A 230,686-nucleotide genomic window follows, 5' to 3' on the forward strand; every position below is an offset into this window, starting at 1 on the left:
ATGGCAACCAAACGCGCGAAGAAGACCGACATAGTGAGTCCGAGTTCGGCGGAGCTGCGAAAAGCCGTCGAAGCCATCGCTATCCAGCCAAAAAGTGGCAAGATCACGCTTTTGACTCGCAAGTTATTCAATGTGCTGCTGGCGGTCGCTCAGCAGGCGGACGAATCCGGGGACACTTATCGCGCGCTTTTATCGGACATTGTCGCGAATGCGGCGTTCGATTCCAACGATACCGCGCTGGTGAAAGAGCATTTGCGCCGCATGGTGTCGGTGCAGGTTGAGTGGAGTACAGGCACGTCGAGTCTGAAGCCTGGGCGTAAGTGGGGCATATCGACGTTGATCGCAGACGCCGAAATTCTCGAAGACCCCGCCACGCGGCGGGTGTGGGTCGAGTTTTCCTTCGCCCCAAAGATCAAGAAAAAGCTGCTTGACCCGGTGCAATACGCGCGCTTGAGTCTGCAGTTTCAAAGTCAGCTCCGCAGCAGCGCGGGCCTTGCGCTGTACGAAATCTGCGTCCGCTATCTGACGAATCCGAGCCATCTCACTATGCGCGAGACTTGGGAATGGTGGCGGCCGATCCTCTCAGGAACGCCCGACACCGAAGCGGGCGACGAAGCCAAGCGCGAGTACAAATATTTCAAGCGCGACTATCTTCGGCCCGCGATCGCGGAAGTCAATGCCGTTACCAACATCTTTGTCGAGTTGATCGAGCACAGGGAAGGCCGGCGGGTAGCTGAAATTCAGTTTCGCGTGACCGAGCGCAAGCAGCCTATGCTTGCACTCGATGAACATCCGAATGTGTTCGACAGTACGTTGGTCGATCGCATGGTGAAAATCGGGATTCCGCTGAAAGATGCGCAAACACTTTACGCGGACAGTGAGGAAAACCGAATTCGTTCAGCGTTGCAAATGACTGAGCAGAGAATGCGAAGCACGTCGCTGCCCCCGGTGCGAAGTGCGGCGGCGCTTTTCAAGGACGCTTTGAAGAAGGGATATGCGCCCCAGGTCGAAGCATTGCCGGCAGTAGCGGCTCCAGCGAAAACCAACGGAGCGCCAGCGGACGACCTGAAGGCGCGTTTGCTGAGCGAATATTCCGTGTTTCGCCGGAAGGAAGCACGCTCGTTATACGAGGAACAAGGTGAGTCTGAACGGGAGCTGGCCCGTCAGACCTTTGAGGAAGATGTGTTGCCGGAGCTCGGCACACACATGCGTGACGATTGGCGGAAGCGGGGTCTCGATTCAAAAATGGGCGAAACCTCGTTTTTCGACTGGCTTGCGCGTAAGACTTGGGGGGAGCCGACCGACGGCGATCTGCTGGCATTCACGTTGAATCAGGGTCGTGCCGCCTAAGAACCCCGTTAGAGGTGTTGGTACTAAGGGGGCCGGTAGCTGAAGTCGCGCTTGTGCCCCCTTGGTGCCCCTATTCGCTTTCTCGTGCGCCGTTATCCAGGTTGCTTCATCGTTTTACCGTATCCGCTTGCAGCATCTTCTCTATCTGTTGAAGAATTTCGTCGCGTTTGTCTTTCGACAAACCACGTAAGCGCAACTCGAGCCTGTCGTCTCCATACGTCTTGAGATCACCCACGGCAAGCCCGTCCAGCTTGATTTCCAACCGCTGCGCATAGCGTTGACGCCCTGCGGGTTTGGGCGTTTCTTGTGCGCTTGCACGGCCTTTCACAATGTCAGCGACTTGTCGGGTGCTCAGATCATCCGATGCAATTTTGTTGATCAACCGCAGCGTGGCATCTGCGCCGCGCGCCGTATGAAAGCGTGAGACCTGATAAGCCATATTCGAACCAAATCGATCCGGCCGGGCGACCATCTCATGCATCACGTTCTCGGGTAGCTTTGCGATAGCTAAAGCGACGGCGATCGTCGATTCGTCGAGGCCCAGGTGGTCGGCGAGTTCTCGCTGGCTCTGGAAGTGCTTTTCATCGAGGAAACGCTTCCAGACGATGGCGTTATCGAAGACGGTTTGCGAGTCCCGTTGTACGTTTAAGTCATAGCCCAACTTGTAGCTTTCGATGCCAATAGGAAGGTCGATGACAATCGCCTTCACCGTTTCTTTGTTGGCTTCCTTCAGCGCCCGTACTCGCCGGCCACCGTCGCTAACAAAGAAGGTACCCGGGTTTTCGTGATCGGGGATCACGTGAATGGCTTGCTGCTGGCCCTGTTTCGCCAGATTGACGGCCAATTCTGCGATGGACGCCTTCAGATAAAAATGCCTGGGGTTGAACGGGCTCGGCTTGATGGCCTTTAGCGGCAACTCAATGACCTGGCCGCGTACGTACCTGTTTTTCCGGCGCCACGCCTGGAAGTTTTCCGACTCTTGCGCCGCTGGGTCGTCGTGAAACTCATCTTCGGTGTAAGCGCTGGAGCGGCCGGTGACCTGCTTGTCATTCCCCGCCTCTTGATTGACGATTTCGTCGATAGCGTTGATGCGATCAAGGGCCGTGCGCTTTTCGCTGCTGGTCGTATCGGGCCGGGCTTTGAAGCCTTTTGCGAACTGGGTAGGTTTCATTCGGGATCCTTTATGCGCATAAAGTCAGGGAAGCATGGCGAGAACTTCGTCAGCGCACGCACGTATTTCAATGGCGGCCAGTCGCGCCCCGCGGTCGCTCATCTGAAGTACGGTCTGACCTAGTGCCATCGCCTGCTTGTAGCACTCGCGGGTCGGAATCTGGGTTTTTAGCAAAGGGAAACCCAATTCTTCCAGCGCACGCTTCAGCTCGCGCGTCAGCATGCGTTTCTCCTCGGTTTTGTTGAGGAGAAACACTGCGCGCAGATCTTCATTCATGACCTGTGCTTGCTGAATGAGTTTGACGAGGCCCACGCTGGACCAATAGTCAGCAGGCGACGACGATGTCGGGACAATGGCAACCGTCGCAGCGAGGAGGACGACGCCCGATACTTTTTCCGTAATTGAGGGCGGGCAATCGACGACGATGATGTCGTAGTCGTTGACGAATTTCTTGATCTCTCGATGAATCTGGCCCCCTGCTTCGGACAGGTTCACGATAGGAAACGGGATGCCGCTGGCCTCGTCGGCCGCAGCACTGGCCCAGTGGACCAGGGTATTTTGCCCGTCCGCGTCGACGACGAGCACCCGCTTTCCTTTCTCGTGAAACGCCGCGCCTAGATGCATTGCTATCGTGCTTTTTCCTACTCCGCCCTTCTGCTGCGTGATCGCAATGATTTCAGCTGCCACGTTTTGCTCCCAAATTTAGCTTTTCGAATTTTACATTGAAAACTCAATTTTTCTAGCGATAACTCATCGGGTTGGCCGTTTGGCCGATTTTCTGTGGGGTTTATGCGCATAAAGTCCAGCGCGCTGGAGTTGCTTGGCTATGCGCCGATGCCGTTGTCGTGCATTGAAATCTACGGACCCGTCCTGCGAAGCGGCTGGGGGGCTTTTGATATTTGGCCCGTGTGCTAATGGAGTCGATGCGATTCCAGCGCACGGCCGATCACCGTGCCGAGAATCGTCGATCCGACTGTTGCCGATTCAAGCCACGCGTTGGCCGGGATGAGCTTTTCGGGCGGCAACGACAACAATTCCGGCCATGTTTCGAGTCGGATTGAGTCGGAAACCTTGGATTTGGCTGCTGGGCCTCAGTCCGTTCTTTGGATGTTTCGGCAACCCCACCAGCCTCTTCGAGCCATTTGGGTGAGAGTGCGCGCTCGGGGTTAGTCCTGTCGCTGCAGAAGGCCGATTGGACTCGATCAATGGCCTCTCACACGGCGACGTCAGTACGTAGTCCGTCGGCCCCGCTCAACGACGATTGAGGTTCGCTGTGCCGGAACCGTTGCGGCCGTGATGAGTACCTCGCCTGGCAGAAAGCGACCGCGAGTCGGCGTGGAGCCATGAAATTCGTCAAGGAGGCGGAGCTTTATGCGCATAAAGTCCACGTGCGGCGAATTCTGAGGTCGCTACCCAAGGGACTGAAGGCGCCCGGTTCGGAAGTCGGGACAAAACTTGATCAGTCAGCCCCGATCCGCTCAGAAGCCCTGTTTGTGGTTGTGGGAACGGAACATTGGCGGAGTGCAAATTGGAGGCTTTGGGGGCATCCCGATTCTGAACGCTCGGGTCAAATTCGAAATGTTTGGAATGATCCACAGGCCGGAACCTTATCTACAGGCGCTTGTTCGCCGCTACTTCCGACCCCGCCGCCATGGAAATTCGCTATACCTGCAACTCCGCTTGTTAAAAGCGTATCTCCCCGTGCAGGCGACCGCAGTCATAATCCTCGCCACAGTCGCTGGCTTAGATTGAAATTATAATAATTATAATTATTAGACGCGATAAACGACATATGCAACCGTTAACGCGCGCTAACTGGAAAGCTCATTTCGATGAAGCTATTAATCGACCACGGACTTCAAGACGCAAAGAACGGAGGAACGAATCGAACAAAGAGTAAGGAGTAAGGCGCACCCCTTAACCCATTCAACGTGCTGAAGTTGTAAAGCGCGCACTCGCGTCCGTCCCGTATTCGCTAAAAACGTTAAAGAACGAGAGAACGAGACCAAATCGACTACCTCCAATCAAACGCCATCCTCACCCCCTAAAAATCACCTCCAAACCCCTACGACCCGAAAGACCCCCAAGTATTTTGTAAGCATTCACTCGTAAAATCCGGCGACCGTACGAAGCCTGCGACCTGATTTATCAATACCGGCCGTCGCGGACAACCGGGCAACGGACAAACCAGTCACCCTCTCCACTTAGCCAAGGGCATTTCAGTGCATCTGACCTCGACTCTCGCCGCGTGGTCCGCCCACGACACGCGTCTTCTCATCGCATGCGCGCTCGGTCTGGCGTCAATCATCGTTCTTATCAGCGCGCTGAAACTTGCGCCGTTTCTCTCAATTCTCGTCGGCACTTTTGTCGCGGGTTTCACGGCGAGCTTGCCGCTGGAAGCCGTCGCGAGCGCGTTCAGCAAAGGGGCGGGCGGAATCCTGGGGGATGTCGGCATCATCATCGCGCTCGGGGCCATGCTCGGTGCGCTGATGGCGGAATCGGGCGCGGCGGACCGGCTGGTCTCCACCATCCTCGATCACTCCACGCCGCGCACGTTGCCATGGCTGATGGCGCTGGTGGCCATCATCATCGGCTTGCCGCTGTTCTTCGAAGTCGGTCTCGTCATGATGGTGCCGATCATCTTCGTCATGGCGCGCCGCTCGAAGCAACCTATCCTGCGTATCGCGATCCCCGCGCTGGCCGGCATGACGACGCTGCACGCGCTGCTGCCGCCACATCCAGGCCCGCTGATCGCGGTCAGCGCGCTGCACGCGGACCTGGGCATCACGATGGGGCTGGGTTTCATCATCGCCATTCCCGCCGTGATTCTCGCCGGGCCGGTCTATGGCATATGGCTGTCGCGCCGCATGCACGTGGAGGAGCCGGAGGAAATGGGCAAGCTGTTTTCATCGAAAGTCGATGCAAACGGAGCGCTCGACGCGCCGAGCTTCGGCATCTCGTTGCTGACCATTCTTCTGCCTGTCGTCCTGATGCTTGGCCGAACGGTGGCGAAACTGGCAATTCAGCCCGAAACCTTTCTCTTCGATGCCCTCAATTTTCTCGGTGAGCCTCTTATTGCCCTGGGACTCACCGTTCTTTTCGCGATCGTCGCGCTGGGCTGGTCACGCGGCATGCCGCGCGACCGGGTGGGCGGCATCCTGCGCAAAAGCCTGCCGCCGATCTGCGCTTTGCTGCTGACCATCGGCGCGGGGGGCGGTCTCAAGCAGACGCTGGTTGTCGCCGGCATCAGCACGACGATCGGCAAGATCGCCATCGGCTCGCACATGCCGCTGATCCTGCTGGCCTGGCTGATTGCGGTGGCCTTGCGGCAGGCGACCGGCTCGGCGACCGTCGCGACCACGACCACTGCGGGGATCATCGCCCCGGTCGTGGCGGGCTTGAGCGCGACCCACAACTCGCTGCTGGCGTTGGCGATCGGCGCGGGTTCGGTGTTTTTCTGCCACGTCAACGACGCCGGTTTCTGGATGATCCGCGAGTATTTCGGCTTGCAGCTGAAGCAGACCGTCTACGTCTGGTCGGTGTTGCAAACCATCGTATCGGTAGTCGGCCTCGCGTTGACGCTGGTCATGTGGGGCGTGCTGACGTAAATCGTGGGCAAATTGGCAAGGCAAGCCGGCACTCCGACCCTAAACTGCAAAAAAGGAGATATCGATCATGCTTGCCTTGCGCCCCTCTTGTGAATGCTGTGGAAAAGCGCTGCCGCCGGACGCGCGCGACGCGATGATCTGCAGCTTCGAATGCACGTTCTGCGAAGCCTGCGTGTTGTCCCGGCTCAGCAACGTGTGCCCCAATTGCGGCGGCGGCTTCCAGCTCCGCCCGATTCGGCCGAAAGCCATGCTCGAGCACCGGCCGGCGTCAACCGACGTGCACCCGGCCGGCGTGAATGAACAAGCGCATCGCGCATTCTTCGATCGCTACAGCGCGATCCCGCCCGCCGAACGATAAACGCAAGCAGGCCTGAAGGCCGTCAGCCGATGACGTCGCCTTTGTCCTGATCGTCGTGTTCCCGAGTCAGGGCATTCCCTGATCTGAGCGGCGCTCATACCCATCCGCACGAATCGTCGATTCCTCCTCATCGACGTGCGCTCGCACAATCTGTTCATCGATCCACTCCATGAACGGAAGCCACCATGCCAACACCCCAAACCGGCCGCACCCTCCATATTGGCGAGGGCTTTGAAGGCCCGGGCGTCAATCTCGCTCACATCAACGTGCTCGTCGGGCCGCGCAACGGCCCCGCGGGCCAAGCGTTCGCCACCGCACTTGCTACGCCTTCGGCCGGCCACGCGCCGTTTGTCGTCATTGCGCAGCCTGGGGTGCCGACCAAACCGCTCACGCTGTATGTCAACAAGGCCCCTATAGCTGGTGAATTTCACGGCAACGCAACCTGGGGGGCATCGCAGGCAGGCATTGCGAAGGCCGTCGCCGAATCGCTCGAAGACGGCACATTGCCGCCTGAAGCGGAAAACGATTGGGTGGTGGTAACGGCGAACTGGGTGAACCCGTCTACCGACGATCTCGACGCCGTTTTTCGCAACAACTACCGTGCGACGAAAAACGCTCTCAAGGCCGCCATGCTCGGCTTGCCGTCGAAGGAAGACGTGTTCGCGGCCGCGCGTGAAGTATCGAATCCCTTCTACACACCCCGCTTGCCGCAGGCAGCCCTCTAATGCAGGCCGCCCTCTGAAAATCAGCGTGCCGGTGCCGTGCGTCGGCAACCGTCGCCACGCCTCATGGAGACTCAAAGAATGGAATACGTCCGTCTTGGCCAGTCAGGCCTGAAAGTATCGCGCCTGTGTCTCGGCACCATGAATATGGGCACCCCGCAATGGAAGCCGTGGATTTTCGACGAACAAAAGAGTGAACCAATCGTCCGCCACGCGCTGGAGGCCGGGGTGAACTTCATCGACCTGGCGGATTTCTATTCGGCCGGCGTCGGAGAAGAAGTCGTCGGCCGCATTCTCGGACGTCTTGCGCGGCGCGAGGAAATCGTGGTGACGACCAAGGTCGGCTATGACATGGGTTTGTATCAGAACGCCGGTGGTCATTCGCGCAAACACGTGCTCGACGGTATCGACGCATCGTTGCGGAGGCTGGGCATGGACTATGTCGACATCTACATGCTGCATTACTTCGATACCGCCACGCCCGTGGAGGAAACCATGGGCGCGCTGAACGACATCGTCCGTTCGGGCAAGGCGCGTTATATCGGGGTATCGACCATGTACACGTGGCAACTGGCGAAGATTGTCCAGATCTGCGAGCGGCATGGCTGGCACAAGCCTATCAACATGCAGTTGCAGTTGAATCTTGCATACCGCGAGGAAGAGCGAGAAATGATGCCGTATTGCGCCGACCAGGGATTGGGCGTGTCCGTCTTCAGCCCGCTGGCGCGCGGTCTCCTGACGTGCGACTCCGCGTCCACGCGCAACCAGACCGACTTCTTCACGTCGCAAATGTACGGCGACGCGGCGTCACGGGAGATTGCGGCGTCGGTGGCGCGCGTGGCGAAACGGCGTGGCGTGAGCGCGGCGCAAATCGCGCAGGCGTGGGTGCTCCAGCGCGATGGCGTCGCCAGCATGCTGGTCGGTGCGGATTCACCTGCCCAGTTCGATAGCGCGCTCAGTGCGCTCGGCACCCACCTGGACGCGGACGAACTGTACGAACTCGAGCGCAACTACACGCCGTGTGATGTCATCAATGACTACACGGCCGGGCGTCGTACCGCACGCGAATCTCGCGCGCCACAAGGTGAATTCGTTCAACCGATGAAGGACGCCGCATGAATCTGCTTCGCAAAGAGCATTACATCGATGGTGCCTGGCACAAAAGCGTCGAGACTTACGCCGTCCACAATCCAGCTACGGGAGAAGTGATCGCACATATCGCGAAGGCCGGCGTAGCGCAAACGCACCAAGCCATCCGCGCTGCGGAGATCGCGTTTCCCGTTTGGCGCTCACTCACCGCGAAAGAGCGTGGGACGCGCATCAGGCGCTGGGGTGAACTGATGCTGGAGCATCGCGATGCGCTCGCCGAACTGCTGACGCGTGAGCAAGGCAAGCCGCTCGCGGAAGCAAAAGGCGAAGTGGCCTACGCCGCAAGCTTCCTCGAATGGTTTGCCGAAGAAGCGAAACGCAGCTACGGAGATGTGATCCCGAGTTCGAAACCCGGCTCGAAGATTATCGTGACGCGTGAGCCGGTCGGCGTGGTCGCCGCCATCACGCCCTGGAACTTCCCGCTTGCCATGATCACGCGCAAGGCAGGCCCCGCGTTGGCGGCTGGTTGCACGATGGTGCTGAAGCCGTCCGAGGAAACGCCGTTGAGCGCGTTGGCACTCGCTGTGCTCGCGGCGCAAGCCGGCATCCCGGCAGGCGTGTTCAACGTCGTATCCGGAGACGCTGTTGCGATTGGCGCGACGTTGACCGCATCGCCCGCAGTGCGCAAGTTGTCATTCACCGGATCGACGCGTGTAGGCAAGCTGCTCGCCGCGCAATCCGCCGACACGTTAAAGAAGCTCTCTCTGGAACTCGGGGGTAACGCGCCGTTCATTGTGTTCGACGACGCCGATCTCGACGCTGCAGTACAAGGCGCGATGGCATCGAAGTTTCGCAACACGGGCCAGACCTGCGTATGCGTGAACCGCTTTTTCGTGCAGGCGGGCGTGTACGCCGCATTCACTCAACGCCTGACCGAGGCAGTACGCAAGCTTCGGGTAGGGGACGCGCTCGAGCAGGAAGTCGATCAGGGGCCGCTTATCAACGAGGCTGCATTCAGGAAGGTCGGCGATCACGTCCAGGACGCGTTGAGCAAGGGCGCGACAGTACTGACCGGCGGACGCCCACATGCGCTGGGTGGGACGTTCTACGAACCGACGGTGCTCGCTCACGCGAACCGCACCATGTTGATCGCGCAGGAAGAAACGTTTGGACCGGTGGCGGCTTGTTTCCGCTTCGAGACGGAGGCGGAAGCGATCACGCTTGCCAACGACACTCCGTTCGGACTTGCCGCGTATTTCTACACGCGCGACCTGGGCCGCGCGTGGCGGGTGGCCGACGCACTCGAGACGGGCATGGTGGGTATCAACGAAGGAATCATATCGACGGAGGTGGCGCCGTTTGGAGGCGTCAAGCAGTCAGGCCTTGGCCGTGAGGGATCGAAGTATGGCCTCGATGAATACATGGAAATGAAGTACATGATGATCAGCGGCCTGATGGGCATCGACCGCTGAACGCCGAAAGATGCCGGCTATGCGCCAGGCAGCGTCGCCGCCCGCGCATAGCCAGCATCAGCGCAATTGAAGAACATATAGGTAAGGAGACGCAGTGAGTCATCAGGACACGTCAAGCAGTGCATTCCCGATCAGTCCGCCGCCTCATGCGGCCACAACGCCTGTCCGTACGCAAGCGCCGCAGACGCCGAAACCGGTGTTACTCGACGACATTCCGTTAAACCGGTTTCACATGAAAATTGCGGGCCTGACATTTGGTGCGCACTTCACCGAGGGTTATGCGCTCGGCACGGTGGGATACGCGCTGGCATCGATGAACCGGCAGATGCCACTCGATTCATTCTGGATGGGGGCAATTGGAAGTTCCGCTTTGATCGGGATTTTCCTTGGCAGCCTCGTATTTGGCCGGCTGTCGGATCGACTCGGCCGCCAGCGCATTTTTCTCAGCAGCTTTGTCATCATCACAGTAGCGGCGTTCCTGCAATTCTTCGCTACCTCGCCTATGGAGCTCTTCGCGTTGCGGGTGTTGATCGGCTTTGGAATGGGTGGTGACTTCACGGTTGGGCATGCCATTCTCGCTGAGTTTTCACCACGCAAACATCGTGGCGCATTACTCGGCTCGTTCAGTGTGGTGTGGACAATCGGTTATGTCGTGGCGAATGTGCTCGGTATGTCCTATGGAGACGCATCACCGGACGCGTGGCGCTGGCTTCTTGCCTCCGCGAGTCTTCCTGCGGTCATCGTGCTGCTGTTGCGTATCGGTACGCCGGAGTCGCCGCGTTGGCTGCTTGGCCAGGGACGGGCGAAGGAGGCGCACGACATCGTGCGCAAGCATTTCGGTCCAGACGTGATACTCGACGCAGAGGATGCAATTGCCGGCATCCATACGAAACCAGGCTACGGGCGCCTGTTTCAGCCAGACCTGATCCGCCGGACGCTGTTCAATTGCGGTTTCTTCGTCTGTCTGGTCATTCCGTACTTCGCCATCTACACGTTCCTGCCGGGTATTCTGAAGGTGATCGGGCTGAGCAACGGTTTCGGTGCGGACCTGTTGCTCAATGCCGTGCTCGTGATCGGCGCGGTGCTGGGAATCTGGCTGACGATCAAATTACCGCGTCGACACTTCCTGATCGGATCGTTTGCCGTGACCTGCGCGATGCTCGTGGCCATGAGTTTGCTGCCGTCGTCCGCCACGCTCGCCATGATTGTTGCGTTCGCTGTCTTCACCCTGACCATGTCGGCGTTCAGCAATCTCGTTGGCGTCTTCCCGCCGGAATGCTTTCCGACGGAAGTACGCGCATCGGGTGTCGGGCTGGCTATTGCATGCAGTCGGCTTGGTTCAGCGATCGGCACGTTCCTGTTGCCGGTGGGTATCGCGGAAATCGGGTTTCACTATACGATGATGGTCCTGGCCGGCGTGCTGTTGATCGGCATGATCGTATCCATTGCATGGGCACCCGAGACACGCAACCTTACCTTGCGTGCCGCGAGCAGTTCGTCATAACGAGCCACGCCACCGGCTAAGCACAGCCTCCCGAAAAGTCTCACCTCAAAAAGGCGTCCGCATTGCGGACGCCTTTTTGCTTTCAGAAACGCGCATCGCCTCCCTCACATACTCTCCGTTTCGTTTTTAGGAATTCTCAATTTTGTCCTAATTCTTTCGGAGAGTTCCGAGGGTCATCTGAGGTGCCCCGTCTTAATATTCATTCACTCGCAGACGAACCGGTTCATCGCCTCCCACACGAATCCAGACGATGAAAAAACAGGTGGCTCGCACTGCGCGCTCAGCATCGTGGGACGAAGTAGTCCTAAGCGCTGTAAGTGTCTACAAACCCACATTCATTTCTCTATTGGAAACGTTCATGAAATCCTTCATCTCTACCCTCGCTGCTGCTGCAACCTTGGCCACCCTGGCGCTCGCTTCAACCGGTGCAAGCGCTGCTGACGGCACGATCACTTTCACGGGCGCCGTGACCGATACGACTTGCTCGATCGATGCAAAAGCGGCTGGCGCCGCTGACAAGAACGTCACGTTGCCGACGGTGACGGACAGCACGCTGGGCGCCCCAGGCGCAACGGCCGGCACGACAGGCGCGACCGACCTGACCTTTGCGCTGAGCGGCTGCTCGACCGAAACGAAGGCAGTCGCCCGTTTCGAAAACGGCCCGACGATCGACCAGAGCACCGGTTATCTGACGAACCAGGCACCGGCCGGTGCGCAGAACGTTCAGGTTCGTTTGCTCAACGCATCGCGTCTGCCCATCAACGTGGTCACAGGCGCAAACAACGACCTGGCAGGCAACGGTGTCGCAATCGTGTCGGGTGCCGCGAACCTGCAGTACTTCGCTGAGTACTACGCCACCGGCAAGGCCACAGCCGGCCCGGTCAACACCTCGGTCCAGTACACGGTCGACTACCAGTAAGCCGTATCAGCAGGCATCTGCGGGGTGCAGATGCCTGTTTTTTTAACGAAATTTCGAGATACGTTTTTCACGGAGAAACATCAATCATGAAGTCCATTAGTCGAATTGCATGTGGTTTGGGTCTGGTCGCAGCCCTCTTGGCCGGCAGTGCGGGCGCGAGCGTGACCGTGAGCGGCACGCGGGTGGTGTATCCCCTTGAAAATCGTGAGGTGACGGTCAAGCTGACCAACAATCGCGCTGAACCGTCGCTGGTGCAGGTATGGATGGACAAGGGCAATGCGGACGCCAAGCCGAGTGAAGCGAGCGCGCCGTTCGTGCTGACACCGCCGATCTTTCGCATGGATGCCAACAAATCGCAGACGCTGCGCATGATGTACACGGGTGATGCGCTGCCGCAGGACCGCGAGTCGGTATTCTGGCTGAACGTGCTCGACGTGCCGCCCAAGACCGCGAAGAGCACCGAGTCCAACACGCTGCAGTTTGCGTTTCGCACCCGCATCAAGGTGTTTGCGCGTCCGAAGGGCTTGCCCGGCACGGCCGACGAAGCGGCCGGAAAGGTGACCTGGAAGCTTGTACCGTCAGCCGACAGCAAGGGCTACGACGTGAAGGCGACGAACCCGACGGCGTACTACGTGTCGTTCAGCAAGATCGACGTGGTGGGTGCAGGCCAGACCTATACGAACGACATTGGCGGGATGGTCGAGCCGCGCGGCACCGCGCAGTTTCCGATCAAGAACCTGAAGACGGTACCTGCCAACGCGCACGTCAAGTACCAGGGTATCAGCGATTTCGGCGGCGCCCTGCCGTTCGAAGCACCTATTACCCCGTAAGGCCCCGCAAGACTCGCCGTAAGGCTTCGCCCCGCACCGGGGCGGATTGAAGGTGTCGCGGGCCATATCGAGCCGACGCCTTCCCCCAACACTCAACACGCGTTTTACCGAACGGACTGTCCCGAACAGCCCGGTGGGTCAAGTCGCGTCTGAATTGACCTAACCATCGCAGGCTGAATCATGAAACTCGCTGCTCAAACCGCATTCAATGCTCAGTACCCGGTCGCATTCCGGCTGCGCCTGAAGCCGCTTGCCGCGATCGCTTTCTCGATGATGGCGTGCGGTGCAATTCCTCAAGCCGTGGCAGAGGCCGCGACAACGCCGCAAACCCAGACCGGCGCCATCGATGAAGTCAGTTTCGACAACATGTATCTGCGCGGGGATGCGGGCACGGCCATCGACACCAGCCGTTTCACGCGCGGCAACGCGGTGACGCCGGGAACGTATTCGGTCGACCTGATCGTGAATGGCGCGCGTCTGGCGCGTGAAGACATTCGCTTTGTTTCAACCGACGGCAAGCTGGGCTCAACGCCTTGTTTCAACCGCGCGCTGTTGCAGCGAGCGGGCGTGGATCTGGCGAAGGCCGATGCGGCCGCGGGACGTGGCGCGGCAACGACTGCGGCAACAACTACTGCCAACGCCGACACCTGCGCTGAGATTGGCGCCATCGTACCGGGCGCAACGGTCGATTTCGACTTCACGCAGCAGACGCTCGAACTGAGCGTGCCGCAAGCGTTCATGAAGAACTCGGCACGCGGTTATGTGCCGCCCGAACAGTGGGACCAGGGCGTCAACGGTGGTTTCATCAGCTACAACGCGAACACGTATCACACGGCGAGCTCGGGCGTCGGTTCGAGCCAGAGCTACCTTGGCCTGAGCGCCGGCCTGAACATTGGCGCGTGGCATATCCGCCACCAATCGTCGATATCGACCGGAACCGGTCAAAAGACGCAATTCGACAACATCGCGACCTACGCGCAGCGCGACGTGACAAAGCTCGGGTCACAACTGACCGTGGGCGATACGAGCACGACCGGCGAGATCTTCGACAGCGTGTCGTTTCGCGGCGTGCAACTGGCCACCGACGACCGCATGCTGCCTGAATCGATGCGCGGTTACGCGCCGGTCGTACGTGGTACCGCTGAAACGAACGCCCGCGTGACGATTCGCCAAAACGGCCAGGTGCTGGAGGAAACGAACGTTGCGCCGGGCCCGTTTGAAATCAACGATCTCTACTCGACCGGCTACGGCGGCGATCTGGTGGTGACCGTGACGGAAGCCGATGGCCGCAGCAAGGAATTCACGGTGCCGTTTGCGTCGGTGGCGCAATTGCTGCGCCCCGGCGTCACGCGTTTCAGCGCGACCGCCGGCCAGTTGCGCAACGATTCACTCGATACGAAACCCGTCTTCGCCCAGTTCACCATCCAGCGCGGCCTGACCAACACGGTCACCGTTTACGGCGGCGCGGTCGCGTCGAGCGGGTACGGTGCAGTGAACGTGGGCGGAGCGTTGAACACGGGTATCGGCGCATTCTCGATGGACGTGACAGGCGCCTTCACCAGCATCCCGAACGCGCAGTCGATGCACGGCACGAGCTTGCGCGTGGGCTACAGCAAGTTCATCGCGGCAACAGATACGAACGTATCGGTCGCGGCGTACCGCTTCTCGACGGCGGGCTACATGAACCTGAACGATGCCGCGTCGGTGCGGGATATTGCAGATCACGGTGGCGATATCAACTCGGTTTATCGGCAGCGCAATCGCATGCAGGTGTCGGTGAACCAAAAGCTGGGCGATCACGGCACGATGTTCGTGACGGGTTCGTCGCAGAACTACTGGAACCACGCCGGTAACGACACGCTGTTCCAGGCCGGCTACACCAACGCGTTCAAGTACGGAACGTACAGCCTGACGGCTGGGCGCACGCGGTCGATGGACGGCCAGATGTCGAACGAATTCATGCTGAGCACGACTATTCCGCTGGGCCACAAGGCGCATGCGCCGATGCTGACCACGAACGCCTCGCACACCTCCGATGGCGCGACGAACATGCAGGCGAACGTGAGTGGTTCGCTGGGTGAAACGAACCAGTTCTCGTACAACGGATATGGCACGTATAACGCGGGCGGCAGTTCGGCCAACAACGGCAACGCGGGTTTGAGCGCGACGTATCGTGCGCCTTATGCGACGTTGAATGCATCGGCGAGCGCGGGTGGCGGCACGCGTCAGGTGTCGGCCGGCGTGCAGGGTTCGGTGGTGGCGCATCCGGGCGGGGTGACTTTATCGCAGACGGTGGGCGACACGATCGGGATTGTGGAGGCGCCTGCTGCTGCGGGTGCGATGGTGACGAGTTCGCCGGGAACGAAGGTGGATTCACGCGGTTATGCGGTAGTTCCGTACTTGTCGCCTTACACCATGAACGAAGTGGATATTGACCCGAAGGGCACGTCCACCGATGTCGAATTTAAATCGACATCCGCGCAAGTGGCGCCGCGTGCAGGCTCTATAGTGATGATGAAGTACGAGACGGTGAGTGGTCGGGCTGCATTGATTCAGGCGCCGAAACTGGGTGGTGGGACGTTACCATTTGGAGCGAGTGTGGAAGACGAACAAGGCAAGAGCGTGGGTGTGGTCGGTCAGGACAGCAGAATATTTGCACGGGGTCTTGAGGATCAGGGAGCGCTGACGGTGAAGTGGGGAAATGGCCCGGTCGAACAATGCCGGATTGCTTATACGCTGCCGAAGAAAGAGGCGAAGGCGTATAACCCCGGGTATTTGTCGCTGCAGTCGCATTGCGTGTTGGGAAGTGAAATGGTGGCGGGGGCGACCAACGCTGCGATGCCGGCGACTGTTGCACGGTAAAGCTTGGTCCGGCTGACGTTTGAACAACTGAGCGAAATATAATGACCGGAATCATTCCCGGAGGCTGCTGAATGCGTATGGCTATCCTGCCTATCTGCATGAGGCAGTGCCCGCCGCGCATCGGCGAATGCAAAAGCAAGCTTCGCCATTTCATACCGGCTGGCATCCAGTTGAACGATGCTTCCGGTTAAGGTCCTTATCGTACTTCTATCTTAAGTCGTGACTGCCGTTCAAACGGGCTGGGCAGTTTCGTGGCACAACCAATCGGCGAAGCCGGTCACGGTGCTGGCGTCGCGGTGCGCTTCCGGTACGTCCAGCCAGTATCCGAATGGTCCGCTGATCTCGACGTCCGACATCCTCACCAAAGCACCCTCGGTCAACTCATCGGCAATCATGTTCAGATCCACAACGGCCAAGCCTACCCCGCGTCGCGCCGCATGGATTGCCTGCTGCAGATTCGAAAATTCAATACCGTTCTCGGCATAACGCGGCGGCAGTCCCGCTTTCGCCAGCCAGTCCGGCCAGAGGTTCAGACGCACATCCTCATGAAGCACGTGAAGCGCGGGCAATCGATCCAGCAATATCTCGACCGGTGTCCCGCTGAACGACGCCGATCCCACTAGCGCGTGCCGCTCTACGATCAGCAGTTCCGACCACCCATGCGCCGCAGCGTCGCGCCCGAAGCGCACGCTGCAATGACACTCGTCGCTTTCCTGCGTACGAATAGACAGATCGACGTCCGGCAACTGGTCTGCCAGTGCCGCTAGCCGCGACGAAAACCACTGCGTGGCGAACGTGGGCGGCAATGACACAATCAAACGCTTGCGCTCGACGCTTCCCGTCAGGTGACGCGTTCCGCGCTCGATCACGTCAAATGCCTCTGTCACCGACGGCATTAGCAACACGCCTGCCTGCGTCAAGCGGATCCCTTTATGGTCGCGCTCGAAAAGCTTCACGCCCAGTGACTCTTCCAGTAGCCTGATCTGACGGCTTACGGCTCCTTGTGTGACACACAACGCTCGCGCCGCGCGATTGAAACTCAAATGACGCGCCGTTTCTTCGAAGAAACGCAACGCAATCAACGATGGAAGATGTCGCATAGTGATTCCTGACCGCCCAACCTTCTCGGTTTTCTTTGTGGCCGAGTAGACGTACGTACCTCCACGTGCCTCCTCTGCGAACCAGAATCGCTCCTGTCCCGCGTTTGATTAAATTACCTTGGTTCCCGGTACGAAACAATAGTCCGTTCGGTTGACGCCGAAACAAAATGAATTCTCATATCGGGCATCAGGAAATGTGAGGACGGTTGTTGGAAAAGGCGGGACATAGGCCGTCCGGCTAGTAGTTGGGGGCGCGCGAATCGCCTATGCTGGATACATCCCGGATATGGAGGCCGCATGACCGTACGTAATCTCGACGCACTGTTTAACCCGAAGTCGATTGCCGTGATCGGGGCGTCGCTGCGTGCGGGCAGTATTGGCGAAATGGTGTGGTCGCGGCTGAGTGCCGCCAACTTCGCGGGCCCGGTCTGGCCGGTGAATCCGAAGCATCGGCAGTTGAACGGGGCCGCGGTGTTTGCGCATATCGACGACTTGCCGGAGATACCGACCGTGGCGGTGCTGTGCACGCCACCACCCACATGGCCCGAGATCGTCAGCCAACTGGGAGAGCGTGGCACGCGGGCGGTGGTCATAATCGGGCAGGCGGGGGAGCCGAAGGGCCGCGACTGGACACACCGTACGCTGGCGGCTGCGCGGCCATTTTTGCTGCGTGTGGTCGGTCCGGCGAGTGTCGGCGTGATGACCCCAGCTGTGGGCGCTGTGCTGGGGGCGCCGTCATGCGCCATTGCGGCGGGCGGGGTAGCGTGGGTATCGGCGTCGAACGCGTTGACCAACGGTGTGATGGGCTGGGCGAACGCACGTGGCCTGGGTTTTTCGCGGGTGGTCGCGCTGGGCGACGAGGCTGACGTCGACGTGGGCGATATCCTCGACTTCCTCGCAAGCGACTCACGGACGCGCGCGATCCTGATGGCCATCGAATCGGTGCGAATGGCGCGCAAATTCATGTCGGCTGCGCGAGCGGCGGCGCGCAACAAACCCGTGCTGGTTCTGCGCACAGGTCACGACGATCCTTTCGACGCGCTTTACAGCGCCGCTTTCCGGCGCGCCGGCCTGGTAAGGGTGGACTCGCTCGACGATCTGCTCGATGAAATAGAGACCCTCGGCGTGGGCCGCGTGGCCGCAAGCGACCGGGCGACCGTCATCACCAGCGATCGTGGCGTGGCCGCGCTCGCCGCCGACGCGTTCGCCGCGGCCGGCGATGCGCTCGCGCTCTGGCCCGAGGCCGCGCGCGCGTCAGTCGCCGCCGTGCTGCCGCGCGCGCGTCTGGAGAACCCACTGCAACTCGGAGACACTGCAACCGCCGCGGACTTCGGCGCGGCGCTCGAAGCGCTGGCGCCGCATCGCGAGACTGGGACGGCATTCGTGGTCCACGCGCCAACACACACCGCGCCTGTCGCCGAAGTCGCGCGCGTACTGATCGAGCAGCAAAGCCACGCGTATCGCGGTTTGCTGACCTGCTTTTTCGGCTGCGTGGACCAGGCCACGCGCGACGCGTTGCATGCCCACGGCATTCCCGTCCATACCACGCCTCAACGCCTTGCGCGGGGTTTCGCGCGGCTCGTAGATTATCGCCAGGGTCGCGAGTTGTTGATGCAGACGCCCGACGGGCCGCGCCCTCAGACGCTAGTTGCGCTGGACAGCGCACAGGCCCAGGTCATGGCCGCATTGACTGCGGGCGTCGCGGAACTGGACGGCGAGCGGGCGTCGCGGGTGCTGGCGCAGTTTGGCCTGATGGTGAAGGCGGGATCAGCGGGGCCAGGGAGCGAAGACACTATCGAAATCGATGTCCGCTTGCTGAACCATCGCGTGTTTGGACCGGTGTTCGAATTCAAGGCTGTTGGCGCACTCGGGCTACCGGACGCGTTGCACGAATTCGCCTTTCCGCCGCTCAACCCGGTGCTGGCGCGTGACCTCGTGATGCATTCACCCAGAGCGCGCGAACTCCCGGCGGAGAACTTGCTGAGGGCGTTGACGGCGCTGTCGCAGGCCGTTTGCGAGATCGAGCAGATTGTCGCGTTACGGTTGACGGTGCGCGTGACCCGCCAGGCGGTCGTGGTCTATGAACCGCATCTGACGCTGGCTGCGCACCGCACGCCGCTCGCCATTCAGCCGTATCCGCGGCAACTGGAGGAGGCTCTCGACTGGAACGGCTTGCGTATCACCGTGCGGCCTATCCGTCCCGACGACGAAGCCGCCCATAGTGCTTTCGTCGCCGCGATGACACCGGACGATCTGCGTCTGCGGTTTTTCAGCTCCGTGCGCAGTTTCGATCACTCGCAACTCGCTCGGATGACGCAGATCGACTATGACCGAGAGATGGCGTTTATCGCCGTCACGGGTGAACACGACAGTATCGAGACGCTGGGGGTGGTGCGCGCCGTTGCCGATCCGGACAACGAGACGGCTGAGTTCGCGGTCGCGGTGCGCTCGGACCAGAAGGGCAAGCGGCTGGGAACGTTGCTGTTGACTCGGATCATCGCGTATTGCCGGGCACGCGGGACACGCTGGCTGGTCGGCGAGGCGTTGCGCGAGAACACCGGCATGATCGGACTCGCGCGCCGTTTAGGATTCGAGATAACGGCCACGGAGGATCCGGGCGTAACCGGTTTCAGGATGCGGCTCGCCGAAGCAGACGCAAAAGCCGACGCGCTGCCGTCATGAAGGCTATGAAGATCGTGCAGGTGAAGATCGCCGGCATCCGGCCGCCGTAGTGAGCGACCAGAATGCGTGCTGCAGCATGCTTGCCCGCGACCGTTGCTCTTCGAATCAGGCAGGCAGCTTTGCGAGCGCTTCGTCGACCTGTGCGCGCGATACAGCCAGCTCGTCCAGCCACGCATCGGCATAAGTGCTACCGGTTTCACGCTCCAGACGCGCGATCGTCGCCGCGCAACGCGTAGCGTCCTTAGGCGTAGCAATAAACGCTTTCACCGACGCGCCCGACGTGAACGCTTCGAACAGCGGAACGCGAATGTCGTCAGGCAGGGGGCGAGTGGTCCATTGATACGGCTTGCCATTGAACGACAACTGCGGCGGCATCACGCGTTCTTTCTTCGCTGCGGGAATCAGGCCGAAATTGCGGGCTGCATCGGCGATCTGGTCGGCCGTAAAGAGTTCGTCCGCGCTGATGTCGAACTGCTTGATAAACGTTTCGATCGACTGCATTGCGGCCGCGCGGTCGTCGCGCTTTTGCTGCGCGCGAGCGACAATATCGCGCAGCTCGTCCGCTTCCTCGCTCGTGATCGTGAAGCTGGACTGTTTTTGCTGAAGTTCGGAGAAGCGCTGAAATTCGGGATCGGAGAGGAGTTTCGCCATTGCCTTGCGTAGAAAAAGACGCGAAACGTCGCGTGAAGCGACGATCCGCTTTTTGAGAGGGTCGCCATTCTAACGCGTCGCGCGGATCTGGAAGTTGGCGAATCCGCCAACCGGATCGTCCAACGAAGCGAGCCGACTCTTCCCGCCGACTCTTCCCAACGAAGTTGGCCGCCGAAGTTGCTCACCATCTGCCACTCATCTGCCACTCCTAAGCCGCGCTCGAATCCCGCGAATCGCTGAACTCAGCACCCGGTTCGCGAAACATGGATAGCGCCGCCGCCGCTTCACCCAGCAGCGCACTGACCTCGTTTATGGACGGCGCCACGTATTCGTCGATACGCCTGAGATACGGGCACGTCAGCGTCGCGATCGCTTGGCCGGACGGCCCGAGCAGCGGAAAACTCACGTCCATCACACCGAAGGTCTGCTGACTCTCCTTATGGAGAAAACCGTCCGCGCGAATCTGTGTGCAGGCATTGTCCAGCGCGAGCGGATCGAGCGCGGACTCACCTTTTACACGCGTGTGCTCGGCCAGCATGTGCGCGCGTTGTTCCGCGCTTTGGAACGCAAGGATCACGCGACCCGAACCGGTATCGATCAACCCGACCCGCGCGCCGAGCCGCACCGAAATTCCCCATGTTCCCGGCCCGTCGACTTGCGCGATCACAAGCAGATTCCCCCGGTCATAGGCGGCGAGATGACACGACTGCTCCGCGCGATCGGCAAAACGCTGCATGACCGGAAGGGCTTCCGCGATCAGACGGTTCATCGGCGGATGCCGGTGCGCGAGCGCATACAGTTTCAGGCTCAGGGAATAGCGGTCGCCCGCGGGCGAGCGCACCACGTACTGCCGCGCGACCAGCCGCTCGAGCATCCGATACATCTCGCTTGCGTTGCGCCCGAGCGATTTCGTGATCTCGGCACGCGTGAATCCATCCTTTTGCTCGGCGAGCAGTTCAAGGATATCGAGACCTTTATCCAGCGCGGGCGCCCGGTAGCGCTCGGCGTCGGTGGGATCGTCTGCCTGCATGATGGCCTTCAGTTAGGTCGCTCAAAAACAAGATGCTAAGGGAAAACACGGGCCGTTCAGCCGTGCACTTAGCTTGACTTCGACTTGTCCGCATATGAATAATACGTTCACTGATGAATGATTATACTGATGCAAACCCGCGGCAATGCTCATACGACCGCCTGAATATCGCCCGAATTTCGTCCGGATCTCGTCCGTTCTCAAGGAAGTTTCTGTGCAGCAAACTCCTCACAAGCCCACTGACGCCCGGCTCATTCTTCAAAGCCCGCAGGATAATTGCCTGATTGCCGGCGCGCGTCTGCAAGCGGGGGAACGTGTGGAGATCGAGGGGAAGTCCGTCACGCTGGCGAAGACCATCGACCTTGGGCACAAAGTCGCACGCCGCGCGTTGCGGACCGACGAAAAAGTGCTTCGATATGGCGCGATCATCGGCCATGTGACGTCGGACGTTCAGCCCGGAGAACATCTGCACACGCACAATCTCGAGAGCGACTATCTCCCGACCTATACCCACGACGCCGGTCATGCGTTCGTGGATCACCGGGACCGCTAAGCCGATGACAGCCACCACCACAGCGCCGCTTCAAGGATTCCTGCGCGCCGATGGGCGCAAGGGCATCCGCAATGTAATCGCGGTTGCGTATCTCGTCGAATGTGCGCATCACGTGGCGAGGGAAATCGTTACGCAATTTCGTCCGGCGTTCGACGCCTTCGACGACCCCGCTGCCGATCGCGAACCGCCCGTGCACCTGATTGGTTTTCCGGGCTGCTACCCGAATGGCTATGCCGAAAAGATGATGGAGCGGCTGACCACGCACCCGAATGTGGGCGCGGTCCTGTTCGTCTCGCTTGGCTGCGAGAGCATGAACAAGCACTATCTGGCCGACGCCGTGCGCGCGAGCGGCCGCCCGGCCGAGGTTCTGACGATCCAGGAAAAAGGCGGGACGCGCAGCACGATCCAGAATGGCATCGACTGGATTCGCGACGTGCGTGCAACGCTTGCGCAGCAACCGAAAGTGCCAATGGGGCTCGACGAATTGATCGTCGGCACGATTTGCGGCGGCTCGGACGGCACCAGCGGCATTACGGCGAATCCCGCTGTGGGCCGAGCCTTCGATGCGCTGATCGACGCCGGTGCCGCGTGTATTTTCGAGGAAACCGGCGAACTGGTCGGCTGCGAGTTCCATATGGAAAGCCGGGCCGCGCGGCCGGAACTGGGCCGTGAAATTGTCGCGTGCGTGGACAAGGCCGCGCGCTATTACTCCATCATGGGACACGGTTCGTTCGCGGTCGGCAACGCGGATGGCGGCCTGACCACGCAGGAAGAAAAGTCACTCGGCGCGTATGCGAAAAGCGGTGCATCGCCCATTGTGGGGATCGTCAAGCCCGGTGATATTCCGCCCGTCGGTGGTTTGTACCTGCTCGATGTCGTTCCCGATGGCGAACCGCGTTTCGGCTTTCCGAACATCAGCGACAACGCGGAAATCGGCGAACTGATTGCTTGCGGAGCGCACGTGATCCTGTTCACGACCGGACGCGGATCGGTGGTCGGTTCCGCCATCTCGCCCGTTATCAAGGTGTGCGCGAATCCGGCGACCTACCGGAATCTTTCCGGCGACATGGATGTGGATGCGGGCCGGATTCTGGAAGGTCGTGCCACGCTGGACGAAGTTGGCCGCGAAGTATTCGATGCCACCGTGAGGGTGGCGGCGGGCGCCGCGTCCAAGTCTGAATCGCTGGGTCATCAGGAGTTCATCCTGACCTACAAGAGCTTTGATCCAGTTGGCCCGGCGTGTCTGCCGGCGAGCGCGACGCCGCGGCATGCGGTATCGATTACGTCGATTTGAGCCTGATTCACAGGTCGAACTCATCAGCCCAACTCACAAGTCCAACGCAATGAACCCAATCACCGGAAATCCCGTTGTGAAAAAGCGCAAGGTGGGTAAAACCTCGCTGGAAGTCACGGCGTTGTCGCTGGGCAGTGCACCGCTGGGCGGCCTGTATCACGAACTTTCCGAGGCAGACGCGCAAGCGACCGTGGACGCCGCGTGGCAAAGCGGTATCCGTTACTTCGATACCGCTCCGCACTACGGCCACACGAAAGCCGAACACCGGATAGGCGACGCGTTGCGCCAATACCCGCGCGAAGACTACGTGTTGTCGACCAAGGTTGGCCGGCGCTTTGTTCCGCGCACTACGCCTTACGACGGCAGCGAAGGCTGGTCGGACCCGCTGCCATTCCAGGCGATCTACGACTACACCTACGACGGCATTCTTCGATCGTTCGAAGACAGCCAGCAACGTATGGGTATTGTCGATATCGACATTGTGCTGATCCACGATATTGGCCGCGTCACACACGGCGAAAACAACACGCGCTACTGGCGGCAGCTAACGGACGAAGGCGGTTTCCGGGCGCTCGATGAGCTTCGCAAAACCCGGGGCGTAAAAGCGGTTGGGCTCGGTGTGAACGAAGGCGCCGCTATCCAGGAGGCGATGGCGGAATTCAACATCGATTGCGCGTTGCTGGCGGGACGTTACACCTTGTTGGAGCAGGCAGTGCTCGATGACTTGCTGCCGGAATGCGAGAAGCGCGGCGTCAGCATCCTGTTGGGCGGTGCGTTCAATTCGGGCATTCTCGCCCGGGGATTGACGTCCGATACGGCGCCAAAAGCCGACAACCAAAAGTTCAACTATGGCGATGCGCCGCAGGCGATTATCGAACGTGTCGATGCGCTGGAACGGATCTGCCGTGCGCATGGCGTTGCCTTGGCGAGCGCGGCCCTGCAGTTTCCTTATGCGCATAAAGTTGTGGCCACGGTCTTGATGGGCGCACGAAATCCAGCGGAAGTGCGTTTGAATGCGGCTTCGTTCGCTGATCCGCTGCCGGACGCTTTGTGGGACGCGTTGCGAGCGGCGGGTTTGTTGCATCGTGACGCGCCAGTGCCATGCACCGATCAAGCAAGCACCGGTCACACCGATGCAGGAAGACCATGAGCACTGAACGGATCGACGCGCATCAGCACTTCTGGGACCCATCGCGTGGTGACTATGGCTGGTTGACGCCCGAGTTGCAGAGCTTGTACCGCGTCTTCGGTCCCGCTGACCTGAAGCCTCTTCGTGAAGCAGCCCGGATTGCGCGCACAGTGGTTGTCCAGGCTGCGCCGACGGTCGATGAAACGCGCTATCTACTCGATCTTGCTCGCGACAACGAGTCTATCGCCGGCATTGTTGGCTGGGTTCCGCTTGATGCAGCGGATAGCGCGGAGTTGATCGACGAACTGGCGCGCGAACCCAAACTCAAGGGCGTGCGCCCGATGCTGCAAGATCTGCCCGACGACCGCTGGATCGAAAATCCTGCACTGACTCCGGCAATCCACGCGCTGATCAAAAACGATCTCGCCTTCGATGCATTGATATTTTCGCGTCATGTACCTTCGTTGAAGGTGTTCGCCGCGCGCTTTCCTGAGCTGCGAATCGTCGTCGATCATGGTGCGAAGCCGCAAATCAAGGATGGTCACGCCGCCTGGCAAAGCTGGGCGGACGGCATAGCCGAATTGGCCGCGCTGCCGCAACGGCTGGTTTGCAAACTCTCGGGTCTGGCGACGGAAGCCGCGCCCGGTTGGTCAGTGGCCAAGCTCAAGCCTTATGTCGATCATCTTCTTGAGCATTTTGGACCCGAGCGGCTGATGTGGGGCAGCGACTGGCCGGTGCTGAACCTGAACGGTAACTATGCACAGTGGTTTGACGCAGCGCGGCAATTGACGGCGCACCTCGATGCGTCCGCACAGCAGGCAATCTTTGGGGACACTGCGCGCGAATTTTACCGGCTGTAGAAGTCGAGATAAACGCATGAAGAATGAGCGCGGTATACCCGGAATTGCTCAACTGCAATTGCAACGAAAGCAGAGAATGGTAAAAAGATTGGCGAGATTGGCAATCCAACTGTGTGGCATGCGGTGGTGCCCTGTAATGCTGGCGAGGGCGGCCCTATAGCGCTGAAGAGGCGTGAAAAACTGCATCCCGAGGCATGAGCCGGCGAAATGCAAAGGCGGGATCAGAAGGAAAACGCGATGCTATCGTTGTACCTGCGTTGTAACCCGCATCCGATGAATCATCGTTCACGACCGGCCCGAATCATTTAACCGAAGTTTTGACCGAAAGCGATCGAAAGCAAACTCGAGCGATCTGACCTTTAAAAACGATCGCTCAAACTGAACATCTCGAAACCGAATCAAAACCTGAAAACTGAAGGATCACTCACGATGAAACTGCTGCGCTATGGGCCGAAGGGTCAGGAAAAACCGGGTTTGCTGGATCAGAATGGCAAGATTCGCGATTTGTCGAAGGTAGTCGACGATATCGCCGGCGCGGCGCTATCGGATGCCGCGTTGGCCAAGTTGCGCGCGCTCGATCCGGCCTCGCTGCCTGAAGTGCCGGGCGAACCGCGCATTGGCCCGTGCGTGGGAGCCGTGGGCAAATTTGTCTGTATCGGACTGAATTACGCCGATCACGCGGCCGAATCGAACCTGCCCGTACCAACGGAACCGGTGATTTTCGGTAAGTGGACGAGCGCGATTTGCGGTCCGAACGACGACGTCGAAATTCCGCGCAACTCGAAGAAAACGGATTGGGAAGTCGAGCTCGGCGTAGTGATCGGCAAGGAAGCCAAGTACGTCAGCGAGGCGGACGCGCTGGATTACGTCGCCGGATATTGCGTGATCAACGATGTCTCCGAACGTGAATGGCAGCTTGAGCACGGTACGCAATGGGACAAGGGCAAGGGTTTCGATACCTTCGGTCCGATCGGTCCGTGGCTGGTCACGAAAGACGAAATCGCCGATCCGCAGCAACTCGATATGTGGCTCGAAGTGGACGGACATCGTTATCAGAACGGCAGTACGAAGACGATGGTGTTCGGCGTGGCCGCGCTGGTGTCGTATTTATCGAAGGTGATGAGCCTGCAACCGGGCGATGTCATTTCCACCGGCACGCCGCCGGGCGTGGGCATGGGCGTGAAGCCGTCGGCGGTCTACCTGAAGGCTGGGCAGACGGTGCGGCTCGGGATTCAGGGCCTGGGCGAGCAGCAGCAACGCACGGTCGACGCGAAGTAAGCCCTTCGAAGCAAATCGTTTATTGCGGCGCAACCAGGCAAGCCGGCGAGCAAATTAACGCCGACCAGGCAAGCTAAAAAAAGGTCGTTCCAACGTCAGTTGGAACGACCTTTTTTACGGCAACCATCAAAGCGATGGTTCATCGGTTCCGGCCGAAGGGATGGTCCATAGTCGTCATTCGAGCCGTCGACGCATCAACGTGGCGGCTTCGCTCCAAAAGCGCGAATGTTTTCACCGCATTAACCTTTAAGCGCATAAAGCCGGTTCCCAATACTGCCGCCGTAAAACCACCACCGCACCGGCGAAGGCATGAAAAATCCCGCAAACCCACGCACCCAGCCCACTCACTCGTTAAACGCCGGCTCAAGTTCCGCAGCCATTTCGCTGATCCGATGAATGGTTCCCTGCGCGACCGCCACGAGTCTTTCGGCGCCGCCATCGGTGACATACACGTCGCATTGGCAGGTCGCCTGCGTCATGCCGGCGTAGACCACGCGCGCACGCGCCATCAACGTGCCGGAAACCGCCGGCCGCAAATAATTGATCTTGTATTCGCCCGTGACCACTTTCGGTCCCAGGCGCAATGCACCGGCGAAGGTCAACGCGTTATCGACGAGATAACTCACTACGCCGCCGTGCACGAAACCGTGTTGTTGCCGGAGTTCGTCGCGGATGGTCAGACACAGCGTGAGACTCGAGGAGTCGACCTGCATGAGCTTCGTACCCAGCAAGGCGCTAAACGGCTGCGCATTCAATGCGCCCCGTGCGATATCGACAATTTCGGCCATTCGGACACTCCTACACTTGGTTTCGGTCCAGTCAGCGTGAGTCCCACAATCCGCATCGGGGCAGGAGCCTTCGTCGCGGTCCTGCACAAGACTGTAGGTAGCGTAGGGTCACTCCGCAAGGACGATCTCAAAATCGCGGACAAATTACCGGGTTTGCACGGCTTTTCTCAATGATTTGAAACGAAAGCGCGCAAAGCGTTCGGCATCGCGCTGATTTTTCCAGCTGCAATGAAAACGCCTCGCGGCGTTGGCGAGGCGTTTGATGCGAGAGCGCTGAACGTCCGGCGTTGGGGTGTCAGGGCAACGCGGCGTAGGCGGTGGCAAGGTGATAAGGCGTTGTCGACGGTAATTCCGGGCGCATGACCACGCCTTCTGCCGACTGGCTCTCGATCCACCCTTGCGGTCGAATAAAACGTCCGGCAAAACGCGCGATCTGCGCTGGCAATTGCGCGCGCACGGACTCGTCAGCATGCGTTGCGAGGGCCCGCAGATATTCGGTCTGAGCCCAGATGCGCTGCGTCGAATCGATCACGCCGCCCTGTTCGTTCAGCGATGCCGCTACGCCGCCAGTCACCGGATCAACGCCGAACTGCTGCGCGAAATCGAATCCCCGGACTAGCGCCCGGTTCAGGCCCGCTGCATCGAAAGCCGGGTGCCCGCTGGCTTTGGCGAGAAACAGCCACTCGAACTGGTGCCCCGGTTCCAGCCAGTTGTTGGCGCTGCCGATTGTCAATTCGGCGATGCAGCCCGTTTCGCGATGTACGAAAGCCTGTGCGAATGCGGCTGCGAGCTTTTCCAGCCGGCGATCGAAGATGGGGTCCGCAGTCGTTTCACGGGCGGCGAGCCACGCTTCGGTCAGATGCATCAGCGGGTTTTGCAGCGGCGGCCCGAGCACGGTGGAAAAATCTTCCGTCATCGCCGAACTGAACAAGCTGCCGACGCCGACGCCGCTAATTTCCATCCGCCGTTCAATCAACACCGACGTTTCTTCAAGCACCGCCAGCGCTTCCTCCGCGGCCGCCGCGCCAGCCCGTTTTGCATACTCCGCGCACGCAAAAATCACGAACGCATGCGTGTACAGGTCCTTGTGGCGCTCATGCGGCGCGCCGTTTGCGTCGACGCTATAGAACCAACCGCCGTTTTTCGTGTCCTGAAAATAGGTCCGAAGCGAAGCGAACAGCGTGTCGGCATGATCGATATCGCCTGCTTGCGAGAACACGAATAGCTGGCGAGCGCAGGCCATGGCGCGATATCGCTGTGGCGGCAAGGGCGTGCGGCCGTCCTCGGCCACGGCTTCAAACGCCAGCCGCAAGACCGCGTTGAAGCCAGGTCCACGCCAGATCGGCAGCACAACACGTTTATAGTGCGCACGAAGGGTGGTGGTGGTCGGGGGCGTTGCGATGGTCGGATCTGGGTCGTGCATACGGCTTTATCGATGTTGGTTGCGCGTGGCGGCGTGCGTGGAACGTGTCCGGTGCGCCACTCGATGCGGGGCACCAAGGATAAATCAAAACGCCAGCGTTTCGGCACAACGATGGTTTATCCGCGCCGCGCCGCGCCGCGCCGCGCAGGCCGGCGACTCTTACGCGCGCCCGCGCCATCATCCCATCACACAACATCTATAAGGAGCAAATCCACTCATGTTAAGCAATGTAGAACTCATTTCCCGCCTGATTCTGGCCGCGGCGCTCGGCAGCGTGATCGGTTTCGAGCGCGAGCGGCTGTCATGGGCCGCCGGGCTGCGCACGCACATGCTGGTGTGCGTCGGCTCGACGCTGATCATGATGGTGTCGGCATTCGGTTTCTTCGATGTCCTCGGCCGCGACCACGTCGTGCTCGACCCGTCGCGGATCGCGGCGCAGGTCGTGTCGGGAATCGGCTTTCTCGGCGCGGGCTCGATCCTGTTGCGCGGCGAGATCGTCCGCGGCCTCACCACAGCGGCGAGCCTCTGGTCCGTGGCGGCGATCGGGCTTGCGGTCGGCGGCGGCATGTATACGGCATCCATCGCCGCGACAGTGATCATTCTGGTCATCCTCGCCGGCATCAAGCCGCTGGAGCGGCGTTTCATTTCCGTGAAGCAGCGCCGCCAGTTGACCTTGCTCGTCGATCGGGGGACGCTGAATTTTCATGCGCTGCACGAGACGCTGGGAGTGGGCAGCGTGCGCGTGAAGCAGTTTGTCGTGCAGCAAAGCGATGATTCCCCAGAGCTCGATGAAATCCAGATCTCGCTTTCGCGGGTATCGTCGAATGAATACGAGGCGATCTGCGCGCGGCTGCGCGCGCTGGACACCGTGCGGGAATTCAAGGAAGAGGGCTCGGCTTGAGGTTGCGCGCGTCCGTCGCCCGGGCGTGCAGGCGTGCGACAATGCGGCCTCGAAAACCCATGCAGCCGCTTTTTCTGTTGCGAGGCGCCAAGCCGGACCGCTTCATCGGGCGTGTTTTTAGCCGCCCGTGGTCGCGTCTGGACGCGCTGTCAATCATCGACTTATGCCAGATTCCGCCGTAAATCCCGCTCTCCAAGTTGCTGATTCCGCTGATGCCGCTGGCTCGCGTCGTACCGATGGTGCTTCTGCGTCCCCTTCCAGGCCTGCGTCTGCTGGCCGTCCGGCTGAATCGGATGCCGATGCCAAGCTCGCCCGCGCCGCGCGCTCGGCGCAGCGTCTTGCGTTCCTCAGCCGGGCGCCCTACGGCGCGCCCACGCTCGATCTGTTCGCCGAAGACGCTGAGCGCGCCACGCTCCAGGCGTTGAATACCGATATCCGTCAATCGTCGTTGCCAGGCTTCGAGTTACCCGAGGTTTTCATGGCGGCAGTGCCGGGCGAGGACGGATCGTCGGGGGCCGTGCGGGCGTGGCGCAACGGGGCGTTATCGGTCGAGGGGGCGGCTGTTTCGACAGTCGCTGTGTCGAGCGATGATGCGGTGGCACAAACGGACAGCCAGACGGCCGACGCGGCAACGCTGGAGTTAGTGTTCGACGATGTTCCCGCGCCTCATGACGTGGTTGCCGGGCCGGTCCAGCCCGAACCGTCAGGCGATGGCGCGCAGGGGGTTCCGGTCCTGGCGGCGTTGGGTGAGGGGAACGCGCAGGGTTCGAACAAACGCGCGTCCGCGGCACGCGCCAGAGGCGCTGCCCGGAATGTGTCGACGACCGGACCGTCGCCAGCCGCTGTGGTGTCAGAAGTCGGGACGGTGAAAGGTAAAAGCGGACCGCGCGATGCCGTCCCGCAAGTTCTGAACCGTTCGCCGGACGCATTCAATGTATCGAAGGCCGCCACAAAGCCGGCCACGTCCCCGTCCCCTCGCGACGTCGCACGAGCTGTGGCAACTCCCCATCGGAAGCCGCCGCAATCCCTGGCGGCGGCATTAATCGACGATGATCGCCGGACGCGCAAGAGCGTTACAGGCGATCATCAAGCATCTTCCCGTGAAGCGTCGGAACTCGATACGGCTCGCGCGACCGCGTACGCGGACACCGTCGACGCGTTATATGCCGTGATCGCGGACCAGCGTGGCGCGGCGGCCGCGTTGTCGCGGCGGGTAAAAACGGTCTTGATGATCGTGATCTGCGTGTTGCTCGTGACTGTCGCGACGGGTGTGGCGCAGAGCATCGCGATGCTTCGCCTGACCCGTGAAAACACGGCGCAGCAACAGCGCATCGAGCAATTGATGCTGACTCAGCAGGCCACGCTGGCGTCTTTCTTCGATACCGATTCAGCGACCATCGAGGTTCCGAACCGGGGCGATGCGAGCGCATCCGTTGCCAACAAGAATCCGGACTCCGCGCCGCATAGCCGTGCCGCGAAGCGGGCTCAAAGCAAATCGCGTTGATATCGAAACGCGCGGGGGCATTGCTGCCGCGCTCCAAGCAAGGCGCATGAAAAGAGGTTTTTTCGGCGCGCTCAATTCCAATCAAAAGATCAAGGTCGGCGCGCCGCTTGATGACGCGACTGAAGCCGGTCAGATCAACAATCGCACGCAGTGTAACCACATCATGAAGATGATCGTGAGCGGCATTCATGCAGGGGCGACGCGTGCGGCCGGGTCGGCTGAACGCGCACCGGACGGTTACTTTGTTTCGCCCACTGTGTCGTCGAACGTGACAAACGTCACGAACGAGATGGACGTCGCGCGTACTGAAATCTTCGGTCCGGTTGTCGCTGCAATTCCCTTCGATACCGGGCAAGAAGCCCTTAACATCGCGAATGACACCGGGTTCGGTTTGGCCGGTGCAGTGTGGACGAACGACGTGGGCCGTCCTCATCGGGTGGCGGGGCAGGTCAACGCGGGAACGTTCTGGGTCAGTGTCTACAAGACCATTAACGTAGCGTCCCCGTTCGGCGATGATGGCTTGATCGGATGCGGACGTTTGAGTGGGATTGAAGCGTTGTACGAGTACACGCAGGCCAAGAGCGTCTGGGCGAAAACCGCTAGAGAGCCGGCCACGACGTTCGGCAATTTGTAGAGCAACGTGTCCTCTCGCCGCCGATGAAACGCGAGAGGGCAATTCGGAGATAACAATGGAAAGTACGTTGGCCGCGCAGCAACGGGGAAGTGGTGGGCTAAGGAGTGCAAAGCTGTTTCTTTACGCGGCGATCATCCTGGTCATTGCTGAGTTTATCGGCTCGTTTACGTTCAAGGTTGGGCCGGGGAAAGTCGTCCTGCTGCCGATGATCTGGGCGCTGCTGTTGGGCGCCGCGCTGGGATTGGCAAGTGAACGGTGGAGCGGCGCAGCGCGGCTCGACGTGAAGACCCAGTTCCTGGCCGCAGCCATCTTGCAGCCTGCGCTGTTGCTCTTCGTCGCGAAGCTGGGCCTGCTGGTCGGCGGCGCGTTGCCGAAGCTCGCCGCCGCGGGCTGGGCGCTGGCGTTTCAGGAGCTGGGACATTTTGTCGGCACGATTCTGCTGGGACTTCCGCTTGCATTGCTGCTCGGTATCAAGCGGGAAGCGATCGGGGCGACGTTTTCCGTCGGCCGTGAGCCGAGCCTTGCGATTATCGGCGAGAAGTACGGCATGGACTCTCCGGAAGGGCGTGGCGTGCTGGCTGAATACTTGACGGGCACCGTGTTTGGCGCGGTTTTTATCGCCATCCTGGCGGGTTTCGTAGCAAGCCTGAATATCTTCCATCCTCTGGCGCTCGCGATGGGTTCAGGTGTGGGCTCAGGCAGCATGATGGCTGCTGCTTCCGGCGCAATCGCCGCGCAGCAAACGCCCGAAATGGCGAAGACGGTCCTCACGTTTGCTGCGGCCAGCAACCTCATAACAACGACGATCGGCACGTATTTCACGCTGTTCATTTCGCTGCCGATGGCCGTATGGGGATATCGCCTGCTGGAGCCATTGATCGGCCGGACGAGTCGGGCATCGGATGCATCGGAGGCGATTGAAAAATCCCGTCCGAAGCCGGGCGGCGGCGAAACCGAGGTTGAAACGCCCGCGCCGCAACTGGGCTATCGCGGCAAGCTGCTCGCGTGGGGCGTCACCGCCGTGTTCGCGCTGGGTTGTGACTGGATCACCCACGGCACCACACCGCTCATGGGGCTTCCGGGCATGCTGATCATGGTGCTGGCGACAATGGTGGGCGACGCCATTTATACGGTGACCGGGCGCAAGATTCCGGCGGTCTGCTGGGTTTCGATCGTTGCCATGTTCATGACGTCGCCATTGTGCCCCTGGGCATTGCAGATATCGACGTATAGCGCGCAGAACGATTTCCTGGGCATAACAACCCCCATGCTGACGTTCGCGGGATTGTCCATCGCCAAGGATATTCCGGCGTTTCGCAGGCTCGGCTGGCGGATCGTGCTGGTGTCGTTTGTGGCGAATGCCGGGACGTTTCTTGGCGCTACGCTCGTGGCTCAGATTTTCCACGTGTAGGACTGCGGTGTTTCGATAGCACTTTTGTGCCGGTGCTTCGGCGCGCCTTGCTCGCAGACAACCTGATTGGTTCATTTGCCCGGGATGCTCCGCAGAAGCACCCGGTGCAAACGCCCCCTTCATGCTTCCCCGGCGTGTTCCATCAACAACCGGCGCAGCAGCACGACCTGATTGACGGCATCGGCTTCAAGCAGCGAGAGACCATGTTTGGGAAAGACCTCCTGAGCATCGATACCCGTCCTGTTCGCGTCACTCCCGATCCGCGCTTCGATGCCCTTGCCGACACGCTCGACCCATGCTGCAAGGTCCCGGTTCGGCGCGGTTCCGGCCCGGCCAAAACGAGCCCGGGTCGCAGTGCCCGCCACACGCCGCAACAAGGCGAGGGCGGTCGAGCCGGTCCGGTCGTCGTGACTCGTATCGAGCTTTTCCAGCCTCAGTCGAGCCAGCACCTCTTCCGCGTTATTGCTCGCCAACCCCGCTGCGCGCCGTAGCCGTTCCAGCTCGATCTCGCCGTCTTCGCCACGTCCCAGCGATGCGCCGAGATAGCCAAGGTTCGCGGACACTGCTTTCGCCAACTGGTCGCTGAAGCGGCTGGGCTCACGGCTTGGCCATAGGAGGAATGTCGCGAGCAACGCAATCACGCAACCGAACACGTTGTTCTCCAATCGCGTGACGGCGTAGACAAGCTCGGCACCGCCCGGCGCCGCAAAGTCGGCGACCAGCACAAAGGCCGGGGTGATGAACAGCACGAACAAGCTGTAGCTGACGGGACGCAAGGCCATCGTCGCGCACACCAGCGGGAACACCACCAGCGAGATCGCGATCGGTGAATGAACGACCAGGCCGATCGCGGCCGCCAGCAATCCGCCGACAATGCTCCCTGCCGCACGCTCGATGCTGCGCGGCCAGCTAGTCGCAATGGACGGTTGCAGGATCAGGAGCGTTGCCATCGTTGCCCAATAACCGAAGGGCAGATGGAGCAGCCTGACGGTCAGGAAGGCTGCCGTTGCGGCCACGCCGACGCGAGCGGCGTGGCGCGCGCCTATTGATTGCGTCGATGCGTTCGCCTTCAACGTTTCCACGCTACGTTTCAGAGTCGTGAGCGCGGCCGACCACACGCTTGCGCGCCGCTGAGCCGGGGATTCGAGCTCGCTGAAATCGACATCGAAGCGCAGTGACACGGTCTCGCCCAACGCGACTTCAAGCTGGCGGGCGAGCGCCTGCAACCGGTCGCGCAGTGCAGTGGGCGGCTCCCAGGGTTTATCGGCAATGGCCCGTGCGAGCCGCGCGAGGACTTCGGCGAATGCGTCGAGCACACGCACCGCGCGTGGCAGATTGGGCAAGCGATGATGGCCGCGCTCGCAGGCATCGGTGACGGCAATGAGGTACGCGAAGATCCGTTCGCTGTCGGCGAGCGCGAGCAGCAGCATGTTGTACGTGTCCTGCCGGTCTGCCTTCGATGACGGCACGCGTGCGAGCGCCTTGCGCGCCAATTCGATGCTGCTACGCGCCTTGCCCCGAAAACGTGAAGCGTGCGAAGCCCAATCCCCGAAGCCCGCGCTTTCGCGTTTGAGCAGCCGTGCGCCGTCACTTGCGATGTCCGCGAGGCTCGCATAAGCCGATCGCATGGCCGCGCGGCTTGCGCTGAACGGGTGAATCCGCCACACGGTGAAGCTGAGCGCCGTTGCGAAGAGGCAGCCTGCGAAGTAGAGCGCGAGGAAGCGCAACTCGCCGCGTGATCCGTGGATGGGCCGGTCCACCATGACGACGCAGGCAGTCGCGGCAAGGATGGAGACCTGGGCGGCCGCAGCACTCCACACGCGTCCCAGCGCGCCGAGAAATGAAAAGACCAGAACGGCGCCGGCCGCGGCCACGATACCCACGCCGGACGCGTACGCGGTCAGTCCGCCACAAACGGTCGACAACACCGCGAAGCCGGTCATGGAAGCGAATCGCATGCGGTTCGAGCCGGCGGCATCGGCGAGGCAGGTCCAGAACGCGCCGATAGCAGCCCACGAGAACTCGGGCATGTGCAACAGGTTGCCAAGGAGCAGCATGGCGGTCGACGCGAATGCGGCCCTCAGCCCTTCGGACAAATCGGCCTGGCTCAACGCGAACGAAACCATCCAGACGGGCCGGTGGCGCGCAATGGAATCAAGCATTCGGGAGAACGCTTTCGTGCGGCGGCTTGCCGCTTGTCGTGACTGCCGGTGAAAGTTGCGAAGGCGGAGCATGGCCTGGCTTATCAAGGGGTGGATGCCGGTAATCGGGTGGCGAGCGCTGTACGCGCACTAATTTTCGGACCAGAAAAATTAAATCTCAAAAAAATGACGTGAATCCAGCCAGAAATACGAAATGTCCGATGTTTTTGGGGAGCGTCATTTCTCGCCTGCGTTCCGTTCCCGGCACGCCTGGGGAAATCCAGTCATTTCTACCGATTTCATACGCACCTACGGCCTTCAACTGTGGCAGAAACGCACTGATGTAGAAAAACTACAAGAGAAATGCTGCGTTGCACTAGAAATCAGCTAGTGAAAACCCTATAATTGTTTCTAAGGGATAACCCTTGACCACCTACCAGGAGTTTGACATGAGCTACCTCTTCGCATTGCTGCAAAAATTCGCATCGTTGTTCGAATCGCCGCATCTTCCGATGGATTCGGACTACTCGTACCAAGCGCGCCAACAAGAAGCAGAGCGCATTCGCAAGTCACGCGGCACGATCATGGGCATTCGTCTGTGAGCTGCAAGGAAGGCAGTGCGGATCGCAGGAAAAACTGAACGGTTGTCGATTTATGCTTGACAAAGTTTTTTCGTAGTGCGATTCGCCTGCTTTCATTGTTGTGGATTATGTAGTTTTTCTAGCTTGATGGTTTCACCGATCGCCACATTCTGTCCCTACGGGCTCCATGGCTATCGTGTCACTTAGCTGCGACATTCCTCTCCGGCGCCGCTCGGCGCATGCTTCCCAGATCATTCCCAGCTTTACCCTCCGGCGCTCGGCTCGGCCAATCCACGGGTTCATATTTTCGTTGCTTACACGCCGCAGGCCGAAATAGTGCCAGGCTGGCCTGTCATTTCGATGAAAAAGCTAGTGAAATCATGGGTTTAGAATATTTCAAGACGAGTCGAACACGCCAGGCTCTTTGATACGAACACTTACAAGCGCTCACGTCGTGCAACCTTACGCCCGGCTAAAGTGGTTTCAACGACGCGGCACCTGACGGCACATCCGCCAACGGCTTTTCGTTCCGGCTGGCCGCGCGTCCTTAAACGAAATCAAGCTGAAAAAGGGAAAATAGTCATGAACACCTCACGCTCAATCCTTGCTGCGCTGCTGACCGGCGGCGCGCTCCTGACCGCTACGACCGCGTTCGCGCAGGTCGATAACGGGATGATCCACGGACCCGTGCCCGCGCAAGGTTATGCGCAGCCACGCATGGTGCAGGCCGCCGTGGTGATCAACCTCGGCTGGCATGGCGACCGTTATTGGGACGGCCACCGCTACTGGCAGCGCGACGAATGGATGCGCCACCACCCGCACGACCACGGTCCGGCGGGGTATCACCACGACGACCACGGCCACGATCACGGCTGATCGAGCCGATAACAGAACCCCGTCGCTAACGCCGGCTTCCCGTAAGGGAAGCCGGCTTTTTTTCGCCTTTCGTCCCGTGTCTGGAGGGCTAGGCCGGCCGATCAGCTTCAAGTCATAGGCCATTTGCAGTCCCGCGCGATTCCAGACGCTGCGCTATTCTTGTTGGCGCGGCCTTGAGAGCCGCATCGGACAGTCTGGACGCATCCCTTTGGGGCTGAACTGGCTGTCGAATCGAAGCTCGGAATTTAAGCATTGCGGGGAAAATTTGAATCAAATCACTATCGGCGTGGTGGGCAGCGGCTTGATGGGCGTCGGCATTGCGACGCAAGCGGCGCTGCACGGCTATCCGACTATCGTTCATGACATAGACGCCGCGCGGCTTGCGTCGGTGCACGCAAAGGCAGAAGCAATCCTCGACGAATTGATCGACGCCGGCGTCTTCAATGCGGACCATAAACCGGACGTACTTGCGTGTATTGAAACTACAGATCAACTGGAAAGGGTGGCCACGGCAGGTTTCATTGTGGAAGCCATTCCGGAAGTGCTCGAACTGAAGAACCGCATCTACAGGGCGCTTGAGCCGCTACTGCGCGACGACGCTATTTTCGCCAGCAACACGAGCGGCTTTCCGCCCGATCTGCTCGCGCAAGTGCTACACAACAAGTCGCGCTTCGTGATCGCGCATTTCTGGAATCCGCCGCACACCATTCCGCTGGTTGAAGTCGTGCCGGGCACCGAGACCGATCCGGACGTCACGCGCCGCACGGCTGAACTGATGACGGCTATCGGCATGGAACCGGTTGTGCTGACGAAGGCTATTCCAGGTTTTGTCGGTAACCGGCTGCAGTTTGCGGTGCTGCGCGAAGCGCTCGCCATTGTGCGTTCGGGCGCAGCGACGCCGGAGGTGGTCGACACCGTGATGAGGGCGTCACTCGGACGGCGTTATGGCATGGTCGGACCGCTGCAAAGCGCGGATCTCGGCGGGCTGGACACGTTGCTGGATATTGGCACGCACCTTATGCCGGAGCTGGCAAAGGACGAAGACGTGTTGCAACTGATGCGCGACCACGTGCAGGACGGGCGGGTCGGCGTGCGCAGCGGACAAGGGTTTTATGAATGGGACGACGCGCACCGTGCGCGCGTGAAAGAAGGGCGCAAGCGCCTGATTCACCACACTGCAAAGAACACCGGAAAGCACCTATGAGCGATAACAACGCGGTTCATTTCTACAATCCCGACGAGGGTCACCAGCTACGTCACGATCCATTCAAGGCGATCGTCGCGCCGCGAGTGATCGGCTGGATTTCGAGCTGCGATCCGCACGGCCATGTGAACCTCGCGCCCTATAGTTTTTTCGGCGCGTTCGCGACGTTCCCGTACATCATCGGATTCTCGAGCGAGGGGTTCAAGGACAGCATCTCGAATATCGAAGCGACCGGCGAATTCGTGTGGAATCTGGCGAGCAAACCGCTTGCCGAGAAGATGAACCAGACCTCGGCAACCGTGCCCCACGAAATCGACGAATTCGAGCTGGCGGGACTCACGAAAGCACCGGGCGTGAACGTGGCCGTGCCGCACGTGGCGGAGTCGCCGGCTGCGCTCGAATGCAAGTTGTTGCAGATCGTGCGGCTGAAATCCCTGGACGGCACGCCGATGAACAACTGGCTCGCCCTCGGGCAAGTGGTTGGCGTGCATATCCGGCGCGAGTTCCTGAAGGACGGCCTCTTCGATACGGCCGCCGCGCAGCCCATCATGCGTGCGGGTTATCGCGGGGACTACGCGGGTATTGGCGAAATGTTCGAGATGATCCGGCCGGGCTAGTGATGCGCCGAGGCGCGGCGTTACGAGGTGCGGCGTGAATTCCGCGCGGCGGTGTTCGAATCATCCGCCGCGCCCCGCTCGCCATTACAGCCTGAACACGCTCACGGCGCGGCTCAACTGTTCGGCTTGCTCAAGCAAGCCGGCTGTCGATTGTTCCGCCTCGCCGACCAGCGCCGCATTCTGTTGAGTCGCTTCGCCGATCTGCGCCACGGCAAGATTCACTTGCTCGATGCCGCTCGATTGCTCGCGCGACGCCACGCTGATCTCGCCAATGATTGCGTTCACCCGCGCGACGCGCTCCACGATCCCGTTCATCGTGCCGCGGGCTTCTTCGGCGATCCGGTAACCATCGGCGACCCGGCCTACCGAGTCGGCGATCAGCGCCTCGATCTCCTTGACCGCTGCGGCGCTGCGCTGAGCCAGTCCGCGCACCTCCGACGCCACCACGGCAAAGCCCCTGCCGTGCTCGCCGGCTCGCGCGGCTTCGACGGCCGCGTTCAACGCCAGGATGTTGGTCTGGAACGCGATACCTTCGATCACCGACGTGATGTCTGAAATCTTGCGCGCGGACGCATCGATTTCCCCCATCGTCGCGACGACGCGGCCCACCGCTTCACCACCAGCGCGCGCTGCATCGGATGCCGATGCCACCAGTTGATCCGCCTGCGCCGTGTTGGCGGCGTTCTGTTGCACGGTGGATGTGATCTGCTCCATGCTCGCCGCCGTTTCTTCGAGACTGCTGGCCTGCGTCGCGATGCGCTGCGCGATGTCGCTGCTGCCCGCTGCCATCCGTCCCGTGCCGTCCGACATATCCGACGACGCGCTGCGCACCTGCGTCACGATGCGCGCAAGACCGGTCGCAATCCCGTCGATGGCAATCATCAGCCGGCCGATATCATCCTCCCGCGTGGTCGCGAGCCGCACGCTCAGATCGCCTGCCGCGATGCGTTCGGAGGCCCGTGTGAGTTCCGCGAGCGGCCGCCCCACCAGCCGGGCTACCGCGAACAGCAGCACGGCCACGAACGCGGCGATCACCACTAGCCCGATCAGCAGGAAACGGTTGCGCGTGGCGTGCACGCCCGCGAGCAACTCGTCGCGATACGCAATCCCGCCAATCAGCCATTGCCATTCCGGAACCGTGCGAAACACGATTTCCTTCGCCCCGCCGTGCACCTTGGGATCTGCGGCGTCTGCGATCTCGGGGGCATCGAAGGAAAGACGGCCTTCTTTCGCGTCGAGCATCTGCTTGAACGGTGCGATGCGTTCATCGGCAAGCGGGGCAGTGCTACCCGCCACGCTCGTAGGACCGCCCACGCTCGGATGCACGAGCAGCTTGCCGCGATTCGGCCCATTCGATGCATCGACGACGAAGAAATAGCCGTTTTGGCCGATCGTCAGGTCGCGAATGTTCTGCTGCAGCGTTGCGATTTCCGGTGTGACGTCCACGCCGACAAACAATGCGCCGATCACGCGGCCCGAGGAATCGGTGACGGGTTTGTACTCGGTGATGTACTGCTTGCCGAAGAGTGTCGCCATGCCGATAAAACGTTTCCCGCCCAGCATGGGCGCGTACGCCGGGCCTTTCCGGTCGAGCAGCGTACCGATCGCGCGTGCGCCGTCCTGCTTTTTCAACGACGTCGTCACGCGCACGAAGTCGTCGCCGGTGCGCGCGAACACCGTCGCGATTGCGCCGCTGCGTTCGAGGAACTGATCGGGAATCGAGAAATCGAGGTTCATCGGCTTGTCGCCGGCCTTGAATGTGGGTGTTGCGACGCCGCCGATATCCACCTTCTGCGTTTCATCGAGCGTGAAATCCGGGGGCAGAAAGCTTGAGAACAGCGTCATGTAGCGCTCGACTTCGGCGCTGACGGCTTTGTCGTAGAGGCGGATCATTGTGTCGATCGCGCGGTCGTCGTCGTTTATGCGCTCGAGCGCTTGTGCATCGATTTGCTGACCGGCCAGATGCGTGACCGCAATGGTAAACCCGGCTACGACCGTGGCCGCGAGTGCGCAGGCGAGGATGGCGAACTTCGCGCCGACACTGGCCCGGCGGATGTTGAATAGAGACATAGATGAACTGATCAAGCGAGATGTAGGGAAGATGAATGGTTAACGGCGCCGGCTCGGGGTTCTTGATCGCTCCGCTTCCGCCGCGTCCTGTTCGCAAGCGCTGCAAAGCAGCCAAAACCCGACATCGTCCACGCAGCCACGTTCCTGGAATATGATGGCCCGACGGTAAAAACGCCTCCAACCCGGACGACACACCGGCGAAATTCCAAAAAAACTTAACGAAACGACCGTCCACTTGCTCTGGCGCGACATGAAAAAAAGCGCCAAAATCGGCTCGGCACTGCTCGCAAACCCTTGCCCCATAAGCCTCCGGCTTTCCATCTGCCAAAAAAAGAAAAACAAGGTGTCGTATTTCCACATGTGACTGTCGGAAATAGTCGGCAACCCGCACTTTTTTCTGGCAACTATGTATGCAGAGCGCGGACGCACGTCCGCCAACCAGGAGAGCGTTCGATGAATTCCCACAAGGTCGTGGTCGAAAACCTGTGCAAGGTGTTCGGCACGAGCCCGAAGCAGGCGATCGACATGCTTGCCGGCGGCGCAACGAAGGAAGAAGTTTTCGCCCGCACCGGACAGATTGTCGGCGTCCATAACGTGTCCTTCGAAGTGAAGGAAGGCGAGATTTTCGTGCTGATGGGCTTGTCGGGTTCAGGCAAATCGACACTGATCCGCCTCATCAACCGGCTGGTCGAACCGACTGCCGGCAAGGTGCTGATCGATGGCCGCGACGTGGCTTCCGTCCCGCGTTCCGAACTGACGTCGCTGCGCCGCAAAGACATGAGCATGGTGTTCCAGTCATTCGCGCTCATGCCGCAACGCACGGTGCTGTCGAACGCGGCGTTCGGGCTTGAAGTGGCGGGCATCGGGCGCAAGGAACGCGAGAAACGCGCGATGGCCGTGCTCGAGCAAGTGGGTCTGGCGCCGTTCGCGCAGAAGCTGCCGGCGCAGTTGTCGGGCGGGATGCAGCAGCGTGTAGGCCTCGCACGGGCGCTGGCCGTGAACCCGTCGCTGATGATCATGGACGAGGCGTTCTCCGCGCTCGATCCGCTCAAACGCAAGGAAATGCAGAACGTGCTGCTCGATCTGCAACGCGAACAGCAGCGCACGATCATGTTCGTGTCGCACGATCTGGAGGAAGCGCTGCGCATTGGTACACGGATCGCGATCATGGAAGGCGGCAAGGTCGTGCAGATCGGTACGCCGCAGGAAATCATCTCGAACCCCGCCGATGACTACGTGCGCGCGTTCTTCGAAGGAATCGACACCAGCCGTTACCTGACCGCCGGCGACCTGATGCAGACGGACGTGGTGCCGTTGATGAAGCACGGTTCGCAGATCGATGCATCGAGCGTTTCGCAGGCGCTCAACGGCAGCGCCGACTACGCGTTCGTGATGGACCACGAGCGCAAGATCCGCGGTTTCGTGTGCCGCGATGCGATCGGCCAGGCGTCGCCGGAAATCAATCTTATCGAATGCATCCAGCGCACCACGCCGCTTGATATTGTCGTCAGCCGGGTGGTCGCCAGCCGTGCACCGCTGCCGGTAGTGGAAGCGGACGGATCGTATTGTGGTTCGGTCAACAAGACGAATGTTCTCAAGGCCCTGACTCGGCATCGAGGTTCCCATGTCTGAAATTATCCCGCTCGGCACGTGGGTCGATCACGGTGTCAAATACCTGCTCGACCACGATGCAAACACCTTCGACGCGATCGGCAAAGTCATCGAGAGCTTTGCGGCGCTGGTCGAACACGGCCTGCAGGCCATTCCGATGTGGCTGATGATGGCGATTTTTGTTGGCATCGGCTTGTGGCGCGTCGGCTGGCGGTTTGCGCTATTCACGTTGCTGTCGTTGCTGCTGATCTATGCCACGGGCTTCTGGGACGAGATGGTGATCACGCTCGGCCTCACGCTGTCCGCCACGCTGATCAGTTTGTTGCTTGGCATTCCGCTTGGGATCTGGACGGCGAAGAGCAAGACCATCGAGACGATCGTGCGTCCGGTGCTCGACCTGATGCAGACCATGCCCGCGTTCGTGTACCTGATTCCGGCAGCCATGCTGTTCGGTCTTGGCCGCGTGCCGGGGATCTTGTCGACGGTTATCTTTGCCATGCCGCCCGCCGTGCGTCTGACGTCGCTCGGTATCAAGCATGTCAACCGCGAGATCGTGGAGGCGGGTCAGGCGTTCGGCTGCACGCCGTGGCAACTGCTGTACAAGGTGCAGTTTCCGAACGCGCTGCCGTCCATCATGACCGGCGTCAACCAGACCATCATGATGGCGCTGTCCATGGTGATCATCGCTTCGATGGTCGGTGCAGGCGGTCTGGGTAACGACGTGCTGGCGAGTATTCAGCGGCTGGACATTGGGCTTGGGTTTGAGAGCGGCTTGTCGGTGGTGTTGCTCGCGATCATTCTTGACCGCATCACGGAAAGTTTTGGCCGGTCGCCGGGTATGGCGCGGGCGCCGTTGTTGTCGGGGATTCGCAGCGTGATGCGCGTGCGCCGTGCGCCGGCTACGCAGCGAGGTTGAGCAGCAGAGTCAAGCATCAGATGAGCGATTAGATCAGGCAGCGAAGTCAGGCCAAGGCCCCAAGGATAAAAACCCGATGAAACGCGACGCGATGGTGCCGAACCGGATTCATCCTGCTGAGAATTCACCGTTATCGAAGCTGGCGCACTTCGGGTTCCTGACGCTGCCTAATTTTTCGATGATCGCGTTCACCAGCGCGATCGAAGTGTTACGCATGGCGAACTATGTTGGCCGGGCGGAGCACTACACGTGGTCGGTGATCACGCCGGACGGTGAACCGGCGCGTGCGAGCAACGGCATTACCGTGAAGCCGACTAAAACGCTGGCTGAAGCGGGCATGCCGGATGTGTTGATCGTGTGCGCGGGCTGGCATGTGCGCGATTACGTGGATGACAAGGTGATCGCGTTGCTGCAGCACGTCGCGGCGCAAGGCGTGCCGCTTGGCGGCGTGTGCACGGGTCCGTATGCGTTGCTCGCGGCGAACTTGCTGGACGGGTATCGATGCACGGTGCATTGGGAGGACATGTCGCCGTTGCACAAGCGTTTCCCCGATGTGCGATTCGCCGATGAACTCTTTGTGATCGACCGTGATCGCGTGACCTGCACGGGCGGGACCGCGCCGCTTGACCTCATGCTGAACCTGGTTGGCCAGCGGCTTGGTCAGGCGCACGCGGCTCAGGTTTCCGAGCAGTTCATCGTAGAGCGCATTCGCGGCACGACGGATTACCAGCATATTCCCGTCGATGCCCGCGTCGGGTTTTCACGTGCCGAGTTGATTGAAGTGGTGCGGCTGATGGAGGCGAACATTGAAGAGCCTTTGTCGCTTGAGGAGCTTGCGCGGCTGGTGAAGCTTTCGCAGCGTCATTTGCAGCGCATGTTCAAGATGTTCCTGAGTGTCTCGCCGACGCATTATTACCTCACGTTGCGGCTGCGGCGAGCGCGCGAGTTGTTACGTAATACCGATGCATCGATCTCGCGTGTGACGGCCGTGTGCGGCTTTCATTCGCCGTGTCATTTCAGCAAGGCGTACCGCGCGCAGTTTGGCCACGCGCCGAGTATTGAGCGCAGGCAATCGGCTTGATGATCCATTTTCAGACGTGGTGCGCTCATTGGGGCGCGGCATCGTCGTGTCTGGTGGTTTCCAAAATAGGGAGAAACATGAAACTTCACGGAATCGCGTCGTCGTGCGCGCTGGCTGTCTTGCTGAATATCACGATGTCCGGCGGCGCGTTTGCGTCTGATCCGGCCACGTGCCAGAACGTCCGTTTCGCCGATGTAGGCTGGACCGATATTGCCGCGACCACGGGTCTGGCGACCACCGTGCTGCAGGGCCTTGGATATAAACCGACGAAGACCATCGCGTCGGTGCCTATTACTTTTGCCGGTATCAAGAACAAGCAGATCGACGTATTCCTGGGTTACTGGTCGCCGACGATGGACCCCATTGTCGAGCCGTTCCAGAAAGCGGGGCAGGTGAAGGTATTGGCGCCGCCTAACCTGACGGGCGCGAAGTACACGTTGGCGGTTCCGGACTATGCGTATAACGGCGGCCTGAAGTCATTCGCCGATATTGCCAAGAACTACGACAAGCTTGACGGCAAGATCTACGGTATTGAGCCGGGTAATGACGGCAATGCGTTGATCAAGAAGATGATCGATTCGAATCAGTATGGGCTTGGCAAGTTCAAGATGGTGGAGTCGAGCGAGGCGGGCATGCTGGTGGAAGTGGGCCGTGCGATTCGCGAGAAGAAGTGGATTGTGTTTCTGGGTTGGGAACCGCATCCGATGAACGTGACGATGAAGATTGATTATCTGAGTGGTGGGGATGATGTGTTCGGGCCGAACTATGGTGAGGCCAAGGTGTTGACGGTGACGCCGCCGGATTATGCTGCGCGATGCCCGAATGTGGCGAAGCTGGTTGATAATTTGCGGTTCTCGACGGACATTGAGAATCATGTGATGACGCCGATCATGAACAAGACTGATCCGAATGTCGCTGCGAAGCAGTGGCTGAAGGCGAATCCGGCTGTGCTGGATAAGTGGCTGGCGGGGGTGAAGACGTTTGACGGCAAGGATGGGCTGCCGGTTGTGAGGGCTTACGTAGCACAGTGAGGGTTGCTCGCGCCGGTGGACCGAGGGGGTTTGCTGGTGCGAGTGGGCGGGTTTGGTGGTTTGGTGGTTAGCGGTTGGGGTCAGTGCCGGGGTGGTGGTTTCGGTGTTAGTGGTCAGGGGTCAATGCCGGGTTGCTGCTTTCAGCGTTAGCGGTCTGCGAGAGTCGGATTTTCTCTTTATCACTATTAGCCACTGTGCGTGGCGGCACGTCATTTCTTTGTCCAAAGCGACAAAGAAACGAAGCAAAGAAAGCGCTTTTAAACCACGCTACCCTAAGTGTCCACAGCGTGCAGTTTCTATTCATAGGTGCCCCAAAAGCACGGTGCTCGCCAGAGCCACGGATGTTTGAACCCCTCCTTCTCGCGAATCCTGACACGAACACGCTTCGCCCCGTACGCTCTCGGGCAAGCACATTTGCTAAGGAATCCGCACGGCCCTACGGGTATTTACGGCTCCGGTTTTGACGGGTTAGCTACCTGGTCTGTGTGACCGTATTCATTGGCCACAGCTTGATGCGTGTTTGTGTTTACTGCTTCAGTTTTTGTGAATTGGCTGCGCGTTCTGTACAGCTATTTTCGTCGGTTACGGCCTTACGCATTCTGCAGCATCGTTTCTTGGCGGGTTGGCTACATGGTTCGTTATGCATACAAATTTGGAGGGTGGTTCACGCGGATAGCGCGGGGTGGTCCTTGGGCAGGTTCAATCACTGGTGGCGAAGCGTGTGGGTATCGGTGTTCGGAGAAGGAGGGGTTCACACATCCTCCGCTCTGGCGAGCACCGTGCTTTTGGGGCACCTATGAATCAAAACTGCACGCTGTGGACACTTAGGGTAGCGTGGTTGAAAGCGTTTTCTTTGCTTCGTTTCTTTGTCGCTAAGGACCAAGAAATGACGTGCCGCCACGCACAGTGGCTAATAGTGATAAAGAGAAAATCCGACTCTTGCAGACCGCTAAGGCCGAAAGCAGCAACCCGGCATTGACTCCGACCGCTAACCTCGGAACCTAACACTCTGGCACTGACCCCGACCACTAACCCCAGAACCGACCACCCCGACCGCCAACCCCCAAACCATGCCCCCCGCCCAACCCCCGAACAGTGCGAACGCCCCCTAAATCGCCCGCGCCCGCCCCGGAAACGTCTCATCAAAATCCGCGGCAAGGTCGAGCGTCGCAACGCTCGCTGCATCGTCCGCCGCTGCCGTGCCACGCTGCTCCCGATACATCATCGGCGCAAGCCCGAACTGCTTCCTGAACTCCCGCCCCAAATGCGACGCATCAGAAAAACCGCAACTCGACGCAATGTCCGCCACCGTCTTGTCCGAACTCGTCAGCAACCACGCAGCCGTGCGCAACCGAACCTGCTTCGCATAAGCCTGCGGTGCCTTGCCGGTCTCCGCCTTGAACAAACGCTCCAACTGCCGCGTCGATAAATCCAGCTTGTGCGCAAGCTCATCGAGCGTCAACGAACGCCCCACATGCTGCTCCATCAGCAAGATCGCGCGCTTCACTTTCGGATGCGTGGCAGGCGCAAGCCCCGGCGGATGCGGCTGCGGCGCATTGCCCTTCTGCATGTCGTCCACCAGCAAAATGCGCAACGCTTTTTGTATCGTGGCAGCCTCGAAATGGCGCAGCAAAATGGCCGCGGCAACATCAATCGACGCCCGTCCGCCCGAACACGTAATGCGCCGGTGATCCATCACGAACAAACGGTCCGCAACCAGCATCTCTTCATTCACACCCGGAAAACGCTCGACGAAATCCCAGTAGTGAAACCAGCTCACACAGATCCGATAACCCTCCAGCACGCCGGCCCGCATCAGGGAAAACACACCCGTGCAAATGCCGACAAGCGTGGCGTCCGTGGTCGCGGCGCGACGGATGAATTGCAGCGTGGCATCGCTCGCGCCCGCGCCGGAATGCAGCAGGCCACCCACGACCACCACATAGTCGAAAGACTCAGCCTTCTCGAAGGTTTCCCAAGGCGTGATCTGGATGCCGCAACTCGCCCGCACCGGCGCAAGCGTTTCCCCAATCACACTCCATGAGCACCGAACCGGCTTGCTGAAATCGCCTTCATCAGCCGACAGGCGCAATAAATCGACGAAGCCGGAAAATGCCGTCAACGTGAAATTCGGCAGCAACACAATGCCAAAACGGATGCGCTGTTTGGACGCCGTGTCGGGCGATTGAGGGGGAAGAAGGTCAGCGGGATTCATGCGCTTGCCATTGATGTGCAGCCGTCATTCGGGCCATAGGTGACGGGCGACATGGCGGCCCGGTAATCAATCAGCATATCACCGTCATTAACTGGTTTGAAATACCGGAATTCACGCGGGCATCGAGGCGCTCGGGATTTTTGATACCCCTTCCACATAATCCGGAAAGGAAAACGACTTGCCCCCTTGGTCAGGGCAAGCCGTTTCCGATAGCCGGCTGCGTACCCGGCTATTTCCGAAAGCATTAAAGCGGGTTTAGTACGAGCTGGATACTGGCTTGGCGACCTGATTAATGAGCAGCGTGCTTGACGTGCTTGGCCTTCGTGTACTTGTGGTGATGATGCGGCTTTGCATACGACACAGCCGGTGCAGCAACCGCCGCAACAATAAGGACCGCGAGGACTTTCTTCAGAATATTGTTCATGGGGCGAACCTGATGGGCGAGAGTTTGATGACGGTTGATTCAAGCGCATTCAAAAATGCCGGCACAGTGTATCGCAGCGATTCTTCAACCCGGAAAGGGTAAATAAGACCTGCGTTGCAAGTGTTGTATAACCGCCGACACGTAAATCTTGCGCCGATTTTCCGCCTCCGCTCCTGCCCGATTTGTTGCATTACCCCACGTACCAAGATCGAAAAAGCGCCATGCTGCGCTTAGCTGCCTGAACCGCTAGCTGTCACCGGGGCTCCCGGTCCGCTCGGCGTTGCGGTACCCATGCCGGTTTGGGTTCCTGTTGATGAAGTCTTGGCGTGCTTCATCTTCTTCTGGTGCGACATGCCAGGATTTGCCGTCGTTCCCGCCGACTGGTTAGTGGTCTGAGCGTTGTCACCAGCCTGTAAGCCTGTGCTTGAACTCGGCGGATTGGTTTGGGCGAAAGCCGTGCTGGAGATGCAAAGTACGGCGCCGATCGCGCATGTCCTTGAGAGTGCCATTGAGAATTGCTTCATGCCTGGTTTCCTTTCTGTAAGACGGGCGAGGAGACGTCCATAGGTTGTCGACAGCGGGCAAGCGGACGCTCACTAGCTTGCTCGACAGCCTGTTCAGCATGCGACGTGCCACCACTATGGCGCCGGGCTACGCGGGCCGCCACCTGCCGGTTTCCGCCGCCGATCATCGCTAAAGCGCCTCGCCATCCACCCGCGTTGCGTTACTGACGCCGCCATCCCACGTGCATGCCGTTTTTGTTCTATCAGCGGAAATTGGCGTGCGGTGCAATGGCTACCTAGCGAAATCCCATGCAGTCCACCAACAAGGCACCTCATGAACGTCAGCGTTTTCGATCTGTTCAAGATCGGCATCGGTCCGTCAAGTTCGCATACGGTCGGCCCGATGATCGCAGCGTGCCGCTTCGCCTCGCATGTCGAGGACGCGAACCTGCTCGCGTTCGTGCGCCGCGTGCGGGTGGATTTGTTCGGCTCGCTGGGCGCGACCGGCAAGGGCCACGGTACCGATAAAGCCGTGCTGCTTGGACTCGAAGGCAATCTCCCCGACTCGATCGATCCGGATGCGATCGAACCGCGTCTGCGGGAGATCCGCGAGTGCAAGAGCTTGAACCTGCTCGGCAAGCACACGGTTAAATTCGACGAACGTGAGCACATCGGCTTCTTTCGCAAGTTGATGCCGGGCGCGCCTGGATCGAGCGTCGTGCATCCGAACGGGATGCGCTTCCAGGCCTTCGATGAAAACGGCCAGCTCGTCGTCGAAAAAGAGTACTACTCGGTTGGCGGCGGTTTCGTGATCAACAGTGAGGGCACGCGCGTGAACGGCGTGCAAACCGGTGGCGAGGTGCCCCACCCATTCCGCACCGGCGACGACCTGATGCGCGTGTGCCGTGAGACAGGGTTGTCGATTGCTGAAATTACGCTGCGCAACGAATGCGCATCGCGCTCAGAGCGTGAAGTGCGTGACGGCCTGCTCGCGATCTGGCGCGTGATGGCGGCGTGCGTGGAGCGCGGCTGCAAGGTGCGAGGCGAATTGCCCGGCCCGATGCACGTGAAACGCCGCGCTGCCGACCTTTCCGCGCAGTTGCGCAAGCATTCGGAGGAGTCGTTGCGCGATCCGCTCTCCATGCTCGACTGGGTCAACCTCTACGCGATGGCCGTGAACGAGGAGAACGCGGCGGGGGGCCGCGTGGTGACCGCCCCCACGAACGGCGCGGCCGGCGTGATCCCTGCCGTGCTGCATTACTACGTGAAGTTCATGCACAACTCGACCGACGAGGGCATTGTCACGTTTTTGCTGACGGCGGCGGCTATCGGGATCATCTACAAGGAAACGGCGTCTATCTCCGGCGCCGAAGTGGGCTGCCAGGGTGAAGTCGGCGTGGCGTGTTCAATGGCCGCAGCAGCGCTTGCCGCCGTCATGGGCGGTACGCCGACGCAAGTAGAAAACGCGGCCGAAATCGGTATGGAACACAACCTCGGCATGACCTGCGACCCCGTTGGCGGGCTCGTGCAGATACCCTGCATTGAACGCAACGCGATGGGCGCGATCAAGGCGCTCAACGCGGCGCGCATGGCTATGAAGGGTGACGGTACGCACTATGTGTCGCTCGACAACGTGATCAAGACCATGCGCGAAACCGGCGCGGACATGAAGACGAAATACAAGGAGACGTCGCGCGGCGGGTTGGCCGTGAACGTCATCGAGTGCTGATTTGAAGGTTTTGCAAGACTAACAAGTTTAAGGAAACACCATGAGCCGCTATTCGATATTCAGCCTGTTGCGCAACGGCATGTCGTATCACGAGAACTGGGAACGCCAGTGGAAAAGCCCGGAGCCCAAGCAGGAATACGACGTGGTGATCGTCGGCGGCGGCGGGCATGGTCTCGCGACGGCCTACTATCTTGCCAAGGAACATGGCGTGCGCAACGTCGCCGTGCTCGAGAAGGGCTGGATCGGCGGCGGTAATACGGCGCGCAACACAACCATCGTGCGTTCGAACTATCTGTGGGATGAATCGGCGGCGCTGTACGAAAAAGCGATGCAGTTGTGGGAAGGGCTTTCGCAAGACCTGAACTACAACGTGATGTTCAGCCAGCGCGGCGTGATGAACCTCGCGCATACGCTGCAAGACGTTCGGGATACTGAACGTCGCGTGAACGCGAACCGCTTGAATGGCGTCGATGCCGAATTCCTCACGCCTGAACAGATCAAGCAGATCGAGCCGACCATCAACCTGAATAGCCGCTATCCGGTGCTCGGTGCGTCCATCCAGCGGCGCGGCGGCGTGGCTCGTCATGATGCGGTTGCATGGGGGTTTGCACGCGGCGCGGATCAGGCAGGCGTGGATATCGTGCAGAACTGCCAGGTCACGGGGATTCGCCGCAATGGCAGCCAGGTGATCGGCGTGGATACCACGAAGGGTTTTATCAAAGCCAAGAAGGTGGCGGTCGTCGCAGCAGGCAACACCTCCACACTCGCCGATATGGCCGGCATCCGCCTTCCCCTGGAAAGCCATCCGTTGCAAGCACTTGTGTCTGAACCCATTAAGCCCGTGGTCAACACGGTGGTGATGTCGAACGCGGTGCACGCGTATATCAGCCAGTCCGATAAGGGCGATCTGGTGATCGGGGCGGGTGTCGACCAGTACACGGGCTTTGGTCAGCGTGGCAGTTTTCACATTATCGAAGGGACGTTGGAGGCGATCGTCGAGATGTTCCCGGTGTTCTCGCGTGTACGCATGAATCGGCAGTGGGGCGGGATTGTGGACGTGTCGCCGGATGCGTGCCCGATCATCAGCAAGACCGATGTGAAGGGGCTGTACTTCAACTGCGGCTGGGGTACGGGTGGCTTCAAGGCGACGCCGGGTTCGGGCTGGGCATACGCCCATACCATCGCGCACGATGAGCCTCACGCGTTGAACGCGCCGTTCTCCATCGACCGTTTCTACACCGGTCACCTGATCGACGAGCACGGCGCTGCGGCTGTCGCCCACTAACTGGCTTGAGGAAATAGACATGTTGCTGATTGAATGCCCCTGGTGCGGTCCACGCGCTGAAAGCGAATTCTCGTGCGGCGGCGAAGCCGATATCGCCCGCCCGCTCGACACCGAAAAACTCACCGACAAAGAATGGGGCGACTACCTGTTCATGCGCAAGAATCCGCGTGGCGTGCATCGTGAGCAATGGATGCACACGCAAGGTTGCCGGCGCTGGTTCATGGCACAACGCGACACCGTGAGCTACGCATTTCAGGGTTATGACACGTTCGCCCGACCGCTCGCCGTGATGGAATCGAAAGAAGAAGGACAACCGAAATGAGCCAGAAAGACCGACTCGCCACGGGCGGGCGCATCAACCGCGCCATCGCGCTCACGTTTACCTTCAACGGCAAGACATACCAGGGCCATCAGGGCGATACGCTCGCCTCCGCGCTGCTTGCGAACGGCGTGCATTTCGTTGCGCGCAGCTGGAAATATCACCGGCCGCGCGGCATTGTGACGGCCGACGTGGCAGAACCGAATGCCGTGGTTCAGCTTGAAACCGGCGCTTATACGGTGCCCAATGCGCGTGCCACCGAGATCGAGTTGTATCAGGGGCTGGTCGCCACGAGCGTGAATGCCAAGCCGAGCATCGAGAACGATCGCATGGCGGTGAACCAGAAGATCGCCCGGTTTATTCCGGCTGGCTTCTACTACAAGACCTTCATGTGGCCGCGCAAGTTCTGGCCGAAATACGAAGAAGTGATCCGCGACGCAGCGGGTCTCGGCAAAGCGCCCGAACACGTGGACGCAGATCGCTACGACAAATGTTTCGCGCATTGCGACGTGCTCGTGGTCGGCGCGGGGCCTTCAGGACTTGCGGCGGCGCATGCGGCGGGTTTGTCGGGTGCACGCGTGATTCTCGTCGATGACCAACCGGAACTCGGCGGTTCGTTGCTGTCGTATCGCACGGAAATCGATGGCGCGCCGGGCCTGAAGTGGGCGCAAAAAATTGAAGCTGAACTGCGCAAGATGCCGGAGGTGAAGATCCTGTGCCGCAGCACGGCGTTCGGTTATCAGGATCACAACCTCGTCACGATCACGCAGCGCTTGACCGAGCATTTGCCGGTATCGATGCGCAAAGGCACGCGGGAACTGCTGTGGAAAGTGCGCGCCAAGCGGGTCATTCTCGCCACGGGCGCGCAGGAACGGCCGATTGTATTTGGCAACAACGATCTTCCGGGCGTGATGCTGGCGTCGGCGGTGTCGTCGTACTTGCATCGCTATGCCGTGCTGCCGGGACGCAATGCGGTGGTCTTCACGAACAACGACGGCGGCTATCAATGCGCGCTCGATCTGAAGGCGGCAGGCGCGCAGGTGACGGTAGTAGACCCGCGTCTCGCCGATGACAAGGGCGCGTTGCAGGGCCAGGCCAAACGCTATGGCGTGAAGATACTGAACGGATCGGCCGTCACGGTGGCGCATGGCAAATTGCGCGTGGCGTCGGTCGAGGTCAACGCCTATTCGAACGGCACGGTCGGCGTGAAGCAAGCCGACTTGTCTTGCGACCTGCTCGCTGTGTCCGGCGGCTGGAGCCCGATCCTGCACCTGTTCGCGCAGTCCGGCGGCAAGGCGCACTGGCATGACGAAAAACTCTGCTTCGTACCCGGCAAAGCGATGCAGGCCGAGAGCAGCGTAGGCGCGTGTGCCGGTGAATTCACGCTCGCCCGTGCGATCCGTTTCGCGGTCGATGCCGGCGTGGACGCCGCGCGTGCCGCAGGTTTGATCGTTGCCCGCCCGACACCCGTGCAAGTGGCCGAGGTCAGCGAGGCGCCGCTCATGCCGTTGTGGTTGGTCGGTGGCCGTGAGCTGGCAACACGGGGTCCTAAGCAATTTATCGATTACCAAAACGACGTATCCGCCGCCGATATCTTCCTCGCCGCGCGTGAAGGGTTCGAGTCCGTTGAGCACGTGAAGCGTTACACGGCGATGGGCTTCGGCACCGACCAGGGCAAGCTCGGCAACATCAACGGCATGGCGATCCTGGCTCAGGCGCTGAACAAGACCATCCCCGAAACTGGCACCACGACCTTCCGTCCGAACTACACGCCGGTTACGTTCGGCACCTTCGCCGGCCGCGAGCTGGGCGAGTTCCTCGATCCCGTCCGCAAGACCGCTGTGCACGAATGGCACGTGGAAAATGGCGCGGCGTTCGAGGACGTCGGCAACTGGAAGCGGCCCTGGTACTACCCGAGGAACGGTGAAGACATGCATGCGGCGGTTGCGCGCGAGTCGCTGGCGACGCGCACCAGCGTTGGTATTCTGGATGCATCGACGCTTGGCAAGATCGACATTCAAGGTCCCGATGCCGCGAAGCTGCTCAACTGGGTCTACACGAACCCGTGGAGCAAGCTGGAAGTGGGCAAGTGCCGATACGGCCTGATGCTCGACGAAAACGGCATGATCTTTGACGACGGCGTGACCGTGCGTCTGTCCGACCAGCACTACATGATGACGACCACCACGGGCGGCGCCGCACGCGTGCTGACGTGGCTCGAACGCTGGCTGCAAACCGAGTGGCCCGACATGCGGGTGCGCCTGGCATCGGTGACGGATCACTGGGCGACGTTCGCTGTCGTCGGCCCGAACAGCCGGAAGGTGTTGCAGAAGGTCTGCCGCGATATCGACTTTGCGAACGCCGCGTTTCCGTTCATGAGCTATCGCGAAGGGACCGTGGCGGGCGCTGCGTCGCGCGTGATGCGAATCAGCTTCTCCGGCGAACTTGCTTACGAAGTCAACGTGCCGGCGAACGTTGGGCGCGCCGTGTGGGAAGCGCTCATGGCTGCCGGCGCCGAGTTCGACATCACGCCATATGGCACGGAAACCATGCATGTGCTGCGCGCCGAGAAGGGTTACATCATCGTCGGACAGGATACCGACGGCTCGATGACCCCGTACGACCTCGGCATGGGCGGACTGGTCGCGAAGTCGAAGGACTTTCTCGGCAAGCGTTCGCTGACGCGCTCGGATACGGCGAAGGCCGGGCGCAAGCAACTCGTCGGCTTGCTTGCTGAGGATGCGTCATTCGTGATTCCGGAAGGCTCGCAGATCGTGCCGGGTCCGTTCACCGGCGACACTGCGCCCATGCTCGGTCACGTCACATCCAGCTATTTCAGCCCTATTTTAAAGCGCTCGATTGCGATGGCCGTCATCAAGGGCGGTCTCGACAAGATCGGCGAATCAGTAATGATCCCGCTCGCCAACGGTAAGCAGATGCCGGCAAAAATCACCAGCTCGGTGTTCTACGACAGCGAAGGAGCACGTCAACATGTGGAATGAAAACAGAAGCAACCAGACGATCGTGGATCGTGCAATCGGGCAGGGCGTGTGGCAGGAATCGCCGCTGGTAGGCGTGGATGGCCTGCTGAAAAAACATCAGGCGAGTGCATCGAAGGCATTTCGTCTAGTCGAGCGGCCGTTCCTGGAACTGGTCAATGTGCGGGGTGACCTGCGTGATGCCGCGTTTGTTGCGGCAGTTGAGAGCGTGATTGGTTGCAAGCCGCCCGAGAAGCCGAATACGACGGCGACTGGCAATGGCTACGACCTGATCTGGCTCGGTCCCGACGAGTGGCTCGTACGCTCGGCCGCCGCGCATTCCGCGACGCAGGCTGCGCCGATGGAAGCCAGATTGCGCGAGGCGTTCAAGGGCTTGTTCGCAGCCGCCGTTGATATCGGCAGCGGTTACACCGTGCTCGACATCAGCGGCACGCGTACGCGTGATGTACTCGCACGCGGTTGTCCGCTCGATCTGCATCCGCGTTTGTTCGGTGTCGGCCAGTGTGCGCAGAGCCATTACTTCAAGGCCTCCGTGACGGTGCTGCCGACCGGTGACGACAGCTTTGACCTCGTGATCCGCCGCAGCTTTGCGGACTACTTCGTGAAGATGATGCTCGATGCGGCCGAGCCGCTGATGTCGTGAAACCGTACGAACCATTCGAAACATTAAGCGCAGGCGGACGCGGCTGGCGCATTGTTGTCGATGAGCTCGTGGTGCCTACGCGCATTGGTTTGCATGCTCAGGAGTATCCGGCGCCGCAACCCGTTGCTATCGATGCGAGCCTGCATTATCGAGGCGTACCGGCCGAGGAGAACGCGCACGAGCTGATCGATTACGAGGCCTGGTGTGCGGATGTGTCGGGTTATCTGGAGAGCAAGCCGCATACGCGCTTGCTCGAAACCCTGGCGGTGGAAATAGCGGCGCTGTCGTTCACCCGGTGGCCCGCGCTCGATGCGCTGACGCTGCTGCTGTATAAGCCGAAGATTCGCGAAGGCACGCGGCGCGTGGGCGTTGAGATCGACTGGCATCGTGCGGATTTCGACGCATGGCGTGCGTCGGTTGGGTTGCATACGGCGCAAACGGCGCATACGACGGTCACGCGCTGAAACGGCCATGACGTCGACGCGCGTTCAAACCGCCGGACTTTCGCAGCTTGCGTGCGAGCAGCATGATCCTGATGCGGCACTCGCACTGCTCGATCGCAGCCTGGCGCTTGGGCATCGGCGAATTGCGTTGATCCGCTATCTGCACGCACAGTATCTTGGCGCGCCGCTCGAGTCGCGCCATCACGAGTATGTTCACAAGGTGGCGGAGCGCTTGAGCACCGAGACGATTGCGCGCATAGCGATGGCTGCGCGTGCGCGGCTTGAGATTTGATCCCGCTTCCACAGCGGTAGTTGACTTGAGCTAAAAGGGCATCGCGGCTGCCAAGCCGAGATGCCCAAAAAATAACGATTTACACCGCCGCGACGGTCTCCCCCTTACGTGCCTTCGCACCATGCGCGACAAAATATGGCGTATCAACACGCGCTAGCGGCTCATGCCCCCGGATCTTGTCCGCGATCTTTTCGGCCAGCATGATCGTTGGCGCATTCAGGTTGCCGGTCACGATCAGCGGCATGATCGACGCATCGACCACGCGCAGCGATTCGAGCCCGTGCACGCGGCCTTCGTTATCGACCACAGCCAACTCGTCGTAACCCATCTTGCACGAGCACGACGGATGGTAAGCCGTCTCCGCACGTTGCCTCACGAACGCGTCGAGTTGATCGTCCGTGGTGAGATCAGCGCCCGGATGCAACTCCCGTCCACGATATTTCGCGAGTGCCGGCTGATGCATGATCTCGCGCGTAATGCGGATCGCGTCGCGGAATTCACGCCAGTCAAGCGGGTCCGACATGTAGTTGAAAAGGATGCTCGGGTGCGCATTCGGATCGCGAGACTTCAGCTTGACGCGGCCGCGGCTTGGCGATCGCATGGAACCCACATGAGCCTGGAAGCCGTGCATCTTGATCGGGTTCGAGCCGTTGTAGTTGATTGCGACGGGCAGGAAGTGATATTGAATGTTGGGCCACAGGTCGTCGTCGCGCGTACGTATAAAGCCGCCCGCTTCGAACTGATTGCTCGCACCAATGCCCGTACCATTCAACATCCATTTAATCCCGATCTGCGGCTGGTTCCACCATTGCAGCGCAGGATAAAGCGACACGGGTTCAAGGCATTCGTACTGCATGTACATCTCCAGATGATCCTGGAGATTCTCACCGACGCCGGGCAGGTCATGCACTAAAGGCACGTCAAGTTCCCGCAGCCACGTCGATCGGCCGACACCCGAACGCTGCAATAATTGCGGCGATGCAATCGCGCCGCTGCACACCAGTACCTCGCGACGTACATGCGCGGTGACACGTTCGCCGCTATGTAAATACGCCACGCCAATCGCTTTTTTCCCGGCGAACAAGACGCGATCCGTGACGGCGTGCGTCGCGATCGTGAGATTCGGCCGGCCTTTCGCGCGGTCGAGATATCCGCGCGCGGTGCTTGAGCGGCGACCCTTAGGCGTCACGGTCCGGTCCATCGGGCCGAAACCTTCCTGGCTGTATCCGTTGAGGTCATCGGTGCGGGGATAACCGGCCTGCACACCTGCTTCGACCATCGCGGCGAACAACGGATTGTTGCCGGGCTTCGAGGTCGTCACGTGCACCGGGCCGTCACCGCCGTGATACGGGTTCGGTCCGGCATCGCGCGTTTCGGCCTTGCGAAAATACGGCAGGCAATCGGAATAGGTCCAGTTTTCAAGGCCTTTTCTCTCGGCCCAGCCGTCGTAGTCGAGCGCATTGCCGCGGATGTAGCACATGCCGTTGATCAGCGACGACCCGCCCAGTCCTTTACCACGGCCGCATTCCATGCGCCGATTGTTCATGTACGGTTCGGGATCGGTTTCGTAGGCCCAGTTATAGCGCCTTCCTTGCAACGGAAACGCCAGCGCGGCCGGCATTTGCGTGCGGAAGTCGAAGCGGTAGTCCGGACCGCCTGCTTCAAGCAGCAGCACGGTCACGTCGGGGTCTTCGGTGAGACGCGAGGCGAGCACGTTGCCCGCCGAACCCGCGCCCACGACGATGTAGTCGAACTCGTTCGCGCTCATCGCATCGCTCCTTAGAATACGGGTTGGTAGGGACCGAGTTCGACCTGCACGGACTTGATGCTTGTGTAGTGCTCGAGAGTGGTGATGCCGTTTTCGCGGCCTACGCCCGACTGCTTGTATCCGCCCACGGGCATTTCAGCAGGCGATTCTCCCCACGTATTGATCCAGCAGATGCCGGCTTGCAGCGCATGAATCACGCGATGCGCACGCGCCAGATTCTCCGTGACCACGCCCGCGGCGAGGCCGTATTGTGTCGCGTTGGCACGTTCAATCACTTCGCTTTCCTCATCAAATGTGAGGATGCTCATGACCGGGCCAAAAATCTCTTCGCGCACAATGCACATGTCGTCGCGGCAATCGGTGAAGATGGTCGGCTCGACGTATTGCCCTTGAGCGAACGCGTCATGCACGATCCGCGATCCACCCGCGATTAATCGCGCACCCTCTTGCTTGCCGCTTTCGATGAACCCCAGGACTTTATGTAATTGCGCGGCGCTGACGAGCGGGCCGAAGTTGGTGTTGGCGTCCGTTGGTGAGCCTACTCGAATGCGCTTGACGCGCTCCAGTAGAAGCGCTTCGAAGCGTTCGTACACCGGTCGTTGCACGAATACGCGCGTGCCGTTCGTGCAGACCTGGCCGGAACTGAAGAAGTTGGCGCTCATCGCAATGTCGGCGGCGCGTTCGAGATTGGCGTCGTCGAAAATGACGAGCGGGGACTTGCCGCCCAGTTCCATCGTGACTTCTTTCAGCGATGAACCGCCGGCCATCGACATGACTTTCTTGCCCGTCTCCACACCACCCGTAAACGAGATCTTCGCGATGTCCGGATGCGCGGCAAGCAACGCGCCCACGCGGCCGTCGCCCTGCACGACGTTGAACACGCCTGCGGGAACGCCGGCTTCGGAATAGATTTCAGCGAGTTTCAACGTGCTGAGCGGCGTGATTTCGCTGGGCTTGAAGATCATCGCGTTGCCGGCGGCGAGCGCGGGGGCGGACTTCCAGCAGGCGATCTGGATCGGATAATTCCATGCGCCAATGCCCGCGCATACGCCGAGCGGTTCGCGTCGCGTATAGACGAACGAACTCGCGCGCAGCGGGATTTGCTGACCTTCTATGGCCGTTGCGAGCCCGGCGTAGTACTCGATTACATCGGCGCCGGTGACAATGTCCACGGCTCTCGTCTCGGCAATTGGCTTGCCCGTATCGCGGGTTTCGAGCTCGGCGAGTTCGTCGTTGCGTTCACGCAGAATATCCACCGCACGACGCAGGATGCGCGAGCGTTGCATTGCGGTCATGGCGGCCCATTCGCGCTGGCCTTCGCGTGCCGAGCGCACGGCCCGATCGATATCCGCTGCGCTTGCCTGTTGAACGCGCGCGAGCGTTTCGCCCGTGGCGGGGTCGAGCGTGTCAAAGGTTTCGCCGCTGGTGGCATCGACGTAAACGCCGCCGATGTACAGGCGCTGCAATTCGAAAACTGGCATGGCGTAGTCCTTTAAGTGAGGGTTCGGCCGCGTGTGTCGAGCACGAGGTCGATGTAATCGTTGGCCAGACGCATGGCCGCTTTCGTGTCGAACGGTTCACCTGAGAGCGCGCCGCGCAACCACAAGCCGTCGATCAATGCCGCCAGTCCGCTTGCCGCGCGACGGGCGGTGGCGCGCGGCAGTGCCTTCGAAAAATCGGCGCACAAATTGGAATACAGACGACGGGTGTTGACGTTTTGCAGCCGCCGCAATTGCGGTTTGTGCATGCTCTCCGACCAGAACGCGAGCCACGTCTTCATCACCGGATTGCTGACTTGCGCGGCGTCGAAGTTCGCCGCCACCACCGCACGCAAGCGGGCTCGCGGTTCGTCTTTTGCGCCCCGGCGCCTGCGCGATGTTGCGTTCCATAAGTCGCGCAGCACATGGCGCATGGTGGCTTCGAGGAGGCTGTCCTTGTCGCCGAAATAATGACTGACGATACCCGTGGAAATGCTTGCGCGCTGCGCGACCGACGCCAGCGTCGTGCCGGCGAGTCCAGCATGGTCGATGGTCAACAGCGTGGCGTCGATCAACTGCGCCCGGCGGATTTCGCGCATTCCTAGCTTGGGCATGGTTTTTGTCTAAAGAAGCGTTAAGAAAACCAGGATTGAATCCTATGTATTTTATATTGATTGGTCAATCAATATAAAACCGCCATGTCGGATTCTGTCAAACCCGTGTCGTGTTCGATGTGCGTCGGTGGTGCGGCACAGGACTACGCTCGTTAGGCGGTGCATGGCTATGTTTTGCCGTGCAGATCGTCCACGAGACAAGGAGACAGGCAATGAGCAGTAATCGCGGCGTCGTGTATCTGGGGCAGGGCAAGGTTGAAGTGCAATCCATCGACTATCCGAAGATGGTCGATCCGAGCGGCCGGCAGATCGGTCATGGCGTGATTCTCAAGGTGGTCACCACGAATATTTGCGGGTCGGACCAGCATATGGTGCGAGGCCGCACGACCGCCCAAGTCGGCCTCGTGCTCGGACACGAGATCACTGGCGAGGTGATCGAGGTTGGGCGCGACGTGGAGACGCTCAAGATTGGCGATCTGGTTTCGGTGCCGTTCAACGTAGCGTGCGGCCGCTGTCCGACCTGCAAGGCGCAGAATACGGGCGTGTGCCTGAACGTCAATCCGTCGCGTGCGGGCGGTGCCTATGGTTACGTGGACATGGGCGGCTGGATCGGCGGTCAGGCTGAATACGTGTTGGTCCCGTACGCCGATTTCAATCTCCTGAAGTTTCCCGACCGCGACCAGGCGATGTCGAAGATCCGCGATCTCACGTGCCTGTCCGACATCCTGCCCACGGGCTATCACGGTGCCGTGATGGCGGGTGTCAAGCCGGGTTCGACGGTGTATATCGCGGGCGCGGGTCCGGTCGGAATGGCCGCGGCGGCATCCGCTCGTTTGCTGGGCGCAGCTTGTACGATAGTCGGCGACATGAACGAAGAGCGTCTCGCGCATGCGCGCAAGGTTGGCTTTGAGACCGTGGATTTATCGAAGGATGCAACGCTTGGCGAGCAGATCGCGGCCATTCTCGGCACACCGGAAGTGGATTGCGCGGTCGATTGCGTCGGCTTCGAGGCGCATGGTCACGGCAGCAGTGGAAGCCATCAGGAAGCGCCTGCCGCGGTGCTGAATTCGCTGATGGAGATCACGCGGGTAGCGGGTGCGATCGGCATTCCGGGACTCTATGTCACCGACGATCCGGGTGCCGCCGATGCAGCCGCGAGGAAGGGTGCGCTGAGCATTCGCTTCGGGTTGGGCTGGGCTAAGTCGCATTCGTTTTTCACTGGGCAGACGCCGGTCATGAAGTACAACCAGAACCTGATGCAGGCTATTTTGTGGGATCGCTTGCCGATTGCGGATATTGTTAATGTGTCGGTGGTGACGCTTGATCAGGCGCCGGATGGGTATCGGCAATTTGATGGTGGTGCGCCGCGCAAGTTCGTGATTGATCCGCACGGGATGTTGAAAGCGGCCTAAGGGGGTCGTTCGCACTCGGGGTTGGGGTTGGCGGTTTTGGGGCGTTGGGGTTAGTGGTTGGGGTCAGTGCCGGGTTGGTCGGTTCTGGGGTTAGTGGTCGGGGTCTATGCCGGGTTGGTGCTTTCGGCGTTAGTGGTCTGCGAGAGTCGGATTTTCTCTTTATCACTATTAGCCACTGTGCGTGGCGGCACGTCATTTCTTTGTCCAAAGCGACAAAGAAACGAAGCAAAGAAAGCGCTTTTAAACCACGCTACCCTAAGTGTCCACAGCGTGCAGTTTTTATTCATAGGTGCCCCAAAAGCACGGTGCTCGCCAGAGCGAAGGATGTTTGAAACCCTCCTTCTCGCGAATCCTGACACGAACACGCTTCGCCCCGTACGCTCTCGGGCAAGCACCATTGCCAAGGAGCCAGTGCGGCCTCACGGGTACTCGTAGACCCGCGCTTGCCAATGAACACGCTTCGCCACCCGTGCTCTCGGGCACGCACGAATTGACCAGGAACCAGCACGGCCTAACGCGTATTTGCTTCTACGGTTCTTCGTGGGTTAGCCGCTTGGTTAGTGCGGTTATTTTCGTAGGCTACGGCCTTACGCATCTTCGCGGCCCCATTTCTTGGCGGGTCGGCGGCGTGGTCCGTCACGCATAAAAATTGGTGGTTGGTCGTCCGCGGATAGCGCGGGGTGCCCCTTTGGCAGGTTCAATCACTGGTGGCGAAGCGTGTGGGTATCGGTGTTCGGAGAAGGAGGGTTTCACACATCCTTCGCTCTGGCGAGCACCGTGCTTTTGGGGCACCTATGAATGAAAACTGCACGCTGTGGACACTTAGGGTAGCGTGTTTGAAAGCGTTTTCTTTGCTTCGTTTCTTTGTCGCTTTGGACAAAGAAATGACGTGCCGCCACGCACAGTGGCTAATAGTGATAAAGAGAAAATCCGACTCTCGCAGACCACTAACACTGAAAGCACCAACCCGGCATAGACCCCGCCCACTAACCCCAGAACCTAGCCCCTCGACCCCCAACGCCCCCCCGACCGAGTGCGAACGAAAACCTAAGCGGCGCTTTGGGCGATGACCATCGGAGCAACAACAGCGAGCGGCGGCAACTGGCGCCGCCGTTCCCGCGTAGGCGCTGTGCCGAATGAATCTCGATAGCTCTTGCTGAAGTGGCACGCCGACTGAAAGCCGCAAGCCATCGTGATGTGCATGATCGACATATCGGTCTGCAACAGCAATTCACGCGCACGGCGCAACCGCAGCGTCAGGTAATAGTGCGTCGGCGTCATGCCAAGGTGCTCGCGAAACAGCCGCTGCAATTGCCGCTGCGACATCCCTGCCAGCCGCGCGAGTTCTTCCCGCGACAACGGCTCCTCTATGTTGTTCTCCATCAGCGAAATCACTTCGAACAGCGACTTGTTCGCCGAGCCCAGCCGCGCGACCAACGGCATGCGTTGCTGCGCGCTGGTATCGCGAACGTGCTCCACAATGAACTGTTCCGCAATCTGCGTGACCTTCGCCGACCCCACGCGCGTGGCGATCAGGTTCAACATCATGTCGAGCGGCGCAACGCCGCCCGTGCAGGTCACGCGATCCCGGTCGATCACGAATAACTCTTTGAGAAAGCGCGTTTCCGGGAATTCCTCCTTCAGCGCCGACATGTTTTCCCAATGAATCGCGCATGCATAGCCGGCGAGCAGACCGGCTCGCGCGAGAGCATAGGTGCCGGTGCAGAGACTGCCGAGCACGCTGCCCAGCCGCGCAAAACGGCGCAGCGCCGACAGATGCGCGGGCGTGGTCTCGCGCTGGACGTCAATGCCGCCGACCACGAACACAATGTCAGGTAGCCCGACGCACTCGACCGGTCCGGTATCCACAGAGAGGCCATTGCTTGCCGCCACGGGACCGCCGTCCGGACTCACGATCGACCACGTGTACAGCTTCTGCCCGGTCAGATAGTTCGCCATGCGCAGCACTTCGATGGCGTTGGTGAACGCGATCATCGTGAAATTGGGCAGCGGCATGAACGCGAAATGCGCGAGCGACGCGGTTCTGTCGGGGGACATGGAGGAGGGAATCCTTCGAATCTAGGGTGTGGCTATGTCGTGGGGACACGACTATGGACATTTTGTAGATGTTTGCAACTAGCATGCCATCAGGCTAAACCCTATCGGCGTTGAAGCTTACGACGACGTAAGTGATTTGCTACGCACCGCGACGGGGATCAGGGCCACGATTCGCACCGCTTGAGAGCGCGAACGGTTCGCCGCAGTGCAGCATCGAATTGACGTCCAGAACGGCCGAAGGGCGACTTGTGTAAAACGGACGCGCATGTCGGAAAAGGCCAAGAACACGTCTAAATTCATAAATTGGCGTGGGGGGTGAAAGTCAAGAATAGACGCATCGGAAAGCGGGTCTCAGCGTGGTTTCAAGTGCCTTTTGCATACCGGCCCGCCAAGCAAACCGCCTTCCAAAAAACGACTTGTCCCCGAACCCACGGATGCTTCAATGTCAAATTCCTCGACTCGCCCCGCCGCCCCGTTCTTCGAAGAACCGCTTGCCACTCGCGACGCGCCCGTGCGCAGCGCCATCCTGAAAGAGCTGGAACGCCAGCAGTCGCAGATCGAATTGATCGCGTCGGAGAACATTGTCTCGCGCGCTGTTCTTGAAGCGCAGGGTTCGGTGCTGACGAACAAATACGCGGAAGGTTATCCGGGCAAGCGTTATTACGGCGGTTGCGAATTCGTCGATGAAATCGAAACCCTTGCGATCGATCGCGTTAAGCAACTCTTCAGCGCTCAGTTCGCCAACGTCCAGCCGCATTCCGGCGCGCAAGCGAACGGCGCCGTGATGCTCGCGCTGACCAAACCCGGAGACACCGTGCTCGGCATGTCGCTCGATGCAGGCGGTCACCTGACGCACGGCGCGAAGCCGGCGATGTCCGGCAAGTGGTTCAACGCGATCCAGTACGGCGTGAACCGCGAGACCATGCTGATCGATTACGAGCAGATCGAAGAGCTCGCTTTGCAGCACAAGCCGACGTTGTTGATCGCCGGCTTCTCGGCTTATCCGCGCGAACTGGACTTTGCGCGGCTGCGTGCCATTGCGGATAAGGCGGGTTCCAGGCTGATGGTCGATATGGCGCACATTGCCGGCGTGATCGCCGCAGGGCGTCATCAAAACCCGGTCGAGCATGCGCATGTGGTGACATCCACCACGCACAAGACGCTGCGTGGCCCGCGCGGCGGTTTTGTACTGACCAATGACGAAGACATCGCCAAAAAGATCAATTCAGCCGTGTTCCCGGGCCTCCAGGGCGGTCCGCTGATGCACGTAATAGCTGGGAAGGCCGTCGCCTTCGGCGAGGCGCTGCAGCCCGGTTTCAAGACTTACATCGATAACGTGCTGGCGAACGCAAAGGCGCTGGGCGAAGTGCTGAAGGCCGGCGGCGTCGATCTCGTGACCGGCGGCACGGATAACCACTTGCTGCTCGTCGATCTGCGTCCGAAGGGCCTGAAGGGCAACCAGGTCGAGCACGCGCTGGAACGCGCCGGGATCACTTGCAACAAGAACGGCATTCCGTTCGATCCGGAAAAGCCCACGGTCACCTCAGGGGTGCGCCTCGGCACGCCGGCCGGCACCACGCGTGGTTTTGGCGTGGCAGAGTTCCGTGACATCGGCCGCTTGATCGTGGAAGTATTTGACGCTTTGCGCGATCACCCGGACGGTCACGCTGAGACCGAACACCGCGTGCGCCGCGAAATCTTCGCGCTGTGCGAACGCTTTCCCATTTATTGATTACGCCCTCCTTTTCCGGAGCAAGAGATGAGCACACTTCACGACAGCAGCATCATCATCGACGGCCTGAATATTTCGAAGTTCGAGCCGTCGGTATTCGAGGACATGAGAAAAGGCGGCGTGACCGCGGTGAACTGCACCGTGTCGGTCTGGGAGAGCTTCCAGAAAACCGTCGACAACATTGCTGAAATGCGTCAGATGATGCGCGAGCACAGCGACATCCTCACGCTTGTGCGCACCACGGACGACATTCGCCGCGCGAAGCAAGAGAACAAGACGGGCATCATTTTCGGTTTCCAGAACGCGCATGCGTTCGAGGACAACCTGGGCTACATCGAAACGTTCAAGCAGCTTGGCGTGAATGTCGTGCAGCTTTGCTACAACACGCAGAACCTCGTGGGCACCGGTTGTTATGAACGCGATGGCGGTCTCTCGGGCTTCGGCCGCGAAGTGATCCAGGAAATGAACCGCGTGGGCATCATGGTCGACCTGTCGCACGTGGGCGGCACGACGTCTTCTGAAGCTATCGCCTTTTCGAAGAAGCCGGTGTGTTATTCGCATTGCTGCCCGTCGGGCCTGAAAGAACATCCGCGCAACAAGTCCGATGAACAACTTAAGGAAATTGTCGACGCGGGCGGTTTCGTCGGCGTGACGATGTTCGCGCCGTTCCTGAAGCGCGGCCCGGATGCGACGGTGGAAGACTACCTCGAAGCGATCGAGTATGTGGTCGACCTGATCGGCGAAGACAACGTGGGCATTGGCACGGACTTCACGCAAGGCTACAGCACGGAATTCTTCGACTGGATCACACACGACAAGGGCCGTTATCGTCAGTTGACGAATTTCGGCAAGGTCGTGAATCCAGAAGGAATCCGAACGATTGGGGAATTCCCGAACCTGACCGCCGCGATGGAACGCGCCGGCTGGAGCGAGGCGCGCATCAAGAAGATCATGGGCGAAAACTGGGTACGCGTGTTCGACAGCGTCTGGAACGTCTGACCCGGCTCACCCAATACAAAGGAACCCACACGATGCAACCGCAACTGCCTATTGACGTCGATCCGGAAACCGGTGTCTGGACGACCGACTCGCTGCCCATGCTCTATGTGCCGCGCCATTTCTTCACGAACAATCACCTGGCGGTTGAAGAAGCGCTGGGCCGCGACGTGTATGCGAAAAGCCTTTATACAGCGGGCCACAAGTCGGCGTATCACTGGTGCGATAAAGAAGCCACGCAGCACGGCATCAGCGGCATGGCGGTGTTTGAACATTATCTGAAGCGCCTGTCGCAACGCGGCTGGGGTTTGTTCTCGATCGTAAAAAGTGATCCGGCTGCATCAACGGCGACCGTGCATCTGCATAACTCGTCGTTCGTGCTGGCGCAGCCGGGCAAGGAAGGCAAGCTTTGCTACATGTTCGCAGGCTGGTTCTCAGGTGCGATGGACTGGGTCAACGACACCGCGCCGGAAGGCACGAAGAAAGGTCCGAAGTCGTTTTCGGTCGAGACCCAATGCGCGGCCGAAGGCCATTCGCATTGCGTGTTCGAAGTGACGCCGCTGGCAGCGTGAAAGCGTAGTGCATAGATAAATCCGAGGTCGACCGCGATGCGTTACCCCAACCTTTTCAAGCCTCTCACGCTGAACAAGCTGACCTTGCGCAATCGCATTGTCAGCACCGCGCACGCTGAGGTCTACGCGGAACCGGGCGGTTTGCCCGGTGATCGGTATATCCGTTATTACGAGGAAAAGGCCAAGGGCGGCGTAGGATTGGCCGTATGCGGCGGATCGAGCCCGGTGTCTATCGATAGTCCGCAAGGATGGTGGAAGTCGGTGAATCTTGCGACCGACAAGATTATTGATCCGCTCTCGCGCCTGGCCGAAGCCATGCACAAGCACGGCGCGAAGATCATGATCCAGGCGACTCACATGGGCCGTCGCACGGCTTATCACGGCGAGCACTGGCCGCATCTGATGTCGCCGTCCGGCGTGCGTGAACCGGTGCATCGCGGCAACGCGAAGATCATTGAAGTGGAGGAGATCAAGCGCATCATTTCCGACTTCGCGGCGGCCGCCAAGCGCGTAAAAGATGCGGGCATGGATGGCGTCGAAATCTCGGCGGCGCACCAGCATTTGATCGACCAGTTCTGGAGTCCTCGCACGAATTTTCGTACCGATGAATGGGGCGGTTCGCTCGAAAACCGTCTTCGTTTTGGTAACGAAGTGCTCAAGGCCGTGCGTGAAGCGGTAGGTCCGGATTTCTGCGTCGGCCTGCGCATGTGCGGCGACGAATTCCACGAAGACGGCCTCGATCACACGCAGTTGAAGGAGATCGCGCAGTCGATGTCCGAGTCCGGTCTGATCGACTACATCGGCGTGATTGGTTCTGGTGCTGACACGCACAACACGCTCGCGAACTGCATGCCGCCGATGGCGCTACCGCCCGAGCCGTTCGTGCATCTCGCGGCGGGCATCAAGTCGGTGGTGAAGCTGCCCGTGATGCATGCGCAAAGCATTCGCGACGCAGGGCAAGCCGAGCGCTTGCTGGAAAGCGGCATGATCGATCTGGTCGGCATGACGCGGGCTCAGATCGCCGATCCGCACATGGTCATCAAGATCCGCGATGGCCGCGAAGACGAGATCAAGCAGTGCGTGGGCGCGAATTATTGTATTGACCGGCAGTACAACGGTCTTGATGTGCTGTGCGTGCAGAACGCGGCCACATCACGTGAAGAGACCATGCCGCACGTGATCGAAAAATCGCGTGGACCGAAGCGGAAGGTCGTTATCGTTGGTGCGGGTCCTGCGGGACTCGAAGCCGCGCGCGTGGCGAAATCGCGGGGGCATGACGTCGTATTGTTCGAGAAGAACGATTATGTGGGTGGCCAGATCATGCTCGCGGCCAAGGCGCCGCAGCGCGAGCAGATGGCGGGCATCGTGCGCTGGTTCGACATGGAAACGAAGCGCCTTGGTGTGGATCGCCGGCTGGGCGTTGCCGCCGACGAGAAGATGATCATGGCGGAGAAGCCGGACATCGTCGTGCTGGCGACAGGCGGTTCGTCGTTCACGCAGCAAGTGCCGGCATGGGGCGTCGAGCAAGGTCTGGCTGTTAGTTCGTGGGACATCCTCTCAGGCAAGGTCGAGCCGGGCAAAAACGTACTGGTCTATGACGGCGTGAGCATGCAGGCAGGCGCGGGCGTGGCGGATTTCATGGCGAGCCGCGGCTCCAACGTCGAGATCGTGACTCCGGACGTCAAGGTCTCGGACGATGTGGGCGGCACCACCTTCCCGATTTTCTATCGACGCCTGTATGCGCAAGGCGTTATCTCCACGCCGAACTACTGGCTCGACAAAGTGTATGAGGAAGACGGCAAGAAAATCGCCGTGATTCGCAACGAGTACACGGAAGAGCAGGAAGAGCGCGCGGTCGATCAGGTCGTGATCGAGAACGGCATCTTGCCGAACGACGAGCTCTACTGGAAGCTCAAGCCGGAGTCGTTGAATCGCGGTCAGATCGATGTGCACAAGCTGTTCGCATCCGAGCCGCAACCTTCCTTGAGTGAAGAACTGGGCAACGGCCGCTTCCTGCTGTTCCGCGTAGGCGACTGCATCTCCATGCACAACATTCACGGCGCGATCTACGACGCGCTGCGCCTCGTCAAGGACTTCTGATAATGAGCCCGGTGTTTGTCATTACCGCGTTGTTGTGGTTGTCGGTGGCGGGTCTGGCATTTGCACTGTTCAAGCGTGCGGCGTATTGGCGTGAGGGCCGCGCGACGGCAGCGGGTGCATACGGCTGGGGCAATTTGCTGTCGATCCCGAAGCGCTATTTCGTCGATCTGCATCATGTGGTCGCACGCGATCCGTATATTGCGAAGACGCACGTGGCAACAGCCGGCGGCGCAATCGCAGCCATGGCGCTCGTATTCCTCAACTACGGGCTGGCCATCTATTCGCCGTGGCTCGACAAGCTGATTTTCCTGGCAGCGCTCGTGATGCTGGTCGGTGCGGTGTTCGTGTGGCGTCGCCGACATGGAGCGAAGGCAGTGCCGGCGCGTTTGTCGCGTGGGCCGTGGGACAGCCTGCCGCTGCTGCTCGGTTCATTCGCGCTTGGGCTTGTGCTGTTTATCGTGTTGCCCGCTGCAGCAATGTCCGGCGCATTGGCAATCATCGTCGCGTTATTGATTGCTGCGGGTGCCTTCACGATGACCTTCGGCGCGGCTCGCGGCGGTCCGATGAAACACGCGCTCGCAGGTTTGCTGCATCTCGCGTTTCATCCCCGGCAAGAGCGTTTCACGGGGCGCAGCCACGAGCATGACGTCGTGCCGCCGACCGCGCTCAAGATGCCGGTGCTCGATGCAAAGGAATATGGCGTTGGCAAGCCGGTGGAGTTTCGCTGGAATCAATTGTTGAGCTTCGACGCCTGCGTGCAATGCGGCAAGTGCGAAGCCGCATGTCCGGCGTTCGCAGCGGGTCAGCCGCTGAACCCGAAGAAGCTGATCCAGGATCTGGTGACCGGCATGGTCGGCGGTACGGACGCCGCGTATGCAGGCAGCCCGACGCCCGGCATTCCGCTCGGCAAGCATTCAGGCGCACCGTCGAAGCCGCTGATTTCCACGATGATCGAAGCGGATACGATCTGGTCCTGCACCACGTGCCGTGCGTGCGTTCAAGAGTGCCCGATGCTGATCGAGCACGTGGACGCTATCGTGGATATGCGTCGCAACCAGACGCTGGTCGAAGGCATTGTGCCGGGCAAGGGTGCGGAAACGCTGGCGAACTTGCGCGAGACGGGCAGCGCGAACGGCTTTGATATCGGCGCGCGTTACGACTGGGCCGTGGATTTGCAAGTGCAGGTCGCGCAGCCGGGACGTCCGGTCGATGTGCTGCTCATCGCAGGCGAAGGTGCGTTCGACATGCGCTATCAGCGCTCCCTGCGCGCGCTGGTCAAGGTGCTGAACAAGGCGGGCGTCGACTACGCGGTGCTGGGCGGCGTGGAAACGGATACCGGCGATACGGCGCGCCGTCTGGGCGATGAAGCCACGTTCCAGCAACTGGCGACGCAACTCATCGAGACCCTGTCGAAGTATTCGTTCAGGAAGATCGTTACTGCCGATCCGCACGTGATGCATAGCTTGCGCAACGAGTATCGCGCGCTGGGCGGCTTGTATGAGGTGCAGCATCACACTTCGTTGATCGCGGAGCTGGTCGCTAGTGGCAAGCTCACGCCGGCCGCTGAAAGCGCGCTGGCGGCGGGCAAGACGGTCACGTATCACGACCCGTGTTATCTCGGCCGATACAACGGTGAGACGGAAGCGCCGCGCAAGTTGCTCAAATCGATCGGCATCAAGGTCGTCGAGATGGAACGCAATGGCATGCGTGGACGATGCTGCGGCGGCGGTGGCGGCGCGCCGCTAACCGACATCCCCGGCAAGCAGCGTATTCCCGACATCCGTATCAACGACGCCCGCTCGGTCAACGCGGAGATCGTTGCGGTCGGTTGTCCGAACTGCACGGCGATGCTGGAAGGTGTGGTAGGTAGTCGGCCGGAAGTGCTGGACGTGGCTGAACTCGTTGCAGCGGCGCTGGAGTAAGCAATGGATACCATCAAACGAATCGATCCGCGCCGGCCATTTTCCATCACGGCAGAAGGGGTCAAACGCATTACGCTGGGGTTTGTCGGCGTGGCGGAAGGCGGTAATGCTACTGCGCCAGGTGGGCATCGTGAGCAGGCGAAGCCGCGTCGTACGACTGCCACAGCGCAACGTTCGTTACTCGTGGCCGCGCACAGCGACCGTGGTTCGCTTGACGACCACGCGCGTCAGACGCTTGCGGCAGCCGCTTTACTTGCGGACTCGACAACGCAAGTCGTCTTGCTCGTCCTGGGCGAACTGAAGGACGACGCGGCTGCGCTCGGCGCGGACAAGGTGATCGAGATGCCGGCATTTGATCGTCGCGCATTCGCGCCCGATGCCGCACTGAATGCGCTCGCCGCATGTGTCGCGGCGTATTCACCCGCGCATGTTTTCCTCCCCGACAATGCCACCGGTGACGGCGATCTTGGTCGCCGATACGCGGCGCAAGCGAAGGCATCGGTGGCGACACACGTGGTCGAAATCGACGCCGTGCACGTGGCGGTTTACACCCAGGCGCGCAAGGCGTTTGCCGTGGGTTCTCTCCCCGACGTGATCCTGCTCGCCCCGAATGCGGTTGATGCAAGGTTGCCGTTCATCGGCGCAGGCGAGCGGGTTGCGTCAGAGCAGTTCCTCGTTGAAGACCACCAGAAAACAAGTCCCTACAAAGACCTGGGCATCGAAGAAATAGATGCCGCGCAAGTGGCGCTGGAAGAGGCGGATTTCATCGTGTCGGCGGGTAATGGCGTGACCGATGTTCCGGCATTCGAGCGCCTTGCCAGTACGGTAGGCGCTGCAATCGGCGCAAGCCGCGTAGCCGTCGACGACGGCAAGTTCCCTCGCGACAAACAGATCGGCGCAACCGGCAAGACGGTCGATGCGAGCATCTACATTGCGTTCGGTATCTCCGGCGCGGTGCAGCACTTGCAGGGCATCAAGGATTGCCGTCATGTGATTGCGGTGAATCTGGACGCGAGCGCGCCAATCGCAAAACGCGCGAACCTGACGATTATCGGCGACGCGCAAGAAACGATCACGGCGTTGACCGATGCCGCTGCGGCCGCACGTAACGCGCGTGCCAACCCGGGCTCACTCACACCGTCCGGCGGTCAAGCCTCGGCTACCGCCAAGCTGGAAGGAGCGCTCGCATGAATCTCATCGGGCACGTGCGGGGAGCATTCAATTGACTAGCGTGAGTAATGCATCGACCACGAAGCGCGTAAGCAAAATTGCTGTGCTCGTATCAGTGGGTCGTCATCCGGTGAGCGGGACGGCGCGCTATAGCCGCAACGACGCCGCCGCGCTGACGCTGGCAAAGCGGCTCGCCATCCAACACCAGGCCACGCTCGACGTGTTGCACGCCGGCGATCCAACCAATCCCGCATTGCGCGAATATCTCGCGTTGGGCGCGGCAAAGGTGGAAGTGCTGGCCGTAGCAGAAGGCGATGAAATCGCGACTGCGCTGAGCGCACGCTTGAAGGGTTACGACCTCGTGCTGACCGGCACGCGCGCCGAAGGCACGGAAGACAGCGGCATGCTGCCGTATCAACTTGCCGATGCATTAGGCTTTGCGCTGCTTGGATCGGCGGTGGATATCGATATTGAAACCGACGTTGAAGCGGCTCAAGTCACCGTCCGGCAATTCCTGCCGAAAGGGTTGCGCCGGCGCGTGCAGGCAAGCTTGCCCGCCCTGGTCGCGGTGCATCCAATGGCCAACGCCACGCCGCGATACGCGTACGCAAAACTGCGCGAAGGGACGATCGAACCGGTACCGGTGAGTGCCGCCAACGCATCGGCACGCATCCCCTGGACGATCAAGCCCGCGACGGCAAAACCCGTGCGGCTGGCGGCGGCCGAAAAGCGTTCGGGCCACGCGCGCATGCTCTCGGCCACGACCACGGAAAGTCGGGGCGGCAGCGTCGTAATTGAGGGGACTTCCGTCGAAAAAGCACAAGTGATCCTGGCGTATTTGCGCGAGCATCAACTCGTCGACTATTGATTCGCGACACGAAAATTCCCGCACGTTCAAGGTCGGGCGGCGCACCAAAACACGGAGTACACGATGAAAGTTTCCGCAGACGTTCGCGCAATGATCGAACGCCGCAAGAAGGGTCACACGCTGGAAGCGCCGTTCTACGCGAGCGAGGAAGTCCACGCGCTCGACATGGAGGCGATCTTCCGGCGGCACTGGATCCAGGTCGCGGTCGAACCGGACGTGCCGGAAGCGGGCGACTACATGACGGTGGAACTCGGCAACGATTCCATCCTGATCGTGCGTGACGACGACATGCAGATCCGCGCGTTCCATAACGTTTGCCGGCATCGCGGTGCGCGCCTGTGCAGCTCGGAGAAGGGCTCGCTGGGCAATATCGTGTGCCCGTATCACAGCTGGACCTACAACCTGAACGGCGACCTCATGTTCGCCGAGCACATGGGCGAGCAGTTCGACAAGTGCAAGCACAGCCTCAAGAAGGTCCACCTTGAAAACCTCGCAGGGTTGATCTTTGTCTGCCTCGCTGAAACGCCGCCGGCGGATTTCGCCGTATTGCGCGCGTCGATGGAACCGTATCTGCTGCCGCATGGTCTGGCCGACTGCAAGATAGCCGCCGCTATCGACATTATCGAAAAGGGTAACTGGAAGCTCACGATGGAGAACAACCGCGAGTGTTATCACTGCGTTGCGAACCATCCGGAACTGACCATCTCGCTCTACGAATATGGCTTCGGTTACCAGCGTTCCGCCGACAATGAAGAAGCGATGGCCGCCTTCGACAAGACCGTTGAAGAACGCACAAAGCAATGGGAGGCGATGAACTTGCCGTCGAAGGAAATCGACCGGCTCGCTGATCTTGTGAGCGGTTTTCGCACGCAACGTTTGCCGCTCGATCGCAGCGGCGAGTCCCAGACCATGGACGCCAAGGTGGCGTCGAAGAAATTGCTCGGCGGTTTCCAGCAGGCCGATCTCGGTGGCCTCTCGTTCTGGACGCAGCCGAATTCGTGGCATCACTTCATGAGCGATCATATTGTGAGTTTCTCGGTGATCCCGCTGTCGGCCGGCGAGACGCTTGTGCGCACCAAATGGCTCGTGCACAAGGACGCGAAGGAAGGCATTGACTACAACGTCGACAACCTGACGGCCGTCTGGCGCGCGACCAACGATCAGGACCGCGCGCTGGTGGAATTCTCGCAACTCGGGGTGACGAGCAGCGCGTATGAACCGGGTCCCTATTCGCCGTTCACGGAAGGCCTCGTGGAGAAATTCTGCGAGTGGTATATCGGCCGGCTCGACGACTACGCGAACACGCCGGATGAAGCGAGCGTGAGCACGCACGGCGAGAAAGTCGTGTCGTTCAAGCGCTAGCTTATCGAATACTCAAGCGAACAAACAACGTCGCACTCAAAGCTACAGCGGAGAAACAGATGATGCGCGATCAGGCGACGTTCGAGCCTGCCCCGAACCGGGTGACCCAGCCCGAGTTCTGGGGCACGCTTCCCGCCCGTTGGGATAGCGACACCGACGAGACGCTCGTCTGCTGCCACGTTCGTCAGGAAACGCACGACGTAAAGAGTTTTTTCTTTCGTGCGCCGGTCGAACGGACCTTCGTTTTCGAGCCGGGCCAGTTCATCACGCTGGAGCTGGAGATAGACGGCGAATCGATTAATCGCTGCTATACGATCTCGTCGCCGCCTACGCGTCCGCATACCATCTCCATCACGGTGAAGCGCGTGCCGGGCGGCAAGGTGTCGAACTGGCTGCACGACAATCTTCAGCCGGGCGGCAAGGTTCGGGTGCTGGGGCCAGCCGGCGAATTCACTTGCGCGCGGCATCCGGCGCGCAAGTTCCTGTTCTTATCGGCGGGATCGGGTGTCACGCCGTTGATGTCCATGAGCCGCGCGCATCACGAACTCGGCGAGGATCGCGACATCGTGTTCGTGCACAGCGCACGCACCCCCGACGACATCATCTTCGCGCGCGAGCTCGATCTGATTGCGTCGAACCAGGCGAATTTCCGCACGGCGTTTGTATGCGAACGAGTCGGTGCACGTACAAGCTGGCACGGCGTGACGGGTTTTCTCACGCTGCCCTTGCTCAAGCTGATCGCGCCGGATTTCATGGAGCGGGAAATCTTTACCTGCGGTCCGGCGCCGTACATGAAAGCGGTGCGTGATCTGCTTGCAGAAGGCGGTTTCGACGCGACGCATTATCACGAGGAAAGTTTCTCCTTCGAGACGATCGCGGAAGTCGCCGCGCAACTGACGACGGCGCACGTGGCCGACGCGTTGCAGCCCACCGGGGCATTCAGCGAGATGCGGGAGGCAGCGGTTGGCTTTGACTTGTCGCCCATACCTGCACCCGTGCCTGTAGAGACCACGTTCAAGGTCAGTTTTGCCAAGAGCAATCGCGAGATCGAATGCGGCAGCGCGCAGCATGTGCTGGACGCCGCCAAGAAATCGGGCGTGCGTTTGCCGGCATCGTGTACGCAAGGCATGTGCGGCACCTGCAAGGTCAAGCTCCTCTCCGGCGAAGTCGAGATGAAACATAACGGCGGCATTCGCCAGCGCGAGATCGATCAGGGCATGGTTCTGTTGTGTTGCAGCAAGCCGCTGACGGATCTTGTCGTCGATAAGTAGGGTATTCATCAGGCCCGGCGACGCAGCCGGATAAAACGAGGTCGCATCCGGACAACTGGGTGTCGAAAAACAACCAGTCGGCGCATTTCTGGCCGGTGATTCTAAAGCCTCAATGGTGTGGAACGTAAAGGGGAGTACGACAATGAGACTGATCAAGAAACTGCTTGTTTTAAGCACTTTAAGTGCCGCGCTGGCTGCAACCAGCGCGGGTGTAATTGCCGCCGATGCGAAACCGACCATCAAGATCGGTTACGTGGAAGGCTGGGATGACAGCGTGGCGACGACGAACGTGGCGGCGCAGATCATCGAGAAGAAGCTGGGTTATCCCGTGCAACTCGTGCCGGTTTCCGCCGGCGTGATGTGGCAAGGTGTGGCGCGCGGTGACCTCGATATGACGCTGTGCGCCTGGTTGCCGGTCACGCACGGCGCCTACTGGGAGAACTTCAAGTCGAAGGTCGTCGATCTCGGCACCAACTTTCCTGACGCGAAGATCGGCCTGATCGTGCCGGAAGATGCGGACGTGACGAGCCTGACGGATCTTGAAGCGAAGAAGGCGGAGTTCGGCGGGCGAATTGTCGGTATCGACGCCGGGGCCGGCGTGATGCAGAAAGCGGGCGAGGCGATCAAGGCCTACAACCTCGACTACACGTTGATGCCGAGCTCGGGCAGTGCCATGACGGCGGAACTGGCGCGTTCGGAAAACGCGAAGAAGCCGATCATTGTGACAGGCTGGAAACCGCATTGGATGTTCGCGAAGTACAAGCTGAAATTCCTGGAAGATCCGAAGAAGGTGTTTGGTGAATCGGAGCACGTCGACAACATCATCAATCCGGAACTCGAAAAGAAGGCGCCTACCGTGGTCGCTTTCCTGAAGAAGTTCCAATGGAAACCGGGTGAGATCGACAGCGTGATGCTGGCGACCACGAACGGCGCAAAGCCGGCCGCCGCTGCCGATGCATGGATCAGCGCTCACGGCGATCGCGTGTCGAGCTGGACTAATTAGACATCCAGAGCTTTAGCTTCAACGAAACAACGCCGCTTTTCAGCGGCGTTGTTTCGTTTCAGAGACTTCTTTCAAAGGCTAATCACAGCACCACGGTCCGATCGCCATTGATAAACACGCGTCGTTCAATGAACGCCTTCACCGCACGCGCAAGCGTGATGCATTCCACATCGCGTCCCGTCGCCAGCAGACGCTCCGGTTTGTACGAGTGGTCCACGCGCTCAACCACTTGCTCGATGATCGGACCTTCGTCGAGGTCATCGGTCACGAAATGCGCCGTTGCGCCGATCAGTTTCACACCACGCGTATGTGCCTGGTGATAAGGCTTCGCACCTTTGAAACCGGGCAGAAACGAATGATGGATATTGATCGCGCGCGCGGCCAGTTTCCGGCTCGTCTCGCCCGACAGGATCTGCATATAGCGCGCGAGAATCATTAACTCCGCGCCGGATGACTCGAATAAATCGAGCAGGCGCGCTTCCTGTTGCGGCTTGGTATCGGCGGTGACAGCGAGGTGATGGAAGGGCAAGCCATGCTGCACGGCAAGCGGTTCCAGATCACGATGGTTCGACCCGATCCCGACAATGTCCATCTTCAGCTCGCCCATGCGCCAGCGGAACAACAGGTCCGCGAGACAGTGCTCAAGCTTCGACACCATGATGAGCACTTTCGGCCGCGCGGCTACGTTGTGAATCGCCCACGTCATGGAGAAACGCTCGGCAATAGGCGTGAATTCCTGCTGCAACACGGCGATCCGCAGCGTTTCATCGTGATCCACGCCGTGGAAGACGCAGCGTACGAAGAAGTGCTGGCTGAGGTCATCGTCAAAGACGGTGAGTTCATCGACGTAACACTGGTGCCGATCGAGAAAACCGACCACGGCGGCGACTTGTCCCGCAGCGCTGGGACAGGCCACCGTCAGCACGAGTTGATGGGAAAGGGGGGCTATGACGCTACTAGTGACATTACTGCCGGCCATGCGGTTCTCCACTATGCGAATGGCAGCGCCGCGAACGCAGCGCACATACGTTGCAGTAGAACAAATTGCATGGGGCGGCGGCTAGAAGCTAAACGCCGTGACGCTGGTATCGGAGCGTCAGGCGGGTCTTCAGGCAGTCACGCCGCACTCAGCCAGCAGCCAGTCGCGAAACGCGCATACGGTCGTGGTTTGAGCGCGCGGCGCATTCAAGATATAGCCGCTCTCCGTCGTGACCGGTGTGTCGAATAACTCGATCAGTTGACCGCTCGCGACGAGTTCGTCGACCAGCGGCGCCCAACCGAGCGCCACGCCCTGGCCCATGATCGCCGCGTGCGCGACGAAGCCATAACTATTGAACGTGATGCCACGATGCGCAGGCGGCGCTGCCAGCCCGTGCGCCGCGAACCAGCCGTGCCACGACAGCCAGCGCTCCGGGTTTGTGGGTTCGAGATGAAGCAAGGGAAGACTAACAAGATCCGAGGGATGGCCGGGCTTGCCATGACGCGCGAAGAACGCGGGGCTGCATACCGGCGTGACCTGCTCGGGAAACAATTTGACCGTACCGCGTCCGGCCCAGTCGGTTGCCGTCTGACCAAAACCGATCACGATATCCGCATGGTCGTGATCGGCGGCAATGACGTCTTGCGCAGTGGTGATCCTGACATCGACATCGGGCATCAGCGCCTTGAATTGCGACAGGCGCGGCATCAGCCAATACGTTGCGAAGCCGAAGTCGGTGAGGAGATTGAGCGAGCGCTGCGCGGGCGATGCATGGCGCGACCGAATGTCGTTGGTAGCAACGCGGATGGTGTCGAGGCTCTGGCGCACGGCTTCGAACAGGCGTACGCCGTCCGCGGTAAGCGTCACGCCCCGGTGCCCGCGCTCGAACAGCGCCGCGCCGAGGTTCTCCTCGAGTTGCACCACACGCTGGCTGACCGCCGGCTGCGTGGAGCCCAGTTCGCGGGCAGCAGCGGTGAAGCTGGCGAGACGCGCGGCGGACTCGAACATCGACAGCGCCTGCATCGGCGGCAAACGATCCTGTCTCGACATAAGTCCCCCTTATGAGCTCATAACGTTTTGCTCTCTTCACAGCCGCGCAACGAACGGCAATAGTGATGCACGACACGGACCGTTCGCCGTGCGGTACCGGCCATGCTGCGCCCTTTGCCGCGTCACCTTCCTGATTCTATTCGAGCCTCGCCCCGATGCTTAAACGCAAACCAAATATCCTTATTCTGATGGCTGATCAAATGACGCCGTTCGCGTTGTCCGCGTACGGCCATCACGTAACGAAGACGCCGAACATGGACGCGCTCGCGGCCCGGGGCGTGGTCTTCGATTCGGCATATTGCGCGAGTCCGCTCTGCGCGCCGTCACGTTTTTCGTTCTTGTCGGGCAAGCTGCCCTCGGCGATAGGCGCCTACGATAACGCCGCCGAATTTCCCTCGCAAACATTAACGTTCGCCCATTACCTGCGCGCGGAGGGGTACCGCACGATTCTCTCGGGGAAGATGCATTTTTGCGGCCCGGACCAATTGCACGGTTTCGAGGAGCGCCTGACGACCGATATCTATCCTGCGGATTTCGGCTGGACGCCGAACTGGGACGACTTCGAGACGCGCCCGAGCTGGTATCACAACATGAGTTCCGTGATCGATGCCGGGCCGTGCGTCCGCACGAATCAACTCGACTTTGACGATGAAGTGACTTACACCACGCGCCAGAAGTTATTCGACATCGCGCGTGAGCGGCAAGCCGGGAAAGATGAGCGGCCGTTTTGCGTGGTGGCGTCGCTTACTCACCCGCACGATCCGTACGCGATTCCGCAGAAATACTGGGACATGTACCGCGACGAAGACATTCAGATGCCTGCGTACCGCGACACGCTGGACGCCGCCGACCCGCATTCAAAGCGCCTGCGTTACGTGTGCGAGACCGACAAGACGCCACCGACCGACCAGCAGATCCGCAATGCGCGCCATGCGTACTACGGCGCGATTTCTTACGTCGATGCACAGTTCGGCGCGATCCTTGAAGCACTCGATCAGGCGGGAATGGCCGACGACACTATCGTGATCGTGACGTCCGATCATGGCGAGATGCTGGGCGAACGTGGCCTTTGGTACAAGATGACCTTCTTCGAAGGTGGCTGCCGCGTGCCGCTGATCGTGCACGCGCCGGGACAATTCGAGGCGGCGCATGTGAGCGCCTCCGTCTCGCATCTCGACCTGCTGCCGACGCTGGTGGAACTTAGCCGTGGGGCGCCGCGGCCGGCATGGCCCGATACGATCGATGGCCGGAGTCTCGTGCCGCATCTGCGTGGCGAGCCGCAGGCACACGATGAAGCCATTGGCGAGTACCTGGCCGAAGGTGCGATTGCGCCGATCGTGATGCTGCGCCGCGGCGACTTCAAGTTCATCCATACGCCCTCCGATCCTGACCAGCTCTTCAACGTCACTGCGGATCCACTCGAACGCATCAACCTTGCCACGCTGCCCGAACACGCGGCGGCGATCTCCTCGTTCCGCGAGGAAATCGCCGCGCGCTGGGATCTCGACGCGCTGCGCGAAGAGGTCGTGCGAAGCCAGCGGCGCCGGCAGTTTCATTTTGAAGCGACCACGCAAGGCCGGATCGAATCATGGGACTGGCAGCCGTCGGTAGATGCCAGCCAACGTTATATGCGCAATCACATTGACCTCGACACGCTCGAAGCCATGGCGCGTTTCCCCGCCGTCAAACGCTAAAGCCCAAGCTGCTGAACCACAACCAAAACCCCACTACCCACAGGAAGCCAACATGAAAAAGCCCTTCAAGCACGCGCTATTCTGCATTGCGGCACTCTGCGCATCCATCGGCACGGTAGTCGCCGCCGAGCCTCAAAGTTGCCTGCAGGTGAAGATGGCGGACCCGGGCTGGACCGATATCGACGCCACGAACGCCATGGCCGGTGTCGTGCTGAAAGCGCTCGGTTATAAGCAGAGCGTCTCGAATCTTTCAGTGCCGATTACGTATCAGGGCTTGAAGAAAGGTCAGGTCGACGCCTTCCTGGGTAACTGGATGCCCGCACAAGGACCACTGGTCAAGCAGTTCGTCGATGAGAAGTCGATCGACGTGGTGCACCCGAACCTGACCAACGCGAAGTTCACGCTGGCCGTGCCGGACTATGTGGCGGCTGCCGGCGTGCATACGTTCGCCGACTTGCAGAAGAATGCGGACAAGTTCGACGGCAAGATCTACGGCATTGAACCGGGCGCGCCGGCGAATCAGAACATCAAGAAGATGATCGATGAAAAGGCCTTCGGATTGAATGGCTGGAAGCTGGTGGAGTCGAGTGAGACCGGCATGCTGACGCAAGTGGAACGCTCCGTGCGCGACAAGAAGTGGATCGTGTTCCTTGCCTGGGAGCCGCATCTGATGAACACGAAGTTCCATCTCACCTACCTCGATGGCGGCGATAAATACTTCGGTCCGAACTTCGGCGGCGCGACGGTCAATACGGTCGCGCGGGCCGGTTACGTGGGTGAATGCCCGAACGTGGGACGGCTTTTCAAGCAGATGACATTCAATGTTGACCTGGAGAACGGCATCATCACCGACGTCCTTCAAAACAAGACCAATGTGGATACCGCTGCCGCAGCTGCGCTCAAGCGCAACCCGGATCTCGTGAAGGGTTGGCTTGACGGCGTTACCACGGTTACGGGCGGAAATGGCTGGCAGGCAGTGCAAACAGCGCTTGGTTCCAAATAACAACGGTGGGTCGCAACTGGACAGGTTTGCGTCGCAAAAGGTCGAGCCCCAATAAATATGGCCTCTTACTTTTGCAAGGCTGGTGCATGCGCGTAAAGCTCAATGCATGCACCAGCATCCCATGCGTCAGATCACTGTAGTTCGCCAGTCTCTGCAATAAAAATTCGAGCGGGCAGCGTTGCGCGATGTCAACCCATCGCCGGAGCAGCGCGGCTCTTGCTTCGTCCAACGAAACATGCAACGGGTATCAGGGAGAATCAACGATGAAGAAGCGAAATGCCGCAAAGCTGGCGGCTCTGGCGCTGAGCGCAGGCGCCGTCTCCGCACCTGCTGTGGTTCACGCGCAAAGCAGCGTGACGCTGTACGGTATCCTCGACGCGGGCATTACCTACGTCAACAACACGGGTGGCTCGCACGTCATCAAATTCGACGACGGCGTCTCGTACGGCAACCGGATCGGTTTCAAGGGCACGGAGGATCTGGGCGGCGGAATGAAGGCGATCTTCGCACTCGAGTCCGGCTTTCACCTCGGCAGCGGCCAATATGCTTTTGGTGGCGCGGAGTTTGGCAGGCAGGCGTATGTGGGCTTGCAGAACCAGTGGGGCACGATCTCGGCGGGTAACCAGCTCGACCTGACGAACGAGTTCATGGAGGGTTACAACATCTCCTCGTTTGGCAGCGGCTACGCGATCCACCAGGGTGACTTAGACCGCATGAACGGCGACCGCTTGCCGAACTCGATCAAATACATGTCGCCCGATATCAGCGGCCTGACTTTTGGCGGCTTGTATTCGTTCGGCGACGTTGCGGGTGACTTCCACGAGAAGAGCGCATACAGCTTGGGCGCGCACTACGCGCACGGTGACTTCACGATCGGTACGGCGTACACGCGCCTGAACAATCCGAACGGGATTTACGCATTCGACCCGTACGCGATGATCGGCACGAAGACGTTCCTCGGCCAGACCGTTGCAACCGTGAGTCCGACGACAGGCGCCGTGACCGACTTGTTCAGCAGTACCGCGTTCAACGTCGACAGCCAGGCTACCTTCGGAATTGGCTCGTCGTATGCGCTCGGCAATTTGATGCTGCTGGGCAACTACACTTACACCACGATCAAGGGTTATGGACAATCGTCGCACATGCACGTGGGCGAAGGTGGCGCGTCGTATAACTTCACGCCTTCGTTGATCCTGTACGGCGGTTATCAGTTCACCGCGTTTGAAGGTCACAAGTGGAACATGGGCTCGCTCGGGTTGCATTACCTCTTGTCCAAGCGTACCGATGTCTATGTGTCGGGCGACTACCTTAAGGCATCGAGTGGTGTGAACGCGGTGATCGGCTATAGCTTTACGCCGTCGACATCGAGCACGCAAAGCGATGTTCGCATTGGTATCCGGCACTCGTTCTAAGCGCTTCAGTTGGTTTCAGCTGGTCGCGACGGTTTCCCCAACGGGTGCCGTCGCGCGTGGCGAACTGCGGTCCTGGCGCGGGCTTGAGCCGAAACGTGTACGGTAGGTGCGTGAAAAGTGCGAGGGTGATTCGAAGCCGCATGCCACGCAGACCGTGGTGATGGACATGTCGGTTTGTTGTAGTAATTCGCGGGCGCGTGCAAGGCGCAGTCCGAGATAGAAGTGAGTAGGTGTGTCTTTCATCGCCGAGCAGAACAGGCGTTCCAGCTGACGTCGCGTCACGCCGATTTCCTCTGCCAGTGCATCTGGCGACAGCGGTTCCTCCATGTGTTGTTCCATTACGCCGATCACCTGGATCAGTTTGCGATTGTGGATGCCGTAGCGCGCTGCGATCTGCATGCGCTGGTGGTCCGAGCGTTGGCGGATGCGGCCGAGCACGAATTGTTCGGAGACCTGGGCGGCGAGTTCGGCACCGTGGCGGCGTCCGATCAGGTCGAGCATGAGGTCGATGGAGGCTGTGCCGCCGGCGCACGTGATGCGTCGCGCATCGATTTCGAATAGCTCCTGGCTGACCGTGAGCGATGGATAGCGCTCCTGGAACGCCGATGCCGCTTCCCAGTGGAGCGTTACGCGTTCGTGCTGGAGGAGGCCTGCTTCGGCCAGCACGAAGCTTCCTGTATCGATACCACCTAGCGTTGCGCCTTTGCGGTCCATCCGTCGGAGCCAGTCACCCATTTCGCGTGTGTATTGGCTTAGCGGGTTGAAGCCTGCGACGACGATGACGTTGGTGGCGGAGTCGACGCTGGTCAGGGCGCTTTCGGCGTTGAGCGAGATGCCGTTGCTGGCGCAGACGGGGCCGCCGTCGAGGCTTAGGATGTGCCAGCGGTAGAGGGCGCCCTGGAAGCGGTTGGCGACGCGTAGCGGCTCGATCGCCGACATGAAGCCGATGGACGAAAACTCGGGCAATAGCAGGAAGTGGAAGTCTTCGGTGGCGGGCATTTACACGGTAGGGATGTTTTTGCAATCGGACTAGCAAGCTAACAAGCGGAAATTGCGGGCGCAATGGGGCCAAATCCTAGGTTTTTCGTTCGCACTTGAGTGTGGGGTTTGGGCGGGTGGTTAAGGTTTAGGGGTTAGTGGTCGGGGTCCATGCCGGGTTGGTCGGTTCTGGGGTTAGCGGTCGGGGGTCTATGCCGGGTTGCTGCTTTCAGCGTTAGCGGTCTGCAAGAGTTGGATTTTCTCTTTATCACTGTTAGCCACTGTGCGTGGCGGCACGTCATTTCTTTGTCCAAAGCGACAAAGAAACGAAGCAAAGAAAACGCTTTTAAACCACGCTACCCTAAGTGTCCACAGCGTGCAGTTTCTATTCATAGGTGCCCCAAAAGCACGGTGCTCGCCAGAGCGGAGGATGTGTGAAACCCTCCTTCTCCGAACACCGATACCCACACGCTTCGCCACCAGTGATTGAACCTGCCCAAGGGACACCCCGCGCTATCCGCGGACGCGCCCCTCCAAATCAGCACGCATGATGGAGCACGCAGCCAACCCGCGAAGAAATGGGGCCGCGAAGACGCGTAAGGCCATAGCCTATGAAAATAACCGCACTGAAATAACCGCACTGACCAAGCGGCTAACCCACGAAGAACCGTAGAAGCAAAGACGCGTTAGGCCGTACCGGTTCCTGGTCAATTCGTGCTTGCCCGAGAGCACGGGTGGCGAAGCGTGTTCATTGGCAAGCGCGAGTCTACGAGTACGCGTGAGGCCGTACTGGCTCCTTGGCAACTTGTGCTTGCCCGAGAGCGTACGGAGCGAAGCGTGTTCGTGTCAGGATTCGCGAGAAGGAGGGTTTCACACATCCTCCGCTCTGGCGAGCACCGTGCTTTTGGGGCACCTATGAATAGAAACTGCACGCTGTGGACACTTAGGGTAGCGTGGTTTAAAAGCGTTTTCTTTGCTTCGTTTCTTTGTCGCTTTGGACAAAGAAATGACGTGCCGCCACGCACAGTGGCTAATAGTGATAAAGAGAAAATCCAACTCAGGCAGACCACTAAGGCCGAAAGCACCAACCCGGCATCAACCCCGACCACTAACCCCAGAACCTAGCACCTCGGCACCAACCCCGTCCACCCAACCTAGAAACCAGAACCGCCCCGCCCCCGAAACCAAGTGCCAACGAAAAAACCTTGATCGAATGCGAACAAAACCATTCCGTCGCTGACAGTCAACTCCCGGTCGCAACCGGTCGCCTCCCCACCATTATGCGGCGTTACTTTTACCCACGGTCGGACATATCCGAACGCGTCTGTCCCACACAAAAAATCACCGGAACAGGAAGCCAAGCCATGACATCAATCCCGACAACGAAAAAGCTGCTCGCCTGTCTGTTTCTCGCGTTAACCTCAATCGGCGCATCCGCGCAAAGTAAGGAAGACGCAAGCTGCCACACCGTTCGATTCGTCGACATCGGCTGGACCGACATCACCTCGACCACCGCGCTCGCATCAGTCGTATTCCAGGGCCTCGGCTATGACGCGAAGATCACCCAGGCCTCAGTGCCCATCTCACTCGCCGGCCTGAAGACAAAACAAATCGACGTGTCACTAGGCTACTGGTGGCCCGTGCAGGAAAAATCCGTCCAGCCGTTCCTCGACGCCAAGCAAATCGACAAGCTCGACCCGCCAAACCTGTCGGGCGCCAAAGCAACGCTCGCCGTGCCGAGCTATGAATACGACGCAGGCCTGAAGACCTTCCAGGACATCGCAAAACACAAGGACGAACTCGACGGAAAGATCTACGGCATCGAGCCGGGCAGCAGCGCAAACGCCCAGATCCAGAAGATGATCGATACCAACCAGTACGGCCTGGGCGGTTTCAAGCTGGTGCAATCGAGTGAAGCCGGCATGCTCGTCACGGTCGACCGCGCCGTCCGCGACAAGAAGTGGGTCGTGTTCCTTGGCTGGGAACCGCATCCGATGAACATCCAGATCAAGATGAATTACCTCTCCGGCGGTGATGCTGTATTCGGCCCGAACTACGGCGAAGCACGCGTCTATACGCTGACCAACCCCGACTTCCTGACCCGCTGCCCGAACGCAGGCAAGCTGGTTTCGAATCTGCGTTTCACCACGCAACTGGAGAACCAACTGATGATTCCGGTCATGGCCAAAGTGCGTCCCGCCGATGCCGCCAAGGACTATCTGAAGAAAAATCCCCAAGTGCTTGACGCGTGGCTCGCGGGCGTAAAGACGGTGGACGGCAAGGACGGACTGCCGGCAGTGAAGCAATATCTTGGCCTTTGAAAGGACGACGCAACATGAACTATGAAGTGATCGTGACCTGCGCGGTAACGGGCGCGGGAGATACCACGAGCAAACACCCGGCGATCCCGGTCACGCCCAAGCAGATCGCGGAGGCGGCCATCGAAGCCGCGCGGGCAGGAGCAACCGTTGCGCATTGCCACGTCCGCGATCCACGCACGGGCCGCGGCAGCCGCGACCCGGCGTTGTACCGCGAGGTGGTGGACCGCATCCGTTCATCGGACGTGGACGTGATCATCAACCTGACTGCAGGCATGGGCGGCGACCTGGAAATTGGCGCGGGCGAAGCGCCGATGCAATTCGGTGCGGGTACTGACCTCGTGGGTGGCTTGACCCGGCTGGCACACGTGGAAGAGTTGTTGCCGGAAATCTGTACGCTGGACTGCGGCACGCTGAATTTCGGCGATGGCGACACCATCTACGTATCAACCCCCGCGCAACTTCGAGCCGGCGCGAAGCGGATACAAGAGCTGGGCGTGAAGCCAGAACTCGAGATCTTCGATACAGGGCATTTGTGGTTCGCGAAGCAGATGCAAAAGGAGGGTTTGCTCGATGATGCCCCTCTGTTCCAGCTATGCATGGGTATCCCCTGGGGTGCACCGGCGGACGTGGGCACGCTCAAGTCGATGGTCGACAACATGCCCGTGGGTGCGCAGTGGGCAGGGTTCGGAATCGGCCGCATGCAGATGCCGATGGTCGCCCAGGCGATGTTATTAGGTGGCCACGTGCGCGTGGGTCTTGAAGACAACCTTTATCTGGACCGTGGTGTGCATGCGAGCAATGGGACGCTGGTTCAGCGGGCGGTAGAGATCATCGAGCGTCTGGGTGGTCGTGCATTGACGCCGGCAGAAGGCAGAAAGAAGCTGAACCTGCCGGCTCGCGGCGAGCGTTTGCTTGACCGCCGCAAGATCGAGCAGTTCGCGTAAGAGCGTAGAAGATACAAGCCTGAAACCCGCCGACGCAGGCCGTGCGAAAGCGGGGAATTCAGGTTAGAAGCAGGCACAAGACACTAAAACATCGAAGCAAGTTAAAAGCCAAATTAATAAGGAATCCGGTATATGCAAGTCAAGACGTTTGCTGCGTTGGGAGTAGGGGTCATTGGAAGCGGCTGGGTATCGCGAGCGTTAGCGCATGGACTTGACGTAGTAGCGTGGGACCCGGCGCCGGGCGCCGAGCAGCAATTACGGGCGAACGTCGCGAACGCATGGCCGGCGCTCGAGCGAGTGGGGCTGGCAAAGGGGGCATCACAGGAAAGACTGCGCTTCGTTGCGACCATCGAGGAGTGCGTCGCCGACGCCGACTTCATTCAGGAAAGCGCGCCCGAGCGTGAGGACCTGAAACTGACGCTCCATGGGAAAGCATCCAGGGCAGCAAAGCCGGAAGCCATCATCGCGTCGTCGACATCGGGCTTGCTCCCAACGGATTTCTACGCGAGCGCCAAGGACGCTTCGCGCTGCATCGTGGGCCATCCGTTCAACCCGGTCTATTTGCTGCCGCTGGTCGAAGTCGTTGGTGGCGAAAAGACATCGGAAGCAACGTTGCAAGCAGCATCGACATTCTATGAATCGATAGGCATGCGTCCGCTGAGAGTCCGCAAAGAAGTCCCCGGTTTCATCGCGGACCGCTTGCTGGAAGCACTCTGGCGCGAGGCACTTCACCTGGTCAACGAAGGCGTGGCGACCACCGGCGAAATCGACGATGCCATTCGTTTTGGCGCGGGCATTCGCTGGTCGTTCATGGGCACGTTCCTGACCTATACGCTCGCGGGCGGCGAGGCCGGCATGCGTCATTTCATGCAGCAATTCGGCCCGGCGCTAGAATTACCGTGGACCAAACTGGTCGCACCAAAACTAACGGACGAACTCATCGACCGGGTGGTGGACGGCACCACGGATCAGCAAGGCACGCACTCCATCAAGCAACTGGAACGTTATCGCGACGACTGCATCACGAGCGTGATGACGGCCATTGCTGAAGCGAAATCCCGCTACGGCATAGCGGACTAGAGAAGGCATACGAGTGACGCACAATCGAACAATCCATCGCGACACGGTGAGGCCCGAATGGGTCGACTACAACGGCCATCTCCGTGACGCGTTCTACATGCTGATCTTCAGCCTCTCGACCGATGCGTTCATGGACCGCATCGGCCTGGACGATGCCGGCCGCACGTCGCGAGGCCGCTCGCTGTTCACTCTCGAGGCGCATATCAACTATCTGCACGAGATCAAGGAAGGTGCGGCGGTTCGCGTGGAGGCATCGGTGCTTGCATTCGATGCCAAGCGTGTCCACTTGTACATGGAGATGTTCGCGGACGAGGGAACGGAGCCCATCGCGGCGAGCGAACAGATGCTGCTTCACGTCGATACAATCAACGGCGCGAAGTCCGCAGCCTTCGATGCAGATATCGCCGGCCGTATCGAAGCAATGTTTCGCGACGCGCCGAAAGAAGCGCGTTATGCCGGCCGCGTGATCGGCTTGCCGTCGGGACCGCGGGCGGCGGTGGCGGCATTGGCATCGGCTGTGACCAAGCCGGCCTGAGCACGCCACGTCCGCAACAGCAACGCGTTCGTCACTACGCTCACGCTTGAGAACGCCATGGCTGCGCCCGCGAGCATTGGATTGAGCAGTCCGAACGCGGCAAGTGGAATGCCGATCAGGTTGTACACAAACGCCCAGAACAGGTTCTGCTGGATCTTGCGATACGTGCGCCGCGCGATATCGATGGCATCGGCCACCAGTGCGGGATCGCCTCGCATCAGCGTGATGCCGGCGGCTTGCATGGCGACGTCGGTGCCGGTCGCCATCGCGATGCCGATATCGGCGGCGGCGAGCGCGGGCGCGTCGTTGATGCCGTCGCCGGCCATCGCTACCGCGCCTTGTGCCGATGCCTTCAGTTCCGCGATCACGCGGGCTTTGTCGGCGGGGAGCATGTGCGCGTGAACCGCATCGGGTGCAATGCCGAGTGACTTCGCCACGCTGGCCGCGCTGCCGGCGTTATCGCCGGTGAGCAGGACGCTTTTGATGCCCATCGCGCTCAGCCGTTCGATAGCTGCGCGTGCGCCGGGTTTCAGCGAGTCGCCGAACGCGAGCAGGGCGAGCACGCGCGTTTGCAGCGTGACGCTTGAACGACCCTCTCCGCCGAGTTCCACCAGCCATGACACCGTATTCCCAAGCCGTTCCAGTTCCGCCGCCCGCGCAGCCAACCGTTGCGGCGCGACCAATTGCAACTCGTCAAGCCAACGATCACTGGCTATCGCCAGATGACGTTCGCCGACCCGCGCCTCGACGCCGCGTCCCGCCACCGCTTTCGCATCGCTCGCGGCAATGGCCGGAATGCGCTCATCGTCGGCGGCAGCAACAACCGCGCGCGCCAGCGGGTGATCGCTGAGGCGCTGAACGGCCGCTGCCAGCCCCAATGCTTCTGCGCGGTCCACGCCTTCGTCCGCCTCCAACACCGTCATGGAAGGTTTGCCGACAGTCAGCGTGCCGGTTTTATCGAAGGCAACAATTCTGATCCGATGCGCCATTTCCAGCGCCTGCGGGTCTTTAATCAATACGCCGTGCCGGGCCGCGACACCCGTTCCGGCCATGATAGCGGCGGGCGTCGCCAACCCGAGCGCGCACGGACAGGCGATCACGAGCACCGCGACCGCGTTCAGCACGGCCGTTTCCACGCCCGCGCCCACCAACAGCCAGCCAACCACCGTCACGATCGCGATCACAAGAATTGCCGGCACGAATATCGCCGATACCCGGTCCACCAGCCGCTGAATAGGCGCCTTCTCGGCCTGCGCCGATTCAACCAGCCGGATGATCCGCGCGAGCGTCGTCTCGGAGCCAGTCGCGGTCGTTTCGACAGCGATTACCCCTTCGCCGTTGATCGAACCCGCGGTCACGCGTGCGCCGGTTTCCTTCGCCACGGGCAGGCTTTCGCCGGTAATCAGCGATTCATCCACGTGCGTGCGGCCTTCGCGAATCAGGCCGTCGACCGGCAAGCGCTCACCCGGCCGCACGATCGCCACGTCGCCGTTGCGCACATCCGCCAGCGCGATGTCGCGTTCGTTCCCGGTCGCCGCATCGCGAATCCGCGCGCGTTCGGGGCGCAGCGCGTCGAGTGCGCGAATGGCGTCGGTGGTTTGCCGCTTGGCACGCGCTTCGAGCCATTTGCCGAAGCGCACGAGGGTGATCACCACCGCTGCCGCCTCGAAATAGAGGTGGGCAGACTCGCCGGCATGCGCGAACAGTTCGTACACGCTCAAGCCCCAGGCAGCCGAGGTTCCGAGCGCCACGAGCAGATCCATGTTGCCTTCGCCCGAGCGCGCTGCCTTGAAGCCGCCGACATAAAAGCGCGCGCCCAGCACGAATTGCACGACGCTGGCGAGCGTCAGCGAGACCCAGACGCCAAGATGCAGATCCAGGCCGAGCATGGGCAGCACCAGCGGCAAGGTCAGCAGCGCGGACACGATCACCGCCACGAGTTCACCGGTGTGCGCGGGCGCGGCGACAGGCGCGGCTTCCGGTTCGATAAACGTCGCTTCGTAGCCGGCCTTGGTCACGGCGGCAACGAGTTGCTCACGCGAAACTGACGTATCGGCGTGGACGGTTGCTTTTTCGGTCGCCAGATTGACCGACACCTGTTCCACGCCCGGCACCTTCGCCAGCGCCTTTTCCACCCGCCGTACGCACGACGCGCACGTCATCCCGCCGATAGCAATTTCAGCGGTAGCTGGCACGGCGGCGGCTGCGGCAGGATCGGTGGTCGGAATAGACGGTGCAGACATGACAAGGCTTCCTGGTTCAGTGTGAGCCATTAAATTCAGCTCGATGTAACCAGTATCGACATTCCAATGATTGGAAGGTCAAGGCGTATTTTCAATAGGAGGAGGCGCGTTGAACATGGCGTCGGCGAGCGCTGTCGCGGCGTCTGTTTCGCGCTGGCGCACGCCGTTGATCGCACCGATCCGGTCGGCCGCCGCCTTGTTCTGGCTCAGCTTCGCCTTGCCGACGAGCCGGGTGACCTCGATTTCGATTCCGACAATGGCTTGCAGCATGGTCTGGATGAAATCCGGCGGCGCGTCGCCCATTTTCCACGGTGCTGCTTCGCCGGCTTCCATTTTCCGGGTGAGGCGCGCGACCACGCCGCGCACGAAAGTCTCGTCGTCGCGGATCGTGAGCCGGCCATGCGCGTGCACGACCAGATAGTTATAAGTTGGCACCTGCCGATGTGTTTCCTGCTTGCTCGGATAAAAAGTCGGCGATATATAACCAGACGCTCCCTGGAAAATAATCAGCGCGTCAGAACCGCTTTCAATCTCCTGACAAATAGGATTTGCGCGTGCCACGTGTGCGCGCAAAATGCCGTGTTCACCCTGGTTTGCGTCGAACTCGAATGGCACGTGATTCGCATCAAGACCATTTGCGCCATGTGTGACAAGGGCGGCAAGCGGATTGTCAGCCATCAGCCGATGTAAAACCTCGGGGCGTTTTTCTTCGAAATAGGGGGGCAGGTACATCGGCGGCTCGTCGGCGAATTAGAAAGAACTGGCTAAAAAAACCGAAAAAAATCATGTTACGCGATGCAGGTGCCGGTCGAAACTTTTCTGAAACCCGGCGAAGGCGTTCAAGGGGCGTTACGCGCTCCTTGCCTATCGTCATTGGATAAGATAAAAACCGTTTTCAAGATAGATTAAGCGCCGCGACGCGGATTTGCAGAAGACCGGGAGGCGAGGACCGGTCCGCGCACTCGACGAACGAAGTGAAAGCCTTAAATAGATCCTTAAATCGAATGAAAAATAATCGACGCTGGGCAATTTCGTTGTACACGGCGCTATGGGTGGCCGCTGGTTTGAGCAGTTTGGCAGTATTGGGCGGGTGCGCGACGCAGGCGCCTGTTGTGACCAGCGGGGACGGCTGGCGCAAGGATCAGGTGGCAGACGCTTATGTGTTTGGATATCCGCTGGTGGTGTCGGATATTGCACGGGAGAAAGCCACGGGCGGCGATGCGTCGCAGCCCGGCCAGACGCCCGTGAATACGTTGCGGCATGCCACGGCGCTGCCGCCGGTCGGCGCGTCGGGGCGGCCGAGCGTGGATACGCTTGAATCAACCGCATGGCTGGATGTCTCCAGTGGACCCGTGCTGGTTTCGCTTCCCAATACACCGAATATGCCGCGCGGCCGTTATTACGACGCTCGCGCCTTCGATGCCTGGACCAACGTGATCTATTCCAGCATCCCTCGCGGGCCGGATCGGGCCGTGCCGGTGAAAAAGCTGAGTGGGAAGGCGGCGCGGGCGGCCAGACTGGCTGCGGAGCAAGCCAATGTGCTTGCGTTTGTGCCCGTGGGTTATACGGGAACGCTTCCTGACGGCGTGACGCGGGTTGAAACGCCGACCCGTTACGTGTGGCTTTCTCTTCGTGTGCGCGTGAATGGCCAGCGCGACGTGCGTGAGGCGCGCAAGTTGCAGACGGCGATGAGCATTGAAGCGCCTTCCGCCGATAAAACCAGCGCCGCGACAGCCGGCAGTGCTTGGCCGAACGTGACGGCCAGCACGCCGACGGTGGTGACGGGCGCAGGTGGCGACAAAGCTGATTCGCTCGATGCCACCGCGTTTTTCACGCGTCTGGCGAAGGCGATGCAGGACAATCCACCGGCGCCGAATGATCCGCATGCCGTTAGTTTGCTGGGTGATCTTGGCGTGAAGGCGGGCGAGCCGGTGCAGTTCCGTCCTGCGGATGCGGGTTTGCTGGCGACGGGTCTAGCCGATGGCCGTACGCGGGTGGACACGGTGCCGTCGAATGCGATCAGCCGTAACGGCTGGGTTTGGTTCGGCGATGGCGCGGGCAGTTACGACACCGATTACACGTTGCGCGCGTTTCTGGCGCGGCGTCAGCCGGGTACTGGCACGAAGGACGATGAGGTGAAGCCGGTTGCGTTTTCCGACAGCGACGGCCACGCGCTGAACGGTGCTAACGAATATGTATTGCACTTTGCGCCGAACCAGTTGCCGCCGGTGCGCGGGTTCTGGACCTTGACGGCGTATACGAAGGATGGTGCTTTGATCGACGACAAGTCGTTGCGGCTTTCGCTGAATGACCGGGACCGGTTGAAGAAGAACCGTGATGGTTCCGTCGATATTTCCGTTTCGGCTGCGGCGCCTGCGAAGGCGCGTGCGTCGAATTGGTTGCCGGTGCCGGATGGCGATTTTCAGTTGATGTTCCGATTGTATGCGCCGAAGCCCGAAGCAACGAATGGGACGTGGGCGCCACCGGCGATTGAGCGGCAATAATTTTTGGTTTTTCACTCGCACCGGAAAAGGGGGTTGGCGCGGGTGGTCCGGGGTTGGGGTGAGGGTTGGGGTGAGGGTTGGTGTTAGCGGTCGGGGTCTATGCCGGGTTGGTGCTTTCGGCCTTAGTGGTCTGCGAGAGTCGGATTTTCTCTTTATCACTATTAGCCACTGTGCGTGGCGGCACGTCATTTCTTTGTCCAAAGCGACAAAGAAACGAAGCAAAGAAAACGCTTTTAACCACGCTACCCTAAGTGTCCACAGCGTGCAGTTTCTATTCATAGGTGCCCCAAAAGCACGGTGCTCGCCAGAGCGAAGGATGTGTGAACCCCTCCTTCTCCGAACACGGATACCCACACGCTTCGCCACCAGTGACTGAACCTGCCCAAGGGACACCCCGCGCTATCCGCGGACGACCACCACCAAATGTGTACGCGCCTCGAACCTCGTCGCCAACCCGCCAAGAAACGAAGCCGCGAAAATGCGTGAGTCCGTAGTCGGCGAAAATAAGCGCGTGGTCCAGCAGTCAACCCGCCAAGAAATGAAGTACCGAAGTACCAACACGGAAGTACCAATACGCGAGATGCCATTGCTGGCGGAAACGACTGTTCAGACCACGTAGCCAACGCACCAAAAAACGAAACCGGAAAGACGCGTGAGGCCGTGGTGGTTCCTTGGCAACTTGTGCTTGCCCGAGAGCGTACGGGGCGAAGCGTGTTCATGTCAGGATTCGCGAGAAGGAGGGTTTCACACATCCGTCGCTCTGGCGAGCACCGTGCTTTTGGGGCACCTATGAATAGAAACTGCACGCTGTGGACACTTAGGGTAGCGTGTTTTAAAAGCGCTTTCTTTGCTTCGTTTCTTTGTCGCTTTGGACAAAGAAATGACGTGCCGCCACGCAGAGTGGCTAATAGTGATAAAGAGAAAATCTGACTCTCGCAGACCACCACGGCCGAAAGCACCAACCCGGCATTGACGCAGAACCGCTAACCCCAGAACCGACCACCCCAGCACGACCCTGACAGCTAACCCCACCCCTGACAGCTAACCCCACCCCTGACAGCTAACCCCACCCCTGACAGCTAACCCCACCCCTGACAGCTAACCCCACCCCTGACAGCTAACCCCACCCCTGACAGCTAACCCCACCCCTGACAGCTAACCCCACCCCTGACAGCTAACCCCACCCCTGACAGCTAACCCCACCCCTGACAGCTAACCCCACCCCTGACAGCTAACCCCACCCCTGACAGCTAACCCCACCCCTGACAGCTAACCCCACCCCTGACAGCTAACCCCACCCCTGACAGCTAACCCCACCCCTGACAGCTAACCCCACACCTGACAGCTAACCCCACCCCTGACAGCTAACCCCACACCTGACAGCTAACCCCACCCCTGACAGCTAACCCCACCCCTGACAGCTAACCCCCACCCCTGACAGCTAACCCCACCCCTGACAGCTCCACCCCTGACCGCTAACCCCACCCCCTAGCATCAACCCCACCCTCCAAAACCCCGAGTGCGAACGAACAACCCTTGGGGTTCAATTTGCCAGCGCAGCGTCGTATACTCACTCCTCCTGTATCCCAAGGCTGCGCGTGGCTTGTGCCGGCGCGCGCAACCGCGCTACGAGGCACGCATGGCAAGCCTGAACAAGACTTCCCTGACATCCGCCGGGCGTAACCTGATCAAAGGCGCAAACTCGATTGCGCAAGCCCGACGTACCCGGCGCATCGTGATCGGGCTCCTGCTCGCTGTCATCGTAATCGGGCTGCTCGGCTTTTTCGCCGTCCCACCCATCCTTCGACATATCGCGGAACAACAACTCTCCGCGCAACTCGATCGCCCAGCCAGCATCGAACGAATCGCGCTTAATCCCTACACGCTCAGCCTCGAAGCCGATCGCGTCCATATAGGCGAAGCGCCCGCAAACCTGAGCGCAGGCACCAAAAGCGGCGATTTTGTCGATATAGAACGCCTGATCGTGCGCCCTTCATGGTCGTCGCTATTCCGCCTCGCACCGATCATCAACGAACTCAAGATCGATTCCCCACGCTTTCACATAGTGCGATTTGACGCGCAACGTTTCAATTTCTCCGATCTCATCGAAAAATTCTCGAAACCATCGGCTAATCCGTCCACTCAACCGGCGCGATTCTCCGTATCGAATATTCGCGTGGAAAATGGCCGCATCGATTTCGACGACCGCCTGCTTAAAACGCACCACATAATCGATCGCTGGTCGATCGGGATTCCATTCATCGCCAATCTCAAATCCACCACCGAGTTGTTCGTGACGCCGTCGCTGCAGGCGCGCATCGATGGTTCGCCGCTATCCATCACCGGGCGCACAAAGCCATTTGCCGAGTCGCGCGAGTCGGAGATCGCCCTGCAACTCGATGGCCTCGACCTGCCGCAAATGCTGTCGTACGCACCGGTCGCGCTGCCGGTCGCGGTCAAGAGCGGACGCTTGTCGACGAACCTCGATGTGAGCTTCGCGCTCAGCGCCGACACCCCCGTGGTTCGCATCAAAGGCACGGCGGATCTCGCGGATCTGGCCGTGACGGACAAGCAGGACACGCCGTTGTTCGCCGCGCAAACGTTGCATGTGAATGCGGGAAACCTGGAACCGTTGCGCAATGTGTATCAACTGGATGAAGTGCGGTTGACGCAGCCGGACGTGAAACTTTCCCGCGATAAAACCGGCGCCTTCAACTTCCAAAAATTGAGCGCATCGACACCCGCTTCTCAGCCGGCCGCCCAGCCCGCTTCCACGCCCGCCAGCGATGCCAAACCCGCCGACACCGCGGCGCAACCGCTCGACCTCGCGATCAAGCATCTGGCGATCGATCAGGGCCATATCGTCTTCGATGACCGCCTGATGGCGCAACCCGCCACGCTCGGACTGTCGGACCTGAACGTGACGCTCGACGATTTCTCCACGCTCGGCAAACCCCCGGCGCGCTATACGCTGAAGACGGCCTTCGATCACGGCGGCGGGCTCGACGCATCAGGTAGTTTTACGCTGCCGGGCAAGAACGCCGATGCGAAACTGGCGCTGAGCGACTTGCCGCTGGCGCCGTTGCAACCCTATGTGGCGAACGCGGTGGCGGCCCGTATCACCGACGGTTCGCTCGGCGCAAATTTGCCGCTGCAAGTGGACTGGTCGAAGCCCGAACCGTCCATTCAGGTCGGCGCCGGCGATGTCACGCTCAAGTCGCTGAAGCTCGTGCCGCAGTTGAACACCGCAGCGAATGCCGCGCCGGTCACGCTGGCGTCAGCGCAAGCGAAGATCCAGAAGATCGACGTCGCGGCGCGCACGGCAGCGTTGGACAGCGTCGTGCTGAACGGCCTTTCCATCGATGCAAAACGCCTGAAGGACGGCAGTATCGATCTCGCCGCGCTCGCCGGTCCGCACGAAACAGCGCCGGAAGCCAGCGCGACGCACAAGGTCGAAAAGGCGAATGAGGCGGGTCCGGCGTGGCGTTATCAAATCGCTCAGGTGTCGCTCAACGACAGCACCGCCGACTTCACCGACGAATCCACGCCGCGCCCGGTGAAACTCCACATCGCGCCGTTGCAGTTGGGCGTCAAACAGGTCACTGACGACCTGACGAAACCGCTCGCCATCGACGGCAAGCTGACGATGAACGGCAAAGGCGCGCTGGCCGTGGCCGGCACGCTGACCGCGAAACCGCTGAGCCTCGCGCTGCATGTTGACGCCAACCAACTCGACGCATCGGCATTCGAGCCGTATTTCGGCGGCAACCTGAACGCGACGGTCTCGAGCGCGCTGCTGAGCGCAAACGGCGACGCGTCGTTCTCAGGCGCGGGGCGCGCGCTGAAGGCTGGTTACAAGGGCGATGTGTCCTTGTCGAATGTGCGGCTGATCGACCGGGCGAATTCGGACCAACTGGCCGGCTGGAAGCTGCTTGGCCTGACAAAACTGAATGCCCGCTACGACGAACGAGGCGCCGACGTCGAGGCCGCGCGGGTCACATTCGCGAACTTCTACGGCCGCGTGCTGCTCGACGCGCAAGGTAAGCTCAACCTCAGTGATATCGTCGCGCAGGACAAGGGCGCGGCCACCACGGTCGCCGCCACGACGCCAGCCTCCGCACTGGCAGCCGCACCAGTTGCAACGCCCGCCGCGCCGAAAACCGCGTCGTCATCGGCGAATCTGCGCTTTGGCCAGCTCGTGCTGCAAAACGGCCGCGTGACCTATACCGATAACTTCATCAAGCCGAATTTCACCGCGAACCTGGTTTCGATCACCGGCACTATCGGCGCATTCGGTACGCACTCGACCACGCCCGCGCCGGTCGATGTCGCCGCGAAGCTGTCCGCGAACGGACCGGTATCGATCAAAGGGGTCGTGAATCCGCTGATCGCGAAACCGTCGCTGGATCTGACCGCGAGCGCGCACGATGTCGAATTACCGAATATCTCGCCGTATTCGGCAAAATATGCAGGTTATCCGATCACGAAGGGCAAGCTCAACGTCGATCTGCACTACACGCTCGCCGACGAAAAGCTCACCGCGAACAATCATCTTTTCATCGATCAACTCACGTTCGGCGATCACGTCGACAACACGACCGCGACCAAACTGCCGGTGCGGCTCGCGGTGTCGCTGCTGAAAAATTCGAAAGGCGAGATAGACGTCGACATCCCCGTTTCCGGCTCGCTGTCGGACCCGCAATTCTCGATCGGCGCGTTGGTGTGGACGGCAATCCTTCACCTTGTCGAGCGCGCGGTGACCGCGCCGTTCTCGTTGCTGGCGAATGCGTTCGGCGGCAAGAACCCCGAGGAACTCGGTTACGTGGAATTCGATCCGGGTTCGGCCACGCTCAGCGACGCGGCGAATGAAAAACTCGACACCATCGCGAAAGCGCTGGCGGACAAACCGTCGATCACGCTGGAGATATCGGCGCGGGTAGACCCGGCGCTGGACGAACCCGGGTTGCGCGCGGCCTATGTTGACCGGCAGGTGCGGCTGGCGAAGATGAAGGACGCGAGCGAGGACAATCCGAACATCAATCCGTCGACCATCCCCATTTCCGCCGATGAATACAGCAAATTCCTCACGAAAGCGTATAAAAGTGCGGACTTCAAGAAACCGCGCAACCTGATCGGCATGACGAAGAGCGTGCCCGACGCGGACATGAAAGCCGCGCTCGCGGAGCACGCGCCGGTGGACGAGGGCGCGCTCGGCGCGCTTGCGCAGCGGCGCGCGTCGGTGGTGAAGCAATATTTCGAAGGCAAGATCGACAGCAAGCGGATCTTCATCGTCGCCCCGCACCTCAACGCGGATGGCATCAAGGACAAGGGTGCGCCCACGCGGGTAGACTTCGGGCTGAAGTGACCACGAAGCGACAAAGCGAAAACAAGCGGCTTCTGGCACGCGTTTTAGACGGTGCGCGCAGAAGAACCGGGTCCTGGGAAAGGCCACGACCATCGGCATTCTCGCCAATCCGCGCTACACTCATTTCATGAATGCGGCGGCGCATGACAGGAACGCGGAGCGGCCAAGAACAGCCGGGCGTTGCGCGGAGCGGCTCGCAGCCCGGCGTAGCTTCCAACTGCGTTCCCGGACTCATTGCGCTTCATCGCAAGGCCGTCAAACGAGCCGTATAAAGTAAGCGCTTCGCGCGAAGCGCCCACGGCGTTCAGGCTTTCCACACCCGAATCCAGCGCTGCACAACCTGCAGGAGAATCCCATGCTGTTGCATGATCTGGCTGACCGGTATGGTCCGGCAATCGTCTTTTTCAACGTCATGGGCGCGGCGCTCGGCCTGCCCGTTCCCGCCATGCCTACATTGATCGTGGTCGGTGCGTCGGTGGCCATGATGGGCTTCAACGGCCAGGCCTTGTGGCCCCATCTCGCGCTGATGCTCGGCATTGCCGTGGTCGGCGGCGTTCTGGGCGATCTCGTCTGGTTCCAGGGCGGCCGGCGCTACGGCGACCGCACGCTCAAGACCATCTGCAAGCTGTCCTTGTCGCGCGATACCTGCGTGAAAAAAACTGAACGTTTTTTTGGCCGCTGGGGCGTGCGCGTGCTGCTTGTCGCGAAATTCATTCCGGGTTTGTCGCTGGTTTCGGTGCCGCTCGCCGGTGCAATGGGCGTGCGCACGCGCTCGTTCATCGCGCATGACGGTGTGGGCGTGGCGTTATGGGCCGCGGTAGGACTCGCGGTGGGCGTGATCTTCGCGGCCGAGCTCGACATGGTGTTCGCCATGATCGCGCGGCTCGGAAGGCAAGCGCTGCTGGTCGTGGCGGTCGCACTGGCCTGTTACGTGGCCTACCGCTACTGGCGCCGGAAGATGCTGATGAAGACGCTGGAAACGGCACGCATCACCGTCGATGAACTGTATGCGCTGATGGAGAACCAACCGCTGCCCGCCATCTTCGATATCCGTTCCGCCGAGAAACGCGTGCTCGATCCCTTCGTGATTCCAGGCTCCGTTTTCGCCGATGAACGCGAATTGCAGAAGATCGTGGAAAGTTACCAGCCGGATCAGAAGATCATCATTTACTGCTCGTGTCCGAACGAGGTATCGGCGGCGTGGATGGCCAAGGCACTCCGCACTGCCGGTTTCAAGGACGTCGTGCCGCTGACCGGCGGACTCGACGCCTGGCGTCTCGCCGGTCTCGACCTCAAGCCGCTCACCGACTTCGGCGGCGCGCGCGAGGACCTGGGCGAGATGGCCGCCATGTGCCCGTGGCCCGCGAAAGCGCCGTCCGCCGACAAAGGCGCGTTGCATGACGCCGTCTACCTGCATGGAGATCGCCACGCATGAGTACTACGCCCGAAGGGATCAACGAAGCGCCTGACCACGGCCACGGTCACGCGGAATGGCGTGACGGTGAGCAGCCTGTGTCGGAAGATCTCAACGCGATCATGAACGACACGATCAGCATGGCGCCGACGGAAGCCGCGGCCGACGCCCCGTTCTCGCCGCTCCAAAGCCGCAAGCACCAGATGTACCCGTATCTCACGGTCGAGGAAATCGACCGCATGCGGCGCTTCGGCAACGTGCAGTACTGGCGCGCGGGCGAACTCATGTTCGAAGTCGGCGTGCCCGGCCCGGGCATGTTCGTGCTGTTGAACGGCCGGGTGCGGATTACGCGGCGCGACGGACTGGGCCACGTGCATCTGGTGACCGAGGCGGAGCCCGGGCAATACCTGGCGGAAGTCGCCCAGTTGTCAGGCAAGCCCGCGTTGGTCGATGGTCACGCGATAGAAGACGTCGAAGCCATCCTGATCGTGCCCGAGCGGCTGCGCGCGCTGCTGGTGGCGGAAGCGGAACTCGGCGAACGGATCATGCGCTCGCTGATCCTGCGTCGCGTCGGGTTGATCGAAAAGGGCAGCGGGCCGATTCTCGTAGGCCAGTCGGACGATGGACGGCTGGTATCGCTGCAAGGCTTTTTGAGCCGCAACGGTTATCCGCATACCGTGATCGACGCGTGCACCGATCCCGAGGCCATTGCGTTGCTCGAACGGATCTCGACATCGAAGGCGGATTTCCCGCTTGTCATTTGTCCCGACGGCACGGTGATGCGCGCGCCCGATGAAAACCAGCTCGCGTCGCAACTCGGCTGGCTGCCGGAATTCGATCCGGCGCATATCTACGATGTCGCGGTCGTCGGCGCCGGGCCGGCCGGATTGGCGACGGCCGTGTATGCGGCGTCCGAGGGGTTGTCGGTGGCGGTATTCGATTGCCGCGCGCCCGGCGGCCAGGCCGGCGCAAGTTCACGGATCGAAAACTATCTCGGCTTTCCGACCGGCATTTCCGGTCAGGCATTGGCCGGGCGCGCGTTCGTGCAGGCGCAGAAGTTCGGTGCGCACATCGCCATTCCGACCGAGATCAAGTCGCTTCACTGTGACTGCATGCCGATCCAGATCGAGCTGATGAACGGGCAGCGCGTGAGCTCGCATACGATCGTGATCGCGACGGGCGCGGCTTATCGGCGGCCAGATATTGTCGGGCTCGAAAAATTCGAAGGGCATGGCACGTATTACTGGGCATCGCCGGTCGAAGGGAAGCTCTGCAAGGGCTCGGAAGTCGTGCTGGTGGGCGGTGGCAATTCGGCCGGACAAGCGGTGGTGTATCTCGCCTCGCACGCGGCGCGGGTGCATCTGCTGATCCGCGGACCGGGGCTGGAGTTGAGCATGTCGAAGTATCTGATCGACCGGATCGCGGCATTGCCGAACGTGACGGTGCATACACGCACACAGATCGAGTCGCTGGAAGGCGATGGCCGGACGCTCGCCGCCGTGCATTGCAAGACGCCTGACGGTTCGCTCACGCTCGACGCACGGCATCTGTTCCTGTTCACCGGCGCCAACCCGAACACGGCGTGGCTGCGCGGCTGCAATGTCAACACCGACGGCAAGGGTTTCGTGCTGACAGGACCTGCTGCCCATGCCGGCCACGCTGACGGCTCGACCTCGCTGGAAACCAGCGTGCCGGGCGTGTTTGCCATTGGCGATGTGCGCTCGGCGTCGACCAAACGAGTGGCGGCGGCGGTGGGCGAGGGCGCGGCGGTCGTATCGCAGATTCACGGCCTGCTGGCCGAACGTCAGGAACTGGCGCTCAAGGCTGGCGCGGTGGCGTAGGTGCGGCTAAATGTGCCGGGGCTGGATGCGGCGGGTCGGCGAACCGGAGCGTGAATTCGATCCAGCCGTCCGCCGAACAACTCACCGACGCCGACCCGCCGTGCAGCCGCATGATCGCCTGCACAATGGAAAGCCCCAAGCCGCTCGATTCCGTGAACTCGCTGCGGGCTGTATCGCCGCGATAAAAACGGTCGAACAGGCGCGCGAGGTCGTCGGGCGCGACGGGCATGCCCTGATTGCCGATCACGATAACTGCGCCGTGCTGCGTGTCTTCCCTGCCGGTCAGCCGGATCGTGGTGCCGGCTTCGGCATAGCGCACCGCGTTGACTACCACGTTGCTGATTGCGCGGCGGGACATGATCGCGTTGGCAAACATCTCACCTTCGGCATGCACTTCGAAGCTGAGATTGCGTTCGTCGGCGAGTCCTTCGAAGTACGTCGCGATGGTTTCCAGTTGCTCGCGAATGTTCAGCGGCGTGCGCTCTATGTCCTGCCGCTCGTGATCCGCCTGTGCGAGAAACAGGATGTTCTGCGCAATGCGTCCAAGCCGCTCCAGCTCCTCCAGATTCGACTCCAGCACGCTCTTGTATTCGCTCTCGTTGCGCGTATGCGCGAGCGTAACCTGCGTCTGTCCGATCAGTACGCCGATAGGCGTGCGTACCTCATGCGCCAGATCCGCGGAGAACTGCAGCAGCCGTTCATAACCGGTCGCCAGGCGGTCGAGCATGGCGTTGAACGACATCGCGAGGCTTTGCAGTTCGGTCGGCGTGTTCTTGATATCGAGTCTCGCGGACAAGGTGTCGGGCGTGATTCCGGCGACCCTGTCGGCCATTTTTCGCAGTGGCGCAAGACCACGGCTTGATACCCACCAGGCGAGCAGCGCGGTGATCAGCACCGCGCTGACCACGTTGATCCAGACCCGCACGAGATATGTCGAGAGAACCCGCGCTTCCTGGGTCATCACGTGCGCCGCGATGATCTCGATGACTTCGCCGCTGTCGCCTACCTGGGCTTGCGCTGCAACCCAGCGCATGCGCACACCGTCCCGGCGCGTTCCTTCATAGAGCGCGTCGAGATTGACGGCGCGCTGCACGGGCACCGGGACGAGCGGTGGCAACGGCATGTTTTCAGGGTTCACGTTGATGAACGGCGCGAGGCCGGGGCGCTGGAAAATAATCACGTCCTGACTGTCGCCGAGCATGGTTTCGAACAGCTTGGGCCGCGCTTCGATTTCCTTGATGGTGTAGAGATCGTGCAGCAGCGAGCGAAAGTGTTCGACCCGTCCGATCAACTGGTAATCGGCGCGCGTGGACAGCGTGGCGCTAGTTGCGTGATACAGCGACCCTCCGACCATGCTGACCACCACGCACACGATCAGCGCGAACAGGCAGGTGATGCGCACGACCAGCGAACGCGAACGCCATAGCGGACTCAATGCGAATCCCCGGATGCACCGAACGAATAACCGATGCTGCGCACCGTGTGGATCAGCTTGATATCGAAGGGTTGATCGAGCTTCGCGCGCAGGCGTTTGATGGCGACATCGACTACGTTGGTATCGCTGTCGAAATTCATGTCCCACACTTCCGATGCAATCAAGGTCCGCGACAACGCTTCGCCCTGCCGCTTGCAGAAGAGGTGGAGCAACGCGAATTCCTTGTTCGTCAACGCGATGTCCATGCCTTGGCGCGTCACGCGTCGGCGCAGGACATCGACGTGAAGATCCGCGACCTGGAATACATCCGACTCACGTACTACGCCGCGCCGCAGCAACGTACGGATGCGCAGCACGAGTTCGGTGAACGAGAAGGGTTTGACAAGGTAATCGTCCGCGCCCAGTTCGAGGCCGTGAATACGGTCCCGGACATGATCGCGCGCGGTCAGGAAGATGACTGGCAGGTCGCGCTTCGCGCGCAACGCCTGCATGATCTGCCATCCGTCCAGGCCGGGCAGCATCACATCCAGCACGATCAGCTCGTACGGATGGGCCAGCGCCTGATGCAAGCCATCAGCGCCATTGCGGATCAGGTCGACCTGATACCCGGACTCGGTGAGCCCCTTCTTCAGATAGTCGCCGGTCTTACGGTCGTCTTCTATAACCAGGATGGTCATGCTGCGGGCGCTTCGCTTTGCGTGAGGGTTTGCGTGAGAAACAAGGCCCATTCTATCCACCTGCCACGACGCGCGGAAAAGATGACAAAAAAGTCATTAACGCGTCATGCGCAGATCAGCGTGCGGTCGCTAAGATGCAATCCAGACGAGGCCTGCGCGCGTAGCACCGTGCAACGCGGCCATGTGTCCATCAAGTCCCCCGAATCCTCGAGCCACAGCATCTCGCATCCTGTTCGATCCATCCACCACGAGACGAGCTTGAACCCATCTTCGACTCAACTTCCGGCTCATGCCATCACCCAGCCCGGCTGGGTTCGCATCACGCACTGGATCAATGCGCTGGCGGTCGTGGTGATGGTGACGAGCGGCTGGCAGGTCTATAACGCCTCGCCGATTTTTCGTTCGTTCGTTTTCCCGCCGAGCATCACGTTGGGCGGATGGCTGGGCGGCGCGTTGCTGTGGCACTTCGCGGCCATGTGGGTGCTGGTCGCGAACTTCCTGGTGTACGTGGGGATGAACGTCATCTCCGGACGATTCCGCCGCAAGCTGTTTCCGCTCAGCATCAAAAGCCTGTTTGGCGATCTGCGCGCCGCGCTGACCGGCAAGCTCAAGCATGACGATCTCACGCACTACAACGCCGTGCAGAAGGCTGCGTATCTGGCGGTGATCGTGGACATTGTGGTCGTCATCTTGTCGGGCCTTGCGGTCTGGAAGTCGGTGCAATTCCCGTGGCTGCGCGACCTCATGGGCGGTTACGACAACGCCCGCGTGGTCCACTTCTTCGCGATGAGTTTCCTGGTGGCGTTTTTCGTGTTGCACGTGGTGATGGTCGCGCTCGTTCCACGCTCGTTGTTGCTGATGATCCGGGGCCGCTGAACCATGCTGAACAGAAAGAGCGAACTGATTGCCGCGAACGCGAAGCTCGATGTCGACAACATCCTCAAAGACGCGCGCAACGAATTGAAGGCGCCGGCGCGGCGTCTTTTCGGCAAGCGAATTCTGTCGCTTGGCGGTCTCATGCTGCTGTCGGGCTGCAATATTTCCGACGATAAATCCGTCAACACCGTGTTGCGGACCATGTCGCGTTTCAATGACGAAGCACAAGCGTTCCTCTTCGATCCGAACAAGCTCGCGCCGACCTATCCCGAGTCGATGATCACGCGGCCGTTCCCGTTCAACGCGTTCTATGACATCGACGATGTACCGATCGTCGATGCAGCTACATACAAGCTGCCGGTCGGTGGACTGGTGAAGGGCAAGAACGTCTGGACGCTTGAAGAACTGCGCGCGTTGCCGCAGGAAAGCCAGGTGACGCGGCACATCTGCATTGAAGGATGGAGCGCGATCGGCAAGTGGGGTGGTGTGCGTTTCTCCGATTTCCTCAAGCGTTCCGGCGCCGACACCACGGCCAAATACGTCGCGTTCCATTGCGCGGATAACTATTCAACCAGCATCGACATGCCCACGGCGCTGCATGCCCAGACGCTCCTGACGCTGACGTACGACGGGCAGGTCTTGCCGCCGAAATACGGCTTCCCGATGAAGCTGCGCATGCCGACGAAGCTCGGCTACAAGAACCCGAAGCACATCGTCTCGATTACCGTGACGAACGAATATCCCGGTGGTTACTGGGAGAACCAGGGTTACAACTGGTTCGGTGGTGCCTGAATTTTCTCGCGTCAAATACTAAAACTGGAGCCTCCATGTCAATTTCCTCATCCACATCATTGCGTTTGAAACTCGGTGTTTCCGTTGCTGCGCTCGCGTTTGCCAGCGTTGCGTTTGCTCAGGCGCCGGCGGCTAAACCAGCGCGTATTCGTGGCGATATCGTCTCGTTGTCCGGCGATACGCTGACCGTGCATCGTCGCAGCGGCGACACGGTAACCATCGACATGAAGCAGGACACGCCGGTCACGGCCGTGAAGAACATCAAGCTCTCCGACATCAAGACCGGCTCGTTTATCGGCACGGCCGCAACCACCGGTACCGACGGCAAGATGACGGCGACCGAAGTGCTGGTGTTCCCGGAAGCGGCACGCGGATCGGGTGAAGGCCACTATGCGTGGGACCTTTCGCCGAACAGCACGATGACGAATGCAAACGTCGATCAAATCGTGACGGGCACGAGCGGACGTGATCTGAAGCTCTCGTACAAGGGCGGCAGCAACACGGTGACGGTACCGGACGGCGTGCCGGTGGTGACGTTCGCGCCAGCCGCGCGCACGGACCTGGTCGCCGGCAAGAAGGTGTTTATCGTGGCGTCGCCGGTGAGCGGTACCGAGTTTGCAGCTTCGCGCGTAGTGGTTGAGAAGGATGGCGTCGCGCCGCCGATGTAATGAGGCGCTAAGGCCTTTATGCGGATCCGGGCGCGGCTAACAGGTCCTCGATCCGCACCGGAAGATTACGCACGCGTATGCCCGTCGCGTGATACACGGCATTCGTAATGGCAGGCGCAATGCCTGCCATGCCGATCTCTCCGATCCCGCGCGCGCCGAGCGGATTCAGCGCGAAATCCGGATAGTCCAGGAACGTCACGTCCATCTTTGGCGAGTCGGCATGCGTCGTCATCACGTAGTCGGCGAGGTTACGGTTCAGCGGCGCGCCGGAACGCGAGTCGTAGTGCGTCTCCTCGAAAAGCGCCATGCCGACGCCCATCACGATCGCCCCTTCGATCTGGTTCAGACCCGTGCGCGCGTTAATGATCTTGCCGCCATCGATCACGCTCACGACCCGGCTCACGCGTAACCGTGCAGTTTCCGGCTGCCACGTGACCTCGATAAAGTGCGCGCAATACGAGTGAATCGACACTTTGTCCGCATCGGCATCTGACTGGCTCGAACCGGAACGACCTCTGCCTATCAGGATGCTGACCTGCGCAGGCGCCAGGATTCGTTCGAACGGCACGCCCGCTCCGGGCGAGGTCCCCTTGCGATAGACCATGCCTTGTTCGAAACCCAGCGCGTCCACCGACTGCCCTTTGAACGGCGAGTTGTCCGCCTCGGCAGCAGTCGCGAGAAGCTGCTGGACGACCGCCTGGGTGGCCTGCGTCACGGCGGGAACCAGCGACGCGGTCACCATCGAGCCACCGGACAACGGTCCTGGCGGCAAACGGGTATCGCCGATCACCACGGAAATCTTGTTGAGCGCGATACCCGTCAGATTGGCGACCATCTGGGCCAAAACGGTGTAGGTACCCGTGCCGATGTCCTGCGTCGCCGTCGACACGCGAGCGGTCCCATCGCCATGCAGTTCGACGATCGCCTCCGCAGGCAATCGCCTCGCCGCCCACGACCCCGCTGCCATGCCCCATCCGAGCACCAGGCCGTCACGGCGCATCGAGCCGACAGCAGCGGTTCGGTTCGACCAGCCGAACTTATCGGCGCCGAGCGTCATGCACTCTTTAAGATGCCGCGATGAGAAAGGCACATTCCGGCTCTCGTCCATCGTGGGCTCGTTGATCAACCGCAAGTGGAGCGGATCGACGCTGAGCTTGATGGCGAGTTCGTCGACGGCCGACTCGATCGCGAACAGGCCCGGCACCGCGCCCGGGCCGCGCATCGACGTGCTGGGAGCAATGTCCCGGCGTGCAAAGGCGGCAGTCACGCGCAGGTTAGGCGAGCTGTACAGATAGCCCGTCGTCTCGCCGCAGTTCTCTTTACGTGTTTCCCGGCGAGCCGTCTGATAGATATAGTCTTGCTGGAACGAGGTGAAATGCCCATCGGGCGTGGTCGACAAACGCATGCGCTGCTGCGTGCTGGTACGGTGGCCTACGTTGTGAAACATCATCTCGCGGGTCACCACCAGCTTGACCGGGCGCTGCAGATTGCGCGCCGCAGCGCCTGCGAGCAATGAGTGCGACCACGGAAACAGTTTGCCGCCGAACCCGGAGCCAAGGTATTTCATGATGACGCGCACCTGATCTTCCGACACGCCGAGCATCAGCGCCATGACTTGCCGCTGGTTCACAATCGACTGCGATGTTTCGTAGAACGTATAATTTGTGCCGTCGAATGCGACAACGGTCGCGTGCAGTTCGATCGGGTTATGCGTTTCGATCGGCGTGGTGTAGGTCTGGTCGAGCTTGAGCGCATCGGGTGCATTGGCGAAAGTGGTGTCAACGTCGCCTCGTTGCGTATCGACCGAAGGCGTGTTTTCTGCCGACATCTCCGTGCGCACATCGGGTGGGCTCGTCGAATAGCTTACCTTCACCGCGCCGGACGCCGCGGTTGCCTGCTCGAAGGTATCGGCCACCACCACGGCAATGTACTGGCCGTAATAGTAGATGTTGTCATCCTCGAACGGCGGGCGCTTCTCATCGATTCTCGCATCAGAGGCGAAGCCGATACGATAGAACTTGCCGATATTCTCGCGTGTGAAGACCGCTTTCACGCCGGGCATTTTCGCGGCCGCAGCGGTGTCGAGCCGCATCACGCGTCCCTTGCCGATGGTCGCGCAAACGGGCACCGCGTAGAGCATCCCGGGCAAGATGAAATCCGACGTGTACGTCGCGAGGCCGCTTACCTTGAGCGGGCCATCAATTCTTTGGAAGTCACCGCCAATAAATGGCTGCGCTTTCTTCGTAGCTAATTGCATTGTCTTCTCCGCGACGCGAACATCGAGTCAGGCAGTCTGGGTGGCAAGCGTGAGTGCGTGCTGAATGCAGCGCTTCGCCAACTCGACCTTGAAGCCGTTCTGGCTTTGCGGGCGGGCTGACTGAAGCGCGGCTTCGGCTGCCGCACGAAACGCAAGGGCATCGGGCGCGCGTCCGAGAAGCGCCGCTTCCGCCTCGTGCGAACGCCATGGCTTCACGCCCACGCCGCCCAGCGCGATCCTGACGTGGTCGATCCTACCCGACGATACAGTCAGGACAACTGCTGCCGATGCCAACGCGAACTCATACGATGCACGGTCGCGCAGTTTCAAATAGACGCTGCGACTACCGGGCATCGGCGCGGGCAGCGTCACGTGGGTGATCAGCTCGCCGGCATTGAGCGACGTTTCGCGTTCAGGCGTAGTGCCGGGCAACAGGAAAAAGTCGTCAATGGCGATGCTTCGCCTGGCCTCCGGACTCTCGGTGTGGACGGTCGCTTCGAGCGCCGTCATCGCGACATTCATGTCCGACGGATTGGTCGCGATGCAGTGGTCGCTCGTTCCCAGGATGGCGAGATTACGGTTGAAGCCCTCGATTGCGGAGCAGCCGCTGCCCGGTTCGCGCTTGTTGCAAGGTGTTTTCGTATCGCGGAAGTAGATGCAGCGCGTCCGTTGCAGCAGGTTGCCGCCGGTCGTCGCCATGTTGCGCAACTGCGCCGAGGCGCCCGACAGCAGCGCCTGGGACAACACGGGATAGTGCACCTTGATCAACGGATGATTCGCGAGATCGGCATTGCGAACCATTGCGCCTATCGTGACGCCGCCGTCGAGTGTTTCGACCTTATCGAGCGGCAGGCGGTGGATGTCAATGACTTGCGTCGGGCGCTCTACGTCGAGCTTCATCAAGTCGAGCAGGGTCGTGCCGCCGGCCAGGAAGCGTGTCGATGGCATGCCTGGAGGGTTGACTGCGCTGGTCTGCGCCATTGCCATGTTCAGTGCCTGTTCGACATCGGCCGCGCGCTTGAGCTGAAAGTGTTCCATTCGTTCGCTCCGTTTAGGCTTTCTGGCGAACTTGCTGGATCGCGGAGACGATGTTCGAATAGGCGCCGCAGCGGCAGATATTGCCGCTCATTGCCTCTTTGATGTCCTCGTCGCTGTGGCCGTAGGGTTCTTTAAGCAAGGCGACGGCGGACATGATCTGCCCTGACGTACAGTAGCCGCATTGAAAGCCGTCATGTTCGACGAAGGCTGCTTGCATCGGATGCAGGTTGCCTGGCCGTCCTATGCCTTCGATAGTTGTGATCGCTTCGCCTTCGTGAGTGGCCGCAAGGCTCAGGCACGAATTCACGCGCCTGCCGTCCACATGGACCGTGCAGGCGCCGCATTGGCCATGGTCGCAACCCTTCTTGGTGCCGGTGAGGCGGAGGTGTTCGCGCACGCAATCGAGCAGCGTGGTTCGCGGATCGATATCCAGTTCATGGAGCGTGCCATTGACGTTCAATCGTACATGAACGCTGTCATTGTCCGTTGGCACGCCGCCGCTTGGCGCAGCGTTCTGGCTTGCATCGTCGGAATCCGCGAGCGCAAGAGAATGTAGTTGGCCGGTGCCCATTGCGACGCCCGCCGCACCGACTCGTGTCAAAAAAGAGCGGCGCGTCACGCGCTCGAAGAGCGTGGCCGGCTCATCGTCAGTAGCGTCCGGCCGTTGAGGCTTGTCGTTCATGAGTCAAACTCCCGTTGAAGCACGGATAGAAGAGGACCGAGATCGTCTTGGCATTCGATACACATCATAGGCAACCACGGTGGCGTAAAGATGGCCGGGAGATGGCGGCCAGATGGCGCAGCGTCTTCGAGCCGCGCGCGTGCGTTGCCTGACGACCGCCTATGGGTGGCGGCCGCTCTTTTTCTACTCGCGTTTATCCAGCACTTCGACTGTCGCGATCAGATCCCCAAAGTCCTGCACCAGCAGGTTCAGCACGAAGGGCAGGACGGTATTCTTTTCCATCGATTCACATGCGTTGTTCGATGCCGTTCTCAGCCTCTCGAACGACGCCCGTGCAAGCCGGACGTTATCGTCCTGATGGCTTTGATCGGCATCGAGCGCGGCAGCTAATGTTTTCGATAACTCCGCGAATGCGTCGGCGGTCACTTTCAGCGCGTCGCGGTTGATTGCGCTCAGTCGCCCCGCAAGTTGTGGATCGCCGGTGAAAGCCTGACCCAGAAACAGCGCGTCGCGATGCAGCCGCGTCAGCATGGGCGCGACCTTATCGATCACGTTCCCGCGCGAGCGCTTCACCGGCACGATGATGTGCTCGCGGCCGGCTTCGGTGATGGCGTCATCGAGTGCCTGCTCCGCGGCCGCAGATTGCCGATGCAGACGCTCGGCTTCGTTCGCGTCATCGGGCTTGCGCAGAGTCAGCGTGATCAACTCGCCTAACGCCAGGACGATGTCACTCGCGCGATCGTGGGCTGCATTGATCGCGCGGTTCGGCATCAGGAACGCGACGAGAAGCGCCGCGCCCGCGCCGATCAGGATTTCGAGCACACGGTCGATCGGCCGTTCGTACGGCGAGCCCAGACCGCTTGCCGGAATCAGCACAACGACGACGAGCGTGACGCAGGCGAGCCGGAGGGTTGGACGCCAGGCAGCTAGCGCTGCGAGCGGCAAGAGCGCGATGGCGAACACGATAAGCGGCTGGGCGCCCCGCAGGATGGCGAACAAGCCGACCACGCCGACCACTCCACCGATCACCGCCCCAATGATCTGGTCGCGGCCGGTGTTCAACGCCTGGTTGAGGCTGGGCTGCGTGACGACAACCAGGGTGGTGATAACCGCCCAGTAAAGCTCGGGGAGCGTCGCGAGTTTTGCGACGTAGTAGCTGAGCAGGCAACTGATGAGCGTACGGGCGAAGCGCTGGAGTTCCGGCGCAGACGTGAGTTTTTTCGTGAGCACTAGGGGTTTATTGGATGAATTCCGTTAGGTTTGTCTGGCTCGGGCTTGGGCGGTGCGTTTGCGAACGGCGGCGGAGCGGAATCCCTGATCGTTGCCGCCAGTCGTAGTGGTCAGTTTAAGGGTAAAGCCGCTTGCAGCGGCCCGTGGCGACGCCCCCATTCACCGCCGCGAGCAAAACCCGCCTGATCGCGTTACCATAAATGGCTGATTCGCCGGGTTTCGGATGTTGAGAATGTTGGAATGTTGAACAGACCCCGGCGGCAGTTTCCCCGATAACCACGACCATCAGGAGCCAAGCATGAGCGACAGCACTTTATCGCGTCATTATCCGAACACGCAGTTGTACATCGACGGTGCATGGCGCGCGGGCAGCCGCGACACCGCCGTCGTCAATCCGGCGACGGAAGCGGAAATCGGCCGTCTCTCGCTGGCCGGCGAACAGCATCTCGCCGACGCCGCCGAGGCCGCCGGACGCGGTTTTGCGGCCTGGCGCAAGGTATCGGCATTCGAGCGCAGCAAGCTGATGCGCCGTGCCGCGCAAAACCTGCGCGACCGCGCCGAGGAAGTGGCCGCGATCATGACCATGGAGCAAGGCAAGCCGCTGGTCGAGTCGCGCATTGAAGTGCTGGGCGCAGCGGACACCATCGACTGGTTCGCTGAGGAAGCGCGGCGGACCTACGGCCGCGTGATCCCGGCGCGTGCCGGCAATGTGCGCCAGATCGTGACGCGCGAGCCGGTCGGCCCGGTTGCCGCCTTCACGCCGTGGAATTTCCCGATCAATCAGGCTGTGCGCAAGGTGTCGGCAGCGCTCGCGGCAGGGTGCTCGGTGGTCCTGAAAGGACCGGAAGAAACGCCGGCAAGCTGCGCGGCGCTGGTTCAGGCTTACATCGATGCAGGGTTGCCCGCTGGCGTGCTGAACCTCGTGTTCGGCGTTCCCGCTGACGTTTCGAAGTTCCTGATCGCGCATCCGTTGATCCGCAAGATCTCGTTCACGGGCTCGACGGCAGTCGGCAAATTGCTGGCCGCGATGGCCGGCGAGCACATGAAACGCGCCACGATGGAACTCGGCGGCCACGCGCCCGCGCTGGTTTTCGCCGATGCCGACATTCCGCGCGCCGCGAAACTCCTGGCCGGCGCCAAGTTCCGCAATGCTGGCCAGGTGTGCATTTCGCCGACGCGGTTTATCGTCGAAGAATCCGCTTATGAGGAGTTCACGGAGCATTTCGTCGCGACGGCGAAGAAACTCAAGGTCGGCAATGGTCTGGAAGACGGCGTGCAAATGGGCGCGCTTGCCAACGGCCGCCGCCTTCAGGCGATGGAACGTCTGGTCGCCGATGCTGTTGAGCAAGGCGCCAAGGTGCTGACGGGCGGCGAGCGAATTGGCCGTGAAGGCTATTTCTTCGCGCCGACGGTGCTCGCCAATGTACCGATGTCGGCTCGCATCATGACGGAAGAACCGTTCGGCCCGATCGCGCCGATTTCGACTTTCAAGTCTTACGACGAAGCTATCGCGGAGGCGAACCGCTTGCCGTATGGTCTGGCAGCGTATGCGTACACGCGCTCGAGCGCGACGTCGGCGGCGGTGGGTGAGGACATCGAAAGCGGTATGGTGTCGATCAACCACCACGGGCTGGGAATTCCCGAGACGCCGTTCGGCGGCGTGAAGGATTCGGGTTATGGCTCGGAAGGCGGCAGCGAAGCGATGGAAGCGTATTTGGTGACGAAGTTTGTGAGTGAGGCGCGGTAAGTAGGCTTCACCTAGCTTCAAGTAAAAACGCGACGCGGCCTCTGGCTTCGTCGCGTTTTTCTTTGTTCGGCGCTTTCGCCCGGAGTTTTACGGACATCTTGTATCCGTTCAAAATCTGAATCTAACCCGACATTCGGCATCGACATAAGCAGTTTGATGAACTTAACGATTCGGGCTTTGGCCTCGGGAGATTTATTCGCTTCCTCTCGTTCGGCGCGCAAACGACTGATCTTTCTGATGACAATTTTTTTCATTCTCTCTCCCGGATGCTGCTGACCAGACGCATGATTACGTCGAAGATCGTGCAATGATCCTACGTTACCAAATACCTGGATCGAAGAATGAAATCATGCACGCTCAAAGAACTTCGTATCAGCGTCAAAAAAATTCTGCATGAGGTCAGCAACGACCACACGCCGACGTTGATCATCCGGCGGAACGGAAAGCGCGTTGTGATGGTTTCGGAGAGCGAATACAACAGCATGCAAGAGACGCTGTATCTCCTTGGTTCGGCGAAGAATGCAGAACGGCTGCGCGAATCCGTTGCTGAATTCAAAGCGGCAAACCCGAAAAAAAACCCGGCCGAAGCCGGGTTCAACGTTCCCGCGTCCTGATCTCAAAAGGGCGCGGTCACCTGCAAAAAGCTACTGCGGAAACACTTACGCTGCCAGCAGCGAGCGCAGCACGAACGGCAGGATCCCGCCGTGCTTGTAATAATCCACTTCAATCGGCGTATCGATACGCAGCAGCACCGTCACGCGCTGCGCGCTGCCATCCTTGCGATGGATCACGAGCGTCACTTCCTGTTGCGGCTTGATATCGGACGTAAGCCCTTCCAGGTCGAACGTTTCTTCGCCCGTGATATTGAGCGACTGCACGCTGTCCGACCCCTTGAACTGCAGCGGCAACACGCCCATGCCGACCAGGTTCGAACGGTGAATCCGCTCGAAACTACGCGCCACAACCAGCTTCACGCCGAGCAATTGCGTACCCTTCGCTGCCCAGTCGCGCGATGAACCCGTGCCGTACTCTTCGCCCGCGAACACAATAGTCGGTGTGCCTTCGTCGATGTACTTCATGGCTGCATCATAGATCGACATTTCTTCGCCGCTCGGCTGGAATATCGTCACGCCGCCTTCCACGCGCGAACCGTCATCCTTCAGCGGGATCATCAGGTTCTTGATCCGCACGTTGGCGAAGGTACCGCGCATCATCACGTCGTGATTGCCGCGACGCGAGCCGTAGCTGTTGAAGTCGGCCTTCTGCACGCCGTTCGCCTTCAGCCACACGCCTGCGGGCGAGCTTTCCTTGATCGAACCAGCCGGGCTGATGTGATCGGTCGTGACCGAGTCACCAAAAATGCCCAGCGGACGCGCGCCCTTTACTTCAGGGATGCTGTCGGCCGGCGTCATCGAGAAGTCCTTGCCGAAGAACGGCGGCTCGGCAATGTACGTCGACTTCGGCCAGTCATAAACCTGACCCGCTTCGCCTTCGATCTTGCTCCACAAGTCGCCGGTCTTCGTGAGTTCGGCGTAGTTCTTGCGGAACGCATCGGCGTCGAGTGCGTACTTGAGCAGCGCGTTGACTTCTTCGCTCGTCGGCCAGATGTCGCCGAGGAAAATGTCCTTGCCGTTCTTGCCCTTGCCGACCGGTTCCGTCATCAAGTCGACCGTCATGTTCCCGGCGATGGCGTAAGCCACGACCAGCGGCGGCGATGCCAGGAAGTTCGCGCGGATGTTCGGGTGAATACGCGCTTCGAAGTTACGGTTACCGGACAGCACGGCGGCTGCCACGATGTCGTTCTTCGTGATCGCGTCGTTCAGTTCCGGCGTCAGGTCGCCTGCGTTACCAATACACGTCGTGCAGCCGTAAGCGGCCAGCGTGAAGCCGAGCTGGTCGAGGTACGTCAGCAGGTTGGTCTTCGTCAGGTACTCGGTGACGATCCGCGATCCCGGCGCCAGCGACGTTTTGATGTGCGGTGCAACCGTCAAACCCGCTTCCACAGCCTTCTTGGCGAGCAGACCAGCGGCAAGCAAGACGCTCGGGTTCGACGTGTTCGTGCACGACGTGATGGCGGCGATCAGGATGTCGCCATTCTTCACATCGACCTTGTTCGTGGTCGTGTATTGCTTGCCGAGATCGGCGGCTTTCTTGCCGAAACCGTTGTCGCTGACAGCTTTCGAGAAGAGTTCGGTGAAGTTCGATTTCACGTTACCGATTTCGATACGGTCCTGCGGGCGCTTCGGACCTGCCAGCGACGGTGCCACCGTGCCGAGGTCGAGCGTGACGGTCTTCGTGTAGTCGATGTCGCCGGCCTTCGGCACGCCGAACAGGTTTTGCGCCTTGAAATAAGCTTCGAACGCCGAGATTTCTGCGTCGGTACGGCCCGTTCCCTTGAAGTAATCGATGGTCTTTTCATCGACGGGGAAGAAGCCCATGGTTGCACCGTATTCCGGCGCCATGTTGCCGATGGTCGCGCGATCCGGCAGCGACAGCGACTTCGTGCCTTCGCCAAAGAACTCGACGAACTTGCCGACGACCTTCTCTTTGCGCAGCATTTCGGTGACGGTCAGCACCAGGTCGGTCGCCGTCACGCCTTCGCGGATCTTGCCCTTCAGCTCGACGCCGACCACATCCGGCGTCAGGAAATACACCGGCTGGCCGAGCATGCCGGCTTCCGCTTCAATACCGCCCACGCCCCAACCCACCACGCCGATACCATTGATCATCGTCGTGTGGCTGTCCGTGCCGACGAGCGTATCCGGGTAATACACGGTGTCGCCGTCGACCGTCTTCTTGTGCACGCCGCGAGCCAGATATTCCAGGTTCACCTGGTGCACGATACCCACGCCCGGCGGCACGACCTTGAACGTATCGAAGGCTTGCATGCCCCACTTCATGAACTGGTAGCGCTCGTTATTGCGCTGGAATTCCAGCTTCATGTTCAGGTCGAGCGCGTCTTTCTGACGGAAGTAATCGATCTGCACCGAGTGATCGACCACCAGATCGACCGGCACGAGCGGCTCGATAGCCTTCGGGTCCTTGCCTGCGCGCTTCGCGACGCCACGCATCGCGGCGATATCGGCGAGCAGCGGCACGCCGGTGAAATCCTGCAGCACGACGCGCGAGACGACGAACGGGATTTCATCGGTACGATCCGCGACCGGCTTCCAGTTCGCCAGTTGCTTGATGTGTTCTTCGCCGATCTTCTTGCCGTCGTAGTTGCGCAGCACCGATTCCAGCACGATGCGGATCGACACCGGCAGGCGTTCGATCTTGACGTTCAGCGCCTTTCCGAGTGCGGGCAACGAGTAGTACTTGCCTTTGCCGGAACCGCTGTCGAATTCCTTGAGCGTTTTGTGGAGATTGTGGGCCATGTTTTTTTTCCTTGGTTTAAACGAGGAAATACCTTCGAAACGTTTGATCTAAAAGCGGGTGAAGAATCCTGACTAAATCACGTACAAATCTACATATTCATTGACCGGCATTGCTTCGAGCGTTGCCTGATCCAGCGATACCGCGAGGATCGCCTCTTGCTGCTTGGCTGGGAAACGCCGTGCGAGATTGGTCCTGAACTTTTCGACCAGAAGGGGAATGCCGTCTTCCCGGCGACGCTTATGTCCAATCGGATATTCGACGACTACCTCGTCGAATTTGCTGCCGTCGTTGAACTCGACCGTCAGCGCATTAGCGATCGAACGCTTCTCCGGATCGTGATAATCCTTCGTGAATTGCGGGTCTTCCACGCATTCCATCTTCGCGCGCAACGTGTCGATACGTTGATCCTTCGCTATGCCGTCTTCGTAATCCGAAGCGGTCAGGCGACCGTGAATCAACGGCACGGCGATCATGTATTGAATGCAGTGATCGCGATCGGCGGGGTTATCGAGCGGACCCTTTTTATCGATGATGCGAATCGCCGCTTCGTGCGTGCGGATCGTGATCTTCTTGATGTCTTCAACACGCTTACCCGTTTCCGCGAGTTTGGCGTGCAAGGTCATTGCCGCTTCCACCGCCGTTTGCGAGTGGAATTCAGCCGGGAACGAGATCTTGAACAGCACGTTCTCCATCACGTACGAGCCGTATGGACGCTGAAACTTGAACTGGTTGCCCTTGAAGAGCACGTCGTAAAAACCCCATGTTTTAGCGGTCAGAACCGACGGATATCCCATCTCGCCCGTCTTCGCGATCAACGCGAGACGCACGGCGCGCGAGGTCGCATCGCCGGCGGCCCATGACTTGCGCGAGCCCGTATTCGGCGCATGACGATACGTGCGCAGCGAATGACCATCGACGAAGGCCAACGAAACAGCATTGATCAACTCATCGCGCGTCAGGCCGATCATCTGACCGACCACTGCCGTTGAGGCGAGCTTCACCAACAAAACGTGATCGAGCCCAACCTTGTTGAACGAATTCTCCAGCGCGATACAGCCTTGAATTTCATGCGCCTTGACCATCGCGATCAGGACGTCTTTCATCGACAGAGGCTTCTTCCCCGTAGCCACCGCATTACGCGACAGCCAGTCGGCCGTTGCCAGGATGCCGCCGAGATTGTCGGACGGATGGCCCCATTCGGCAGCGAGCCACGTGTCGTTGAAGTCGAGCCAGCGGATCATTGCGCCAATGTTGAACGCAGCCTGAACCGGGTCGAGCTGGAAAGAGGTGCCGGGCACCTTGGCGCCGTTGGGGACAATCGTGCCGGGCACGATGGGTCCCATCAGCTTGGTGCAGGCAGGATAAGTCAGTGCTTCGAGTCCGCAGCCGAGCGTGTCGATCAGGCAGTTGCGCGCGGTGTCGAGTGCGAGCGTGCTGTCGACTTGAAAGTTGAGAACGTAGTCGACGATATCGACTAATACTCGATCCGGCTCGGGCCGGACGTTGGAAATCGGTGCGGACATCGAAAAACCTCTGGTAAAAACTTACTTGACGTTCTTGATCAGTGCGTTGGATTGCGTCGGAGCCGGCGTGCCTGCTGCAGCCATTTCATCCGTCTTGCATTCGTCGGCGAGACGCGACGAGTCCTTGTCCGAGAACAACATGGCCTTGCTCGGGATCACGACGAGGTCCATGCCCGTTGCTGCATCGTGGAAGCGGTCTGCGCCGGTCGTGGTGTTTTCACGCGGCAATTGATAGTCTTTCTTCGCCCAGTTCACGGTAATGACCTGGTCACGCTTCATGTCGCCTTTCAGGTAGAAGGCCAGGCCTTCATTGCACGACCATTTCGTCGAACCTTCCGGGATCGGGTCCACTTTTGCTGCCGCTTTAGCTTCCGTGGCGGGTTTACGCTTGATCAGGCGGCGTGCCGGCGCCGGGCGTTTTGCGACTGCCTTCTTGGCCGTGGTGGTGGTAGTGGTCGTCGTGGCGTCTGCGGCCAGCGCGCTCGTGGTGGCGAGCATGCCCGAGAGGGACAGGGCGCCGACAACGCTAGCGATCAGGAGTTTATTCATCAATGACAGCCTTTCTAAATTTCGTTTAAATGTTCAATCGGGGTCGTTGCAGCGCCAGTTCGCGGGGTGAAATGACCGGCTGCATTGGCCCGTTTTGCGAAAGCACGCGCGCCGATTCGGGCTATCCGGCGCACGCAGCGCGCTATTTTCGCTTATTTATAGATTGGAACTTCAGATTTTCGGGACCGGTGTAATTTGCACTCGGCCGGATGATCTTGTTGTCGATACGTTGTTCAATGATGTGAGCGCTCCAGCCCGAGGTCCGCGAGATCACGAACAGCGGCGTGAACATGGCCGTGGGCACGCCCATCGCGTGATATGAAACGGCGCTGAACCAGTCCAGGTTCGGGAACATCTTCTTCGCGTCCCACATCGTTGTTTCCAGGCGCTCGGCGATGTCGTAGAGCTTCGTGTCGCCGGCTTCCTTAGCCAGTTTTTTCGCGATTTCCTTGATCACCTTGTTGCGCGGGTCTGAGATCGTGTACACCGGATGACCGAAGCCGATCACCACTTCCTTTGCGTCAACGCGACGACGGATATCGGCTTCCGCTTCATCGGGCGTCTGATAGCGCGATTGAATGTCGAATGCGGCTTCGTTCGCGCCGCCATGCTTCGGGCCTCGCAATGCGCCAATGCCGCCGGTAATGGCCGAGTACATGTCCGAGCCCGTGCCGGCGATTACGCGACAGGTGAACGTCGATGCATTGAACTCGTGCTCGGCATACAGGATCAACGAAGCGTGCATTGCATCGACCCATGACTTCGACGGCGGAACACCATGCAGCAAATGCAGGAAATGCCCGCCGATGGAATCGTCATCGGTCTCGGTTTCAATGCGCCGGCCGTTATGAGAATAGTGGTACCAGTACAGCAGAATCGAGCCGAGCGAGGCCATCAGGCGGTCGGCAATATCCTTGGCGCCGGATATGTTGTGGTCTTCCTTCTCGGGCAGCACAGTTCCAAGCACGGAGACGCCGGTGCGCATCACATCCATCGGGTGAGCGGATGCGGGAATCCATTCCAGCGCAGCTTTCAGGTTCGCGGGAAGGCCACGCAAACCCTTGAGCTTGGCCTTGTACGTCTTGAGTTCAGCGACCGTGGGCAGCTTGCCATGCACGAGCAGATACGCGATCTCCTCGAACTCGGAGGTCCCGGCAATATCCAGGATGTCGTAGCCACGATAGTGCAAGTCATTGCCCGTCTTGCCGACGGTGCACAGCGCGGTGTTCCCCGCTGTCACGCCCGACAGCGCGACCGATTTCTTCGGTTTGAAGCCGCCGGTGGCGGGTGCTTCTTTCGCTAACGTATCGCTCATTCGACCCAGTCTCCTGATATGTAGAACGCGTTACTTGTCTTGTGAAAAAAGCGTCTGTGCGCCTTCGGGCAGCGCCTGGGCCGACGCTTTCGCGCGGCGCAGCACCGACCAGTAATACCGATAGCTTGCGCGATCGTGCAGCGTGTCCTGATACCGTGTCGGTCCCCACTGCGCGTTTTGCGCGGCGAGCAGGATCTCCGTGGCGGTCGCAATCTCGTCTTGCCGCGGCAGGAAGGCATCGACGATCGGCCGGATCTGATCCGGGTGAATGCTCCACATGCGCGTGTAGCCAAACTCGTTGCGGGCGCGCTGGGCGTCGCCCGCGACCACGCTCATATCGCGCACTTCGGTGGAGACGTTATGCGACGCCACCTTGCCATGCGCGTGGCAAGCCGCCGCGATCTCCAGCTTCGCGCGCCGCACGAGCGGATGATCGAACTGGCCGGGCGAGCGCATTGCAGTGTCGGGGATCGCGCCGTTATGCGCCGACACAAAGTCCATCAGCCCGAAGCTCAGCGCTTCGACGCCAGGAAGCGCCGCGAGTTCGAAGACCTCGGCCAGCGCGCCATGCGTTTCGATCAGCAACTGGCACGGAATAGCGTGCTTGATCCCAAGCTCACACCGCGACGCTTCGATGAACGCGACCATCTCGACGGCATCGAAGACGCTGCGAATCTTGGGCAGCGTGACATAGGCGGGCGCTTTTTTGGCGGCGCGCAGGATGATGCGCACGTCGTCGCGCCATGCGCGGTTCTGGAAGTCGTGAATACGCACGCCGACGCGACCGAAGCGGTCGTCCTCGCTGCCGAGAAACGATGCCACCAACTCGGCGTGCGACGCTTCCTGACCGACTTGCGCGCCGTCCTCGCAGTCGAGCGTAACGTCGAACACTGGGCCGAGTTGCGCCTGGAGGGCGAGCGATTTCCTGATCAGCTTTTCGCTTCCTGCATAGTGATCGCAGGGGGGCATCACGGCGGGTGGAACGTCGCCTTCAAACAGGACTTCGGCGGGGGTGAGAGCGCGCATCGTCGGCGTCGGGTTGCTTGTAAAGAGGGTGGAAACGCGGATTCGGGTGGGTTCGGACGTTATTCAAGGCGCCATCAGACGCCAGATGCCAAACGCACTCGAATCAGCAGCGAGCGCCGGCCTTGTGGCCAGGCGCTCGCGTGAAACGCAAAGACTGCCAGACCCGCTTACTTGCCCAGCAGATGCGCAACGCCTTCACGCTCTTCGAGCAATTCGTTCAGCGTGCCGGTCATTTTCTCGCGCGAGAACGCGTCGATTTCCAGGCCTTCAACACGCTTGTATTCGCCGTTTTCGCACGTCACGGGAACACCGTAGATGATGTCTTCCGGGATTTCATACGAACCATCAGACGGAATGCCCATGGTGACCCACTTGCCGTTCGTGCCCAGCACCCAGTCGCGCACGTGGTCGATAGCCGCGTTGGCCGCCGACGCTGCCGACGACAAACCACGCGCTTCGATGATCGCCGCACCGCGCTTGCCGACGGTCGGGATAAACGTGTTGCGGTTCCATTCGTCGTCGCTGATCAGCTTGGTCAGCGACTCGCCTTCCACCGTAGCGAAACGGAAATCCGGGTACATGGTCGGCGAGTGATTGCCCCACACAGCCAGCTTTTCGATAGCAGCAACCGGCTTGCCCGACTTCGATGCCAGTTGCGACAGCGCGCGGTTGTGGTCCAGACGCAGCATGGCCGTGAAATTCTTCTTCGGCAGATCCGGCGCTGACTTCATCGCGATATACGCGTTCGTGTTGGCCGGGTTGCCGACCACGAGCACCTTGATGTCGCGGCTTGCCACTTCATTGAGCGCCTTGCCTTGCACCGTGAAGATTTCAGCGTTAGCGGACAGCAGGTCTTTGCGCTCCATGCCCTTCGAACGGGGACGGGCGCCGACCAGCAACGCGACGTCGGCGTCCTTGAACGCGACCTTCGGGTCGTCGGTGACGACCACGCCGGCCAGCAACGGGAACGCGCAGTCTTCCAGTTCCATGACAACGCCCTTGACGGCGCCTTGCGCCTGCGGCAGGTCGAGCAACTGAAGGATGACCGGCTGATCCTTGCCTAGCAGGTCGCCATTGGCGATGCGGAACAGCAGCGAGTAACCGATTTGACCTGCGGCGCCGGTGACGGCAACGCGCTTTGCGGACTTAGCCATTGAGAACACTCCTGAACGGTGCGTGAAACGCTAGGGGAAAACGCCATTTTAGGCGCGTTACGCGAAGCGTTGATGAAGCATGTGAATCGAACTGCGCGGGCCGCCCCGAAAATCCAATGGCGCCGCGCCTGAAGCGAGATTGTCATTGTCTTTCCGGTAGCATGCCGGCAATCGCAGCCCAACCCTCGTGCTGGGAATCTGGCTCTGCGAGCATGGGGATTTGCGCTGGATCCTGCTGGTTCAGCGCCGCGCAACACCTCATGCGTCGCGTTTTCGAGGGCGCGCGGGCGTTGCAAGAGCGGGGCACTGGCAGCGGCAGCGAACACGAAAGCCGTTCGGCTTGAGGCGGTGAGCGGCAGGGCGTTCTGGTGACCAGCGCTAGGCTGGCCGACGCACCGGGTGCGCCGCATGACACACGCAGCATCCCGCAAACCCTTGCTCGCCAAGGAGTGTAGGATTCGATCAAGGCAAAGTCAACCGTATCATATGTCTTATATAAGACATAGGAATGTCCGGGAAAACGCTAGACGCGACTCGGCGCTTTATGATGAAATGCGCGCATGAATTCGAACCCAGCGAGCACCACGAACCTTCCGGGCGCAGCCGGCGCGACGGAAGTCGTGCCCGCTTCGTCGCCGACGTTCAGCCCGCTATACCAGCAGATCAAGGCCCTGATTACCCAAGGGCTTGAATCGGGCGAATGGAAGCCCGGCGAAATGATCCCCAGCGAAGTCGAACTCGCGGCCCGCTACAAGGTGAGCCAGGGGACGGTGCGCAAAGCCATTGACGAACTCGCCGCCGGCAACCTGCTCGTGCGCCGTCAGGGCAAGGGCACCTTTGTTGCAACGCACAACGAAGATCGCGTACAGTTCCGCTTTCTCCGGTTACTGCCGGAAGACGGCGACCTTCATCCCCACGTGAGCCGATTGCTGGAGTGCCGCCGTTTGCGCGCACCCGCTGAGATCGCTCGCCAACTGGACCTGAAGCCGGCCGACCCCGTCGTGTGTATCAAACGCTTGCTGCAATTCGACGGTGAAACCACCGTTCTGGACGAAATCTGGTTACCCGGCGCGGTTTTCCGCGGGCTGACGGCTGAGCGCCTGGCGGATTACAAAGGCCCGCTTTATGCAATGTTCGAAACGGAATTCGGCACGCGCATGATCCGGGCATCGGAGAAAATCAGGGCGGTGGGCGCGGACGACACAGTCGCGGAATTACTTGGCGTGGCCGTCGGGTCGCCGCTGTTGTCGGTCGAGCGGGTGTCGTACACGTATGGCGACCGGCCGGTGGAAGTGCGGCGCGGGTGGTATGTCACGAACGGCTATTACTATCAAAACGATTTGAGTTGAAACGGGACGTGGATGGCTTGGCGGCGAACCCAAGGGGCGCCTTAAAAGCCTTTCTCACGCGATCAGCAATAGCCTCTTGCGCGGCATTTCGCTGCAGCGCGATATAAAAAGGCGCTAAAATCGCGGACTAGTGTGATAACAAAGTTGGGGTCTAGCATGGCTGAAGCCGTAAAAAAACCAAGACCTGAGTACCGGAATATCGGAATTGCTCAGCTAGCAACCTACCGCTTGCCACTAGCGGGGAAGGTTTCAATTCTTCACCGTATCAGTGGTCTGCTTCTATTCGTATCGCTGCCGTTTCTGCTCTATCTGCTGGACCAAAGCCTGACGTCGGAGATTAGTTTCGACTCCTTCAAGGGCTTTCTCGCCAATCCCCTCATCAAGATCGTCGTCCTCGTGCTTTCGTGGTCCTTCCTGTTCCACTTTTGCGCAGGCATCCGCTTCCTGCTGCTCGATACCCATCGCGCAGTGAGCAAGGAAGGTGGCAAGCAGACGTCCATCGTCGTCCTCACGGTGTCATCTCTGCTGACAATCGTCGTTGCGCTTAAACTCTTCGGAGCCTTCTGAGAATGGCAGCGAATAACAACAATCGAATCGGTCCCAAGCGCCTCGTCGTTGGCGCGCATTACGGCTTGCGCGACTGGCTGGCGCAACGCATTACCGCCGTCGTGATGGCCCTGTACACACTGGTCCTGCTGTTCTGGTTTTTCGGTGCGCGTGATTTTTCGTACGACGGCTGGGCATCCATATTCGCCATGCAATGGATGAAGCTCGCGACGTTTGTCGCGCTGCTCTCGCTCTTCTATCACGCGTGGGTTGGCATCCGGGACATCTGGATGGACTACGTGAAGCCGGTCGGCTTGCGCCTGTTCCTGCAAGTGGCGACGATCCTCTGGCTGGTCGGCTGTATCGGCTACGCGGCACAGATTCTCTGGAGAGTGTAAAGAATGGCTGCAATTAAAACGTCCCTGCCGCGTCGCCGTTTCGACGTAGTTATCGTGGGCGCAGGTGGTTCTGGCATGCGCGCGTCGCTGCAACTCGCTCGCGCGGGCCTGTCGGTCGCGGTGCTGTCGAAGGTCTTCCCGACGCGTTCGCACACCGTCGCGGCTCAAGGCGGTATTGGCGCATCGCTCGGCAACATGAGCGAAGACAACTGGCATTACCACTTCTACGACACCATCAAGGGCTCCGACTGGCTCGGCGACCAGGATGCGATCGAATTCATGTGCCGTGAAGCGCCCGGCGCCGTCTACGAACTCGAACACATGGGCATGCCGTTCGACCGTAACGCCGACGGCACGATCTATCAGCGTCCGTTCGGCGGCCACACGGCGAACTACGGCGAAAAGCCGGTGCAGCGTGCATGCGCCGCCGCCGACCGTACCGGCCATGCGTTGCTGCACACGCTGTATCAGCAGAACGTCGCGGCCAAGACGCACTTCTTCGTTGAATGGATGGCGCTGGACCTGATCCGCGACGCCGACGGCGACGTGCTCGGCGTGACCGCCATGGAAATGGAAACGGGCGACGTCCATATTCTTGAAGGCAAGACCACGTTGTTCGCCACGGGCGGCGCGGGCCGGATCTTCGCGGCATCGACCAACGCGTTCATCAATACCGGCGACGGCCTCGGCATGGCGGCCCGCTCGGGCATCGCTTTGCAGGACATGGAATTCTGGCAATTCCACCCGACTGGCGTGGCCGGCGCGGGTGTGCTGATTACCGAAGGCGTACGCGGCGAAGGCGGCATCCTGCGCAATTCCGACGGCGAGCGCTTCATGGAACGCTATGCGCCGACGCTGAAGGATCTGGCGCCGCGCGACTTCGTTTCGCGTTCGATGGACCAGGAAATCAAGGAAGGCCGCGGCGTGGGTCCGAACAAAGACCACGTCTTGCTGGACCTGTCGCACATCGGCGCCGAGACCATCATGAAACGTCTCCCGTCGATCCGCGAGATCGCGATGAAATTCGCGAACGTCGATTGCATCAAGGAACCGATCCCGGTCGTGCCGACCATCCATTACCAGATGGGCGGCATTCCTACGAACATTCACGGCCAGGTCGTGGGTACGCTGAAGGGCGGCTACGAAGAGCCGGTCAACGGCTTCTACGCGGTCGGCGAATGTTCGTGCGTGTCGGTGCACGGCGCGAACCGCCTGGGCACGAACTCGCTGCTGGATCTGGTGGTGTTTGGCCGCGCGGCCGGCAACCACATCATCAAGCATGCGCTGGAAATGAAGGAACACAAGCCGTTGCCGGCCGATGCCGCCGACGCCGCGCTTGAACGCCTCGCCGTGCTGGAGAACTCGTCGTCGGGCGAATACACGCAATCGATCGCTAACGACATTCGCGCGACCATGCAGGCGCATGCCGGCGTGTTCCGCACGTCGAAGCTGTTGGCGGAAGGCGTGGACAAGATCAAGGAACTGTCCGAGCGCGTGAAGCACGTGCATTTGAAGGACAAGTCGAAGGTCTTCAACACCGCGAAGGTCGAAGCGCTGGAACTCGCGAACCTGATCGAAGTGGCGCGTGCGACCATGATTTCGGCCGAAGCGCGCAAGGAAAGCCGCGGTGCGCATGCGCAAAGCGACTTCGAAGTCCGCGACGACGAGAACTGGATGAAGCACACGCTGTGGTTCAGCGAAGGCGACAAGCTCGATTACAAGCCGGTGCACATGACGCCGCTGACGGTCGAATCGGTGCCGCCGAAAGCGCGTACCTTCTAAGGCAAGGAAATCGAAATGGCAAAGCGTACTTTTGAAATCTACCGCTACGATCCGGACAAGGACGCGGCGCCCCGCATGCAGACGTACGAGATCGAGATCGACTCGCACGAGCGCATGTTGCTGGACGCGCTGCTGAAGCTGAAGTCCGTCGACGAAACGCTGTCGTTCCGCCGTTCGTGCCGTGAAGGCGTGTGCGGTTCGGACGCCATGAACATCAACGGCAAGAACGGTCTGGCCTGCTTGCAGAACATGAACGACCTGCCGCAGAAGATTGTGTTGCGTCCGCTGCCGGGCCTGCCTGTTGTGCGTGACCTGATTTGCGATTTCACGCAATTCTTTAACCAGTATCATTCGATCAAGCCGTATCTGATCAACGACACGCCGCCGCCGGAAAAAGAGCGTCTGCAAACGCCGGAAGAGCGCGACGAGCTCGACGGCCTGTACGAGTGCATCCTGTGTGCTAGCTGCTCGACTTCATGCCCGAGCTTTTGGTGGAACCCGGACAAGTTCGTGGGTCCGGCGGGCCTGTTGCAAGCCTATCGATTCATTGCGGATAGCCGTGACGAAGCGACGGGTGAACGTCTCGACAACCTGGAAGATCCGTACCGTCTGTTCCGTTGCCACACGATCATGAATTGCGTCGATGTGTGCCCGAAGGGACTGAATCCCACGAAGGCTATCGGCAAGATCAAAGAATTGATGGTGCGCCGCGCTGTCTGAGAAGGACTTGTGTCATGAATGACTCCGGGCATCAGTCCGACCCTCTACGCCGCGCACGCCTTCGCTGGCGCGCGCGGCGCGGTCTGCTGGAAAACGATCTGATCTTCGAGCGTTTTTTCAGCCGATATGAGCATGACCTCAGTGACGCGGACGTTGGTGTTTTGACGCAACTGCTGGAACTGGGCGACAACGACCTGATGGACTTGCTGCTGGCACGCAAGGAACCGGAAGGCGAACTGGCCTCGCCGGATATGAGCTGCGTGCTGGAGATGCTGCGCTCGGCCTGAGTTAGTCCACTGAGCCAGCCATGCGGCGCGTGCAAGAGTCGTGCGAATTATCGAAAACCTGTTTCCATACTTCGATTGAGGATGTGCTATGACCCCGTCAGATGTTAAAGCCACGCTATCGTTCAGCGACAACTCGCCGAGCGTTGAAATGCCGATCTACAAGGGCACCCTGGGCCCGGACGTAATCGACATCCGCAAGCTGTACGGCCAGACCGGCAAGTTCACGTACGATCCGGGCTTCATGTCGACGGCGGCGTGCAATTCCGCAATTACGTACATCGACGGCGATAAGGGTGAGTTGCTGTATCGCGGGTATCCGATTGAGGAACTCGCGGTCAAGGCTGACTTTCTCGAGACCTGTTATGCGCTGCTGCACGGCGATCTGCCGACAGTCGAGCAGAAGGCCGAGTTCGTTGAAACCGTCACGAAGCACACGATGGTTCACGAGCAGATGCATTTCTTCTACCGCGGTTTTCGTCGCGATGCACACCCGATGGCGGTGCTCGTGGCGGCTGTCGGCGCGCTGTCGGCGTTCTATCACGACTCGCTGAATATCAACGACCCGCGTCACCGTGAAGTGTCGGCGATTCGCATGATCGCGAAGCTGCCCACGCTGGTGGCCATGGCGTACAAGTTCACGATCGGCCAGCCGTTCGTTTATCCGAAGAACGATTTGTCGTATAGCGCGAACTTCATGCACATGATGTTCTCGAACCCGTGCGAAGAGTACAAGGTCAATGATGTCCTCGTGCGTGCGCTGGATCGTATTTTGATCTTGCATGCGGATCACGAGCAGAATGCTTCTACGTCGACCGTGCGTTTGGCTGGGTCGTCGGGTGCGAATCCGTTTGCTTGTATTGCTGCTGGCATTGCTTGTTTGTGGGGCCCGGCGCATGGCGGTGCGAATGAAGCCGCGCTGAACATGCTGGAAGAAATCGGTTCCGTCGATAATATTCCTGAGTTCATCAAGCAGGTGAAGGACAAGAATTCGGGCGTGAAGCTGATGGGCTTCGGGCATCGCGTTTATAAGAACTACGATCCGCGCGCGAAGCTGATGCGTGAAACGTGCCATGAAGTGCTCGAAGAGCTGGGTCTGCATGATGACCCGTTGTTCAAGCTGGCAATGGCGCTGGAAAAGATCGCGCTGGAAGACGAGTATTTTGTGTCGCGTAAGCTGTATCCGAATGTTGATTTCTATTCGGGTATTGTGCAGCGCGCGCTGGGTATTCCGACGGCTATGTTTACGTGCGTATTTGCGATGGCACGGACCGTGGGCTGGATCGCGCAGTGGAACGAAATGATCGCTGATCCGGAACAGAAGATTGGCCGTCCGCGTCAGTTGTTTATTGGTGATACGCCGCGCGAAGCGAAGGCGATTGATAAGCGGTAGGTTGCATTTAGTATTGGTTTGAAGAAAGCCCCGGCGGGTGTCTGCCGGGGCTTTTTGCATTCTTGGGCCTGATTGTTTCTCCGCCTGCTGTTTGTTCTTCGTGCTAGTCCCAGACTCAACCTGCCCAAGCCAAAACTCGCGCAAACACGAGCAATATCAACATGCGACTTGTGTAGTAATGCCAAGATATCCAGGCTTACTGACCCTGCGGGCTTGCCCGCAAACCGCACGAGGAGCTACCGATGTTTCCAGAATTTCGCGATCTGATTTCCACGCTCAAGACGGAAGACGCCCACTTCGCTCGATTGTTTCAGCGTCACAACGAACTGGATCATGAGATCAAGAACATGGAGGGTGGGCCGCTACCCGCGGACGGTCGGACTATCGAAACGCTCAAGAAGGAAAAGCTGCTTTTGAAGGACAAGCTCTATGTCGTCTTGAAGAAGGCCGCGACGCCGGCTTAAGCAGGCAGCGCCTCGTTTAACCCTGAGAGGCGGGGCGCCTAGTTATAAGGAAGAGACTTTGACATCACAGCACGAAAAATCCGACGCTCGCCATTCTGCCGTGCGAAGCGTCGCTCGCGGCGACGTCCTGGAGACCGGCACTCCGCGCGCCGCACAGCTCGATGAAACCGGCCGCGCCGTTCAGGCGGCCAACGAGCAAATCACAAGCACTTTGCAGCACGTATTGTCGACGGGTGCCGCGCAGGACCCGGGCACGCTGATGGACACCATCAAGACATTGATGAGCGGCCTCTCCCCCGATGAAACCACCGCTCTTCGCAGCGTCATGCTGGAGGGTGATCCGGCGCTTTGGCATGCTCGCGCTTCGCGGCATCCCGACGACGAACTGTCACGTGACTGGCGTGGCGGCGGGTATCCATATCGGAACCTGATGTCGCGCCATGCGTACGAGAAGCAGAAGTATGCGCTGCAGGTCGAATTGCTGAAATTGCAGGCGTGGGTACGGGAAACCGGCCAGCGTCTGGTGATCCTGTTCGAAGGGCGAGACGCTGCCGGCAAGGGTGGCGCCATCAAGCGCTTTATGGAGCACATGAATCCGCGCGGTGCGCGCGTCGTCGCGCTCGAAAAGCCGACCGAATCCGAGCGCGGCCAATGGTATTTCCAGCGTTACGTGCAACACTTGCCGACATCGGGCGAAATCGTGCTGTTCGATCGCTCCTGGTACAACCGGGCGGGCGTTGAGCGGGTCATGGGGTTTTGTTCGGAACATGAATATAACGACTTCATGCAGCAGGTTCCCGAGTTCGAGCGGCAACTCGTTCGAAGCGGCATGCATGTTGTCAAGTTCTGGTTTTCGGTGAGCCAGGAAGAACAGCGCCGGCGCTTCAAGGAGCGCGAGATTCATCCGCTCAAGCAATGGAAACTCAGTCCGGTGGATCTCGCCTCGCTGGATAAGTGGAACGAATACACGGACGCCAAGGAAGCGATGTTCGCGCAAACGGATACCGCGGATTCCCCATGGGCGGTGGTTCGCTCGGACTGCAAGAAGCGGGCGCGGCTCAACGCAATGCGCCATATCCTGCATAAGCTGCCGTATGCGAACCGGGACGTTCGCGCAATTGGGACGGTCGATCCGTTGATCGTGGGGCGGGCTTTGTAGGCTGGTGTTTGACGGGTTGTTGATACATTCAACGGGTGTAGGTGCAGTCAGCGCTTACACCCATTTTTATGTCCGAAAGTTTGTTCCCTGGGCAAGGTTTCTACACCACGTCACTGAGAACCCCGGATGTGACAGATCTACACGAAGATAAACCAATACGAATGGCGAGCGATGGACCCGGTTTCATCGCAGGCCGCGACCATCCGGCCCATATCCCGCCGCCCATCGAAGAGTTTCCATGGGGCACCGATGCTTCCAACGCGAGCATTGTCGAGCGGTTAGCTGCTCCAGACGCTGCGAATATCGAATTCAAGGCGCCGCGGTCAGGCCGTTTATTCCACCCAGCTGATTTCTCCTGATTTGCTTCATTAACAGGCCGGCCGCGCTGCTAAACGGCTGATCCTTTTCTGCATTCCGGTTGAACAGCCCATCCCGGTACTCCCCATACAGGTAGCCCTACTACCACCCTAACTCACTGTTTTATATCGGTTTTTTCTTGGTTCACTAGCGCAATGCGCCGTCCTGCGTGGCATAATCATCAAACCAAAAAACACCCCCGCAGTCACAACACCTGAAAAGACCATGGCCCAGACCCTGTACGACAAGTTGTGGAATTCGCATGTGATCCACACCGAGGAAGACGGCACGTCCATCCTCTACATCGACCGTCATTTGCTCCACGAAGTGACCAGCCCACAAGCGTTCGAGGGTCTGAAACTGGCCGAGCGGCCAGTGTGGCGGATCAGCGCGAACCTGGCAGTGTCCGACCACAACGTGCCCACGACCGATCGTTCGCACGGCATCGCGGACCCGATCTCGAAGCTGCAAGTCGACACGCTCGACAACAACTGCGACGCCTACGGCATCACGCAGTTCAAGATGAACGACCTGCGACAGGGCATTGTGCATATCATCGGGCCGGAACAGGGCGCTACGCTGCCGGGAATGACAATAGTCTGCGGCGACTCGCATACCTCCACGCACGGCGCGTTCGGCGCGCTGGCGCACGGCATCGGTACGTCGGAAGTCGAGCACGTCCTCGCCACGCAAACGCTGCTGCAAAAGAAGAGCAAGAACTTGCTCGTCAAGGTCGAAGGACCACTGCCGCGCGGCTGTACCGCGAAGGACATCGTGCTGGCGATCATCGGCAAGATCGGTACGGCGGGCGGCAATGGTTACGCCATCGAGTTTGGCGGTTCGACCATCCGGGCGTTGTCCATGGAAGGCCGCATGACGGTCTGCAACATGGCGATCGAAGCGGGCGCGCGGGCAGGCATGGTCGCCGTCGATGAAACCACGATCAACTACCTGAAAGATCGTCCGTACTCGCCGCACGGCGCGGAATTCGAGCAGGCGGCAACCTATTGGCGCACCTTCACGTCCGATCCGGGCGCGAAGTTTGACCGCGTCGTGGAGTTGAATGCGGCTGAAATCGTGCCGCAAGTGACGTGGGGCACGTCGCCGGAAATGGTGACGTCCATCGACGGCCGCGTGCCGGATCCCGAGCGCGAAAAGGACCCGGTCAAGCGCGACGCAATCGAACGCGCGCTGAAGTACATGGCGCTCGAACCGAACACGCCGATGCAATCGATCAAGCCGGACAAGATTTTCATCGGCTCGTGCACGAATGCGCGGATCGAGGACTTGCGTGCCGCGGCGTATGTGGTGAAGACGCTGGGCCGCCGCGTGGCGCCGAACATCCGTCTGGCGATGGTCGTGCCGGGTTCCGGCCTCGTGAAGGCGCAGGCCGAACGCGAAGGGCTCGACAAGGTATTCCTCGACGCCGGTTTCCAGTGGCGCGAACCCGGCTGCTCAATGTGCCTCGCGATGAACGCCGACCGCCTGGAACCGGGCGAGCGCTGCGCATCCACATCGAATCGCAACTTCGAAGGGCGTCAGGGCGCAGGCGGCCGTACGCATCTGGTGAGCCCGGCAATGGCGGCGGCAGCCGCTATTGAAGGCCATTTCGTCGATATCCGCGAACTGGCATGAAGCGCGTCTTTACTCTGCTGGTGTTGATCGCGGTCGTCGCCACTGCTGCGGGCTGCAATACGGTCCACGGCTTTGGCGAGGATCTGCATCACCTCGGCAACTCGATCAGCAACGCGGCCGACAAGTAAGCGGTTTTAAAGAACGGTCAAGCAGACCAAACCGGTGACGGATCATGGAAAAATTCACAGTACATAGCGGGCTCGTGGCGCCGCTGGATCGCGATAACGTCGACACGGACGCGATCATTCCGAAGCAGTTCCTGAAGTCGATCAAGCGCACGGGTTTCGGCCCGAACGCCTTCGACGAATGGCGTTATCTCGATGTCGGCCAGCCGGGCCAGGACAACTCGAACCGGCCGCTGAATCCGGATTTCGTGCTGAACCAGCCGCGCTACAAGGGTGCGTCGATCCTGCTGACGCGCAAGAATTTCGGCTGCGGCAGCTCGCGTGAGCACGCGCCGTGGGCGCTCGACCAGTACGGTTTCCGCGCGATCATCGCGCCGAGTTTCGCCGATATCTTCTACAACAATTGCTTCAAGAACGGGCTGCTGCCAATCGTCCTGACCGAAAGCCAGGTCGACAAGCTGTTCAACGAAACCTACGCGTTTAATGGGTTCAAGCTGACGGTCGATCTGGAGCGGCAGGTTGTGCTGACCGGCGACGGCACGGAATACCCGTTCGAAGTGCCGGGTTTCCGCAAGTTCTGCCTGCTGAATGGTTTCGACGACATCGCGCTCACGCTGCGCCATGCCGACAAGATCCGTCAGTTCGAAAACGAGCGTCTCGTGAAGCAGCCGTGGCTGAATAACCGCCTCGTCGGCTAAGTACGAGCGAGCATAAACGCGTACGAATCAACAAAGAAAAGGAAACACCATGAAGATCGCAGTGCTGCCCGGCGATGGCATCGGTCCGGAGATCATCAAGGAAGCCGTCAAGGTCCTGAACGCGCTTGACGAAAAGTTCGAGCTCGAAGAAGCGCCGGTCGGCGGCGCGGGTTACGAGGCGAGCGGTCATCCGCTGCCGGAAGCGACGCTCGCGCTGGCGAAAGCATCGGATGCAATCCTGTTCGGCGCCGTGGGCGACTGGAAATACGATTCGCTCGAACGCGCGCTGCGTCCGGAGCAGGCCATCCTGGGTCTGCGCAAGCATCTGCAATTGTTCGCGAACTTCCGTCCAGCCATTTGTTATCCGCAATTGACGGCGGCTTCGTCGCTGAAGCCGGAGATCGTGGCTGGGCTGGATATCCTGATCATCCGCGAACTGAATGGCGATATCTATTTCGGCCAGCCGCGCGGCGTGCGTTCATCGCCGGATGGGTTGTTCGAAGGCGCGAAGGAAGGCTTCGACACCATGCGTTATTCCGAGCCGGAAGTACGTCGCATTGCACATGTGGCGTTTCAGGCCGCGCAAAAGCGCGCGAAGAAGCTGACGAGTGTCGATAAAGCCAACGTCCTTGAAACGTCGCAATTCTGGCGCGACGTGATGATCGATGTATCGAAGGAATATGCGGACGTCGAGTTGTCGCACATGTACGTGGACAACGCGGCCATGCAACTGGTGAAGGCGCCGAAGGCGTTCGACGTGGTGGTGACCGGCAATATGTTCGGCGACATTCTCTCCGACGAAGCCGCCATGCTGACGGGTTCCATCGGCATGCTGCCGTCCGCCTCGCTCGATAAAAACAACAAGGGCTTGTACGAGCCGTCGCATGGTTCGGCGCCGGATATCGCGGGCAAGGGCGTGGCGAATCCGCTGGCGACCATCCTCTCGGCCGCCATGATGCTGCGCTACTCGCTCGGTAAGCCGGAGCAGGCTGACCGGATCGAAACGGCGGTGAAGAAGGTGCTCGCGCAGGGTCTGCGTACCCGGGACATCGCGACGCCGGACGGCCGTACGGTCGGCACGCAGGAAATGGGCGATGCGGTTGTCGCGGCGCTTTAAGCTTTAATACTGGCAACGCGCTTTTTCATCGGATGGTTTGGCGAAAAATTCCGATGGAAAAGCGTCTCGCGGCGGACGTTTTTGCCGGATGCCGCCGATCGCGATATTTCATCTCGATTCGTCGCTTTTAGCGCACGAACCACGTCAAAAGGCGTGGAACGCTCGCGCGGAGGGACGAATATGCGGGTTATCGTGTAGACTCTTTTGTTATGGCGAAGATCTCTTCAATCTCTCCGGACTCGATTTCATGCGGCGGCTTTAGCTCAGGCGCCCGCGCGACTCGTCTCGCCATTACGCTTTTGAACACGCTGCCGGGTACGGTTGCGCTGTCCAAACGCATTACGAAAACCATTTCCCTCAAAACGATCACGTTCCGCTGATCGCCTGTCGTGCCCGCCCATCTTCCCCGCGCGGTCACGTCGGCGGAGGGTTTGGCCCAAGCGGGGAAATGTCCACAAAAAAGGTTAGTCATGAACGTAGGTCTCGTTGGTTGGCGCGGCATGGTCGGCAGCGTCCTGATGCAACGCATGCAGCAGGAAGGCGATTTCGACCTGATCGAACCGGTGTTTTTCAGCACCAGCAATGCGGGTGGCAATGCGCCGTCGTTCGCGAAAAACGAGACGAAACTCAAGGATGCAACAAGCATCGACGACCTGAAAAAGTGCGACGTAATCATTACGTGCCAGGGCGGCGATTACACCAACGAGGTGTTCCCGAAGCTGCGCGCGGCCGGCTGGAAGGGTTACTGGATCGACGCGGCTTCGTCGCTGCGCATGAAGGACGACGCGGTCATCATTCTCGACCCGGTGAACCTGAGCGTCATCAAGGATTCGCTTGTTAAGGGCGGCCGGAATTTCATCGGCGGGAACTGCACGGTCAGCCTGATGCTGATGGCGCTCGGCGGTTTGTTTAATCAGAACCTGGTCGAATGGACGACTGCCATGACGTATCAGGCGGCTTCCGGCGCGGGCGCGCAGAACATGCGCGAACTCTTGCAGCAAATGGGCGTGCTGTACGGCGCGGCCAAGGAAGATCTGGCGGACCCGTCGTCGGCTATTCTGGATATCGACAAGCGCGTGCAGGCTGCCATGTCCAGCGATCGTATGCCTATCGATAACTTCGGCGTGCCGCTAGCGGGTTCGCTGATTCCGTGGATCGACAAGGATCTCGGCAACGGGATGTCGAAGGAAGAGTGGAAGGGCGGCGCGGAAACCAACAAGATTTTGGGGTTGCCCGCCATGGGCGAGCCGGGTTCGGTTCCTGTGGACGGCCTATGCGTTCGGATTGGCGCAATGCGTTGCCACTCGCAGGCGCTGACCATCAAGCTCAGGAAGGACGTGCCGCTGGACGAGTTGCACGGCATTTTGGCGTCGGCGAACGACTGGGTGAAGGTTGTTCCGAACGAACGCGAAGCGTCGATGCGCGATTTGTCGCCGGCGGTGGTCACGGGCTCGCTGACGGTGCCGGTCGGCCGCTTGCGTAAGCTCGCCATGGGCGGCGAGTACCTGTCGGCGTTCACGGTCGGTGACCAGTTGCTGTGGGGCGCGGCGGAACCGCTGCGCAGGATGCTGCGCATCCTGCTGGACAAGTAAAGTAAACTACGCGCCACGACGCGCAGCAGTTCACCAAAGCGTCGCGCTTGCGCGGCGCTTTTTCGTTGTGCGGCTGAATGGTTGCTGGCTCGTGCGGCTCGGTTGCCGGTATCGCGCAACCGGTCTGCGGCCAGTTTTTGGATGTTGCCCCGTTTTGTTGGTTTCTTGTTCGCTGTCCACTCGCCTGGAGTATCAATGATCGTTCGTCCGAGTCGGCCGCTTCATTCACCGCTTCGCTTCCTCAGCCGCTCGCGGCGCGCGGCGCTGATCGCGGCAAGCGTCGCGAGTGTGCTGCTCGGAACGTTCGTTTCCTCCGATGCCACCGCCCAGGCCAGCAGCGCGTCGGCCGTTTCGGAGGCTTCGGCGCCGGTGTCGGCGTCGGCACCTGTGGTACCTGTCACGCAGTACAGCGTGAAACCGGGGCAATCGCTCAGCGATATCGCCTCCCAGATCACCGGCTCGAACGACCGCGCCACGCGCGAGAAGATGTCGCGCGCGCTCTTCGATGCGAATCCCAACGCGTTCATGGGCCATGACCCAAGCCGGTTGAAACTCGGATCGGTATTGAACGTGCCGGCGGTTGAGGATGCGGGAGTGGCTGCCGCCGCGTCTGAGGCTTCTGAGGCTTCTGCGCCTGTGGCGGCATCGTCGCCGGCAGTCGAGGCTAGCGGGTCCGTAGGGGCTGCGGCGCCGGTCGAGGGGACATCGAATGCTGCCGGTGCAGTGAGCGGAGCCGCGATGGCGGCGAGCGGCGCGGTCACTGCGGTTGCGCCCGGCGCATCGAGTGAGGCGAACGCGGCGTTGCCGACATCGGAAGCTCAACCTGCGGCGAGTGCCAGCGAGGCTGCGAGTGCGAGTGAAGTGGCGCCTGCATCGGAAGCGGCTCCGGCGTTGAGCGCATCGAGCACACCTGCGGCGACTGTCGCGCCGGTGAGCGCGCCATCAGCGACAGGTTCTACGGCTATGTCGGCGAACGGGCCGATTGGTTGGCTTGTCGGGGCTGTCGTGGTGATCGGCTTGTTGCTGCTCGTTATGCGAAGCGGTAAACGACGCCGTGCTGCAAGCGCCGCCGCTGCGTTGACTGCCGCCGAGCGCGCGCCGCAAGCGCCGCCGGTGGTATCCAAGGCGCCTGAGATAACCGCTGTGCCCCCTCACGATGGATCGACGAGCCACGCGCAAGCTTCCACGGGCGCTGCCGATCTCGACGGTGCATCGGTTCAGCGCGCTCAAGGTGAGCTGAACGTGGTGGCTGCAAGCATGGAAAACTACGATGCCGCGCAGTCCTTCGATACCCCAACCGAAGACAAGCCGTTTCCTCCGGCCGAGAGCAATGCAATAGCCGACGATGCCGACGGCGCGCAAGTAACGCCGGGCGAGAGCCGTGCGCAGGATGCTGCACCGACCCGCGACACGGAGACCAAACGCGCGCCGTTCATGCCCGACGCGCCCTCAGCGCTGCATCGCGATTTCACGCCGCCGCGCCCGGGTGCGATCGAGGCGGCATTGGCGGCGGAACGGGCAGCGGCGGATCGCGCCGAGACATTGCGCGCAGAAATGGAGGCTCGGGAACATGAGCTTCGCGAGGCGGCTGCGTTAGAACAGGCGACGCGCGAGGCCGTGGCGCAGGAAGCTGCGGCGCGTGAGCTTGAGGCGCAAGAGGCGACAGCGCGTGAGTTGGCAGCGCGAGAAGCTGCAGCCCACGAAGCTGCGATGCGTGAAACGGAAGCCCATGAAGTTGCGGCTCGTGAAGCAGCAGCGCGTGAAACGGAAGCTCGCGAAGCCGCAGCCCGCGAAGCTGCCGCTCTCGAAGCGCAAGCCCGTGAAACACAAGCCCGCGAAACCGCCGCTCAAGAAGCCGCGACGCGCGCATCCACCGCTCACGAAAGCGGAGAACACGTGGCATCGGCCCAGTCGGCGATCGCACCCCAATCTGCAACGAACGAGCGAAACGATGCGGAAGACGCGTCCGCCTACGACGACGAACCGTCGCCGGCTTCCCGCTTCCCGCAGCCCAAATTTCCGCAAGAGGCTATCGAAGCCCTCAGCGCGCTCGATTTCGGTTTGCCGCCACGTCAGGAGGCGCCCGCACCCTCGGACGTCCAGCCGCCGGTGCCCGCTGCCTTCGTCGAACCCAGGGCGCAAAACGAAGCCCCCTTGGCGCCCGCCACACCCCAGCCTATCGCCGACCCGGCCGTCTTCGATCGTCAGAACGCGCAGCATAGCCACCCTGAATCAGCCACGACTCCGCCATCCGCGAGCGAGCAAATCGAATCCGGCACGGCTGGCGCGGCATCGGTGGCGGGCCTTGGCGCATCGCGTTTCGGCCCCCTGAGCCTCGACTTCGATTACAACACGCCCGCGAGCCAGAGCGAGCCGCTACCGGCCTTCACGCCCGAACAAATCTCGACGATAGCCCGCAACAAGCTCGAACTGGCCGTCGAATACATTGAGCTTGGCGATTTATCCGGCGCGCGCACGTTGCTGCAGGAAGTGATCGAATCGAACGATCCGGCTACGCGCCAACCGGCCGTCACGCTGTTATCGACGCTGGCGCCGCTGTCCTGAGATGCCTGTGAAACGCATTGCATTAGGCATCCAGTACGATGGTTCGGCGTTCAGCGGCTGGCAGACCCAATCGGACGTCGAGACCGTTCAGGACGTTCTCGAACGCGCGCTGGGGAAGTTCACACAGACGCGCGTGCAGACGGTCGTCGCGGGGCGCACGGATACCGGCGTTCACGCGCTCGGCCAGGTCGTGCATTTCGATACCGAACTCGAGCGCACCGACTTCGCCTGGGTGCGCGGCACGAACGCGTTCTTGCCGCAGAGCGTCGCGGTGCAGTGGGCGCGTCCGATGCCCGATGACTTCCACGCCCGTTTCGGCGCCTATGAACGCACGTATTACTATGCGCTCTACGTCCACCCCGTCCGCTCGCCGATGATCACCGGCCGCGCCGGCTGGTGCTACGCGCCGCTCGATGCCGCCGCGATGCGCGAAGCCGCCGCCAGCCTGATCGGCAAGCACGATTTCACCGCGTTCCGCTCGTCCGAATGCCAGGCGAAGACGCCGGTGAAATACCTGCATCAGATTGATATCGTGGAACAGGGCGATTTCATCCACTTTCGCTTTCGGGCGAACGCGTTCTTGCACCATATGGTGCGCAACCTGATGGGATGTTTCGTCGCGATCGGGCGCGGCAAGCATCCCGCGTCATGGATGGCGGAACTGCTGGAAGCGCGCGACCGCAAACGCGCCGCGCCCACGTTCATGCCCGACGGCCTGTATTTGGCCGAGGTCGGCTATCCTGAGAACTTCGCGGTGCCTGCGCCACGCCTGGGAAGCTATCCGTGGAGCGCGGTCTGGCAGGACAACAAGAACGAGACAAAAGCATGAGTAACGGAATGAGCAGCGATTTGCGTCGGACGAGAATCAAGCTGTGCGGTTTGTCGAAGACGGAAGATGTCGATACCGCCGTCGCACTCGGCGCCGATGCCGTGGGTTTTGTGTTCTATCCGCCCAGCCCGCGTTCGGTGAGCGTGGGGCAGGCGGTTGAGCTAGCGGAGCACGTGCCGCCGCTCGTTTCGGCGGTTGGTTTGTTCGTCAACGCCACGCCGGAATGGATTCGCGAGGTGACATCGAATGTGAGGTTGTCACTGCTGCAATTCCACGGCGATGAAACCCCGGCCCAATGCGCAGCGCTCGCTGAAGTAGCCGGCTTGCCGTGGTGGCGCGCTGTGCGGGTAGGGCCTGATGCCACTGCACGCGATTTGGTAGAATCATCTCTTAATTATTCAGCAGCCAGCGGTTTGCTCCTCGACACCTTCGTCGACGGCTACGGTGGCGGTGGAAAGGTATTCGATTGGTCACTTATCCCAACAGATCTCGGGCATCGGGCCGTTTTGAGTGGTGGGTTGAACGCGCAAAACGTCCTTGACGCCATCCGGCGCGTGCGCCCTTACGCAGTCGATGTCTCCAGCGGCATCGAACTAGCGGGGGCGAAGGGCGTGAAAGATCACGCCCGAATGGCGGCGTTTGTACGCGCGGTGCGCGAAGCAGACGCTGGATGATCAAGATGGGAAACGACGTGGGTAAGCGCAACGCTGCCACGTACCGAGAGAGTGACACATGTACAACTTACCAGACGATCGGGGCCATTTCGGCCCATATGGCGGCACATTCGTATCCGAAACGCTGATTCACGCACTTGATGAACTTCGCGATGCCTACGCGGAATGCAGCAAGGATCCGGCGTTTATCGCGGAATACGAATACGAGCTGAAGCACTACGTTGGCCGTCCGTCGCCGATTTATCACGCCAAACGCTGGAGCAACATGCTCGGCGGCGCGCAAATCTTCCTCAAGCGCGAAGACCTGAATCACACCGGCGCGCACAAAGTTAATAACGTGATTGGCCAGGCGCTGCTCGCGCGCAAGATGGGCAAGCCGCGCGTGATCGCGGAAACCGGTGCGGGACAGCATGGCGTCGCCACGGCGACCATCGCCGCGCGTTTCGGCATGGAATGCGTGGTCTACATGGGCTCGGAAGACGTGCGGCGCCAGGCGGCGAACGTGTACCGCATGAAGTTGCTCGGCGCGACCGTTGTGCCGGTCGAATCCGGCTCCAAGACGCTGAAAGACGCGCTCAATGAAGCCATGCGCGACTGGGTCACGAACGTGGAGAACACGTTCTACATCATCGGTACGGTGGCGGGGCCGCATCCCTACCCCATGATGGTGCGCGACTTCCAGCGGGTGATCGGCGATGAATGCAAGGTCCAGATGCCCGAAATGACCGGCCGTCAGCCGGATGCGGTGATCGCGTGCGTTGGCGGCGGATCGAATGCGATGGGCATCTTTTATCCGTATATCGACGATAAAGAGGTGAAGCTGATCGGCGTTGAAGCGGCCGGCGATGGCATCAGCACCGGGCGTCACGCGGCGTCGCTGATTGGCGGAAGTCCGGGTGTTCTTCACGGCAACCGCACGTATCTGCTTCAGGACGAAAACGGCCAGATCATCGAGACACATTCGGTTTCAGCCGGGCTGGATTATCCCGGCGTCGGACCGGAGCACGCGTGGTTGAAGGACGCAGGCCGTGCCGAGTACGTGGGTATTACCGACGAAGAAGCGCTGAAGGGTTTCCACGATTGCTGCCGGATCGAAGGGATTATTCCGGCGCTGGAATCGAGCCACGCGCTCGCTTACGCCGCGAAGCTCGCGCCCACATTGCCCAAAGACAAGCTTCTGCTGGTCAATCTGTCGGGCCGTGGCGACAAGGACATGCATACGGTCGCCGAGCGCACCGGCATCACGTTCTGAGCCCGCAACCGATGCGCGATGAAGTCGATCATGCAAGTGCGCACGGCGCCGCCGGTGCTGCCGGTAGCGACGTCCACGGCGGCACCACTGACCGCGGTATCCACCTGCATCATCGCGATTTCCTGACCGATGCAGCGAACCTCCCGGACGGCTCGATCGACCTGATCGTGGCCGATCCGCCGTACGGCCTGGGCAAGGATTACGGCAATGACTCGGACATGCGTTCCGGCGATGCCTTCCTCGACTGGACCTACGGCTGGCTTGAACTGGCGATCCCGAAGCTCAAGCCAAGCGGTTCGCTTTATATTTTTTGCACGTGGCAATATGCGCCGGAGATCTTTGTGTTCCTCAAGCGCCGCCTCACGATGGTCAACGAGATCGTGTGGGACCGGCGCGTGCCGAGCATGGGCGGGACGGTGCGCAGATATACGTCAGTGCACGACAACATCGGCTATTTCGCGGTATCGAAGGATTACTTCTTCGATCTCGATCCCATCCGCATCCCCTACGACGCAGTGACGAAGAAGGCGCGTTCGCGCAAATTGTTCGAAGGCAGCAAGTGGCTGGAGCTGGGTTACAACCCGAAGGACGTCTGGTCGGTGTCGCGGTTGCATAGGCAACACGCTGAGCGCGTCGACCATCCGACGCAAAAGCCGCTTGAGATCATTGAGCGCATGGTGCTGGCGAGTTGTCCGCGTGGCGGGCGCGTGCTCGATCCGTTCATGGGTAGCGGCACGACCGCGGTTGCCTGCGCGCGACACGGGCGCGAGTTCGTCGGCTACGAGATCAACGCCGACTATCACGCGATTGCTGAAAAGCGCGTCGCGGAGACGGGTTCCGTCGGAGTCCGGGTTGAACCGAAATCCGAGACCACGGACACCGCCGTCGACCAAGCGAGCGCCGCTTAAGCTGCTGCTAAATCACTGCTAAGTCACTGCTAAAAAACACTAAAAGGCGCAAATTTCGCGCAAAGAGATTAACTCATGTCCCGTATCAAAAGCACATTTGCGGCGTTGGCCGAGCAGGGCAAGAAAGGTCTGATCCCGTTCATCACGGCCGGCGATCCGAACCCCGAGCAAACTGTTGAATTCATGCACGCGCTCGCCAAGGGCGGCGCGGACGTCATCGAACTGGGCGTGCCTTTTTCCGATCCGATGGCCGATGGTCCCGTGATCCAGCGCTCGTCCGAGCGCGCGTTGGCCAAGGGCGTCTCGCTGAAACACGTTCTCGCCGACGTGAAGCGCTTCCGCGAGATCAACACCGCGACGCCGGTGGTCCTGATGGGCTACGCGAATCCGATCGAGCGGATGGGCACGGAAGCCTTCGCCAAAGCGGCGAAGGAAGCGGGCGTGGATGGCGTTCTGGTCGTCGATTACCCGCCGGAAGAGTCGGTGGAATTCAGTGCATCGATGCGCGCTGCGGGTATCGATCCGATCTTCCTGCTCGCGCCCACATCGACCGATGACCGTATTGCCGCAGTCGGCAAAGTGGCGAGCGGATATGTCTATTACGTGTCGCTGAAAGGCGTGACCGGTTCGGCAAATCTGGACGTGGCCAGCATCGCGAGTAAAATCCCGGCCATCAAGGCGCATGTCGCGTTGCCGGTGGGGGTGGGTTTTGGCATCCGCGACGCTGCGTCGGCGAGGCTGGTGGCCGATGTATCGGATGCCGTGGTGATTGGCAGCCGTCTCGTGCAATTGCTCGAAGAAGCGCCGCCGGAGAAGGCGGCGGAGATGCTGACGAGTTTTATCGCCGAAATTCGCTCTGCGCTCGATTCTGCAAAATAACCCGTTATTGCGGCCCAAAAGGGTTCAAACCCGCTCCAAATGGGCCGCAAAACACGTGAAACAGGAAGGACATACGATGAGCTGGCTCGACAAACTGTTACCGCCGAAGATCAAGCAAACCGATCCGAAAAGCCGCAAGGGCATTCCGGAAGGGCTGTGGATCAAGTGTCCGTCGTGTGAGGCGGTGCTGTACCGCAATGACGTCGAGGCGAATCTGCATGTCTGCCCGAAGTGCAGCCATCACATGCGGATTGGCGCGCGCGAACGGCTCGACGGTTTGCTCGATCCGGAAGGCCGTTACGAAATCGGCCAGGAAATCCTGCCGGTTGATGCACTGAAGTTCAAGGATAGCCGGAAGTACCCGGACCGCCTGAAAGAGGCGATGGAAGATACGGACGAAACCGACGCCATGGTCGTCATGGGCGGCGCGATCCACACCATTCCGGTCGTGACTGCGTGCTTCGAGTTCTCGTTCATGGGCGGCTCGATGGGCTCGGTGGTCGGCGAACGTTTTGCCCGCGGCGCGCGCAACGCGCTGGAGCAGCGCACGCCGTTCATCTGTTTTACGGCGTCGGGCGGCGCGCGGATGCAGGAAAGCTTGCTGTCGCTGATGCAGATGGCGAAAACCACGGCCATGCTCACGAAGCTGGCCGAAGCCAAGCTGCCATTCATCTCCGTTCTCACCGATCCGACCATGGGTGGCGTGTCCGCCAGTTTTGCGTTTTTGGGCGATGTGGTGATTGCTGAACCGAAGGCGCTGATCGGCTTTGCGGGCCCGCGCGTGATCGAGCAGACCGTGCGCGAGAAGCTGCCGGAAGGTTTTCAGCGTTCGGAATTCCTGATCCAGAAGGGCGCGATTGACATGATTGTGGATCGCCGGAAGATGCGCGAAGAAATCGCGCGCCTGATTGCACTGCTGACGCTGCAGCCTGCTGACGCAGTAGCCTGAGGGTTTTCGTTCGCACTCGGGGTTTGGGTTTTTCGGGTGCTTTTGGGGTTGGTCGTTGGGGTGCTAGGTTTTGGGGTTAGTGGTCGGGGTTGATGCTGGGTTGGTGCTTTCGGCCGTGGTGGTCTGCGAGAGTCGGATTTTCTCTTTATCACTATTAGCCACTGTGCGTGGCGGCACGTCATTTCTGATATGACTTTCCGTGTCAACAGGTGTTTTTAGCTGTGGTCATCTTTTCTCTTCCTACAATTTCCTGAGGGCGGCGTAGCAGTAACACTCGACGGTGAATCAATCTGATATTCGCGGGTTGGTTACCGCATTACAGTGATCCGTCTCGTGAGCCTGCCGCTAACTTTGTGCGCAAGTCGGCGTGAACCGTTGATAAGCCGTTGCAAAGAAATGCCGCGGGTAACTCTGATGCCGGGCTACGCCGCCTTCAGGAAACTGCCTTTTCGATGATTGCAAAACTGTTTTTTGCTGGTTTAGACAGCCGCTCTGGACTTGTTGATCGCCTGCTCCATGCCCAGACGGGCGATGTCCCAGATAAACCCGGCGAGTTCGCGAGCGATCGCGACGACCGCCACGTTTTTGAGTTTGCCCTTCGCCACCATTCTTCTAAAGCGCCCACACAGACGCAACTGCGCGTCCCAGGCGCGATCGATAATCACCTTGGGCACGCCCTCATGACGCTGCTGAATTTCGGGACTCACGCGGGCCGTATGCCGATAACTCCAGGCGGCCTCGATCAGCAACTTTCGCGCAAGCGAATTGCCCGTCTTGGTGATGCTGCCCTGGCGCCGGCTGCCCCCCGACGAGTATTCTGAAGGCGTTATGCCCAGCCACGCCATCAACTGCCGAGGATGGGCAAAGCGCGTCACATCGACGATCTCCGAGAGCAAGCCAACGGCGGTGGTGAACTTGATGCCGCGCATGGTTTGCAGGGCGAGCACGGCGGGATAAAAGCGCCACTGCGGCACCGCTTCGCGCAAGGCCGACTCAAGCCGCTCGCACTGCGTAAACCGGTCTTCGATCGCGCGGCGCAACTCGGTGAAGGCGAGGTCCTGCCATGCGTTGCCGAACGAGAACTTGCTGATCCAGCGTCGATGCGCCGGCCCCCAGTTCGCCGTGCCCGCGTATCGCACGGCGTGGGCGAGCAGGAACGATTTTAACGCTTGGCGGGCGCGTTTGAGGGCATCGCGCGTACTGGCCCAGACACGCGCAAGATCGCGAAACGCTTCGTCTTCGACGGTGGGCACATGCACTGCGCTGAGGTCGCCCGCGCGCAGTGAGCGCACGAGCTTGAGCGCGTCGCGGCGGTCGGTCTTCACGCGATCGCCGGCTTTGCGCGGGATCAGCGAGGGGGCGCACACCATGCACTCGAAGCCTTTGGCAGCGAGGCGGCGCTGCAGGTCATAGCCCAGAGGACCGGCTTCATAAACGATTTTTACGTGGCGAGCCTTGGATTGAAGCTTTTTGCATAACTGATCAATATCGCGAGAGCGCGTGCCGATCTTGCCGAGCACTTCGACTTCGCCGCTGCCCAGCGCGTAGGCAACTGTAATCGAGTCTTTGTGAACATCCAGTCCGACAAATAACGTGATATCGTTTTGCATGCTGGCCTCCGTGTTGGAAACAAAACCTATGAGTGACGGGTTCGCCCTCACTGTTACGGCTCTGGCGCTATGCTAACCCGCGTGTTTTAGCTCTGTCACGGGGGCCAGCCCTTACTGCTCACGGAAGTCATACTAACTTTGTCCAAAGCGACAAAGAAACGAAGCAAAGAAAGCGCTTTTAAACCACGCTACCCTAAGTGTCCACAGCGTGCAGTTTTGATTCATAGGTGCCCCAAAAGCACGGTGCTCGCCAGAGCGAAGGATGTGTGAACCCCTCCTTCTCGCGAATCCTGACACGAACACGCTTCGCCCCGTACACTCTCGGGCAAGTACCTTTGCCAAGGAACCGGTACGGCCTCACACGTCTTTACTGTCATGTCTTGATGGGTTGCCCGCGTGGTCAGCGCGGCTCGGTGGGCTATACGGCCGACGCATATTTAAAGCTTCTTTTTTTGCAAATTATTTGCGTGGCCTGCGCCTTATTTTCGCCGGTCATGGCCTCACGCATTTTGCGGCCTCGTTTCCAGCAGGGTTGGCGACGTGGTTCGAGGCGCGTACACATTTGGTGGTTGGTCGTCCGCGGATAGCGCGGGGTGCCCCTTGGGCAGGTTCAATCACTGGTGGCGAAGCGTGTGGGTATCGGTGTTCGGAGAAGGAGGGTTTCACACATCCTTCGCTCTGGCGAGCACCGTGCTTTTGGGGCACCTATGAATGAAAACTGCACGCTGTGGACACTTAGGGTAGCGTGGTTGAAAGCGTTTTCTTTGCTTCGTTTCTTTGTCGCTTTGGACAAAGAAATGACGTGCCGCCACGCACAGTGGCTAATAGTGATAAAGAGAAAATCCGACTCTCGCAGACCACCACGGCCGAAAGCACCAACCCAGCATCAACCCCGACCACTAACCCAGAACCGACCAACCCGGCATAAACCCCGACCACTAACCCCGGAACCAGGCCCCCCAGCATCGACCCCGCCCACCAACGCCAAAAGCACCACCGAGCACCAACCCAGCACGACCGAGCACCAACCCCTACTCACGATCATCCATGGCGACTTCATCGTTCACCTTCCCCACCCTCGACGAGTGGCTAATCCACCTGGAATCGGCACATCCGGTCGGCATCGACATGGGTCTGACACGCATCAGCCAAGTACGCAACGCACTAGGACTAACGTTCAAATGCCCCGTGATCACGGTCGGCGGAACGAACGGCAAGGGTTCGACCTGCGCAATTATCGAAACCATCCTGGTGCGCGCGGGGTATCGCGTGGGCTGCCATACATCGCCGCACCTGCTCGACTTCAATGAGCGCGCCCGGATCAATGGCGTCGACGCCACAAACGACGAGCTGCTCGAGCATTTCGAAGCGGTCGAACAGGCGCGCATGAGCCTGGCCGAACCGGTTTCGCTGACCTATTTCGAATTCACCACGCTCGCGATCATGCGGCTGTTCGCATCGCGTGAACTGGACGCTGTGATTCTCGAAGTAGGGTTGGGCGGGCGCCTGGACGCCGTCAATATCATCGATACCGATTGCGCGATCATCACCAGCATCGATATCGACCATACGGAATATCTCGGCGACACACGCGAGAAAATCGGCTTCGAGAAAGCCGGGATTTTCCGCCCGAATACGCCCGCCATTTGCGGCGATCCCTCGCCGCCGCAGTCGTTGATCGACCACGCGAAGGCTATCGGTGCGGATCTGTGGCTGGTCGGCCGCGATTTCCGCTACGAAGCGCAAGGCGGCAACGAGCGCCAGCAGTGGAGTTATATCGGCCGGACGCAGCGGCGCTCAGCGCTTGCTTACCCGGCTTTGCGCGGTGCGAATCAACTGATCAATACATCGGCGGCGCTGGCCGCGCTCGAATCGCTGCGCGAGCGCATTCCCGTGTCTGCGCAGGATATCCGGCTGGGACTCGCGAACGTCGAGTTGCCGGGACGTTTCCAGGTCGTGCCGGGCAAGCCGCAAGTGATCCTCGATGTCGCTCACAATCCCCACGCCGCCGCCGTTTTAGCTCAGAATCTCGGCAACATGGGCTTTTTTCCCTACACCTACGCAATCTTCGGCGCGATGGGCGACAAGGACATCGCCGGGGTCGTCGAGCATTTGAAGGGTGAGATCGATCACTGGAACGTGACGGCCCTGCCGACCCCGCGCGGCGCCTCCGCTGCCATGCTGGAAGGCGTTTTACGCGATGCCGGCGTCAACGACAGTGGCGACAGCAGCGTTACACAATTCAACAGTCCGGCCGACGCTTTTCAAGATGCGTTAAAGCGAGCGTCCGAAAATGATAGAATTTTGGTTTTCGGCAGTTTCCATACGGTGGCCGGTGTAATGGCTTACCGTAAATCGCAGCGTCATTGAACGGACGGCCGGCCAGCCTCTCGCACAAGCCAACCATGTCCTTTTTCTCGTTCGGCAAGAAAGACGACGCGCCCTCGGGTCGCGACGCATACTCCGACTCCCCGCGCGGCTCGCGTCAGACCGTGCGTACCGAACGCCGGACGCGCCGCAGCGACCGTCCTGAAGCCGACGCAATGATGCTCGACCCCACCCTGCCCGAAAAGCAGCGTGCGCGGCGGCGTCTGGTCGGCGCGCTCGCGCTGGTCGCGGCGGCGGTGATCATCCTGCCAATGGTGCTGGATTCACATCCGAAGCCTGTCACCGACGACATCTCCATCGATATCCCTGCACGCCCGGCTGCACCTTTGCCCAAGACGAGTCATAACGACGCGACGGATGCCGGGGCGGTTGATTCGTCAGCGGATACGCAAGCCGGCGTAGCGCCGGACGGTCCTGCAGCGGCTCCGGACAATGCAGCGGCGGTGGCTTCAAAGCCCGGCTCAAAACCTGATTCGAAGCAAGCTTCTAAACCGGTAGAAACGCAAGCGCAGGCCAAGGCCGCCGCGCCGCAGCCCGAAGCGAAGCCAGTGGCGCCGCCGCCGGCAGCAATAGCTGCCAAGCCGCCCGCGGAAGCGCCTGCGGCCACAGCAGCAACCCCGAAACCGAACACGCCGGCCTCCCCGGCGGGAAGCCGTTTTGTGGTCCAGATCGGCACTTTCGACGATGACACCGCAGCCCAGGGCTGGGTGACCAAGTTGAAGGCGGCGGGAGTGCCCGCATATATCGAACATCGGAAACAGGCTGACGGCACCACTCGCACGCTGTTGCGTGCCGGACCGTTCGCCGACCGGGCGGCTGCATCGGCGGCGCTGGTCAAGGTGCGGCAAGCCGGACTGGGCAGCGGCAGCGGTGGCAGCAATAACGCGTCGGCGAACTAGCTGTAGATGTTTACGAGTTTCGACTACGCGGTGATGGCCGTGATCGGCCTCTCCGCGCTGCGCGGCATGTGGCGCGGCCTGCTGGCCGAAGTGTTCGGCCTGATCGGCTGGATCGCGGCGCTGTTGATCGCGGGGCGGTTTGTCGGGGCGGTCGTGCCGTACATTCCGGCGCACTGGCCGGGCGGGGCGCTGACGCAGTGGCTGATTGCATTTTTGCTGATTGTCGCGGGTGTGCTGGTGGTGTCGAGCGTGGCTGGCGCGTTGCTGACGCGCGTGACCGAAGTGGTCGGGCTGCGCGGTATCGACCGGTCGCTTGGACTTTTGTTCGGCCTCGTGAGAGGGGCCATTCTGGTAGTGATCCTGGTCGCCCTCGCGGGCTTGACCGAGCTGCCGCAACACGATTTCTGGCGTAACGCGTTGTTCCGGCCCGCGGCCGAACAGGGCGTGCGAGAACTGAAACCGCTGCTTCCCGATACGCTCGCCGCGTACCTGCGCACCACGCCGGACGGCTCGCAAGATCCGCCCGCCACGCCTGCGCAATGACGTCCTGGCCCGCTACCCGAGAATCCCGCGACGGCTCGGCGCAATACCCTGCAGTCTTTGTCCCCCCGTCAGGGGCTGTCTGCATTCGTTGCACCGATACGCCTTTTGGACCCGTTTCGACTCTTTGAAGGACCATGCCATGTGCGGCATCGTAGGCGTAGTTTCCCAGACTCCCGTTAATCAGTTGATTTATGACAGCTTGCTGCTGCTGCAGCATCGCGGACAAGACGCGGCTGGCATTGCGACGGCTGACGGCAATAACTTCCACATGCATAAGGCCAATGGCATGGTGCGCGACGTGTTCCGCACGCGCAACATGCGCAGCCTGCCGGGTAATGTCGGCATTGGCCAGGTGCGGTATCCGACAGCCGGAAATGCGGCGAGCGAGGAAGAAGCCCAGCCGTTCTACGTGAACGCGCCATTCGGCATCATCCTCGCCCATAACGGCAACCTGACCAACTGGCCGCAGTTGAAGGAAGAGATGTTCCGGATCGATCGCCGGCACATCAACACCGCGTCGGACACCGAAGTCCTGCTCAACGTCTTCGCCCATGAATTGCAGTTGTCCAGCTCCGGCCTGGAACTCGATCCGGCCGCGCTGTTCAAGGCGGTGAGCGGTGTGCATCGGCGGGTGAAGGGTTCGTACGCCATCGTTTCGCTGATCGCGGGTTACGGCCTTGTGGCTTTCCGTGATCCGTTCGGTATCCGTCCGCTGGTGCTCGGCAAGCAGGAAACCGCGACGGGCGTGGAGTGGATGGTGGCGTCGGAATCGGTGGCGGTTGAAGGTATCGGCTTCGAGTTCGTGCGTGATGTAGAGCCGGGCGAAGCCATTTTCATCGATAACGACGGCAACCTGCACAGCCAGCAATGTGCCGAGAACCCGAGCCTGAACCCCTGCATCTTCGAACTCGTGTATCTCGCACGTCCCGATTCGTGCCTCGACGGCGTGCCGGTCTACAACGCGCGCCTGCGCATGGGCGATTACCTCGCCGAGAAGATCAAGCGCGTGCTGCCGGACGTGCCTATCGACGTGGTGATGCCGATTCCGGATTCATCGCGTCCCGCCGCCATGCAAGTGGCCGCGAAACTGGGCGTGGAGTATCGCGAAGGGTTCTTCAAGAATCGCTATGTAGGCCGCACCTTCATCATGCCGGGCCAGGCTGTGCGTAAGAAATCGGTGCGCCAGAAACTCAACGCCATGGCGATCGAGTTCAAAGGCAAGAACGTGCTGATCGTCGATGACTCCATCGTGCGCGGTACGACATCGCATGAAATCGTGCAGATGGCGCGCGATGCAGGCGCCGCCAAGGTGATCTTCGCGTCCGCTGCGCCGCCGGTGAAGTTCCCGAACGTATACGGCATTGACATGCCTACGCGCGGCGAACTGGTCGCGCATGGCCGAACGGACGAGGAAGTGGCGCGCATGATCGGCGCGGATCATCTGGTGTATCAGGATGTGGCCGATCTGAAGCAGGCGATTCGCGACATCAATCCGGCGCTGCGTGAATTCGATGCTTCATGCTTCGATGGCAACTACATCACTGGCGATATTGACTCGGCGTATCTGGATCGGCTGGAGAAGGCACGTCTTGCGCCGCAAGCGCAGTCGGATCGTGATGCAGCGAGCGAAGCGATGGAAGGTGATGTATCGCGCTCGCAGTTGCACTTGCAGTTGTCGGTGGAGTGACCACGCAAGGAAACGCGTGACAGTCGTGATAGGATTGGGTTTGCGTCGATTTGAGATCAGCTTGCGGACGCGGGTTTTGATGAACGGGCCAGATGTCTAGCCTGAGTCGGAACCCGAAACAGCTAAAGCGAACCGGTGGGAATCTGAACCACGCACCGGCGACGCTACAGGCTTTTCCGCACCGAGCCCGCTCATGCTGACGCAGAAGCGGGCTTTTTTGCGTCCCGGTTTCTGGCCGGGTCACCATGAATAGAAGTGAATGGAAAGAATGGAAAACACGAACATGGACGAAAACCTCAACTTCGATACGCTCGCCGTTCGCGCAGGCACGCTGCGCAGTGACTTCAACGAGCACTCAGAAGCGATTTTCCTGACGTCGAGCTTTGTGTTCGAGAGCGCCGCGCATGCCGCGGAGAGCTTCAAGAACTCCGAAGAGGCTTACACGTACTCGCGCTTCACGAACCCGACCGTCGCGATGTTCCAGAACCGCCTGGCGGCACTGGAAGGCGGCGAGGCGTGCATGGCGACGGCGTCAGGCATGGCCGCGATCATGTCGGTGGTGATGTGCTCGATGCAGCAGGGCGACCATCTGGTCAGTTCGAAGAGTTTGTTCGGATCGACGATCGGGATGTTCTCGCAGATTTTCACGAAGTTTGGGATCACGACCACATTCGTCGATGCCACCAATCTTGATGAATGGCGAGCCGCCGTGCGTCCCGAGACGAAGATGTTTTTCCTTGAGACGCCGTCGAATCCGCTGACCGAGATCGCGGACATCGAGGCGATCGGGAAGATTTCGAAGGAAGTGGGGGCGTTGTTTGTCGTCGATAACTGTTTCTGTAGCCCGGCGCTGCAGCAGCCGCTGAAGCTTGGCGCGGATGTCGTGATGCATTCGGCGACCAAGTTCCTCGATGGTCAGGGGCGCGTGCTTGGTGGCGCGCTGGTCGGCTCCAAGCAGTTCATCATGGAGAAAGTGTTTCCGTTCGTGCGCAGTGCAGGGCCGACGTTGTCCGCGTTCAATGCGTGGGTGTTGCTGAAGGGGATGGAGACGCTGTCGTTGCGGGTGGAGAAGCAGTCGGCAAATGCGCTGGAAATCGCCCGCTGGCTCGAGACGCATCCGGCCATCAAGCGCGTGTTTTATCCGGGGCTGGAATCGCATCCGCAATACGCGATTGCGAAGAAGCAGCAGAAGGCGGGTGGGGCGATCGTGTCGTTCGAGCTGAAGGGCGAGACGCGTGAAGAGCAGCGTGCGAATGCGTGGCGCGTGATTGACGCGGTCAAGATCTGTTCGATCACCGGCAATCTTGGGGATACGCGCACGACCATTACCCATCCGTCGACGACCACGCATGGGCGGTTGACGCCGGAGGTGCGGGAAGCAGCGGGGATTCGCGAAGGGTTGATCCGGCTGGCGGTGGGGCTGGAAAATGCTGGGGATATTCGAGGGGATTTGGCGCGCGGGTTAAATAGCCAGTAATTTTCGTTCGCACTCGATTGGACGGTTCTGGGTTAGCGGCCGGGGTGGGGTGGTCGGTTCTGGGCTAGTGGTCGGGGTCTATGCCGGGTTGGTGCTTTTGGCCTTAGTGGTCTGCGAGAGTCGGATATTCTCTTTATCACTATTAGCCACTGTGCGTGGCGGCACGTCATTTCTTTGTCCAAAGCGACAAAGAAACGAAGCAAAGAAAGCGCTTTTAAACCACGCTACCCTAAGTGTCCACAGCGTGCAGTTTCTATTCATGGGTGCCCCAAAAGCACGGTGCTCGCCAGAGCCACGGATGTGTGAAACCCTCCTTCTCCGAACACGGATACCCACACGCTTCGCCACCAGTGATTGAACCTGCCCAAGGGACACCCCGCGCTATCCGCGGACGACCGCCCGCCGAATTTGTGCGCATCTCGAACCACGTAGCCAACCCTCCTGGAAACGAAGCCGCAAAATGCGTGGGGCTATGACCGGCGAAGATAAGGCGCAGGCCACGCAAATAATCTGCAAAAAAGAAGCTTTAAATATGGGTCGGCCGTATAGCCCACCGAGCCGCGCTGACCACGCGGGCAACCCACCAAGACATGACAGTAAAGACGTGTGAGGCCGTACCGGTTCCTTGGCAAAGGTGCTTGCCCGAGAGCGTACGGGGCGAAGCGTGTTCGTGTCAGGATTCGCGAGAAGGAGGGGTTCAAACATCGGTGGTTCTGGCGAGCACCGTGCTTTTGGGGCACCCATGAATGAAAACTGCACGCTGTGGACACTTAGGGTAGCGTGGTTGAAAGCGTTTTCTTTGCTTCGTTTCTTTGTCGCTTTGGACAAAGAAATGACGTGCCGCCACGCACAGTGGCTAATAGTGATAAAGAGAAAATCCGACTCACGCAGACCACTAAGGCCGAAAGCAGCAACCCGGCACTGACCCCGACCACTAACCCCAGAACCTGGCACCCCGGCACACACGTCAACCCCGCCCCAGAACCCCGCCCGCCCCCGCCCAATCGAGTGCGAACGGAATCCCCGCCTTGAATCTTTAAACCTCGAGCAATTCCACTTCAAATACCAGCGTCGCATTCGGCGGAATCACCCCACCGGCGCCGCGCACGCCATAACCGAGTTGCGGCGGAATGGTCAACTTGCGCTTCCCGCCTACCTTCATCCCCTGCACACCTTCATCCCATCCCTTGATGACCATGCCGCCGCCGAGTACAAATGCGAACGGATCATTACGGTCGTGGCTGGAATCGAACTTCTGGCCGTCCGTGAGCCAGCCCGTGTAATGTACGCTCACCGACTTGCCGGCAACAGCTTCAGCGCCTTCGCCTTCCGTCAAATCTTCATACTTGAGCCCTGAGTCGGTCGTCACGATCGCCATGTAACACTCCTTGTAAAGGCCGGCACCGCCGGCGGGATCTAAAACCGGTATTGTAGGGCTTTCGGGTGGCATCGTTACATCCGGCGAAGCATGTACGAGGTTTGCTGCACGACCTGGCCAATATCTCGCAAATGGGAGAGGAGGGGCGGCCAGCCCCAAACGGAAAGCCCGGAAGCACTCTCCTATAATGGCTGGTCATCTCGATAACACCGGGCAAGATACTCGCATTCATCAACGCTCAAGGATTTCCCATCGTGACAACGTCTTTCTCCGGCACGGTCGACACGGGGCGCGTTCCCCGTCCTGAAGCGCCGGTCGCGGGCACGGACGGCGTGCTCGTGCTGGATACCGCGCAGCGCTGTCTGTCAGCCGATACCGTCTTTGCACATCTGTTCGATCTCGACGCGAGCTCAATCGAAGGGCGTGCTCTCGCCGATACCGCCTTACCCAAACCCCTGATCGCCGTGCTCGCCGAAGCTGCCGACGCCGCTCTTGCCGCCGGCAGCGTGCGGCGTGCGAAGGTACGTATTGATGAGGGGGAGAGCGCGCCGTCAAGATTGCGTTCGTTCGCCATCCTCGCGCTGCCCGGCAGCATCGGCCGGGCCGATACGGTGTCGTTGATCGTTTCGCCGTGCAGCCCTGGAATACCAACGGAAACCAAGCCCGGACAAGCCGATGAGCGCACCGCGCATCTGCGTGCCGAAGCAGCGTTGTTCATGCGCGATCACGTGCTCGGGCTTGTGTCGCATGATCTGCGCGGTCCCTTGAACGCCATCCACAGCTGGGGCTACGTGCTGGAGCGCAAAGTCGATACCGCCGATGCCCCTGCCCAACGCGCGCTCACCGGGATTCGCTCCGGCGTGGAGCAGCAGGTGAAGCTGATCGAGCAATTCATCGATACCACCCGCGCCGAGACCAAAACGCTGGCGCTCGACCGCGCACCGTTCGCGCTGCGGCACCTGATGGACGAGAGCGCATCCCAAGCGCGCGCAAGCCTGGCGAGCGCGCGGCAGGTCACGCTGCACGTCGAATCCGCGCTGGTGGAGGAGCAGATCAGCGCCGACGGCGAACGTCTCGCCCAAGCGCTCTGGCTGATGCTTGCGTTCGCCGCCGAGGCAAGTGCGGCGGGATCGAAGGTGGTGTTGAACGGCCTGGCGGAGGGCGGCGCGTTCAGCGCGGTCGCCACGTTCACCGCATCGCAGACAGCGCTTTTGGATCCTGACGTTCCCCACGTGCTTGAGGCGTTTGCCCGCAATCAGGCAACGTTGCCACGGGAAGCCGTGCGGATCGCGTGGGTACTTGCCCTGTGCAAACGCGTGGCTGAAGCGCACGGCGGCACGTTCGAACACGACGATCTCACCGATGGCGCCGCCGTTGCGCTCAGGTTTCGCGTGCCGTTGAGCGCCACCTGATTTAACTTTCGGTCAGCTTGCACCTCTATACTGGCGGTTTCATTTTGTGGAGCAGGTTGCTTTGAATCAGGTTGTCGCGCTAATTGGTGCCTTGTTACTCGTCGCGTTGAACGGGTTTTTCGTCGCGGCCGAGTTCGGACTCGTCAAACTGCGCGCCACGCGCGTTCAGGCAATCGCACGGTCGAACGGTTTGCCCGGCCGCTTGCTGGCCAAGGTCCATGGCAAGCTCGACGCGTATTTGTCGGCGTGTCAGCTCGGCATTACGCTGGCGTCGCTCGGGCTTGGCTGGCTGGGTGAACCGGCATTCGCCGAATTGCTGCACCCGTTGTTCGCGCTTGCGGGTATCGAATCGGTCAAGCTGATTGATGCGGTCTCGCTGTTCTTCGCGTTCTCTTGCATTTCGTTCCTGCATATCGTGGTGGGTGAACTCGCGCCGAAATCGTGGGCAATCCGGCGCGCGGAACAGGTCGGCCTGTGGGTCGCCATGCCGCTCTACGGTTTCTATTGGGCAATGTACCCGTTCATCTGGGTGCTGAATTCGAGCGCGAATTTCGTGTTGCGGTTGTTCGGACTCGGAACCGGACATGGCGACGACGCTCACTATTCCACCGACGAACTCAAGTTGATCCTGCGTGGCCGGCGCCTGAGCGGGGCATCGACGGCTGCGTTGCCAGACACAATCGGGACTGCCGGGTCTGCCTATAACGCCGATGAATGGAACACGATCGCCCATTCGCTCGATTTCAGCCGCATGACGGTCTCGGACCTGATGCGGCCGAACCACGAGATGGTCGGCCTGCGCAACGACCTGCCCATGCGCGACAACATGCAGGTGATCGCGCGCCACCGTTTCAGCCGCTATCCCCTTTTCGCCGATGCCTCCGGCGAACACGTGCTCGGCATGATTCACCTCAAGGACTTGCTGCTCGCACGCAATGGCGCCGGGCGCGGCCTGCTGCAAGGCCTGACGCGGCAGGACACGTTGCAGGACGAACTGGCCAGGCATGTGCGGCCGGTGCAATACGTGGCGGGGAATCTATCGGCGCTTGAACTGTTCCGCCGGTTTCGCAAGGGCGCGCCGCACTTTGCACTGGTCGGGCGCAAGGGGCAAAAACCAATAGGCTTTCTGACGCTGGATAACCTGCTGGGTGCGCTCGTCGGCCAGATTCACGATGAGTTTCGTCAAGGCGACGCAGACTGGTCGCGCATGGACGATGGCACGCTGATGGGCAAGGGCAGCTTGCCGGTGGTGTCGCTGGAACGGGCGTTGGGGATTGATATCGATGAAGGGCAGGCGGAATCTGTCGGCGGACTCGTGATCAACGCGCTGGGCGACCTGCCGAGCGAAGGGCAACGGGTCGGCTTCGATCGATTCGATATCGTGGTGAAGAAGATGAACGGGCCTCGCATCGTGCTTGTGCGCGTGTATCCGCATGAAGAGGTGACGCAGGAAGCGGAGTGATCTTCACCCCGCCTTGGGGCCTTAAGCCACTTCAAACCCGCGGCACCCCTTCCTCCATCAGCAATGCCACAGGCATCGACGCCAGCGCGTCACGCATGAATAAACGCTGGCCATCCGACTTCGGCGCGTTCGGGCTCAGCCAGTCGAACAACGCACGTGAAGCCAGCGCTTCTGGCAACAGGATTGCTGTATCGCCCCAATGTGCAGCATCCACCAGCGGCAGGCCGGTATTATTCTCAGCCAGCAGCGAGTCGGCCAGCCTTGTCGCGATCACCACCGCGTACGCGCTGCCCGCATGCCGCGCAAACGCAATCACGCTGTCCGCGTGCGCGCCTTCCACCTTCAGCGGAACATAAGCGCCCTTCTCGAATAGCGAATGCGCATGCGTCCGCAATGCCAGCGCGCGCCGCACAATACCCAGCTTCACCCGGCCATCGCGCCAGTTCTTCAATTGCTCCGATGGCGCCCCCTCAGCCTCGCCTTCACTTAACCACGCGCGTCGTTGCTCGAAGTCGACCGGCCGTCGGTTATCGGGATCGACGAGACTGAAATCCCATAGTTCGGTCCCCTGATAAAGATCCGGCACGCCCGGCGATGTCAGCCGCAACAACGTCTGCTGGAAACTATTGATCGCGCCGGTCCGCGCGACACGTTCGACGAACGCCGGCAACTCGCCGAGGAAACCATCGCGGCGTTGCGGCGCGAGGATATCGAAGAGAAAATCGCGGCACGCATTCTCGTACGCTTCATCGGGCGCGAACCAGCTCGTGCGTAACTTGGCTTCACGCAGCGCCTTCAACTGCCACGCGCTTACGCGTTCGGCGAGTTCTTTCACGCCGTCCTGGTCGTCGGGAGAGAGCGTCGGCGGCCAGCAGCCGACCAGCGTCTGATACAACATGGCTTCGGCGGCCGCGCCCGGCGCCCAGTCGTGTTCATCGCCGTTCAGCGCTCGTCGATGCGGCGTGTTCAACGTCGACCAGCTTCGCAACGTCGCGGCCCATTCATCGGGAATCTCGCTCAATCCCGCGATCCGCGCGCGCACGTCTTCGCCGCGTTTGTGATCGTGAGTCGCGGTGTTGAGCATCGCGTTCGGGAAGCGTTTGGCACGTTCGAGATTGCCTGCGTGGAACGCGTCGACCGACAACGAGAACTCGCCCGGATCGGCACCCACTTCGTTGCGCGAGATCAGCCGGCCGTATCGATAACACGCGGTGTCTTCAATCGCCTTGGCGGCCACCGGCGAAGTTAGTTGGGAGAACAGAGTTTGTGCGTTTCGTCGATGTGAACCGCTGGAGTTCGAGCCGGCGCTGTTCGCTTGCAGATTCTGGTTAGGTACGCTAGCGGACTGACGATCGCGATCCCGATCCCGGCCGCGATCGAGCAAGCGCTCGCGGTCACGAGGTTTCTCTTCGACGGCATCGTCACCGCCCGGACCGCCGAGCCACTGCGCGACCTGATCGAGGATGACAAAATCGGCGGGCGCCAGCGCGGCTTTGGCGCCTTGATATGCCTGCGAGAAAAAGCGTTCATCTTCCTCGCTGCGCTGACCACCGACGGGATAGATCCGGTACACCGGAAAGTGCACCACGAGTTCAGCCACGACCCGGCGCAACGATGAATACGTGAAGTCGCGGGTGACGGGGGTATCGCGGGCGATCCGATGCAACGCTCGCGCCACGCGGTCGAGTTCGGCGGACAAGTTCTCCGACAGTATCTTGCGCCGCGCGGCTTCGGCTTCAATGGCAAAGTCCGCCGGACGTCCAGACAATTCGGCCCAGCTTTTTGCCAGTGGTTCGGCGCCGCGCGGATCGTGCAGCAACGCGCCGACGTCGTTCATGAAGTCGTAGCCGGTGGTGCCGTCGATACGCCAGTCGTCACGCACGGGTTCGCCGCGTGCGAGGATTTTTTCGACGACGAAATACGTGCGGTCCTGCTTCAGATTCTCCGGCCGATGTTCCGCGAGTTCTTCAAGCCGGCCACGCAAGCGCTGGCAATATTCACGCGGTTCGGCGAGGCCATCGACGTGATCGATCCGCACGCCGTCGATCAGCCCTTCGGTAAACAACCGGAAAATCAGCGCATGCGATGCCTCGAATACTTCGGGGCGCTCGACGCGCATGCCGCCGAGCGTGCTGACGTCGAAGAAACGCCGCCAGTTCACTTCGTCGGCGGCAGTGCGCCACCAGGCGAGCCGGTAATGCTGACGCTCCAGCAGCCGATGCAAACGGTCGCGGCCAGTGGGGTTATCGCCGGAATGGGCTTGCACGGCGGTGTCTACAGCTCGCTTACCCTCAGCCGTTGCCGCGTACTCTTTTAAAGCCGCCCGCGCTTCGTCGGCGCGCGGCTGGTCGCCCGGTTGCGTGGACAGACCCGTGAAGCGCTGCGCCATCTCGGGCGCGTAGTCCTGCAACACCGACGTGTAGTCGAGCGGACTCACCGGAAACGTGTGCGCGTAGTACTCGATCTTGAAGCGGCCCTGGTCGGCGTCGAATACCAGCTTGATCTTGCCGTCCTGCAATTCCTCGCCATACGCCGCGCCCAGGAACGGGGCGAGCACTTTGCCGCGCAACGCGGGATCGGGCGAATGCCAGTCGATGTCGAAATAGCGCGCATGCGCCGCGTGGCGTCCCCATTCCAGGATGTCCATCCACCAGAGGTTTTCCGATCCGCCCACGCCCATGTGATTCGGCACCACGTCCACGATCACCCCCATCTCGTGCGCGCGCAGCTTGTCGACGAAACGCCTCAAGCCTTCTTCACCGCCGAGTTCCGGATTGACGCGAGTGTAGTCCACCGTGTCGTAGCCGTGCGTCGAGCCGCTGGTCGCGGTCGTGATCGGCGATAAATACGCGTGGCTGATTCCGAGCGCAGCCATGTAGTCGACCTGGCGCGCGGCGTCGTCGAAGGTGAAATCCTTGTGTAGCTGCAGCCGGAGCGTGGAGCGTGGAACGGTCATGGTCTCAGTCGGTGGGTGAAGCGTTATGCGTGGCCGCCTTCGTCTGGGCGGATTTTTGCCGGGCCTGATCGACCGCGAGCAGGCGGTCGACGAACGAATCGTCATCGAAGAGTTCGGATACGGGTACAGCCAGCCGCCGGCGCCAGTTCGGATGCTCGTCGATGGAACCGGGCAGGTTCGGCATCTCGGCGAGCGCGAGCAGGTCTTCCAGCGGGTAAATGGCGAGCGGCGCGGGCGTGGACGCCACGAACGCGAGCGCTTCGTCTACGGGTGCGGTTTGCGGGGAAATATCGGCGGCCACGGAGATATCGGGCGCGGCGACACCGGCTTCCTGAAACGCAGACCACAGCAATTTACGATCCTCGCCTCGCTCCACCTGGGCGATCTCGACAGGATCTTGCCCGTCCGCTCGCGCGGCCGTCTGCCCGATCTTCGCGCGCCACACAATGTCCTCGCCGATCCACCAGCCGGTGACCGTCGGCAAGTCGTGGGTGGTGGTGGTTGCGGCCACGTCGTGATCCCAGTCGGCCGGCGCCTTGAAGCCCGGGCCTTTTTCCGCGCGTTCAAACCAGAGCACGCGGATGCCGAGCAGGCCGTGTTCCTGCAAGCGTTCGCGGAAGCCGGGCGGAACCGTGCCGAGATCCTCGCCGATCACGATGGCTTTATGCCGCCACGATTCGAGCGCGATCAGCCGCAACAGGTCGTCGAGCGGATAACGCAGGTAGGCGCCGTTCTTCGCACTTTCGCCGTCGGGCACGAGCCATAGACGCCGCAAGCCGAGAATGTGATCGATACGAATGCCGCCCGCGAGCGTGAACGCGGCACGCAGCATATCGATGAACGCTGAAAAGCCCTGCGTGCGCATGGCGCGCGGGGAAAACGTGGTGAGGCCCCACGATTGACCGGCCTGGTTGAACAGATCGGGCGGCGCGCCGACTGACACGCCTTGCAGCATTTCATCCCGATACGACCACGCGTGGCTGCCCGCGCTGTCGCAGCCCACGGCCAGATCGGCTATCAAGCCAATCGCCATGCCCGAGTCGCGTGCGACGTGTTGCGCATGCGACAAGCCCTTGGCCGCGAGCCATTGCGCGAAGAGGAAAAAATCGACTTCGTCTTTATGCGCGGCGGCGAATTCCGCGACGGCCGCGCTGCGCGGATCGCTTAGTTCACCGGCCCAGTTGCGCCAGTGGCCTTCGTTGGCTTCCTTCAATTGCGTTGCCTGCAGCGCCTCGAAGCGCGCGTGATCTTCCAGCGCGCGTCCGCCGCGTTTCACGAAGCGGGCGAAATCCTTGTGCAACGTGTCGTTTTCGTGAGCACTGAGTTGCGCGTTGAACTGCGCGAACAACGCGCGCAGCACGGCCAGTTTCGCGGTCACCACGCGCGGCCAGTCGATCAGCTGCAGCGCCTCGAGTTCGGCGAATTCATCGGCGACACCGGCTGTTTTTATTGCCGCTTGTGCCGCTTCCACGCCCAGCACCGCTGCCGGATCAATGTGCGCGATGTTCAGAAACAGTCGCGATGAAGGCGAGTACGGGCTGAATTTATTCGGCTCTGCGCTGAACATCGCGTGCATCGGGCTGATCGCGATTGCGTGGCTGCCGCGCTGCGCGCTTTCTGACGCAAGCGTCGCGAGCGCGGAGAAGTCGCCCACACCGCCGTCGCCCACGCGCCGCAAGCCGTACACCTGCGCGGCCATGCCCCACATCGGCGGGGTTGCCTGCATGCTGGGCTGGAGCGCGTGCCAGGCATCGTCGACGGTGTAGCAGCGCGGCGGCGCCACCGCGAGCGTCGTGCGCTGCTCATTGATCACCAGCGTGTGATAGCCCGGCTCGGAGATCGGCGAGAGCAATGCGGTAGCCCCTTTCGGCGACGTAAACCGCCCGTCGATGACCGCGCCGCTTTCCAGTTCGATCCGATACCGCGCGCCGGATTTCACGGCCGCCATCGGCAGAGCAATGGCGCGATCGATCTCCGCGGTCATCAACGGCGGCAACTTGCGCCCGGACAATTCCGCATCGAGCGTCGCTGCGCTCTGCTTGAGTTGCGTGGGATTGTCACAGGGCAGGCCGAGGCGTTCCAGCAGCACTTTCAGCGTCTCTTCCGGCACGCGCTGGATCTGCTTGTGCGCGTCCCGCCACTCGACCTCGAAACCGGCCTTAGTCGCGAGTGCTTCGATAGCGCTGGGGGTTTTATCCGGCGTAGCCGGGGTATTGAGGGTCGTGCTCACGAGGTTTTCCCCGAAGCTTTGACGCGGCGTGCGTCATGATTGAATGCGGCATCGGCGAAATCGCCCGTCAGCCACGCGATAAAAGTCTCTGCACCCAGCTCGCCGCGATCCGCCGCGTCGCGGGCCCGGGCCGGCGTTTCGAATACGACCTTGCCCGGCGGATGGCCGGTGAGTGGCACGGCTTGCTTGCCCAGATTGAGCGCGACGGAATAGGTGCTGCCGTCGCCGAGCCGCCAGTTTGCCAGCACGGCTTTCTCTCCGATCACCTTGGCGCCGAGCGCCTTCGCATTCTTCAGGTGAGGCATCAGCAGCTTGGTGCGCACAGCCAGCGCCGAGCGATAGAAGTGCAGCCAGTCGTTGTGATCGGCGGGTTGCTTGCTTTCATCGGGCGACGACATCCTGAAGGTCTCGATGGCGTTGGGATCGGGAATCTGCGCGCGGCGTTTTTCGTCGGTGAAAGCGGAGAACTTCGCAAATTCCTTACGACGCCCTTCACGCACGGCATCGGCGAGTTCATCGTGGTAATCGGTGAAAAACAGGAATGGCTGCGTGGAACCGTACTGCTCTTCCATGAACAGCATCGGGATTTGCGGTGTGAGAAGCATCAGGCCGGTTGCGGCGTAGAGCGAGTCTTCGCTGCACAACGAGCGCAAGCGCTCGCCCATTGCACGGTTGCCGACCTGATCGTGGTTTTGCAAAAACATCACGAAAGCCGTGGGCGGCAAGCCAGCGCTCGGTTCGCCGCGCGGCCGGCCGTCGTGGATGGGCGAGGGCTCGCCTTGATACACGAAACCCTCGCTCAGCACGCGCGCGAGCTTCTGGATCGGTTGGTCGCTGTAGGCGCTGTAGTAACTTTCGTCCTCGCCGGTTAGCAGGACGTGGAGCGTGTTGTGTGAGTCGTCGCTCCATTGCGCGTTGAAATGCGATTCGAGCAGGTTCGATGTGTTGTGCTCGTTCTCCAGCACCAGATGCACATGTCGGCCCGGTTCCACGGACGAACGTACGCGCTCCGACAGTTCGCGCAACCATTCGTCGTCGTTGATGGCGTGGACGGCGTCGAGGCGCAGGCCATCGAAACGATATTCCTTGAGCCAGTACAGCGCGTTGTCGAAGAAAAAGTCGCGCACTTGCGGACGTTCGAAATCGATCGCCGGACCCCACGGCGTATTCACGCCTTCGCGAAAGAACGGCTTGGCGTAGGTGCTCAGATAGTTGCCGTCCGGTCCGAAATGGTTATAGACCACGTCGAGGAAGACCATCAGGCCGAAGCCATGCGCGGTGTCGATGAGTGTCTTCAGTTCGTCAGGCGTACCGTAGGCCGAATCGGGTGCGTAGGGCAGCACGCCGTCGTAACCCCAATTGCGGCTGCCGCTGAAGTCGTTGAGCGGCATCAGTTCAATGGCCGTCACGCCGAGATGCGCGAACTCCTTCAGGCGGCGCGTCACACCGGCATAACCGCCCAGCGCGCCCACATGGACTTCGTAAAGCACGGTTTCTTCCCACGGCCGGCCATGCCAGTTCGTGTTTTCCCAGCGATACACACGCGGATCGATCACTTCGCTCGGACCATGGACGTCGTCGGGCTGGAAACGGGAGGCCGGATCGGGCACGGCCAGATCCGCATTGATCCGATACCGGTAACGCGTGCCCGCGCCGCCTACGGCCAGCGCTTCGAACCAGCCGTCGGCGGTTGGGGTCATGTCGATGAGCGTGGTGGCCGCGCTCTCTTCATCAGGGTAGAGCTCCAGTTGCACAGCCGTAAGCGAAGGCGCCCAGAAGCGATAACGCGTATGTCCGGCATCGGTGAGATGAGCGCCGAAGGGCAGGCAATAGGCATGGTGACGCTTGTGCGGATCGATCGGGGTTTCGGACATGATGTGTGTGGCCTTCAGTGCGCTTGGTCAGTTACTTGGCTTGGAGCCTGCCCGGCGTTTTGCATGACTTTTGCATGACATCTGCGAACCGTCTTCGAGCCGTTCAATTTTCCTCCTTTGCGGGCGGCGCGTGCTCGGGCACCGGCGTTTTCCACGGTTCCGCTGTCCGTCGCGGTCCGATTGTGCCCGGGTCCGGCGGCAACGCCGTCAAGAGCCGCGGCCCCTCGTGGGCGCCGGCCATCCAGACAGCCTGCCAGTCGGCGTCCCCGGTCGGCTGCGCGAGCAGCACGGCCACGCTGTGCGCCTGTACCTCCAGTTCCCCGCCGATCAGCGGATACTGCAGCGCGTCGGGCACAGCGCTATCCATGAGCACGTTCCATTCCAAGTGCGGTGCTGGGGCGGAGAAGCTCAGCGCCTCCGACGATCCGTTCATCATGATCAGGATGACATCGACTTCCCCGTTCAGGCCGGGCCCCGCGCGACGCAGCGTCAGCGCGCGTCCTTCGGGGTCCTGCCACGCGTCGATAGTCAGCGCCGCGCCGCGTTCGTCGAACCAGCTGACGTCGTAGAGACCCGGCAGCACTTCACGATCGCCGTGGAGAAAGCGCATTTCCCGCAACAGCGGGTAGTTTTTGCGCAGCGCGATGACGCGGGCGACGAAGTCCGTCATCGTGCGGCCGGCGGGCGAATCCGCTTGGCGCCAGTCGATCCACGAAATCTCGTTGTCCTGGCAATACGCGTTGTTGTTGCCGCGTTGCGTGCGGCCGAATTCGTCGCCGGCGAGCAGCATGGGCGTGCCGAGCGACAGCAGGTTCGTCGCGATCAGCGCGCGTGCCACGCGGCCGCGGGTTTCGAGGATAGCGGGGTCATCGGTCGGGCCTTCCTCGCCCCAGTTCGAGCTGCAGTTTTCGTTGTGGCCGTCGTTGTTGCCTTCCTGGTTCGCTTCGTTGTGTTTCTGCTCGTAGGACGTCACGTCCGCGACCGTGAAACCGTCGTGCGAGGCGACAAAATTCACCGATGCCCAGGGCTTGCGCATACGCCGGTGAAACAGCTCGGCGGAGCCGGTGAGACGCGCGGCGAGATCGGGCCGCACGCCGGCGTCGCCGCGCCAGAAGCGGCGTATGCCGTCGCGGAATTTATCGTTCCATTCGGCGAATCCTGGCGGGTGGTTGCCGACCTGATAACCGTCCGGGCCGATATCCCAGGGTTCGGAAATCATCTTGCGCGTGTTGAGGATCGGGTCCTGGCGGATGGCGTCGAAGAAACCGGAACCCGGGTCGAAACCATGGCCTTCGCGGCCTAGCGTCACGCCGAGATCGAACCGGAAGCCATCGATATTGAAGGCCGTTGCCCAGTAGCGCAACGAGTCCATGACCATTTGCAGCACGCGTGGATGCGACAGGTTCACCGTATTGCCGCAACCGGTTTCGTTGATATAGAGCCGTTCGTCGCCGGGGATCAGGCGGTAGTAGCTGGCGTTGTCGAGGCCGCGCCATGACACGGTCGGCCCGAGTTCGTTGCCTTCGCATGTGTGGTTGTAGACCACGTCGAGAATCACTTCGATGCCCGCCGCGTGGAGCCGGCGCACGGCGATGCGCATTTCGTTCAGCCGGTTGGTCGACAGGTATGACGGTTCGGGCGCGAAGAACCCTGCCGTGTTGTAGCCCCAGTAATTCTTGAGACCGCGTTCGACGAGGAAGCGATCGTTGAGGAACGCGTGTACGGGGAGGAATTCGACAGCGGTTATGCCGAGCTTTTGCAAGTGTTCGATGAACCACGGCGACGATAGCGCCGCGAACGAGCCGCGTTCGTGCTGGCGAATGTCCTGGCGCAGCATGGAGGTTCCGCGCACATGTGTTTCGTAGATGACGGTTTCGCCCCAGGGGACGTTCGGGCGTGTGTCGCGGGACCAGTCGAAGGCGTCGTCGGTGACGACGCATTTGGGGGTGGCGGGGGCTGAATCGCGGCGGTCCATCGACAGGTCGAGCCGGTTCGAGTGCACGCGATAGCCGAACAGTGCGTCGGACCAGCGCCATTGGCCGACGAGTTTTTTCGCGTAGGGGTCGAGGAGCAGTTTGTGGGGATTGAAGCGATGGCCGTGGTGCGGCTGATAAGGGCCGTGGGCACGGAAACCGTAGACCGTGCCGGGGTGTGCGCCGGGGAGGTAGCCGTGCCAGATTTCATCGGTGCATTCCGGCAGTTCGAAGCGGGCGAGCTCCTTGCGGCCGGTGGTATCGAAGAGACAGACTTCGATTTTTTGTGCGTTCGCTGAGAACACTGCAAAGTTGACGCCTAAACCGTCCCAGTTGGCTCCGAGCGGGTAAGCCGCGCCCGGGAGTAACTTGTCAGGAAAAGAATTAGCCATGGGGTTTCCGTTCGCACTCGGGTTTTTGGTGGTTTGGTTGGTGGTTCGGGGGTGGTCGGGGTGGTGTTGGGGTGCTAGGTTCCAGGGTTAGCGGTCGGAGTTGATGTCAGGGTGCCAGGTTCCCGCGTTAGCGGTCGGGGTCAGTGCCGGGTTGGTGCTTTCAGCGTTAGCGGTCTGCATGAGTCGGATTTTCTCTTTATCACTGTTAGCCACTGTGCGTGGCGGCACGTCATTTCTTTGTCCAAAGCGACAAAGAAACGAAGCAAAGAAAGCGCTTTAACCGCTCTACCCTAAGTGTCCACAGCGTGCAGTTTTCATTCATGGGTGCCCCAAAAGCACGGTGCTCGCCAGAGCAGAGGATGTGTGAACCCCTCCTTCTCCGAACACGGATACCCACACGCTTTGCCACCAGTGACTGAATCTGCCCAAGGGGCACCTCGCGCTATCCGCGGACGACCACCACCAAATGTGTAAGTGCCTCGAACCACGTAGCCAACCCGCCAAGAAATAAAGTCGCCAAAATGCGTAGGTCCGTAAGCGACTAAAAGCACCGCGCATGTCAAGCAAACACACTAAAAAAGTGACGCAAAAAATAGGCAGACGGTCGTGCGGTCCACTAAGAATAGACTCGCAGATCACTTGCCGAAGACCATCGGCTAACCGATCAAAAAACGAGGCCGCAAAGGCATCCTAGGCGTAGCTCAAGAAAATAAGTGCGCAAACCGGGCGGCAAATCCACTAAGAAACGGAGCAGCAAATACGCGTGAGGCCGGCCGCGCTGATTCGTGGGCAACTCGTGCTTGCCCGAGAGCGTTGGGGGCGAAGCGTGTTCGTGTCAGGATTCGCGAGAAGGAGGGGTTCAAACATCGGTGGTTCTGGCGAGCACCGTGCTTTTGGGGCACCTATGAATCAAAACTGCACGCTGTGGACACTTAGGGTAGAGCGGTTAAAGCGTTTTCTTTGCTTCGTTTCTTTGTCGCTTTGGACAAAGAAATGACGTGCCGCCACGCACAGTGGCTAATAGTGATAAAGAGAAAATCCGACTCTCGCAGACCACTAACACTGAAAGCACCAACCCGGCATTGACTCCGACCACTAACCCCAGAAACTGGCACCCCGGCACTGACTCAGACCGCTAACCCTGGAACCTGGCACCCCGGCATCAACCCCGACTGCTAACCCCTTAAAGCACCCCCGTCACCCAACCTCACCCCCACCACCCAACCTCACCCCCACCCTCTAACTCGCCCCACAACCATCAACCGCCCCACCAAACCCCAACCCGAGTGCGAACGAAAAATCCTCGACCAAGTGCGAACGAAAACCCCCTGTTAATCGGCCCTCAAAACGATGGTCGCCAACGGCGGTAAAGTCAGAGCAGCCGACCACTCCCGCCCATGACTCGAAACATTCTCGGCGTGAATCACGCCCCCATTCCCCATATTCGATCCGCCATACACCGACGCATCCGAATTCACAATCTCACTCCACTTCCCACCCCTCGGCAACCCCACCCGATATCCCAGCCGCGGCACCGGCGTCATATTCGAAATCACCACGCACTCACGACCCTCACCATCCGTGCGCCGGAACGCAAACACACTATTGGCCGCGTCATCGCCGATCAACCAGTCAAACCCGTGTGGATCGCTATCAAGCTTGTACAGCGCCGGCTCCTCGCCATACACCCGGTTCAAATCGCGAACGAGCTTCTGCAAGCCACCATGAAACGCATCGTCAAGCAAATGCCAGTGCGGCGATGCATCGTGATTAAACTCGCCAAACTGACCGAACTCACCACCCATGAACAACAACTTCTTGCCCGGATGCGTCCACATGAATCCCAGATACGCACGCAGATTCGCAAATTTCTGCCAATGATCCCCCGGCATCTTCCCAATCAACGAACCCTTCCCATGAACCACCTCATCATGTGAAAGCGGCAACACAAATCGCTCGGAATACGCATACACCATCCCAAACGTAAACATGTTGTGGTGGTACTTTCGATTGACCGGATCCTCTTCCATGTAGTGCAACGTGTCATGCATCCAGCCCATGTTCCACTTGAAATCGAAACCAAGCCCACCGTGCTCAAGCGATGCCGTCACACCCGGCCACGCTGTCGACTCCTCAGCAATCGTAATCGCACCAGGAATCTGGCGGACTTCGTGGTTAAGGCGCTTGAGAAATGCTATCGACTCCAGATTCTCGCGGCCGCCATACATGTTCGGCACCCACTCGCCCGCCTTGCGCGAATAGTCCCGATACAACATGGAAGCCACCGCGTCCACGCGCAATCCATCGACGTGGTAACGCTTCAACCAAGCCAACCCCGACGCCACGAGGAACGCGCTAACCTCGTTACGGCCGAGGTTGTAGATCATCGTGTTCCAGTCCTGGTGGTATCCCTCTCGCGGGTCCGCATGCTCGTAAAGCGGCGTGCCATCGAACTCGATCAAACCATGCGCGTCGTTCGGGAAATGCGCGGGAACCCAGTCGAGAATGATCCCCAGCTCGGCCTCATGCGCGCGGTTCACGAACTCGGCGAATTGCTCCGGCGTCCCAAACCGCGCCGACGGCGCAAACTGCCCCAACGGCTGATATCCCCACGACCCGCCAAACGGATGCTCCGCAATCGGCATGAACTCCAGATGCGTGAACCCCATGCTCTTCGCGTACGGAATCAGGCGCTCAGCAAGCTCATGCCAGTTCAACCCGCGATTGCCTTCCTCCGGAACCCGCAGCCACGATTCCGCATGAACTTCGTACACGGAAATCGGCGCGTTCACGGTCTGCCGCGGTCCGCGTGAATTCATCCACTCACTGTCGGTCCACGCGTATCCATCGATAGCCTCAGCATCCGCCACCACCGAAGCCGTCGCCGGCGGCAACTCGCTCTGCATCGCGCACGGATCGGCCTTCAGCGGCAACGTGTGGCCTTCTCGCGTGACAATCTCGTACTTGTACCGCGTGCCCGCACCGAGTCCCGGCACGAACAGTTCCCAGACGCCAGCGCCGTGGCGCAGGCGCATGGGATGCCGGCGGCCGTCCCACGAGTTGAAGTCGCCCACCACCGAAACGCGCCGCGCATTCGGCGCCCATACCGCAAAGCGCACACCCGCCACGCCGCCATGCACGACCGGCCGCGAGCCCAGACATTCCATCACCGCGTACGGGTCCCCGCCGGAAATGCGGTTCAACGCTTCATCGTTTAATACGGGGCCGAACGAGTAGGTATCGGCGACTTCCTGCGGCGTGCCGTGCCAATCGATATTGAGCCGATACGCCTGCATCTCATCGATAAACCCAATAAACAACCCCGCCGGATGAACCTGCGTCAGCGTGCCAAGCGGCTTGCTGCTGTCGCGCTCGAGCACCTGCACACCGCTTGCACCGGGCAACAGCACGCGGACCACGGGGCCGGCGTCGGTTTGATGAAGCCCAAGCTTCGAAAACGGATCGGGATGGCGAGCTTCGACGAGCGCGTCGATATCGAGCGGATGCAGACCTTCGGTCAGCAGTTTTTCGTCTGTGCGCTTATTCATGTTCGGTTCCATCAGATGTGTCCTTGAGTGCGGCGTCCACAGGTCGCGTGCCAGGGGCAGCCGGCGCGCCCGTATCGCCAAGCAGGCGGCTCGCGAGCGACGCGAGGCCACGCAACGGCAAGCCAATCCACGTCGGACGGTTCGCCGCTTCGTAGCGGATTTCGTAGGCTGCCTTTTCGATCAGGAAAAGATCGAGCAGGGCGGCGAAGGTGGCTGCATCGCCGGCAATCGGCTGTGGTGAAGCCTCTACCGCCGCGTGATATTCGAGCAGGAAACCTTCCTCGCCATGACCACGCAGGCGCTCGAACAGCGCACGCTTGCGATCGGCGGTCGCTTGTGGCGCGTTGCCGGTCGTCGGTTGCGCAGCGGCGCTGGCATACGACAAGGAACGCAATAAACCGGCCACATCCCGCAACGGACTCGATTTCTTGCGGCGCTCTTCCAGCGGCCGCGCAGGTTCGCCCTCGAAGTCGATCAGGAACGCGTCGCCCTGCGCCATCAGCACCTGACCCAGATGGAAGTCACCGTGAATGCGGATGCGCAGCGCATCAGCGTTTTCAGGCACGAGCTTTTGCACGGCCGCGAGCAGCAAATCACGGCGATCGAGCAGGCTCTGCGCCATCTCGCGGTCGTGCTCGCTGAACTCCAGAAGCTTCGATGCGAGGATATCGAGCGCAGTAACAAGCAGCGTGTGCGTGCCGTCGTTCCAGCCACACACGTCCTTCTTCGATGCCTTCTCCGGCGCAAAAGCGGGGTCATCCGAAGGTTGAGCGAGCGCAACATGCAGTTCGCCCAGCCGCCGTCCGATGATCCCCGTGACTTTCCGATACCCCTCGATCCCGAGCATTTCCTTCTCGCGGTCCACCGAGTGGTCGCCGGTATCCACGGCCAGCGCGAGTTCATCCACGGTCCGGCGCAGGTAATCGAGCACGTAATTCCACGCATCGCCCTGGTTGTCGATAAACCCTTGCAAGATGCACAGCGTATGCGGCACGCCTTCCGGGTCCACCCGCACCACTTCGCCGAACAGCGGTCCCGTATTCTGGTAACCGAGCTTCGTCAGGTGCCGGCTCATTTCGGCTTCCGGATGAATCCCGCCGACAAGCCGGCGCACCAGTTTCAGCACGATCTGATCGCCGATCACGAGCGAGCTGTTGCTCTGCTCCGCCGCCAGCCAGCGAATTTCCGGCGGTGGTTCTCCAGGCTTGAAGTTGGCGGCAAGCGCGTCGAGCCGTTCGGTGGGAATAAAGCGGATCTCACTCTTCTGCACCGTGGGAATGATCGCCCGCTGCAAGAGCTTCTTCAACACGCCGTAGGTGAAGTTCGGGACGGCGAAGGCGTCCGTGATGTGTCCGATATTACGAACCTGGCGCACACGGGCGAGCGCGAGTTGCATATAGAGCGGCGAAGTCGTTTCGGTGCCCCATGCAATGGTGAGCGGCAGCACGTAGCGTTCGACGTGATCGCCGACATCGGCTTCGATCTCCGTGAACGCAAAACCCGCTTCCGGAATGGTCGTCAATGCCGCCAGACGCACGCCTATCAGCTTCTTGTCCTTCGAAGCAAACCAGCGCCGCTTGCTCAAATAAGACGGCAGCACTTCCGACTCCAGCAAGCGCACGTTTTCCGGTGTTGGGCCGGTCTGGCCGGCGCGGATCACCATTGTCACGAATTCGGGCAATTGCTCGGACGGCGCCTGGCTCCATGCCGGACGCTGATTGCCCGGACACAACTGGAACCACAGGAAACCGTACGGCGGGAAGGTCAGCAAATACGTGAGCTGCCCGATCGGCGGGAACGCGGAATCCGCGGTCATTTCCAGAGGCACCGACCCGGCGTACTCGGACAAATCGAGTTCCACGGCCTGCGGCGCCCGCGACAGATTCGCCACGCACAGGATTGGCGGTTCACCCTCGACCTCACGCAGATACGCCAGGATCTTGCGGTTGTTCGGACGCAGGAAACGAATGGTGCCTCGGCCAAACGCCTGTTTCCCGCGACGCACCGTGAGCATCTTGCGGGTCCAGTTGAGCAGCGAGTGCGGATCGCGGCTTTGCGATTCCACGTTCACGGCGTCATACCCATAGAGCGAACCCATCACAGGCGGCAGCACAAGTTGCTCGGGATCGGCGCGCGAAAACCCGCCGTTTCTATCCGATGACCATTGCATCGGCGTACGCACGCCATCGCGATCGCCCAAGTGGATGTTGTCGCCCATGCCGAGTTCATCGCCGTAATAGATCACGGGTGTACCGGGCATGGAAAGCAGCAGCGAATTGATCAGTTCGATCCGGCGCCGGTCGCGTTCCATCAGCGGAGCGAGACGTCGGCGAATGCCAAGATTCAGCCGTGCGCGCCGATCGCTTGCGTACGTGTTCCACAAATAATCACGCTCGGAATCCGTGACCATTTCCAGCGTGAGTTCGTCGTGATTGCGCAGGAAAATGGCCCACTGGTTGGTTGGCGCGAGATCCGGCGTCTGCCGCATGATGTCCGTGATCGGGAAGCGGTCCTCGCTCGCAATCGACATGTAGATGCGCGGCATCAGCGGGAAGTGGAAGGCCATGTGGCATTCATCTTCGTCGCCGAAATACTCCTTCACGTCTTCCGGCCATTGATTCGCTTCGGCCAGCAACATCCGGTTCGGATATTCCGCGTCGATAGTCGCGCGGATCTTCTTCAAAATCGCGTGTGTTTCCGGCAGGTTTTCGTTGTTCGTACCTTCGCGTTCGACGAGGTACGGCACGGCATCCAGCCGCAAGCCGTCGATCCCCATGTCGAGCCAGAAGCGCATCACCTGCAGCACTTCCTTGAGTACGGCGGGGTTATCGAAATTCAGGTCCGGCTGGTGGTTGAAGAAGCGGTGCCAGTAATACTGGCCGGCGACGGGATCATGCGTCCAGTTGGACGGCTCCGAGTCGATGAAAATAATCCGCGTGTCTTCGTACTTCTTGTCAGTGTCGGACCAGACGTAGTAGTTGCGATGATTCGAGCCCGGCTTCGCGAGGCGCGCGCGCTGGAACCACGGGTGCTGGTCGGACGTATGGTTGATAACGAGTTCGGTGATCACGCGAATGCCGCGCGCGTGCGCTTCCTGGATGAAACGCTTCACGTCGGCGAGCGTGCCGTAATCGGGATGCACGTTGCGGTAATCGGCGATGTCGTAACCATCGTCACGTCGTGGCGACGGATAGAACGGCAGCAGCCAGATCGTATCCACGCCGAGTTCGGAGATGTAGTCGAGCTTCGCCAGCAGGCCGGGGAAATCGCCGATGCCGTCGTTGTTCGCATCGAAGAAAGACTTGATGTGGATCTGATAAATGATCGCGTCTTTGTACCAGAGCGGATCGTTGCTGAGAGTCGAATTCTTGTTACGCTTCACGTGTCGCTCCTTGAGCCGCGACGGTGGTTTGTCCCGGCTGTATGAGTTGTTCTGTGCCACGTCGGCGAGTGCCGTCGTGATGATGACTGTCAGGTGACGCTCAGAGGGGAGTCGGCGCCCGCGGCAAACCCCACGTCGGCGCGATTCTCCAGATCGCGAACGGCCGCGTGTTCGGGTCGAGGCGGATATGCTGCTTTTTGCCGCGCCATTCGAAACGTTCGCCCGTCATCTGGTCCTCCACGGCCAGTGCGTCCCATTCCTGCACACCCCAATTATTCAACGTCTGCCACGGCAGTTCCACGTCCGCGCCTTGTTCGTTGAACGGATCGAGATTGATCGCGACCAGCACGATGTTGTCGCGCGCCGCATTCGCTTTCTCGAAGAACAGGATGTTGTCGTTGTGAGCGGGAAGGAAGTTGACGCCGAGATGTGAATGCAGCGCCGGATTCGCCTTCCTGATCCGGTTCAGCGCCGTGATTTCCCCGACGATATTCCCCGGCCGGTTCCAGTCCCAGGCCCGGATCTGATACTTCTCCGAATCGAGATATTCTTCGCTGTTCGGCAGCGCGGCGGCTTCGCAGAGTTCGAAGCCGCTATACACGCCCCATAGCCCCGACAGCGTCGCAGCGAGCGCGGCGCGGATCACAAAACCGGCGCGGCCTGAGCGTTGCAGGAAACGCGGGTTGATATCGGGCGTATTGACGAAGAAGTTCGGCCGGAAATAGTCCTTCGCGTCCGTCTGCGTCAGGTCATGCATGTATTCCAGGAAATCTTGCTTCGACTCGCGCCACGTGAAGTACGTGTACGACTGCGAGAAACCGAGCTTGGCGAGCCGGTTCATCACGCGCGGACGCGTGAACGCTTCGGCGAGGAACATGGCGTCCGGGTGACGCGAGCGCACGTCGCCGATCACCCATTCCCAGAACGGCATGGGTTTGGTGTGCGGATTGTCGACGCGGAAAATCTTCACGCCTGCCGCGATCCAGAACAGGAACACGTCGCGCAACGCGAGCCAGAGTTCCGGCTTCGCGTCTTGCGCGTAGAAGTCCGGATTCACGATGTCCTGATACTTCTTCGGCGGATTTTCCGCATAACGCAGCGTGCCGTCGGGGCGCCACGCGAACCACGTGGGATGCTCCTTCAGCCACGGATGATCCGGCGCACACTGCACGGCGAAATCGAGTGCAATCTCCAGACCGTGGGCACGCGCGGCTTCCAGCATCTGCTTGAAGTCGTCCAGGTTGCCGAGTTCGGGATGCACGGCGTCATGGCCGCCTTCCTTGCCGCCGATAGCGTAAGGGCTGCCTACGTCGCCGGGTAGGGCCGTCAGTGTATTGTTCTTGCCCTTGCGGTTCGCCACGCCAATGGGGTTGATCGGCGGGAAGTACAGCACGTCGAAGCCCATCTCGCGGATGCGCGGCATCTTGCCGATTACATCGACAAACGTGCCGTGACGATTTTCGTCGTCGCTCATGGAGCGCGGGAAGATTTCGTACCAGCTTGCAAAGCGCGCGGCGGCGCGTTCGGCGTCTATCCGATACGTCACCGGATCACGCGACAGGAACGGCCGGTGCCGCGCCGCCTCGATCGCCAGCGCCGTTTCCGGTGCGAGCGCCAACGTGAGCCGGGTGTCTGCATCGGCCTTGGCGAACTGCTTGACGATCCGTTCCAGCGGTTCCGTCTGCACGCCTTCCGCGGTTTTCACTTCGGCCAGGATCAACGCGAACAAATGGCGCGCTTCCTCCAGTTCGAGTTCAACCGTCTGTTCGGCCTTCAGCTTCTTCTGCATGTGATCGATCAGCGAAGCGAAGTCGTCGCGCCACGCGATCACGGTGAATTCATGACGGCCTAAGCGGTCCAGCGGAATGTGCGTCGTCCACAGATCGTTGCCGCGCGGCAGGACCGGCACCATTGGCGCTTCGTGCCAGTCGGTTTCATCGGCGGCGCGCCATTGCACGGCGGCCGCGATCTTGTCGTGGCCTTCCGCGAAAATCGCCGCCGTGATTTCAACCGCTTCACCTACGATCCGCTTCGCCGGAAAGCGCCCGTGATCGACCGACGGCGTCACGCTTTCGATCGCCACCCGCGGCGCCACCAACGCCTCGTTCACCGACTTCTTGTCAGCTGCCTTGGCGCCGCGCTTGACCTGGGGTTGCGCCAGCAGGATGGGCGGCTCGGCCGCGCCGCGCAGCAGTCGCACTTCGCCAGGTTGCAGCAGGAAAGGCTCGAGCGGCAGCGGCGTTTCCGTCGTGTCCTCGTCAATTGCCCGAAACCGCGTGAAGTTGCCCGGTGCGCCGTCCAGCAAATGACGGGTATCGACATAAACCGGCGTGGTGAGGTCCGGGTTCAGCACGATCAGCGCCGCCTCGGCCGCGACCCGCAGGTCCGGGCCGCTGCCGCGCAGAATGGCCGCGTAAGGCGTGCCCGCGCCGGTCAGCGCGCGCAGTTCGCCCGTGCTCGCCAGCGCCGCCGAGTTGCGTTGCAACGCGTTGGCGTGCGCCACTTCCGCCGATACGTTAAAGCGCGCGCCTTCCCTCGCGCGCCGGAATTCTTCCGCGCTGCCGTGGTTGTAGGTGAGCGGCTGCGTGACGCCGTATTCGAATCCCATGGGCACGAGGAGGCCGGTGCCTATGCCCGCCGCCGTGTACAACGCGCGCCGGTAGGCACGTTCTACCAGCGACGAGTCGCCGGTGTCAGGCAGATCGTGGAGCAGGCGCGAGCCGTAGGGCTCTTCTGGAAACGCAATGGGCGGCGCGATGCGAAATAGCGCGGCGTGTTCATCGAAGAGCCAGTTGCTCTGGAAATCCCACCATCGCGACGATGAAAACACCGAGTCGAAACCGGCATCGGCGAGAGCGGCGAGGTCCTGACGGCTGATGCCGACGGTCCATGCCAGCCATTTCGTTTGCGGATGACGTTCGCGAACGGCCGCACCGAGCCTGCGCCACACGTGGGCCGGCACCTTGTGCGGCGCCTCGAAGCGAAAGCCGCCAATGCCGGCATCGGCCAGCAGCATCAGCTCGCGCGCCCACCATTCGGTGAGCGCCTGGGCCGCTTCGCCATCAGCGAAATTCGCATGCGCCGCGCTTTCTTCATGCGGCGCATGACGCGGATCGAGCCGGGCTTCAGCCGCTTCGAACGGATGGAACCAGTGCCGGTTGTCCCGGAACAAGCCGCCTTCAGCGCTCACCTGGTCGAGGGTGATATCGACCAGCAAGGTCAGGCCGTGCTTGCCCGCCTGACTTGCAAGCAGACGCAGGCCCTCGCTCGCGGGTGCGTCGGATTCGAATACAGAATGGAGTTTGTGATGATCGGCCACGGCCTGTCGATGGCCGTTGCTGCCTGGCTGGAACGGCGCGCCGATCAGGACGTGATCGAAGCCCAGCGCGGCGGCATGTTCGAATTGTGCGGACCACTCGCGCAATGGTCCGACGAGAAGCGGATCGATGAAATAGATTCTTGGTGCGTATGCTTGAAGCATGTGATGGTGTTCCATCGGTCGTCTTTTCCAGTTCGTCCTGCTATGGCGTGGATGCGGGAAAACGCGATCGCGCTCAACCAGGCAATAAACCAAACCGCAAGAACGGCTACGGCAGACGAGCCTCAGACAGTCTTCAAAGCACCAATTCCGGGGTGACGAGTGCGGTGCGTATCGACTATCGACGTCAGGTCATCAGGCGATACGCCGTTCGGTGCGGCGCCAGGGTCGCTTGAAGGACACAGCACGTAGCGTGCCGCGCCTCTTTCGCGTTTCCTGGGGTATGTCGGAGCCTGAGCGTAGCCAATGGTTCGCGACCAGCATGCGGGTTCAGGTCAGACGACATGCGTTCGCGGCGCACTGCAATCCAGTGCGCCGCGAACGGCCAACCCTGTAACCGTACCATCGAAAAGGGGTGTGTGGAACGTCAGGCGCTGCGTGCGACGAATTGCGCCTGTTGTGCCTGTTGCGCTTCACGACGCTCGGCCTCGGCCACCGCCATGACCGGCACTGCCCGAACCCTGCCCGGCACACGGCGCGTGCGCAACGGTGCTTTGGCGGGACGCATATCGGTGAGACTCGCGTATAGCTGGACATACTTCGCTACCGCCTGGTCCCAGCCGTAATCGCGCGCCATCGCGTTGCGTTGAAGCGCGCGCCATTGTTGCGGACGCATGAAGGCGTCGATGGCGCGCGTGGCGGCGACAATCACGTCCTGCACACGGTCGCCATCGAAGAGGAAGCCGGTCGCCGGGCGCGAGGACGTTGCGCCCTCGAAGCCGCCAACGGGAGATGCCTGGAAACCCGTCTGATGCCCCGCAGAGTCGGCTGCGTCGGCAGCATCCACGATCGTATCCGCCAGCCCGCCCACGCGCGATGCCACGGGCAACGTGCCATAACGCATGGCGTAGATTTGCGTGAGGCCGCAAGGCTCGAAGCGGCTGCCATGCAGCAGGATGTCAGCACCGGCATGCAGCACGTGCGCGCGGCGCTCGTCGTAACCTATATAGACACCCACCCGATCCGGCCAGGTCTGCGCCAGCCGCTGGAACGCGGCTTCTATATATGCTTCGCCTTTGCCGAGCACGGCAATCTGCAAACGCGGATAGTGTTCCAGCAGCGCGGGAATGGCTTGCACGGCGACATCGGCCATTTTCTGCGATGTCATCCGGCTGCCGAGCGCGATCACCGGCGCGAAGGGGTCGGTGGGAAGGCCGAACATCTGCTGCAACTCGCGCTTGCAGGCGTGCTTGCCGCGCATATCGTCGAAACAATAATGGCGGGCGATTTGCGGATCGGTCCTCGGGTCCCAGGTATCTACGTCGATACCGTTGATGATCCCCGAGAGCTTGCCGGCGCAACTTTGCAGCACGCCTTCCATCAGGTGGCCGAAGCGCGGCGTGAGGATTTCGCGAGCATACGTTTCGCTGACGGTAGCAACGTGGTCGGCATGGACAATGCCGGCTTTCATCAGACTCAATGCACCATAAAATTCGATGCTCGCAGGTTCGGTCAACGCGGGCACGAGCCATTTGGCAGGCACGCCGAGCGCTGCACCAAGCGAGAGCGAATAGTTGCCCTGGAACGCCAGATTGTGGATCGTGAAAACGCTTTTTGCGTGCACGCCGGCTTGCTTCATCAAGAGCGGTGTGAGTCCAGAATGCCAGTCATGCGCGTGCACGATATCCGGCTTCTTGAACCCTCGAACGCCTTCGGCAATCTTCACCGCCGCCGCCGATAACGACGCGAAACGAATCGCGTTGTCTTCGTAGTCGCGTCCTTTCGCGTCTTGATAGAGGCCTTCGCGTGCGTACAAATGATCCATGCGCAGCAGGATCACGGGCACGCCGGTTTCTGGCATGCGACCACGATACAGCGCGCCGTCCCCACCGGGGAGCCCCGTCACCGAAGCCACCTTCTGTAATCCCGCGACCATCTGCAGCGCTGTCGGATAGGCCGGCATGAGGATCGCGGCATCAACTCCGGCCTCACGCAACGCAACGGCGTACGCGCTGACCATGTCACCCAGTCCGCCAGTTTTGGCTAACGGCACAGCCTCGGAAGCGACAAGCAAGACGTTCAAGGACAAAGCTGACTCCTGGCGTTTGATGGATGAAAAGCGATGGGATGCGCTTGGGGCCAGAAGAATCTGCGGCGCATGCGTCCGGTGCTTTTATCGGAGGGAAGAGAGGGTGCGGGATAGCTAGAGCAAGGCGTGTGCCATGTTCTTAAGAATCTGCTGAAACCGGGGGAAAGAGACGGGCTCTGCTAAGCCCTGAGGTCGATGTCAGGCGAACCTCGGAAGCCGTGTAAAAAAGCACGCGCTGCGGGCGGCGTTTTTACACGGAGAGTTCGGGAATCGTTATACGAAAGACGGGGCTGGCGGTGCGCTTATCCATCGAGATGCAAGAATTGTCAGCCCTCCAGATTAATTTATCCGAGCCGGAAATTACGCCCGAAGGCACTCAGTCGTGACGGCAATATTTGCTTCTTGAATCAGATCAAATCAGCTCAAGGCCCAAGTAAGCTGGCCGCCGTGTTGACACATAATCCGATCACCGCGGCGTTGAAGAAGAACGACAAGACGGATTGCGCGAGCGCCGCTCGCCGGACTTCATTGGAGCAGAGCACGACATCCGAAGTCTGCGACGCCACCGCGATCGTGAATGAGAAATAGAGGAAGTCCCAATAGTCCGGCTTGAGATGGGCATCCGGGAATCTCAGCGATGTCTCGTCGCCCTCTGACTGATAGTAGTGACGTGCGTAGTGGAGTGTGAAGATGGTCGGGATGAGGAACCACGCGCCCAGCATTGTGAATGCAGTCAGCAGATAGTGGAGCACCGCGCCGCGCAAGCCCAGGTTCTTGGCCATGGCGAGCTCGAACACAATGGCGATGAGGCTTGCTATAGCGGCCAGGCTGATGATGAGCAGCACCATGCCTGCATTCTCATCCTCGCGTTCGGCGAGCTTCTGCACTTTGTCTTGACGCGCAAGCGCCATCTGAATCCAGATAAGCACGAGATACAGCCATACAGCACTGTCCCATCCAATGAGGCCGCGCACGATCGGCTTGAAGTCATGTGGAACCAAAAGCGCCACGATCACACCAATCACGAGTGCAATGACTGCCCGCGGGCGATAGCGAAGTACTTGGGGAACGAGATTCATTTTTTATAGCGGTCTGGTTATGGCGGGTTATGGCGGTTATGGCGTTAAGCTGGCACGGAACGGTATCGGGCAAGACACAGCAAGATGCAGTGCTTCACGGTCCTAAAGTGCCGCGATTATTGCCCGTGCGCCTTTCAATTGCCAGCGGCCAACGGCTGGTTGTTATCCGCTTCATCGTGCATGCCTCGGCCGCCGCAAGGCGTGCCTTAAAAAAACTGCTCGGGGGATATCGACAGGTGCAATCGATCATCGCCTCTCTGAACAACGCGAATTGGGACTTCACACCATGACACAACTCGATCACCCCATGGCGCGCGCACAGTCGGCCACACGCCGGCGTTTTGTTCTCGGCGCGTGTGCGTCAGCAGCCGCGCTCGCGTTCACTTCTGTGGGTTTCGGTTTCCCAACATTCTTCACCCGGGCTTTCGCCGATACCCCGCCTGCAGGTCTCGACGGTTTCCTGCTGCTCTCGCGCAAACTGACCGGACGCACCACCTTCGATCCTGCGCTGGCGCAGCGCGTGTATGACGCGCTGTCGAAGTCGGACAGCGAGTTTGTAGGCAACGTGAGCGCCCTGAACGTGTGGCTCGCGGCGCATGGCGGCGTGCCGTCGGATACGGTGACGCAGGCGCTCAAGGTGGATACGCCCAAGCTCGCTGGCACGGTCACCGCGATCATGCGGGCGTGGTATCTCGGTCTTGTCGGCGATGCGCCGCGCGTGAGCGTGGTCGCCTACGAGCGCGCGCTGATGTTCGATCCGGTCAACGACGTGCTGACCATTCCGTCGTATTGCCGCGACGTGCCGTTCTACTGGGCGCAGAAGCCGCCTGGCGCGGCGTGAACCCAACGCATCGAACGTATCAAGAACGCATCAAGCCGGCACGCTGCCTGACGACACCTGCCTGACAACATAATTGACAGCAGGATTGTTGGCACGCTCGACAGCGCGACCGAAGCAAATAAAAATCTACCCTCACAGGACAACAACAAATGGCAAATTCGAATTCGGCCGATGTGGTGGTCGTCGGATCGGGGGTTGCGGGCGGACTCGTTGCGCATCAACTCGCGACCGCGGGCGCATCCGTGATCCTGCTCGAAGCCGGGCCGCGTATTCCGCGCTGGCAGATCGTCGAGAACTTTCGTAACTCGCCGGCCAAAGCCGACTTCGCTACGCCGTATCCGTCGACACCTTACGCGCCGCATCCCGAGTATTCGCCCGAGAATAACTATCTGATCCAGAAGGGCGAGTATCCGTACGCGTCGCAATACTTGCGGCTCGTGGGCGGGACGACCTGGCACTGGGCCGCCGCTGCGTGGCGCTTGCTACCAGCCGATTTCAAGCTGAGGACGCTCTATGGCGTAGGTCGTGACTGGCCGATCCCATACGAAACCCTTGAGCCCTGGTACTTCGCCGCCGAAGTGCAGCTTGGCGTGTCCGGTCCGGGCAATAACGTTGATCTTGGTTCGCCGCGTTCCAAACCGTATCCAATGGACATGCTGCCGCTGTCCTACATGGACCAGCGTTTCTCCGATGTCCTCAACGCGCAGTCTTATCACGTCGTGCCGGAACCGGTCGCGCGCAACAGCCGCCCGTACGATGCCCGTCCAACCTGCTGCGGCAATAACAACTGCATGCCGATCTGCCCGATCGCCGCCATGTATAACGGCATCACGCATGCGGAGAAAGCCGAGCGAGCCGGCGCGAAGCTGATCGCGCAAGCGGTCGTCTACAAGATCGAGAGCGACGACAAAGGGCTGATCACCGCTGTCCATTACAAGGACCCGAACGGCAACAGCACGCGTGTCACCGGCAAGCTCTTCGTGCTCGCGGCTAATGGAATCGAAACGCCGAAGCTGATGTTGCAGTCGGTATCCGACAGATTCAAGAACGGCATTGGCAACAGTTCGGATCAGGTCGGCCGCAACCTGATGGACCACCCGGGCACCGGCGTGACCTTCCTTGCCAACGAACCCGTGTGGCCGGGACGCGGGCCGATGGAAATGAGCTCGGTAGTGAACTTCCGTGACGGCGCTTTCCGCTCGGAATACTCGGCGAAGAAGCTGCATTTGTCGAATGGCGTCCCTACCATGTCGGTCACGGCGGACCTGATCGCCCGAGGCGTGACCGGAGCGGAACTGGACCGCCAGATCCGCGACCGCGTCGCGCGCACGATGAACATCAACAGCTTCCACGAGCATCTGGCCGAGCCGCAGAACCGGGTCGTGCCCTCGTCGGATCACAAGGATTCGCTCGGCATCCCGCAGCCCGAGATCTATTACTCGATCAACGACTACGTGAAGAAAAGCGCGGCGGACACACGCGTCCAATATGCGCGGATTGCGGAGTTGTTCGGCGGCACGGAGATCACCTTCGACGATAAATTCGCCCCGAACAACCACATCATGGGGACGACTGTCATGGGCGCGGACCCGAAGGATTCCGTCGTCGATTCCGAATGCCGCACGCATGATCACGCGAACCTCTTCATTGCCGGCAGCGCGGTGATGCCGACGGCGGCATCGGTGAATTGCACGCTGACGTTGTCCGCGTTGTCGCTGCGTCTCGCCGACAAGCTGAAGAAAGAACTTTGATTGCGCGCCGACGGAGATCCATGATGAAGAACCCCAAACCTCGCGACGCGAAGACCTTCAATAACCTTAGCATTGGCAAGCTTGGCAAGCGCCTGGGCGGCGCGCTCGCCGTTCTTGCGCTTGCCGTCACGGGCGTGAGTTTCCACACGCTGATTCAGTCGGCGCACGCGCAGACTGCCGCGACGGAGCCCACGGTCGTGCAGCGCGACACGCTGGCCGGCGCGGCGCTGATCAAGCGCGGCGAATATCTGGCGCGCGCGGGCGATTGCGTGGCGTGCCATACCGCCGACAAAGGCCGTCCGTTCGCGGGCGGTCTGCCGATCAGCACGCCGTTCGGGACTATCTATACGCCGAATATCACGAGCGATCCGGATACCGGCATTGGCCGCTGGAGCGACGCCGACTTCCTGCGCGCGATGCACGAAGGGATTGGCAAAAGCGGTGAGCGCTTGTACCCGGCTTTCCCTTACGCCGAATATACGAAGGTCACGGGCTCGGACGTTCTCGCGATCCGTGCCTATCTGAATACGCTTGTGCCGATCCACTACACGCCGCCGCGCAATGCGCTGTCGTTTCCGTTCAACCAGCGATGGCTGATGGTGTTCTGGAACATGTTCAATTTCAAGGAAGGGCGTTTCGTGCCCGACCCGCAGCAGAGCGCGGAATGGAATCGGGGCGCTTATCTGGTTGGCGGACTCGCGCATTGCGAGGAATGCCATACGCCTCGCAATGTGATGCAGGGCCTGAAGACGAGCGAGCGCTTCAGCGGCGCCGAGTTGTCCGGCTGGCATGCGTTCAACGTCACGCCTGACAAGACTGCGGGCATTGGCGGATGGACCGACGACGAGCTGACGCAATATCTTGCGACCGGTGTGGCGCATGGCCGGGCGAATGCGGCTGGCCCGATGGCGGATGTGGTGCAAAACAGTACGCAGTACATGACGCCCGAGGATCTGCGTTCGATCGTGGTGTACTTGCGCTCGGTGCCCGCGCAGAGCGGCGGCGACATCCATCCGCGTGATTCCTTTGGCAAGCCGACCAGCGCGGATGTCACGGCAATGCGCGGAACGGCGATCAGCGGGGTGAATGGCGCACAATTGTTTATCGCCAACTGTGCGACCTGTCATAGCTGGACGGGCGAGGGTCGGGGCGGCAACGCGCCGGGGGCATATCCATCGCTGATTCATAACGGCGTGGTGGGGGCATCGGCGGCTAACAATCTGACAATGGTCATATTGCACGGCGTGAGTCGTCAGACGAAAGACGCTACCGCTTTCATGCCCGCATTCGCGGATGAACTCAGCGATGAACAGATTGCCGCCATCGGCAATTATGTGACGAAGACGTTTGGCAATCCGCAATCGACGACGTCCGCCGATCAGGTCGCCAAACTCCGTTCGACACCGCAATAAATACGGTGCGATTCAGCCTGGTGCGGCAATTATTGCCGCGCCAGGCTGATCGTGTTGCGCATTGATGGCGGTCGTTCCAGAATGTGGAGGGATGCGTTGTTGGAAAGCGAGTTGGCGCGCATAACTGTGCGTTTTGGAAGATTAAGATTACTGCCATGACTGCCTCTACTTACCCTGTCGTTTGCTGGCATCCGGCGAACAAAGTTGGCCGTGACCTTGTGGTTGGCGATTTGCACGGTTGCGTCGATGCTCTGCGTTATTTGCTTAGCGAAATTGCTTTCGATGGTTCGCGTGATCGCCTGTTTTCCGTGGGCGATCTGGTCGATCGCGGGAGCGATTCGCTTGGCGGCATCGACTTGCTCGATAAGCCCTGGTTTTACCCTGTGCTCGGCAATCATGAAGACGCGTTGTGCGCGGTTGCGGCGGGCAAGATGCAGCGCCACATGTGGTATTCGATCGGCGGCGCGTGGGCGGCGAACCTGACGGATGAGCAACTGAAGGGGATTGCGACGAAGTTGGCGAGTGTTCCTTTGGTGCGAATTGTCGGCGATGGTCCGACGCGGTTCAACGTGCTGCATGCGGAATTTTTTGGCAGCGACGCTGATCTGGAAGTCGCGTATTTTCCTGACGATGTGCGCCAGCAGTTGTTGTGGGGGAGATCGCTTGCGCTGGGGACGGGGAAGGCTGCCTGGCAGCGGGGGTTATCGCCGACCTATTGTGGGCATACGCCCATGAAGGCGATCAAGCAGATCGGGTCGCAGATTTTTATCGACACAGGCGCTTATACCGATGACGGGCGCCTCACTATTGTCGAGGTGGGGACCGATCAGCGCTGGTCGGTCAAGCAGGGTTGGGCGAGTGCGGAAGGGGCTAGGGAGTTGGCATTACCGTAGGGGGGTCGTTCGCACTCGGGTTTGGGTTGGTGGGGTTTGGGGTTAGTTGGTCGGAGTTTATGCCGGGTTGCTGCTTTCGGCGTTAGTGGTCTGCGAGAGTTGGATTTTCTCTTTATCACTGTTAGCCACTGTGCGTGGCGGCACGTCATTTCTTTGTCCAAAGCGACAAAGAAACGAAGCAAAGAAAGCGCTTTAACCGCTCTACCCTAAGTGTCCACAGCGTGCAGTTTTCATTCATGGGTGCCCCAAAAGCACGGTGCTCGCCAGAGCGAAGGATGTTTGAACCCCTCCTTCTCGCGAATCCTGACACGAACACGCTTCGCCCCGTACGCTCTCGGGCAAGCACACTTGCTAAGGAACCCGCACGGCCTTACAGGTATTTACGGCTGCGGTTTTTTGACAGGTTAGCTACCTGGTCTGTGTGACCGTATTCATAGGTCACAGCTTGATGCGTGTTTGTGGTTACTGCTTCAGTTCTTTGTGAATTGGCTGCGCGTTCTGTACAGCTATTTTCGTCGGTTACGGCCACCCGCATCTTTGCGGCCTCGTTTCTTGGCGGGTTGGCGACGCGGTTCGAGGTGCGTACACATTTGGCGGGAGGTCGTCCGCGGATAGCGCGGGGTGCTCCTTGGGCAGGTTCAATCACTGGTGGCGAAGCGTGTGGGTATCGGTGTTCGGAGAAGGAGGGGTTCACACATCCTTCGCTCTGGCGAGCACCGTGCTTTTGGGGCACCTATGAATGAAAACTGCACGCTGTGGACACTTAGGGTAGCGTGGTTGAAAGCGCTTTCTTTGCTTCGTTTCTTTGTCGCTTTGGACAAAGAAATGACGTGCCGCCACGCACAGTGGCTAATAGTGATAAAGAGAAAATCCGACTCTTGCAGACCACTAAGGCTGAAAGCACCAACCCGGCATAGACCCCAACCGCTAACCCTAGACCCCAACCGCTAACCCAGAACCTTGGCAACCCGGCATAAACTCCGACCACTAACCCTGAACCCTACCAACCCAAACCCAACCCAAAAACCCGAGTGCGAACGAAAACCTAGTGGTATGGGCCTTGCTCGAATCCCGTCTAATCGAACGAGACCCCAGCGAGGCACGCAGTGACATCCCCCCAGCAACCCCAGGACCAACAACCGCAGAGCGAGATCAAGGGCTGCCCGGAAGACCTGCCCCCAGGTCTGCGCTACGTCGATGACTCCCGCCCCGGCTACACTCGCACATGGAAAAACGGCGCCTTCGTCTATTTCAACACCCAGGGCAACCCCCTCTCTGACGACGCCGACATCAAACGGATCAACGCCCTCGCTATCCCGCCCGCTTACACCAACGTCTGGATCTGCCCCGACTCACGAGGCCACCTGCAAGCCACCGGCCGCGATGCCCGCGGCCGCAAGCAATATCGATATCACCCGCATTGGCGCGAAACCCGCGACGCCACCAAGTACGAACGCATGCTGGCGTTCGGCGCCGTATTGCCGAAACTCCGTGCCCGCGTAACCCGGGACCTCGACCTCGAAGGCATGCCCCGCGACAAGGTCCTGGCCACCGTGGTCAAGCTCCTCGACACCACGCTGATCCGCGTAGGCAGCGAAGAATACGCACGCGAAAACAAGTCCTACGGACTCACCACCCTGCGCAAGAAACACCTGAGCGTCAAATCCGGCACGCTACGCTTCCAGTTCCGCGGCAAAAGCGGAATCGAACACGATGTCTCGGTGAGCGACCCGCGCATCGCCAGGATCATAAAACGCTGCATGGACCTGCCCGGCCATGACCTGTTCCAGTACCTCGACGCGAACGGCGAACGCCACACCGTCAGCTCCTCCGATATCAACGACTACCTCCACGACATCACCGGCGCCGACTTCACCGCGAAGGACTACCGGACATGGGCCGGCAGCGTGTTCGCCCTGGCAGCGTTGCGCAAGCTGGCGTGGGAAACCGTGACCGAAGCGCGCAAGCACGTGGTCGGCACGATCAAGGAAGTATCGAAGATATTGCGCAACACACCGGCCGTATGCCGCAAATGCTATGTCCACCCAGCGGTGATCGAAGCGTTCGAAGCCGGTGAACTCACCGACGAACTGCCACCCTCCCGCCGATCCGGCCTGAAAACCGACGAAACCTTGCTCGCCATTTTTCTGGAGAAGGACGCAAAGCGCCGCGCTCGCGAAGCAGCGCGCGGTCGCAAGAATCCCGCAAATGGCGCTGATCCGCAGCTCGCCGGGATGCTCGCCAAGTCCAGTCAAAAAGCGAAAGCGGCTGCGCTAAAGAACTCGTCGAAGGACGTCAGCACGGAGGCGCTGGCGAAGGTGTCGAAGACCGCTGCACCGAAAAATGCATCGGCAACCGCGCGCCCTGCGAGCAAGAAGATCGCGCGCGTACGGTCATCGACGGCGGTGGCCATCCGCTAAATCAGCCAGTTGAGTTGCCCGGCTTGATTGCCCGGCCTAACCGACCTTGCTCATTTCGAAGACGTTGGTCACGGTCTCGCCATTCCATTCGTATTCCAGATAAGCAGCGTGATGGCAATCACGCAGCAACGTAGTGCGGAAAGCGGCGAGGCATTCGCCGCCGTGATCCCGCACCGACGGATACGCGATGCCCGGCGCGCCCGCTTCCCGCGCAGCCCGTCCCAACGCCTGCCCCGCGACGTAACTGGATGGCGAAAGAATCGCGGGATCGAGCGCCGCTTGTTCCAGCCGGCCTTTGCACAGATCGATGACATCGCCGTGCGCCAGCACGGTGTAGAGCCGCATCTGCTGACGCAACGGCGCTTGTTTCGTCTCCGCGAGAAACAGCGCGGAGTGGTAACGCGTTTCCTCAATGGCCGAGCGCCGGTCGCGCGCGCAATAAAACACGCCGTAGCTGCCATCGGAGAATCGGCTGCCGTTCGGGTTCAGATGGGTGAAGGCGGCCATGATCGGACCGTAACCGGCGCCGAACTGACGCTCGGCGAGCGGCACCAGATCCAGGTCGCCCACTTCCGTGCGCAAGCGGTCATTGGTCATGGCCTCGAGCGCGTAAAGGGCATCGAAATCCTGAGGCGATGCAACGCGATCGAACAGGTTCACGGCAGGAAAACGCGTGGGAATCACGCGATAAGCCGGCGACCAATTGAGGTCAGCGTGCGGCCAGTCAGCGTGCCAGTCGTTTTCAGCTTGCGGCAGATTGGATAGATCGCTCACGCCCAACCGCCTCGCATCGCATCGAGATATTGGCGAACCGCCACGAGATCGCTCACGTTGCCCGCGAGCATGCGGTCAAGCGCGCGCCGTCCACCAAACGGCGGCGCGGTATTCGCGCGCTTGATCCAGCCATCCGCGGCTTCGGCTTGTGGCAACAGGATCTGCAACGCCTTGTAAATGCCGAGAATCAGCGAAAGCCGCTCAAGCGTGTCGCGCCCGAGACGCGCCGTTTGCGGCGTGGCTTTCCACTTGAAGAACGTGGATCGTCCGGGGGAGCCGAGCAGGACGATCTGCTCATCGGCTGACAAGGTCCAGTCGCGCGCGATATTGAAAAATGCACGCAAACCTGCTGCGGACATGTCCGCGATCGACGGCTGTGGCGTAGCAATGGGGCCCGGAACGCGTTGAGCGCGTGGCATATAGATGAGTCTCGTTAAGAACTTGATTCGTATATTAGTCTATTTGTGGACTATATCAAGTTTTAACTGCGACCGGGAGCCGCGCCCCAAGTGTATGTCGGTTCGCAGCGGGGCCAAAAAGCGCCGCTGCTGGTGTTTAGCGTGGTATGGGAAGCGTTATTCCTGGACGTTCCCATCTGAATCTGTCGGACCATAGCGCCGCCCCGACACGTGCGCGCGCAATACTTCTGCAATCTCTGATGTAGTGAACTCTGCCGGCACGACGCTGAATTGGCTGCAGGGATCGCTCTTACGCGCCCATTCGACCATTCGATACGCCTTGCCCCACGGTCTTTCCACGGCCTCGGAAAGCCGGCATTCGTGCAGCGGCAGGGCGTGGTCGGTTTTCATCGTGGACTTGATGTTCTGAAACGATGCGCTGGCGGCCATGACGTGTCCTCGCGGTGAAAGCCCTGATTTAAAAGCCGCCGCCGGTGGCGGCGATAAAAGCTGGCGTTTGTAATGTGCCTTCCGACAATTAAGTGCAACTTAAAACCAGACGGGTTTACGTGCACACTGCTCATCGCCGCGCGAATGCTTTTCCGTCGCCCGGCATTACTGTATATTCATACAGGTGAATGCTTTTGCATGGACACGAAACATGAACAGTCATTCCTCTGCTGAAGCCGCTGCGCTCGCCCGTTACGTGCAGGCTACGCGCGCGGTATCGGCCGCTTTTGACGCTACGCGCAGCGAACCGGAACGGGACGCGGACGGCCGCACGGTCGCGCTGGCGCTGCAACGGCTGGACAGCGCGTTGCTTGAACTCGACACATCGCAGCGCTCACTGGACGCTATACTTTTGCGCGCTGGTGGGCACTGAACACTCTGGAGCACTTGCTGTGAGACCTGTTTTATCCACACTTTCTTCGAACGTCGTGCTTGCGCTCCTGGCCGGATTCATGGGTTTGGGCCCGCTCGCCGCCGCTGCGGCACAGCGGTACGTCGAAGTCTGGAATCCGCCCGAAGCGCAAATGCATAAATCGAAGGCCAAACCGCGCTGCGTGCAGTCGGCGCAGGTAAAGAAAAAGCGCAAGAGCGGCCCAGCCGTCAAGCAGGTCGCCGATAAAACCAGCATCGCGCCACCGGCTCTCACGCCTGCCCCGGCGAATCCGGGACACGCGAAAATGGCGCCCAAAGGGACGGACTCAACGCCGCGCCTGCCGCCGCTGATCGGACCGGACGGACGCGTATTGCGCGTGTGATCCTGCGTTCAGGGCATAGATCCAGCGCGGTGTACACCGTTCTAAAAAGCGGACCGCACAACGCCGCCGTCCACCCGCAGCGCAGCGCCATTCGTAGCGGACGACGCTTCCGAGCACACGTACACCACCATATTCGCCACTTCTTCCGTCGTGGCAAAACGCTTCAGCAGCGAACTGGGCCGCGCCGTTTCGAAGAAGCCTTTCTCGAACTCTGCGAACGATTTGTCGCCCATGCCCTTCGCGGCCATTTCGTCGAGACCGTCAGAATGCGTCGGACCGGGTAATACCGCGTTCACCGTCACGCCGGTGCCTGCGCAGTGTTCGGCGAGCCCACGCGACAATCCCAGTTGCGCCGTCTTCGTCACGCCGTAGTGAATCATCTCGACGGGAATCTGTATGCCACTCTCGCTGCTGATGAACACCACGCGGCCCCAGTTCTTCGCTTTCATCTTCGGCAGATAAGCGCGCGCCAGCCGTACGCCTGACATCACGTTGGTATCGAAGAAACGCAACCATTCGTCGTCCGGAATTTCCTCGAACGGCTTTGGATCGAAAATGCCGAGGTTGTTCACGAGCACATCGACAGCCGGATAGCGTGCAACCAGAGAATCGATCTGGCTGGCGTCGGAGAGATCGCCGGCGAAACCTTCCGCATTCGCGCCGGGCACCCGGGCACGTAGTTTCGCCAGGGCTTCATCGACGGATGCCTGTTTGCGCCCGTTCACGATCACACGCGCACCTTCACGCGCCAGTCCGGTGGCAATGGCGAGGCCAATGCCTTTCGTCGATCCCGAGACGAGTGCGAGTTTGCCTTCCAGATGCAGGTCCATGAAATGTGTACTCCTTGATCAGTCAATTTCGAAGAGCGCTCAGAAGCGAATGAAAACCGCCCGCCACAGGGGATGTTCTCCTTCTGGCAGGCGGTAACACAACAGTCTGCAGCAGTTTCACGAAACGCCGCTGCACCTGAGCGCCCTGGCGTTCGCCGTTTATCTTGCATCATCGCCACATAGTGGGGCGGGCGGATGACGCAGCGATTGACTTAAATCTATAGTCGTCCCATGAGCAGCAGCACGATCACAACGATCACGACCACGCCCAGGATCCCACTTGGGCCATACCCCCAGCTACGGCTGTGCGGCCATGAGGGGAAAGCGCCGAGCAGCAGCAGGATCAACACGACAAGCAAGATTGTTCCGATCATTCCACTTCCCCTTAATTATTAAAGTCTGCTGAAGAGTGAATGGCGATGCCGCGTTTGATGCGGCGTGAGTATCGGCGGATTGCTTCTTTACGTGTCCGCTGCGCCAATACCCTCGCGATTACCGCTTTCTTACAGCAAGCGCTGTGCCCGTCGGGAAAAGCATGTGGAGTAAGGCGGGTGGCCGAAGGAGGAACAAACAGCCGTCGGCTATCGGCAAATTCTGCAAGCACGCGAGGGGTTTGAAAAAACCGCTCGCGCTTTAATACGAAGGGGCTTAAAACCGCGTTTGGAAAAGCCCGTCAAGTCTTCCATGTGCCGCTTAGAACAGCCCGCGGAACACCCAGAACAATCCCGCGGCCAGCGCAATCGAAACCGGCAAGGTCAAAATCCAGGCAAGCGCGAGGCTGCGCACGGTGCGCCACTGCAGTCCTGAACCGTTCGCAGCCATAGTCCCCGCGACCCCTGAGGACAGCACGTGGGTCGTACTGACGGGCAAGCCGTAGACGTCTGCCGCGCCAATGGTCACCATCGCGACCAGTTCGGCCGATGCCCCTTGTCCATACGTCAGATGGGTCTTGCCGATCCGTTCGCCCACCGTCACCACGATCCGCTTCCAGCCGACCATCGTGCCCAAGCCGAGCGCCACCGCCACGGCCACTTTCACCCACGTCGGAATGAACTTGGTCGCGTGGTCGAGCTGGCCTTTGAAGTTCTTGAGCACGGCGGCGTCATCGGCGGCGAAAGCAGGGGCGTTTTGCTTGTCCATCAGGCGCAGCGCTTCGGAGGCCACATACATATTGTTGCGCACGTTATTCACGATATTTTGCGGCACAGCCGCCATCGAGGACGCGGGCCCGACTTGTCCGTCGATGATCTCGGTGAGCTGCTCGAGCGCGACAACCGTGTCCGGCGCGACCGTCTTGGTCTGCACGTAGCGCTGCACCGTACCGCGCGGGTCGGCAACGGGGGCGGCGCCGTTGGTGTACTTGCCGAGCACTTCGGAGGCGTGATGTCCGACCGACAGGAAGGTCTGCGTCTCGGCCGGCGTAACGGCCTTGTTCAGCGCGTAGGCGGTCGGCACGGTGCCGATCAGGATCAGCATGATGAGGCCCATGCCTTTCTGGCCATCGTTGGAACCGTGTGCGAACGACACGCCCGTGCAGGTCAGGATCAACAGGCAGCGAATCCAGAACGGCGGCGGCGTGTTTTTCTTCGGCTCTTTATAGAGCGCGGGAACGCGCACCACGAGCTTCATCACGTAGAGCAGCAAACCCGCCAGGATGAAGCCGACCACCGGCGAGAACAGCAGCGACTTGCCCACCGCGAGCGCCTGGCCCCAGTCGACGCCCGATGTTCCCGACGGGCCGTGCATCATCTGGTTCATCAAGCCGACGCCGATCACCGAACCAATCAGCGTATGGGAGCTCGATGAAGGAATGCCCAGCGCCCAGGTGCCGAGATTCCAGATGATCGCGGCGATCAGCAACGCGAAGACCATCGCAAAACCCTGCGATGTCCCCACGCCAAGGATCAGTTCCACCGGCAGCAATTGCAGGATGCCGAACGCCACCGCGCCGCTCGATACCAGCACGCCGAGAAAATTCCACATGCCCGACCAGACGACGGCGAGGTTCGGCGCGAGCGAATTCGTATAGATGACGGTGGCGACGGCGTTTGCCGTATCGTGGAAACCATTTACGAATTCGAACCCAAGCGCGATCATCAAGGCGACGCCGAGCAGGACGTAAGGCAGTATCGAGGACTGTTGGACCGACTCCAGGTCGTGCATCAGGTGCGTCACGCAATAGATAATGCCAACGCCGATCACGACGAGGAATATCGGCATGCTCAGCCTGCGTCCGAGCGAGCGAGGTCCGTTGCTGTCGTTGCTGTCGGGAAGAGTCAAGTCAGGCATGGAACGTCCTTTGGGCTAGAGGCTGCGCGAGTACGGAAGGGAATTCAGGCGTAAGGAAATACCGGCAAGGCGTCGCTTCTGGCGAAATGCGTTGCTCATGGTTGCATAGGCTTTATGTCGGTTTGATGACGCTTGAAACAATGAAATTCGTCTGATCTGACGGTGTGGTTTGCGACTTGCTGCCCGGCAAGGACAGCCGCTCATCATGGGGAAGTTATGTTGCAACTCGTCGAGTTGAGGATGGTTGCTCTGGATGCGCCGAACGGTCCGCCAGCCGAAGCGCTGGCGCGATTGAGCCGGTTCGCAACGGCGCGCCGGACGGATTTCGTGCTGCGATCGCACAAAGCCAGGACGAAGCTGGCTGATTGGGAAGTCGCAATCGAGACTGACGATGACCATCGGGTTTTCGTGGCAAGGCGCCGTGACTGGCCGCTGATCCGGCGAATTGAAACCGAGGCAGGGCCTTTTGACACGCTGCATGCCTGGATCAAGTCGGAGGCAGTGCTAACTGATCTCAAGAACCTTCTCGGCGATACCAGCTTTGCATTGAGCGAAGCCACCGAGACGGCGATCGTCGAGTGGGATACGCCCGGCGAGATGGATACCGGTGTGCACGTGCGCGCCACGCTGCGGCTTGACCCGGATCACCCGGCAATGCTCACGCTAACCGCTGCCCCCGACGCACGCGAGGCGCTGTTCGCGACCGCCCATGAGATCGCGGAGACGCTGTCGTTCCTGATCGTGCCGATCGCTATCGACCGCTCTTCGCGTGAGCCGGTCAGGGCCGGCAAGCTGAAGTTGTCGAAAGACGCCAGTCCGACCGATGCATTCGTCGAGATCGGCAAGTCGGTTGCGGCGCAATGGTTCGGCAACGACGCTGCATCGCGCGGCGGGCTCGAGGTGGAACACGTGCATCAGTTGAGAGTGGCGCAGCGCCGCTTGAAGACGGCGCTCAAGCTTTTCCCCGAATGGATCGACGGCACCTGGACCACCCGGGTCACACCCGATCTGAAATGGTTCGGCGACTTGCTGGGTGATGCCCGCGACTGGGACGTCTTCGCCGACGCTACGCTTGCCGCCTACGCGGCATCGGATGACTCGCAGCATAAGGACACGTGGAAACCGACGCAAAGCGCCGCCGATATCCACCGCATCGCGGCCCGCCAGCGCCTGCAGGACGCGATGAATTCCCCGCGCTACGCTCTTCTCGCGCTGTCGTTTGTCGAGTGGTTCAGCACGCTCGAAGCGCCCCCGAAGCATGCAGACCAGACGCTCGCCGCTTATGCGCAGAAGCGCATCACGAAGCATTATCGGAAGATCGAGCGGGCGCCGGATCTCACCACGCTCGATGCACCCACGCGACACAAAGTGCGGATACACGCCAAGCGCCTGCGTTACGCACTCGAATTTTTCAGCTCGCTGCTGACCCGGAAAACCCGTAAGCAAGTTGAAGACGCATTGGGGAATCTGCAAAGCGTCCTGGGCGATGGCAACGACGCGGCCGTCGCTGCTCAGCGGCTGGCCGATCTGAAAGAAGCCAGCGATTTCCAGAAGGGTTTGGCGAAGGGCTTTGCCGTCAACGCGCAACGGATGAGCGCAATGGAAGGCGAGCGCATTCTGCGCAAGATAAAACCGCCGCGGATCAAGTGAATGCATCGATATAATCTTCCGTACTCTCTTGCCACGCGCCCCGCGCTCGCCCCATGACCGAAGAATCCCGTAGTACACCGCACGATGCTATCGAAGTAGGCGGGTCAGTCTGGCTTCGCAGCGGAGAGGTCACGCTTGGCGGAGCAGCGCGCATCGCGTTGCTCGCGGCCATCCAGCAGACCGGTTCGATCACGGGCGCGGCGAAGGCAGTCGGAATGAGTTACAAAGCGGCGTGGGACGCCATCGACACCATGAACAACCTCGCCGGCACCACGCTCGTCGTCCGTGCCACGGGCGGCAAGGGCGGCGGCGGGACCACGCTGACGGCGCAGGCGCTGAGACTGATCGATACCTATCGGGTTATCGAACGGGAGCATCAGGCGTTTCTCGAACGCGCGGGCGCGGCGATTGAAGGTTTCGCGCAGGACTGGCGGCTTATTGGACGAATCGGTATGAAAACAAGCGCACGCAACCAGCTGTTTGGCACGGTCAGTAAAGTCACGCGCGGTTCCGTCAACGATGAAGTCGAACTCGCGTTGCCCGGCGGCCAATTCATTGTCGCGGTGGTCACGCACGAAAGCACCGCATCCCTCGGTCTCAAGGAAGGCGTTGAGGCGTTTGCGCTTGTGAAGGCGTCGTGGGTAATGCTGATGGTCGATGACGCCGGAGGGTCTTCCGGACCCGTGCGGATCTCGGCGCGAAACCAGTTGCGCGGCAAGGTGTCGAGCGTGACGCCGGGTGCGGTGAACGCGGAGGTTTCTCTCGCACTGGACGACGCTACCACCGTCACGGCAATCATCACCAATGAGAGCGTGACCACGCTCGGCCTCGTGCAAGGTCAGGTTGCCATCGCGGCGTTCAAGGCGTCGAGCGTGATTCTTGGCGTGACGGATTGAGGGTGTCGAGCGCATCGTCCGGCTGCACGATGCCTTCGCGCAAACTCACGACCTGATCGCCGAACATGGCAACGTCGTCTGGATCGTGCGTAATGAGCACCATTGGAATATCCAGGCGGCTTTGAAGATCAGCCAGTTCCTGGCGCATGCGCTGGCGCAAGGTCATGTCGAGCGCTGAAAAAGGCTCGTCGAGCAAGAGCAATTGCGGATGCGGGACCAGTGCGCGCGCCAACGCAACGCGTTGCTTTTGCCCACCCGACAATTGCGCCGGAAACTGCCGGGCAACCTGGGTCAGATCGAACGCGTTCAACCAGTAGTCCACATTGGTGTGCGCAATGTGTTTCGACGGATTCCACCAGCCGCGCTTCAGGCCGAAGGCAATGTTCTGGCGCACGTTCAGGTGCGGGAACAGCGCGTAGTCCTGAAACAGGTACGCGATCCGGCGCGCTTGCGGGCTCAGGTCGATTGCGTTGGCTGTATCCAGCAGCGTGGTTCCATTCAGGACGATTTCGCCTTCATCCGGCTTGATCAGGCCTGCAATGGTTTGCAGCGTCAGGCTTTTGCCTGCGCCCGACGGCCCGAACAGCACGATGCGCTGACTGGTTGAGCGAAACGCGATATCGAGCATGAAATCGCGCTCGGGCGTGATGAAATGCTTGCGCAGGCGGACGGAAAGGGCGGTCATGGCGGTTACGTTTAACGCACCGATGCGGTGGAGCGCTGCGGCAGCAGCCGTCCGGCTGCGAGCAGGATGACCACGCACGTGACCGAGGTCACGATCACGAGGATGTTTGCGGTGCTGTCATCGCCGGCCTGGACTGCGGCATAGACGGCGACCGAGAGCGTCTGGGTCCTGCCCGGCAAGTTCCCCGCGATCATCAGCGTGGCGCCGAACTCCCCCAGCGCACGCGCAAATGCGAGCAGCGCGCCGGCCAGGATGCCGCGGGCGGCGAGCGGCAGCGTCACGCGGAAGAACACGGCGGCTTCGCTGACGCCGAGTGTGCGTGCCGCGCGTTCGAATTGCGGATCGACCGTCTCGAATGCGGTACGCGCCGACTTCAGCACGAGCGGAAACGCGACCACGGCGGACGCGATTACCGCGCCTTGCCAGGTGAATACCAACTGGATGTCGAACTTGTCGAGCCATGCGCCGATCACGCCGCGCCGGCCTAGTAACACGAGCAGGTAATAACCGAGCACGGTCGGTGGCATGACCAGCGGCAGCGTTAGCAACGAGTCGACGAGCTCACGCGCCGACGAACGCCAGCGTGACAAACCGAATGCCACGGCGACGCCGAGCACGACATCGATTGCTGTCGCCCATCCCGCTACTTTCAGCGACAACAGCAATGGAATCCACGCCTGGTCCATGGTTTTGCGTTCTATCTGGGTTCTATCTATATAGCAGCGTTATTTCACTGGCGGTTTGAAGCCGAATTGCGCGAGCGTTTTCTGGCCGTCCGGTGACAATACGTACGCGATGAACTGCTGGGCATCGGCGGCGTGTTTGCTCTGGGCGACCTGGGCGATGGGGTAGGTAATCGATGTTTGTGTCGGCACGTTCAGCGCCACTTTCACGCGATCCGGCATCACGGCGGCGTCGGTGCTGAATACGAAGCCCGCGTCCACTTCGCCGCGCGCCACGTAGTCCAGGCTTTGGCGCACGTTGGCCGCGAGCACGCCCTTGGCGCTGACTGCGTCCCATACGCCGGCTTCCTTCAGCGCGCCTTCCGTATAGCGGCCGACCGGCACCGATGCCGGGTCGCCGTAGGCCACGCGTTTCACGCTGGCGGCCGTGAGATCTTTGACGCTGGCGGGCGCAAACGTGCTGTCTTTCGGGACGATCAGTACGAGCGAGTTCGCGGCAAAGTCGCGACGCGAGTCGGTGTCGATGACCTTTTCGTCGATGGCCTTGTCCATGGCCTTTTGATCGGCGGAGGCGAATACATCGGCGGGAGCGCCTTTCACGATTTGCTGCATCAACACGTCGGAGGCGCCGAAGTTCATCAGGACTTTCGTGCCGGGATGCTGTTTCTCGTAGGCGTCGCCGATGGCTTTGAACGCATTGGTCAGGCTTGCCGCGGCGGAGACGACGATTTCATCGGCGTGGGCGGTGGATTGCAGCGTGAATGTGAAGACAACTGCGATCAGCGAGTGTTTGAGATTGAACACGATGGATAGGTCGAAGGGAATGGAAAGCGTATCGTAATATAGTTGGGGTTATAGCGGGAGGGGGTTTTCGTTCGCACTTGGGGTTTGGGGTGGGGTTGGTCGGTTCTGGGCTAGTGGTTGGGGTCTATGCCGGGGTGGTGCTTTCGGCCGTGGTGGTCTGCCTGACTCGGATATTCTCTTTATCACTATTAGCCACTGTGCGTGGCGGCACGTCATTTCTTTGTCCAAAGCGACAAAGAAACGAAGCAAAGAAAACGCTTTTAAACCACGCTACCCTAAGTGTCCACAGCGTGCAGTTTTCATTCATAGGTGCCCCAAAAGCACGGTGCTCGCCAGAGCGACGGATGTGTGAACCCCTCCTTCTCGCGAATCCTGACATGAACACGCTTCGCCCCGTACGCTCTCGGGCAAGCACAGTTTGCCAAAGGACCTGCACGGCCTCAGGAGGCTTCACTGCTTCATGACTTGCAGGTTGGCGGCGTAGTTAGCGCGGTCGTCTTTGCAGGTTACGGTCGGACGCATATTTACAGCGTCGTTCTTTTTTGATTGCTTGCGTGGCCTGCACCTTATTTTCGCCTACTATGGCCTTGCGCATTTCGATGGCCTCGTTTTTGTGCGAGTTAGTAATATGGTTCGAAGTGCGTACTAATCTGGTGGTGGTTGGTTGTCCGCGGATAGCGCGGGGTGATTGGCGAAGCTGGCCACGGGGGCCCGCCAGCGGAAGCCACTCACCCAACCTACCAAGAAACGAAGCCTTAAATGCGGGTGGGGCCGAGCGGGTTGCCGGGCGAATGGTGCTTGCCCGAGAGCGTACGGGGCGAAGCGTGTTCATGTCAGGATTCGCGAGAAGGAGGGTTTCACACATCGGTGGCTCTGGCGAGCACCGTGCTTTTGGGGCACCTATGAATGAAAACTGCACGCTGTGGACACTTAGGGTAGAGCGGTTAAAGCGTTTTCTTTGCTTCGTTTCTTTGTCGCTTTGGACAAAGAAATGACGTGCCGCCACGCACAGTGGCTAATAGTGATAAAGAGAAAATCCGACTCTCGCAGACCGCTAAGGCTGAAAGCAGCAACCCGGCATAGACCCCGACCACTAACACTGCCAACCCAAACCCCCGCAACCCCCAAACCAAGCGCGAGCGAAAACCCCTTTACGATTCCGACGTCCCCGAAAACCTAACATCGATATGTTGCGCCGGCGGTGCAATGGGCTTGTCATAGCGCCCCGCTTTCCATCGAGCACGAATATAAGGTTGCTCACGGCCTGACAAATGCAGGGCAATATCAGTGATCCAGCGCTGCGAAGGCACCGAAATCCCATAGAGCGTGATGGCCACCATCGCAAGACTCACCACAACCGGCGCCCCTGACAACTTGCCGGGTTCCGCCCGCCACGCGAACACTACGAACACCAGCGCAGCGAGCGCGCCGAGCCCGCATCCTGTCACCACTTCCGACACTGAATGCGCATTCAACAAGATTCGCGACACGCCGACCACAATTCCGATCAACACGCCCACCGACACTCCCGACGCGCGCACCCACCTACGCCCCGGCAAACACGCGACGAACAACGCAACAGGCAACACCGCCGACGACACCATGGCATGACCGCTGATTCCGGTGAAATCCAGATCGCGCACACCGACACCCCATCCTATGAACGCGATTTTCGTCAACGCCACGAGCCCGCTGGCAGCGCCGAGCACACCAAGCCAGCACGCTGCGTAACGCCATGGATAACCAAGCGCCAGCCATGCGGCTACCGCGAGTGCGAGCGGAATCATGACCCCGACGCTGCCGAGCAAAGTAATGGAGAGCCAGAGTGAATGCGGCAAGTCAGGCATGAAGATTGATTCTGCAGAGCAGGGAAAGCCCACAGTATATCTGCCCAAGCGCGCTCCGAAATTTTTAGAGGGAATCTAAAAATAACAATGGATTGAATCAAAGTTCCTGCAACGTACCGTATCAACTGCGTACATGTCGGCAACGTGACGCAATGTGAAATTCAGTGGTACGCGCACGGTCCCGGAATAGATGCTATTGTGCACTGCACAACATTCGTCATTCTCGAACGGGTTTGGCGATCCATTCTTCTGTGCGGACCCTTAATTCGATGCCAAAAAGCCTGACAAAACTCTGGCTACGAGGCTTGAAACGCCTTGTAGCGACTCAGATCGCTCCGCCCCGAGCGCCCAAAACGCGCGCTCCGGCGCGGCCTGTTCGCGCCAAGGCGGCCAAACCGGTCGCGGCGAAACCGAAAATCTCGGCCAAACCACGCGTCACTCGTGAGTCACGGGTGAGGCCACGGGCCTCGGCGTGGGCGGCGGGAAAGTGGAGCCGGTCGTTCCATTCGGCCCCGCCGGCCGCGGGCCGGTTCGTCAATCACCTGGCGTACGCGTTGTATCTGCCGACTGGCGCATCCCTCACGGACATGCCGCTGGTCGTGATGATGCACGGCTGCCAGCAATCGGCCGAAGAGTTTGCGCAGGGCACGCGCATCAATTTGCTGGCGGACCGTTTCGGATTTGCCGTGCTGTACCCCGAGCAATCGAAAACCGCGCACGTGCACCGCTGCTGGCACTGGTACGAAGATTCCGCCAATTCCGGCGGAGGTGAAGCGGCGGCGGTTGTTTCCCTCGTGCGCGAGATTGTTGCGCTTCACCATTTCGACTCCGAACGTATCTATCTGGCCGGTATGTCAGCCGGTGCGGGGCTGGCAGCCATGCTCGCCGTCAAATATCCGTCGCTGTTCGCAGCTGTCGGATTGCACTCAGGCGTGGTTTTCGGCGACGCAAACTCCGCGATTGGTGCAATGGACGCTATGCGGCGCGGCACCCGTAGCGACCCTGTCGGCTTGATCGATGCCGCAGTCGACGTCGCCGATTACCCCGGCATGCCGGCCATCATCGTGCACGGCGAGCTGGATTCGGTCGTATCGAAAATCAATGCCGAGCAACTGACGACGGAATTCCTGCGCCTGAACCGTTTCATCGACGCAAACGGCGCGTGGCGCAACGGCGAACGCCGCGAGGAAACTCAAGCCGACGGCACTGTTGTGACGGACTACGTCAAAGGCGGCCGGCGAGTGATCAAGACGTGCATCGTGCGCGGGTTGGGCCATGCCTGGAGCGGCGGTGACGACACCGTGCAGTTCCATTCGTCCAAAGGCCCGGACGCGTCGGCCATGCTGTGGGAATTCTTCAAATACCAACGCCGCGTGCAATCTGCCGTGCGTGACGAGACCCTGGTTTAGCCCTCAAGTGTTGTAAAAAAGTCTTTCGTATCAACGTGATTCTTTTTTGAGCGCTAGCATTTGCTTAGGGATTACCCTATACTTCGTTCAAAGCACTAGGTAATTACCCTAATCAATCAAGCGAGGTTCACCATGTATCTGCTCAGCCGCCTCTTCCTGTTCCTGACGAAATCCGCCGACCAGCGTGACAAGGAGCGTAACGACGCTTATCTGGCCGAAGCCACTGACATTTACGACCTCGAATACCGCATGCAGAAGCTGGATCGTCGCGCATCGTCGCGTCATCCCTCGTGGCTCGCGCAGTAATTCGTTAGTCAGAGTAGAAGGACAAGCAGGATTCGCCACGCTGAAAACGGCGTTGTCGAAGCAAAAAAATGCCGGCCACGAAGGCCGGCATTTTTGCGTCTGGTGATTGCTGGAGCGACAGGCGCGGACTTTCTATCGCTTAAGTCTCGCCGCGCCTTCGAGCTCAGACCAGCTTGACGCGTACGTCGACGTTATTGCGCGTCGCGTTCGAGTACGGGCACACTTGGTGAGCCGTCTCTACCAGCTTTTGCGCTTCAGCCGCGTCCAGTCCCGGCAGTGAAACCCGCAATTCAACGTCCAGTGCAAAGCCACCCTTGTCGTTCGGGCCCACGCCCACGTCGGCGGTAACTGTGGTGTCGGCGGGAACGGTCTTCTTTTGCTGACCGGCGACAAACTTCATCGCGCTCAGGAAACAGGCCGAATAGCCAGCGGCAAATAGCTGTTCCGGGTTCGTGCCGGCTGCGCCCGAACCGCCTAATTCCTTCGGCGCGCTCAATTTCACATCCAGGTTTTCATCCGACGATACTGCCCGGCCGTCGCGGCCACCCGTGCTCGTTGCGGTTGCTGTGTAAAGGATGCTCATGATGTTCTCCTGTTCAATGGTTGCCGCTCGGCGGCAGAAAGAGGGTACTGCAGGTCTGAATCCGATAACGCGGTGTCAACGGGATTAAATATATCGCGATAATGATTTGTGTGCAAACTAAATTGGCGAATAAGCGATTGGTTGTGACTATCGGAGTTTTTAGGCTTCGTTGTGTTCCATCAGCGACGCGCGTAATCGCATCAGATCGTCGCGCAGCTTGATGAGCCGGTCGGCGTCCGATCCGGCGGCGCAATAGATTTCGCCCGGGATATCGCGGATAGCCTTCTTCAATTCACGACCGGCGTCGGAAAGATGGACATGCACCTGCCGTTCGTCTTCAATACCCCGTACGCGCTTGACGTACCCCTGCGCTTCAAGGCGCTTGAGCAGAGGTGTCATGGTCGCCGAATCGAGGCTTAGCCGTTCGGCCAGCTGCTTGACGGTCAGATTGTCGCTTTGCCACAGGACCAGCATGGTCAGGTACTGCGGATAGGTCAGTCCGACCTTGTCCAGCAGCGGCTTGTACGTCTTGGTCATCGCGAGCGAGGTCGAGTACAGCGCGAAGCAAAGCTGGGCGTCGAGTTCGAGCGGGATTTGCGGGGAAGAGGTCATGGCAGTCGCGCCTGAGTACGCTAAAACGGATATGACGCTAGTGTACGCAAATATTTAGCGCACTAAGCAAGCCGCACGTTCTCGCTTCACGGCAGGCCACAAAACAAAACGTCGATGACTGGATAGTCATCGACGTTCGTTCATCCGGGAGGGCTCACACCGACGGTTCGGACGGATCCGGAATATCCGGTGAATCTTCCGATTGCACACCGAAACAGCCGCGATACGTGGCGTAAAACGAGCAATACAACGCGGTCGTGACGAGGATGGACGCCGGCATCAATACCGCGAGCGCCATTTCCTGCGCGGCGCCGAGCACTTGCATCAACGCGCTGAGTCCGAAGGACACGGCGAGCGCAATGCCAATCCACAACACGCCGTAGATGACAAACGCACCGCGATTACGCCAGCAACTGACGAAGCTGAAAAACAGCGCTTTCACCGGCGGCACGTCGTGCCAGGCGACCAAAATAGGTGCGAACCAGAACAGCATGGCGACCGGCAGGTAACAGACCATGGCGACCAGCACCGCGAGCGGGTTGAAGCTTGCCGCCACGGTTTCCGGATCACCGGCCGGGCCGTTGCCGAGCATCATGTTGAGCAGCAGGCCGTCATCGACCAGCGCGGACGCGGCGAAGATCAGACCCATGGCTGCCACATAAATCACGCCGAGCACAAGCAGGCGGCGTGCGACGATTTGCCCATAGGCACGAAAGCCGTCGACGAGCACCGTAGGCCAGACCGGTTTCTTCGCGATGGTATTGCGGCAAGCCGCCATGAACCCCACGGCCACGCCTGGAATCAGCAGCAGCGGCAGCACGGGACCGATCAGCGGTAGCCGCGAGATTAGCGTCATGGCAAACAGATAGGCGAAGAACACCGTGAGAAACGCGAGCGGATTCCGGCGAAACAGCCAGATACCCTGTCGGAACCACACATAACCGGTTTTGGCGGGGACTTCGATCAATTGCATTGATTAATTACCGTGAACGGAAGGAGGCGCAACGTTGATGCGCTCGCGCAAAATGCGTTCGAAATGGCCGGGATCGTGAGGTTTTAGCATCTCGGCTTCGCGTGGCCGGTAAAAATCATAAAGACGCGACACCCAGAAGCGCAACGCGCCCGCCCGCAGCATGTCGTTCCAGTGATGCGCTTCGGCCGGCGTGAACGGCCGCACCGTCTGATAGGCGCGCAGCAACGCATCGACCCGCGCGATATCCAGCGCGCCGCTTGCCAAATCAATGCACCAGTCGTTCACGCACACGGCGACATCGAAGAGCCATTTGTCGTTGCCGGCGAAATAGAAGTCGAAAAACCCGCCGAGCCGCGTTTCATTCGCCGTCGGATGCGCGAACAGCACGTTGTCGCGGAACAGGTCGCAGTGGCATGGGCCTTCGGGCAGCGACCGATACTCTTCCGATGCAAAAAACGCCGTCTGATAGGCGAGTTCGCTCGCGATCAGCGTGCGCTGTGCGTCGCTCAAATGCGATAACACGGCGGGCACGTTCTCCTGCCACCACGCGAGACTTCGCAAGTTCGGCTGATGCGTGGGGAAATCCCGGCCGGCCAAATGAAGCCGCGCCAGCATCTGGCCCACTTCGATGCAGTGCAAGGGGCCCGGCGCCAGTTCCGGCGCGCCTTCCAGTTTCGTCACGATCGCCGCCGGCTTGCCGTTCAGCGTGCCGAAAAGCGTCCCGTCTCGACGTGGCATGGGGTCCGGTACCGGCACGGCGTGCGACGCCAGATGGCGCATCAAATCGAGATAAAACGGCAATTGCGTGGCCGTGAGGTTCTCGAAGATCGTCAGCACATACGCGCCGCGCGTGGTCGTCAGGAAGAAGTTGCTGTTCTCGATACCGGATGCAATGCCACGGAAATCGACGGCTTCGCCGAGTTCGTACTGTTGCAGCCAGTCGGTGAGCTGGGAATCGGTGACAGCGGTGAATACGGCCATGCGGGAGAGCGTCGGTGAGGTTGAACAAGCAGGATGACCGACAGGCGCGTCAGTCAGGCGTTGCGTGGCCGGGAAGCGGCGGCGCGGCGCAGGGCTCAGCGGATGAAACGGGCAGCGGTCGCGGGTTGTCGAGCACTCAAGCACTCACTCGTTAAGCGCTCGACAACCCTTTACTAAGCGCTCAGTACGTCAGGTTCCACGAAGGCAGGCGCGTGCTGGGCTTGCCATTATCGCGCACGGTCGGCGACGTATCGGCGGGCGCGCTCATCTGATAACGCGTGCCGAAGTTCGAGCGCACGTCGATTTCAACCGGTTTGCCTTTGTCGCGATACTCGGTGATTTCAGTGCCGTTCGTGCTTTCTTCGTGGTAGCTCGGCAGGCGCGGCGGCGAAATTTCGACCTTCGAGGTGACTTGTGCGGCGGGCCGGTTGATGGCCTTCAGGTCCGGCAGTCCGGCATTCTCTTCAGGCGACATGACATGCGCCGGAGGAGCATCCGTCGCGACGGCCGATTGCGCGTAGGCGCCCATGCTGGCTGCGGCGAGAATGGCCGCGATGGCGACAGATTGAAGCGGCTTCATGATGTTTCTCCAGATGAGTGCCCGGATTTTAGCAAAACGCACTCGCTAAAGGGACACTAAAGGGACGTTAAGCCCCTCGCAAAAGTCTTATTTTGCGCTGGTTTCATTGAAAGCGTGTTGGCGCGGTGGAACGTGTTGAAGAAACGCATCGCCGGGAGGGGTGTTCATGGGCGTGTGGTTCTTCCGTGTTAATGTCGATTCATCACAAGAGCGCAGAAGATCATGACAAACGACCGGACTCAAGCAAGCCATTCCACGCCTGCCAACAACTTCCCCACGGAGTCCTTCGACGACCCCGTGGCCGCGGTCGCGCGGGTATCGGCAATCTACGAAGCCAACACCTCTTTCCTGCGCGACGCGTTCGCGCGCTATAGAAAGCATGAACCTTTTTCACATCGCGTGCGGGCGTGTTATCCGTTCGTGCGCGTGCGTACCGAGTTGAATACGCAAATCGATTCACGCCGTTCATATGGCTTTGTCGCGGGGCCGGGCATATTCGAAACCACGCTGACGCGGCCGGATTTATTCGGCCATTATTATCGCGAGCAATTGCGGTTACTTACCAAGAATCATCACGTTGGCATTGAGGTGGGTGTGTCGGCGCAACCCATGCCCATTCACTTCGCGTTTGCGGAAGGCATTCACCTGGAAGGCGACCTGGATCGTGACCGGCTGCTCGCCATGCGCAATATCTTCGATATGCCCGATCTCGCGCTGCTCGACGACCGCATTGTGAACGGCACGTATGAGCCGGCTCCGGGCGAACCGCATCCGCTCGCCTTGTTCACGGCGGCGCGGGTGGATTTCTCTTTGCATCGGCTGAAGCATTACACCGCGACTTCGCCTACGCATTTCCAGAACTATGTGCTTTATACGAATTACCAGTTTTATATCGATGAATTCGTGAAGCTCGGGCGCAAGATCATGTCCCGCGCGGATGATGAAGAAACACGCGCGTATAGAAGCGAATATACGTCGTTCGTGGAACCCGGCGACGTGATCACGGGCAATGAGAACCTTGGTGATTCGCAAGAGGAGCAGCAGGGCGTCGCCCCTCCTCGCTTGCCGCAAATGCCCGCCTATCATCTGAAACGCGCCGATGGCAGCGGCATCACCATGGTCAATATTGGCGTGGGGCCGTCGAATGCGAAGACGATCACAGACCATATCGCGGTACTTCGGCCGCATGCGTGGATCATGCTTGGGCATTGCGCGGGATTAAGGAATACGCAACGTCTGGGCGACTATGTATTGGCGCATGGTTATGTGCGCGAGGACCATGTGCTCGACGCCGACTTGCCGCTCTGGATTCCGATTCCCGCATTGGCTGAAGTTCAGGTCGCGCTGGAGAAAGCGGTCGCGCAAGTGACGAAACTCGAAGGCGTGGATCTGAAGCACGTCATGCGCACGGGAACCGTGGCGAGCGTGGATAACCGTAATTGGGAGTTACGCGATCACCGCGAGCCGGTACAGCGTTTGTCGCAAAGCCGCGCCATTGCGCTCGATATGGAAAGCGCAACCATTGCTGCCAATGGATTTCGGTTTCGCGTGCCTTACGGAACCTTGCTTTGCGTCTCCGATAAACCTTTGCACGGCGAATTGAAATTGCCAGGCATGGCGGATCAGTTTTATCGCGCGCAAGTGGATCAGCATTTGCAGATCGGCGTCATGGCGATGGAGTTGCTGCGAATGAACGGGCTATCGAAACTGCATAGCCGGAAGTTGCGAGGTTTTGCGGAAGTTGCATTCCAGTAACGCATTCCAAGAACGCAAAAAAGCGGCTCCGAAAGGAGCCGCTGATTGAGCGCTTACGTTATCGAATCCGCGATCAAACCATCAAAGATAGAACATCCGGTCTTCGTCCGACTTGCCTTCGGCCGGCTGTTCTTCCGCGGTCTCGCGGTCTTCGTAGAACTGCAGCACCGCTTCCAGCACCTGGTCCGGATCGTCGATCACCTGCATCAGGTCGAGATCCTTCGCGCTGATCACCCCGGTCGGGATCAGCGTGTTGCGGAACCACGAGAGCAAGCCTTCCCAGAACTCGGCGCCGACCAGCACAATGGGCACATGCCGCGACTTCTTGGTCTGGATCAGCGTCAGCACTTCGGCCATTTCATCAAGCGTACCAAAGCCGCCCGGCATGACCACCACCGCGTCCGAGTTCTTCACGAACGTGACCTTGCGCGTGAAGAAATGCCGGAAGCGCAGCGAGATATCCTGCCACTGGTTGCCCGACTGCTCGTGCGGCAACTCTATGTTCAGCCCCACGGACGGCGACTTTCCCGCATGGGCGCCCTTGTTGGCCGCCTCCATGATGCCGGGGCCGCCGCCGGAGATGACGGCGAAGCCGGCGTCAGAGAATTTCTGCGCGATTTCCATGGTGAGCTTGTAATACGGCGACTCCGGTTTCAGGCGCGCCGAACCATAGATGCTGATGGCAGGGCGAATCTCCGACAGGTACTCGGTCGCCTCGATAAACTCTGCCATAATCGTAAACATCTGCCACGATGCGCGGGCCTTCTTGGCCGTCGCGCGCTCTTGATCTGCGAGCGATCGCAGACTCGGAATCACTTTTCTTTTGTTCATAATGCCTGAAGAACTTAATCTTGAAGGTAAGACCCTGCTATTGGTCGACGGATCCAGCTATCTCTATCGGGCCTACCACGCCATGCCGGATTTACGCGGCCCTGACGGCGGTCCAACCGGCGCGTTGTATGGAATGATCAACATGCTGCGGCGGTTGCGAAAAGACATCAACGCAGAGTATAGCGCGTGCGTATTCGACGCCAAAGGCAAGACATTTCGTGACGACTGGTATCCAGATTACAAGGCAAACCGGGCGTCCATGCCCGAGGACCTCTCGAAACAGATAGAGCCCATCCACGTGATCGTGCGAGCGCTCGGCTGGCCGCTGGTGATGATCGAAGGCGTGGAGGCCGACGACGTCATTGGCACGCTTGCGGTTGCCGCCGAAAAGCGCGGCATGAACGTGGTCGTGTCGACCGGGGACAAGGATCTGGCGCAGCTTGTGACGGATCATGTCACCCTCATCAATACGATGTCCAACGAGACGCTCGATCGCGCCGGGGTGCTGAATAAGTTCGGCGTGCCGCCGGGGCGGATCGTCGACTATCTCTCGCTCATCGGCGATACGGTCGATAACGTACCGGGTGTCGAAAAATGCGGGCCGAAGACGGCGTTAAAGTGGCTTGCACAATACGAAACCCTTGATGGCATCGTGGCACACGCGGACGAGATAAAAGGTGCGGTGGGAGACAATCTGCGCAAGGCTTTGCCGTTCCTCCCCATGGCGAAAAAGCTCGTTACCGTACAGACGGAATGCGACCTGACGGAGCAGATCGTGTCGATCGAGGAAACGCTTCCGGCGCGGCCCGAGGCCCGCGACGAATTGCGCGACCTGTTCACGCGCCACGGTTTCAAGACCTGGCTGCGGGAAGTGGAGATTGCGGACGCGGTGGAAGGTCCTGTCGACACGCCACCCGCACCGGCCACGGAAATGGAGCGGCATTACGACACCGTGCAGACGTGGGAGCAATTCGACGAATGGCTCGCGCGCATCAACGCCGCCGAGCTGACTTCCTTCGATACCGAAACGACCGCGCTCGACCCGATGCTCGCGCAACTGGTCGGGTTGTCCGTGTCGGTCGAGCCGGGGCATGCGGCTTATATTCCGGTCGCGCATCGCGGACCGGACGCGCCCCTGCAGTTGCCGCGCGACGAAGTCCTGCAAAAGCTTAAATCGTGGCTTGAGGATCCGTCGAAGAAGAAGGTCGGCCAGCATATGAAATACGACGAGCAGGTGCTGGCGAACTACGGTATTGAATTGAACGGCGTCGAGCACGACACGCTTTTGCAGTCGTATGTGCTGGAGTCGCATCGGCCGCACGACATGGACAATCTCGCGCTGCGGCATCTGGGCGCGAAGACCATCAAGTACGAAGAGGTGGCGGGCAAGGGCGCATCGCAGATCGGCTTCGACGAAGTGGCGCTGGAGCAGGCCGCGCCCTATGCAGCGGAAGACGCCGACATCACGTTGCGGCTGCATCAGGCGCTTTATCCGCAACTCGCCGATGAAGCGCAATTGCTCTACGTGTATCGCGATATTGAAATGCCGACGTCGCGCGTGCTGCGCAAGATGGAGCGCAATGGCGTGCTGATCGACGGCGAATTGCTGCGTGTGCAAAGCGGCCAGATCGCCACGCGTTTGATCCAGCTCGAAGCCGAGGCGTACATGCTCGCGGGCGGCGAATTCAATCTTGGTTCGCCGAAACAGATCGGCCAGATCTTCTTCGAGAAACTGCAATTGCCGGTGGTCAAGAAGACGCCGAGCGGCGCGCCTTCCACCGACGAGGAAGTGCTGCAGAAGCTCGCCGAAGATTATCCGCTGCCGAAGATCTTGTTGGAACATCGCGGGTTATCGAAGCTGAAGTCTACTTACACCGACAAGCTGCCGCGCATGGTCAACGCCAAGACCGGCCGCGTGCATACGAACTATGCGCAGGCGGTGGCGGTGACGGGGCGGTTGTCATCGAATGAGCCGAACTTGCAGAACATCCCTGTGCGGACCGCTGAAGGCCGGCGGATTCGCGAGGCGTTCATTGCGCCGCCGGGAGCCAAGATTGTTTCGGCGGATTACTCGCAGATCGAGTTGCGGATCATGGCGCATATCTCCGGCGATCCGTCGCTCATGCGCTCGTTCGCCGAAGGCGAAGACGTGCATCGGGCGACTGCCTCGGAGATTTTCGGCATCACGCCTATCGAAGTGTCGAACGATCAGCGGCGCATCGCGAAGGTCATCAACTTTGGCTTGATCTATGGCATGAGCGCGTTTGGACTGGCGTCGAATATCGGCATTTCGCGCGATGCGGCGAAGCTTTATATCGACCGGTATTTTCAGCGCTATCCGGGTGTCGCCAGCTACATGGAAGAAACGCGCACGAAGGCGAAGCGCGATGGTTTTGTGGAGACGGTGTTCGGACGGCGCTTGTGGTTGCCCGAGATCAACGGCGGCAGCGGACCGCGCCGGCAAGGCGCCGAGCGTGCCGCTATCAATGCGCCCATGCAAGGCACCGCTGCCGACCTCATCAAGCTGTCCATGATCGCCGTGCAGGACTGGCTGGAAGCATCGAAGAGTCAGACCAAGATGATCATGCAGGTCCACGATGAACTCGTGCTCGAAGTGCCCGAAGGCGAGTTGGCGGAAGTCCGCAAGCGCTTGCCGGAGTTGATGTGCGGCGTTGCCAAACTGAAGGTGCCGCTGGTGGCCGAAGTTGGCGTGGGTAATAACTGGGAAGAGGCGCACTGAGTGTGTCGGGTGGCCCGTCCAGTTAGTTTTGATTGATGTCATAGGGGAGTTTGCATGCACCGTTTCATCATCGTCGGCGGCGGAGCGGGTGGGCTTGAACTGGCCACGCGTCTTGGCGACAAGTTCGGCAGCGCCGACGGCAAACGCGCGCCGCGTGCGCAAGTCACGCTGATCGACCGCAATTCCACGCACATCTGGAAGCCGTTGCTGCACGAGGTCGCGGCCGGCAGCATGGACCCGTTTTCGCAGGAATTGCCGTATGCCGCGCAGGCGCGCTGGCATGGTTTCGAATTCCAGCAGGGCGATCTGCTCGGCATCGACCGGACGGCCAAACGCGTCACGCTCGGCCCCCTTCTCGACGATGAAGCCGGCGAGTTGATGCCGCAGCGCGATCTGGAATACGACACGTTGATTGTGGCGATCGGCAGCACGACGGCTTTTTTCGGCGTTCAGGGCGCGCAAGAAAATTCGCTCGCCCTCGATACCGTCGATCAGGCCGAGTTATTCCGCAAACGGCTGATCGCGGCGTGTATTCGAGCGGAGTATCGGACGCCGGAGCCGGACGCGACCGGCGCTTCCAATGCCGGGCCAAGGCAGCCGCGGATCCAGGTGGCGATTGTCGGCGGCGGGGCGACGGGCGTGGAGTTATCGGCGGAATTGCGCAACACGGCGCAAGTGCTGCACGCTTACGGGCTGCACAAGCTCGATCCGAAACACGATATCGGCATTGTGCTGATCGAAGCCGGGCCGCGCATTCTCCCCGCGTTGCCCGAGCGCGTGTCCACCGCAACCGCCGACTTGCTGGACAAGCTTGGCGTCGCGCTGATGACCAGCGAGACGGTGGCCGAAGTGTCGCGCGGGTTTATCCGCACGGCGAGCGGCAAGACTATCGCGGCGGATCTGACCGTGTGGGCGGCCGGTATTCGCGCGCCGGGCGTGCTCGCGAAACTCGACGGCTTGGCCACCAACCGGATCGGGCAGTTGATCGTGCGCCGCACGCTGCAAACCGAAACCGATGACAACATTTTCGCTCTCGGCGATTGCGCCGCGTGTCCGTGGCCCGGCGGCGAGAAGGAAGGACGTAACGTGCCGCCGCGTGCGCAGGCCGCGCATCAGCAGGCAAGTTTCCTGCTGAAATCGCTGGAGCGCCGGCTTGAAGACAAGCCCTTGCCCGACTACACGTATCGGGACTTTGGATCGCTGGTGTCGCTCGGGCATTTCAGCGCGGTCGGGAGCCTGATGGGCGGGTTGATCGGTGGCAACATGCTGATTGAAGGGCTGTTCGCGCGCTTCATGTATCAGTCGCTGTACCGCATGCATATTGCGGCGCTGCATGGCTGGGCGCGCATGGCGCTTGATACCGTCGCGCACTGGCTGCGGCGCTCCACCGCGCCGCGCGTCAAGCTGCATTGAGGCTGTTTAGAATGGGCAACCACCTTGAAGCGCTGTGCGCGCTTCAAGGTGGTTGCCGTGTAGTGATCGCGTAGTCGTTGCCGTGCTTTCGGCTTGGCGGCCGGTAGCGCGGCGTTCCCGTACCGGACGTCTGGTTCGCTAGCATCGTGTGCCAGTGGTCCTTCGCGGCCCATGCCGCTGGAGCTTTGCATGCTTACGCCTGAAATCGACAGCCTCGTTCCGCATGTCCCGTTCAACCGGCGCACGTTCATCAAGGCCGCGGTCGGCAGCGGTTTTGCCGCCTGCGTGATGCCGGTGTCCGCGCAAACCATCATTACCGATAGCAACGGTCTGGAAGCCGGTCCGGTCGGCTTCAAGGCCGCCGACGGCACGCTCGTGCCCGCGTACCGGGCGCAGCCTGAAGGCAAGACGCACTTGCCGGTGATCATCGTGATTCACGAGATTTTCGGCGTGCACGAGCATATTGCCGATGTCTGCCGGCGCTTCGCCAAACTCGGTTATCTGGCCGTCGCGCCTGATCTTTATGTGCGCGAAGGCGATGCGTCGAAATTCACGTCGATGCAGCAGTTGAACGATCAACTCGTCTCCAAGGTGCCGGATGACCAGGTGCTCTCCGATATCGACTCGACTGTCGCCTGGGCGGGCGAACATGGCGGCGATTTGAATCGGCTGGGGATCACGGGTTTTTGCTGGGGCGGCCGGATCACGTGGCTTTATACCGAGCGTAATCCCCGCCTCAAAGCGGCGGTGGTCTGGTATGGGCGCGTGGTGGGGCCCAAGACGCCGAACAATCCGGCGAATCCGCTCGACCTCGCGTCAAACTTGAAAGCGCCGGTGCTTGGTCTGTTCGGCAAGCTCGATCCAAGCATTCCACAGGACTCGCTCGAGCAGATGAAGCAGGCAATAGCCACGGGGCCGGCGGTCGCGCGCGGCTCGCAAATCGTGGTCTATGACGACGCGCCGCATGCGTTTTTCGCGGATTATCGGCCGAGTTACCGGAAAGCCGATGCGGAAGATGGCTGGAAGCGCGCGCTGGCGTGGTTCAGGGAGCACGGGGTGAAATGAGCGGGAAGGGGGGCGTTGCCGCCGCAATCCTGTCTGTTTCAAACATCGCATGTGAAGTTGGCCACGCCGCCGTTTTGTCCAGCGCGGCGCGTGATTTCTGCAATGGGCGGTGAGGGGCCGCCCATTTATGCCGTTGCGCCTTCCTCCGCTCCTGGCAGAGCAACAGTCCCAAGTTCTTGCGATGAGAGAAGAGCGAGTCTCTGACTCATACCGCTGCGCGTTCTTTCACTCCCGGCAGAGCTAAAATCTTACGCAGCCGCGCCGGCAGCCACCGGTCGCGATGCATCCGCACACCATTCGCTCCACGATCCCCCGTAAAGCGCCGCGCCATGCAGGCCGGCGATTTCCATGGCCAGTGCGTTGTGGCAGGCCGTCACGCCCGAGCCGCATTGCAGCACCACCCGATCCGGCGACGTCGCCCCAAGCAGCCCGCTAAATGCCTCGCGCAGTTCGTGCGCGGTCTTGAAGCGGCCATCGGCGTTCAGGTTGTCCTTGAAAAAGCGATTCAGCGCGCCCGGAATATGGCCGCCGACCGGATCGAGCGTCTCATTCTCTCCGCGATACCGGTCCGCCGAGCGGGCATCGATCAGCACACGCTCGTGCGTGGTCAGGTTGCGCACGACGGCGTCGACATCGAACGTGACGGCCAGCGGCGCGCCGGCCTTGAACGTACCTTCGGACTCGGGCGGGGTGGCTGTATCGAGGGGCTGGCCGGCCGCTTGCCATGCGTTGAGCCCGCCGTCGAGCAGCGCGACGGAATCGTGGCCGAGCCAGCGCAACAGCCACCACAGACGTGCCGCGTACATCCCGCCCTGGGCGTCGTAGGTCACGACTTGCTGGCCTTCTTTCAGGCCCAGGCGCTTGAGCGTGGCGACCAGAGCCGCACGTTCCGGCAACGGATGGCGGCCGTTCTTGCCGGTCTTTGCACCCGACAAATCGCGATCGAGATGCAGATAATGCGCGCCCGGAATATGTCCCGCTGCGTAAGCGGCTTGCCCGGCTTCGGGCGCGGCAAGGTCGAAACGGCAATCGACGATAAGCACGCTGCCGGGCGCGGCGGCGAGGCGTTCGACAAGATTGGTCGCGGAAATAAGCGTGGTGTGGTGCGTGTGCGACATGACAGCTCCCGGGGCGAACGCGCGGCTTGGTGGGCCGAGGGACGGCGCGTTGCGGTAGTTAAGTTTCAAGTCTAAACAAAAAAGACGGACCTAAGCCCGTCTTTCTCATTCAAACCGTATCCCGCTCAAATCTCGCCCAACTGCCGCCGCAAGAACTCATGGAAGTGCTGCATCCCTGACTCCATCGGGCTCTGATACGGCCCGACTTGCGACTCGCCGCGATTCATCAGCGCGCGCCTTCCGGCGTCCATGCGCTCGGCGATCTCATCGTCCTCGCGCGCCGTTTCCATATACGCCGCCCGTTCCGCCTCGATGAAGTCACGCTCGAACAGCGCGATTTCCTCCGGGTAATAGAACTCGACGATATTCGTGGTCTTCTGCGGACCCTGCGGAATCAGCCACGACACCACGAGTACATGCGGATACCACTCGATCATGATGCCCGGGTAATACACCATCCAGATCGCGCCGAATTCGGGCGGTTTGCCGTCGCGAAAACGGAGCACTTCGTCGTGCCACTTGCGGTACGTCGGGCTACCCGGTTTTTCCAGGTTCTTGTGCACGCCAACCGTCTGAACGCTATACCAGTCGCCGAATTCCCACGTCAGGTCATCGCAGGAAACAAAGCTTCCCAGACCCGGATGGAACGGCGCGACGTGATAATCCTCGAGGTACACCTCGATAAAGCTCTTCCAGTTGTAATTGCACTCGTGCACTTCGACGTGATCGAACATGAAGCCCGAGAAGTCGAAATGTTTCGCCGTGCCGAGCTTGGCCAGATCGGCGGCAACGTCGCGTCCGCTGGACTCGAACAGCAGCCCCTGCCAGTTCTGCAAGGGCGATTTGCCGAGGTTCAGGCACGGGTTGTCGGCGAAATGCGGCGCGCCGAGCAACTGGCCGTCGAGGTCGTAGGTCCAGCGGTGCAGCGGACACACAATGTTTTCCGCTGTGCCGCGTCCGTTGAGCATGATGGCCTGACGGTGGCGGCACACGTTCGAGAGCAACTCGATTTCGTCCTGTTTATTACGGACGAGCAGCCGCCCTTCGCCTTCGCCGGGCAAAGCAAAATAACTTCCCGCCTCGGGCACCATGAGTTCATGCCCGATATAGCGAGGACCGCGTTTGAACAGCGTGTCGATTTCGCGCTTGAGAAGCGCTTCGTCAAAGTAAGCCGTGACTGGCAACTGACTGTGAATGGCGTTCAGTTGCAATGCATTGCTCAGATTGGACATTCCCACTCCCGTGAAGACGTGAAAGCAGTGAACAACCCAACCATCGAAAATTCGATTTAGGGAGCCCGCGATTATACCGAAAAGCCTCTCAATGGGGCGCTTAGGGCCTTGATTTGGGTCAATTCCCGCTGAGGAGTTCCGCAAGGCGTTGCGTTTTTCACGGACTTTCGGAGATAGGCGCTGATGGCCTGAGACAGGCCACAGGCATGGTTAAGAGCACGCTGAAGGTCGGAAAAGCAGCTTTTGCCGTAGAATGTCCGACTTGTTTCCAAAAATCCGACACCACACTCACGATTCATGGCGAAGACCGCAACGCAGGAAGGCTCGGCAAGCGCGGACAACGCGCCGCTCCCGGAGAACTACGAAACGGCGCTGGCCGAACTGGAGGGGCTCGTGGCGCGCATGGAGGGCGGCGCGCTGAGCCTTGAAGAATCGCTGGCGGCTTACCGGCGCGGCGCGGCGCTCGTCGGCTTTTGCCAGCAACAACTAGAGAAGGTCGAGCAGCAAGTTCGCGTGCTCGACGGCGACACACTAAAACCGCTGCCCGCCGAGGTCCAGCGCGCCACTCAGGGCGCCGGCACAACGGCAGATAACGGGGACGACTTATGACTTTCGATCAATGGATGCGCGCGAGCCTTGACCGCGTGGAAACGGCGCTGGAGCATTACTTGCCGGGAACGGACATCGCGCCCGCCAAACTGCATGAAGCCATGCGCTACGCGGTGCTTGGCGGCGGCAAGCGGGTTCGCCCGCTGTTGTGCCACGCAGCCGGTGAGTTGACCGGCGCCGGTTCGCAGCAACTGGAAGCGGCGAGCGCGGCGCTCGAGATGATTCACGTGTATTCGCTGGTGCATGACGACATGCCGGCCATGGACGACGACGCCTTGCGTCGCGGAAAACCAACGGTACACGTGCAATATGACGAAGCGACGGCATTATTGGTCGGCGACGCCCTGCAGTCGCAAGCTTTCATTGCGCTGACGGCCGACAACGGCCTGAGCACGGCGCAGCAGGCGTCGCTGACGCGTGAACTGGCGCTGGCAAGCGGTTCGATCGGCATGGCGGGCGGCCAGGCAATCGATCTGGAAAGCGTGGGCCGCAAGCTGTCGCGCCCGGAACTTGAAACCATGCATCGCAAGAAAACCGGCGCGTTGCTGCGCGCGGCCGTGCGAATGGGTGCACTCTGTGGCGAAGCGCCCGATGCAGCCGCCATGAACGCACTGGACGCCTACGCGGCTGCGGTCGGACTCGCGTTTCAGGTGGTGGACGACATTCTCGACGTCACGGCCGACTCCGCCACGCTGGGCAAAACAGCGGGCAAGGACGCGAAGGATGACAAGCCGACCTACGTGTCGATCATCGGGCTCGATGCATCGCGCGAACTGGCGGCGCAACTGGGCCGCGATGCGCACGCCGCGCTCGCGCCCTTTGGCCCGCGTGCCGGTCGGCTCGGGGAATTGGCTGACCTGGTTGTGAACCGGGTGCACTGAAACATACGATAAAACGCGGGACCGGCGGGCGTGCCTGATGCAACTTGCGGCACCTTACGCATGCTGTCTTAAGCAGCGCCGGGTAACAACCGAACGGCTTCCGCCAGTTTTCCTAAATGGGACGACGATGTACGACTTGCTGAAAACCATCGACGATCCGGCCGCCTTGCGCGCCCTGGACCGCCACGAACTAAAACCGCTGGCCGAAGAGCTGCGTGCCTACGTGCTTGACAGCGTGTCGCAGACGGGCGGGCATTTGTCGTCGAATCTCGGAACGGTCGAACTGACGATCGCGCTCCATTACGTCTTCGATACCCCGCACGATCGCATTGTCTGGGACGTGGGTCATCAGACTTATCCGCACAAGATCCTGACCGGCCGTCGCGATCAGATGAAGACGCTGCGCCAGGCCGGCGGCATTTCCGGCTTCCCGCGCCGTAGCGAATCGAAATACGACACCTTCGGCACCGCGCATTCCAGCACGTCCATTTCGGCGGCGCTCGGCATGGCGATCGCCAGCAAACTGCAGGGCGACAACCGTTATTCGATCGCGGTGATCGGCGACGGCGCGATGACCGCCGGCATGGCGTTCGAGGCCATGAACAATGCCGGCGTGGCCGACGACGTGCCGCTGCTAGTGATCCTGAACGACAACGACATGTCGATCTCCCCGCCGGTGGGCGCGTTGAATCGCCATCTGGCACGCTTGATGTCGGGGCGTTTCTATGCTGCCGCGCGCGCCGGTGTGGAACGCGTGCTGCGTGTCGCACCGCCCATGCTGGACCTCGCGCGCAAGCTTGAGGAACACGCGAAAGGCATGATTGTGCCGGCCACGTTGTTCGAGGAATTTGGCTTTAACTACATCGGTCCGATTGATGGACATGATCTGGAATCGCTGATTCCTACGCTGCAAAATATCAAGGAATTGCGCGGTCCGCAGTTCCTGCACGTCGTAACGAAGAAGGGGCAGGGTTACAAGCTTGCCGAAGCCGATCCGGTTCTCTATCACGGTCCCGGCAAGTTCAATCCGGCGGAGGGCATCAAGCCGTCGACGGCGCCATCGAAGAAGACTTATACGCAGGTCTTCGGCGAATGGCTGTGCGACGCCGCCGAGCAGGATTCGCGGGTCGTGGGCATTACGCCGGCCATGCGCGAAGGCTCGGGCATGGTGGAATTCGAGAAGCGTTTCCCGGATCGTTATTTCGATGTGGGTATCGCGGAACAACACGCCGTGACGTTCGCGGGCGGTCTCGCCGCCGACGGCATGCGCCCGGTTGTAGCAATCTATTCCACGTTCTTGCAGCGCGCCTACGACCAGTTGATCCATGACGTCGCGCTGCAGAACCTGCCGGTGGTATTCGCTATCGATCGCGCCGGTCTGGTGGGCGCGGACGGCGCGACGCACGCGGGTAATTATGATCTCGCGTTCCTGCGCTGCATCCCGAACATGACGGTGATGGCGGCTTCAGACGAAAACGAATGCCGTCAAATGCTGTACACCGCTTTGCAGCAGCCCAATCCGTCTGCTGTTCGCTACCCGCGCGGTGCCGGTACGGGCGTGAAGATCGTCAAGAAGATGACCGCGATTCCGCTCGGCAAGGGCGAAATCCGCCGTGAGTCCACGCAGAAAGTGGGTTCCGGCAAGCGCATCGCGATCCTTGCGTTCGGGACCATGGTCGCCCCCGCGCTGGCGGCGGCCGAGGAACTGGACGCCACCGTCGCGAACATGCGCTTCGTGAAGCCGATCGACGCCGAATTGCTGCGTGAACTCGCCGCCACCCACGACGCGCTCGTGACCGTGGAAGAAGGCGCGATCATGGGCGGCGCGGGCTCGGCATGCGTGGAAAGCCTGTTGGCGAGCGCGGTCATCAAGCCCGTGCTGCAACTGGGCTTACCCGATGTATTTATCGATCACGGCGATCCGGTCAAGCTGCTTGTTTCGTGCGGGCTGGATGGCGCTGGCATTGCCAAGTCGATTCGCGAGCGCTTTCTCGATAACGTCAGTAGCGCCACTAGCGCCGTCGAAACCGATGCGGGCAAGCTGACGAAACGCGTCGCCTGACGCGAAGAACGTGTGGTGAAGACGGGCGTCGGGGACGCCTGTCTGGTGGTTTCATCCGTGCGCGTCAAGGTTCGCGCGACGAGATTCACGCCACGGACAAGGAAAAAGAATGAATCAGATGAATCCCGCCTTCGCGATGCCCGATGTCCAGAGTTCGCTCGACGTCCGGCAGATTCCAATCCAGCGCGTGGGCGTAAAAGCGGTTCGATATCCGCTGACCATCCGGACGTCCAGCGGCGAATTGCAGCCGGGCGTTGGCGTGTGGAATCTCGACGTTCATCTTCCCGCCGATCAAAAAGGCACGCACATGTCGCGCTTCGTCGCTTTACTCGACGAACACCGCGCGCCGCTCGACCAGGCTGCATTCCGCACCATGCTCGCGTCGATGCTGGCGAAGCTCGAGGCGCATTCGGGGCGTATCGAGGTGTCGTTTCCGTACTTCGTCATGAAGACCGCGCCGGTGTCCGGCGTGCAAAGCCTGATGGATTACGAGGTTACGTTGACCGGTGAGGTGCGTGACGGCGAGACGCGGATATCGTTGAAAGTGCTCGTACCGGTTACTAGCCTGTGCCCGTGCTCGAAGCAGATTTCGCAGTACGGCGCGCATAACCAGCGCTCGCATGTGACTATCGCGGCGGAGCTGAAGGGCGATGTCGCGATCGAGGACTTGATCCGTATCGCGGAAGAAGAAGCCTCGTGCGAGTTGTGGGGTTTGCTGAAGCGGCCCGACGAGAAATTCGTGACCGAGCGTGCTTACGAGAACCCGAAATTCGTTGAAGACCTGGTTCGCGATGTCGCCACGCGACTGAATGCGGACGAACGAATTGTGGCGTATGTGCTGGAAGCCGAGAACTTCGAGTCGATCCACAATCACAGCGCCTACGCAGTGATCGAGCATGACAAGCGGGTGTCAGGCGCGGCTGTTTGAGCGAGTCGGGTAGCTTTTTAGCGCTTGCAGCTACTTAAGCCTTAAGCCGCCGCCAGCGATGTCAAATCCCAACGCGGTTTCACCGTGAACGCGTAATCGCGTACGGCCTGATCGGGCCAACGCGCGAGACGCAAGGCGCCGGCGAGGGCAATCATCGCGCCGTTATCGGTACATAGCGACAAATCCGGGTAATGCACGTCGAAGCGACGCTTTTTCGCGGCGGCGGACAGTGCCTCGCGCAATTGCCTGTTCGCGCCCACGCCGCCCGCCACGACCAGCCGGTTCAGGCCCGTCTGCTTTAACGCAGCGATCGACTTTGTGGTCAGCACATCGACGGCGGCATCGACGAAACCCCGCGCCAGATCCGCTTTCGATTGCTCGCAGATGTTCGCGCCAAGCTTGCGGCTGTGAGTCAGTACTGCGGTTTTTAACCCGCTGAAGCTGAAATCCAGATCGCCGGAATGCAGCATCGGGCGCGGCAGTTTAACTGCGCCGGATATGCCGAATTCGGCGAGCCGCGAGACTTCCGGGCCGCCCGGATAACCCAGGCCCAGCAATTTCGCGGTTTTGTCGAAGGCTTCGCCGGCGGCGTCGTCCAGCGTCTCGCCGAGCGTTTCATATTCGCCTACGTCGGTCACGCGCATCAATTGCGTATGGCCGCCCGACACCAATAACGCGACGAACGGAAACGGCGGCGGCTCGCTCACCAGCAGCGGCGACAGCAGATGCCCTTCCAGATGATGAATCCCGACGGTCGGCAGGTCCCATGCCATAGCAAGCGCATTGGCGATGCTCGCGCCCACCAGCAGCGCCCCGGCGAGGCCGGGGCCTTGCGTAAATGCAATAGCGTCGATATCCGTTGGCACCGTGCCGGCTTCCGCCATGACTTGTTCGAGAAGAGGCAATGCCCGGCGGATGTGGTCGCGAGAGGCCAGTTCCGGCACGACACCGCCGTATTCCCTGTGCATGGCGATTTGCGAATGCAGCGCGTGCGAAAGCAGGCCGCGCTCGGTGTCGTAGAGCGCAAGGCCGGTTTCGTCGCAGGAACTTTCGATGCCTAGAACAAGCATGGGGCAGAGGTGTTTGGATTAACGGACAAGTATAGCAGTGGGCGGGTTTGGCTTCGTTTCACCTAATGGCGTTGCTTTTGGACGGTAGTCGGGGTGGACGCCTTGGTCCACGCACCGCGACCCGCGCACCGCGGCAAACCATGAACCACGGCCCGCGCTTCACCCGTTAGAACCCAAACACACCAACCGTTACAATGCGCGCCATGGAAACCTACGATATCGCAGTCATCGGCGCGGGCGCGGCGGGCATGATGTGCGCCGCGGTAGCCGCGCAAAACGGCCGCCGGGTGGTCCTGATCGACCATGCCGAACGGCTCGCGGAAAAAATCCGCATCTCGGGCGGCGGCCGCTGCAACTTTACGAATATCAATGCCGGACCGGCTAACTTCCTGTCGGCAAATCCGCATTTTTGCCGCTCTGCGCTTGCTCGCTACACACCGCAGGATTTTCTCGCGCTGCTCAAGCGTCATCGCGTGGATTGGCATGAGAAACATAAAGGCCAGCTTTTCTGCGATGACTCCAGCGAATCGATCATCCAGCTCCTGAAAAGCGAATGCGACGCGGGCGGCGTGACGTGGCGCCGGCCCGTCACCGTCGAGTCGATCCGCCAAGACGGCGCCCGGTTTTTCCTCGACAGCAGCGCCGGCACGATCTCAAGCGCAGCACTCGTCGTAGCAACCGGCGGCCTGTCGATCCCGAAAATCGGCGCGACGGATTTCGCGTATCGGCTGGCGAAGCAATTCGGTCACAAGCTGATTGATACCCGTCCCGCCCTGGTGCCGTTGACCTTCGCGCCTGCCGACTGGGAGCCGTTCGCGGCGTTATCCGGATTGTCCGTGCCCGTGGAGCTCAGCGCAGGCGCTGGCCGCAGCCGTGGGGAATTCAGCGAGGACCTGCTGCTCACGCACCGCGGTTTATCGGGACCTGGCGTGCTGCAGATTTCGAGCTACTGGAACCCGTCGGAGCCTATTTGCATCGACTTGTTGCCCGGCGTCGATGCCACCAGCGAACTGATCGCGGCCAAGCGGGAATCGCGCAAACAGGTCGGCACGTTTCTCGCCGAGCGCGTGCCGGCGAGGCTCGCCCAAACTTGGCTCGACGTGCAGCGCGTGCCCGCCGACGCCCGTCTCGCCGATCTCCCCGACAAAACGCTGCGCCAGATCGGCGAATCCCTGTCCCGCTGGACACTCACGCCGAACGGCACGGAAGGGTACCGGAAGGCTGAGGTCACGCGCGGCGGCGTGGACACCCGCGAGCTTTCATCGACGACCATGATGAGTTCGCGCGTCGCGGGTTTATATTTCATCGGCGAGGCGGTCGATGTCACTGGCTGGCTCGGCGGCTACAACTTCCAGTGGGCATGGGCGTCGGGCGTGGCGGCGGGCAAAGCGGCGGCCGAACTGGTTCGCATCTAGAACCGCAAAGGCACGACCAGTATGGCTTTCACCCGTAAGGGCGGGTATCCGTGCAAGGCCGTTTCCCCCGGGAAATCCTGATTTCGACCTGCTATACTGCTTCGTTCGTAGCGGCAATCGGCACCAAGCGGGCGCGAGCGCAAAATGAGTGAAAACCGGGCGGTGATCCATGAAGATAGAAGACGATCCCTGCCGCGAACGGCCACTCGACCTGTCTCGGGACCCTGCCTCGGCGTCATGCCGGCCGGCTTCAAAGGTACCCGAATCACCCCGTTCATGATCCCGCTTGAGGAAACGTCCCAAGCGGGTTTTTGCTTTAGCGCCATGAACGGCTGACGTCCGCATTCTCTCAACACAGCACCAGCAGAGTTCCCAAGCGATGAGCCTCAAAGACCAGATCACCGACGACATGAAAACCGCGATGCGCGCCCGCGAAACCGATCGCCTCGGCACCATCCGGCTGCTGCTCGCGGCAATCAAGCAGCGCGAAGTCGACGAGCGCGTGACGCTGGACGACGCAGCCATCACGGCGGTCATCGACAAAATGATCAAGCAGCGCAAGGACTCGATCAGCCAGTTCCAGACGGCCGGCCGCGACGACCTCGTGGCGAAGGAGCAAGCCGAGCTGGTCGTTCTGGCAGCCTACATGCCTGAGCAGATGTCCAATGAAGCCATCGACGCCGAGATTCAGGTGGCTGTGGCGGCAACCGGCGCCGCCGGACCACAGGACATGGGCAAGGTGATGGGCGTGCTGAAACCGAAGCTGGCGGGCCGTGCAGATATGACCGCGGTGTCTGGGCTGGTCAAAGCGGCGCTTGCCAAATAAGCTTGCGAAATAAACCTGCAAGATGAGTTTGCCAAATAAGCCTGCTTAAGTACTTAAGAAAGTCTGATCCAGAAAACTCACTAAGTGATTCCGCATTCGTTTCTTCAGGACTTGCTGAACCGCGTCGATATCGTCGACGTGGTGGGCAAGTTCGTCCAGTTGAAGAAGGGCGGCGCGAACTTCATGGGCCTGTGCCCGTTTCATAACGAGAAGAGCCCGTCGTTCACCGTCAGCCCGACGAAGCAGTTCTATCACTGCTTTGGCTGCGGCGCGCACGGCACGGCGATCAGCTTTCTCATGGAGCACACCGGGCTTACGTTCCCCGAAGCAGTCAAGGAACTCGCCCAGTCCTGCGGCCTGACCGTGCCGCAGGAACCGTCGATGCGCGGTGGAGTTGGCGGCGTGTCGGGCGGCGAAGGCTACGCTCCCGCGCCGAGCAAAGCCGTCAGCGTTGCGTTGACCGAAGTCATGCAGACCGCCTGCGAGTTCTATCGCAAGCAGTTACGCGGCGCGCCCAACGCTATCGAATATTTGAAAAAGCGTGGCCTGACGGGCGAAATCGCATTGCGCTTCGGGCTCGGGTACGCGCCGGACGGCTGGCAGAGCCTGGAAGCGGCATTCCCCGATTACAAGAACGACAATCTGGTGGAAGCGGGTCTGGTGATCGTCAGCGAGAAAAGCGACAACCAGGGCCAGTCTCGCCGATACGACCGCTTTCGCGAACGCGTCATGTTCCCTATCCGGAACGTGAAGGGCAATGTGATCGGCTTTGGCGGGCGCGTGCTCGACGGCGGCGAGCCGAAGTACCTGAATTCGCCCGAAACGCCGCTGTTCAGCAAAGGCAGCGAGTTGTACGGCCTTTTCGAAGCGCGGCTGGCCATTCGTGAACTCGGATACGCGCTGGTCGTCGAAGGGTATATGGACGTTGTTGCGCTGGCGCAATTGGGTTTTGCGAACGCGGTTGCTACGCTAGGTACGGCTTGCACGCCGGTTCACGTACAGAAATTGTTTCGTCAGACAGATACCGTCGTGTTCAGTTTCGATGGTGACTCTGCTGGCCGCCGCGCCGCGCGCCGTGCGCTGGATGCCTGCCTGCCGCATGCCGCCGACAACCGCACGATCCGCTTCCTGTTCCTGCCGAAGGAACACGACCCGGACAGTTACGTGCGTGAATTCGGCACTGACGGTTTCGGCGAGCAGGTCGACCGCGCGATGCCGCTGTCGCAATTCCTGTTGAACGAAGTCCTTAACGACAAGGAACTCGACCAGCCGGAAGGCCGCGCCAAGGCGCTTTTCGACGCCAAGCCGCTGCTTCAGGCGTTACCGGCGAACGCGTTGCGCGTGCAGATCCTGCACATGCTGGCCGATCGGCTGAATACACCGTTTGGTGAAATCGCGGCATTGTGTGACATCGACTCGCGAGCTGCCGCCGTTGCCCGCGCGGCGCTGCCGAAGAGCGAGCGTCGTCGCGTAAAGGGCCATGAGCAGCGTGCATTGCGTAATCTGGTGATGTACCCGGCCATTTACGCCACGCTCGATCACGAAAGCGAGCAGACGCTGATCACCATGACCGAGCACGGCGAGTTGTTCAGCGAGGTGATCGGGCATGCGCGGGAACTGGGAGAAACGGCGGAATTCCAGATGCTGTCGGATCTGTTGCGCAATGCCGCAAATGCCCCGACTTACGAGGATATCTTCCAGGAAATTCTCGCCTATGATGAAAATGTACGGGATCTGTTGATGCGCGATCCGGCCGACGAAGGCGCCAACGAACGCGTACAGGAGCAGAAAAAGCTGCTCGCGGAAGAGTTGCATGCAACGGTTGTCAAGCTGCGTCACGACAGCTATAGGAATCGGCTGGATCAACTGGCGCAGCAATCGAGCTTGACTGCGGAAGAAATTGCCGAATTCTCGGATTTATCGGCTAAAGCTGCTCAAATTAAGGCCTTGCGCGGGGTGAGTCGGGACATTTAAGACCTACATGCTACAATTAAAGATTTTCAGCAAGTTGTTTTTTGACTTTTTGTGCTCATTTGCGAAAGAGGTGAGGCACGCATGGTTAAGACTGCTAGCGGGAAGAAAACGACGGTACGCGGCTCAAGCGAGTCGAAACGGGCAGTGGCCCATAGCCGGTCAGTTCCTTCCCCCGGAGTGTCGAAGGCCCGAGCGATCGCCATTCCCTCTCCTCCATCGGGTGCAAGCAAAAGAAACCCGGTTGCGTCGGCAGTGAGTAACGGGTCTAAAGGCCCTAACGGGTCTAAAGGGTCGGCCAGAACGGCGGAAGTCGTGAGGCCGGTGGGCAAGAAGACGCCGGGTCAGTCGAAGGAGCAGGTTGGCCTGATAGCGGGCGAGGCTGGCAGGAGTGGCAAGGCCGGAACTCCGGCCGGCAAGCAAGCGAGTGCAACGGAAGCGGCTGCTAATGCGGGCCGGAAACGCAACACGAAGCAGGGGTCGAAGCTGGCTCGCGTGCGCGTCGTGAAGCGGGGGCCGGCGCAGGACTCGGGGCGACGCACTGCCAAGGGGTCGCAGGACAAGGCAGCGCGCGCATATTCTGTATCTACGGTTCCATCGGCTGTCGTCCAGCAGCCGCGAGTCGAGACTAAAGCCGGTACGGCGAACTCCATGACGAAAAAGCTGAACGAAGTACCCGTCGATGACGACGCAACGCAAAACGTGCAGGCCGACCCGGCCGTGGCCCCCGCTGCGGATGCTGTAGCCGCGCCTCCGGCCAAGGTCGAAAAGGTCAAGGCGCGCGACCGGCGTGCGAAGGAAAAAGCGCTGTTGAAGGACGCGTTCGCCTCGAGCGCGCCCGGTACGGTTGAAGAGCTCGAAGAGCGGCGTGCGAAGCTGCGCGCGCTGATCAAGCTCGGCAAGGAACGCGGCTTCCTGACCTACGCTGAAATCAACGATCACCTGCCCGATAACTTCACGGAAACGGAAGCTATCGAAGGGATCATCAGCACGTTCAACGACATGGGCGTGGCGGTCTACGAGCAAGCGCCCGACGCTGAAACGCTGCTCCTCAACGACAACGCCCCGGCGGCTTCATCGGACGATGAAGTTGAAGAAGAAGCCGAAGTCGCGCTTTCCACTGTCGACTCCGAATTCGGCCGCACGACCGACCCCGTCCGCATGTACATGCGTGAAATGGGTACCGTCGAACTGCTGACGCGCGAAGGCGAAATCGAGATCGCGAAGCGGATTGAAGACGGCCTCAAGCACATGGTCATGGCCATTTCTGCTTGCCCGACGACTATCGCTGACATTCTGGCCATGGCTGAGCGCGTGCAGAACGAAGAAACGCGCGTGGACGAACTGGTCGACGGCCTGATCGACCCGAACGCCGCCGACGCCGACGGTTTCTCCGAGCAGGAAGCGGAAGCTATCGAAAGCGAAGAGGAAGAAGAGGAAGAGGCGAGCGAGGACGAGGAAGAAGTCGACGAAACCACGGCTCAGGCCAACGCCAACGCAGCGCAGCTGGAAGCGCTCAAGCGTGCGTCGCTCGAGAAGTTCTCGCTGATCAGCGAGTGGTTCGACAAGATGCGCCGCGCGTATGAGAAGGAAGGTTATAAGTCGAAGGCTTATTTGAAGGCGCAAGAAGCCATTCAGAGCGAGCTGATGACCATCCGTTTTACCGCGCGGACTGTCGAGCGTCTGTGCGACACGTTGCGTGCGCAAGTGGATGAAGTCCGTCAGGTGGAACGCCAGATCCTGCATACCGTTGTCGATAAATGCGGTATGCCGCGTGCCGAATTCATCGCGCGCTTTCCGGGCAGCGAAACGGATCTCGAGTGGTCGGAGAAGGTCGTTGCCGAGAATCATGGCTATAGCGTGATTCTTGCGCGTAACGTTCCGGCGATTCGCGAACAGCAGCAACGTTTGCTCGACTTGCAGGCGCGTGTTGTGCTGCCGTTGAAGGACCTGAAGGAAACCAACCGCCAGATGGCGGCCGGCGAACTGAAGGCGCGTCAGGCGAAACGTGAAATGACGGAAGCGAACTTGCGTCTTGTGATTTCGATTGCCAAGAAGTACACAAACCGCGGCCTGCAATTTCTGGATCTGATCCAGGAAGGCAACATTGGTTTGATGAAGGCGGTGGACAAGTTCGAATATCGTCGTGGTTATAAGTTCTCGACGTACGCCACGTGGTGGATTCGTCAGGCCATCACGCGTTCGATCGCCGACCAGGCGCGCACCATCCGGATTCCGGTTCACATGATCGAAACGATCAACAAGATGAACCGTATTTCGCGGCAGATCCTGCAGGAAACGGGGCTTGAGCCGGATCCGGCAACGCTTGCTGAAAAGATGGAAATGCCGGAAGACAAGATCCGCAAGATCATGAAGATCGCGAAGGAACCGATCTCCATGGAAACGCCGATCGGTGACGACGATGATTCGCATCTTGGCGACTTTATCGAAGATACGAATACGGTGGCGCCGGCCGACGCCGCGCTGCATGCCAGCATGCGCGACGTGGTGAAGGACGTGCTCGATTCGCTGACGCCACGCGAGGCGAAGGTGTTGCGGATGCGTTTCGGTATTGAGATGAGCACGGACCACACGCTCGAGGAAGTGGGCAAGCAGTTCGATGTGACGCGTGAGCGGATTCGCCAGATCGAGGCGAAGGCGCTGCGCAAGCTTCGTCACCCGAGCCGTTCGGACAAGCTGAAGTCGTTCCTGGAAGGGAATTGATGTCTGGTTGATGAGTCAAGCGCGGCGGGCCGAATGGTCCGCCGCGCTTGTTTTATAGGCCGTTTCAAGGCAAACTCGCAGACCTTCGCGAGTGCAGTCGGATAGAATTCGCTGCGTGCCGGAAGCGTCGCTCGACGTCTTCCTTGAGCGCGTCTACTCGCGGCAGGGCGTTTTCCTGCAAAAGGGCCGGAAGCTTAATTGGTATAAGCTGTCGACTCATAATCGACCGATAGTGGGTTCGAATCCCACCCGGCCCACCAGAATTTTCCGAGTTCACAGTCATTTGCGCGCGCTGCGTCCCCTTGGGGACCGGCTGGGGACAATCACAGTCCAGCAGTGTCCTGAAAACCCGCGTGCAGCGGAGTTTTGCTTTTCAGGACTAGGGCTTCGTGGGGATAACTTCCGATCGTCCGGAATCGATACCCCAGGCTCATTGTCGATTCTGCCCCACCAAAGAGTCCCGCAGCCGGCGCCGCTTAGACCTTCCGCAAGCAACTGGAAGGACCATGGGCGAGCACCTTATTTCGGCCCACTGTGAATTCCCCTATCCGGCAAAGTGAATCCCAATATTTGACGGCTGGCTGTGGAGCGTGCCCGAACCAGTCCGTCTGTTAAACGTTCAACAGGTCTTTCACGGTAGGCTGATTCGCGGATCGCTAGCGGTGTCAGAGCGTCTCTTTTCGGCAATAACCAGTCCTCGCTTTCGAAACGCGAATATCTGAGACGATCGCCCTGCCTACGTCCAGGCCAGCTTGTCGGCTGGGCGCGAGCGCCCGCACCGACCGGCCTTGCATCCAGGGCACGCTCAGCGTAAAATGTGTACACACAGATTCACAATCAGGCGCCATTCGTGGAGGCGAGATCATGGAAACAATCAAGGTTGGTATCCGGGAATTCCGGGCGGATCTGGCAGAGTATATTGCCGCGAGCACGCCGGTGGCTGTCACACGTCACGGGCAGACGGTAGGCTACTTCATTCCGGCACAAGGTCAGAACGAAGGGGATATTGCAGCTCTGAAAAAAGCAGGCAGGACGTTGGATCGGCTTCTTGCAGAGCAGGGCGTTGACGTTGAAGCAATCGTGTCCGATTTCAAGGCAGCTCGCAGGCCCGCCGGCGACCGCAAAAAGGCGCACGCGAAAACTGCATGAGTAACAAGGCGATCGTTCTAGATGCAAATATTTTGATTCGCGCTGTCCTCGGCAAGCGAGTGCGCGAACTTATAGTCGAACACGCTGTTGCAGTCAGATTTTTCGCCCCTGATGTTGCTTATGCTGACGCCAGAAAGTATCTACCCCCACTGCTGAAGAAGCGTGGTATTCCGAGTGAAGCTGCCATGCAGGTACTCGACGATCTGGTTTCAGTCGTTCAGGTCATTGATGCCGACATTTATCTCGACATGAAGCAGAAGGCCCTGCAGCGCATTGAGCGAAGAGACGCCGATGACTGGCCTGTTCTTGCGTGTGCGATGATAATTGGATGCCCTATTTGGACGGAAGATGCTGATTTTTTCGGCACTGGCGTAGCAACCTGGACGACGGACCGCGTCGCGCTGTACTTCGAGTAGTTGAAGCGTTGTCACTCGCGACCATAAACACATACTTCCTTTCGGCCGGGTCGGAGTCGTTCAAAGGCCGACCGACATAGCAGGAAGGTAGGGTGTGTAGGTGAGCGGTGGACATCCAGTCCGAGCCAATGGAAGTCGGGCGAGAGAACGACGATCTGACGCGGCGGCCGTGGTGCACAGCTAGACCGCTCCGGGTTCACAACGGCTGTTTAGTCCGGCCGGGGCTTTCCGTGAGGGTACCCTTCCATGAGTCGGCATTGCAAGAGCGAGCGTATCTAGCGGCGGATGGTCAAACCCCTAGCCGACAAGCTTGCCGGTCGCGAGGGGCACTCAAGGAGCATCAGCAGGGTAGCCCGTCGAGTTCAGCAATCACCTGATTGCGAAGCTTCCTGGACATCATCCATGTAGCGTGAAAGTCTTTTCGATTCGTCCAGCCAGGGCCTGTTCGATGGCTGCAAAATGATCCGTGCGCGCGGTCAGGACGAGAACCTTGCGCCCACGCGAGAATGCATCCGCTCGCGCCTGCGATCACTACTGTCCGCTGCATATCGGCAGCGACCTGGTGGACACGTCCTGAATGCCGGCCTCGGCTGGTAAATGGATGTTGCCCGGGTGCGGTCTCCGCGAGACGCCGTATGTCGGATTGGACCGCACTGTATGAAGTTGATTGGATGCTGGCCGTCCCGCTGAATTAATGTTGCCATTAGTCCCAGCACTCTCCGCAAGTTGCCAACGTCCCGGCCAACCTGAGTCAGACCTTGTCCGTGTGCGCAAGAACCTGATCGACGACCCGTTGATTGGCTAGCGAACTCTCGAGTGAAAATTTAATGGAAGGGCGCTCGCCACGCACCGCCGCGGCGAAGTCTTCGACCATTGTCTGATATTGATCGACTGCGCCGAAGTCGGTGACATCAATGCTTCCCGCCGTGTCCGAACGATGCAAAACCCTGGCTGCGCCATAAACGCCCGGATTGAACGGTGCTTCAACACTGAGCCAGCCTTGGGTGCCGTGAAAAATCATGTGCTGGCGTCGAGCCAACTGTGTCCCACAGTAGAAATGCAGGACGAAACCCGGGAACACGAGGTTGCATACGGCGAGCTTGTCAGTGCCATAGCGCGGATCAATGGTCACATCAGCGGTCACTCGCAGCGGTTCGAGGCCTGTTGCAAGCCGCGTTGTCACGATTGGATAAACGCCGATGTCGCGCACGCCGCCACCGCCTAGCGCAAGATTATTCTTTAGCGCGTTCGGATCGTCGTTGAAGTAGGTGAACGATCCCTCTACAAGCGTAAGTTTTCCAATCGCGTCATTCGCGATGCAATCACGCACGTAGGTCCATTGCGGATGATGCGCGACCATGAACGCCTCGCCACAGATCAGGCCGGTTTCGTCGCACAGGGCGATGAGCGTCTCGACCTGCGAAGCGCTCATTGCGATCGGCTTTTCGCACAGCACATGTTTTCCCGCTAGCAAAGCCTTCTTGCACCATTCGAAATGGCTCGCCGTAGGGAGTGGAATATAGACTGCGTCCACATCGGCGTTATCGATAATCTCTTCGTACGTCGAGCACGCGTGTGCTATCTCGTGCTGCCGCGCGAATACACGCGCACGTTCAATATCGCGGCTGGCAATCGATATCACGCGCCCATTGCTCGATCGTTGAATTGCCGGCACGACGAAATTGCCCGCAATCCTTGCTGCGCCCAATACACCCCAACGAATCATGCGTGTCTCCCGATGTTTCAGCATACGGTCTGCAAACGTTGCGCGCAGATCGCCAGCACTTCGTCCGGATCCCGTTGCCACCAGTTGTGTCGGGAAAATATCTCGACTTCAATGAGGCCGTTATAACCGGTGTCTTCGACGCATCCCCTGATGCCGCGAAGATCTACCACGCCGTCGCCCATCATGCCGCGATCGAGCAACA

The 230,686-nt window shown here is 60.4% G+C and carries 181 protein-coding genes, 1 tRNA gene and 1 pseudogene (1 of these 183 cut by a window edge); 117 read left to right on the forward strand and 66 right to left on the reverse strand.

Annotated features, from left to right (window positions below):
• Positions 1 to 1,350, forward strand: a 1,350-nt coding sequence (locus ACSQ36_RS19515) for a replication initiation protein (RefSeq protein ID WP_213764327.1), incomplete at its 5' end; no start/stop codon positions are given.
• 106 nt (positions 1,351 to 1,456) lie between these two features.
• Here the strand turns inward: ACSQ36_RS19515 and ACSQ36_RS19520 are convergent.
• Both ACSQ36_RS19520 and parA read right to left on the reverse strand, forming a co-directional pair.
• The gene (locus tag ACSQ36_RS19520; RefSeq protein WP_436183229.1) at positions 1,457 to 2,521 is read right to left on the reverse strand and encodes a ParB/RepB/Spo0J family partition protein; all 1,065 of its coding nucleotides are present in this window, start codon (positions 2,519 to 2,521) and stop codon (positions 1,457 to 1,459) included.
• 24 nt (positions 2,522 to 2,545) lie between these two features.
• Positions 2,546 to 3,208, reverse strand: a complete 663-nt coding sequence (parA, locus tag ACSQ36_RS19525; RefSeq protein WP_436183230.1) for a ParA family partition ATPase — start codon at positions 3,206 to 3,208, stop codon at positions 2,546 to 2,548.
• 1,535 nt (positions 3,209 to 4,743) lie between these two features.
• Here parA and ACSQ36_RS19530 point away from each other — a divergent pair.
• From ACSQ36_RS19530 to ACSQ36_RS19570, 9 genes are all read left to right on the forward strand, one after another.
• A complete protein-coding gene (locus ACSQ36_RS19530; RefSeq protein WP_436183231.1) occupies positions 4,744 to 6,129 on the forward strand; it encodes a GntT/GntP/DsdX family permease in 1,386 nt (461 codons plus the stop codon).
• 67 nt (positions 6,130 to 6,196) lie between these two features.
• Positions 6,197 to 6,487 (forward strand): DUF1272 domain-containing protein, encoded by a 291-nt coding sequence (locus tag ACSQ36_RS19535; protein ID WP_436183232.1) that lies wholly within the window; start codon positions 6,197 to 6,199, stop codon positions 6,485 to 6,487.
• Positions 6,488 to 6,672: 185 nt separating this feature from the next.
• Positions 6,673 to 7,212 carry a formaldehyde-activating enzyme gene (fae, locus tag ACSQ36_RS19540; RefSeq protein ID WP_436183233.1) on the forward strand — a complete coding sequence of 180 codons (540 nt, stop codon included), beginning with the start codon at positions 6,673 to 6,675 and terminating at the stop codon, positions 7,210 to 7,212.
• A gap of 78 nt (positions 7,213 to 7,290) precedes the next feature.
• A complete protein-coding gene (locus ACSQ36_RS19545; protein WP_436183234.1) occupies positions 7,291 to 8,328 on the forward strand; it encodes an aldo/keto reductase in 1,038 nt (345 codons plus the stop codon).
• Positions 8,325 to 9,770 (forward strand): NAD-dependent succinate-semialdehyde dehydrogenase, encoded by a 1,446-nt coding sequence (locus ACSQ36_RS19550; protein ID WP_436183235.1) that lies wholly within the window; start codon positions 8,325 to 8,327, stop codon positions 9,768 to 9,770. Before ACSQ36_RS19545 ends, ACSQ36_RS19550 begins: the two co-directional genes overlap by 4 nt.
• 94 nt (positions 9,771 to 9,864) lie before the next feature.
• Positions 9,865 to 11,274, forward strand: a complete 1,410-nt coding sequence (locus ACSQ36_RS19555; protein WP_436183236.1) for an MFS transporter — start codon at positions 9,865 to 9,867, stop codon at positions 11,272 to 11,274.
• 358 nt (positions 11,275 to 11,632) lie between these two features.
• Positions 11,633 to 12,193, forward strand: coding sequence for a fimbrial protein (locus ACSQ36_RS19560; protein WP_436183237.1), 561 nt, complete (start codon positions 11,633 to 11,635; stop codon positions 12,191 to 12,193).
• 86 nt (positions 12,194 to 12,279) lie between these two features.
• Positions 12,280 to 13,023, forward strand: a complete 744-nt coding sequence (locus ACSQ36_RS19565; protein WP_436183238.1) for a fimbrial biogenesis chaperone — start codon at positions 12,280 to 12,282, stop codon at positions 13,021 to 13,023.
• A 180-nt stretch (positions 13,024 to 13,203) separates the two neighbouring features.
• Entirely contained in the window at positions 13,204 to 15,885 is a 2,682-nt protein-coding gene (locus ACSQ36_RS19570) for a fimbria/pilus outer membrane usher protein (RefSeq protein ID WP_436183239.1), read from the forward strand.
• 230 nt (positions 15,886 to 16,115) lie between these two features.
• Here the strand turns inward: ACSQ36_RS19570 and ACSQ36_RS19575 are convergent, their stop codons facing one another.
• Complete coding sequence (locus ACSQ36_RS19575) at positions 16,116 to 16,985, reverse strand: LysR family transcriptional regulator (protein WP_436183240.1); 870 nt, start codon at positions 16,983 to 16,985, stop codon at positions 16,116 to 16,118.
• 297 nt (positions 16,986 to 17,282) lie between these two features.
• Between ACSQ36_RS19575 and ACSQ36_RS19580 the strand changes: the two genes are divergently transcribed.
• A complete protein-coding gene (locus ACSQ36_RS19580) occupies positions 17,283 to 19,667 on the forward strand; it encodes a GNAT family N-acetyltransferase (RefSeq protein WP_436183241.1) in 2,385 nt (794 codons plus the stop codon).
• A 105-nt stretch (positions 19,668 to 19,772) separates the two neighbouring features.
• On the opposite strand, the gene ACSQ36_RS19585 is transcribed toward ACSQ36_RS19580, so the two are convergent.
• Positions 19,773 to 20,318, reverse strand: coding sequence for a hypothetical protein (locus ACSQ36_RS19585; protein ID WP_436183242.1), 546 nt, complete (start codon positions 20,316 to 20,318; stop codon positions 19,773 to 19,775).
• Positions 20,319 to 20,526: 208 nt separating this feature from the next.
• On the reverse strand, positions 20,527 to 21,348 hold the full coding sequence (locus ACSQ36_RS19590) for an IclR family transcriptional regulator (protein WP_436183243.1): 822 nt from the start codon (positions 21,346 to 21,348) through the stop codon (positions 20,527 to 20,529).
• 214 nt (positions 21,349 to 21,562) lie between these two features.
• Here ACSQ36_RS19590 and ACSQ36_RS19595 point away from each other — a divergent pair, with 214 nt between their 5' ends.
• From ACSQ36_RS19595 to ACSQ36_RS19615, 5 genes are all read left to right on the forward strand, one after another.
• Positions 21,563 to 21,901 (forward strand): UxaA family hydrolase, encoded by a 339-nt coding sequence (locus ACSQ36_RS19595; protein WP_436183244.1) that lies wholly within the window; start codon positions 21,563 to 21,565, stop codon positions 21,899 to 21,901.
• 4 nt (positions 21,902 to 21,905) lie between these two features.
• Positions 21,906 to 23,195 (forward strand): UxaA family hydrolase, encoded by a 1,290-nt coding sequence (locus tag ACSQ36_RS19600; RefSeq protein ID WP_436183245.1) that lies wholly within the window; start codon positions 21,906 to 21,908, stop codon positions 23,193 to 23,195.
• A gap of 49 nt (positions 23,196 to 23,244) precedes the next feature.
• On the forward strand, positions 23,245 to 24,345 hold the full coding sequence (locus ACSQ36_RS19605) for an aldo/keto reductase (RefSeq protein ID WP_436183246.1): 1,101 nt from the start codon (positions 23,245 to 23,247) through the stop codon (positions 24,343 to 24,345).
• A complete protein-coding gene (locus ACSQ36_RS19610) occupies positions 24,342 to 25,184 on the forward strand; it encodes an amidohydrolase family protein (protein WP_436183247.1) in 843 nt (280 codons plus the stop codon). The genes ACSQ36_RS19605 and ACSQ36_RS19610 overlap by 4 nt, the downstream gene beginning before the upstream one ends.
• Before the next feature lie 429 nt (positions 25,185 to 25,613).
• Positions 25,614 to 26,462 (forward strand): ureidoglycolate lyase, encoded by an 849-nt coding sequence (locus tag ACSQ36_RS19615; RefSeq protein ID WP_436183248.1) that lies wholly within the window; start codon positions 25,614 to 25,616, stop codon positions 26,460 to 26,462.
• Positions 26,463 to 26,806: 344 nt separating this feature from the next.
• Here ACSQ36_RS19615 and ACSQ36_RS19620 read toward each other — a convergent pair whose 3' ends face one another.
• Positions 26,807 to 27,250 carry a PaaI family thioesterase gene (locus ACSQ36_RS19620; RefSeq protein WP_158937053.1) on the reverse strand — a complete coding sequence of 148 codons (444 nt, stop codon included), beginning with the start codon at positions 27,248 to 27,250 and terminating at the stop codon, positions 26,807 to 26,809.
• 295 nt (positions 27,251 to 27,545) lie between these two features.
• Positions 27,546 to 28,673 carry an AGE family epimerase/isomerase gene (locus ACSQ36_RS19625; protein ID WP_436183249.1) on the reverse strand — a complete coding sequence of 376 codons (1,128 nt, stop codon included), beginning with the start codon at positions 28,671 to 28,673 and terminating at the stop codon, positions 27,546 to 27,548.
• Between the two features lie 217 nt (positions 28,674 to 28,890).
• Here ACSQ36_RS19625 and ACSQ36_RS19630 point away from each other — a divergent pair, with 217 nt between their 5' ends.
• The 4 genes and pseudogenes from ACSQ36_RS19630 (at position 28,891) to ACSQ36_RS19645 (ending at position 33,123) form a co-directional block, all read left to right on the forward strand.
• Complete coding sequence (locus ACSQ36_RS19630; protein ID WP_436183250.1) at positions 28,891 to 29,574, forward strand: MgtC/SapB family protein; 684 nt, start codon at positions 28,891 to 28,893, stop codon at positions 29,572 to 29,574.
• A gap of 163 nt (positions 29,575 to 29,737) precedes the next feature.
• Positions 29,738 to 31,078: a hypothetical protein gene (locus ACSQ36_RS19635; protein ID WP_436183251.1), complete on the forward strand. Its 1,341-nt coding sequence runs from the start codon at positions 29,738 to 29,740 to the stop codon at positions 31,076 to 31,078.
• A gap of 82 nt (positions 31,079 to 31,160) precedes the next feature.
• Positions 31,161 to 31,712: pseudogene (locus ACSQ36_RS19640) on the forward strand (aldehyde dehydrogenase family protein); the annotation flags it as partial.
• Positions 31,713 to 31,767: 55 nt separating this feature from the next.
• Positions 31,768 to 33,123, forward strand: a complete 1,356-nt coding sequence (locus ACSQ36_RS19645) for a DUF3100 domain-containing protein (RefSeq protein ID WP_436183252.1) — start codon at positions 31,768 to 31,770, stop codon at positions 33,121 to 33,123.
• A gap of 119 nt (positions 33,124 to 33,242) precedes the next feature.
• Here ACSQ36_RS19645 and ACSQ36_RS19650 read toward each other — a convergent pair whose 3' ends face one another.
• Complete coding sequence (locus tag ACSQ36_RS19650; protein ID WP_436183253.1) at positions 33,243 to 35,357, reverse strand: FUSC family protein; 2,115 nt, start codon at positions 35,355 to 35,357, stop codon at positions 33,243 to 33,245.
• 356 nt (positions 35,358 to 35,713) lie between these two features.
• Here ACSQ36_RS19650 and ACSQ36_RS19655 point away from each other — a divergent pair, with 356 nt between their 5' ends.
• From ACSQ36_RS19655 to ACSQ36_RS19670, 4 genes are all read left to right on the forward strand, one after another.
• Positions 35,714 to 35,866: a hypothetical protein gene (locus ACSQ36_RS19655; RefSeq protein ID WP_165101877.1), complete on the forward strand. Its 153-nt coding sequence runs from the start codon at positions 35,714 to 35,716 to the stop codon at positions 35,864 to 35,866.
• A gap of 561 nt (positions 35,867 to 36,427) precedes the next feature.
• A complete protein-coding gene (locus ACSQ36_RS19660; protein WP_213764353.1) occupies positions 36,428 to 36,721 on the forward strand; it encodes a hypothetical protein in 294 nt (97 codons plus the stop codon).
• Positions 36,722 to 36,986: 265 nt separating this feature from the next.
• Positions 36,987 to 37,925: a 3-hydroxyacyl-CoA dehydrogenase family protein gene (locus ACSQ36_RS19665; RefSeq protein ID WP_436183254.1), complete on the forward strand. Its 939-nt coding sequence runs from the start codon at positions 36,987 to 36,989 to the stop codon at positions 37,923 to 37,925.
• Positions 37,922 to 38,542 (forward strand): flavin reductase family protein, encoded by a 621-nt coding sequence (locus tag ACSQ36_RS19670; protein ID WP_436183255.1) that lies wholly within the window; start codon positions 37,922 to 37,924, stop codon positions 38,540 to 38,542. Before ACSQ36_RS19665 ends, ACSQ36_RS19670 begins: the two co-directional genes overlap by 4 nt.
• A gap of 84 nt (positions 38,543 to 38,626) precedes the next feature.
• Here the strand turns inward: ACSQ36_RS19670 and ACSQ36_RS19675 are convergent, their stop codons facing one another.
• Positions 38,627 to 40,612 (reverse strand): methyl-accepting chemotaxis protein, encoded by a 1,986-nt coding sequence (locus tag ACSQ36_RS19675; protein WP_436183256.1) that lies wholly within the window; start codon positions 40,610 to 40,612, stop codon positions 38,627 to 38,629.
• 39 nt (positions 40,613 to 40,651) lie between these two features.
• On the reverse strand, positions 40,652 to 40,972 hold the full coding sequence (locus ACSQ36_RS19680; RefSeq protein WP_436183257.1) for a hypothetical protein: 321 nt from the start codon (positions 40,970 to 40,972) through the stop codon (positions 40,652 to 40,654).
• A 93-nt stretch (positions 40,973 to 41,065) separates the two neighbouring features.
• Here ACSQ36_RS19680 and ACSQ36_RS19685 point away from each other — a divergent pair, with 93 nt between their 5' ends.
• From ACSQ36_RS19685 to ACSQ36_RS19700, 4 genes are all read left to right on the forward strand, one after another.
• The gene (locus ACSQ36_RS19685; protein WP_213764357.1) at positions 41,066 to 42,244 is read left to right on the forward strand and encodes a quaternary amine ABC transporter ATP-binding protein; all 1,179 of its coding nucleotides are present in this window, start codon (positions 41,066 to 41,068) and stop codon (positions 42,242 to 42,244) included.
• The gene (gene choW, locus ACSQ36_RS19690; protein WP_213764358.1) at positions 42,237 to 43,139 is read left to right on the forward strand and encodes a choline ABC transporter permease subunit; all 903 of its coding nucleotides are present in this window, start codon (positions 42,237 to 42,239) and stop codon (positions 43,137 to 43,139) included. Before ACSQ36_RS19685 ends, choW begins: the two co-directional genes overlap by 8 nt.
• 76 nt (positions 43,140 to 43,215) lie before the next feature.
• Positions 43,216 to 44,220 carry a GlxA family transcriptional regulator gene (locus ACSQ36_RS19695; RefSeq protein ID WP_213764359.1) on the forward strand — a complete coding sequence of 335 codons (1,005 nt, stop codon included), beginning with the start codon at positions 43,216 to 43,218 and terminating at the stop codon, positions 44,218 to 44,220.
• A 77-nt stretch (positions 44,221 to 44,297) separates the two neighbouring features.
• Positions 44,298 to 45,251, forward strand: coding sequence for a choline ABC transporter substrate-binding protein (locus ACSQ36_RS19700; protein ID WP_436183258.1), 954 nt, complete (start codon positions 44,298 to 44,300; stop codon positions 45,249 to 45,251).
• Positions 45,252 to 46,359: 1,108 nt separating this feature from the next.
• Here ACSQ36_RS19700 and ACSQ36_RS19705 read toward each other — a convergent pair.
• A complete protein-coding gene (locus ACSQ36_RS19705; RefSeq protein WP_436183259.1) occupies positions 46,360 to 47,466 on the reverse strand; it encodes a GlxA family transcriptional regulator in 1,107 nt (368 codons plus the stop codon).
• Between the two features lie 289 nt (positions 47,467 to 47,755).
• A complete protein-coding gene (locus ACSQ36_RS19710; protein ID WP_436183260.1) occupies positions 47,756 to 47,890 on the reverse strand; it encodes a hypothetical protein in 135 nt (44 codons plus the stop codon).
• An 837-nt stretch (positions 47,891 to 48,727) separates the two neighbouring features.
• Here ACSQ36_RS19710 and ACSQ36_RS19715 point away from each other — a divergent pair.
• From ACSQ36_RS19715 to ACSQ36_RS19745, 7 genes are read left to right on the forward strand one after another with little or no spacing between them, the layout of a single operon-like run.
• Entirely contained in the window at positions 48,728 to 50,122 is a 1,395-nt protein-coding gene (locus ACSQ36_RS19715; RefSeq protein WP_436183261.1) for an L-serine ammonia-lyase, read from the forward strand.
• 40 nt (positions 50,123 to 50,162) lie between these two features.
• A complete protein-coding gene (locus tag ACSQ36_RS19720; protein ID WP_414954231.1) occupies positions 50,163 to 51,407 on the forward strand; it encodes a sarcosine oxidase subunit beta family protein in 1,245 nt (414 codons plus the stop codon).
• Between the two features lie 19 nt (positions 51,408 to 51,426).
• Positions 51,427 to 51,729 carry a sarcosine oxidase subunit delta gene (locus ACSQ36_RS19725; protein ID WP_436183262.1) on the forward strand — a complete coding sequence of 101 codons (303 nt, stop codon included), beginning with the start codon at positions 51,427 to 51,429 and terminating at the stop codon, positions 51,727 to 51,729.
• On the forward strand, positions 51,726 to 54,728 hold the full coding sequence (locus tag ACSQ36_RS19730) for a sarcosine oxidase subunit alpha family protein (RefSeq protein WP_436183263.1): 3,003 nt from the start codon (positions 51,726 to 51,728) through the stop codon (positions 54,726 to 54,728). Before ACSQ36_RS19725 ends, ACSQ36_RS19730 begins: the two co-directional genes overlap by 4 nt.
• Entirely contained in the window at positions 54,718 to 55,368 is a 651-nt protein-coding gene (locus ACSQ36_RS19735; protein ID WP_213764367.1) for a sarcosine oxidase subunit gamma, read from the forward strand. The genes ACSQ36_RS19730 and ACSQ36_RS19735 overlap by 11 nt, the downstream gene beginning before the upstream one ends.
• Positions 55,365 to 55,832, forward strand: a complete 468-nt coding sequence (locus ACSQ36_RS19740; protein WP_436183264.1) for a dihydroneopterin aldolase — start codon at positions 55,365 to 55,367, stop codon at positions 55,830 to 55,832. Before ACSQ36_RS19735 ends, ACSQ36_RS19740 begins: the two co-directional genes overlap by 4 nt.
• Before the next feature lie 7 nt (positions 55,833 to 55,839).
• Positions 55,840 to 56,103: a hypothetical protein gene (locus tag ACSQ36_RS19745; RefSeq protein ID WP_436183265.1), complete on the forward strand. Its 264-nt coding sequence runs from the start codon at positions 55,840 to 55,842 to the stop codon at positions 56,101 to 56,103.
• Between the two features lie 79 nt (positions 56,104 to 56,182).
• Here ACSQ36_RS19745 and betA read toward each other — a convergent pair whose 3' ends face one another.
• The 3 genes from betA to betI are packed head-to-tail and all read right to left on the reverse strand — an operon-like array spanning position 56,183 to position 59,963.
• Positions 56,183 to 57,871, reverse strand: coding sequence for a choline dehydrogenase (gene betA / locus ACSQ36_RS19750; protein ID WP_436183266.1), 1,689 nt, complete (start codon positions 57,869 to 57,871; stop codon positions 56,183 to 56,185).
• Positions 57,872 to 57,882: 11 nt separating this feature from the next.
• Positions 57,883 to 59,352: a betaine-aldehyde dehydrogenase gene (gene betB, locus ACSQ36_RS19755; protein WP_436183267.1), complete on the reverse strand. Its 1,470-nt coding sequence runs from the start codon at positions 59,350 to 59,352 to the stop codon at positions 57,883 to 57,885.
• A gap of 11 nt (positions 59,353 to 59,363) precedes the next feature.
• On the reverse strand, positions 59,364 to 59,963 hold the full coding sequence (gene betI, locus ACSQ36_RS19760) for a transcriptional regulator BetI (protein ID WP_436183268.1): 600 nt from the start codon (positions 59,961 to 59,963) through the stop codon (positions 59,364 to 59,366).
• A gap of 212 nt (positions 59,964 to 60,175) precedes the next feature.
• Between betI and fdhA the strand changes: the two genes are divergently transcribed.
• Positions 60,176 to 61,375 (forward strand): formaldehyde dehydrogenase, glutathione-independent, encoded by a 1,200-nt coding sequence (gene fdhA / locus ACSQ36_RS19765; RefSeq protein WP_436183269.1) that lies wholly within the window; start codon positions 60,176 to 60,178, stop codon positions 61,373 to 61,375.
• A gap of 1,047 nt (positions 61,376 to 62,422) precedes the next feature.
• Here fdhA and ACSQ36_RS19770 read toward each other — a convergent pair.
• Positions 62,423 to 63,433, reverse strand: coding sequence for a GlxA family transcriptional regulator (locus ACSQ36_RS19770; protein WP_213769131.1), 1,011 nt, complete (start codon positions 63,431 to 63,433; stop codon positions 62,423 to 62,425).
• A gap of 442 nt (positions 63,434 to 63,875) precedes the next feature.
• Here ACSQ36_RS19770 and ACSQ36_RS19775 point away from each other — a divergent pair, with 442 nt between their 5' ends.
• The 10 genes from ACSQ36_RS19775 (at position 63,876) to ACSQ36_RS19820 (ending at position 76,429) form a co-directional block, all read left to right on the forward strand.
• Complete coding sequence (locus ACSQ36_RS19775) at positions 63,876 to 65,165, forward strand: serine hydroxymethyltransferase (protein WP_436183270.1); 1,290 nt, start codon at positions 63,876 to 63,878, stop codon at positions 65,163 to 65,165.
• A gap of 27 nt (positions 65,166 to 65,192) precedes the next feature.
• Complete coding sequence (locus tag ACSQ36_RS19780; protein WP_436183271.1) at positions 65,193 to 66,164, forward strand: dipeptidase; 972 nt, start codon at positions 65,193 to 65,195, stop codon at positions 66,162 to 66,164.
• 32 nt (positions 66,165 to 66,196) lie between these two features.
• Entirely contained in the window at positions 66,197 to 66,733 is a 537-nt protein-coding gene (locus ACSQ36_RS19785) for a DUF5943 domain-containing protein (protein ID WP_213769128.1), read from the forward strand.
• 36 nt (positions 66,734 to 66,769) lie between these two features.
• Positions 66,770 to 68,833 (forward strand): FAD-dependent oxidoreductase, encoded by a 2,064-nt coding sequence (locus tag ACSQ36_RS19790; protein ID WP_436183272.1) that lies wholly within the window; start codon positions 66,770 to 66,772, stop codon positions 68,831 to 68,833.
• A gap of 2 nt (positions 68,834 to 68,835) precedes the next feature.
• A complete protein-coding gene (locus tag ACSQ36_RS19795) occupies positions 68,836 to 70,755 on the forward strand; it encodes a (Fe-S)-binding protein (RefSeq protein ID WP_436183273.1) in 1,920 nt (639 codons plus the stop codon).
• Between the two features lie 3 nt (positions 70,756 to 70,758).
• Positions 70,759 to 71,946, forward strand: coding sequence for an electron transfer flavoprotein subunit alpha/FixB family protein (locus ACSQ36_RS19800; RefSeq protein ID WP_436183274.1), 1,188 nt, complete (start codon positions 70,759 to 70,761; stop codon positions 71,944 to 71,946).
• A 40-nt stretch (positions 71,947 to 71,986) separates the two neighbouring features.
• Positions 71,987 to 72,793 carry an electron transfer flavoprotein subunit beta/FixA family protein gene (locus ACSQ36_RS19805; protein WP_346730670.1) on the forward strand — a complete coding sequence of 269 codons (807 nt, stop codon included), beginning with the start codon at positions 71,987 to 71,989 and terminating at the stop codon, positions 72,791 to 72,793.
• Positions 72,794 to 72,856: 63 nt separating this feature from the next.
• Positions 72,857 to 74,155, forward strand: a complete 1,299-nt coding sequence (locus ACSQ36_RS19810; RefSeq protein ID WP_436183275.1) for an aromatic ring-hydroxylating oxygenase subunit alpha — start codon at positions 72,857 to 72,859, stop codon at positions 74,153 to 74,155.
• 59 nt (positions 74,156 to 74,214) lie between these two features.
• Positions 74,215 to 75,426, forward strand: a complete 1,212-nt coding sequence (locus ACSQ36_RS19815; protein WP_436183276.1) for an FAD-binding oxidoreductase — start codon at positions 74,215 to 74,217, stop codon at positions 75,424 to 75,426.
• A gap of 142 nt (positions 75,427 to 75,568) precedes the next feature.
• A complete protein-coding gene (locus tag ACSQ36_RS19820) occupies positions 75,569 to 76,429 on the forward strand; it encodes a glycine betaine ABC transporter substrate-binding protein (protein WP_213769121.1) in 861 nt (286 codons plus the stop codon).
• An 82-nt stretch (positions 76,430 to 76,511) separates the two neighbouring features.
• On the opposite strand, the gene purU is transcribed toward ACSQ36_RS19820, so the two are convergent.
• Entirely contained in the window at positions 76,512 to 77,408 is an 897-nt protein-coding gene (gene purU / locus ACSQ36_RS19825) for a formyltetrahydrofolate deformylase (protein WP_436183277.1), read from the reverse strand.
• 129 nt (positions 77,409 to 77,537) lie between these two features.
• Entirely contained in the window at positions 77,538 to 78,458 is a 921-nt protein-coding gene (locus ACSQ36_RS19830; protein ID WP_213769119.1) for a choline sulfate utilization transcriptional regulator, read from the reverse strand.
• 155 nt (positions 78,459 to 78,613) lie between these two features.
• Between ACSQ36_RS19830 and betC the strand changes: the two genes are divergently transcribed.
• The 3 genes from betC to ACSQ36_RS19845 all read left to right on the forward strand — a co-directional run bounded on the left by betC (position 78,614) and on the right by ACSQ36_RS19845 (position 82,567).
• Entirely contained in the window at positions 78,614 to 80,152 is a 1,539-nt protein-coding gene (betC, locus tag ACSQ36_RS19835; protein ID WP_436183278.1) for a choline-sulfatase, read from the forward strand.
• Positions 80,153 to 80,204: 52 nt separating this feature from the next.
• Positions 80,205 to 81,155 (forward strand): choline ABC transporter substrate-binding protein, encoded by a 951-nt coding sequence (locus tag ACSQ36_RS19840; protein WP_213769117.1) that lies wholly within the window; start codon positions 80,205 to 80,207, stop codon positions 81,153 to 81,155.
• A 263-nt stretch (positions 81,156 to 81,418) separates the two neighbouring features.
• A complete protein-coding gene (locus ACSQ36_RS19845; RefSeq protein WP_436183279.1) occupies positions 81,419 to 82,567 on the forward strand; it encodes a porin in 1,149 nt (382 codons plus the stop codon).
• Positions 82,568 to 82,582: 15 nt separating this feature from the next.
• Here the strand turns inward: ACSQ36_RS19845 and ACSQ36_RS19850 are convergent, their stop codons facing one another.
• Positions 82,583 to 83,566 carry a GlxA family transcriptional regulator gene (locus ACSQ36_RS19850; RefSeq protein WP_436183280.1) on the reverse strand — a complete coding sequence of 328 codons (984 nt, stop codon included), beginning with the start codon at positions 83,564 to 83,566 and terminating at the stop codon, positions 82,583 to 82,585.
• Between the two features lie 1,343 nt (positions 83,567 to 84,909).
• Between ACSQ36_RS19850 and ACSQ36_RS19855 the strand changes: the two genes are divergently transcribed.
• From ACSQ36_RS19855 to ACSQ36_RS19870, 4 genes are all read left to right on the forward strand, one after another.
• On the forward strand, positions 84,910 to 85,866 hold the full coding sequence (locus tag ACSQ36_RS19855) for a choline ABC transporter substrate-binding protein (RefSeq protein ID WP_213769263.1): 957 nt from the start codon (positions 84,910 to 84,912) through the stop codon (positions 85,864 to 85,866).
• 14 nt (positions 85,867 to 85,880) lie between these two features.
• Entirely contained in the window at positions 85,881 to 86,810 is a 930-nt protein-coding gene (locus tag ACSQ36_RS19860; RefSeq protein ID WP_436183281.1) for a 3-keto-5-aminohexanoate cleavage protein, read from the forward strand.
• A gap of 132 nt (positions 86,811 to 86,942) precedes the next feature.
• Positions 86,943 to 87,890 carry an L-carnitine dehydrogenase gene (locus tag ACSQ36_RS19865; protein WP_436183282.1) on the forward strand — a complete coding sequence of 316 codons (948 nt, stop codon included), beginning with the start codon at positions 86,943 to 86,945 and terminating at the stop codon, positions 87,888 to 87,890.
• A gap of 13 nt (positions 87,891 to 87,903) precedes the next feature.
• Positions 87,904 to 88,425, forward strand: a complete 522-nt coding sequence (locus tag ACSQ36_RS19870) for a thioesterase family protein (protein WP_436183283.1) — start codon at positions 87,904 to 87,906, stop codon at positions 88,423 to 88,425.
• Here the strand turns inward: ACSQ36_RS19870 and ACSQ36_RS19875 are convergent.
• Positions 88,341 to 90,698: a heavy metal translocating P-type ATPase gene (locus tag ACSQ36_RS19875; RefSeq protein ID WP_436183284.1), complete on the reverse strand. Its 2,358-nt coding sequence runs from the start codon at positions 90,696 to 90,698 to the stop codon at positions 88,341 to 88,343. The genes ACSQ36_RS19870 and ACSQ36_RS19875 overlap by 85 nt on opposite strands.
• A gap of 48 nt (positions 90,699 to 90,746) precedes the next feature.
• Positions 90,747 to 91,400, reverse strand: a complete 654-nt coding sequence (locus ACSQ36_RS19880; protein ID WP_436183285.1) for an FMN-binding negative transcriptional regulator — start codon at positions 91,398 to 91,400, stop codon at positions 90,747 to 90,749.
• 272 nt (positions 91,401 to 91,672) lie between these two features.
• Between ACSQ36_RS19880 and ACSQ36_RS19885 the strand changes: the two genes are divergently transcribed.
• From ACSQ36_RS19885 to ACSQ36_RS19900, 4 genes are all read left to right on the forward strand, one after another.
• Positions 91,673 to 93,172, forward strand: coding sequence for a DUF1254 domain-containing protein (locus ACSQ36_RS19885; RefSeq protein ID WP_213769267.1), 1,500 nt, complete (start codon positions 91,673 to 91,675; stop codon positions 93,170 to 93,172).
• 1,639 nt (positions 93,173 to 94,811) lie between these two features.
• Positions 94,812 to 98,537 (forward strand): DUF748 domain-containing protein, encoded by a 3,726-nt coding sequence (locus ACSQ36_RS19890; protein WP_436183286.1) that lies wholly within the window; start codon positions 94,812 to 94,814, stop codon positions 98,535 to 98,537.
• A 358-nt stretch (positions 98,538 to 98,895) separates the two neighbouring features.
• The gene (locus ACSQ36_RS19895) at positions 98,896 to 99,972 is read left to right on the forward strand and encodes a DedA family protein/thiosulfate sulfurtransferase GlpE (RefSeq protein ID WP_436184897.1); all 1,077 of its coding nucleotides are present in this window, start codon (positions 98,896 to 98,898) and stop codon (positions 99,970 to 99,972) included.
• A gap of 101 nt (positions 99,973 to 100,073) precedes the next feature.
• On the forward strand, positions 100,074 to 101,792 hold the full coding sequence (locus tag ACSQ36_RS19900) for an FAD-dependent oxidoreductase (protein WP_436184898.1): 1,719 nt from the start codon (positions 100,074 to 100,076) through the stop codon (positions 101,790 to 101,792).
• Here ACSQ36_RS19900 and ACSQ36_RS19905 read toward each other — a convergent pair.
• Positions 101,770 to 103,227 carry a heavy metal sensor histidine kinase gene (locus tag ACSQ36_RS19905; RefSeq protein WP_436183287.1) on the reverse strand — a complete coding sequence of 486 codons (1,458 nt, stop codon included), beginning with the start codon at positions 103,225 to 103,227 and terminating at the stop codon, positions 101,770 to 101,772. The genes ACSQ36_RS19900 and ACSQ36_RS19905 overlap by 23 nt on opposite strands.
• A complete protein-coding gene (locus ACSQ36_RS19910) occupies positions 103,224 to 103,904 on the reverse strand; it encodes a heavy metal response regulator transcription factor (protein ID WP_436183288.1) in 681 nt (226 codons plus the stop codon). The genes ACSQ36_RS19905 and ACSQ36_RS19910 overlap by 4 nt, the downstream gene beginning before the upstream one ends.
• Positions 103,905 to 104,162: 258 nt before the next feature.
• Between ACSQ36_RS19910 and ACSQ36_RS19915 the strand changes: the two genes are divergently transcribed.
• Genes ACSQ36_RS19915 through ACSQ36_RS19925 form a run of 3 tightly spaced genes read left to right on the forward strand, consistent with a single transcriptional unit; the run spans position 104,163 to position 106,240 of the window.
• Positions 104,163 to 104,780 (forward strand): cytochrome b/b6 domain-containing protein, encoded by a 618-nt coding sequence (locus tag ACSQ36_RS19915; RefSeq protein WP_436183289.1) that lies wholly within the window; start codon positions 104,163 to 104,165, stop codon positions 104,778 to 104,780.
• Positions 104,781 to 104,783: 3 nt separating this feature from the next.
• The gene (locus tag ACSQ36_RS19920) at positions 104,784 to 105,572 is read left to right on the forward strand and encodes a molybdopterin-dependent oxidoreductase (RefSeq protein ID WP_436183290.1); all 789 of its coding nucleotides are present in this window, start codon (positions 104,784 to 104,786) and stop codon (positions 105,570 to 105,572) included.
• 35 nt (positions 105,573 to 105,607) lie between these two features.
• Positions 105,608 to 106,240: a hypothetical protein gene (locus ACSQ36_RS19925; protein ID WP_436183291.1), complete on the forward strand. Its 633-nt coding sequence runs from the start codon at positions 105,608 to 105,610 to the stop codon at positions 106,238 to 106,240.
• Between the two features lie 16 nt (positions 106,241 to 106,256).
• Here ACSQ36_RS19925 and ACSQ36_RS19930 read toward each other — a convergent pair whose 3' ends face one another.
• The 4 genes from ACSQ36_RS19930 to ACSQ36_RS19945 all read right to left on the reverse strand — a co-directional run bounded on the left by ACSQ36_RS19930 (position 106,257) and on the right by ACSQ36_RS19945 (position 111,447).
• Positions 106,257 to 108,497 carry a xanthine dehydrogenase family protein molybdopterin-binding subunit gene (locus ACSQ36_RS19930; protein ID WP_436183292.1) on the reverse strand — a complete coding sequence of 747 codons (2,241 nt, stop codon included), beginning with the start codon at positions 108,495 to 108,497 and terminating at the stop codon, positions 106,257 to 106,259.
• Between the two features lie 27 nt (positions 108,498 to 108,524).
• Positions 108,525 to 109,535, reverse strand: a complete 1,011-nt coding sequence (locus tag ACSQ36_RS19935; RefSeq protein WP_436183293.1) for an FAD binding domain-containing protein — start codon at positions 109,533 to 109,535, stop codon at positions 108,525 to 108,527.
• Between the two features lie 13 nt (positions 109,536 to 109,548).
• The gene (locus ACSQ36_RS19940; protein WP_436183294.1) at positions 109,549 to 110,217 is read right to left on the reverse strand and encodes a 2Fe-2S iron-sulfur cluster-binding protein; all 669 of its coding nucleotides are present in this window, start codon (positions 110,215 to 110,217) and stop codon (positions 109,549 to 109,551) included.
• 183 nt (positions 110,218 to 110,400) lie between these two features.
• Positions 110,401 to 111,447 carry an FUSC family protein gene (locus ACSQ36_RS19945; protein WP_436183295.1) on the reverse strand — a complete coding sequence of 349 codons (1,047 nt, stop codon included), beginning with the start codon at positions 111,445 to 111,447 and terminating at the stop codon, positions 110,401 to 110,403.
• Positions 111,448 to 111,745: 298 nt separating this feature from the next.
• Here ACSQ36_RS19945 and ACSQ36_RS19950 point away from each other — a divergent pair, with 298 nt between their 5' ends.
• On the forward strand, positions 111,746 to 113,194 hold the full coding sequence (locus ACSQ36_RS19950) for an NAD-dependent succinate-semialdehyde dehydrogenase (RefSeq protein WP_436183296.1): 1,449 nt from the start codon (positions 111,746 to 111,748) through the stop codon (positions 113,192 to 113,194).
• 17 nt (positions 113,195 to 113,211) lie between these two features.
• On the opposite strand, the gene ACSQ36_RS19955 is transcribed toward ACSQ36_RS19950, so the two are convergent.
• A complete protein-coding gene (locus ACSQ36_RS19955) occupies positions 113,212 to 113,448 on the reverse strand; it encodes a hypothetical protein (RefSeq protein ID WP_436183297.1) in 237 nt (78 codons plus the stop codon).
• An 87-nt stretch (positions 113,449 to 113,535) separates the two neighbouring features.
• Between ACSQ36_RS19955 and ACSQ36_RS19960 the strand changes: the two genes are divergently transcribed.
• Positions 113,536 to 113,808 (forward strand): type II toxin-antitoxin system Phd/YefM family antitoxin, encoded by a 273-nt coding sequence (locus tag ACSQ36_RS19960; protein WP_436183298.1) that lies wholly within the window; start codon positions 113,536 to 113,538, stop codon positions 113,806 to 113,808.
• 45 nt (positions 113,809 to 113,853) lie between these two features.
• On the opposite strand, the gene acnA is transcribed toward ACSQ36_RS19960, so the two are convergent.
• From acnA to ACSQ36_RS19990, 6 genes are all read right to left on the reverse strand, one after another.
• Positions 113,854 to 116,571, reverse strand: a complete 2,718-nt coding sequence (gene acnA, locus ACSQ36_RS19965; protein WP_436183299.1) for an aconitate hydratase AcnA — start codon at positions 116,569 to 116,571, stop codon at positions 113,854 to 113,856.
• 72 nt (positions 116,572 to 116,643) lie between these two features.
• Positions 116,644 to 118,095, reverse strand: coding sequence for a bifunctional 2-methylcitrate dehydratase/aconitate hydratase (locus ACSQ36_RS19970; RefSeq protein WP_436183300.1), 1,452 nt, complete (start codon positions 118,093 to 118,095; stop codon positions 116,644 to 116,646).
• 21 nt (positions 118,096 to 118,116) lie between these two features.
• Positions 118,117 to 118,644, reverse strand: a complete 528-nt coding sequence (locus ACSQ36_RS19975; RefSeq protein ID WP_213766691.1) for a hypothetical protein — start codon at positions 118,642 to 118,644, stop codon at positions 118,117 to 118,119.
• Positions 118,645 to 118,786: 142 nt separating this feature from the next.
• Positions 118,787 to 119,959 carry a bifunctional 2-methylcitrate synthase/citrate synthase gene (gene prpC / locus ACSQ36_RS19980; protein WP_436183301.1) on the reverse strand — a complete coding sequence of 391 codons (1,173 nt, stop codon included), beginning with the start codon at positions 119,957 to 119,959 and terminating at the stop codon, positions 118,787 to 118,789.
• 30 nt (positions 119,960 to 119,989) lie between these two features.
• Positions 119,990 to 120,985 carry an HpcH/HpaI aldolase/citrate lyase family protein gene (locus ACSQ36_RS19985; protein WP_436183302.1) on the reverse strand — a complete coding sequence of 332 codons (996 nt, stop codon included), beginning with the start codon at positions 120,983 to 120,985 and terminating at the stop codon, positions 119,990 to 119,992.
• A gap of 167 nt (positions 120,986 to 121,152) precedes the next feature.
• Positions 121,153 to 122,139, reverse strand: a complete 987-nt coding sequence (locus tag ACSQ36_RS19990) for a malate dehydrogenase (RefSeq protein WP_213766688.1) — start codon at positions 122,137 to 122,139, stop codon at positions 121,153 to 121,155.
• A 560-nt stretch (positions 122,140 to 122,699) separates the two neighbouring features.
• Here ACSQ36_RS19990 and ACSQ36_RS19995 point away from each other — a divergent pair.
• The 21 genes from ACSQ36_RS19995 (at position 122,700) to accD (ending at position 143,814) form a co-directional block, all read left to right on the forward strand.
• Positions 122,700 to 123,488, forward strand: a complete 789-nt coding sequence (locus tag ACSQ36_RS19995) for a GntR family transcriptional regulator (RefSeq protein WP_436183303.1) — start codon at positions 122,700 to 122,702, stop codon at positions 123,486 to 123,488.
• Positions 123,489 to 123,644: 156 nt separating this feature from the next.
• Positions 123,645 to 124,055 (forward strand): succinate dehydrogenase, cytochrome b556 subunit, encoded by a 411-nt coding sequence (gene sdhC, locus ACSQ36_RS20000; RefSeq protein WP_436183304.1) that lies wholly within the window; start codon positions 123,645 to 123,647, stop codon positions 124,053 to 124,055.
• 2 nt (positions 124,056 to 124,057) lie between these two features.
• Entirely contained in the window at positions 124,058 to 124,432 is a 375-nt protein-coding gene (sdhD, locus tag ACSQ36_RS20005) for a succinate dehydrogenase, hydrophobic membrane anchor protein (RefSeq protein WP_089162203.1), read from the forward strand.
• 3 nt (positions 124,433 to 124,435) lie between these two features.
• The gene (gene sdhA, locus ACSQ36_RS20010; RefSeq protein ID WP_213766685.1) at positions 124,436 to 126,214 is read left to right on the forward strand and encodes a succinate dehydrogenase flavoprotein subunit; all 1,779 of its coding nucleotides are present in this window, start codon (positions 124,436 to 124,438) and stop codon (positions 126,212 to 126,214) included.
• A 15-nt stretch (positions 126,215 to 126,229) separates the two neighbouring features.
• Positions 126,230 to 126,934 (forward strand): succinate dehydrogenase iron-sulfur subunit, encoded by a 705-nt coding sequence (locus ACSQ36_RS20015; protein WP_031362534.1) that lies wholly within the window; start codon positions 126,230 to 126,232, stop codon positions 126,932 to 126,934.
• A 14-nt stretch (positions 126,935 to 126,948) separates the two neighbouring features.
• Positions 126,949 to 127,221 (forward strand): succinate dehydrogenase assembly factor 2, encoded by a 273-nt coding sequence (locus tag ACSQ36_RS20020; protein WP_436183305.1) that lies wholly within the window; start codon positions 126,949 to 126,951, stop codon positions 127,219 to 127,221.
• A gap of 88 nt (positions 127,222 to 127,309) precedes the next feature.
• Positions 127,310 to 128,611: a citrate synthase gene (gltA, locus tag ACSQ36_RS20025; protein WP_213766683.1), complete on the forward strand. Its 1,302-nt coding sequence runs from the start codon at positions 127,310 to 127,312 to the stop codon at positions 128,609 to 128,611.
• A gap of 242 nt (positions 128,612 to 128,853) precedes the next feature.
• A complete protein-coding gene (locus ACSQ36_RS20030) occupies positions 128,854 to 129,075 on the forward strand; it encodes a YdcH family protein (protein ID WP_031362537.1) in 222 nt (73 codons plus the stop codon).
• Positions 129,076 to 129,133: 58 nt separating this feature from the next.
• Positions 129,134 to 130,234 carry a polyphosphate kinase 2 gene (ppk2, locus tag ACSQ36_RS20035; RefSeq protein WP_436183306.1) on the forward strand — a complete coding sequence of 367 codons (1,101 nt, stop codon included), beginning with the start codon at positions 129,134 to 129,136 and terminating at the stop codon, positions 130,232 to 130,234.
• Between the two features lie 582 nt (positions 130,235 to 130,816).
• On the forward strand, positions 130,817 to 132,226 hold the full coding sequence (gene leuC / locus ACSQ36_RS20040; RefSeq protein WP_213766647.1) for a 3-isopropylmalate dehydratase large subunit: 1,410 nt from the start codon (positions 130,817 to 130,819) through the stop codon (positions 132,224 to 132,226).
• The gene (locus ACSQ36_RS20045; RefSeq protein WP_436183307.1) at positions 132,223 to 132,354 is read left to right on the forward strand and encodes an entericidin A/B family lipoprotein; all 132 of its coding nucleotides are present in this window, start codon (positions 132,223 to 132,225) and stop codon (positions 132,352 to 132,354) included. The genes leuC and ACSQ36_RS20045 overlap by 4 nt, the downstream gene beginning before the upstream one ends.
• A 44-nt stretch (positions 132,355 to 132,398) precedes the next feature.
• Entirely contained in the window at positions 132,399 to 133,049 is a 651-nt protein-coding gene (gene leuD / locus ACSQ36_RS20050; protein ID WP_436183308.1) for a 3-isopropylmalate dehydratase small subunit, read from the forward strand.
• A 49-nt stretch (positions 133,050 to 133,098) separates the two neighbouring features.
• Positions 133,099 to 134,166, forward strand: coding sequence for a 3-isopropylmalate dehydrogenase (leuB, locus tag ACSQ36_RS20055; protein ID WP_436183309.1), 1,068 nt, complete (start codon positions 133,099 to 133,101; stop codon positions 134,164 to 134,166).
• Between the two features lie 470 nt (positions 134,167 to 134,636).
• Positions 134,637 to 135,758, forward strand: coding sequence for an aspartate-semialdehyde dehydrogenase (gene asd, locus ACSQ36_RS20060; protein WP_213766643.1), 1,122 nt, complete (start codon positions 134,637 to 134,639; stop codon positions 135,756 to 135,758).
• Between the two features lie 195 nt (positions 135,759 to 135,953).
• Positions 135,954 to 138,323, forward strand: coding sequence for a FimV/HubP family polar landmark protein (locus ACSQ36_RS20065; protein ID WP_436183310.1), 2,370 nt, complete (start codon positions 135,954 to 135,956; stop codon positions 138,321 to 138,323).
• 7 nt (positions 138,324 to 138,330) lie between these two features.
• Positions 138,331 to 139,152, forward strand: a complete 822-nt coding sequence (gene truA, locus ACSQ36_RS20070) for a tRNA pseudouridine(38-40) synthase TruA (protein WP_436183311.1) — start codon at positions 138,331 to 138,333, stop codon at positions 139,150 to 139,152.
• On the forward strand, positions 139,149 to 139,826 hold the full coding sequence (locus tag ACSQ36_RS20075) for a phosphoribosylanthranilate isomerase (RefSeq protein WP_436183312.1): 678 nt from the start codon (positions 139,149 to 139,151) through the stop codon (positions 139,824 to 139,826). The genes truA and ACSQ36_RS20075 overlap by 4 nt, the downstream gene beginning before the upstream one ends.
• Positions 139,827 to 139,884: 58 nt before the next feature.
• Complete coding sequence (gene trpB, locus ACSQ36_RS20080; protein ID WP_436183313.1) at positions 139,885 to 141,078, forward strand: tryptophan synthase subunit beta; 1,194 nt, start codon at positions 139,885 to 139,887, stop codon at positions 141,076 to 141,078.
• 11 nt (positions 141,079 to 141,089) lie between these two features.
• The gene (locus ACSQ36_RS20085) at positions 141,090 to 141,986 is read left to right on the forward strand and encodes a DNA-methyltransferase (protein ID WP_436183314.1); all 897 of its coding nucleotides are present in this window, start codon (positions 141,090 to 141,092) and stop codon (positions 141,984 to 141,986) included.
• Between the two features lie 75 nt (positions 141,987 to 142,061).
• Positions 142,062 to 142,865 (forward strand): tryptophan synthase subunit alpha, encoded by an 804-nt coding sequence (gene trpA, locus ACSQ36_RS20090; protein ID WP_436183315.1) that lies wholly within the window; start codon positions 142,062 to 142,064, stop codon positions 142,863 to 142,865.
• Between the two features lie 76 nt (positions 142,866 to 142,941).
• Positions 142,942 to 143,814, forward strand: coding sequence for an acetyl-CoA carboxylase, carboxyltransferase subunit beta (gene accD / locus ACSQ36_RS20095; protein ID WP_062086303.1), 873 nt, complete (start codon positions 142,942 to 142,944; stop codon positions 143,812 to 143,814).
• Positions 143,815 to 144,293: 479 nt separating this feature from the next.
• On the opposite strand, the gene ACSQ36_RS20100 is transcribed toward accD, so the two are convergent.
• Positions 144,294 to 145,424, reverse strand: a complete 1,131-nt coding sequence (locus ACSQ36_RS20100) for an IS110 family transposase (RefSeq protein ID WP_436181324.1) — start codon at positions 145,422 to 145,424, stop codon at positions 144,294 to 144,296.
• A 1,047-nt stretch (positions 145,425 to 146,471) separates the two neighbouring features.
• Between ACSQ36_RS20100 and folC the strand changes: the two genes are divergently transcribed.
• The 5 genes from folC (at position 146,472) to ACSQ36_RS20125 (ending at position 152,418) form a co-directional block, all read left to right on the forward strand.
• Positions 146,472 to 147,794, forward strand: a complete 1,323-nt coding sequence (gene folC / locus ACSQ36_RS20105; protein WP_436183316.1) for a bifunctional tetrahydrofolate synthase/dihydrofolate synthase — start codon at positions 146,472 to 146,474, stop codon at positions 147,792 to 147,794.
• A 35-nt stretch (positions 147,795 to 147,829) separates the two neighbouring features.
• Positions 147,830 to 148,711 carry an SPOR domain-containing protein gene (locus ACSQ36_RS20110; protein WP_436183317.1) on the forward strand — a complete coding sequence of 294 codons (882 nt, stop codon included), beginning with the start codon at positions 147,830 to 147,832 and terminating at the stop codon, positions 148,709 to 148,711.
• Between the two features lie 6 nt (positions 148,712 to 148,717).
• Positions 148,718 to 149,254, forward strand: coding sequence for a CvpA family protein (locus ACSQ36_RS20115; protein WP_213766635.1), 537 nt, complete (start codon positions 148,718 to 148,720; stop codon positions 149,252 to 149,254).
• Positions 149,255 to 149,393: 139 nt separating this feature from the next.
• Positions 149,394 to 150,941, forward strand: coding sequence for an amidophosphoribosyltransferase (gene purF / locus ACSQ36_RS20120; RefSeq protein WP_436183318.1), 1,548 nt, complete (start codon positions 149,394 to 149,396; stop codon positions 150,939 to 150,941).
• A 283-nt stretch (positions 150,942 to 151,224) separates the two neighbouring features.
• Entirely contained in the window at positions 151,225 to 152,418 is a 1,194-nt protein-coding gene (locus tag ACSQ36_RS20125) for an O-succinylhomoserine sulfhydrylase (protein WP_436183319.1), read from the forward strand.
• Positions 152,419 to 153,454: 1,036 nt separating this feature from the next.
• Here ACSQ36_RS20125 and ACSQ36_RS20130 read toward each other — a convergent pair.
• Entirely contained in the window at positions 153,455 to 153,796 is a 342-nt protein-coding gene (locus ACSQ36_RS20130) for an FKBP-type peptidyl-prolyl cis-trans isomerase (RefSeq protein ID WP_213766633.1), read from the reverse strand.
• 254 nt (positions 153,797 to 154,050) lie between these two features.
• Here ACSQ36_RS20130 and ACSQ36_RS20135 point away from each other — a divergent pair, with 254 nt between their 5' ends.
• Both ACSQ36_RS20135 and ACSQ36_RS20140 read left to right on the forward strand, forming a co-directional pair.
• Positions 154,051 to 155,208 carry a sensor histidine kinase gene (locus ACSQ36_RS20135; RefSeq protein ID WP_436183320.1) on the forward strand — a complete coding sequence of 386 codons (1,158 nt, stop codon included), beginning with the start codon at positions 154,051 to 154,053 and terminating at the stop codon, positions 155,206 to 155,208.
• A 61-nt stretch (positions 155,209 to 155,269) separates the two neighbouring features.
• On the forward strand, positions 155,270 to 156,670 hold the full coding sequence (locus ACSQ36_RS20140) for a hemolysin family protein (RefSeq protein WP_436183321.1): 1,401 nt from the start codon (positions 155,270 to 155,272) through the stop codon (positions 156,668 to 156,670).
• Positions 156,671 to 156,701: 31 nt separating this feature from the next.
• On the opposite strand, the gene treY is transcribed toward ACSQ36_RS20140, so the two are convergent.
• From treY to ACSQ36_RS20185, 9 genes are all read right to left on the reverse strand, one after another.
• Positions 156,702 to 159,626, reverse strand: a complete 2,925-nt coding sequence (gene treY, locus ACSQ36_RS20145; RefSeq protein ID WP_436183322.1) for a malto-oligosyltrehalose synthase — start codon at positions 159,624 to 159,626, stop codon at positions 156,702 to 156,704.
• 4 nt (positions 159,627 to 159,630) lie between these two features.
• Positions 159,631 to 161,856 carry a 4-alpha-glucanotransferase gene (malQ, locus tag ACSQ36_RS20150; protein ID WP_436183323.1) on the reverse strand — a complete coding sequence of 742 codons (2,226 nt, stop codon included), beginning with the start codon at positions 161,854 to 161,856 and terminating at the stop codon, positions 159,631 to 159,633.
• Complete coding sequence (gene treZ, locus ACSQ36_RS20155; RefSeq protein ID WP_436183324.1) at positions 161,853 to 163,730, reverse strand: malto-oligosyltrehalose trehalohydrolase; 1,878 nt, start codon at positions 163,728 to 163,730, stop codon at positions 161,853 to 161,855. Before treZ ends, malQ begins: the two co-directional genes overlap by 4 nt.
• 103 nt (positions 163,731 to 163,833) lie before the next feature.
• Entirely contained in the window at positions 163,834 to 166,095 is a 2,262-nt protein-coding gene (gene glgX / locus ACSQ36_RS20160; protein WP_436183325.1) for a glycogen debranching protein GlgX, read from the reverse strand.
• Between the two features lie 1,331 nt (positions 166,096 to 167,426).
• Positions 167,427 to 169,643: a 1,4-alpha-glucan branching protein GlgB gene (gene glgB / locus ACSQ36_RS20165; protein WP_436183326.1), complete on the reverse strand. Its 2,217-nt coding sequence runs from the start codon at positions 169,641 to 169,643 to the stop codon at positions 167,427 to 167,429.
• Positions 169,636 to 173,025, reverse strand: a complete 3,390-nt coding sequence (gene treS, locus ACSQ36_RS20170; RefSeq protein ID WP_436183327.1) for a maltose alpha-D-glucosyltransferase — start codon at positions 173,023 to 173,025, stop codon at positions 169,636 to 169,638. Before treS ends, glgB begins: the two co-directional genes overlap by 8 nt.
• Positions 173,026 to 173,125: 100 nt before the next feature.
• Positions 173,126 to 176,506 carry a maltotransferase domain-containing protein gene (locus tag ACSQ36_RS20175; RefSeq protein ID WP_436183328.1) on the reverse strand — a complete coding sequence of 1,127 codons (3,381 nt, stop codon included), beginning with the start codon at positions 176,504 to 176,506 and terminating at the stop codon, positions 173,126 to 173,128.
• Positions 176,507 to 176,930: 424 nt separating this feature from the next.
• On the reverse strand, positions 176,931 to 178,592 hold the full coding sequence (glgA, locus tag ACSQ36_RS20180) for a glycogen synthase GlgA (RefSeq protein WP_436183329.1): 1,662 nt from the start codon (positions 178,590 to 178,592) through the stop codon (positions 176,931 to 176,933).
• Positions 178,593 to 179,014: 422 nt separating this feature from the next.
• Positions 179,015 to 179,671 (reverse strand): DUF1345 domain-containing protein, encoded by a 657-nt coding sequence (locus ACSQ36_RS20185; RefSeq protein ID WP_213766624.1) that lies wholly within the window; start codon positions 179,669 to 179,671, stop codon positions 179,015 to 179,017.
• 38 nt (positions 179,672 to 179,709) lie between these two features.
• On the opposite strand from ACSQ36_RS20185, the gene ACSQ36_RS20190 reads away from it, so the two are divergent.
• The 6 genes from ACSQ36_RS20190 to ACSQ36_RS20215 all read left to right on the forward strand — a co-directional run bounded on the left by ACSQ36_RS20190 (position 179,710) and on the right by ACSQ36_RS20215 (position 186,988).
• Entirely contained in the window at positions 179,710 to 179,961 is a 252-nt protein-coding gene (locus ACSQ36_RS20190) for a hypothetical protein (protein WP_436183330.1), read from the forward strand.
• The gene (locus ACSQ36_RS20195) at positions 179,958 to 180,512 is read left to right on the forward strand and encodes a sugar dehydrogenase complex small subunit (protein ID WP_436183331.1); all 555 of its coding nucleotides are present in this window, start codon (positions 179,958 to 179,960) and stop codon (positions 180,510 to 180,512) included. Before ACSQ36_RS20190 ends, ACSQ36_RS20195 begins: the two co-directional genes overlap by 4 nt.
• A gap of 149 nt (positions 180,513 to 180,661) precedes the next feature.
• Entirely contained in the window at positions 180,662 to 182,263 is a 1,602-nt protein-coding gene (locus tag ACSQ36_RS20200) for a GMC family oxidoreductase (RefSeq protein ID WP_436183332.1), read from the forward strand.
• Positions 182,264 to 182,286: 23 nt separating this feature from the next.
• On the forward strand, positions 182,287 to 183,675 hold the full coding sequence (locus ACSQ36_RS20205; protein WP_436184899.1) for a c-type cytochrome: 1,389 nt from the start codon (positions 182,287 to 182,289) through the stop codon (positions 183,673 to 183,675).
• A 155-nt stretch (positions 183,676 to 183,830) separates the two neighbouring features.
• The gene (locus ACSQ36_RS20210; RefSeq protein WP_213766619.1) at positions 183,831 to 184,568 is read left to right on the forward strand and encodes a metallophosphoesterase; all 738 of its coding nucleotides are present in this window, start codon (positions 183,831 to 183,833) and stop codon (positions 184,566 to 184,568) included.
• Positions 184,569 to 185,674: 1,106 nt separating this feature from the next.
• Positions 185,675 to 186,988 (forward strand): DNA topoisomerase IB, encoded by a 1,314-nt coding sequence (locus tag ACSQ36_RS20215; RefSeq protein WP_436183333.1) that lies wholly within the window; start codon positions 185,675 to 185,677, stop codon positions 186,986 to 186,988.
• 36 nt (positions 186,989 to 187,024) lie between these two features.
• On the opposite strand, the gene ACSQ36_RS20220 is transcribed toward ACSQ36_RS20215, so the two are convergent.
• The 3 genes from ACSQ36_RS20220 to ACSQ36_RS20230 form a co-directional block, all read right to left on the reverse strand.
• Positions 187,025 to 187,762 carry an RES family NAD+ phosphorylase gene (locus tag ACSQ36_RS20220; RefSeq protein ID WP_436183334.1) on the reverse strand — a complete coding sequence of 246 codons (738 nt, stop codon included), beginning with the start codon at positions 187,760 to 187,762 and terminating at the stop codon, positions 187,025 to 187,027.
• The gene (locus ACSQ36_RS20225; RefSeq protein WP_436183335.1) at positions 187,759 to 188,181 is read right to left on the reverse strand and encodes an MbcA/ParS/Xre antitoxin family protein; all 423 of its coding nucleotides are present in this window, start codon (positions 188,179 to 188,181) and stop codon (positions 187,759 to 187,761) included. The genes ACSQ36_RS20220 and ACSQ36_RS20225 overlap by 4 nt, the downstream gene beginning before the upstream one ends.
• Before the next feature lie 156 nt (positions 188,182 to 188,337).
• Positions 188,338 to 188,610 (reverse strand): DUF2866 domain-containing protein, encoded by a 273-nt coding sequence (locus tag ACSQ36_RS20230; protein WP_213768114.1) that lies wholly within the window; start codon positions 188,608 to 188,610, stop codon positions 188,338 to 188,340.
• A 211-nt stretch (positions 188,611 to 188,821) separates the two neighbouring features.
• Between ACSQ36_RS20230 and ACSQ36_RS20235 the strand changes: the two genes are divergently transcribed.
• Together ACSQ36_RS20235 and ACSQ36_RS20240 are read left to right on the forward strand one after the other, a co-directional pair.
• On the forward strand, positions 188,822 to 189,043 hold the full coding sequence (locus ACSQ36_RS20235) for a hypothetical protein (RefSeq protein WP_436183336.1): 222 nt from the start codon (positions 188,822 to 188,824) through the stop codon (positions 189,041 to 189,043).
• Positions 189,044 to 189,062: 19 nt separating this feature from the next.
• Positions 189,063 to 189,425, forward strand: coding sequence for a hypothetical protein (locus ACSQ36_RS20240; protein WP_436183337.1), 363 nt, complete (start codon positions 189,063 to 189,065; stop codon positions 189,423 to 189,425).
• 41 nt (positions 189,426 to 189,466) lie between these two features.
• Here the strand turns inward: ACSQ36_RS20240 and ACSQ36_RS20245 are convergent, their stop codons facing one another.
• The 3 genes from ACSQ36_RS20245 to ACSQ36_RS20255 all read right to left on the reverse strand — a co-directional run bounded on the left by ACSQ36_RS20245 (position 189,467) and on the right by ACSQ36_RS20255 (position 192,544).
• A complete protein-coding gene (locus tag ACSQ36_RS20245; protein ID WP_436183338.1) occupies positions 189,467 to 190,255 on the reverse strand; it encodes an SDR family NAD(P)-dependent oxidoreductase in 789 nt (262 codons plus the stop codon).
• A 218-nt stretch (positions 190,256 to 190,473) separates the two neighbouring features.
• Positions 190,474 to 190,629: a DUF3309 family protein gene (locus tag ACSQ36_RS20250; protein WP_213768117.1), complete on the reverse strand. Its 156-nt coding sequence runs from the start codon at positions 190,627 to 190,629 to the stop codon at positions 190,474 to 190,476.
• Positions 190,630 to 190,948: 319 nt separating this feature from the next.
• Positions 190,949 to 192,544, reverse strand: a complete 1,596-nt coding sequence (locus ACSQ36_RS20255) for an inorganic phosphate transporter (protein ID WP_213768118.1) — start codon at positions 192,542 to 192,544, stop codon at positions 190,949 to 190,951.
• Positions 192,545 to 192,760: 216 nt separating this feature from the next.
• On the opposite strand from ACSQ36_RS20255, the gene ACSQ36_RS20260 reads away from it, so the two are divergent.
• Together ACSQ36_RS20260 and ACSQ36_RS20265 are read left to right on the forward strand one after the other, a co-directional pair.
• The gene (locus ACSQ36_RS20260) at positions 192,761 to 194,194 is read left to right on the forward strand and encodes a CHAD domain-containing protein (protein WP_436183339.1); all 1,434 of its coding nucleotides are present in this window, start codon (positions 192,761 to 192,763) and stop codon (positions 194,192 to 194,194) included.
• Positions 194,195 to 194,247: 53 nt separating this feature from the next.
• Entirely contained in the window at positions 194,248 to 195,090 is an 843-nt protein-coding gene (locus ACSQ36_RS20265) for a TOBE domain-containing protein (protein ID WP_436183340.1), read from the forward strand.
• On the opposite strand, the gene ACSQ36_RS20270 is transcribed toward ACSQ36_RS20265, so the two are convergent.
• From ACSQ36_RS20270 to ACSQ36_RS20285, 4 genes are all read right to left on the reverse strand, one after another.
• On the reverse strand, positions 195,053 to 195,775 hold the full coding sequence (locus ACSQ36_RS20270; protein WP_436183341.1) for an ATP-binding cassette domain-containing protein: 723 nt from the start codon (positions 195,773 to 195,775) through the stop codon (positions 195,053 to 195,055). The genes ACSQ36_RS20265 and ACSQ36_RS20270 overlap by 38 nt on opposite strands.
• An 11-nt stretch (positions 195,776 to 195,786) precedes the next feature.
• Positions 195,787 to 196,461, reverse strand: coding sequence for a molybdate ABC transporter permease subunit (gene modB / locus ACSQ36_RS20275; RefSeq protein ID WP_213768122.1), 675 nt, complete (start codon positions 196,459 to 196,461; stop codon positions 195,787 to 195,789).
• Between the two features lie 39 nt (positions 196,462 to 196,500).
• On the reverse strand, positions 196,501 to 197,241 hold the full coding sequence (gene modA, locus ACSQ36_RS20280; protein ID WP_436184900.1) for a molybdate ABC transporter substrate-binding protein: 741 nt from the start codon (positions 197,239 to 197,241) through the stop codon (positions 196,501 to 196,503).
• A 1,172-nt stretch (positions 197,242 to 198,413) separates the two neighbouring features.
• Positions 198,414 to 199,109, reverse strand: a complete 696-nt coding sequence (locus tag ACSQ36_RS20285) for a phosphatase PAP2 family protein (RefSeq protein ID WP_213768124.1) — start codon at positions 199,107 to 199,109, stop codon at positions 198,414 to 198,416.
• Between the two features lie 269 nt (positions 199,110 to 199,378).
• Here ACSQ36_RS20285 and ACSQ36_RS20290 point away from each other — a divergent pair, with 269 nt between their 5' ends.
• Together ACSQ36_RS20290 and ACSQ36_RS20295 are read left to right on the forward strand one after the other, a co-directional pair.
• Positions 199,379 to 200,518 carry an extracellular catalytic domain type 1 short-chain-length polyhydroxyalkanoate depolymerase gene (locus tag ACSQ36_RS20290; RefSeq protein ID WP_213768125.1) on the forward strand — a complete coding sequence of 380 codons (1,140 nt, stop codon included), beginning with the start codon at positions 199,379 to 199,381 and terminating at the stop codon, positions 200,516 to 200,518.
• A gap of 132 nt (positions 200,519 to 200,650) precedes the next feature.
• On the forward strand, positions 200,651 to 200,824 hold the full coding sequence (locus ACSQ36_RS20295) for a DUF3563 family protein (protein ID WP_075645337.1): 174 nt from the start codon (positions 200,651 to 200,653) through the stop codon (positions 200,822 to 200,824).
• Between the two features lie 163 nt (positions 200,825 to 200,987).
• On the opposite strand, the gene ACSQ36_RS20300 is transcribed toward ACSQ36_RS20295, so the two are convergent.
• The 5 genes from ACSQ36_RS20300 to ACSQ36_RS20320 form a co-directional block, all read right to left on the reverse strand.
• On the reverse strand, positions 200,988 to 201,407 hold the full coding sequence (locus ACSQ36_RS20300) for an organic hydroperoxide resistance protein (RefSeq protein WP_213768127.1): 420 nt from the start codon (positions 201,405 to 201,407) through the stop codon (positions 200,988 to 200,990).
• A gap of 159 nt (positions 201,408 to 201,566) precedes the next feature.
• Positions 201,567 to 202,019 carry a MarR family winged helix-turn-helix transcriptional regulator gene (locus tag ACSQ36_RS20305; RefSeq protein ID WP_213768128.1) on the reverse strand — a complete coding sequence of 151 codons (453 nt, stop codon included), beginning with the start codon at positions 202,017 to 202,019 and terminating at the stop codon, positions 201,567 to 201,569.
• Positions 202,020 to 202,173: 154 nt separating this feature from the next.
• On the reverse strand, positions 202,174 to 202,992 hold the full coding sequence (locus ACSQ36_RS20310; protein WP_213768129.1) for a BPSS1780 family membrane protein: 819 nt from the start codon (positions 202,990 to 202,992) through the stop codon (positions 202,174 to 202,176).
• Between the two features lie 3 nt (positions 202,993 to 202,995).
• Positions 202,996 to 203,973 (reverse strand): homoserine kinase, encoded by a 978-nt coding sequence (locus tag ACSQ36_RS20315; protein WP_436183342.1) that lies wholly within the window; start codon positions 203,971 to 203,973, stop codon positions 202,996 to 202,998.
• A 181-nt stretch (positions 203,974 to 204,154) separates the two neighbouring features.
• Positions 204,155 to 204,553 (reverse strand): hypothetical protein, encoded by a 399-nt coding sequence (locus ACSQ36_RS20320; RefSeq protein WP_213768131.1) that lies wholly within the window; start codon positions 204,551 to 204,553, stop codon positions 204,155 to 204,157.
• A gap of 222 nt (positions 204,554 to 204,775) precedes the next feature.
• Between ACSQ36_RS20320 and ACSQ36_RS20325 the strand changes: the two genes are divergently transcribed.
• A complete protein-coding gene (locus ACSQ36_RS20325; RefSeq protein WP_436183343.1) occupies positions 204,776 to 206,308 on the forward strand; it encodes an AMP nucleosidase in 1,533 nt (510 codons plus the stop codon).
• An 81-nt stretch (positions 206,309 to 206,389) separates the two neighbouring features.
• Here ACSQ36_RS20325 and ACSQ36_RS20330 read toward each other — a convergent pair whose 3' ends face one another.
• A complete protein-coding gene (locus ACSQ36_RS20330; protein ID WP_089160369.1) occupies positions 206,390 to 207,139 on the reverse strand; it encodes a TIGR00730 family Rossman fold protein in 750 nt (249 codons plus the stop codon).
• 1 nt (position 207,140) lies between these two features.
• Here ACSQ36_RS20330 and polA point away from each other — a divergent pair, with 1 nt between their 5' ends.
• From polA to ACSQ36_RS20345, 3 genes are all read left to right on the forward strand, one after another.
• Positions 207,141 to 209,879, forward strand: coding sequence for a DNA polymerase I (gene polA / locus ACSQ36_RS20335; protein ID WP_436183344.1), 2,739 nt, complete (start codon positions 207,141 to 207,143; stop codon positions 209,877 to 209,879).
• 54 nt (positions 209,880 to 209,933) lie between these two features.
• Positions 209,934 to 211,292, forward strand: coding sequence for an NAD(P)/FAD-dependent oxidoreductase (locus ACSQ36_RS20340; RefSeq protein ID WP_436183345.1), 1,359 nt, complete (start codon positions 209,934 to 209,936; stop codon positions 211,290 to 211,292).
• A gap of 189 nt (positions 211,293 to 211,481) precedes the next feature.
• Complete coding sequence (locus ACSQ36_RS20345; protein WP_436183346.1) at positions 211,482 to 212,357, forward strand: dienelactone hydrolase family protein; 876 nt, start codon at positions 211,482 to 211,484, stop codon at positions 212,355 to 212,357.
• Between the two features lie 248 nt (positions 212,358 to 212,605).
• On the opposite strand, the gene ACSQ36_RS20350 is transcribed toward ACSQ36_RS20345, so the two are convergent.
• Positions 212,606 to 213,475 carry a sulfurtransferase gene (locus ACSQ36_RS20350; protein ID WP_436183347.1) on the reverse strand — a complete coding sequence of 290 codons (870 nt, stop codon included), beginning with the start codon at positions 213,473 to 213,475 and terminating at the stop codon, positions 212,606 to 212,608.
• A 125-nt stretch (positions 213,476 to 213,600) separates the two neighbouring features.
• Positions 213,601 to 214,707, reverse strand: a complete 1,107-nt coding sequence (locus tag ACSQ36_RS20355) for an aromatic ring-hydroxylating oxygenase subunit alpha (RefSeq protein ID WP_436183348.1) — start codon at positions 214,705 to 214,707, stop codon at positions 213,601 to 213,603.
• A gap of 297 nt (positions 214,708 to 215,004) precedes the next feature.
• Between ACSQ36_RS20355 and ACSQ36_RS20360 the strand changes: the two genes are divergently transcribed.
• From ACSQ36_RS20360 to folE2, 4 genes are all read left to right on the forward strand, one after another.
• Positions 215,005 to 215,316, forward strand: a complete 312-nt coding sequence (locus tag ACSQ36_RS20360) for an exodeoxyribonuclease VII small subunit (protein WP_158935703.1) — start codon at positions 215,005 to 215,007, stop codon at positions 215,314 to 215,316.
• The gene (locus ACSQ36_RS20365; protein WP_436183349.1) at positions 215,313 to 216,197 is read left to right on the forward strand and encodes a polyprenyl synthetase family protein; all 885 of its coding nucleotides are present in this window, start codon (positions 215,313 to 215,315) and stop codon (positions 216,195 to 216,197) included. Before ACSQ36_RS20360 ends, ACSQ36_RS20365 begins: the two co-directional genes overlap by 4 nt.
• Before the next feature lie 127 nt (positions 216,198 to 216,324).
• Entirely contained in the window at positions 216,325 to 218,259 is a 1,935-nt protein-coding gene (dxs, locus tag ACSQ36_RS20370) for a 1-deoxy-D-xylulose-5-phosphate synthase (protein ID WP_436183350.1), read from the forward strand.
• A 109-nt stretch (positions 218,260 to 218,368) separates the two neighbouring features.
• Positions 218,369 to 219,187 carry a GTP cyclohydrolase FolE2 gene (gene folE2, locus ACSQ36_RS20375; protein WP_213768143.1) on the forward strand — a complete coding sequence of 273 codons (819 nt, stop codon included), beginning with the start codon at positions 218,369 to 218,371 and terminating at the stop codon, positions 219,185 to 219,187.
• A gap of 41 nt (positions 219,188 to 219,228) precedes the next feature.
• Here folE2 and tsaD read toward each other — a convergent pair whose 3' ends face one another.
• Positions 219,229 to 220,257 (reverse strand): tRNA (adenosine(37)-N6)-threonylcarbamoyltransferase complex transferase subunit TsaD, encoded by a 1,029-nt coding sequence (gene tsaD, locus ACSQ36_RS20380; protein ID WP_436183351.1) that lies wholly within the window; start codon positions 220,255 to 220,257, stop codon positions 219,229 to 219,231.
• A gap of 203 nt (positions 220,258 to 220,460) precedes the next feature.
• On the opposite strand from tsaD, the gene ACSQ36_RS20385 reads away from it, so the two are divergent.
• From ACSQ36_RS20385 to ACSQ36_RS20415, 7 genes are all read left to right on the forward strand, one after another.
• Positions 220,461 to 221,672, forward strand: coding sequence for an NAD(P)/FAD-dependent oxidoreductase (locus tag ACSQ36_RS20385; RefSeq protein ID WP_436183352.1), 1,212 nt, complete (start codon positions 220,461 to 220,463; stop codon positions 221,670 to 221,672).
• A gap of 379 nt (positions 221,673 to 222,051) precedes the next feature.
• Complete coding sequence (locus tag ACSQ36_RS20390; protein ID WP_436183353.1) at positions 222,052 to 222,498, forward strand: GatB/YqeY domain-containing protein; 447 nt, start codon at positions 222,052 to 222,054, stop codon at positions 222,496 to 222,498.
• An 84-nt stretch (positions 222,499 to 222,582) separates the two neighbouring features.
• Complete coding sequence (gene dnaG / locus ACSQ36_RS20395) at positions 222,583 to 224,472, forward strand: DNA primase (protein WP_436183354.1); 1,890 nt, start codon at positions 222,583 to 222,585, stop codon at positions 224,470 to 224,472.
• A gap of 501 nt (positions 224,473 to 224,973) precedes the next feature.
• On the forward strand, positions 224,974 to 227,193 hold the full coding sequence (rpoD, locus tag ACSQ36_RS20400; protein WP_436184901.1) for an RNA polymerase sigma factor RpoD: 2,220 nt from the start codon (positions 224,974 to 224,976) through the stop codon (positions 227,191 to 227,193).
• 183 nt (positions 227,194 to 227,376) lie between these two features.
• A tRNA-Ile gene (locus tag ACSQ36_RS20405) sits at positions 227,377 to 227,453 on the forward strand.
• 604 nt (positions 227,454 to 228,057) lie between these two features.
• Positions 228,058 to 228,342, forward strand: coding sequence for a type II toxin-antitoxin system Phd/YefM family antitoxin (locus tag ACSQ36_RS20410; RefSeq protein WP_213768150.1), 285 nt, complete (start codon positions 228,058 to 228,060; stop codon positions 228,340 to 228,342).
• Complete coding sequence (locus ACSQ36_RS20415) at positions 228,339 to 228,758, forward strand: PIN domain-containing protein (protein WP_436183355.1); 420 nt, start codon at positions 228,339 to 228,341, stop codon at positions 228,756 to 228,758. Before ACSQ36_RS20410 ends, ACSQ36_RS20415 begins: the two co-directional genes overlap by 4 nt.
• 751 nt (positions 228,759 to 229,509) lie before the next feature.
• Here ACSQ36_RS20415 and ACSQ36_RS20420 read toward each other — a convergent pair.
• Entirely contained in the window at positions 229,510 to 230,484 is a 975-nt protein-coding gene (locus ACSQ36_RS20420) for a Gfo/Idh/MocA family protein (protein WP_436183356.1), read from the reverse strand.
• A gap of 17 nt (positions 230,485 to 230,501) precedes the next feature.
• Positions 230,502 to 230,686, reverse strand: the 3' end of a protein-coding gene (locus ACSQ36_RS20425; protein ID WP_436183357.1) for a sugar phosphate isomerase/epimerase family protein. The gene runs 667 nt beyond the window's last position; 185 of the gene's 852 nt are visible here — the last part of the coding sequence; the start codon falls outside the window, past its right edge; the stop codon is at positions 230,502 to 230,504.

Source organism: Caballeronia sp. LjRoot34, from assembly GCF_964253815.1.
Lineage (GTDB): Bacteria > Pseudomonadota > Gammaproteobacteria > Burkholderiales > Burkholderiaceae > Caballeronia.

Bases quoted from the DNA above. Each gene is read 5' to 3' on its own strand.
- ACSQ36_RS19645 (WP_436183252.1), top strand. From the start codon at position 31,768: ATGGAAAGTACGTTGGCCGCGCAGCAACGGGGAAGTGGTGGGCTAAGG.
- ACSQ36_RS19775 (WP_436183270.1), top strand. From the start codon at position 63,876: ATGTCAAATTCCTCGACTCGCCCCGCCGCCCCGTTCTTCGAAGAACCG.
- ACSQ36_RS19935 (WP_436183293.1), bottom strand. From the start codon at position 109,535: ATGGAACACTTTCAGCTCAAGCGCGCGGCCGATGTCGAACAGGCACTG.
- glgB (WP_436183326.1), bottom strand. From the start codon at position 169,643: ATGAATAAGCGCACAGACGAAAAACTGCTGACCGAAGGTCTGCATCCG.
- ACSQ36_RS20230 (WP_213768114.1), bottom strand. From the start codon at position 188,610: ATGGCCGCCAGCGCATCGTTTCAGAACATCAAGTCCACGATGAAAACC.
- fdhA (WP_436183269.1), top strand. From the start codon at position 60,176: ATGAGCAGTAATCGCGGCGTCGTGTATCTGGGGCAGGGCAAGGTTGAA.
- ACSQ36_RS20260 (WP_436183339.1), top strand. From the start codon at position 192,761: ATGTTGCAACTCGTCGAGTTGAGGATGGTTGCTCTGGATGCGCCGAAC.
- ACSQ36_RS19590 (WP_436183243.1), bottom strand. From the start codon at position 21,348: ATGCAGGCAGACGATCCCACCGACGCCGAGCGCTACCGGGCGCCCGCG.
- ACSQ36_RS20030 (WP_031362537.1), top strand. From the start codon at position 128,854: ATGTTTCCAGAATTTCGCGATCTGATTTCCACGCTCAAGACGGAAGAC.
- ACSQ36_RS19985 (WP_436183302.1), bottom strand. From the start codon at position 120,985: ATGCGCGCTCTCACCCCCGCCGAAGTCCTGTTTGAAGGCGACGTTCCA.
- ACSQ36_RS20205 (WP_436184899.1), top strand. From the start codon at position 182,287: ATGAAGAACCCCAAACCTCGCGACGCGAAGACCTTCAATAACCTTAGC.
- ACSQ36_RS19655 (WP_165101877.1), top strand. From the start codon at position 35,714: ATGAGCTACCTCTTCGCATTGCTGCAAAAATTCGCATCGTTGTTCGAA.
- ACSQ36_RS19990 (WP_213766688.1), bottom strand. From the start codon at position 122,139: ATGGCTAAGTCCGCAAAGCGCGTTGCCGTCACCGGCGCCGCAGGTCAA.
- ACSQ36_RS19700 (WP_436183258.1), top strand. From the start codon at position 44,298: ATGAAACTTCACGGAATCGCGTCGTCGTGCGCGCTGGCTGTCTTGCTG.
- ACSQ36_RS19845 (WP_436183279.1), top strand. From the start codon at position 81,419: ATGAAGAAGCGAAATGCCGCAAAGCTGGCGGCTCTGGCGCTGAGCGCA.
- ACSQ36_RS19865 (WP_436183282.1), top strand. From the start codon at position 86,943: ATGCAAGTCAAGACGTTTGCTGCGTTGGGAGTAGGGGTCATTGGAAGC.
- ACSQ36_RS19535 (WP_436183232.1), top strand. From the start codon at position 6,197: ATGCTTGCCTTGCGCCCCTCTTGTGAATGCTGTGGAAAAGCGCTGCCG.
- ACSQ36_RS19670 (WP_436183255.1), top strand. From the start codon at position 37,922: ATGAGCGATAACAACGCGGTTCATTTCTACAATCCCGACGAGGGTCAC.
- treZ (WP_436183324.1), bottom strand. From the start codon at position 163,730: ATGTCCGAAACCCCGATCGATCCGCACAAGCGTCACCATGCCTATTGC.
- ACSQ36_RS19585 (WP_436183242.1), bottom strand. From the start codon at position 20,318: ATGGCGAAACTCCTCTCCGATCCCGAATTTCAGCGCTTCTCCGAACTT.
- ACSQ36_RS19520 (WP_436183229.1), bottom strand. From the start codon at position 2,521: ATGAAACCTACCCAGTTCGCAAAAGGCTTCAAAGCCCGGCCCGATACG.
- ACSQ36_RS20100 (WP_436181324.1), bottom strand. From the start codon at position 145,424: ATGCAAAACGATATCACGTTATTTGTCGGACTGGATGTTCACAAAGAC.
- ACSQ36_RS19580 (WP_436183241.1), top strand. From the start codon at position 17,283: ATGACCGTACGTAATCTCGACGCACTGTTTAACCCGAAGTCGATTGCC.
- ACSQ36_RS19770 (WP_213769131.1), bottom strand. From the start codon at position 63,433: ATGTCCCCCGACAGAACCGCGTCGCTCGCGCATTTCGCGTTCATGCCG.
- ACSQ36_RS20225 (WP_436183335.1), bottom strand. From the start codon at position 188,181: ATGCCACGCGCTCAACGCGTTCCGGGCCCCATTGCTACGCCACAGCCG.
- ACSQ36_RS20350 (WP_436183347.1), bottom strand. From the start codon at position 213,475: ATGTCGCACACGCACCACACCACGCTTATTTCCGCGACCAATCTTGTC.
- ACSQ36_RS19850 (WP_436183280.1), bottom strand. From the start codon at position 83,566: ATGCCCGCCACCGAAGACTTCCACTTCCTGCTATTGCCCGAGTTTTCG.
- ACSQ36_RS20355 (WP_436183348.1), bottom strand. From the start codon at position 214,707: ATGTCCAATCTGAGCAATGCATTGCAACTGAACGCCATTCACAGTCAG.
- ACSQ36_RS20110 (WP_436183317.1), top strand. From the start codon at position 147,830: ATGTCCTTTTTCTCGTTCGGCAAGAAAGACGACGCGCCCTCGGGTCGC.
- ACSQ36_RS19885 (WP_213769267.1), top strand. From the start codon at position 91,673: ATGAAAAATAATCGACGCTGGGCAATTTCGTTGTACACGGCGCTATGG.
- dxs (WP_436183350.1), top strand. From the start codon at position 216,325: ATGTACGACTTGCTGAAAACCATCGACGATCCGGCCGCCTTGCGCGCC.
- sdhD (WP_089162203.1), top strand. From the start codon at position 124,058: ATGGCAGCGAATAACAACAATCGAATCGGTCCCAAGCGCCTCGTCGTT.
- ACSQ36_RS19780 (WP_436183271.1), top strand. From the start codon at position 65,193: ATGAGCACACTTCACGACAGCAGCATCATCATCGACGGCCTGAATATT.
- gltA (WP_213766683.1), top strand. From the start codon at position 127,310: ATGACCCCGTCAGATGTTAAAGCCACGCTATCGTTCAGCGACAACTCG.
- folC (WP_436183316.1), top strand. From the start codon at position 146,472: ATGGCGACTTCATCGTTCACCTTCCCCACCCTCGACGAGTGGCTAATC.
- ACSQ36_RS19930 (WP_436183292.1), bottom strand. From the start codon at position 108,497: ATGCAATTAGCTACGAAGAAAGCGCAGCCATTTATTGGCGGTGACTTC.
- ACSQ36_RS19715 (WP_436183261.1), top strand. From the start codon at position 48,728: ATGAACGTCAGCGTTTTCGATCTGTTCAAGATCGGCATCGGTCCGTCA.
- ACSQ36_RS20250 (WP_213768117.1), bottom strand. From the start codon at position 190,629: ATGATCGGAACAATCTTGCTTGTCGTGTTGATCCTGCTGCTGCTCGGC.
- ACSQ36_RS20270 (WP_436183341.1), bottom strand. From the start codon at position 195,775: ATGACCGCCCTTTCCGTCCGCCTGCGCAAGCATTTCATCACGCCCGAG.
- ACSQ36_RS20185 (WP_213766624.1), bottom strand. From the start codon at position 179,671: ATGAATCTCGTTCCCCAAGTACTTCGCTATCGCCCGCGGGCAGTCATT.
- ACSQ36_RS19910 (WP_436183288.1), bottom strand. From the start codon at position 103,904: ATGACCATCCTGGTTATAGAAGACGACCGTAAGACCGGCGACTATCTG.
- leuB (WP_436183309.1), top strand. From the start codon at position 133,099: ATGAAGATCGCAGTGCTGCCCGGCGATGGCATCGGTCCGGAGATCATC.
- ACSQ36_RS20305 (WP_213768128.1), bottom strand. From the start codon at position 202,019: ATGACCTCTTCCCCGCAAATCCCGCTCGAACTCGACGCCCAGCTTTGC.
- ACSQ36_RS20195 (WP_436183331.1), top strand. From the start codon at position 179,958: ATGACACAACTCGATCACCCCATGGCGCGCGCACAGTCGGCCACACGC.
- ACSQ36_RS19565 (WP_436183238.1), top strand. From the start codon at position 12,280: ATGAAGTCCATTAGTCGAATTGCATGTGGTTTGGGTCTGGTCGCAGCC.
- ACSQ36_RS20065 (WP_436183310.1), top strand. From the start codon at position 135,954: ATGATCGTTCGTCCGAGTCGGCCGCTTCATTCACCGCTTCGCTTCCTC.
- choW (WP_213764358.1), top strand. From the start codon at position 42,237: ATGTCTGAAATTATCCCGCTCGGCACGTGGGTCGATCACGGTGTCAAA.
- ACSQ36_RS20255 (WP_213768118.1), bottom strand. From the start codon at position 192,544: ATGCCTGACTTGACTCTTCCCGACAGCAACGACAGCAACGGACCTCGC.
- prpC (WP_436183301.1), bottom strand. From the start codon at position 119,959: ATGAGCGATACGTTAGCGAAAGAAGCACCCGCCACCGGCGGCTTCAAA.
- ACSQ36_RS19725 (WP_436183262.1), top strand. From the start codon at position 51,427: ATGTTGCTGATTGAATGCCCCTGGTGCGGTCCACGCGCTGAAAGCGAA.
- ACSQ36_RS19975 (WP_213766691.1), bottom strand. From the start codon at position 118,644: ATGAATAAACTCCTGATCGCTAGCGTTGTCGGCGCCCTGTCCCTCTCG.
- ACSQ36_RS19610 (WP_436183247.1), top strand. From the start codon at position 24,342: ATGAGCACTGAACGGATCGACGCGCATCAGCACTTCTGGGACCCATCG.
- ACSQ36_RS20265 (WP_436183340.1), top strand. From the start codon at position 194,248: ATGACCGAAGAATCCCGTAGTACACCGCACGATGCTATCGAAGTAGGC.
- ACSQ36_RS19950 (WP_436183296.1), top strand. From the start codon at position 111,746: ATGAGCGACAGCACTTTATCGCGTCATTATCCGAACACGCAGTTGTAC.
- ACSQ36_RS20235 (WP_436183336.1), top strand. From the start codon at position 188,822: ATGAACAGTCATTCCTCTGCTGAAGCCGCTGCGCTCGCCCGTTACGTG.
- ACSQ36_RS19880 (WP_436183285.1), bottom strand. From the start codon at position 91,400: ATGTACCTGCCCCCCTATTTCGAAGAAAAACGCCCCGAGGTTTTACAT.
- ACSQ36_RS20210 (WP_213766619.1), top strand. From the start codon at position 183,831: ATGACTGCCTCTACTTACCCTGTCGTTTGCTGGCATCCGGCGAACAAA.
- sdhC (WP_436183304.1), top strand. From the start codon at position 123,645: ATGGCTGAAGCCGTAAAAAAACCAAGACCTGAGTACCGGAATATCGGA.
- ACSQ36_RS19860 (WP_436183281.1), top strand. From the start codon at position 85,881: ATGAACTATGAAGTGATCGTGACCTGCGCGGTAACGGGCGCGGGAGAT.
- ACSQ36_RS19855 (WP_213769263.1), top strand. From the start codon at position 84,910: ATGACATCAATCCCGACAACGAAAAAGCTGCTCGCCTGTCTGTTTCTC.
- ACSQ36_RS20310 (WP_213768129.1), bottom strand. From the start codon at position 202,992: ATGCAATTGATCGAAGTCCCCGCCAAAACCGGTTATGTGTGGTTCCGA.
- ACSQ36_RS20125 (WP_436183319.1), top strand. From the start codon at position 151,225: ATGGACGAAAACCTCAACTTCGATACGCTCGCCGTTCGCGCAGGCACG.
- ACSQ36_RS19660 (WP_213764353.1), top strand. From the start codon at position 36,428: ATGAACACCTCACGCTCAATCCTTGCTGCGCTGCTGACCGGCGGCGCG.
- ACSQ36_RS19815 (WP_436183276.1), top strand. From the start codon at position 74,215: ATGATGCGCGATCAGGCGACGTTCGAGCCTGCCCCGAACCGGGTGACC.
- purF (WP_436183318.1), top strand. From the start codon at position 149,394: ATGTGCGGCATCGTAGGCGTAGTTTCCCAGACTCCCGTTAATCAGTTG.
- ACSQ36_RS19730 (WP_436183263.1), top strand. From the start codon at position 51,726: ATGAGCCAGAAAGACCGACTCGCCACGGGCGGGCGCATCAACCGCGCC.
- ACSQ36_RS20365 (WP_436183349.1), top strand. From the start codon at position 215,313: ATGACTTTCGATCAATGGATGCGCGCGAGCCTTGACCGCGTGGAAACG.
- ACSQ36_RS20415 (WP_436183355.1), top strand. From the start codon at position 228,339: ATGAGTAACAAGGCGATCGTTCTAGATGCAAATATTTTGATTCGCGCT.
- betC (WP_436183278.1), top strand. From the start codon at position 78,614: ATGCTTAAACGCAAACCAAATATCCTTATTCTGATGGCTGATCAAATG.
- ACSQ36_RS19955 (WP_436183297.1), bottom strand. From the start codon at position 113,448: ATGAAAAAAATTGTCATCAGAAAGATCAGTCGTTTGCGCGCCGAACGA.
- accD (WP_062086303.1), top strand. From the start codon at position 142,942: ATGAGCTGGCTCGACAAACTGTTACCGCCGAAGATCAAGCAAACCGAT.
- ACSQ36_RS20340 (WP_436183345.1), top strand. From the start codon at position 209,934: ATGCACCGTTTCATCATCGTCGGCGGCGGAGCGGGTGGGCTTGAACTG.
- leuD (WP_436183308.1), top strand. From the start codon at position 132,399: ATGGAAAAATTCACAGTACATAGCGGGCTCGTGGCGCCGCTGGATCGC.
- ACSQ36_RS19735 (WP_213764367.1), top strand. From the start codon at position 54,718: ATGTGGAATGAAAACAGAAGCAACCAGACGATCGTGGATCGTGCAATC.
- ACSQ36_RS19685 (WP_213764357.1), top strand. From the start codon at position 41,066: ATGAATTCCCACAAGGTCGTGGTCGAAAACCTGTGCAAGGTGTTCGGC.
- ACSQ36_RS20020 (WP_436183305.1), top strand. From the start codon at position 126,949: ATGAATGACTCCGGGCATCAGTCCGACCCTCTACGCCGCGCACGCCTT.
- ACSQ36_RS19545 (WP_436183234.1), top strand. From the start codon at position 7,291: ATGGAATACGTCCGTCTTGGCCAGTCAGGCCTGAAAGTATCGCGCCTG.
- treY (WP_436183322.1), bottom strand. From the start codon at position 159,626: ATGACCGTTCCACGCTCCACGCTCCGGCTGCAGCTACACAAGGATTTC.
- ACSQ36_RS19810 (WP_436183275.1), top strand. From the start codon at position 72,857: ATGAAAGTTTCCGCAGACGTTCGCGCAATGATCGAACGCCGCAAGAAG.
- ACSQ36_RS19630 (WP_436183250.1), top strand. From the start codon at position 28,891: ATGTTAAGCAATGTAGAACTCATTTCCCGCCTGATTCTGGCCGCGGCG.
- ACSQ36_RS20295 (WP_075645337.1), top strand. From the start codon at position 200,651: ATGTATCTGCTCAGCCGCCTCTTCCTGTTCCTGACGAAATCCGCCGAC.
- ACSQ36_RS19800 (WP_436183274.1), top strand. From the start codon at position 70,759: ATGGATACCATCAAACGAATCGATCCGCGCCGGCCATTTTCCATCACG.
- ACSQ36_RS19995 (WP_436183303.1), top strand. From the start codon at position 122,700: ATGAATTCGAACCCAGCGAGCACCACGAACCTTCCGGGCGCAGCCGGC.
- ACSQ36_RS20285 (WP_213768124.1), bottom strand. From the start codon at position 199,109: ATGCCTGACTTGCCGCATTCACTCTGGCTCTCCATTACTTTGCTCGGC.
- ACSQ36_RS19635 (WP_436183251.1), top strand. From the start codon at position 29,738: ATGCCAGATTCCGCCGTAAATCCCGCTCTCCAAGTTGCTGATTCCGCT.
- ACSQ36_RS19575 (WP_436183240.1), bottom strand. From the start codon at position 16,985: ATGCGACATCTTCCATCGTTGATTGCGTTGCGTTTCTTCGAAGAAACG.
- ACSQ36_RS20345 (WP_436183346.1), top strand. From the start codon at position 211,482: ATGCTTACGCCTGAAATCGACAGCCTCGTTCCGCATGTCCCGTTCAAC.
- ACSQ36_RS20200 (WP_436183332.1), top strand. From the start codon at position 180,662: ATGGCAAATTCGAATTCGGCCGATGTGGTGGTCGTCGGATCGGGGGTT.
- ACSQ36_RS20045 (WP_436183307.1), top strand. From the start codon at position 132,223: ATGAAGCGCGTCTTTACTCTGCTGGTGTTGATCGCGGTCGTCGCCACT.
- ACSQ36_RS20130 (WP_213766633.1), bottom strand. From the start codon at position 153,796: ATGGCGATCGTGACGACCGACTCAGGGCTCAAGTATGAAGATTTGACG.
- ACSQ36_RS19745 (WP_436183265.1), top strand. From the start codon at position 55,840: ATGACGTCGACGCGCGTTCAAACCGCCGGACTTTCGCAGCTTGCGTGC.
- polA (WP_436183344.1), top strand. From the start codon at position 207,141: ATGCCTGAAGAACTTAATCTTGAAGGTAAGACCCTGCTATTGGTCGAC.
- ACSQ36_RS20320 (WP_213768131.1), bottom strand. From the start codon at position 204,553: ATGAAGCCGCTTCAATCTGTCGCCATCGCGGCCATTCTCGCCGCAGCC.
- ACSQ36_RS20075 (WP_436183312.1), top strand. From the start codon at position 139,149: ATGAGTAACGGAATGAGCAGCGATTTGCGTCGGACGAGAATCAAGCTG.
- ACSQ36_RS19890 (WP_436183286.1), top strand. From the start codon at position 94,812: ATGGCAAGCCTGAACAAGACTTCCCTGACATCCGCCGGGCGTAACCTG.
- asd (WP_213766643.1), top strand. From the start codon at position 134,637: ATGAACGTAGGTCTCGTTGGTTGGCGCGGCATGGTCGGCAGCGTCCTG.
- folE2 (WP_213768143.1), top strand. From the start codon at position 218,369: ATGAATCAGATGAATCCCGCCTTCGCGATGCCCGATGTCCAGAGTTCG.
- ACSQ36_RS20330 (WP_089160369.1), bottom strand. From the start codon at position 207,139: ATGAACAAAAGAAAAGTGATTCCGAGTCTGCGATCGCTCGCAGATCAA.
- ACSQ36_RS19550 (WP_436183235.1), top strand. From the start codon at position 8,325: ATGAATCTGCTTCGCAAAGAGCATTACATCGATGGTGCCTGGCACAAA.
- modB (WP_213768122.1), bottom strand. From the start codon at position 196,461: ATGGACCAGGCGTGGATTCCATTGCTGTTGTCGCTGAAAGTAGCGGGA.
- ACSQ36_RS20245 (WP_436183338.1), bottom strand. From the start codon at position 190,255: ATGGACCTGCATCTGGAAGGCAAACTCGCACTCGTCTCGGGATCGACG.
- ACSQ36_RS20085 (WP_436183314.1), top strand. From the start codon at position 141,090: ATGCGCGATGAAGTCGATCATGCAAGTGCGCACGGCGCCGCCGGTGCT.
- ACSQ36_RS20015 (WP_031362534.1), top strand. From the start codon at position 126,230: ATGGCAAAGCGTACTTTTGAAATCTACCGCTACGATCCGGACAAGGAC.
- ACSQ36_RS20390 (WP_436183353.1), top strand. From the start codon at position 222,052: ATGAGCCTCAAAGACCAGATCACCGACGACATGAAAACCGCGATGCGC.
- ACSQ36_RS19830 (WP_213769119.1), bottom strand. From the start codon at position 78,458: ATGTCGAGACAGGATCGTTTGCCGCCGATGCAGGCGCTGTCGATGTTC.
- trpB (WP_436183313.1), top strand. From the start codon at position 139,885: ATGTACAACTTACCAGACGATCGGGGCCATTTCGGCCCATATGGCGGC.
- acnA (WP_436183299.1), bottom strand. From the start codon at position 116,571: ATGGCCCACAATCTCCACAAAACGCTCAAGGAATTCGACAGCGGTTCC.
- ACSQ36_RS19705 (WP_436183259.1), bottom strand. From the start codon at position 47,466: ATGAATCCCGCTGACCTTCTTCCCCCTCAATCGCCCGACACGGCGTCC.
- ACSQ36_RS19680 (WP_436183257.1), bottom strand. From the start codon at position 40,972: ATGTGGAAATACGACACCTTGTTTTTCTTTTTTTGGCAGATGGAAAGC.
- ACSQ36_RS20115 (WP_213766635.1), top strand. From the start codon at position 148,718: ATGTTTACGAGTTTCGACTACGCGGTGATGGCCGTGATCGGCCTCTCC.
- betI (WP_436183268.1), bottom strand. From the start codon at position 59,963: ATGCCCAAGCTAGGAATGCGCGAAATCCGCCGGGCGCAGTTGATCGAC.
- ACSQ36_RS19650 (WP_436183253.1), bottom strand. From the start codon at position 35,357: ATGCTCCGCCTTCGCAACTTTCACCGGCAGTCACGACAAGCGGCAAGC.
- ACSQ36_RS19695 (WP_213764359.1), top strand. From the start codon at position 43,216: ATGAAACGCGACGCGATGGTGCCGAACCGGATTCATCCTGCTGAGAAT.
- ACSQ36_RS19900 (WP_436184898.1), top strand. From the start codon at position 100,074: ATGAACGACACGATCAGCATGGCGCCGACGGAAGCCGCGGCCGACGCC.
- leuC (WP_213766647.1), top strand. From the start codon at position 130,817: ATGGCCCAGACCCTGTACGACAAGTTGTGGAATTCGCATGTGATCCAC.
- ACSQ36_RS19940 (WP_436183294.1), bottom strand. From the start codon at position 110,217: ATGAACGACAAGCCTCAACGGCCGGACGCTACTGACGATGAGCCGGCC.
- ACSQ36_RS19710 (WP_436183260.1), bottom strand. From the start codon at position 47,890: ATGAACAATATTCTGAAGAAAGTCCTCGCGGTCCTTATTGTTGCGGCG.
- ACSQ36_RS20325 (WP_436183343.1), top strand. From the start codon at position 204,776: ATGACAAACGACCGGACTCAAGCAAGCCATTCCACGCCTGCCAACAAC.
- trpA (WP_436183315.1), top strand. From the start codon at position 142,062: ATGTCCCGTATCAAAAGCACATTTGCGGCGTTGGCCGAGCAGGGCAAG.
- ACSQ36_RS19970 (WP_436183300.1), bottom strand. From the start codon at position 118,095: ATGTCCGCACCGATTTCCAACGTCCGGCCCGAGCCGGATCGAGTATTA.
- tsaD (WP_436183351.1), bottom strand. From the start codon at position 220,257: ATGCTTGTTCTAGGCATCGAAAGTTCCTGCGACGAAACCGGCCTTGCG.
- ACSQ36_RS19720 (WP_414954231.1), top strand. From the start codon at position 50,163: ATGAGCCGCTATTCGATATTCAGCCTGTTGCGCAACGGCATGTCGTAT.
- glgX (WP_436183325.1), bottom strand. From the start codon at position 166,095: ATGGCTAATTCTTTTCCTGACAAGTTACTCCCGGGCGCGGCTTACCCG.
- ACSQ36_RS19560 (WP_436183237.1), top strand. From the start codon at position 11,633: ATGAAATCCTTCATCTCTACCCTCGCTGCTGCTGCAACCTTGGCCACC.
- ACSQ36_RS19840 (WP_213769117.1), top strand. From the start codon at position 80,205: ATGAAAAAGCCCTTCAAGCACGCGCTATTCTGCATTGCGGCACTCTGC.
- ACSQ36_RS19925 (WP_436183291.1), top strand. From the start codon at position 105,608: ATGTCAATTTCCTCATCCACATCATTGCGTTTGAAACTCGGTGTTTCC.
- ACSQ36_RS19785 (WP_213769128.1), top strand. From the start codon at position 66,197: ATGCAACCGCAACTGCCTATTGACGTCGATCCGGAAACCGGTGTCTGG.
- betA (WP_436183266.1), bottom strand. From the start codon at position 57,871: ATGAGCGCGAACGAGTTCGACTACATCGTCGTGGGCGCGGGTTCGGCG.
- ACSQ36_RS19615 (WP_436183248.1), top strand. From the start codon at position 25,614: ATGAAACTGCTGCGCTATGGGCCGAAGGGTCAGGAAAAACCGGGTTTG.
- ACSQ36_RS19600 (WP_436183245.1), top strand. From the start codon at position 21,906: ATGACAGCCACCACCACAGCGCCGCTTCAAGGATTCCTGCGCGCCGAT.
- fae (WP_436183233.1), top strand. From the start codon at position 6,673: ATGCCAACACCCCAAACCGGCCGCACCCTCCATATTGGCGAGGGCTTT.
- ACSQ36_RS20300 (WP_213768127.1), bottom strand. From the start codon at position 201,407: ATGAGCATCCTTTACACAGCAACCGCAACGAGCACGGGTGGCCGCGAC.
- ACSQ36_RS19795 (WP_436183273.1), top strand. From the start codon at position 68,836: ATGAGCCCGGTGTTTGTCATTACCGCGTTGTTGTGGTTGTCGGTGGCG.
- ACSQ36_RS20385 (WP_436183352.1), top strand. From the start codon at position 220,461: ATGGAAACCTACGATATCGCAGTCATCGGCGCGGGCGCGGCGGGCATG.
- ACSQ36_RS19620 (WP_158937053.1), bottom strand. From the start codon at position 27,250: ATGGCCGAAATTGTCGATATCGCACGGGGCGCATTGAATGCGCAGCCG.
- purU (WP_436183277.1), bottom strand. From the start codon at position 77,408: ATGGCCGGCAGTAATGTCACTAGTAGCGTCATAGCCCCCCTTTCCCAT.
- ACSQ36_RS19960 (WP_436183298.1), top strand. From the start codon at position 113,536: ATGAAATCATGCACGCTCAAAGAACTTCGTATCAGCGTCAAAAAAATT.
- ACSQ36_RS20315 (WP_436183342.1), bottom strand. From the start codon at position 203,973: ATGGCCGTATTCACCGCTGTCACCGATTCCCAGCTCACCGACTGGCTG.
- ACSQ36_RS19790 (WP_436183272.1), top strand. From the start codon at position 66,770: ATGCGTTACCCCAACCTTTTCAAGCCTCTCACGCTGAACAAGCTGACC.
- ACSQ36_RS20410 (WP_213768150.1), top strand. From the start codon at position 228,058: ATGGAAACAATCAAGGTTGGTATCCGGGAATTCCGGGCGGATCTGGCA.
- ACSQ36_RS20175 (WP_436183328.1), bottom strand. From the start codon at position 176,506: ATGCTTCAAGCATACGCACCAAGAATCTATTTCATCGATCCGCTTCTC.
- ACSQ36_RS19875 (WP_436183284.1), bottom strand. From the start codon at position 90,698: ATGGCTCACACTGAACCAGGAAGCCTTGTCATGTCTGCACCGTCTATT.
- ACSQ36_RS19570 (WP_436183239.1), top strand. From the start codon at position 13,204: ATGAAACTCGCTGCTCAAACCGCATTCAATGCTCAGTACCCGGTCGCA.
- ACSQ36_RS19920 (WP_436183290.1), top strand. From the start codon at position 104,784: ATGCTGAACAGAAAGAGCGAACTGATTGCCGCGAACGCGAAGCTCGAT.
- ACSQ36_RS19625 (WP_436183249.1), bottom strand. From the start codon at position 28,673: ATGCACGACCCAGATCCGACCATCGCAACGCCCCCGACCACCACCACC.
- ACSQ36_RS19820 (WP_213769121.1), top strand. From the start codon at position 75,569: ATGAGACTGATCAAGAAACTGCTTGTTTTAAGCACTTTAAGTGCCGCG.
- ACSQ36_RS20190 (WP_436183330.1), top strand. From the start codon at position 179,710: ATGGCGTTAAGCTGGCACGGAACGGTATCGGGCAAGACACAGCAAGAT.
- ACSQ36_RS20290 (WP_213768125.1), top strand. From the start codon at position 199,379: ATGCCAAAAAGCCTGACAAAACTCTGGCTACGAGGCTTGAAACGCCTT.
- ACSQ36_RS20420 (WP_436183356.1), bottom strand. From the start codon at position 230,484: ATGATTCGTTGGGGTGTATTGGGCGCAGCAAGGATTGCGGGCAATTTC.
- ACSQ36_RS19605 (WP_436183246.1), top strand. From the start codon at position 23,245: ATGAACCCAATCACCGGAAATCCCGTTGTGAAAAAGCGCAAGGTGGGT.
- sdhA (WP_213766685.1), top strand. From the start codon at position 124,436: ATGGCTGCAATTAAAACGTCCCTGCCGCGTCGCCGTTTCGACGTAGTT.
- ACSQ36_RS20360 (WP_158935703.1), top strand. From the start codon at position 215,005: ATGGCGAAGACCGCAACGCAGGAAGGCTCGGCAAGCGCGGACAACGCG.
- ACSQ36_RS19675 (WP_436183256.1), bottom strand. From the start codon at position 40,612: ATGTCTCTATTCAACATCCGCCGGGCCAGTGTCGGCGCGAAGTTCGCC.
- betB (WP_436183267.1), bottom strand. From the start codon at position 59,352: ATGCCAGTTTTCGAATTGCAGCGCCTGTACATCGGCGGCGTTTACGTC.